The 230,686-nt window shown below is 30.6% G+C and carries 225 protein-coding genes and 2 tRNA genes (2 of these 227 only partly in view); 111 read left to right on the forward strand and 116 right to left on the reverse strand.

What is annotated here, in order from left to right; all coding sequences use genetic code 11:
* The 18 genes from L2Z92_RS02015 to L2Z92_RS02100 all read left to right on the forward strand — a co-directional run.
* On the forward strand, nt 1-1,497 hold the 3' portion of the coding sequence (locus tag L2Z92_RS02015; protein ID WP_236457185.1) for a tetratricopeptide repeat-containing sensor histidine kinase. 249 nt of this gene lie to the left of the window's left edge; only the last 1,497 of its 1,746 coding nucleotides appear in the window; the start codon falls outside the window, past its left edge; its stop codon occupies nt 1,495-1,497.
* Nucleotides 1,484-2,230 carry a LytR/AlgR family response regulator transcription factor gene (locus tag L2Z92_RS02020; protein ID WP_236457186.1) on the forward strand — a complete coding sequence of 249 codons (747 nt, stop codon included), beginning with the start codon at nt 1,484-1,486 and terminating at the stop codon, nt 2,228-2,230. Before L2Z92_RS02015 ends, L2Z92_RS02020 begins: the two co-directional genes overlap by 14 nt.
* 136 nt (nt 2,231-2,366) lie before the next feature.
* Nucleotides 2,367-3,689, forward strand: coding sequence for a beta-1,3-glucanase family protein (locus tag L2Z92_RS02025; protein ID WP_236457187.1), 1,323 nt, complete (start codon nt 2,367-2,369; stop codon nt 3,687-3,689).
* A gap of 336 nt (nt 3,690-4,025) precedes the next feature.
* Nucleotides 4,026-4,481, forward strand: a complete 456-nt coding sequence (locus L2Z92_RS02030) for a hypothetical protein (protein ID WP_236457188.1) — start codon at nt 4,026-4,028, stop codon at nt 4,479-4,481.
* Between the two features lie 168 nt (nt 4,482-4,649).
* Nucleotides 4,650-5,183 carry a hypothetical protein gene (locus L2Z92_RS02035; RefSeq protein WP_236457189.1) on the forward strand — a complete coding sequence of 178 codons (534 nt, stop codon included), beginning with the start codon at nt 4,650-4,652 and terminating at the stop codon, nt 5,181-5,183.
* A gap of 36 nt (nt 5,184-5,219) precedes the next feature.
* Nucleotides 5,220-6,956, forward strand: a complete 1,737-nt coding sequence (locus tag L2Z92_RS02040; RefSeq protein WP_265210633.1) for a tetratricopeptide repeat-containing sensor histidine kinase — start codon at nt 5,220-5,222, stop codon at nt 6,954-6,956.
* Nucleotides 6,949-7,695 carry a LytR/AlgR family response regulator transcription factor gene (locus tag L2Z92_RS02045; protein ID WP_236457191.1) on the forward strand — a complete coding sequence of 249 codons (747 nt, stop codon included), beginning with the start codon at nt 6,949-6,951 and terminating at the stop codon, nt 7,693-7,695. Before L2Z92_RS02040 ends, L2Z92_RS02045 begins: the two co-directional genes overlap by 8 nt.
* A gap of 296 nt (nt 7,696-7,991) precedes the next feature.
* Entirely contained in the window at nt 7,992-8,567 is a 576-nt protein-coding gene (locus L2Z92_RS02050; protein WP_236457192.1) for a hypothetical protein, read from the forward strand.
* Between the two features lie 504 nt (nt 8,568-9,071).
* Nucleotides 9,072-9,539 (forward strand): hypothetical protein, encoded by a 468-nt coding sequence (locus L2Z92_RS02055; protein ID WP_236457193.1) that lies wholly within the window; start codon nt 9,072-9,074, stop codon nt 9,537-9,539.
* Between the two features lie 97 nt (nt 9,540-9,636).
* Entirely contained in the window at nt 9,637-10,056 is a 420-nt protein-coding gene (locus L2Z92_RS02060) for a hypothetical protein (protein ID WP_236457194.1), read from the forward strand.
* Between the two features lie 306 nt (nt 10,057-10,362).
* Nucleotides 10,363-10,626 (forward strand): hypothetical protein, encoded by a 264-nt coding sequence (locus L2Z92_RS02065; protein WP_236457195.1) that lies wholly within the window; start codon nt 10,363-10,365, stop codon nt 10,624-10,626.
* A gap of 173 nt (nt 10,627-10,799) precedes the next feature.
* Entirely contained in the window at nt 10,800-11,123 is a 324-nt protein-coding gene (locus L2Z92_RS02070) for a hypothetical protein (RefSeq protein ID WP_236457196.1), read from the forward strand.
* A 272-nt stretch (nt 11,124-11,395) separates the two neighbouring features.
* Nucleotides 11,396-11,866 (forward strand): cupin domain-containing protein, encoded by a 471-nt coding sequence (locus tag L2Z92_RS02075; protein ID WP_236457197.1) that lies wholly within the window; start codon nt 11,396-11,398, stop codon nt 11,864-11,866.
* A gap of 88 nt (nt 11,867-11,954) precedes the next feature.
* Nucleotides 11,955-12,284, forward strand: coding sequence for a hypothetical protein (locus tag L2Z92_RS02080; protein ID WP_236457198.1), 330 nt, complete (start codon nt 11,955-11,957; stop codon nt 12,282-12,284).
* A 22-nt stretch (nt 12,285-12,306) separates the two neighbouring features.
* Complete coding sequence (locus L2Z92_RS02085) at nt 12,307-13,317, forward strand: heme-binding protein (protein WP_236457199.1); 1,011 nt, start codon at nt 12,307-12,309, stop codon at nt 13,315-13,317.
* Between the two features lie 13 nt (nt 13,318-13,330).
* Nucleotides 13,331-15,058 (forward strand): FAD-dependent oxidoreductase, encoded by a 1,728-nt coding sequence (locus tag L2Z92_RS02090; protein WP_236457200.1) that lies wholly within the window; start codon nt 13,331-13,333, stop codon nt 15,056-15,058.
* Between the two features lie 10 nt (nt 15,059-15,068).
* On the forward strand, nt 15,069-15,566 hold the full coding sequence (locus tag L2Z92_RS02095; protein WP_236457201.1) for a hypothetical protein: 498 nt from the start codon (nt 15,069-15,071) through the stop codon (nt 15,564-15,566).
* 5 nt (nt 15,567-15,571) lie between these two features.
* Entirely contained in the window at nt 15,572-16,624 is a 1,053-nt protein-coding gene (locus L2Z92_RS02100; RefSeq protein ID WP_236457202.1) for a linear amide C-N hydrolase, read from the forward strand.
* Between the two features lie 38 nt (nt 16,625-16,662).
* On the opposite strand, the gene msrB is transcribed toward L2Z92_RS02100, so the two are convergent.
* From msrB to msrA, 3 genes are read right to left on the reverse strand one after another with little or no spacing between them, the layout of a single operon-like run.
* Nucleotides 16,663-17,109 carry a peptide-methionine (R)-S-oxide reductase MsrB gene (gene msrB / locus L2Z92_RS02105; RefSeq protein WP_236457203.1) on the reverse strand — a complete coding sequence of 149 codons (447 nt, stop codon included), beginning with the start codon at nt 17,107-17,109 and terminating at the stop codon, nt 16,663-16,665.
* Nucleotides 17,110-17,147: 38 nt separating this feature from the next.
* The gene (locus L2Z92_RS02110; protein WP_236457204.1) at nt 17,148-18,713 is read right to left on the reverse strand and encodes a protein adenylyltransferase SelO; all 1,566 of its coding nucleotides are present in this window, start codon (nt 18,711-18,713) and stop codon (nt 17,148-17,150) included.
* A 39-nt stretch (nt 18,714-18,752) separates the two neighbouring features.
* Nucleotides 18,753-19,283 (reverse strand): peptide-methionine (S)-S-oxide reductase MsrA, encoded by a 531-nt coding sequence (gene msrA, locus L2Z92_RS02115; protein ID WP_236457205.1) that lies wholly within the window; start codon nt 19,281-19,283, stop codon nt 18,753-18,755.
* A gap of 283 nt (nt 19,284-19,566) precedes the next feature.
* Between msrA and L2Z92_RS02120 the strand changes: the two genes are divergently transcribed.
* Both L2Z92_RS02120 and L2Z92_RS02125 read left to right on the forward strand, forming a co-directional pair.
* Complete coding sequence (locus tag L2Z92_RS02120) at nt 19,567-20,115, forward strand: inclusion body family protein (RefSeq protein ID WP_236457206.1); 549 nt, start codon at nt 19,567-19,569, stop codon at nt 20,113-20,115.
* Nucleotides 20,116-20,201: 86 nt separating this feature from the next.
* Nucleotides 20,202-20,756, forward strand: a complete 555-nt coding sequence (locus L2Z92_RS02125) for an inclusion body family protein (RefSeq protein ID WP_262913001.1) — start codon at nt 20,202-20,204, stop codon at nt 20,754-20,756.
* Nucleotides 20,757-20,759: 3 nt separating this feature from the next.
* Here L2Z92_RS02125 and L2Z92_RS02130 read toward each other — a convergent pair whose 3' ends face one another.
* From L2Z92_RS02130 to L2Z92_RS02170, 9 genes are all read right to left on the reverse strand, one after another.
* A complete protein-coding gene (locus L2Z92_RS02130; protein ID WP_236457208.1) occupies nt 20,760-21,218 on the reverse strand; it encodes an SRPBCC family protein in 459 nt (152 codons plus the stop codon).
* 82 nt (nt 21,219-21,300) lie between these two features.
* The gene (locus tag L2Z92_RS02135; RefSeq protein ID WP_236457209.1) at nt 21,301-21,687 is read right to left on the reverse strand and encodes a hypothetical protein; all 387 of its coding nucleotides are present in this window, start codon (nt 21,685-21,687) and stop codon (nt 21,301-21,303) included.
* Nucleotides 21,688-21,697: 10 nt separating this feature from the next.
* Entirely contained in the window at nt 21,698-22,042 is a 345-nt protein-coding gene (locus L2Z92_RS02140) for a hypothetical protein (RefSeq protein WP_236457210.1), read from the reverse strand.
* Nucleotides 22,039-22,947 (reverse strand): TIGR01777 family oxidoreductase, encoded by a 909-nt coding sequence (locus tag L2Z92_RS02145; protein WP_236457211.1) that lies wholly within the window; start codon nt 22,945-22,947, stop codon nt 22,039-22,041. The genes L2Z92_RS02140 and L2Z92_RS02145 overlap by 4 nt, the downstream gene beginning before the upstream one ends.
* Nucleotides 22,948-22,950: 3 nt before the next feature.
* A complete protein-coding gene (locus L2Z92_RS02150) occupies nt 22,951-23,772 on the reverse strand; it encodes a DCC1-like thiol-disulfide oxidoreductase family protein (RefSeq protein ID WP_236457212.1) in 822 nt (273 codons plus the stop codon).
* Nucleotides 23,738-24,112 (reverse strand): hypothetical protein, encoded by a 375-nt coding sequence (locus L2Z92_RS02155; protein ID WP_236457213.1) that lies wholly within the window; start codon nt 24,110-24,112, stop codon nt 23,738-23,740. The genes L2Z92_RS02150 and L2Z92_RS02155 overlap by 35 nt, the downstream gene beginning before the upstream one ends.
* Nucleotides 24,109-25,110, reverse strand: a complete 1,002-nt coding sequence (locus tag L2Z92_RS02160; RefSeq protein WP_319800390.1) for a YqjF family protein — start codon at nt 25,108-25,110, stop codon at nt 24,109-24,111. The genes L2Z92_RS02155 and L2Z92_RS02160 overlap by 4 nt, the downstream gene beginning before the upstream one ends.
* A 3-nt stretch (nt 25,111-25,113) precedes the next feature.
* Nucleotides 25,114-25,446 carry a hypothetical protein gene (locus L2Z92_RS02165; RefSeq protein ID WP_236457214.1) on the reverse strand — a complete coding sequence of 111 codons (333 nt, stop codon included), beginning with the start codon at nt 25,444-25,446 and terminating at the stop codon, nt 25,114-25,116.
* Between the two features lie 55 nt (nt 25,447-25,501).
* A complete protein-coding gene (locus L2Z92_RS02170) occupies nt 25,502-26,008 on the reverse strand; it encodes a GbsR/MarR family transcriptional regulator (protein WP_236457215.1) in 507 nt (168 codons plus the stop codon).
* Nucleotides 26,009-26,403: 395 nt separating this feature from the next.
* On the opposite strand from L2Z92_RS02170, the gene L2Z92_RS02175 reads away from it, so the two are divergent.
* Entirely contained in the window at nt 26,404-26,646 is a 243-nt protein-coding gene (locus tag L2Z92_RS02175; RefSeq protein WP_236457216.1) for a hypothetical protein, read from the forward strand.
* Nucleotides 26,647-27,039: 393 nt separating this feature from the next.
* Nucleotides 27,040-27,519 (forward strand): hypothetical protein, encoded by a 480-nt coding sequence (locus L2Z92_RS02180; RefSeq protein ID WP_236457217.1) that lies wholly within the window; start codon nt 27,040-27,042, stop codon nt 27,517-27,519.
* A 75-nt stretch (nt 27,520-27,594) separates the two neighbouring features.
* Here the strand turns inward: L2Z92_RS02180 and L2Z92_RS02185 are convergent, their stop codons facing one another.
* The 5 genes from L2Z92_RS02185 to porU form a co-directional block, all read right to left on the reverse strand.
* Nucleotides 27,595-29,211 (reverse strand): pyruvate dehydrogenase complex dihydrolipoamide acetyltransferase, encoded by a 1,617-nt coding sequence (locus L2Z92_RS02185; protein ID WP_236457218.1) that lies wholly within the window; start codon nt 29,209-29,211, stop codon nt 27,595-27,597.
* Nucleotides 29,212-29,215: 4 nt separating this feature from the next.
* Nucleotides 29,216-30,214, reverse strand: a complete 999-nt coding sequence (gene pdhA / locus L2Z92_RS02190) for a pyruvate dehydrogenase (acetyl-transferring) E1 component subunit alpha (protein WP_236457219.1) — start codon at nt 30,212-30,214, stop codon at nt 29,216-29,218.
* A 156-nt stretch (nt 30,215-30,370) separates the two neighbouring features.
* Nucleotides 30,371-30,853, reverse strand: coding sequence for a cytidine deaminase (locus L2Z92_RS02195; RefSeq protein ID WP_236457220.1), 483 nt, complete (start codon nt 30,851-30,853; stop codon nt 30,371-30,373).
* Between the two features lie 64 nt (nt 30,854-30,917).
* Nucleotides 30,918-32,114, reverse strand: a complete 1,197-nt coding sequence (gene porV / locus L2Z92_RS02200) for a type IX secretion system outer membrane channel protein PorV (RefSeq protein WP_236457221.1) — start codon at nt 32,112-32,114, stop codon at nt 30,918-30,920.
* A 39-nt stretch (nt 32,115-32,153) separates the two neighbouring features.
* A complete protein-coding gene (gene porU / locus L2Z92_RS02205) occupies nt 32,154-36,041 on the reverse strand; it encodes a type IX secretion system sortase PorU (protein WP_236457222.1) in 3,888 nt (1,295 codons plus the stop codon).
* Between the two features lie 211 nt (nt 36,042-36,252).
* Between porU and gldJ the strand changes: the two genes are divergently transcribed.
* Nucleotides 36,253-37,950 carry a gliding motility lipoprotein GldJ gene (gldJ, locus tag L2Z92_RS02210; RefSeq protein WP_236457223.1) on the forward strand — a complete coding sequence of 566 codons (1,698 nt, stop codon included), beginning with the start codon at nt 36,253-36,255 and terminating at the stop codon, nt 37,948-37,950.
* 65 nt (nt 37,951-38,015) lie between these two features.
* Nucleotides 38,016-39,302, forward strand: a complete 1,287-nt coding sequence (locus L2Z92_RS02215) for a UDP-N-acetylmuramoyl-tripeptide--D-alanyl-D-alanine ligase (protein WP_236457224.1) — start codon at nt 38,016-38,018, stop codon at nt 39,300-39,302.
* Here the strand turns inward: L2Z92_RS02215 and L2Z92_RS02220 are convergent.
* From L2Z92_RS02220 to L2Z92_RS02275, 12 genes are all read right to left on the reverse strand, one after another.
* Nucleotides 39,299-39,628 (reverse strand): thioredoxin family protein, encoded by a 330-nt coding sequence (locus tag L2Z92_RS02220; protein ID WP_236457225.1) that lies wholly within the window; start codon nt 39,626-39,628, stop codon nt 39,299-39,301. The genes L2Z92_RS02215 and L2Z92_RS02220 overlap by 4 nt on opposite strands.
* Nucleotides 39,629-39,730: 102 nt before the next feature.
* A complete protein-coding gene (locus tag L2Z92_RS02225) occupies nt 39,731-40,000 on the reverse strand; it encodes a hypothetical protein (RefSeq protein ID WP_236457226.1) in 270 nt (89 codons plus the stop codon).
* A gap of 1 nt (nt 40,001) precedes the next feature.
* Nucleotides 40,002-40,550: a sigma-70 family RNA polymerase sigma factor gene (locus L2Z92_RS02230; protein ID WP_236457227.1), complete on the reverse strand. Its 549-nt coding sequence runs from the start codon at nt 40,548-40,550 to the stop codon at nt 40,002-40,004.
* Nucleotides 40,547-41,872 carry a polyprenol phosphomannose-dependent alpha 1,6 mannosyltransferase MptB gene (mptB, locus tag L2Z92_RS02235; RefSeq protein WP_236457228.1) on the reverse strand — a complete coding sequence of 442 codons (1,326 nt, stop codon included), beginning with the start codon at nt 41,870-41,872 and terminating at the stop codon, nt 40,547-40,549. Before mptB ends, L2Z92_RS02230 begins: the two co-directional genes overlap by 4 nt.
* A 2-nt stretch (nt 41,873-41,874) precedes the next feature.
* Nucleotides 41,875-43,365 (reverse strand): cellulose synthase family protein, encoded by a 1,491-nt coding sequence (locus L2Z92_RS02240; protein ID WP_236457229.1) that lies wholly within the window; start codon nt 43,363-43,365, stop codon nt 41,875-41,877.
* A complete protein-coding gene (locus L2Z92_RS02245; protein WP_236457230.1) occupies nt 43,365-44,057 on the reverse strand; it encodes a glycosyltransferase family 2 protein in 693 nt (230 codons plus the stop codon). The genes L2Z92_RS02240 and L2Z92_RS02245 overlap by 1 nt, the downstream gene beginning before the upstream one ends.
* A complete protein-coding gene (locus L2Z92_RS02250; protein ID WP_236457231.1) occupies nt 44,057-44,458 on the reverse strand; it encodes a toxin-antitoxin system YwqK family antitoxin in 402 nt (133 codons plus the stop codon). Before L2Z92_RS02250 ends, L2Z92_RS02245 begins: the two co-directional genes overlap by 1 nt.
* A gap of 71 nt (nt 44,459-44,529) precedes the next feature.
* A complete protein-coding gene (locus L2Z92_RS02255) occupies nt 44,530-46,389 on the reverse strand; it encodes a 4Fe-4S binding protein (protein WP_236457232.1) in 1,860 nt (619 codons plus the stop codon).
* A 1-nt stretch (nt 46,390) separates the two neighbouring features.
* On the reverse strand, nt 46,391-47,686 hold the full coding sequence (locus tag L2Z92_RS02260; protein ID WP_236457233.1) for an NAD(P)/FAD-dependent oxidoreductase: 1,296 nt from the start codon (nt 47,684-47,686) through the stop codon (nt 46,391-46,393).
* Nucleotides 47,687-47,752: 66 nt separating this feature from the next.
* Nucleotides 47,753-48,655, reverse strand: a complete 903-nt coding sequence (locus L2Z92_RS02265) for a transporter family protein (protein WP_236457234.1) — start codon at nt 48,653-48,655, stop codon at nt 47,753-47,755.
* A 20-nt stretch (nt 48,656-48,675) separates the two neighbouring features.
* Complete coding sequence (locus L2Z92_RS02270) at nt 48,676-49,374, reverse strand: DUF547 domain-containing protein (protein WP_236457235.1); 699 nt, start codon at nt 49,372-49,374, stop codon at nt 48,676-48,678.
* A 188-nt stretch (nt 49,375-49,562) separates the two neighbouring features.
* Entirely contained in the window at nt 49,563-50,426 is an 864-nt protein-coding gene (locus L2Z92_RS02275) for an anti-sigma factor (RefSeq protein ID WP_236457236.1), read from the reverse strand.
* A 154-nt stretch (nt 50,427-50,580) separates the two neighbouring features.
* Between L2Z92_RS02275 and L2Z92_RS02280 the strand changes: the two genes are divergently transcribed.
* Nucleotides 50,581-51,843 carry an outer membrane protein assembly factor gene (locus tag L2Z92_RS02280; protein ID WP_236457237.1) on the forward strand — a complete coding sequence of 421 codons (1,263 nt, stop codon included), beginning with the start codon at nt 50,581-50,583 and terminating at the stop codon, nt 51,841-51,843.
* A gap of 35 nt (nt 51,844-51,878) precedes the next feature.
* On the forward strand, nt 51,879-52,871 hold the full coding sequence (locus tag L2Z92_RS02285) for a glycoside hydrolase family 113 (protein ID WP_236457238.1): 993 nt from the start codon (nt 51,879-51,881) through the stop codon (nt 52,869-52,871).
* Between the two features lie 54 nt (nt 52,872-52,925).
* Here the strand turns inward: L2Z92_RS02285 and L2Z92_RS02290 are convergent, their stop codons facing one another.
* On the reverse strand, nt 52,926-53,639 hold the full coding sequence (locus L2Z92_RS02290; protein WP_236457239.1) for a T9SS type A sorting domain-containing protein: 714 nt from the start codon (nt 53,637-53,639) through the stop codon (nt 52,926-52,928).
* A gap of 279 nt (nt 53,640-53,918) precedes the next feature.
* Here L2Z92_RS02290 and L2Z92_RS02295 point away from each other — a divergent pair, with 279 nt between their 5' ends.
* A complete protein-coding gene (locus L2Z92_RS02295; protein WP_236457240.1) occupies nt 53,919-56,777 on the forward strand; it encodes a zinc-dependent metalloprotease in 2,859 nt (952 codons plus the stop codon).
* Nucleotides 56,778-56,891: 114 nt separating this feature from the next.
* Here L2Z92_RS02295 and L2Z92_RS02300 read toward each other — a convergent pair whose 3' ends face one another.
* Nucleotides 56,892-57,125 (reverse strand): hypothetical protein, encoded by a 234-nt coding sequence (locus L2Z92_RS02300; RefSeq protein ID WP_236457241.1) that lies wholly within the window; start codon nt 57,123-57,125, stop codon nt 56,892-56,894.
* A gap of 701 nt (nt 57,126-57,826) precedes the next feature.
* Complete coding sequence (locus L2Z92_RS02305) at nt 57,827-58,279, reverse strand: helix-turn-helix domain-containing protein (protein WP_236457242.1); 453 nt, start codon at nt 58,277-58,279, stop codon at nt 57,827-57,829.
* Between L2Z92_RS02305 and L2Z92_RS02310 the strand changes: the two genes are divergently transcribed.
* The gene (locus L2Z92_RS02310; RefSeq protein ID WP_236457243.1) at nt 58,272-58,781 is read left to right on the forward strand and encodes a hypothetical protein; all 510 of its coding nucleotides are present in this window, start codon (nt 58,272-58,274) and stop codon (nt 58,779-58,781) included. The genes L2Z92_RS02305 and L2Z92_RS02310 overlap by 8 nt on opposite strands.
* 21 nt (nt 58,782-58,802) lie before the next feature.
* Here the strand turns inward: L2Z92_RS02310 and L2Z92_RS02315 are convergent, their stop codons facing one another.
* Genes L2Z92_RS02315 through L2Z92_RS02325 form a run of 3 tightly spaced genes read right to left on the reverse strand, consistent with a single transcriptional unit; the run spans nt 58,803 to nt 59,562 of the window.
* The gene (locus L2Z92_RS02315; RefSeq protein ID WP_236457244.1) at nt 58,803-58,991 is read right to left on the reverse strand and encodes a hypothetical protein; all 189 of its coding nucleotides are present in this window, start codon (nt 58,989-58,991) and stop codon (nt 58,803-58,805) included.
* A complete protein-coding gene (locus tag L2Z92_RS02320; protein WP_236457245.1) occupies nt 58,981-59,397 on the reverse strand; it encodes a hypothetical protein in 417 nt (138 codons plus the stop codon). Before L2Z92_RS02320 ends, L2Z92_RS02315 begins: the two co-directional genes overlap by 11 nt.
* 12 nt (nt 59,398-59,409) lie before the next feature.
* Nucleotides 59,410-59,562: a hypothetical protein gene (locus L2Z92_RS02325; RefSeq protein WP_236457246.1), complete on the reverse strand. Its 153-nt coding sequence runs from the start codon at nt 59,560-59,562 to the stop codon at nt 59,410-59,412.
* 639 nt (nt 59,563-60,201) lie between these two features.
* Between L2Z92_RS02325 and L2Z92_RS02330 the strand changes: the two genes are divergently transcribed.
* The 4 genes from L2Z92_RS02330 (at nt 60,202) to L2Z92_RS02345 (ending at nt 64,641) form a co-directional block, all read left to right on the forward strand.
* On the forward strand, nt 60,202-61,008 hold the full coding sequence (locus L2Z92_RS02330) for a carboxypeptidase-like regulatory domain-containing protein (protein WP_236457247.1): 807 nt from the start codon (nt 60,202-60,204) through the stop codon (nt 61,006-61,008).
* Between the two features lie 209 nt (nt 61,009-61,217).
* On the forward strand, nt 61,218-61,844 hold the full coding sequence (locus L2Z92_RS02335) for a hypothetical protein (RefSeq protein ID WP_236457248.1): 627 nt from the start codon (nt 61,218-61,220) through the stop codon (nt 61,842-61,844).
* 81 nt (nt 61,845-61,925) lie between these two features.
* Nucleotides 61,926-62,450: a peroxiredoxin family protein gene (locus L2Z92_RS02340; protein ID WP_236457249.1), complete on the forward strand. Its 525-nt coding sequence runs from the start codon at nt 61,926-61,928 to the stop codon at nt 62,448-62,450.
* A gap of 40 nt (nt 62,451-62,490) precedes the next feature.
* On the forward strand, nt 62,491-64,641 hold the full coding sequence (locus tag L2Z92_RS02345; protein WP_236457250.1) for a peptidase domain-containing ABC transporter: 2,151 nt from the start codon (nt 62,491-62,493) through the stop codon (nt 64,639-64,641).
* A 39-nt stretch (nt 64,642-64,680) separates the two neighbouring features.
* Here the strand turns inward: L2Z92_RS02345 and trxA are convergent, their stop codons facing one another.
* The 26 genes from trxA to L2Z92_RS02475 all read right to left on the reverse strand — a co-directional run bounded on the left by trxA (nt 64,681) and on the right by L2Z92_RS02475 (nt 88,021).
* Nucleotides 64,681-65,001, reverse strand: coding sequence for a thioredoxin (gene trxA, locus L2Z92_RS02350; protein WP_236457251.1), 321 nt, complete (start codon nt 64,999-65,001; stop codon nt 64,681-64,683).
* An 89-nt stretch (nt 65,002-65,090) separates the two neighbouring features.
* Nucleotides 65,091-65,624, reverse strand: coding sequence for a carboxymuconolactone decarboxylase family protein (locus tag L2Z92_RS02355; RefSeq protein WP_236457252.1), 534 nt, complete (start codon nt 65,622-65,624; stop codon nt 65,091-65,093).
* 38 nt (nt 65,625-65,662) lie between these two features.
* Nucleotides 65,663-65,821, reverse strand: coding sequence for a hypothetical protein (locus tag L2Z92_RS02360; RefSeq protein WP_236457253.1), 159 nt, complete (start codon nt 65,819-65,821; stop codon nt 65,663-65,665).
* 312 nt (nt 65,822-66,133) lie between these two features.
* Nucleotides 66,134-66,955: a helix-turn-helix domain-containing protein gene (locus L2Z92_RS02365; RefSeq protein WP_236457254.1), complete on the reverse strand. Its 822-nt coding sequence runs from the start codon at nt 66,953-66,955 to the stop codon at nt 66,134-66,136.
* Between the two features lie 21 nt (nt 66,956-66,976).
* Nucleotides 66,977-68,029 (reverse strand): flavin monoamine oxidase family protein, encoded by a 1,053-nt coding sequence (locus L2Z92_RS02370; protein ID WP_236457255.1) that lies wholly within the window; start codon nt 68,027-68,029, stop codon nt 66,977-66,979.
* A 72-nt stretch (nt 68,030-68,101) separates the two neighbouring features.
* On the reverse strand, nt 68,102-68,854 hold the full coding sequence (locus L2Z92_RS02375; protein ID WP_236457256.1) for an SDR family NAD(P)-dependent oxidoreductase: 753 nt from the start codon (nt 68,852-68,854) through the stop codon (nt 68,102-68,104).
* An 85-nt stretch (nt 68,855-68,939) separates the two neighbouring features.
* On the reverse strand, nt 68,940-69,803 hold the full coding sequence (locus tag L2Z92_RS02380) for an AraC family transcriptional regulator (RefSeq protein WP_236457257.1): 864 nt from the start codon (nt 69,801-69,803) through the stop codon (nt 68,940-68,942).
* A 14-nt stretch (nt 69,804-69,817) separates the two neighbouring features.
* Nucleotides 69,818-70,393, reverse strand: coding sequence for a DUF2911 domain-containing protein (locus L2Z92_RS02385; protein WP_236457258.1), 576 nt, complete (start codon nt 70,391-70,393; stop codon nt 69,818-69,820).
* Between the two features lie 8 nt (nt 70,394-70,401).
* Entirely contained in the window at nt 70,402-71,199 is a 798-nt protein-coding gene (locus L2Z92_RS02390) for a DUF6503 family protein (RefSeq protein ID WP_236457259.1), read from the reverse strand.
* A gap of 5 nt (nt 71,200-71,204) precedes the next feature.
* Complete coding sequence (locus tag L2Z92_RS02395) at nt 71,205-72,053, reverse strand: helix-turn-helix domain-containing protein (RefSeq protein WP_236457260.1); 849 nt, start codon at nt 72,051-72,053, stop codon at nt 71,205-71,207.
* Nucleotides 72,054-72,059: 6 nt separating this feature from the next.
* Nucleotides 72,060-72,752, reverse strand: a complete 693-nt coding sequence (locus L2Z92_RS02400) for a TIGR04283 family arsenosugar biosynthesis glycosyltransferase (protein ID WP_236457261.1) — start codon at nt 72,750-72,752, stop codon at nt 72,060-72,062.
* 1 nt (nt 72,753) lies between these two features.
* Entirely contained in the window at nt 72,754-73,449 is a 696-nt protein-coding gene (locus tag L2Z92_RS02405; RefSeq protein ID WP_236457262.1) for a DUF547 domain-containing protein, read from the reverse strand.
* 177 nt (nt 73,450-73,626) lie between these two features.
* Nucleotides 73,627-74,499, reverse strand: a complete 873-nt coding sequence (locus tag L2Z92_RS02410) for a sterol desaturase family protein (protein ID WP_236457263.1) — start codon at nt 74,497-74,499, stop codon at nt 73,627-73,629.
* An 11-nt stretch (nt 74,500-74,510) separates the two neighbouring features.
* On the reverse strand, nt 74,511-75,344 hold the full coding sequence (locus tag L2Z92_RS02415; protein ID WP_236457264.1) for a hypothetical protein: 834 nt from the start codon (nt 75,342-75,344) through the stop codon (nt 74,511-74,513).
* Between the two features lie 49 nt (nt 75,345-75,393).
* A complete protein-coding gene (gene arsM, locus L2Z92_RS02420; RefSeq protein WP_236457265.1) occupies nt 75,394-76,365 on the reverse strand; it encodes an arsenosugar biosynthesis arsenite methyltransferase ArsM in 972 nt (323 codons plus the stop codon).
* Nucleotides 76,366-76,372: 7 nt separating this feature from the next.
* Nucleotides 76,373-77,035: an MIP/aquaporin family protein gene (locus L2Z92_RS02425; RefSeq protein WP_236457266.1), complete on the reverse strand. Its 663-nt coding sequence runs from the start codon at nt 77,033-77,035 to the stop codon at nt 76,373-76,375.
* Nucleotides 77,036-77,848: a purine-nucleoside phosphorylase gene (locus L2Z92_RS02430; protein WP_236457267.1), complete on the reverse strand. Its 813-nt coding sequence runs from the start codon at nt 77,846-77,848 to the stop codon at nt 77,036-77,038.
* Nucleotides 77,845-78,474, reverse strand: a complete 630-nt coding sequence (locus L2Z92_RS02435; protein ID WP_236457268.1) for a TIGR04282 family arsenosugar biosynthesis glycosyltransferase — start codon at nt 78,472-78,474, stop codon at nt 77,845-77,847. The genes L2Z92_RS02430 and L2Z92_RS02435 overlap by 4 nt, the downstream gene beginning before the upstream one ends.
* 8 nt (nt 78,475-78,482) lie before the next feature.
* Entirely contained in the window at nt 78,483-79,310 is an 828-nt protein-coding gene (locus L2Z92_RS02440; RefSeq protein WP_236457269.1) for a metallophosphoesterase family protein, read from the reverse strand.
* Nucleotides 79,295-80,629, reverse strand: coding sequence for an SLC5/6 family protein (locus L2Z92_RS02445; protein ID WP_236457270.1), 1,335 nt, complete (start codon nt 80,627-80,629; stop codon nt 79,295-79,297). The genes L2Z92_RS02440 and L2Z92_RS02445 overlap by 16 nt, the downstream gene beginning before the upstream one ends.
* Before the next feature lie 7 nt (nt 80,630-80,636).
* Nucleotides 80,637-82,082 (reverse strand): SusD/RagB family nutrient-binding outer membrane lipoprotein, encoded by a 1,446-nt coding sequence (locus L2Z92_RS02450; protein ID WP_236457271.1) that lies wholly within the window; start codon nt 82,080-82,082, stop codon nt 80,637-80,639.
* A gap of 12 nt (nt 82,083-82,094) precedes the next feature.
* The gene (locus L2Z92_RS02455; protein ID WP_236457272.1) at nt 82,095-85,286 is read right to left on the reverse strand and encodes a SusC/RagA family TonB-linked outer membrane protein; all 3,192 of its coding nucleotides are present in this window, start codon (nt 85,284-85,286) and stop codon (nt 82,095-82,097) included.
* A 57-nt stretch (nt 85,287-85,343) separates the two neighbouring features.
* The gene (locus L2Z92_RS02460; protein WP_236457273.1) at nt 85,344-86,033 is read right to left on the reverse strand and encodes a TIGR04282 family arsenosugar biosynthesis glycosyltransferase; all 690 of its coding nucleotides are present in this window, start codon (nt 86,031-86,033) and stop codon (nt 85,344-85,346) included.
* A 9-nt stretch (nt 86,034-86,042) separates the two neighbouring features.
* Nucleotides 86,043-87,095, reverse strand: coding sequence for an arsenosugar biosynthesis radical SAM (seleno)protein ArsS (gene arsS, locus L2Z92_RS02465; protein ID WP_236457274.1), 1,053 nt, complete (start codon nt 87,093-87,095; stop codon nt 86,043-86,045).
* 92 nt (nt 87,096-87,187) lie between these two features.
* The gene (locus L2Z92_RS02470; RefSeq protein WP_236457275.1) at nt 87,188-87,523 is read right to left on the reverse strand and encodes an arsenosugar biosynthesis-associated peroxidase-like protein; all 336 of its coding nucleotides are present in this window, start codon (nt 87,521-87,523) and stop codon (nt 87,188-87,190) included.
* Between the two features lie 3 nt (nt 87,524-87,526).
* On the reverse strand, nt 87,527-88,021 hold the full coding sequence (locus tag L2Z92_RS02475; protein ID WP_236457276.1) for a rhodanese-like domain-containing protein: 495 nt from the start codon (nt 88,019-88,021) through the stop codon (nt 87,527-87,529).
* Nucleotides 88,022-88,585: 564 nt separating this feature from the next.
* Here L2Z92_RS02475 and L2Z92_RS02480 point away from each other — a divergent pair.
* The 11 genes from L2Z92_RS02480 to L2Z92_RS02530 all read left to right on the forward strand — a co-directional run bounded on the left by L2Z92_RS02480 (nt 88,586) and on the right by L2Z92_RS02530 (nt 102,571).
* Nucleotides 88,586-89,101 carry a hypothetical protein gene (locus L2Z92_RS02480; RefSeq protein WP_236457277.1) on the forward strand — a complete coding sequence of 172 codons (516 nt, stop codon included), beginning with the start codon at nt 88,586-88,588 and terminating at the stop codon, nt 89,099-89,101.
* Between the two features lie 141 nt (nt 89,102-89,242).
* Nucleotides 89,243-89,716 (forward strand): hypothetical protein, encoded by a 474-nt coding sequence (locus L2Z92_RS02485; RefSeq protein WP_236457278.1) that lies wholly within the window; start codon nt 89,243-89,245, stop codon nt 89,714-89,716.
* Nucleotides 89,717-89,855: 139 nt separating this feature from the next.
* The gene (locus L2Z92_RS02490; RefSeq protein WP_236457279.1) at nt 89,856-90,296 is read left to right on the forward strand and encodes a hypothetical protein; all 441 of its coding nucleotides are present in this window, start codon (nt 89,856-89,858) and stop codon (nt 90,294-90,296) included.
* A 158-nt stretch (nt 90,297-90,454) separates the two neighbouring features.
* Complete coding sequence (locus L2Z92_RS02495) at nt 90,455-90,892, forward strand: hypothetical protein (protein WP_236457280.1); 438 nt, start codon at nt 90,455-90,457, stop codon at nt 90,890-90,892.
* A gap of 33 nt (nt 90,893-90,925) precedes the next feature.
* Nucleotides 90,926-91,162 (forward strand): hypothetical protein, encoded by a 237-nt coding sequence (locus L2Z92_RS02500; protein WP_236457281.1) that lies wholly within the window; start codon nt 90,926-90,928, stop codon nt 91,160-91,162.
* Between the two features lie 390 nt (nt 91,163-91,552).
* Nucleotides 91,553-91,954: a hypothetical protein gene (locus tag L2Z92_RS02505; protein ID WP_236457282.1), complete on the forward strand. Its 402-nt coding sequence runs from the start codon at nt 91,553-91,555 to the stop codon at nt 91,952-91,954.
* Nucleotides 91,955-92,717: 763 nt separating this feature from the next.
* Nucleotides 92,718-94,349 carry a T9SS type A sorting domain-containing protein gene (locus L2Z92_RS02510; RefSeq protein ID WP_236457283.1) on the forward strand — a complete coding sequence of 544 codons (1,632 nt, stop codon included), beginning with the start codon at nt 92,718-92,720 and terminating at the stop codon, nt 94,347-94,349.
* Between the two features lie 25 nt (nt 94,350-94,374).
* Nucleotides 94,375-97,791: a hypothetical protein gene (locus L2Z92_RS02515; RefSeq protein WP_236457284.1), complete on the forward strand. Its 3,417-nt coding sequence runs from the start codon at nt 94,375-94,377 to the stop codon at nt 97,789-97,791.
* 190 nt (nt 97,792-97,981) lie between these two features.
* Nucleotides 97,982-98,401: an endonuclease domain-containing protein gene (locus tag L2Z92_RS02520; protein ID WP_236457285.1), complete on the forward strand. Its 420-nt coding sequence runs from the start codon at nt 97,982-97,984 to the stop codon at nt 98,399-98,401.
* Nucleotides 98,402-98,742: 341 nt separating this feature from the next.
* Nucleotides 98,743-102,156, forward strand: coding sequence for a DUF6443 domain-containing protein (locus L2Z92_RS02525; RefSeq protein ID WP_236457286.1), 3,414 nt, complete (start codon nt 98,743-98,745; stop codon nt 102,154-102,156).
* Nucleotides 102,146-102,571: a hypothetical protein gene (locus L2Z92_RS02530; protein ID WP_236457287.1), complete on the forward strand. Its 426-nt coding sequence runs from the start codon at nt 102,146-102,148 to the stop codon at nt 102,569-102,571. The genes L2Z92_RS02525 and L2Z92_RS02530 overlap by 11 nt, the downstream gene beginning before the upstream one ends.
* Nucleotides 102,572-103,068: 497 nt before the next feature.
* Here L2Z92_RS02530 and L2Z92_RS02535 read toward each other — a convergent pair whose 3' ends face one another.
* Nucleotides 103,069-103,428 (reverse strand): helix-turn-helix domain-containing protein, encoded by a 360-nt coding sequence (locus L2Z92_RS02535; protein WP_236457288.1) that lies wholly within the window; start codon nt 103,426-103,428, stop codon nt 103,069-103,071.
* Between the two features lie 150 nt (nt 103,429-103,578).
* Here L2Z92_RS02535 and L2Z92_RS02540 point away from each other — a divergent pair, with 150 nt between their 5' ends.
* From L2Z92_RS02540 to L2Z92_RS02580, 9 genes are all read left to right on the forward strand, one after another.
* Nucleotides 103,579-103,761 carry a SymE family type I addiction module toxin gene (locus L2Z92_RS02540; RefSeq protein ID WP_236457289.1) on the forward strand — a complete coding sequence of 61 codons (183 nt, stop codon included), beginning with the start codon at nt 103,579-103,581 and terminating at the stop codon, nt 103,759-103,761.
* Nucleotides 103,758-106,178 (forward strand): CHC2 zinc finger domain-containing protein, encoded by a 2,421-nt coding sequence (locus L2Z92_RS02545; protein WP_236457290.1) that lies wholly within the window; start codon nt 103,758-103,760, stop codon nt 106,176-106,178. The genes L2Z92_RS02540 and L2Z92_RS02545 overlap by 4 nt, the downstream gene beginning before the upstream one ends.
* A 188-nt stretch (nt 106,179-106,366) precedes the next feature.
* A complete protein-coding gene (locus L2Z92_RS02550; protein WP_236457291.1) occupies nt 106,367-107,218 on the forward strand; it encodes a tyrosine-type recombinase/integrase in 852 nt (283 codons plus the stop codon).
* Between the two features lie 3 nt (nt 107,219-107,221).
* Nucleotides 107,222-108,082, forward strand: coding sequence for a tyrosine-type recombinase/integrase (locus L2Z92_RS02555; RefSeq protein ID WP_236457292.1), 861 nt, complete (start codon nt 107,222-107,224; stop codon nt 108,080-108,082).
* A 1,013-nt stretch (nt 108,083-109,095) separates the two neighbouring features.
* On the forward strand, nt 109,096-110,118 hold the full coding sequence (locus L2Z92_RS02560; protein WP_236457293.1) for an RHS repeat-associated core domain-containing protein: 1,023 nt from the start codon (nt 109,096-109,098) through the stop codon (nt 110,116-110,118).
* A 28-nt stretch (nt 110,119-110,146) separates the two neighbouring features.
* A complete protein-coding gene (locus tag L2Z92_RS02565) occupies nt 110,147-110,587 on the forward strand; it encodes a hypothetical protein (protein WP_236457294.1) in 441 nt (146 codons plus the stop codon).
* Between the two features lie 215 nt (nt 110,588-110,802).
* Entirely contained in the window at nt 110,803-111,132 is a 330-nt protein-coding gene (locus L2Z92_RS02570) for a hypothetical protein (protein WP_236457295.1), read from the forward strand.
* Nucleotides 111,126-112,088, forward strand: coding sequence for an RHS repeat-associated core domain-containing protein (locus L2Z92_RS02575; RefSeq protein ID WP_262913018.1), 963 nt, complete (start codon nt 111,126-111,128; stop codon nt 112,086-112,088). Before L2Z92_RS02570 ends, L2Z92_RS02575 begins: the two co-directional genes overlap by 7 nt.
* The gene (locus L2Z92_RS02580; protein WP_236457287.1) at nt 112,078-112,503 is read left to right on the forward strand and encodes a hypothetical protein; all 426 of its coding nucleotides are present in this window, start codon (nt 112,078-112,080) and stop codon (nt 112,501-112,503) included. The genes L2Z92_RS02575 and L2Z92_RS02580 overlap by 11 nt, the downstream gene beginning before the upstream one ends.
* 497 nt (nt 112,504-113,000) lie before the next feature.
* Here L2Z92_RS02580 and L2Z92_RS02585 read toward each other — a convergent pair whose 3' ends face one another.
* Nucleotides 113,001-113,360, reverse strand: coding sequence for a helix-turn-helix domain-containing protein (locus L2Z92_RS02585; protein ID WP_236457288.1), 360 nt, complete (start codon nt 113,358-113,360; stop codon nt 113,001-113,003).
* Between the two features lie 150 nt (nt 113,361-113,510).
* On the opposite strand from L2Z92_RS02585, the gene L2Z92_RS02590 reads away from it, so the two are divergent.
* The 11 genes from L2Z92_RS02590 to L2Z92_RS02640 all read left to right on the forward strand — a co-directional run bounded on the left by L2Z92_RS02590 (nt 113,511) and on the right by L2Z92_RS02640 (nt 124,946).
* Complete coding sequence (locus L2Z92_RS02590) at nt 113,511-113,693, forward strand: SymE family type I addiction module toxin (protein ID WP_236457289.1); 183 nt, start codon at nt 113,511-113,513, stop codon at nt 113,691-113,693.
* Entirely contained in the window at nt 113,690-116,110 is a 2,421-nt protein-coding gene (locus tag L2Z92_RS02595; RefSeq protein WP_236457290.1) for a CHC2 zinc finger domain-containing protein, read from the forward strand. Before L2Z92_RS02590 ends, L2Z92_RS02595 begins: the two co-directional genes overlap by 4 nt.
* A gap of 188 nt (nt 116,111-116,298) precedes the next feature.
* Nucleotides 116,299-117,150, forward strand: coding sequence for a tyrosine-type recombinase/integrase (locus L2Z92_RS02600; RefSeq protein ID WP_236457291.1), 852 nt, complete (start codon nt 116,299-116,301; stop codon nt 117,148-117,150).
* Between the two features lie 3 nt (nt 117,151-117,153).
* On the forward strand, nt 117,154-118,014 hold the full coding sequence (locus tag L2Z92_RS02605) for a tyrosine-type recombinase/integrase (protein WP_236457292.1): 861 nt from the start codon (nt 117,154-117,156) through the stop codon (nt 118,012-118,014).
* Nucleotides 118,015-119,027: 1,013 nt separating this feature from the next.
* On the forward strand, nt 119,028-120,002 hold the full coding sequence (locus L2Z92_RS02610; RefSeq protein ID WP_236457296.1) for an RHS repeat-associated core domain-containing protein: 975 nt from the start codon (nt 119,028-119,030) through the stop codon (nt 120,000-120,002).
* Nucleotides 120,003-120,007: 5 nt separating this feature from the next.
* Complete coding sequence (locus tag L2Z92_RS02615) at nt 120,008-120,433, forward strand: hypothetical protein (RefSeq protein ID WP_236457297.1); 426 nt, start codon at nt 120,008-120,010, stop codon at nt 120,431-120,433.
* Nucleotides 120,434-120,714: 281 nt separating this feature from the next.
* Nucleotides 120,715-121,881, forward strand: coding sequence for an RHS repeat domain-containing protein (locus tag L2Z92_RS21375; protein WP_321160837.1), 1,167 nt, complete (start codon nt 120,715-120,717; stop codon nt 121,879-121,881).
* 5 nt (nt 121,882-121,886) lie between these two features.
* A complete protein-coding gene (locus L2Z92_RS02625; protein WP_236457297.1) occupies nt 121,887-122,312 on the forward strand; it encodes a hypothetical protein in 426 nt (141 codons plus the stop codon).
* Between the two features lie 281 nt (nt 122,313-122,593).
* Nucleotides 122,594-123,862, forward strand: coding sequence for an RHS repeat domain-containing protein (locus L2Z92_RS21380; RefSeq protein WP_319800393.1), 1,269 nt, complete (start codon nt 122,594-122,596; stop codon nt 123,860-123,862).
* A 5-nt stretch (nt 123,863-123,867) separates the two neighbouring features.
* Nucleotides 123,868-124,314: a hypothetical protein gene (locus tag L2Z92_RS02635; protein WP_236457298.1), complete on the forward strand. Its 447-nt coding sequence runs from the start codon at nt 123,868-123,870 to the stop codon at nt 124,312-124,314.
* Between the two features lie 176 nt (nt 124,315-124,490).
* The gene (locus tag L2Z92_RS02640) at nt 124,491-124,946 is read left to right on the forward strand and encodes a hypothetical protein (RefSeq protein ID WP_236457299.1); all 456 of its coding nucleotides are present in this window, start codon (nt 124,491-124,493) and stop codon (nt 124,944-124,946) included.
* 360 nt (nt 124,947-125,306) lie between these two features.
* Here the strand turns inward: L2Z92_RS02640 and L2Z92_RS02645 are convergent, their stop codons facing one another.
* The 4 genes from L2Z92_RS02645 to L2Z92_RS02660 form a co-directional block, all read right to left on the reverse strand.
* Complete coding sequence (locus L2Z92_RS02645) at nt 125,307-126,365, reverse strand: bifunctional methionine sulfoxide reductase B/A protein (RefSeq protein ID WP_236457300.1); 1,059 nt, start codon at nt 126,363-126,365, stop codon at nt 125,307-125,309.
* A gap of 264 nt (nt 126,366-126,629) precedes the next feature.
* Entirely contained in the window at nt 126,630-127,199 is a 570-nt protein-coding gene (locus L2Z92_RS02650; protein WP_236457301.1) for a hypothetical protein, read from the reverse strand.
* A 96-nt stretch (nt 127,200-127,295) separates the two neighbouring features.
* Nucleotides 127,296-129,218 (reverse strand): lipoxygenase family protein, encoded by a 1,923-nt coding sequence (locus tag L2Z92_RS02655; RefSeq protein WP_236457302.1) that lies wholly within the window; start codon nt 129,216-129,218, stop codon nt 127,296-127,298.
* Nucleotides 129,219-129,470: 252 nt separating this feature from the next.
* Nucleotides 129,471-131,702, reverse strand: coding sequence for an APC family permease (locus L2Z92_RS02660; protein WP_236457303.1), 2,232 nt, complete (start codon nt 131,700-131,702; stop codon nt 129,471-129,473).
* A 407-nt stretch (nt 131,703-132,109) separates the two neighbouring features.
* On the opposite strand from L2Z92_RS02660, the gene L2Z92_RS02665 reads away from it, so the two are divergent.
* The 9 genes from L2Z92_RS02665 (at nt 132,110) to L2Z92_RS02705 (ending at nt 138,969) form a co-directional block, all read left to right on the forward strand.
* Nucleotides 132,110-133,021 carry a hypothetical protein gene (locus L2Z92_RS02665; protein WP_236457304.1) on the forward strand — a complete coding sequence of 304 codons (912 nt, stop codon included), beginning with the start codon at nt 132,110-132,112 and terminating at the stop codon, nt 133,019-133,021.
* Between the two features lie 2 nt (nt 133,022-133,023).
* On the forward strand, nt 133,024-134,298 hold the full coding sequence (locus L2Z92_RS02670; protein ID WP_236457305.1) for an RHS repeat domain-containing protein: 1,275 nt from the start codon (nt 133,024-133,026) through the stop codon (nt 134,296-134,298).
* A 55-nt stretch (nt 134,299-134,353) separates the two neighbouring features.
* A complete protein-coding gene (locus L2Z92_RS02675) occupies nt 134,354-134,734 on the forward strand; it encodes a hypothetical protein (RefSeq protein ID WP_236457306.1) in 381 nt (126 codons plus the stop codon).
* A gap of 1 nt (nt 134,735) precedes the next feature.
* On the forward strand, nt 134,736-135,419 hold the full coding sequence (locus L2Z92_RS02680; protein ID WP_236457307.1) for a hypothetical protein: 684 nt from the start codon (nt 134,736-134,738) through the stop codon (nt 135,417-135,419).
* A 102-nt stretch (nt 135,420-135,521) separates the two neighbouring features.
* Nucleotides 135,522-136,286, forward strand: a complete 765-nt coding sequence (locus L2Z92_RS02685) for a hypothetical protein (RefSeq protein WP_236457308.1) — start codon at nt 135,522-135,524, stop codon at nt 136,284-136,286.
* A 1-nt stretch (nt 136,287) separates the two neighbouring features.
* Nucleotides 136,288-136,923: a hypothetical protein gene (locus L2Z92_RS02690; protein WP_236457309.1), complete on the forward strand. Its 636-nt coding sequence runs from the start codon at nt 136,288-136,290 to the stop codon at nt 136,921-136,923.
* Nucleotides 136,924-137,162: 239 nt separating this feature from the next.
* Nucleotides 137,163-137,699: a hypothetical protein gene (locus L2Z92_RS02695; protein WP_236457310.1), complete on the forward strand. Its 537-nt coding sequence runs from the start codon at nt 137,163-137,165 to the stop codon at nt 137,697-137,699.
* Nucleotides 137,686-138,510, forward strand: coding sequence for a hypothetical protein (locus tag L2Z92_RS02700; protein ID WP_236457311.1), 825 nt, complete (start codon nt 137,686-137,688; stop codon nt 138,508-138,510). Before L2Z92_RS02695 ends, L2Z92_RS02700 begins: the two co-directional genes overlap by 14 nt.
* A 51-nt stretch (nt 138,511-138,561) precedes the next feature.
* Nucleotides 138,562-138,969 carry a hypothetical protein gene (locus L2Z92_RS02705; protein ID WP_236457312.1) on the forward strand — a complete coding sequence of 136 codons (408 nt, stop codon included), beginning with the start codon at nt 138,562-138,564 and terminating at the stop codon, nt 138,967-138,969.
* Between the two features lie 292 nt (nt 138,970-139,261).
* On the opposite strand, the gene L2Z92_RS02710 is transcribed toward L2Z92_RS02705, so the two are convergent.
* The 14 genes from L2Z92_RS02710 to L2Z92_RS02770 form a co-directional block, all read right to left on the reverse strand.
* Nucleotides 139,262-139,918, reverse strand: coding sequence for a hypothetical protein (locus L2Z92_RS02710; RefSeq protein WP_236457313.1), 657 nt, complete (start codon nt 139,916-139,918; stop codon nt 139,262-139,264).
* 57 nt (nt 139,919-139,975) lie between these two features.
* Entirely contained in the window at nt 139,976-140,368 is a 393-nt protein-coding gene (locus tag L2Z92_RS21385) for a hypothetical protein (RefSeq protein ID WP_319800394.1), read from the reverse strand.
* Nucleotides 140,369-140,378: 10 nt separating this feature from the next.
* Entirely contained in the window at nt 140,379-140,594 is a 216-nt protein-coding gene (locus tag L2Z92_RS21390; protein ID WP_319800395.1) for a hypothetical protein, read from the reverse strand.
* 22 nt (nt 140,595-140,616) lie between these two features.
* The gene (locus L2Z92_RS02720) at nt 140,617-141,474 is read right to left on the reverse strand and encodes a transcriptional regulator (RefSeq protein ID WP_236457314.1); all 858 of its coding nucleotides are present in this window, start codon (nt 141,472-141,474) and stop codon (nt 140,617-140,619) included.
* A 122-nt stretch (nt 141,475-141,596) separates the two neighbouring features.
* The gene (locus tag L2Z92_RS02725; RefSeq protein WP_236457315.1) at nt 141,597-141,899 is read right to left on the reverse strand and encodes a helix-turn-helix domain-containing protein; all 303 of its coding nucleotides are present in this window, start codon (nt 141,897-141,899) and stop codon (nt 141,597-141,599) included.
* A gap of 297 nt (nt 141,900-142,196) precedes the next feature.
* Nucleotides 142,197-143,030, reverse strand: a complete 834-nt coding sequence (locus L2Z92_RS02730; RefSeq protein ID WP_236457316.1) for an RteC domain-containing protein — start codon at nt 143,028-143,030, stop codon at nt 142,197-142,199.
* A 97-nt stretch (nt 143,031-143,127) separates the two neighbouring features.
* On the reverse strand, nt 143,128-144,372 hold the full coding sequence (locus L2Z92_RS02735) for a site-specific integrase (protein WP_236457317.1): 1,245 nt from the start codon (nt 144,370-144,372) through the stop codon (nt 143,128-143,130).
* A 251-nt stretch (nt 144,373-144,623) separates the two neighbouring features.
* Nucleotides 144,624-144,708, reverse strand: a tRNA-Ser gene (locus L2Z92_RS02740).
* 217 nt (nt 144,709-144,925) lie between these two features.
* The gene (locus L2Z92_RS02745; protein ID WP_236457318.1) at nt 144,926-147,442 is read right to left on the reverse strand and encodes a sodium-translocating pyrophosphatase; all 2,517 of its coding nucleotides are present in this window, start codon (nt 147,440-147,442) and stop codon (nt 144,926-144,928) included.
* Nucleotides 147,443-147,552: 110 nt separating this feature from the next.
* Nucleotides 147,553-148,083 carry an inorganic diphosphatase gene (locus L2Z92_RS02750; protein WP_236457319.1) on the reverse strand — a complete coding sequence of 177 codons (531 nt, stop codon included), beginning with the start codon at nt 148,081-148,083 and terminating at the stop codon, nt 147,553-147,555.
* 73 nt (nt 148,084-148,156) lie between these two features.
* Entirely contained in the window at nt 148,157-148,762 is a 606-nt protein-coding gene (locus L2Z92_RS02755; RefSeq protein WP_236457320.1) for a DNA-3-methyladenine glycosylase family protein, read from the reverse strand.
* 3 nt (nt 148,763-148,765) lie between these two features.
* Nucleotides 148,766-151,246: a DUF5686 and carboxypeptidase-like regulatory domain-containing protein gene (locus L2Z92_RS02760; RefSeq protein ID WP_236457321.1), complete on the reverse strand. Its 2,481-nt coding sequence runs from the start codon at nt 151,244-151,246 to the stop codon at nt 148,766-148,768.
* A gap of 73 nt (nt 151,247-151,319) precedes the next feature.
* Nucleotides 151,320-152,297: a pyruvate dehydrogenase complex E1 component subunit beta gene (locus tag L2Z92_RS02765; protein WP_236457322.1), complete on the reverse strand. Its 978-nt coding sequence runs from the start codon at nt 152,295-152,297 to the stop codon at nt 151,320-151,322.
* Nucleotides 152,298-152,463: 166 nt separating this feature from the next.
* A complete protein-coding gene (locus tag L2Z92_RS02770) occupies nt 152,464-153,468 on the reverse strand; it encodes a PKD domain-containing protein (protein ID WP_236457323.1) in 1,005 nt (334 codons plus the stop codon).
* Nucleotides 153,469-153,710: 242 nt separating this feature from the next.
* Here L2Z92_RS02770 and L2Z92_RS02775 point away from each other — a divergent pair, with 242 nt between their 5' ends.
* From L2Z92_RS02775 to L2Z92_RS02810, 8 genes are read left to right on the forward strand one after another with little or no spacing between them, the layout of a single operon-like run.
* Nucleotides 153,711-154,301, forward strand: coding sequence for a C40 family peptidase (locus L2Z92_RS02775; RefSeq protein ID WP_236457324.1), 591 nt, complete (start codon nt 153,711-153,713; stop codon nt 154,299-154,301).
* On the forward strand, nt 154,298-155,224 hold the full coding sequence (locus L2Z92_RS02780; RefSeq protein WP_236457325.1) for a hypothetical protein: 927 nt from the start codon (nt 154,298-154,300) through the stop codon (nt 155,222-155,224). Before L2Z92_RS02775 ends, L2Z92_RS02780 begins: the two co-directional genes overlap by 4 nt.
* The gene (locus tag L2Z92_RS02785) at nt 155,225-156,088 is read left to right on the forward strand and encodes a TssN family type VI secretion system protein (RefSeq protein ID WP_236457326.1); all 864 of its coding nucleotides are present in this window, start codon (nt 155,225-155,227) and stop codon (nt 156,086-156,088) included.
* 7 nt (nt 156,089-156,095) lie between these two features.
* A complete protein-coding gene (locus L2Z92_RS02790; RefSeq protein WP_236457327.1) occupies nt 156,096-157,286 on the forward strand; it encodes a hypothetical protein in 1,191 nt (396 codons plus the stop codon).
* Nucleotides 157,287-157,324: 38 nt separating this feature from the next.
* A complete protein-coding gene (tssO, locus tag L2Z92_RS02795; protein WP_236457328.1) occupies nt 157,325-157,840 on the forward strand; it encodes a type VI secretion system TssO in 516 nt (171 codons plus the stop codon).
* 4 nt (nt 157,841-157,844) lie between these two features.
* Nucleotides 157,845-160,307, forward strand: coding sequence for an AAA family ATPase (locus tag L2Z92_RS02800; protein ID WP_236457329.1), 2,463 nt, complete (start codon nt 157,845-157,847; stop codon nt 160,305-160,307).
* Nucleotides 160,288-160,719, forward strand: a complete 432-nt coding sequence (locus L2Z92_RS02805) for a GPW/gp25 family protein (RefSeq protein WP_236457330.1) — start codon at nt 160,288-160,290, stop codon at nt 160,717-160,719. Before L2Z92_RS02800 ends, L2Z92_RS02805 begins: the two co-directional genes overlap by 20 nt.
* A gap of 11 nt (nt 160,720-160,730) precedes the next feature.
* The gene (locus L2Z92_RS02810; protein WP_236457331.1) at nt 160,731-162,584 is read left to right on the forward strand and encodes a hypothetical protein; all 1,854 of its coding nucleotides are present in this window, start codon (nt 160,731-160,733) and stop codon (nt 162,582-162,584) included.
* 204 nt (nt 162,585-162,788) lie between these two features.
* On the opposite strand, the gene L2Z92_RS02815 is transcribed toward L2Z92_RS02810, so the two are convergent.
* From L2Z92_RS02815 to L2Z92_RS02940, 26 genes are all read right to left on the reverse strand, one after another.
* A complete protein-coding gene (locus L2Z92_RS02815) occupies nt 162,789-163,571 on the reverse strand; it encodes a hypothetical protein (RefSeq protein WP_236457332.1) in 783 nt (260 codons plus the stop codon).
* Between the two features lie 398 nt (nt 163,572-163,969).
* A complete protein-coding gene (locus tag L2Z92_RS02820; protein ID WP_265210638.1) occupies nt 163,970-164,746 on the reverse strand; it encodes a hypothetical protein in 777 nt (258 codons plus the stop codon).
* 3 nt (nt 164,747-164,749) lie between these two features.
* On the reverse strand, nt 164,750-165,358 hold the full coding sequence (locus L2Z92_RS02825) for a hypothetical protein (protein ID WP_236457334.1): 609 nt from the start codon (nt 165,356-165,358) through the stop codon (nt 164,750-164,752).
* 12 nt (nt 165,359-165,370) lie between these two features.
* Nucleotides 165,371-168,178 (reverse strand): OmpA family protein, encoded by a 2,808-nt coding sequence (locus L2Z92_RS02830; RefSeq protein ID WP_236457335.1) that lies wholly within the window; start codon nt 168,176-168,178, stop codon nt 165,371-165,373.
* A 2-nt stretch (nt 168,179-168,180) separates the two neighbouring features.
* A complete protein-coding gene (locus L2Z92_RS02835; protein ID WP_236457336.1) occupies nt 168,181-168,681 on the reverse strand; it encodes a DUF4280 domain-containing protein in 501 nt (166 codons plus the stop codon).
* 74 nt (nt 168,682-168,755) lie between these two features.
* Complete coding sequence (locus L2Z92_RS02840) at nt 168,756-169,811, reverse strand: hypothetical protein (RefSeq protein WP_236457337.1); 1,056 nt, start codon at nt 169,809-169,811, stop codon at nt 168,756-168,758.
* A gap of 18 nt (nt 169,812-169,829) precedes the next feature.
* Nucleotides 169,830-171,179 (reverse strand): T6SS phospholipase effector Tle1-like catalytic domain-containing protein, encoded by a 1,350-nt coding sequence (locus L2Z92_RS02845; protein ID WP_236457338.1) that lies wholly within the window; start codon nt 171,177-171,179, stop codon nt 169,830-169,832.
* A 32-nt stretch (nt 171,180-171,211) separates the two neighbouring features.
* On the reverse strand, nt 171,212-172,162 hold the full coding sequence (locus L2Z92_RS02850; protein WP_236457339.1) for a DUF2931 family protein: 951 nt from the start codon (nt 172,160-172,162) through the stop codon (nt 171,212-171,214).
* Nucleotides 172,163-172,229: 67 nt separating this feature from the next.
* Complete coding sequence (locus L2Z92_RS02855) at nt 172,230-172,403, reverse strand: hypothetical protein (RefSeq protein ID WP_236457340.1); 174 nt, start codon at nt 172,401-172,403, stop codon at nt 172,230-172,232.
* Between the two features lie 2 nt (nt 172,404-172,405).
* Nucleotides 172,406-174,244, reverse strand: a complete 1,839-nt coding sequence (locus L2Z92_RS02860; protein WP_236457341.1) for a type VI secretion system Vgr family protein — start codon at nt 174,242-174,244, stop codon at nt 172,406-172,408.
* 299 nt (nt 174,245-174,543) lie between these two features.
* On the reverse strand, nt 174,544-174,693 hold the full coding sequence (locus L2Z92_RS02865; protein WP_236457342.1) for a hypothetical protein: 150 nt from the start codon (nt 174,691-174,693) through the stop codon (nt 174,544-174,546).
* 535 nt (nt 174,694-175,228) lie between these two features.
* Nucleotides 175,229-175,369, reverse strand: a complete 141-nt coding sequence (locus L2Z92_RS02870; protein WP_236457343.1) for a hypothetical protein — start codon at nt 175,367-175,369, stop codon at nt 175,229-175,231.
* Nucleotides 175,370-175,453: 84 nt separating this feature from the next.
* Complete coding sequence (locus L2Z92_RS02875; protein ID WP_236457344.1) at nt 175,454-176,227, reverse strand: hypothetical protein; 774 nt, start codon at nt 176,225-176,227, stop codon at nt 175,454-175,456.
* Between the two features lie 2 nt (nt 176,228-176,229).
* A complete protein-coding gene (locus L2Z92_RS02880) occupies nt 176,230-179,904 on the reverse strand; it encodes a PAAR-like protein (protein ID WP_236457345.1) in 3,675 nt (1,224 codons plus the stop codon).
* A gap of 20 nt (nt 179,905-179,924) precedes the next feature.
* Nucleotides 179,925-180,731 carry a hypothetical protein gene (locus tag L2Z92_RS02885; protein ID WP_236457346.1) on the reverse strand — a complete coding sequence of 269 codons (807 nt, stop codon included), beginning with the start codon at nt 180,729-180,731 and terminating at the stop codon, nt 179,925-179,927.
* A 5-nt stretch (nt 180,732-180,736) separates the two neighbouring features.
* Nucleotides 180,737-181,132 (reverse strand): carboxypeptidase-like regulatory domain-containing protein, encoded by a 396-nt coding sequence (locus L2Z92_RS02890; protein ID WP_236457347.1) that lies wholly within the window; start codon nt 181,130-181,132, stop codon nt 180,737-180,739.
* 1 nt (nt 181,133) lies between these two features.
* Nucleotides 181,134-182,426 (reverse strand): hypothetical protein, encoded by a 1,293-nt coding sequence (locus tag L2Z92_RS02895; RefSeq protein ID WP_236457348.1) that lies wholly within the window; start codon nt 182,424-182,426, stop codon nt 181,134-181,136.
* A 2-nt stretch (nt 182,427-182,428) separates the two neighbouring features.
* Entirely contained in the window at nt 182,429-184,270 is a 1,842-nt protein-coding gene (locus L2Z92_RS02900) for a type VI secretion system Vgr family protein (RefSeq protein WP_236457349.1), read from the reverse strand.
* Between the two features lie 36 nt (nt 184,271-184,306).
* A complete protein-coding gene (locus L2Z92_RS02905; protein ID WP_236457350.1) occupies nt 184,307-185,017 on the reverse strand; it encodes a tetratricopeptide repeat protein in 711 nt (236 codons plus the stop codon).
* 213 nt (nt 185,018-185,230) lie between these two features.
* Nucleotides 185,231-185,797, reverse strand: a complete 567-nt coding sequence (locus L2Z92_RS02910) for a hypothetical protein (RefSeq protein WP_236457351.1) — start codon at nt 185,795-185,797, stop codon at nt 185,231-185,233.
* The gene (locus L2Z92_RS02915; RefSeq protein ID WP_236457352.1) at nt 185,798-186,751 is read right to left on the reverse strand and encodes a polymorphic toxin type 23 domain-containing protein; all 954 of its coding nucleotides are present in this window, start codon (nt 186,749-186,751) and stop codon (nt 185,798-185,800) included.
* 6 nt (nt 186,752-186,757) lie between these two features.
* Nucleotides 186,758-187,153 (reverse strand): type VI secretion system tube protein TssD, encoded by a 396-nt coding sequence (tssD, locus tag L2Z92_RS02920; RefSeq protein ID WP_236457353.1) that lies wholly within the window; start codon nt 187,151-187,153, stop codon nt 186,758-186,760.
* Between the two features lie 87 nt (nt 187,154-187,240).
* The gene (gene tssD / locus L2Z92_RS02925; RefSeq protein ID WP_236457354.1) at nt 187,241-187,627 is read right to left on the reverse strand and encodes a type VI secretion system tube protein TssD; all 387 of its coding nucleotides are present in this window, start codon (nt 187,625-187,627) and stop codon (nt 187,241-187,243) included.
* A 111-nt stretch (nt 187,628-187,738) separates the two neighbouring features.
* Nucleotides 187,739-189,109, reverse strand: coding sequence for a DUF5458 family protein (locus L2Z92_RS02930; protein WP_236457355.1), 1,371 nt, complete (start codon nt 189,107-189,109; stop codon nt 187,739-187,741).
* A 6-nt stretch (nt 189,110-189,115) separates the two neighbouring features.
* Nucleotides 189,116-189,580, reverse strand: coding sequence for a type VI secretion system contractile sheath small subunit (locus tag L2Z92_RS02935; protein WP_236457356.1), 465 nt, complete (start codon nt 189,578-189,580; stop codon nt 189,116-189,118).
* 25 nt (nt 189,581-189,605) lie between these two features.
* Nucleotides 189,606-190,592 (reverse strand): PKD domain-containing protein, encoded by a 987-nt coding sequence (locus L2Z92_RS02940; protein ID WP_236457357.1) that lies wholly within the window; start codon nt 190,590-190,592, stop codon nt 189,606-189,608.
* 209 nt (nt 190,593-190,801) lie between these two features.
* Here L2Z92_RS02940 and L2Z92_RS02945 point away from each other — a divergent pair, with 209 nt between their 5' ends.
* The 12 genes from L2Z92_RS02945 (at nt 190,802) to porT (ending at nt 203,792) form a co-directional block, all read left to right on the forward strand.
* Nucleotides 190,802-191,548: an electron transfer flavoprotein subunit beta/FixA family protein gene (locus tag L2Z92_RS02945; RefSeq protein ID WP_236457358.1), complete on the forward strand. Its 747-nt coding sequence runs from the start codon at nt 190,802-190,804 to the stop codon at nt 191,546-191,548.
* Between the two features lie 70 nt (nt 191,549-191,618).
* Entirely contained in the window at nt 191,619-192,587 is a 969-nt protein-coding gene (locus L2Z92_RS02950; RefSeq protein WP_236457359.1) for an electron transfer flavoprotein subunit alpha/FixB family protein, read from the forward strand.
* A gap of 260 nt (nt 192,588-192,847) precedes the next feature.
* Nucleotides 192,848-193,474 carry a bifunctional nuclease family protein gene (locus tag L2Z92_RS02955; protein WP_236457360.1) on the forward strand — a complete coding sequence of 209 codons (627 nt, stop codon included), beginning with the start codon at nt 192,848-192,850 and terminating at the stop codon, nt 193,472-193,474.
* A 15-nt stretch (nt 193,475-193,489) separates the two neighbouring features.
* Nucleotides 193,490-195,148 carry a NupC/NupG family nucleoside CNT transporter gene (locus tag L2Z92_RS02960; protein ID WP_236457361.1) on the forward strand — a complete coding sequence of 553 codons (1,659 nt, stop codon included), beginning with the start codon at nt 193,490-193,492 and terminating at the stop codon, nt 195,146-195,148.
* 38 nt (nt 195,149-195,186) lie between these two features.
* Entirely contained in the window at nt 195,187-196,011 is an 825-nt protein-coding gene (locus L2Z92_RS02965) for a thymidylate synthase (protein WP_236457362.1), read from the forward strand.
* A gap of 10 nt (nt 196,012-196,021) precedes the next feature.
* Nucleotides 196,022-196,462: an energy transducer TonB gene (locus L2Z92_RS02970; RefSeq protein WP_236457363.1), complete on the forward strand. Its 441-nt coding sequence runs from the start codon at nt 196,022-196,024 to the stop codon at nt 196,460-196,462.
* A 267-nt stretch (nt 196,463-196,729) separates the two neighbouring features.
* Nucleotides 196,730-199,180, forward strand: a complete 2,451-nt coding sequence (locus L2Z92_RS02975) for a zinc-dependent metalloprotease (protein WP_236457364.1) — start codon at nt 196,730-196,732, stop codon at nt 199,178-199,180.
* Nucleotides 199,181-199,674: 494 nt separating this feature from the next.
* Entirely contained in the window at nt 199,675-200,373 is a 699-nt protein-coding gene (locus tag L2Z92_RS02980; protein ID WP_236457365.1) for a DUF547 domain-containing protein, read from the forward strand.
* 78 nt (nt 200,374-200,451) lie between these two features.
* Nucleotides 200,452-201,813 carry an aldehyde dehydrogenase gene (locus L2Z92_RS02985; RefSeq protein WP_236457366.1) on the forward strand — a complete coding sequence of 454 codons (1,362 nt, stop codon included), beginning with the start codon at nt 200,452-200,454 and terminating at the stop codon, nt 201,811-201,813.
* A gap of 27 nt (nt 201,814-201,840) precedes the next feature.
* On the forward strand, nt 201,841-202,326 hold the full coding sequence (locus L2Z92_RS02990; RefSeq protein ID WP_236457367.1) for a dihydrofolate reductase: 486 nt from the start codon (nt 201,841-201,843) through the stop codon (nt 202,324-202,326).
* A 40-nt stretch (nt 202,327-202,366) separates the two neighbouring features.
* Entirely contained in the window at nt 202,367-203,098 is a 732-nt protein-coding gene (gene ubiE, locus L2Z92_RS02995; RefSeq protein WP_236457368.1) for a bifunctional demethylmenaquinone methyltransferase/2-methoxy-6-polyprenyl-1,4-benzoquinol methylase UbiE, read from the forward strand.
* A 1-nt stretch (nt 203,099) separates the two neighbouring features.
* The gene (gene porT / locus L2Z92_RS03000; RefSeq protein ID WP_236457369.1) at nt 203,100-203,792 is read left to right on the forward strand and encodes a type IX secretion/gliding motility protein PorT/SprT; all 693 of its coding nucleotides are present in this window, start codon (nt 203,100-203,102) and stop codon (nt 203,790-203,792) included.
* A gap of 1 nt (nt 203,793) precedes the next feature.
* Here the strand turns inward: porT and L2Z92_RS03005 are convergent, their stop codons facing one another.
* Entirely contained in the window at nt 203,794-204,516 is a 723-nt protein-coding gene (locus L2Z92_RS03005) for a TrmH family RNA methyltransferase (RefSeq protein WP_236457370.1), read from the reverse strand.
* Nucleotides 204,517-204,552: 36 nt separating this feature from the next.
* On the opposite strand from L2Z92_RS03005, the gene tamL reads away from it, so the two are divergent.
* The 19 genes from tamL (at nt 204,553) to L2Z92_RS03100 (ending at nt 223,181) form a co-directional block, all read left to right on the forward strand.
* Nucleotides 204,553-207,093 carry a translocation and assembly module lipoprotein TamL gene (gene tamL, locus L2Z92_RS03010; RefSeq protein WP_236457371.1) on the forward strand — a complete coding sequence of 847 codons (2,541 nt, stop codon included), beginning with the start codon at nt 204,553-204,555 and terminating at the stop codon, nt 207,091-207,093.
* A gap of 44 nt (nt 207,094-207,137) precedes the next feature.
* Entirely contained in the window at nt 207,138-208,205 is a 1,068-nt protein-coding gene (fbaA, locus tag L2Z92_RS03015; protein ID WP_236457372.1) for a class II fructose-bisphosphate aldolase, read from the forward strand.
* A gap of 72 nt (nt 208,206-208,277) precedes the next feature.
* Complete coding sequence (gene accD / locus L2Z92_RS03020; protein WP_236457373.1) at nt 208,278-209,132, forward strand: acetyl-CoA carboxylase, carboxyltransferase subunit beta; 855 nt, start codon at nt 208,278-208,280, stop codon at nt 209,130-209,132.
* 132 nt (nt 209,133-209,264) lie between these two features.
* Nucleotides 209,265-209,346 (forward strand) — tRNA-Leu (locus tag L2Z92_RS03025).
* Between the two features lie 541 nt (nt 209,347-209,887).
* The gene (locus L2Z92_RS03030; RefSeq protein ID WP_236457374.1) at nt 209,888-210,469 is read left to right on the forward strand and encodes a Crp/Fnr family transcriptional regulator; all 582 of its coding nucleotides are present in this window, start codon (nt 209,888-209,890) and stop codon (nt 210,467-210,469) included.
* Between the two features lie 44 nt (nt 210,470-210,513).
* Nucleotides 210,514-210,852, forward strand: a complete 339-nt coding sequence (locus tag L2Z92_RS03035) for a hypothetical protein (RefSeq protein ID WP_236457375.1) — start codon at nt 210,514-210,516, stop codon at nt 210,850-210,852.
* 5 nt (nt 210,853-210,857) lie between these two features.
* A complete protein-coding gene (locus L2Z92_RS03040; protein WP_236457376.1) occupies nt 210,858-211,436 on the forward strand; it encodes an NAD(P)H-dependent oxidoreductase in 579 nt (192 codons plus the stop codon).
* A gap of 368 nt (nt 211,437-211,804) precedes the next feature.
* Nucleotides 211,805-212,479, forward strand: a complete 675-nt coding sequence (locus L2Z92_RS03045) for a hypothetical protein (RefSeq protein ID WP_236457377.1) — start codon at nt 211,805-211,807, stop codon at nt 212,477-212,479.
* 210 nt (nt 212,480-212,689) lie between these two features.
* On the forward strand, nt 212,690-213,292 hold the full coding sequence (locus L2Z92_RS03050; protein ID WP_236457378.1) for a hypothetical protein: 603 nt from the start codon (nt 212,690-212,692) through the stop codon (nt 213,290-213,292).
* Between the two features lie 270 nt (nt 213,293-213,562).
* Nucleotides 213,563-214,675, forward strand: coding sequence for a pyridoxal phosphate-dependent aminotransferase (locus L2Z92_RS03055; protein ID WP_236457379.1), 1,113 nt, complete (start codon nt 213,563-213,565; stop codon nt 214,673-214,675).
* A 172-nt stretch (nt 214,676-214,847) separates the two neighbouring features.
* Nucleotides 214,848-215,423, forward strand: coding sequence for a hypothetical protein (locus tag L2Z92_RS03060; RefSeq protein WP_236457380.1), 576 nt, complete (start codon nt 214,848-214,850; stop codon nt 215,421-215,423).
* A 732-nt stretch (nt 215,424-216,155) separates the two neighbouring features.
* Entirely contained in the window at nt 216,156-217,601 is a 1,446-nt protein-coding gene (locus tag L2Z92_RS03065) for a hypothetical protein (protein ID WP_236457381.1), read from the forward strand.
* A gap of 2 nt (nt 217,602-217,603) precedes the next feature.
* On the forward strand, nt 217,604-217,900 hold the full coding sequence (locus L2Z92_RS03070) for a hypothetical protein (RefSeq protein ID WP_236457382.1): 297 nt from the start codon (nt 217,604-217,606) through the stop codon (nt 217,898-217,900).
* Nucleotides 217,900-219,366 (forward strand): hypothetical protein, encoded by a 1,467-nt coding sequence (locus L2Z92_RS03075; protein ID WP_236457383.1) that lies wholly within the window; start codon nt 217,900-217,902, stop codon nt 219,364-219,366. Before L2Z92_RS03070 ends, L2Z92_RS03075 begins: the two co-directional genes overlap by 1 nt.
* Before the next feature lie 559 nt (nt 219,367-219,925).
* Nucleotides 219,926-220,699: an HNH endonuclease gene (locus tag L2Z92_RS03080; protein WP_236457384.1), complete on the forward strand. Its 774-nt coding sequence runs from the start codon at nt 219,926-219,928 to the stop codon at nt 220,697-220,699.
* Between the two features lie 24 nt (nt 220,700-220,723).
* A complete protein-coding gene (locus tag L2Z92_RS03085; RefSeq protein WP_236457385.1) occupies nt 220,724-220,957 on the forward strand; it encodes a hypothetical protein in 234 nt (77 codons plus the stop codon).
* Nucleotides 220,958-220,980: 23 nt separating this feature from the next.
* Complete coding sequence (locus L2Z92_RS03090; protein WP_236457386.1) at nt 220,981-221,571, forward strand: PD-(D/E)XK nuclease domain-containing protein; 591 nt, start codon at nt 220,981-220,983, stop codon at nt 221,569-221,571.
* Nucleotides 221,572-221,740: 169 nt separating this feature from the next.
* Nucleotides 221,741-222,745, forward strand: a complete 1,005-nt coding sequence (locus L2Z92_RS03095) for a phospholipase D-like domain-containing protein (RefSeq protein ID WP_236457387.1) — start codon at nt 221,741-221,743, stop codon at nt 222,743-222,745.
* A gap of 142 nt (nt 222,746-222,887) precedes the next feature.
* The gene (locus tag L2Z92_RS03100) at nt 222,888-223,181 is read left to right on the forward strand and encodes a hypothetical protein (protein ID WP_236457388.1); all 294 of its coding nucleotides are present in this window, start codon (nt 222,888-222,890) and stop codon (nt 223,179-223,181) included.
* Nucleotides 223,182-223,291: 110 nt separating this feature from the next.
* On the opposite strand, the gene L2Z92_RS03105 is transcribed toward L2Z92_RS03100, so the two are convergent.
* The 8 genes from L2Z92_RS03105 to L2Z92_RS03140 all read right to left on the reverse strand — a co-directional run.
* Nucleotides 223,292-223,543 carry a hypothetical protein gene (locus L2Z92_RS03105; protein ID WP_236457389.1) on the reverse strand — a complete coding sequence of 84 codons (252 nt, stop codon included), beginning with the start codon at nt 223,541-223,543 and terminating at the stop codon, nt 223,292-223,294.
* A gap of 665 nt (nt 223,544-224,208) precedes the next feature.
* Nucleotides 224,209-226,869: a carboxypeptidase-like regulatory domain-containing protein gene (locus L2Z92_RS03110; protein WP_236457390.1), complete on the reverse strand. Its 2,661-nt coding sequence runs from the start codon at nt 226,867-226,869 to the stop codon at nt 224,209-224,211.
* 20 nt (nt 226,870-226,889) lie between these two features.
* Nucleotides 226,890-227,597: a GLPGLI family protein gene (locus L2Z92_RS03115; RefSeq protein WP_236457391.1), complete on the reverse strand. Its 708-nt coding sequence runs from the start codon at nt 227,595-227,597 to the stop codon at nt 226,890-226,892.
* A gap of 170 nt (nt 227,598-227,767) precedes the next feature.
* A complete protein-coding gene (locus L2Z92_RS03120) occupies nt 227,768-228,514 on the reverse strand; it encodes a GLPGLI family protein (RefSeq protein WP_236457392.1) in 747 nt (248 codons plus the stop codon).
* A 53-nt stretch (nt 228,515-228,567) separates the two neighbouring features.
* Nucleotides 228,568-228,858, reverse strand: a complete 291-nt coding sequence (locus L2Z92_RS03125) for a hypothetical protein (protein ID WP_236457393.1) — start codon at nt 228,856-228,858, stop codon at nt 228,568-228,570.
* Nucleotides 228,859-229,023: 165 nt separating this feature from the next.
* Entirely contained in the window at nt 229,024-229,755 is a 732-nt protein-coding gene (locus L2Z92_RS03130) for a GLPGLI family protein (RefSeq protein ID WP_236457394.1), read from the reverse strand.
* A 45-nt stretch (nt 229,756-229,800) separates the two neighbouring features.
* A complete protein-coding gene (locus tag L2Z92_RS03135; RefSeq protein ID WP_236457395.1) occupies nt 229,801-230,484 on the reverse strand; it encodes a GLPGLI family protein in 684 nt (227 codons plus the stop codon).
* Nucleotides 230,485-230,532: 48 nt separating this feature from the next.
* A protein-coding gene (locus tag L2Z92_RS03140; RefSeq protein WP_236457396.1) for a hypothetical protein crosses the window boundary here: on the reverse strand, nt 230,533-230,686 show its 3' portion. It continues 89 nt past the right edge of the window; 154 of the gene's 243 nt are visible here — the last part of the coding sequence; its start codon lies off the right edge, out of view; its stop codon occupies nt 230,533-230,535.

Raw genomic sequence — 230,686 nt, forward strand, 5'->3', positions numbered from 1 at the left:
TTTCTAAGAGGATTTAGTTTTAAGCAGAAGAAGCTCTTTAAAGAAAGCAAAAAAGAATTTTATTTAATATCACCTGAATTTCACCTTTATCATATTGTTAGATTACTTTTAGGTGAAATTGCTTTAGAGAAAAAAGAGTTTAAAGAAGCTATTAATTATTTTAAAGAAATTGAATTTTTGAATGATAGTAAGCTTCTGTTTATAAAAAAACACACAGTTACACATAATTTAGGTTTATGTTATTTACACTTAGAAGAATTTGATAAAGCAGAATTCTATTTACTTGAAAGTGTAAGACTCCAAGAACAACAAAAAGATTCTTTAATGCTTGTTGGTTCTTACGGAGATATTGCTACTTTATACTACGATCAATATAGAGACAATCTTGCTATTCCTTTTTTTGAAAAAGCATATCAGCTGTCTAAAAAAACAAAAGATTTTCAGTTAAAACAGAATACAGCTCTCAACATGGCTGTTGTGGAAGAAAATCGTAAAGATTTTCCGAAAGCATTAGCCTATAGGAAGGAATTTGAGCAATGGAAAGACTCTTTGAACGATCAGAATAAAGTTTGGGAAGTTGCACAATTAGAAAAACAATTCGCAGTTAAAGAGAAACAAAAAGAAGTAAGTCTGCTACAAGCGGAAAACAAAATAAAAATAGCCGAAAGAAATGGATTGTTCTATTCTGCTTTAGTTTTACTTTTACTACTTGGAACAGGTTTCTATTTCTACAGAGAAAAAATAAAAACCAATAAAATTATAGTAGCACAAAAAGAAACCTTAGACGAATTGAATGCTACAAAAGACAAGCTTTTCTCTATCGTTAGTCACGATTTACGTTCTTCTGTAAATGCAATGAAGACTAGTAATACTAAACTACGAGAAAATTTAACTACTAAAAATTTAGATGAAATTGATGCACTTCTGCATCAAAACAATACCATTGCTAACAGTACCTATAATTTATTAGACAACTTATTGCACTGGGCATTATTACAAACGAAACAATCCTATTTTGAAATCATTTCTATGCGTTTGTTCTTTATTGTAGAACAAGTAGCTTTTAACTACCAACCTTTACTATTAGAAAAGAATATTCAGTTTGAGAACACTGTTTCTAAAAAAGATCTCATTTATGCTGATCAAGAATCGCTTAAAATTATTCTTCGAAATTTTTTAGACAATGCCATTAAATTTTCCAATGAAAATGGCACAATAAAAATTTATTCTCAAAACATGGATGATAACTATTGTAATTTAATTATTGAAGATAACGGAAAAGGAATGACCGAAACCACTAGAACAAATCTTCTAAAAGAGACTACCCTATTAGCTAAAAAAGAAAATGAGAATACTATTGGAACAGGTTTAGGAATGCAATTATGCAAATCGATGATTCAAAAAAATAAGGGTAAATTAGATATAGAAAGCGGATTAGGAAAAGGAACAAAAATCATCGTATCTTTGTCTAAAACCGTCCCAAATGAACAACATTAATGTACTAATTATTGAAGACACTCCTACGGAAAGTGATGCGCTAATAAAAGTTCTAAAAGCAAATGATTATAATGTAGTCGGTTTAGCAACGAATCATAAAGATGCTTTACACTTATTTTACAACAATAAAATAGACATTGCAATCATTGATATTTTTTTAAATGGTTCTCCTGACGGTATTGCTTTTGCCGAAACAATAAACGTTGTACCAAATGCATCAAAACCTTTTGTTTTCCTTACAAGTTCTACTGATAGACAAATATTTGAACGTGCTAAATTGACAAAGCCGTTCAGTTATTTAATGAAACCTTTTAATGAACTTGAACTTCTATACGCATTAGAATTAGCTGTAGAAAAATTCTATGCACAAAATGATGTTTTCCTTAGTGATGAAGAAGACACCGTAATCAGCGAAGAATACCTATTCATTAAAAAAGGAAAATCATTAAAAAAAGTACTTATTACTGAAATAGTTTATATTGAAGTAGAAGAGAAATACTGCAATATCGTTACTGAGAAAGAAAAGTTTGTTATTCTAATTTCTTTAACTAAGATTTTAGAGCTACTTGATCAAACAATTTTTTCAAGAACACACAGAAACTACATCGTAAATACTCAAAAAATAACAGAAATTATTCCTTCCGATAATCTAATATTATTAAATGGAGGCCACAAAGTTACATTGAGCGAGAAATACAAAGACATCATAAAAAAAGTACGTACTTTAAAATAAGTCATTTTTCTTATATAACCATATATAACTCTCGTTCTTATATTTTAATGTCTTGTGCCTATTTTTTGAAACTAACCTATTTTTGAAGCTACCTTTATTGAAGTAAATAATTAACTAATTTAAAAACTTTAAAAGTATGGCAACATTAAAAATAATTTTCAAAAACAACAGTAACTTACCTGATAAACTTGTGTCCATTGGATTTGTTTCAGGAAGTGCAACTGCTCCTTTCAGTATTAATTATCCAAGTCCGAATTTGTTAGAACCTTTAGAACTGGAAATAAAACCTTTAAATCAAGAAGTTGGAAAAGGAAATTGGTATTCGTTTGATACATTAAAAAATGGAGTTTCCATCCAAAATTTTAGTGGCCGAATTTATATTTCCTATGGCCAAACATGGTCAGTTTTGAATGCTGGCTACGAACCTGCACAAAACATTACCGATGTAAATTTTTTTCTTCGCTATGACAAAATGGAACTCACCTTTAATGGAAATGCAGCAGATGTAGCCGACTTAACAAGTATCGATTATTGGAGCATTCCTATGCAGTTAGAAACTTCTCTAAACGGAGCAACTGTTCAAACCGATAATGGAATTAAAACAGGGATAACTTCTTATGACATATATTCACAATTAAACGCACTAACAGCAACACCACAGTCTGGTTTAAGTGATGCACTTCCTGCACTTGTACCTGGCAAATTCACAAGACAACCCAATCAACCTGGTACAGGGTTTGCTCGCATCATCGGTCCTTCTTCTTATCCTCCAGTTGGAGGTGTTCCCGTGATTCCTTATTCTCTCTTTGACAAATACCTAAACGATTTAATCAAAAATTTTGGCCCAAATACTTCAATTGGAAAAACAATAACTGGATTAGGAAAAGGAACTATTGCAACCATTTCAGGTCAGTTTAATGGTGTTGGCCCAAATGTACCTGCTTCAGGACCACAAAGTGCGCAAGCTTATGATTTAACTGCTTCAATAGATGTTTCTGGAGATATTACTTTAACAGGAACTGTAGGAAACGTTTCAACTACTATGGTTTACAAAAAAAGTGATCTTATCAACCCGAGCGGAATTTATGGTGCTAATGCTGCTTTTTCTCTTAACGGTGGAGCATCACAAAATCCTGCAAACGATGTGTATGGTTGGATTACTGGTGATTTATTAGCAGGTTTTAACATTGGAGCTATTGGATCAGAAACTACAATTAACGGAACAAAAGTTGGAGCGATGACGAGTAGTGAATGGTTTACAATACCTAATACCTCTTTATTTAGTAATTTACAAAGCAGTCCTTCAAATTACAATCAATATGCGGCAACATTACAAAAACTTTCAGATGCCTATAATTTTGCGTATTCAGATCGTTTTTCTCCTGTATTAGTTTCATTAAACCCAGCAACTATTGATACATTACAAATTTCGTTGCTCAATGTATTGGAAGCTATGTAATTACAACAAACAACCACACCTATCTCTATGAGCTCAAATAATTATTGAGCTCATTTTGTTTACTGAAATACGCTAACTAGTTTTTTTTTCAATTGTCCATAACCAAAACACACCATTGAGCGGTCTTGTTCTATAATTATCCTTACTCGTGGATAAAACTCCTATACTCATTACATTCCTTCGATTTAACACATTATAAATTAATAACTTTATTACAGAAGTTAAAAACTAGCTAGGTTTATTCTTTAAAAAAGTGGAGCTCAGTAATCACTATAAAAACGAGGCAAAATCTGAAAAGCCTTATGAATAGGAACAAATAAATAAATTTAAGAAATTATGGAAACAACTAAAGTATTTCAATTATCAGCATTAAGTCAAAACGATGCTGGTGCAGCAGACGGCAACACAATTCTTTGTGAAATTACAAAAATCACTAATGGAAGTTTAAGAACTGGTTCATTTCCTGTTAATAAAGAAGTCCCTTTGCCAACACCTCCTGGTCAAAATAGTTCAGGACCAACTCCAACTTGGTTCTTACAACCAGACGGTGCTATTTCAGAGACTTCGTTTGAGTTACAAATCTCATGTCCGACAGATAAAAATTATCCAACTACTTCCATTACCGTAAAAGCTTCAGATGTAGAAAAATGGGCGGCTATTTCATACAACGACAGAGATAATCAAATTTATCAAAATGGAGAATATGGCATTTTTGGTTTTGCACAAGAAGGTCCAAATGGTTTAATCTATACTATCACGGCAGGCGTTTTGAATCCTCAATTACAAGGATAGTCGCTTATTGTCATTAAAAAAAAGGTAATCAAAAACCAATCAAAAAGTTGCAAGTTTTCTTGTAACTTTTTTGTTTTCTGCCGTAAAATAATTTGAATGGAAACAAAAAACATGAAAATAAACAGTAAATTTACTTAGAACAAATAATTCAAATTAAAAACAGCAAACATGATCCCAACAATCCCAACAAAAAAAGACATTATTAATCCTCCAGGAACCCAATTAAACACTGAAATAATTGTAACTCCAACTGGCTATTTGGATTTAGGCGCTACATTTGAACAACCTTTACCAACTCTACCTCAAGCCATTAGAAACGAAAACAATTCAAGCATTACTGTTTCTGTTATTGTCTTAGTTAATACGACACTAGAACTACTAACATTTAAAATAAACCAACTTTTTACAATAAGTAATAATGGAGAAAGACAACTTCAATTTTTTATTTACTGTGATGAAGAACAACTTATTTCAATTGGTGAAAATTTATCAACTAATAACACTTACAAATCTTTTAAAGTAAATTTTACGACTAATAACACTACAGGGTTCCCTATTGGTCCTGAAAAAGTAGTTTATCCTGAAAGGTATATATCTAGCAAAATTGAAATTAAAGATATTAATTTGGTAGAGACTTTCCTTTGGGATATTGACCCTAAAACTTCAAGAGGAACTGTGACTTCAGTTGGATCTGCTGTATAAGATCTAAATATTTTTAACACCTAAATTATTCATTAAATGAAGTACATAAAAAGATTTTATTTTATGATCTTTTTATTTTTCTCGTTGCTAGTTTTTTCACAAGAAATTTCTAACAATAAATTTATTCGTACACTAATTTTAAAAGAAATTCAGTTAAAGAAAGAAATTGATTTTAAAAAAGCATGTTCTTTTTTTATTCAAAACAACTTAGATTCAACTTTAGTTTATACAGCAAAACAGTTAAGTAATAAAAACAACACACTTGAAATCAAAGACTTTTGTCATTATTTTAGAGCACGTTGTTTTATAGAAAAAAAGATTTATGATGTAGCTAAACTAGAGTTAAATAAAATATCTAACCAAGTAGAATTTCATTATCATATAGTTATACTTTTAGGAGAAATAGCATTAGAACAACAAGATTATAAGATAGCCATTGACTATTTTGAAACAGTAGAAAGAGAATTTATTGAGAAACATGACTTCAACAGGTACTATTTTTATCAAAATTTAGGTCTTTGCTATTTTCATACAGAAAAATTCAATAAGGCAGAAGAGTATTTATTTAGAGCTTCTAATTTTTTATCAGAAGAAGCAGATACAATAAAAACAATAAGGTTAAATATTAATATTGCCAACCTCTATTATGAGCAATACAAAGACAATCAAGCCATTCCTTATTTTGAAAAAGCGTATGCCTTGTCAAAAAAAATAAAGAATTTTGAGATAAAACAAAATGCAGCTTTAAACATGGCTGTTGTGGAAGAAAATAGAAAAGATTTGGTAAAAGCTATGATGTATCGAAAAGAGTATGACATTTGGAAAGATTCTTTAAATAATCAAAACAAAATTTGGGCAGTAGCCGAAATTGAAAAAAAATATGCAGTAAATCAGAAACAAAAAGAAATACAACTATTAGCCTCTGAAAACAAAACAAAAGTTTCTCAACGAAATGGTTTTATTGTTGCTTCTGTTCTATTCCTATTGCTTTTTGGAACAGCTTTTTATTTTTACAATCAAAAGAGCAAAACAAATAAAATTATTGAGGCTCAAAAAGATAACTTAGATGATTTAAACGCTACGAAAGACAAACTATTCTCCATTGTTAGTCACGATCTGCGTTCCTCTGTAAACGCGTTGCAAGTTACTAATGATGAATTATTAAAAGACATTGCCAATCGTAATTTTGAAACATTAGATAAAACGGCTCATAAAAATGCAGCCATTGCTAATAGTACTTTTAATTTATTGGAAAATCTTCTACATTGGGCAACCTTACAAACACAACAACTCTATTTCCATATAGAATCTGTCGATTTATTTTCTGTAATGCAACAAATAGAATACAATTACAAACCTTTATTTGAAAATAAAAATCTTGTTTTTGCTAATAAAATTCCTAAAGCTACTTTCGTATTAGCCGATTTAGATTCTTTAAAGATAATTATTCGAAACTTGCTAGATAATGCCATAAAATTTTCAAACGAAAACGATACTATTTCAGTCTATACTTTTGATAAAGAAGCTGTTTTTCATTATCTTGTCATTGAAGATACAGGAATAGGAATGGATGAAGAAACAAGAATAAATTTGCTCAAAGAAGGGAATTTACTCAACAAAAAGAAAAACCAAAAAGGTATTGGAACAGGACTTGGCCTACAGCTTTGCAAATCGATGATTCAAAAAAACAAAGGTCATTTAGCTATTGAAAGTTATGAAAACAAAGGCACTAAGATAATTATTGCACTTCCTAAACTCACATCTAATGGATAAAGTAAACATACTCATCATTGAAGATAACCTAGATGAAGCAAAAGCACTTCAAGAGCTTTTACAAAGAAACAATTATAATGTGGTCGGAATTGCAAGCACCCATCAAGAAGCACTCACTTTATTTTACGAATTGCCAATTGACCTTGTTATAATTGATGTTTTTTTAGACGGTAATCCCGATGGAATTAGCTTTGCAGAAACCATTTCAATTATTCCCAATGCTTTAAAACCTTTTGTTTTCTTAACAAGTTCCAAAGACCGACAAATTTTTGAAAGAGCCAAACTAACCAAACCCTTTAGTTTCTTACTGAAACCTTTCAACGAATTAGAGGTATTATATGCCATAGAAATGGCTGTCGAAAAATTCTATGATCAACCCAACGTTTTTGTAAGCGAACACCAAGACACTGTAATAAGCGAATGTTATCTTTTTATAAAAAAGAAAAATGCACTCAACAAAGTAAAAACCGATAACATAATTTATATTGAAGTTGACGATCGTTATTGCTCTATTATTACTGAAAAAGAAAAATTTGTCATTCAAATTTCTCTCGGAAAAATTAGCGAACTATTATGTAGTAAAACTTTTGTGCAAACACACCGAAAATATATTGTGAATACCAACGCAATCGAAAAAATTATTCTTGAAGATAATTTATTGATTCTAAAAGACAATCACCAAGTCACATTTAGTGGGAAATACAAAGAAATTATAAAAAGTTTTACTATTTTAAAATAAGCCATAACCCAACATTTTCAAACACTTAAATCTTCTCAAACGGGAAGATTTTTTTGTTTTATAACGGTTAGCAAATTTCATTCACACATCTATTCTCATTCTTCTACATCAGAAAATATATCATTCACATCATCTTTTTCATTTGGCTCTTATTCAAAACCTAATTTTATCTCAGAAAACAAAACCTAGCGCTAGAAAAATTGTTTTTTTAAGATTAAAAGTAGAGTTCAGCAACTACTATAAAAACGAGGCGTAATCTGAAAAGCCTTATGAGTAAGAACAAATAAACAAAAATTATGGCAACAAATAGTGTAGAAACAACCTGGACAATTAACACATTAATAAACACAAATTATTTAGATAGCTTATCTGGAACAGGAACTTGGGAAAATCCAATTGGAGGAAATCAATATTTTAGTGACAATATAATTTTTGTCGCTACAAATGATAAGAACAATAATGTTTATTATGCAAATGACACGAACTTCAAATTAACAGTTAGTAAAAATGACAAAATAAATTGGGTTGTAAATTCTATGAACCCAATTAACAATAAGAACTTAGGAGTGGTTATGTATGGTTTTGACAAAGGCGCAAATTGGACTGGTAGCTTAACAAGTCCATCATCCGAAAGTATAGAATCCGTTTCGGTTAATTTAACTAACGGATTCATGAGCCAAAGTAAACCTACTGGTACCTTCATAGAAGCTAAGGCAAGTGAAATTGCTGTACCTCATACTTCTGTTAAAATTGAACCTGTAAAAGTTACAATTAATTATCACATTATGATTCTTCTTTTAGATCTATCTTCTCCAAGTAAACCATCAATTAAAAAGTATATCAAAATTGACCCAAAATTTATTATTTCATAAAACTGTCAATTTTTATATTCGAAAAATGATTTAAAATTTTATTGTGAAAGGCTGTCAAAAAAGACAGCCTTTTTATCTTTAAATGAAAACAAATACACATTCAACAAAAACACATTGTAAATACAAATATTATAGAATAATTTACTTCCAAAAGTAAATTATTATTGAAGGTTATTCATAAAGTTCCATTTCGGAAAAATAAACAATTACAACATATTTTTAAAATACTTAAATCTTCTCAAACGGGAAGGTTTTTTCATTTAGGACTCATTTTGTTTCTTGTTTTTAAGAGCACAACAACAGCTCTTTCAATACTGCTTAAATTCAATTTCATTGAAATACAACCAATTTTATTTACAACAAATAACTTTTCATTCACAACAGAAAACCTTCCGTTTACATCATCTTTTACATTTGGCTCTTATTCAAAACCTAATTTTATCTCAGAAAACAAAATCTAGCGCTAGAAAATTGTTCTTAAACATTCATTAAAAAATAAACATTATGAAAAAAGTAATTGTAAAATTGGAATTCGAAGGTAAAGATTTTGGATATATGAGAATCGATAAAAAAGGAACATTTTATGGAGGAGGAAGTGAATCTGAAGCAGTAGAATTTGAGTTAGAAAAATACAGCAAATTGAAAGAGGCTAATTATTTTAAAGTTTCGGGAACTAAAGGGTATCTTGATTTCAAAGCAACATCCTCAATCTTGTTTTCTGACACACCTTGGCTTTCAGTAGATAGTTCATCTATATGTGCATGGAAGATTATCGACAATGAATTACATGCTATTTTAGGAGGAAAAGACACAACAAAAGCTGTAAGCAGAAGCGCTCATGATTCATCTACTAGTGCTCTATATGCAAATTCCCCTATAGACAACAACCATTGTACAGTAACACTTGTTGATGCTACAAAAAAATCTTCTAACAATGAAAAAGAAGAACTAAAACACGCATTAACCGTTTAATTTTTTTAGTAGAAGTAGAGTTCAGCAACTACTATAAAAACGAGGTGAAATCTGAAAAGCCTTATGAGTAGGAACAAATAAATAAATTTTAGAAATAATGACTAAAAAAGAAATATCCATAAAAACTTTTAACAATACAGCCTTCTGCTGGGAAGCTTTCCCAAATGCAGAAAATCAAGAAATAAAATTAAACATTTATGATAGCCTAAACCAAGATCAAAGATGGACAATTAAAAGTTCAAAAATAACTATCAATACTAGAAATCAAGGGGCTAAAGTAGCAGAATGTTATCCGAAATCTAATCGCTTAGAAACCTCTAATAACCATCCTGATAGCATTGACCAAATCTTTGAATTCAAAAACATTCCAGAAGAAGGACCTAATGTATACTTTATAAGTTGTAACACTAAAAACAAAGGAACCCTTTTTGTGTATGGAAACTCCGAAAACCACAAAGGAATTGGACTACGAGAATTTAACCCAACGGATACAGAGTTATACTGGATTATAGAATAATTACAAGGAATTTAAAGTAACAATATTTTTTATTTCCGAGAGTTTTTCAAATATTTAGAATAAGAGGCTGTTCTTGCTTTTTAGGACAGCCTTTCTTATAAAATAAAATGTACTTAATACAAGTTTTCCCATTCACAACATAAAAACGTTCATTCACAACATTTTTTTCATCTTCCTTTCTGGCAATTTATATTTTTATGAAAGAAGCCAAGTATTAGGTATAATTTAAAACCAAAAATGAGTAGATTTTTTGCTATAAACCTATTTCGCCTGTAAAGAAAAAAACACCTCAAATATTTTAATGTTATGCCAGAAAAAAATCAAGATAAAGACAAAACGTTATCACCCAATAGTGGTAATACTAAATATACAATTAATATTTCTATCGAAGATCCAGAGAAACATATTGAAATCCTAAAGATAAACAATACTATTCCTGGTCAAAAAAACATTGCATGGCTAGCTCAAAATCCAAACAACAATAATATTGTATATAGTGAAAACTATCCAGTATATATGCCTAATAAAAATCCAATTAGTCCAAATGTTACAATTAAAAAAGAAGATTAATCAATAACAATCACTCTATTAAGACAACAAAAAAATTTGATTTTCAATAAGTTATTCCACAGTACTATTGAAAATTTTCCTATAGACGCAAACAAATACACAATTCAAATTTACATTCTGTTCACAACAATTGACCCCAAAAAAAACAGCAACATTAAATAAAAATAGAAATTATGACAGCATCAAAACTACAAGAAATAATAGCTACAGTACGACCTAATCCAAATAATTGGAGTTTTTATGAAAATCAAATTCGAGATGGAGCCAAAAAGATATTTAATGAAACGGTATCAATAAAAGAACCGGATTTATACCCATTTGCATATGCCACTCAAATAATTGACAGAGGATTGGGTTTTAGTTTCATGTGCAACAAATTCACAAATGGAAGGTTTCGTTTGTACGAATGTTTATTAGTCTTTGTATATCAAACTTTTGAAGGAGAAAATATATTGGTAAAAATTCAAAAAGTGGAATACAATTATGACAGTGAGTAATTTTTTTAAAAATGAGCAGGTATTTCACTCACAACATAAAAACGCTCATTCACAACATTTTTTTTATTTGCTGTTGTGTTGTAAGCTAATTTTATAACAGAAAATAAAAACTAGCGCTAGATTTTTTTCAAAACTTGAAAAAAGTAGATTTTGTTACTTGCTAAACCAAACAAACTTGCAATAAAAAAGCAAGTAAGAATTTTTGAAAATAAATATTTTATACTCACAAATTCAACAAACTAATTAAATAATAACCTAAAATTAAATCAATTATGGCAAGTCAAAATCAACTTACGTTCGTGAACAAAGCTCCTGAAGGAGTAAATGAAGCTTATCAGAGCAATAATATGCCTGTAACTCCTCACTTTGAAAAAAATCAATTTCTTACTCCACACTGGCATCCAAATGCAAATGAAATTACTACATGTACAAAGGGTTCTGGACAAGTAGTTCTTATCTCTCCCAATCCATCGTCACCTCATCAACAAGGAACGGCTATAAAAAATGTTTACGATATGACCGTGAACCAAAGTGTTTTCATCCCAAAAGGTTATTTTCATTATTTCATAAATACTGGAACAGAAAATTTTGATCTTGAATTAACTTTCAGTAACCCAAATTTCGATATTCTTACTTTAGATAACGTTGTAAACCTACTTCCAGAATACATTAGAAAACCTTCTTTAAACGGGAATCCAACTATTGAAATTCTTACAGTTGAAAATAAAACTGAAACAGTTTAGTATCTAAAAAAAAGAGCCTTCCATAATTTTTTCGCAATCACAAATGGCAAGGCTCTCTTCTTTCAGTTAAATAATAAAAGTAAAAATCATGTCAAAAAAAGCAAATGAAGAAACGGATCCCGATGAGACTTCTACATATCAAGTAGTACTCTCTTCTCATGGTCGCCATATGTTTTTCGGAACTCAAAATAGAAGCTACCTTGTGGTAGCTACTAATTTAGACGACAAAGAAGTTGCTGTTCTTGAAATAGCCAAAAGTGGAGTAAGAGAAGTAGGTGGCACAATGCGTATTTTTCCAAATGAAACCAATTCAATGCTTATTAAAAATAGTGGCAGTAGCATTTTTGTTTTAAATAGATCAGAATCAGCAATTCAATTTTTTCCAAAAATTGGAGTATCAATATTTCTTGCAGAATAATAACATTTTAAAATATGTAAACATGAATGAACAAAAAGTAACTCCGCCAATATTTCCAAATTCTTTAATTATTGAACCAACCCAATCCAACCCTGAACCAAATATCAAAGGATTAGGCCCTTTGCAATATTTAATTGGAACTTGGACAAATCAAAATTTAGGGTCGTCTGAAAGAGGTGGAAAATTAATGCCTTACTCTTATAACTTATTGGCTCTTCCATCAATTGAAGCAAAGGAAAAATACATCCTAAAAAACTTCACCTATTATGAGGAAATTACCTTCTCTCCAATAAATGGAAATGTGCAGAATAGAGGAGGTAATTATAGTCAATATTCAAATGTAATTTTCTATGAACAACGCGTCTATTTTGCAGAAGGACCATATAAAGACAAACTAGTACATGCAGAAAATGGTTCGTGGCTTTTCTTAAAAATAGATGAGCAACCCTTAAATGCATATGGTGCTACTCCTGTAATTCCACCTCCAAACCCGCTCCCAGTGCAAAACAAATTAGCTACTATTGCGAAACAAATTTCTGTACCACATGGTAATTCAATTTTAGCTATTGGAAATATTAAAAACTATAATAATCTTCAAGAAAACTCATATATAAACGAAGGACCATTAGAAATTGAAGATTACCAAGGTAGTCTTCCTCAAGACGCAGATTCAATAACTCCTTACAGAATAAAAACAAGTACTCAAGGAGGAAACCCTCATCCGCTATTTAACACAAACCCAAACAGACCATTGCAGCAATCTACTGTTGATTATCCCTGTACAAAATATATTGAATGGAGTGTTGACACCGAAAACAAAGCAGCACTAGGTTCTGTAACAAACATTCCTTTTGAACAAAAAAAAGCTGATGTTTCAAACTACAAAGCACAATACTGGTTGCAATCTTTTAATTCTGAAAATGCATATACACAATTAGCCTATTCACAAACCATTATATTAGATATTCCAATAAATGGTAAAATAGTCAAATTTCCACATATCACGTGTAATGTACTAACCAAGAAAGAGTAAAGATCAATATCTATTGAACTTAAACTACTTAGATAGTAAAGCAAATCATTTAATAAAACTAACAAATACATCAAATATGGCTTCAAATACTTTAAGAAACCCTCGTGAACTTCACAATCTTAAAAATTTTATAGATCAAATAACAACAACGCTCCCTTCTTCCATAAAAATTTCAACTTCTATAGGAGACTCAGAAACTTTTTATAATCATTATGAAAACAGTCTGATATTTAACACCCGAATTCAGACTAATCCATTCGTTATTGTCTATTGCGAAAATGAATTAGATGTTATAACAACCTACAATGCCGCAACCAAAAATGAACTTCCGATTCGAGTTAGAGCTGGTGGTCATGATCATGAAGGAGAATGCAGCGGAACAAATACTATTGTAATAGACGTTTCAAAAATTAACCATATCAAGGTAGACCCAAAAACTAAAATTGCATCTATTGGTCCTGGGAATAAATTTATAAGATTAACTACTGAGTTAGCCAAAGAAGATGTAATGATACCTCATGGCACTTGTGCAACGGTTGGTATTGCTGGTTTCACCATGGGTGGCGGTTGGGGTCCTTGGACAAGAGAAAACGGAATGTGTTGTGAGTCACTTGTAGGTGTAGATATCCTCTTAGGTAATGGAGAAATTGTAAAACTCGATGTTGACAAAAATGGAAAAGTCCCAGAATTACTTTGGGCGCTAAGAGGAGGTGGCGGTATGAGTTACGGCATTGTTACTGAACTTCGCATTCAAACATTCCCTTTGCCTCCTGCTTTATATCGTTTTGAATTAGAATGGAACTGTTATGAAGATATTAGTATGTTATGTTTAAAAGAAACAATACCTACTATAAAAGTACTAAAAAATTGGGAAAGACTTATTCAAAGTGACGACACTCCTTCCTTAGTAGGAACTAATTTTAAAATAAACGGATTACCTTGGGAAAAGAATAAACCAATCGATGTAAATACCATTGCTCACAATTGCATTCTCTACGGGTATTGGAAAGGTGATAAAGCAAGCCTTGACGCATTTATCAAAAAAGAATTTACAGGTGATTTAGCCCCTTGTTGGAAAAACATAGAAGCCCCAACTGGAGCAGATTATCCAAAAGACACTTATGGTTTAAATTTAATGAATTCATGGGATAGAGAATCATTGCCTAGAATTCAAACTAAAATGGGATTCAAAAATGTAAATGGCATTCCTTTTAAACCAGATGAAGACAAACCTGCACCTCATAAAATAACGTCTCGCTTAGTCAATAAAGAAGGACTTGGCTATGAAGGTAAAAATGGGTACGAACAATTATTAAAAAGTCTAACATCAGACCTCATTTTAAAAGGTAACAGAACACTTGGGCTATTTACATATGTTACACTAGGTGCAATTGCGGGTGATTTTTATAAAAAACATCCGAATGGTAATGGTAGTGCTTTTCCCTACAAAGACAAACTATATACAATACAGTACCAATGCTGGTGGAACGCAGAAGGAAAAGAAATTGAAAAAGAGCAAGATAGTTTTGTATATGACAGAACGAATAGAGCTTTAGACTGGATAGAAAAAAGTAGAGAAATAGAAATCCAGAATACCTCTGGAGCCTTTATTAGTTTCAAGGATAACTCTATCCCTACAGAAACCTATTTTTCTTATAACTATGATAAGTTGAAAGAAATTAAAATCAATTATTCAAAAGATGAGTACAATCATTTTAGAACTCGTAAAACAATCATTTAAAAAATAAATCATGAAAAAAGACATCAAAATCAATTACATAAATAAATCTATTAACAACGATTTACCAAACATTTTTCAATTTACTAAAAATGATATACCATGTTTTGATCATTTAAAGGAAGGTGTTGCTTGGAGACCAGCAATAAATGGTAATGATCCCTTTGGAATGATAGAAACAAAGACGATTGAAGTATTAAAAACGGATAATCAAGAGGCAACTTTAACTTCAACATACAATCCAAATGTACAAGAAGAAGAATTAGTATTTAAATATAAACTTAAGGGACAAAATGCTCAAGAATGGGAATTAACATATGGTGAAGTAGCTATTATTTTTGCACGAAGAGAAGTTTCTGTCAACAAAAAATCAAAATATAAAAATCTAGGAATCTTCTCAATTGGAAAATATACAGATTGGTTATATAGCCATAACTTATGGGAGCAACCTGAAGAATTAGAAAATAGAATTTATAGCTTATTAGAATTTAATTTAACTGGAAAAAAATAATTGATATGTGTACAAGAATATTTAATAATTTCAATAAAGAAAATTTAACCACAGCTCGCAATATGGATTGGGCTACCGAATTACCGACAAGTCTATTTGTTTTTAGAAATGAAAAAAATACTCCAATGGTAAAAACAGGGACAAGTCCACAAAACGAAAATTCGCTAATATGGACAGCAAAATACAATAGTGTAGTAACCATGGTGGGCGATGAACGAAAATACGGAGCGTCCGATGGATTAAACTCTGCTGGACTTATGGCTAATTTGCTATATGATAGTAATGCTAGTTATGAGCGTAAAGATGGAAGCTCTTGTAAAAATCTAGATGTATTTTGTTGGCTACAATTTGTATTAGATACTTGTTGTTCTGTACAAGAAGTTGTTGAAAAATTCAGCAAAGAGGCAACACCTCAAATACAAATCATAGGTGGTATTGTACCTGGAAGTACAAAGCCTGCTTCTTTACATTTATCTATTTCTGACAAATTTGGTGACTCAGCAATTATTGAGGTAAATAAAGGAAAATACGTCATTTATAACAATCCAGAATTTAGGGTAATGACCAATGAGCCTTCTTATGCAAAACAGATTGAGCTTAATCAATATTGGAGATGGCAATGGAGCAATAAAAACAATTTCCCAAGTAACACTTTACCAGGTGGAACATTCCCATCTGACCGTTTTGCAAGAGCTTCTTATTATCTAAATCATTTATACACTTCAGTCAGCACAGATGATTCGTTAGCACAATCAAAATCGGTTGTAATGAATGCTTCTGTTCCAGTAAACTTTAAATCTGGTGATTCAAATCATCCAAACATAGCACAAACGCTTTGGACAACTATTTCTAGTCATAATGATTTAAAATACTTTTTTTGTAATTCTAGAACACTTGGAAACATATGGGTAGATTTAAATATAATAGATTTATTCCCTGCTCCTGTTTCACGACTTATTTTGGTTGAAGAAATAGATTCTAATTTCATAAATAAATCGCTTTACGGCTTCAAAAATAATGATTTCGAAGCTACTAAAGATCCATTTAAAGCTAATTAAAAAAGTAAGGCTGACAAAATAATTGTCAGCCTTACTTTTTATATTTCTATCTTCTTTAATGAAACCGCATTCATACAATAACGCAAACCACTTGGCTCTGGTCCATCTGGAAAAACATGTCCTAAATGTCCTTCACAAGTGTTACACACTGCTTCTACCCTAATCATTCCAAAAGATACATCTTTAATATATCCTATAGAATTTTCTTTTATGGGTTGTGTAAAAGAAGGCCAACCTGTTCCGCTTTCAAATTTTTCATTAGCATCAAAAAGTAATGTATCACAACAAACACAGCCATAAATCCCTGGTTCAAATAAAGAACAAAGCTCCGAACTATTTGGCCTTTCTGTTCCTTTTAATCTTGTGATTCTATATTGTTCTTCGGATAACTGAGCCTTCCAATCGGCTTCTGTTTTTACCACTTTTCTATCTGCTTCTGGGTTTCCTCTAGTTGCAAAACCTATAATAGTATTCCAATTTAGCATAAGTTATATTTTTTATTATTTAAAATTTAAACGACTATTTAAGAACTACATGATAATGCAGAACATCCTACTTTGTGCCTTGCCCAATCTGGTCGTTTTGCATACCATTTTTGATATTCTGGTTGTTCATCATAAGGCTTCAAAAGCATTTCATACATTTCATTTAGTAATTTATAATCTCCTTTATCAGCTTCGTCAATAGCCAATTGAGCCATATAATTTCTCAAAACATATTTTGGATTAACACGATTCATTGCATTTTTTCTATCTTCATCTGTCACTCCTTGGTGTTTTATAATTGAAAGATATTGTGTAAACCAATACAACCATGTATCCTTTGTAATATCTTTCACTTCTTCAACATTATAGAATGCATCTTTCAATTTTTCTAAAGCAGTTTCAATTGTATCATCTTGTTTAACTTGACTCAGATCTCTAAAAAAAATAGTCATGTCTGTTTCTGTTAATTGAAGATTCTCTGTTAACAAATAAATACTTTCTTTCGTTTTTTCATTTTCAGAGAAGAAACCTAATTTGTCATGCATCATTTTTAAATATTCAACTTCATATTGAATAGGAAAGTCGTTCAAAATTTTCTCTAAAGGTTCTGCTTCTTCAATTAAAGGAAATAAAGCATTCGCCAATTGCAACAAATTCCATTGTGCAATTTTAGATTGATTACCAAAACGATACCTCTTGTGCTCATTATCTGTAGTGTTTGGTGTCCAATTCGGGTTATAATCTTCCAGCCAACCATATGGCCCATAATCGATTGTCAATCCATGAATAGACATATTATCGGTATTCATTACACCATGAACAAAACCAACTCTTTGCCAATGCACAATCATTTTAAGCGTTTTATTGGCTACCGTTTCAAAGAAAGCTAAATATTTTTCTTTTCCTTCTAATGAAATTTCAGGATAATAATATTTAATAGTATAATCTACCAGTGATTTCAAATTTTTATCATCTTCTCTTGCTGCGAAAATTTCAAAATTACCAAAACGGATAAAAGAAGGTGCAACTCGTGTTACAATTGCTCCTTTTTCGTAGGCCGCATTCCCATTATATAGTACATCACGTAAAACTTCATCTCCGCTTAAAGCTAGTGCTAAAGAACGAGTAGTTGGCACTCCCAAATGGAACATGGCTTCACTACAAAGGTGTTCACGAATAGAAGAACGTAAAACTGCAAAACCATCTCCCTTTCGAGAATAAGGTGTTTTACCCGCTCCTTTTAATTGAAGCATTAAACTAACATTATTATTTTCTATTTCAAATAAATTAATAGCTCTTCCGTCTCCTAATTGCCCTGCCCAATGTCCAAATTGATGCCCAGCATAACACATTGCATACGGCTTCGTTTCTTTAAAAACCGATTTCCCGGAAAATACATTTAAAAATTCATCAGAATTTAAATCCTTTTCTGTTAGCCCTACACTTTGCGCAACGTCTTTTGACACATGTATGATGCTTGGATTTGATGGTTTTTTGGGTTCTACATAAGAAAAACAAGCACCAACAACTTGCCTAGGTTCATCGTTTTCAATTACATCTGCTGACAGTTCTTTTGTAAACTTATTTTTAATATTCAATATCATTTTTTCCACTTTTTAAAACATTCACATTAAAAACAAATACTACTTCAATTTATCTGCGTAGTAATTTCTTAGCTTCGCTATTTTTGGATCAATTACCGCTCTACAGTATCCAGCTTCTTGATTATCATTATAATAATTTTGATGATTCTCTTCTGCTACATAAAATACATCAAAAGATTTAAGTTGTGTAACAATCGGATTAGCATATACTTCCTGAACTTTTTGAAACACCTTCTCCGCGATTGCTTTTTGTTCCTCACTATGATATAAGACAATAGAACGGTATTGCGTTCCATGATCTGCTCCCTGAGCATTTAAAGTTGTAGGATCATGACTTGTCATAAAAATGGTTAGTAAGTCTTCATAAGAAATAACATCCGAATCGAATGTAACCTGTACCACTTCTGCATGACCAGTTCTTCCTGAACAAACTTCTCTATATGCCGGATTTTTAATATGCCCATCAGTATATCCCGATACAATTTGTTCTATCCCTTTTAACCTTTGTATAACTGCTTCTATACACCAAAAACATCCACCTCCAAAAGTTGCTAATTGAGAATTTTTCATTCTTACTGTTTTTTTAAAATTATTATAGCGTTACAAAGATACAATACATATAAATTATACAATTGTTAATACTTCCTCATTGTTTGTTAATTATTCCTTCCCAAACACAAAAACAGTTAATCTTATGAAAAACAGGTATTTATACCTATAAAAAGAAAATCATTTCATCTTAATTTTATACTGTAATATTACAAACAAATAAAGTGAAGTTCAGCAATCACATTAAAAAACGAGGCGGAACCTGAAAGGCCTTATGAGTAGGGAAACAAACAAATAAAAAGTCATGAGTCAAAGTTTAACAGCCTCTTCGGCACAAATTGATGTACTTGTAGTCATAGACACAGAATATATCAAAAATAATTTTCCAAGGAACACAGATCCTAACAATGCTCAAGGAATAAATCATAATAGTCAATATATGATTTGTTACAGCCCTAGAGGAATTGTTTCTGGTCAAGGAACTGCAGATTTAAGTTTTAAAGCTAATGTTGGAGATAATGTTTCATTTAGAAGCACATCAATTCAGCAAAATTCTGATGATGCCGTAATTCTTTACGGAATTAAATACTGGAAAGGAGATAAAGTATTTAATACATTTACTACAAATATTGTTACAAGAAATAGAGCCGTTCAACCTGATCCAGATCAATTAAATGGTATTCCTCCAATTTTAACGTCTCAAAACTTTACAAGTTACGATTCTAAAATTGCTAGAGGTGGAACTGAAAACTTCTATGTGTACATTGCAGTTTATACACTTGCATCTGATGGTCAAACACAAGAATTATATGGTTATTATTATTGGGATCCTCAAGTTGTAGTTCCTTCTTAATTTTTATCAACTTTATTTTATAAAGATCTAATTGAAAGCACGAACTTGGTTTTCCTTGTTCGTGTTTTTTTAAAATCAAAAATATAATGACACCTTCTATTTCAATTATTCAAAAAACAACTTTTAAAATTTTGATTGTGATTGATACAATTGAAATCAAACAGAAGTATCCAAACCCTAATAATAATCTCGATGAACCAATTAAAATAGGCCAGGGAAATTGGTATACTATTTACCCTTATAGAGATAATATTGAACAAACAAATTCTCTACATTTTGTTTCACTTAAAGTTCAAAAAAAAGATAAAATTGTTATTTCAGGAATTTCTATTGATGGAGGTTCATCTGACGCGATTATTTTGAATGAAATTCAGAATTACAATTCAAGGAATGAGACTTTTAGTCCATTTGAATCTATTTGCGTATCTAAAAAAATGATTCTTAACAATCCAAATAGTGATGAAGAACTATCTATTATTAGTAGTGATCAAAATTTTATATGGTTTGAATCTGTAATTTCTAATTTTGGAAAAAGCAAGATTGATATCATTTTCTCTATATATAATTTAGATGACGATGGTAATCAGCAAAGTTTATATGGTTGCTTTTGTTTTCCTTTGCATTTCAAAATTTATGAGTAAACTTTACATAGAATTCATTTCTGATTTTTTTTTCAAAACTTTATTTCGAAACAAGAGAAAATGTAACAAATGCTTTTTCAAAAATAAATAATCAAATAATTTCCCAAAGATTCCAAATGGTGTTTCATACTGCAAAATATCTTGCATTATGGTAATACCATTTTTTACTTCGAATAAATGTTGATGTTTAAAGCTATTAAATTTCCCCTTCAATTGCTCGTCTATAAAATAAGTGTAAAAATCCATTTCTGAAATAATACTTTGATGTTGTAAATAAAAACCAAAGTGTTTTCCTTTCCAAGTCACAGTTTCTCCTTTTTCAATTAATCCAGAAGTTTTTCCAGCTATCGCTTTTTCATGAGTTTGACTCGCTGATTCTTGGTGCAAATCGATATCACGACTATTATTAAATACGACTTCAATAGGAGCATTAATTTCTGTTGTGAGATATATGGTTGTCATTTTAAATCTATTGATGTATTTACTAATCTTTGACAAAATTTTACTAATTAAAAAACTTTGTCAAAGATATTTGTTTCAATAACTATCCATTAATTACTAAAGGTTGTACTTTCTGATTTTCATTTGCTTTACGTTTTCCTCTAAAGAATAAATATAAATTTAAAAACAGCATGATTCCTAAGTAGATTGAAAAACCACCAATTTTATAACTTAAATTTTCAATTAATGATTGATACGAGTTGTCATTAATACTCATTTCTAATATTCGTAAAGCAAAACCAAGGTTTAAGAGGTAAAAACCTGTTTCGAATAGTTTATTTGTCGCTAAAGCAATTTCTTCTCGACCTTTAAAAATGTCGAGCATGTAAATTTTGCTATTATTAAAAAGTGTTTTTGAAACATAATAGGTTAAGAACAAAGCAACTGGTAAATAAATAGCGTAACCGATTAAAATTTTTGAAGTTTCCATAATTCTGATTTTAAATTAATTTTTTAATGTATTTAGTAAGTAAAAAAATATTGATGTAATGCATCACTGCAATTGTTATTATGATAATTGCAGATTTTGAAGCGATAATTTCAATTAAATGATTTGTAGTTATTATTCTTTGCCAAGAAACAATAGTCATGGCACAATAGCCAATATTGAGTAAATAATAACCAATTAGTAACATCTGATTAATTCTCTGACAAAGTTCTTCATGATCAGGAATTAGCTGTGAAACATAAATATTTCCATTATTAAAACATATTTTACCCACTTTTATGATGATGAAAAAAGTAATGATAAAATAAATGAGGTAGCCAATGATATTCAAGTTCATGATACTAAATCATTAAAGGTTTTCTCAATTGTATCGTACTTAAACCTAAATCCTTTTTGAAGTAATCGATCTGGAATTACGTTTCTGCTTTTCAAAACTAATTCAGGTTCTGTTCCAATCATTTTTGCTCCTAATCTCAAAAGAAACAAAGGTGTTGGTAAACCAATTGGCATTCCAATAGCTTTTCGCAATTGCTTCATGAATTGCTCATTCTTTATTGGTTTTAGTGAAACAACATTAATCACTCCAGTCAATTTTTCTTGTAGAATAAACTCAATAGCTCTTACCATGTCTAGTTCATGAATCCAACTCACGAATTGACTCCCTTTCCCTTGTTTTCCTCCTAGTCCAAACTGAGCCAATCGTTTTAAAGGAATAAATGCACCACCTTTTTTGCCTAAAACAATTGAGGTTCGCAAAGCCGTTTTTAAAGTATTCTTAGTTGGCACTTCAAAAAAAGTTTGCTCCCAAGTTTTGGCTACATTCATAGAGAAGTCGTCTCCTATTTCTCCATTTTCTTCCGTCATTTGTTTGTCTTCAGAATGTCTGTAAATAGTAGCTGTTGATGAGTTTAACCAATGCTTTGGTGGATTTGCACAACTTAAAACCGCAATATTTAAAACAGCAGTACTATCAACTCTTGATGCTAGAATTTCTTTTTTATTTTCATCTGTGTAACGACAATCTACTGATTTCCCAGCAAGGTTTATTAATACATCTGCATTTTCTAATTCGTTTTCCCAACCTGTTAGTGTTTTGGCATCCCAATGCACATATTTTACTTTGTCTTTTATTTGATCAGTACCTCTTGTTAAAACTACAATTTCAGTATATTCTTTTTTAAAATAATTGACTAGAACTTGACCTAAAAAACCAGTTCCCGCAGCTATGATTATTTTTTTCATTTGTTATAAATTTAGGATGAATAGTAATGCAATAATTCGATATAAAATCCATGTTAGTGTTAAAAACTTAGGCAACTGTAAAAGGCTTACTCTTCTATAATGTTCCAATATCATTAAGTTTACAGTTAGTCCAAACCAACTTAAAATAACATATTCATTTATTAATGTAAATTGGTTTAACAATAGAATTGGTAATAACATTAAACTTCCCATTACAGAAACAGTAACTAGATTCCCAATATAGTTGAATTGCTTTTGTTTGCTTAATTTTAGAATAAATAGAAATTGAAAGCCAATTTGTCCGACTGCTAAAAGTAATTCTCTAGTAAAATTCCCTTTTGGCAAAAGAGAAATCATTTCTGCGTATTGAAACAAAACAATGGCTGTGAAAAGAGTAGCAAAAACGATGTATAACAATCTATATTTCACGTTAAAACTAGGAACACATTGAATAGTAGTATCACTTGTAATTTTGCTTGGAGCAATTACTTTTCTATTATAAGAAATAAACTTGTATAGTTTTTTTAAGCAATAATTTATTGGTTTCCAGTTTCCAACTTTTTCCATCCAAGGAAATGAATTCCCTATTACTTTTAGTAAACTATCAATACCATATAAAGTAGTTTTGTTTTTTGTGTCCACCAAAGCAATTTCGTCTTTAGCTCTATCTAAATCAATGTAGTTTTGCTCTTCATTTGTTAAAGTAACAAAAGGTTTTCTTCCATTTTTATCTAACATATTCGCTTTAATAAATACAGCAGTATATAGGTTGCACATTGGACAATCTTCATCATAAAGAAGCATATGGTTTGTTAATGTTTTCATATTCTTTGATGAGTTTGGTTAAAATAATAAAGAAATAAGTAGCAACTATTAATGGAGTTACAAGTATTATTACGCATGAAGTTTCAAAATCAATTACTGCAAATCTATATTTAAATGTTAAAAACAAAATCAGTGTTTCAATAATTACAAGAATCCAATAAATTGTCAAATATTTTTTTGCTTTATTAGATTGAGTATATAAATGAGCCGTTAAAAAAAAAGCCGAAACTATCTGAACAAAACCTAAGACAATTAATCCAACTGGACCACCATAGAAAGTTAGCATCAAAGCTAAAGTTGCATAGAATACTCCCTTATTAATTTTTAATATTGTTTTCATGATATTGTTCTTTTATTTTCTACACTTATTTCAGAACCTCTTGCAAGAATAACAGAACTTGGTTTAATGTTCTTTAAATGTGCAAAATCACTTCCATAGACCTTTTCAAAATCTACATCAATTTTTGTATCAATAACTGGATATTGTTCCCATCTTGGATGTTTTACCTCATATTCAAATGTTGTTGAATTATTAAGCTTTGTATAACCAAAATAATGTTCGCAAATGAAATCGGCTTCTGTATTTTCTTCAATAGGCAATAATACATTTTTAGCTGTTATTTCCATCGAATTCCATTTATTATCAATATTCCATTGGTAAACATAATCAGTTGTTTCTTTAGATGATGTGATACTATGCTTCATAGGAAGTGTTTGATAATGTTCTTTGTAAATGGTATTGGCAACCAAAGTCAAAGCGTGTTTTGGAACAATCTCTTTAATAAAAACAACACCACGTTTCCATTCATTATTTTTTTCTAACATCTCAAAGCGTTTTACATAGAATCGAAGGTTTACTTCTTCAAAATTAATATGAAAAGGAATTTTTAGTCCTAATAATTTTGTGTCCAGGAATAAGAAACCAACAAGACTCACATAACATTTTCCTTCATACAAATCGATTTCAGTTCCTTTTGGAAGGTATTTCTCTAAAATTTTTGGATCAACTTCATAATTGATTAATGCTAAATTTTTCCAGTTTGCAGTTAAGAAGCTATTTGATTTTCTATTGTAAAAGTGAATAATGTATGTTAGAAAGAAAATTAAAAATATCGGAATTAAAAAAGTCCAGTTAAAATCTCCATTCCAGATACAAAAAAACAGTCCAGTTATAATGAAATAAACATAAATCAATTTATTTTTTGGATAAAGAAATAGAAAAAGAGTAGCCGCAACAACTTGAAGAAAACCAGTAATTGGCAATCCATAAGCACCGAATAATAAAAAAAGAAAGGCTGTCATGTTGATATATTTGATATACTTTAAAGGTGTTTTCATGATTTAATTTTTAGTATTGTAAACTATTACAGAAAGATAGATGGCTAAAACAATCGGAATTGGAAACAATATATAAGTAAGAATAGCGAAATAACCCAAACCTGCATTGATTATCCACATCGTGAAAAACAAACCAACACTTCCAGCATAAATTCGTAATTGTTTATTTTCAGGATTGTTAAACAACATGCTTAGACCAATAATGACTTGAATTAAACCTGTTAACATTAATGATGCGACTGCCATTGCAATCGCCTCCACATTAAAAATGCTTAAGCATAAAAACATAATTGGTAATCCTATCGCAAATGTGTTCCAATATTGTATCGTTTTCATAATTCTTTTTATTTTTAAACTTTCAGAAAAAAATGAAAGTTTTGATTAAAATTTTTTATTTTTTCATAAACTTAACTAACAATTGAGTAAGCCAATTATCTTTGTATTCGGTCATTTTATCCAAAATAGTATCGGCTTTTAAAACAAAATCATATAATTTAGTTGTTTGCTCAACGAAATGTTTTTCTTCATCTGTTTTGTTAGCATCTATAGACGAAACTTCCTTTAATACTTTTAAAGCGGGTTTTATTTCTCTCTTACTTCTTTCTCTTGAAATTTTTACTGCTAATTCATCTAAGTCTTTTTCAGCAGTAAAAAACTCTCTTCTTTCGCCAGGTTTATATTCTTTGTAAGCAATTCCCCAATCCATCAAAGCACGAATATTCATACTTGCATTTCCTCTAGAAATTTGCAATTCTTCCATAATGTCTTCCATAGAAACAGGTTCATTACTAACCATTAATAAAGCATGGATTTGTGCCATCGTTTTATTAATACCCCATTGAGAACCAAGAGCTCCCCAAGTTTGAACGAATTTATTTTTTGCTTCTTTGAATTGCATTTTTGATATATCTAATTTTACAGTACAAATATATACATAAGTTTCCGAAGTTTCAAAAAAAAATGAAAGTTTATTTTTTGGCACGTAAATTGAATATAGCTTTAGAAATAACAAATTAAAGAAAACACTTATGAGATCAATACAACTAAACAAAGTTAAACAAGTCCTACAAGAGAGGACAAAATTAGTATTTAGTGCTTTTATTTTAATCTTTACACTACAAAGTAATGCACAAAGAGTATCGGTAAATATAAATGTTAATTCACATCCTAATCATGGCCATGGGCATTACGAAGACAGCCATCATCATGAGAATGTAGTTGACTATTACTACTATCCTGAAATTGAAGTTTATTTTGACGTTCAATCTTCTATGTATATTTACTATGCTTCTAATGGTTGGATTAAATCTAGATATTTACCAAGACACTGCAGTAATTATAATATTCAAAGAGGTTATAGAGTTGTATTGGACTATCATGGAAACCGACCTTATAATGATTTTCATCATCATAAAAAAAGATATAAATGTAAACCTTATTACCAATCATGTTGTGAAAAAAGGCACAAACATAAATATCATAAAAAACATAGAAGAAACCATGACTATGATGAAGATGATGATTAAAAAGAAATAGAAGAATTTTTATTGTTAGACAACTAAAAGCGAATTATCATTTAATTGATAGTTCGCTTTTTACATTTATAAATTATATCTGTTATATCATAAAAAGAACGATTAAGATTTCATCAATAAATTTTCATTCCAAAAAATATTTATTTTATTATGAATTTATCATTGTTCAATACTAATTGATGCTATTTAATTTGAATAGAAAAAGGATGTCCAAATTCTTTCAAATTAAAATCACAAAAAAATGTGTTTCATCAATAATGATTTTACAATACGTGAATTAAGAATAGGTCAAGAAACTGTAAGTAGCTTGTAGATATAGATGTATTGGAAGTATTTTTGAACTGTTTTAAATCTGCAGATTAAACAACATTTATACAAACATAAAATCAAACAAATGAAAAAAACAACTCTTTTATTTACATTATTAGGTTTAACACTTATTACAAGTTGTAGTACTGATGAGATAAATTTATCAACTAATGAAAAACAGTCTCAGAAATCAGAAAAATGTGGTTTTGCCAACACTATAACACCAACAACAAAAATTTTAATTACAGATATATCAAGAGGGTTTTATGAAACAATTGAAATTCAAGGAAATCAAATAATGAAAAACAGTAGTGGAATTGTCCCTCCATCAAACTACACAATTACTTATTCAAATTTCAGCTTTTTAAATTATGAATTTTCTAGTTTAAATTTGTCTCAAATACCAACTTATCCAGCTCCTTCGAAAGATCACTTATTTGATGGAGCACAAATAGAGACATTAGAGATAATTCATAACGGAAGCTATTACTCTTCTCAGTCGTATGATAGAGGTAATCCACCAGTTGAAATAAAGGACTTTGTTAATTTTATTAAAAGTTTATAATTAAAACAGAAGTTTACAAAACCAAAAAATCCCGACATATCGGGATTTTTTTTATCTATATGTATTTTTAGAAAACTAAGCTAACATTGTAACTGGGTTTTCCATAAATGACTTAAAAGTTTGTAAGAACTGAGCTCCAGTTGCACCGTCAACAGTTCTATGGTCGCAAGCTAAAGTTACAATCATCGTGTTCCCAACAACAATCTGTCCGTTTTTCACAACTGGCTTTTCAACAATTGCACCAACAGATAAAATTGCCGAATTTGGTTGATTGATAATTGATGTAAACGTTTGAATTCCAAACATACCTAAATTAGAAATAGTAAAAGTACTTCCTTCCATTTCTGCTGGTTGAATTTTCTTTGCTTTAGATCTTCCTGCCATATCTCTAACACTAGCTCCAATTTGAGTTAAACTCATTTGGTCTGTAAATTTTAAAACTGGCACAACTAATCCGTCCTCAACTGCTACAGCAACTCCAATATTTACATGATGATTCAAAATCATTACTTCATCTTTCCATTGAGAATTTACTTGTGGATGCTTTTTTAAGGCCATCGCACTTGCTTTAACTACCATATCATTGAAAGATACCTTTGTATCAGGTAAATTATTAATAGTAGCTCTTGAAGCAATAGCATTATCCATATCTAACTCAATTGTTAAATAATAGTGAGGTGCAGTAAATTTAGATTCAGCCAAACGTTTCGCAATTACTTTACGCATTTGTGAATTCTTAATTTCTTCTTGATAAACTTCTCCAGCCGGAACAAATGGTTTAACAGCAGCAACACTAGAAGTAGCCTGTGCAACTGGTGTTTGAGTTTGAACTGCAGCAACAACAGGCGTAAAGTTTTCTACATCTGATTTTACAATTCTTCCATTTTCACCAGAACCTTTAACATTATCAAGATTTATACCTTTCTCTTGAGCAATTTTTTTTGCCAAAGGAGAAGCTAATATTCTTCCATTTGAATTAGAAGTTACTTGAGCAACATTATCCGTAGTTGTTTGAACTGCAACAGGAGCACTAGACTCTTTTTTAGTTTCCTCAGCTTTATTTGAACTTCCTGATTTATAACTTGCAACAATTCCAGAAACATCTGTACCTTCTGGCCCTAATATAGCTAAAATTGTATCTACTGGAGCTGTACCACCTTCTTCAACACCAATATATAATAATGTACCCGCATTAAAAGATTCAAATTCCATCGTAGCCTTATCAGTTTCAATTTCTGCAAGAATATCTCCTTCAGAAATTTTATCACCAACTTTTTTCAACCATGTTGCTACAGTTCCCTCTGTCATAGTATCACTTAAACGAGGCATTGTAACCACAATAACACCTTCAGGAAGTTCTGAATTTGTTTCCGATTTCTCTTCTTCTTTTTGTGTTTCAGCTGTTTCAGTTTTTACTTCTGCAACCGATTTTATAAGTCCTGAAATATCTTCTCCCTCTTCACCAATAATTGCAAGAAGTGAATCGACAACTGCAGTATCTCCTTCATTAACACCGATATGTAATAACGTTCCAGCATCAAAAGATTCGAATTCCATTGTTGCTTTATCTGTTTCTATTTCAGCTAAAATATCTCCTTCATTAATTTTATCGCCAACTTTTTTAAGCCATGAAGCGACAGTTCCTTCTGTCATTGTATCGCTCAAACGAGGCATTTTAATTACTATTGCCATTGTATTATAATTTATGAGGTATAAATGGGTAATTTTCTTGATCGTATACTACATCATACATTACACTTAAATCTGGATAAGGAGAATCTTCTGCAAATTTCTCACATTCCTTCACTAAATCTTTTACTCTTTTATCAATTGCTTGAATTTCTTCATCAGAAGCGTAACCATTTTCTTTAATAACATCCAAAACTTGAGTAATTGGATCTATTTTTTTATATTCTTCTACTTCATCTTTAGTTCTATAATGTTGAGCATCTGACATAGAGTGACCTCTATATCTATACGTCTTCATTTCTAAGAAAGTTGGTCCGTCTCCTCTACGTGCTCTTTCAATAGCTTCGTGCATAGCTTCTGCAACTTTTATAGGATTCATTCCATCTACAGGTCCACAAGGCATTTCATAGCCTAAACCTAATTTCCAAATATCAGTATGATTTGCTGTTCTTTCAACAGAAGTTCCCATGGCATAACCGTTGTTTTCTACAATAAAAACTACAGGTAACTTCCACAACATTGCCATATTGAAAGTTTCATGCAAAGAACCTTGTCGTGCTGCACCATCTCCAAAATAAGTCATTGTAACACCACCTGTTTCAAAATATTTATCTCCAAATGCTAAACCAGCTCCTAAAGGAATTTGACCACCAACAATTCCGTGACCTCCATAAAAACCATGCTCTTTAGAGAAAATATGCATTGACCCACCTAATCCTTGAGAAGTTCCAGTTGCTTTTCCTAAAAGCTCTGCCATAACTCTCCTTGGATCTACACCCATACCGATAGGTTGTACGTGATTCCTATATGCTGTGATCATTTTATCTTTAGACAAATCCATTGCGTGCAAAGCACCAGCAAGTACTGCTTCCTGACCATTATATAAATGCAGAAATCCTCTTACTTTTTGTTGAATGTAAAGTGCAGCAAGTTTATCTTCAAACTTTCTCCATAACTGCATGTCTTCATACCACTTAAGGTAAACTTCTTTTGTTATTGGCTTCATTTGGTTTATTTTGTTAAATTGAATTTTTTACAAAAGGTTTGTTCGCCTTGTAAAATTTACAAAAAGCAAAAATACTACATACGACCTTATTGAAAAAATTAATTCTCATCAATTTTATATTTTTTCACAGAATACACTAAAAAAAACACAAAATCATCATAAATACTTTTTATCAAACAATAATGGCAATAGATTTTTTAACGAATTTGACTTATACACCTCTCCAATACTTCCCATAAAAAATATTTCGATATCTAAATCTTGTTTAATTTCATACTCAGCTATAGACTGCCTGCAAGCTCCACATGGAGGAATTGGGTTTTCTAATTCTTTATCAGCAGGAGAGGCGGAAATGAACAGTTTAAGAATCTTAGCCTCTGGGTAATTTGACCCAGCATAAAAAATCGCTACTCTTTCTGCACATAAGCCAGAAGGATAAGCAGCATTCTCTTGATTCGACCCGAGAACAACTTGTCCATTGTCTAACAAAATAGCAACACCAACATTAAATTTCGAATAAGGAGCATAGGCATTTTTTCGAGCTTCAATAGCTTTCAACATTAAATCTTTATCATCGCCATTAAGCTCGTTTAATGAATCATAAACAGAAAAACTTGTTGTAATAGTAATTTGCTTCATAAATAAGGAAAAAAAATCCAAATTCAATTAAGAATTTGGATGTTAAAAATTTTATATTTTTTAATTATAGTTCATCGTATTTGTCACCAAAATTAAATGTAAGTGAAAAACGCAATGTATTTTCTAAAGGGTTTCTAACTTTCGAAGCAGAGAACAAATAAGAAACATCAATTTTGACAACATTATATTTAAAACCAGCTCCTAATGTAAAATATTTTCTAGCTCCTTTAACTTCACTTTCATGGAAGTATCCAGTTCTCAAAGAGAATGAGTCTTGGTACCAATATTCCGCACCTAAAGCATAAGTAAACTCTTGCATCTCTTCAGAAAAGCCATCTGGTGCATCTCCAAAAGATTTAAAGATTCCGCTAGCCCAGCCTGTTTTTCTATAATCTACAATGGCATTGCTATTTGCTGTATCTGCTTCAGCTTGTGTATAAGGAGTTCCGTCATCATTTAAATCCCCAACATTAATCTTTGCAGGTGGAGTTGGCACTAGCAACTTAGTAAACTCAGCTGTAACACCAATTGTATTATATTCATCCAAAATAAAATCAAAACCAGCTCCTATACGTAAATTAGATGGTAAAAAATTTGAATTCTCTTCTAATTTATCATTATCATAATTGATTTTCGGTCCTAAGTTTTGAAGATTCATACCAGCTCTCCATCTACCATTAAAATCATCAAAAGCTAATTCTTCTGATTGATAATAAGCTGCTACATCAACTGCAAATGTAGAAGCTGCAGATGCGTCATTATTATCTGTTGCAATTTTAAGATTTGAACGAATGTATCGACCACCAACTGCCATAGAAAAGCGCTCGCTTAATTTCAAAGCATACGATCCGTCGAACGCTAATTCATTAGGACTAACCGTATTTTGAAGCTCTCCAACTGCATTTGTTAATTGAATATCTCCTAAACCAAAATAGCGTAAAGATGTAGCAAAAGCACTTCTTTCATTAATTCTATTAAAATAAGTAATCTGACCTAAAGATATATCATTTGCAATGCTAGTTAAATAGGGAGTATAACTAAGCGAGAAACCTTGTTTCTCTAATGAAAACGCGTATTTTGCTGGGTTGTGTTGCTGGGAATATGCATCTGCTGCTGTTGCCACACCCATATCACCCATACCAGCAGATCTGGCATCGGCAGCAATTAGTAAAAATGGAACACCTGTTGTTATAACTCTATCTTGAGCTCCAATATATTGACTTGTTAAAGTTATCAATAGTAAAATTGCGATTTTTCTCATTCCTGAAATTAAATTAATTTAGACAAATATAATATTTTATTATAGTATTACAAGTTTCTCATACTTTTCTGCACTATCTCCATTTGTTGCAGAACGCACTGTTAACTTATAAATATAAACTCCTTTTCCTATTTTATCACCAAAATCATCTTTACCATCCCATTTGATTTCTCTACATAAAAAACCATCTGTTATTACTTGTTGATTAATAGTTTTAACCAACTTTCCTGTTATAGTAAGAATTTGAACTTGAACATCTAATGGTTCAAAAGGTCTATTATGTGAAAACCAAAATTCTGTATAACTTACAAAAGGATTCGGATAATTCAACACTCTTTCTATCACTAGATTTTCATTTCCACAAACAGCATTGAACTGAATCTCTTTTGTTATTAAATTGTTATATACATCCCACGCCTTAAAAAGAATAGTATGTATTCCCGGTGATAAATCTCTAAACTGATACCTTACTTTACCTTTTGTAAAATCGTCATTTTCAGTTTCATAATAATCATTCAATATATACGGATTCTCTTCATCTCCATCTAAAATCGCTACAATATCATGACCAATACCACTTGCTGTATTTATTCCATGTTCATCTTCCAAAAAAGCAAGCAATATAGGCGAACAATTTGTAACACCACCAGAAACGAAACCTTTATCATTCATATACAAATTCGCTACAGGTGGAGTTTCATCCATAGGAGCACTAACATTTATGCCTCCTACCAAAATAGCTCTATTATAACCCGTTTGATCCTCCAAAAAAGGAACGTTACGCTTTGCATAAAAACTTATTTTACCATTTCCAACTGGTATTCTTATATCTTGAGGCACAACAAAACTTAATTCAAAGTTACCATTATTAATTGAAGCATTACCTCTAAAAATGGTTTCACCTAATGTCTGAAAATTCATAATTATCAATCCAGAAGCATTTGTTGTTCCATCATTACCCAATGTAGAACGATTTATATCCTTATCAAAAATCTGAACCGCTAAATCACCATTATATCCAGAAATAATATTATCACTTTCATCCACCAACATTCCTTTAATTTTCATCTGACTTAACGCTTGAAATGTACCTGTAAAAGCAGCAATAGGTGTATCATTTACTTCTGTCAATATAATTTTAGGTTTTGGAATTGCTAATTTCAAAGCGGGATCACCAATATAAAAGACTACTCTTCTATTTCCTGATGTACCTGGTCTTAATTTCGCCATCCTTAATGCTTCAGCAATAGTAACATAATCACTACCTCCAAAAGCATATAAACTCTCATTTAAAAAATTATTCATTGCAAGCCCAGTACTCACGAATATCAACCTTGTTGTAGCAATCAAACTTATTGCTCCTCCTTGTGCATTCCAATATAAATATTCTCCACCTGAAAAACGGTTTGGATCATCAAAACGCGTAAAGTCGCAAGTTATTGTGATAAATAAAGGATATCTATATCTATTATATAAAGTTTGTGCATCTAATTTCTCAAACAATCTTTCTTTTGCCAACGATTCTTCATTACCATGACCTAAATAATTTACCACTAACGAACCCAACTGTAAAGCATCCAAGAACGCTTCTTTAGCTTCTGGATAACGCTCTCCACCAGCAGCCACTTCCTGTATATAAGCATCTGTATGTATCTTCTTAACATTAACAAATGGTTTTGCCGCTACTAAATCGTCTGCTAACTCATTTAATTCTACTTGCAATTCAGAATCACTTGCTGAATCAGCATCATCCGAATAAATTGTATAACTATTTCTCCATCTACCATAAGACTGTTCATCATGATATTCAATTACCTTGTTAACCATTTGCTGCGCCTGACTAGTCGAAGAAACTAACATTCTCCCAACAGCAATATCAAGACCGTCAACTCCATTCAACATAGGACCTTCATTATCATCCATTAAAACATAAAAATCATCAGACATAAAAGTGGAAGACAAAGACATATTCAAAGAATTACCAGAAATAGAAGGCAAGTCACTGTTTGGATTAAATCCATGAAAAACAGGAACAACATTATTATTGTTTGTTAGTCTATTTTTGTAATCATAAGAAGCATCTCCAAACATATTCAAATACTTCACTCTTTTAGTAGGATCGGAAGCATTCCAATAAACATACTTAACAAAATTACGTATTGCAGCTACATCTTGTTTTCCAGAACTAAATTCATTATAAATCAACTCCAAAGGCACTACCCTAACTACTAAATTCGAATAATTCCTATGAAAATTAGCCAAAACTTCTGCCTGACTCACTAAAAAATTTGGAGTTATAATTAAATAATCAATATCTTCAAAACTACCTGTGTTATTATTAAATATTGTTCCTTTTAAGTTTTGATTTTGAACTCTTGAATTAGACTCCTTTAGAGGTGAATAATAATCCCCCGTATCAACTGCAACATATTTTTTTTGTTCCCCTAGATTTACCTTAAAAGAAAATATTCCAGAGCCTGGATTATCATATTTAGCTACGTTATAAATATCGGTTACATCCCAAACTTGAGATATAGAAGTAGCATTTGAAATATCATACTGACCTACTCCTATATTTATTAGCGCATCATTATTAAAAAAAGAAAATTGCTTACCAAACCCTTGAAGGTTACATTTTGCATTCAAAATAATATAATCTAGATACCCATTAGAAGCAGGAATACCACCATTATTATAACTTAAACTTACGGTAACAGGAGAACTAACCACACTAACATTAGCCATCAAACCGTTTTCGAAACCTTCATTACCACTTCCAGCAGAAGAAAAACTAACATTCCCTAACATTTGAGTCCCTACTTTAACATTAAAAGATGTAGAACCAAAAGATTTAGATGCAAAATTAATTTTTAGCTTAACAGGCACGGAAGCATCTAAATTAGGAATTTCCATTTGAAAATCCTGATTATTTTCAATATTAAATTCTTCTCCAAACCATCGTCTACCTACTTTACCGACATTAACTAAATCCTTTTCATGAATAATTACATTATCAAACTTAGAAAAATTCAAGCTAGAGCTACCTGTAGGCACATTTGCATTTAAAATTCTTTTTCCTTGCCCTAAAGACGCAGTTACATAATAATATGACTTATCGGAAAACAAATTGTTTTTTGTCAAACTCTCAGTACTCCAAACATCAACACCTTCAGCATAAAACAATATATAATCAGCATCATTAAAAACACCATCATCTTCACCAATAAATTGTATCGCATTCTCCTCTAAATCATTCGGATAAAAATCACTATTCAACAAAGGAAGCATTCTTCCTCCGTTTCCATAAATCTTAATATTTCTAGGATCTACATTAACATCCAATCCCAAACTCTTTAAGAATGTTTTAGAAATACGATAAACACCAGATTTCTCTACATAAAACTTAAACCAATCTCCAGAAGCTAAAACAGAATTTTCGATACTTTGCACACCAAAAGAACTATTACCTCCTTTAGATGCACTTGGACTCCCAAAAGAGTAGCTATAACTAAGAGACACCACCTTTCTATAACCCGAATTATCTTTTATAATTGGCGAGAAACTAAAAAAACCAATATATTGATCTTTAGCTCGAACTGACTCTATTGTTGCTTTAATAGTGCTTGGAATCTTAGAAACATCCAAATCGAAAAGATCTTCAGAAGAAATAGACTCGTAAACAACATTAGAAACTTGTAAAGAACTTTTATCAATATAATTTGAAACAAAAGTCTCTTCATTATATGTAATAGTCTTATTCGTAGTGTTTAAAACATAAAAATCACCTTTAAAACTAGGGAATTGATAAACCGTCTCACCAGATTTAAAAGTAGACTTACCTTCCCATTCAAGAAAAATGTTTTTTTGATTTTGAGCCGCACAGTAGTAACTGAACAATAAAACTATATAGAAATTAATCTTTTTCATCCTTTATAAAACGTAATAAGTATTTTTATATTACAAATAGAAAGAAAATTTTTCTTAATTTTGGGAATTATTACAATAAAAATCATTTTTAAACGTTACCACTTAACAGTTTTAACATAAAATTAATTTATTTTTACATTTTTTTAAAAACATGTTGCATTTTAACACATTATTATTATCTTGCGTCACTAAATTTATTACCTACTAGAGTATGAAAATTAAGAAAATTATGACAATGAAGGCTTTATTGATATTATCAATAGCAATAGGTTTTGCCAGTTGTAGCAAAAGTTCTGGAACCAAAGGTGGTTCGAGAGCAACTGGATGGAAAATCAACGACAAAAACGGTGGTTTTCAACACAATTCTAAATTCTCAAAACAAGAAACTCCTCCTGGAATGGTTCCAGTTGAAGGCGGGACTTTTACAATGGGTAAAGTACAGGATGATGTAATGCATGACTGGAACAATACTCCAAGTCAACAGCACGTACAGTCATTCTTTATGGATGAAACTGAAGTAACTAACTTAATGTACACTGAGTATTTATTTTGGTTAAAAACAGTATTCCCTCCAACAGAAGAAAACTACAAAAACATTTACACAGGCGCTATTCCTGATACATTAGTTTGGAGAAATCGTTTAGGATACAATGAAACGATGACTAACAATTACCTAAGACACCCTGCTTATTCAGAATATCCAGTTGTTGGTGTTAACTGGATTCAAGCAGTTGAATTTAGTAAATGGAGAACTGATCGTGTTAATGAAAACATTCTAGAGAGAAATGGCTATTTGAAGAAAGATGCTAAAATTAGCTTAGGAACTGATGTAACAGCTGAATCTTCTTTTAGTACTGAAACGTATCTTGCTGCTCCAACTGAAACTTTTGGAGGAAACGAAGATATCGTGTACAAAAGAGAAATGAACGGTGGTAAAAAGCAAGTATCAGATACTGCTCAAAATGTATATGCACAAAGAAATTCAGGATTATTATTACCAGAATACAGACTTCCAACAGAAGCTGAATGGGAATATGCTGCAACTTCTTTAGTAGGTAACAGAGAGTTCAACATATACAAAGGACAGAAAAAATATCCATGGGGAGGTCAATACACTCGTGATGGAAAAAGACAAACAAGAGGTGACCAATTGGCTAACTTCAAACAAGGAAAAGGTGACTACGGTGGTATAGCTGGATGGAGTGATGATGGTGCTGATATTACAAATAAAGTAAAAAGTTACCCTCCAAATGATTTTGGATTATATGACATGGCAGGAAACGTTGCAGAATGGGTTGCCGATGTATACAGACCAATGGTTGATGATGAAGCAAATGATTTCAACTACTATAGAGGAAACGTTTACATGAAAAACAAAATTGGTGAAGACGGAACTGTAGAAATTGTTACAGCTGATAATATTGCTTATGACACTTTAAGTAATGGTAAAATTATGGCTAGAAACTTACCTGGACAATTAGCACAAGTCCCAGTTGACGAAAACGAAACTTATTTAAGACAAAACTTCTCTACTTCTGACAACAAGAATTACAGAGATGGTGATAAAGCTTCTACTCGTTATTTCAACTTCTCATCTTCTGATGATGAAGGAGAAGGAAAAGAAGATAAAATGAGAATGTACGAATCTCCGAAACACTCAATATCTGTTGACAGTTCTGGAATTGTTAAAAAATATGACAAATCAGACAAAAGAACTACTTTAGTTAATAATGACGTAAGAGTTTATAAAGGTGGTTCATGGAGAGACAGAGCTTATTGGCTAGATCCTGCGTCAAGAAGATATTTCCCTCAAGATATGGCTACAGATTACATTGGTTTTAGAAATGCAATGTCTAAAGTAGGTCCTAAGTCTAACAAAAAGACTCCAAGAGGAAATCCTAAATACTAAGAAATATTTATATATTTTCAAAAAAGCCCTTTCAGTTGAAAGGGCTTTTTTATTATCTTCGCTTTATGAACATGAATGACATTTACATAAAATTTCTTGAATGTACAGGTTTTACTACTGACACAAGAAAAATTACAAAAGGAGACCTTTTTTTTGCATTAAAAGGAGATAATTTTAACGCCAATACATTTACAGAACAAGCACTTGAAAAAGGAGCTAAATATGTAATTATTGACGAAAAGAAATATCACATTGATGATAGAACCATTTTAGTAGAAGATGTATTAAGCACACTACAACAACTTGCTAATTACCACAGAAAACAATTAGATATCATTATCATCTCTCTTACTGGAAGCAATGGAAAAACAACTACAAAAGAACTTATCAATGTTGTTCTATCAAAAAAATACAATACTAAAGCTACTTTTGGCAACTTAAACAACCACATAGGAGTTCCCTTAACATTACTTTCCTTTAACAAAGAGACTAAAATTGGAATAGTCGAAATGGGTGCTAATCATCAAAAAGAAATAGAATTCCTTTGCACAATTGCAGAACCCGATATTGGATACATAACCAATTTTGGAAAAGCACACTTAGAAGGATTTGGTGGAATTGAAGGCGTTATTAAAGGTAAAAGTGAACTATACAACTACTTAGAGCAAAACAAGAAGAACGTTATTGTAAACTTAGATGATGATTTACAAAATGAAAAAACAAAACATTTAAAGCGTTTTAGCTTTTCAACCAAGAAAGATTCAGATGTAAAAATTCAGTCTGCGATAGCTAATCCAATGGTTACAATTGAACTTAACAACTTAAAGATACATTCTAATTTAATTGGACTATACAATTCGAACAATATTAACGCTGCAATTACTATTGGAAAATATTTTGAGGTTGACGACTCATTAATAAAAGAAGCGATTGAAGCATACATCCCATCAAACAATCGATCGCAACTAATAACAAAAGAAAGTAATGAGATTATCTTAGATGCATACAATGCAAACCCAACTAGCATGCTTGCTGCCATTACTAATTTTCAGCAATTAGACAACAAGAAAAAGAAAATTGCTATATTAGGAGACATGTTCGAATTAGGTATAGAAAGCGAAGCAGAACACAAAAAAATCATTAACACTTTGTCAAAAATCAACATAACGTGTTTCTGTATTGGAGCAAATTTTTATAAAAGCAAAATAGATTCTAAAACCATTCTATTCTTTAAGCATTTTGATGATTTTTCTAAAGAAATATTAGCTACAAATATTAGATTAAAAGACAATCTAATATTAATTAAAGGTTCGCGAGGAATGGCTCTAGAAAGAACGTTGGAAATTATTTAAATTGAAACCACTTTTATCAGTGCTTCAATGTTTTGAAAAACGTAAGAATGTGTTTTCAATCCACTTTCTTTTAAGAAAACGTTACCATTTTTATAATAATGAACCATTGGAATAACATTAATATTATTACTCAATGTAAGATTTACATATTTTTCAATATCAATATTAGCTACTTGAATTTTTAAGGATTCTTCTGAAGAAATTTTATCAAGTAGCTTTTTCATTTTTTTACAAGGAATACACCAGCTCGCAGAAAAAAAAAGAACAACGATTTCATGCTCTTGCACTACTCTATATAATTCATCTTCGTTGTTAATTTCAATCATTTTGTGCGCTGTTATTTTAATAACACAAAGTTCGAAATTAACGATAGAATAATAGTTTCCTATTTTACACTTTTAGTTAACAATTTTCCTATTCTAAAAAGACTAAACTTCTTCATTCAATTTATTGATAATTTCCTTTTTTTTAGATTCTGATAATTTGTTGTTTCCATCAACTTTCAAAACATTTTTTAATTCTAAATTTATCAATTCATTTTGATGATTATAATTAACGCATGCTCTACAAATTACAGCATGATAATACAAAATCACTTTTTCTTTAAATGATCTATCTGAAACATCTTTACTAATTATAGCTGTTACTCTTTTACAAGAAAAGAGCAAATAGGGTAAATATTTTCTAAAATTTATCATATTAAATTTCAATACATTTTTTTAAAAGCAATTTTGCTCTATGAATGATTTGCCAATAATTAGACACTGAAACTTCAAGTTCCTGACAAATTTCTTTTGTTTCTTTTTCGGAAAAATATTTATACGATATCGCTAGGTTCCATTTTTCTGGAAGATTATTCAAACATTCTTTCAATTTCAATTCAACAAAACTACTGTTTTCACTTTTACTTGTTGACCAAATTGTATCGTCCAAATTATTAATCCAGAAATTCTCTTCATCGAACATTTTATCAGAAAAAATCTCTCCATTTTTTTCAATAGATAAATAGCTTACTTTACTAGACTTCCTAAAGTGATCTATAATTTTATTATTCAAAATAGTAATTAACCATGTTTTTGGCTTACTTCTGTTTTCAAATTTATCAAAAGATTTAAAACCAGAAATAAATGTCTCTTGCACTAAGTCTTCAGACAGTTCTTTAGAACTTGTCTTAACATAGGCCCAATTGTACAAATCGTCTCCGTAGAGAGCTACCCAGTCTTGAAAAATTAAAGCTTTATCACTCACGCTAAATTATTTTTTATAGTTTTAAACTTTAACTCATAAATAAAAACACCAAAAACAAAGAGATATTCTATAAACAACAGAATTACACTCTCTTTAAAGGATTCTTGACTATATGCAAAATAACTTAAAACTACAAAAAAAGACCAATAAAGCGGATATTTATATTGCGTAAAAACAGCTAATAGTAATAAATTAATAACATACCAAGGATGAATCGTTGTGGAAAGGAAAAAATAAATTGACAAAGCAATCAATCCATTAGAAATAACTCTAGTCATGCTTAAGTTATTTTTATATAGCGAATAAAACAAAATAACTAAAATCGATACTACAGGAATCACTTTACCTATAATACCAATTGTGTTATATCCTTTAACATAGAAACCGATCTCCCTAAAAACATAATACAGACTTGCATTAAATTCAAAATTCACAAACCATAAAGATATTGTTTCAGAATAGTTCGCTATTAAGTCTTTAGAAACAAAAGGCAAAAACAATAAAACATTAAATGAAATTATGACTAAATAGAATAGAACACTTTTTTTGAATCCTAGTTTCTGATAAAAAAAGGGCAGTAATAATAGTGGTAATAATTTAGTAGAAATAGATAATGTAATAAAAAGAGCACTGATTAGCCATTTATTTAAAAAGAAAAAATAGAAACCGAGAAGCAAGAAAAACAACATTACCCCTTCAAAATGTAAATTACCCGTCAGTTCTATAATAACTAATGGATTAAGAAAATATAAAAATATAGTTTTAGGATTTCTATTTAACAATAATAATAATTTCTTTCCAAAAAAGTAAATTCCTAGATCTGCAAACAATACTATCAATTTTAGAACAAATGCAGCGAAAAAGATAGATTTCGATGCAAAAAAAGCCGCAATCGCAAAGAAAAATTGATTAATTGGTGGATAATTAGAATAATGAGAAGCACTCAAATTCCCCATTGCATCATATAGTTCTTTAGATTGAGCAATAGGAACAGTATCAATTATATCATTTGGTAAAAATGCATAGGGACTTATCCCAGACAAAATGAGTCTTCCATCCCAAATGAATCGATAAAAATCCTGAGACCAAAACGGCAAACAAAAAAGAAGTACCAAACGGAATAAAGAACCAATTGCAAAAAGTTGATTCTCCTTAAACTCCTGAGACTTATAAATAAAACAAAAAGAAACAAAAGCTAGAGAATACAAAAAGAATAAGACATTAAAACTATCTCTTGGCACAAAATAACCTAGAACAACATAAGCAACAAAAGAGATCAGTATAAGTACTATTCCTTTATATTTTATATTTAAAAAACTCAAAATTAAGTTGACTTAAATGATTTGACAAAAACATAGCCATAGCCAATTAAAAGCATTAAATGAAATGGAAACAATCCGAAATCATTCAAAACAAAAGCACTATATATTCCAAAAGAGAAATAACAAACTAACAAACCTTCAATAATAGTATTTTTAGAAATTTTTCTAGATATATAAACATTATCCTTCCATTTGTCTTTTAGTGTTTCAATATTAAATTTAGGAGTTCTTACGAATTCACTTTTTTTACCAAGCAATCCTTCTAAAACAGCAATAGAATTTTGAAACGAAAAACCCATAGCAATAGAATAAAACGTAAAAAACATGGAAGTGTATTTTAAGAAATTTTTAATTCCACCACCGTGTAAACTTTTATAAGTATACCAATAACAAATAAAAAATATCAAAGAAGTAAGCACAAAAAAAGCCATTATATTAAATAAAATATTTAATTCAGGAAAACTATTCTTTATAAACAATGCAGGTACACTTAAAATCGCCATGGTAAATATACACAGAAACATAGAACTATTTAAGAGATGCAGAACACCATGAAATTTAGTTTTTGTTTCAATATTTTTAGCCGAGAGTACTCTTACATACATTTTTTTAAAATTCTCTGCTCCTCCTTTATTCCATCTAAATTGTTGTGAACGAGCGGCACTCAAAACCGCTGGTAATTCCGCAGGTGTTTCTACATTTTCAAGATAAACAAACTGCCATTTTTTCAATTGAGCTCTATAACTTAAGTCTAAGTCTTCCGTTAATGTATCGCTCTCCCAATTCCCAGCATCAATAATACAGGATTTTCTCCAAACACCAGCTGTTCCGTTAAAATTGATAAAATGATTTTTAGAATTTCGACCAACTTGTTCCAATGTAAAATGTGCATCTAATGCAAAAGCTTGTATTTTTGTTAAAATAGAAAAATCTCTATTTAAATGTCCCCATCTAGTTTGTACAACACCTACGTTTTCATTCTTAAAATAGGGAATTGTTTCCAGTAACCAATTGGGTTTAGGAACAAAATCGGCATCGAAAATAACTATAAATTCACCTTTAGCCTCTTTAAGTCCTTCTTTTAACGCTCCTGCTTTAAAACCTACTCTATTTTCCCTTCTTATATGTTGAATATTCAGACCTGATAAAGCATATTTATCTATTAAACGTGCCGTTTCAACAATAGAATCGTCTGTAGAATCATCCAAAACTTGAATTTCCAATTTATCTTTTGAATATTCCAAAGCTGCTACATTATCTAGAAGTCTTTCAATAACATATTTTTCATTAAAAACAGGCAATTGAATAGTCACTAAAGGGATTTCGGATTCAATATTAAAATTAAATTTTGGGCGTTTATTATTCGCATTATTCTTTTTACTCTTTAAATAATTAAGCAACAAATTGAACTGTGCTAGGCTATAAAAGAAAATCAAGATTATTGCTAAGCTGTAAAAAAATAATGCTAAGTATGCAAGTAAGGTATAAATCATTATTTTTTAAAGGTATATTTTAAAATCCATCCAATTATTTTAATCCCAGCCATTATTGTTCCTTTTAGCGTACCAGAAACTTTAGAAACACCAATTCTATTTTTATATCGAACAGGAATTTCTCTATATGACATTTTTTGTTTCAGCACTTTTAACTGCATTTCTACAGTCCAACCGTACGTTTTGTCTTCCATTTGCAAAGCTACTAATTTATCATATTTCATAGCTCTAAATGGTCCTAAATCGGAAAAGGTAGATTTGAAAAATATTTTCATTAAGAACGTTGCTAACCAATTTCCAAAAACTTGTTGTGGTGTCATTGAACCAGATTCTCTTAATTCTTTAACTCGAGCACCTATAACAAAATCGATGTTTTCATCAATAATAGGTGTTATAATTTTAGTTAATTCTTCTGGATAATCGGAATAGTCGCCATCTAAAAATACGACAATATCTATCGATTCATTTAGATTAGCAATATAATCTAATCCTTTTAAACAGGCATATCCATATCCTTTTCTTGTTTCCTTAAGTACAGTTGCACCTGCTTTTGAAGCTACTATTGACGTTTGATCTGTAGAATTATTATCAACTACAATTATTTCAGATACACAATCTGGAATTTCATTTATCACATTTGCAATTGCTTCTTCTTCATTAAAAGCCGGAATAATTACTTTTACATTTCTCATTAAAATAAGCTAGGATTATCTTCTCTAAATTCGGCCATTGAATGCCACTCTTTTATTTTTTTTCCAACAGAATATTTTTCAGCTTTTACAACGTCTCCATCTCTATAAATAATTGAAAAACCATTTTGAACATTGTTCTTATATTCTGTTTTACGAATTACTTCTTCTTTTTTATCGTAATAAATCCACCAATTCACTTTGTTTCCATTACTATAATGTCCTTCTTCCTTAGTATTACCATTTTCATAATAATAGAACCAGTACTTTGCCTTTTTTCCATTTATCACCCAACCTTCTTCTTTCATTTTACCGTTTGCAAAACGATTTTTAACATAGCTTTCTTGCGCAAAACTGAATTGCATAGTTACCACAAAAAAGAAAAGAAATAAAAACTTATTCATATTATTTTACTTTATTAGTTACTTTAAAACTTCATCTCTTTTCTATGTACGATAAAAACGTGAAAATGGTTTTATTTTTGATTGACTAAATCCATTAAGTTAACATCGTTACCTAATAAAATATCATTTGGATTGATTCTTCCATTCTCTGAAGCATTTTCTAATTTCAAAACACCTCTTGGACAAACAGCTGCACAAACACCACAACCAACACATGAAGCACGAACTATATTCTCTCCTTTTTGTGCATAGGCTCTAACATCAATACCTTGTTCGCAATAGGTAGAACAATTTCCACAAGAAATACATTGTCCACCGTTAGTCGTTATTCTAAATCTAGATTTAAAACGTTGAATTAAACCCATATAAGCAGCCAAAGGACATCCAAAACGACACCAAGTACGATTACCCAAAACAGGATAAAAACCAGTACCAATGACACCTGCAAAAATAGAACCGATTAAGAACCCATAGATTTCGTTAATTTTATAGGCATTAATACCCAAAAAAGTACTATCGCCAACATTTTCAGGACTATAAATAATATTATAAGTATTATAACCGACTACAATAGTCATTATAATGGCAAAAATCAGTACAGGATATATTGTCCAACGTTCAATTTTCCAAGCAATCAATCTTTTGTCCGATAATTGTCTGTAAGGATCACCTAAAGTTTCAGCTAAACCTCCACAACCACAAACCCAAGAACAATACCATCTTTTTCCATACAAATAAACCATTATTGGAATTACAATTATTGTTAAAGCTACGCCCCAAACAAACATAAACTTACCTAAATGTCCTGCTTCAAGATGTTGTTTTACGTTCCAATCGGTTACAAAATTATAATCTAGTGGCCATGCATTTTTTAAATCTACTCCAGGTAAATCGAATAATGGTAAAATTTCAACTAAAAGAAAAGCGAATATAATTTGAAAAAACAAAACACTTGCTGTTCTTACTATTTGATAATGATTGTGTCTATATTTTATAAACATACGAATCCCCATTACAATCATGGAAACACAATATAAAATTCCGTACAAAAACCATTGCGATGCTTTTGCTTTTGGATTGAATATTTCTTTTAAAGGATCAACTATGTTTGTCCAGTTTACAATATAATACGGAAAGAAATATAATAAAACATAGAATGATACTAAAAACCCAAAAACAAACAATGATACCCAACCTCTGTTTGTTGCAGAAGACAAATAGATTCCATGATTTTTAATTCCTGCAACAGGTTCTAAAAACAAACCAGTTAGTATGAATACTAAAGACCCTATAATCCCTAAACCAAAAGTTAAAAACAAAAATAATCCTTTATTGTCTTTTAGTGGTCCGGTAACAGATGCTTTTGCAATATCAAACTTTACATACTTGTTATCGTATATTATATATTCTTGGGCATTGGCTCTATTTATATCTCCAATTTTATTTTGAAAATCATTTCTAAAATCTTCCGGTTTTTCATAGGTTTTGGAAGGAGAAAACATCCAATTAGTTGCTCCATCTACTAATTGTAGTTTTTCTTGATTATTAGAAAAAACACTTTCTAATACTGCTCTTGTATAGTTTACTTTTCCATTTTGAACCGATTGCGACAAAATTGCCTCAATTTCTTCTTTAGACAAGCCTTTCTCTGCTTCAACTTCTGCAGTTATGGTTGCGTTATATTCTTCTAATAGACTAGTGATTTCTGAATTAAAAGAAAACGGATTATGACTATCCTTATTTAGTATTCCTTTTTCGTTTGCTACTTTGGTTAAAGTTGCAATAGTTCTTTCCGATTTTCCTGAAAATGCAGATTTAACGGCATTTTTAGATAAATTATAATTACCTATAAACAGTGTGCCAATAAACAAGAATACTGACAAAACAAATAGTATCAGTCCAATCAGTCTCAACGATTTTATTTTATTCATTTTATTTTGTTTTAGAGATTGATATATGTTTTTTAAAGGCAATAGTAATTTCTTTTTCGTGCGTTTTAAAGAATTCAGGATCGAAATTAGCTGCTTTCAAGTTTTTGATTACGTAGTCTACACTTTGTTTCTCGGTTAATATATTATCGAAAAACTCATGACGCATTCTAATTCCGAAAGTATTAATCCCTAGGAATTCGTTTGTGTCTTTATGATAGGAGATTCTTATGGCTTTTTTACCAGAAATATGTTCCCAATAAAATTGGTTTTCATATTCTCTTGGTTTTGCCCAAACCCAACCATATGTTTGATATTCTATATCTAAAAATTTCGCAGAATTGAACCAATGTCCTGGATTGTATTGCATCTTGTTTCCCGTTAATGTTTGCGCTAACACCTCTCCCATCATCCTTCCAGTATACCAAACGGCTTCAATATTTCTTCTGTTACCAATAGCTTCGTGTTGCTCAGCACAATCTCCTATCGCATAAACATCAGGAATATTTGTTTCTAAAAACCGATTGACCAATACTCCTCTTTTTGTTTCAATCCCTGAATCTTTTAGAAAATCGATATTAGGAGACACTCCAACGGTTAACCCTACTATATTACATTCAATAACTTCACCCGATTCTGTTACTACTGCTTTAGCATTTCCTTTTTCATCTGAAAGAATCTCCTTCAAATTCGTTTCCAATCTTAAATCAATATGATGTTCTAAAATATGTTTACCAATTAGCTTAGCTTCACCTTCAGGAAGTACTCCTCCCCAAAAATTTTCTTCACGAACCAAAAAAGTAACCGGAATATTTCTAGTGGCAAGCATTTCTGCTAATTCAATTCCTATTAATCCTCCACCAACAATAACTGCTTTGGAATTTTCATTAGAAAGTTTTTCTAATTCTTCTAAATCTTGTTTGTGATAAAGTCCTAAAACTCCTTTCAGATCTTGACCAGGCCAACCAAATTTATTCGATTTTGAGCCTGTAGCAATTACAAGTTTATCATAACTCAAGTTAGAATTATCATTCAACAAAAGTGTTTTGTTTTTTGTATTTACTTTTTCAACTTTCTTAAAGACTAAATCAATTCTGTTTTTTTTCCAAAAATGTGGTTCATAAGGTTGCGTATGTTCAAACTTCATATGCCCCATATAGACATACATCAAAGCAGTTCTAGAAAAAAAATATGCTGTCTCTGCTGATATAATTGTAATTTTCTTATCTGAATTTTTTCGAATATGTCTAGCTAAACTAACACCCGATATCCCGTTCCCAATTATTACTATATGTTCCATATTAAGATTTAAAGTGCAAATATATTAGTTCAAGTTATAAAAAAAAGTTTGATTTCTAACAGTAAATTAAAAAATAGCTCTTAATCCTAGGTTAAAAGACTGTCCTAATCCACTTTCGTAACCTCTAACAAACTTACTATATAACAATTCGGCATTCAATACATTTGTAAATTGATATTTAGCACCTGTTCCTAGTGCCGTATAATTTTGAGAGAATTTATTTCCTAAATCAATTAATTGTGCGTGTTGTACAAAGCCTAAAACTGTAAATTTATTTGTTGGAAAATAACTTAAAAATACACCTGGTGCAACTTCTAAACTATTGTTTGCAAATCCACCGTTTGGATTAGAAGACCCGTCATTGTTTACACTTTTTTCTCCAAAAAAGAAACGTGTTCCTAATTCTGTAAATAACTGAAATTTACTTCCTGTAAAAGTATAATCATAGAAAAAACGATTTTGCCAGATGTAACTTTTCTGAGCTAAATAGCCATTTTCATTACTTTCCTTATCGAAAACAGGAATGAAAAATGAACTTTGAACAGAGAAGTTTGGCAAAGAACCAAATGGCGCAATTTTCACTGAGGGTGCAATATGCCCTAAACCGCTTCTTGATTTTCCAACTTCATTATTAAAACTAAAAACACTTGTTGCACTTTGATCGCCAAATGAGTTTGAGCGGAATTCTAAAATTAATCCTGCATTAAATTTTTTACTATCACTAACTCCTGTATACACCTCTAAAGATGTAGTGAAGAAATTAGATCGTGGAATATTAAAATTTTCGCCATTACTATTGGTTCTTGTTTGTGTATATAAATTATTGAACCATTTAATATCCCATTTTCCTTTTTCTAATAATTTAGAAGGGGTATAATTTTGAATGTTTGATTCCTCTACTTCTTCTTGTGAAAAAGAAGCATAAGACATCAATATAAATCCTATTAAAAGCGTTTTGATATTTTTCATATTTATTATTTTATTTCTTATTATTTTTTGTTTAAACTCCAGTCGTAGCTATAGTATTTATAATTTGAAGTCTCATCTAGTTTATCTGAACGGTATTTATTTATAAATGTCAATACGTTTTTACCGAAATCAGCTTTATACCATTCGAAAATTTGAGACAAATAAATCTTTCCGTCTTTTACTTTTAAAAAACTCGCATTGTTTAATGCTTTTTTTGTTTGTTCTTCTAATTGCGATTCAATTTTTGATGGAAAATAAGCATTAGACATAATTGGAGGACAACCATTTGCTCCACAAACCAATACAAAATGAAAACGAGCATCGTTATATTTACTTCTAATTAGTTTATTTTCAATATCATTTAAAGTGTAACTTTTTCCTGCAAGATTGTATTTTATCTTATCAAAAAAACCAGAAATATCTAAAGGTGATTTTACAGGATATTTATCGACAATACCTTTAATTACTAAGATATTATATGCATTTGCTAAAAAAGCTTTATTTGTTTTTTCATCTGAACTGAACTTGAACAAACCAATTTGACTTACTAAATCATCTAAAGCAGCTCTATTTGCTTTAATTGAAGCATAATCGACAGTAGTAGATGAAACATTTTTGTTTAAAAAAGCATTTGCATCATTAAAAAAATCGTTTTGATTATCGGCTAACATAGTCAGATTTAAAAACAAAAGAACTAAAACTAAAATTCTGATTTTCATTATTTATTACAATTAAGTTTATCTATTAATCTACTTAGCAAAGATGCTATAATTTACTAAATGATGCATTTTCTATTTTTCCCAGAAACTTGTCAATTTTTCCAATTAAAAAACCTACAAAAAAAATAGAGGTTTGATTTTCATCTCACCTCTATCAGAATTAAATTAAAACAAACTAAAATTTAATATTATCGTGTTACTGTTCCTGAAGGAAGTGATGCTAAATTGCTATTCATATCGACAACATTCCCCGTTACAGCTGGATTTGCAACTGTATGCACTAATGGTTTCATTGCAAATGGCATAGATGAGTTATCTGGACTTGGTTCTACAGAGATTACAATAGTTGATCCTGATAAATTTCCAGGAAAAGTTAATCCAGTTGGAGCATTCATTAAGAAATCTTCACCAGGAAATGGTGGCGCCATCATTGTTCCAGAATATGGAGCGGCTTCATCTGAAGCATCAACTGCAGAAAATTTACCCGTACTCAAAACAACTCCGTTACTAACAACCCATCCTTCGTATTTCCATCCTGAATCTAAAGTTGGTAAGTTTAAACCTGCCATACCTGTTCCGCTAGTATTATCAATAAACCAAACACCTGCTTCTGGATTCATATTTCCATTTGTTGGGGTTGCTAATAAATATTTTCCAGTAGATGCCGAAAAATCACCCACAATTCCTGAAGAAACTGTTGCAGAATTCCCAGTAAAATCTCCTACTAAATATTTAGTATCTGAAGGTGCTGGACTCGGGTCTACAGTTGGTTCAATACTTAAAACAAATTTTGTAGCAGCAGCTAAATTTGTTGCATCAACATCGAAAGTAGTTTTAGATAATACTCCACTTCCATCTACTGTAAAAACTCCTGTTGAAACTGGAGCACCGTTTACAATAATCCATCCTTCATATTTATAATCTGGACCCAAATCTTCTAAACCTGTTAGGTTTAATTTTAAACTTGGTGAAGCAGTTACTGCATCGTCATCGTTGTTACATGAAGCCATTAGAAGACCTAATGCTAAGATTGAAAAAAAAATCTTTTTCATAGCGTTTTTCTTTAAAATTATTAATTGTTTTTCTTTTACTTAGCAAATATGCTCATTAATAATCGTTAACAGTTTTTCCTTTTTTCCTAGATAATTGTCAATTTTACCATTTTTAAGATTTTATTAATAATTTTATAGATATTTGAATAAAAAAATGAAAAAAATAGGTTTTATTATCATTATTCTTCAAAGTCTCCTATCCATTTCGCAAGAAAATAACATTCAAAAGATAGATTGGTCTGGATCTAAAAAAATGAATATTAAATTCATGACGAAGTTTATCCAATCGAAAGAAGGTGAAGCATTAGACAGTCTAAAACTAAATTATGACGTTCAGGCTTTAACGCGTTTAAATGGAATTTCTAATGTTACTTATACTGTTGAAAAAGATATTATTACTAACAATTATAATGTGCTCTTTAAAATCATTGAGAACTTTAGCATCATACCCAACTCATCGCTTTGGACTACAGACGAAACTCCTGCCGCTTATAGAGTTGGCTTATACGAATTTAACCTTCTTGGAAAAAACAACGTTATTGGTGGTTTTTATCAATATAATGGCATCAGTTCCTATGGTTTTAATTTTTCTTCTCCATTTCTTTTTAATGAAAATTTAGGAATTGAAACCAGCTATCAAAACCTAGGAAGTATTGAACCTGTTTTTTTCGAGAATACTTCAGCTAGATATGAATACATCAACAGGTCTTTTGAATTATTAGGAGTCTATCGAACTAGTTTCAAAAACACAATTAAGTTAGGTGGATCTGTATTTAATGAAAAATACGAATACAAATCGGGTGCAACAAGCGCAAATGTGCCACTTGGATTCAATATTGACAAAATCCTTATTAAACTAAACAACAACTACGACAATCTTAAATACGATTTCTACCTTATAGACGGTACAAAAAACACAACTAATCTTCAATTTGTAACACAATCCAATACGTTTCAGGATAAATTCTTAATTGGTTGGAACGATTTCTCTTATTTTAAAAGAATTGGTGGAACAGGAAATTGGGCAACACGAATTCGATTAGGTCTTTCTTCTAACAATACTTCTCCATTTTCTCCATTTTCGCTAGATAACAATGTAAATATTAGAGGTGTTGGTAACATTATTGATCGCGGAACAGGTACTTTTGTAATGAACACAGAATACAGAACTACTCTTTTTGAAAAAAATTGGTTTGTTCTTCAAGGGAATAGTTTTATTGATATTGGTTCTTGGAGAAAACCTGGAGGTGATTTTTCTGATTTTACTAAGCCTGAAAACGTAAGAGTCTACCCAGGAGTTGGATTGCGATTTATGCACAAAAGAATTTTTAATGCTATATTTAGACTCGATTATGGATTTGGTATTTCTAAAAACGGTACAAGAGGTTTGGTTTTTGGAATTGGTCAATATTTTTAAATCAATTGGTATCAACAAAGTAAAAAAAAACATTCATGAAATATTTATTCTATTTGGCTTTTTTTCTTTTTAGTTTTTGTTCTTCACAAGAATCTAAAATTAATGGAATTAGCTTTGTTGCTTCAAACAGCTTAACTTCTGAAAAAGAGATTGAACCTATTCTACACTCTAATGCAAACTGGGTTACTTTGATGCCTTTTGCATTCATGAAAACAATAAACGACACCGCATTATTTTACAATTCTAACAGGCAATGGATTGGAGAACGCAAAGAAGGAATTGAACACGCGGCAAATCAATTTAAAAAAAATAAAATAAGTGTAATGTTGAAACCACAAATTTGGATACCCAATGGTTTTACAGGACACATTAAAATGAATAGTGAACAAGAATGGATTTCTTTGGAAAAGAACTACGAAAAATTTATTTTATTATATGCTCAAATTGCAGAAGAACAACAAATAGAATTATTATGTATCGGTACAGAGCTGAATACATTTGTAATTAATAGACCCGAATATTGGCAACAATTAATAATAAAAATTAAAGCCTTATACAAAGGCAAACTAACTTATGCTGAAAATTGGGACACATTTGAAACGGTTTCTTTCTTTAAGAATATAGACTACATTGGTATTGATGCCTATTTTCCGCTCTCGAAGGAAAAAACACCTAGCATTTCTGAAATTGAACAACAATGGATGCAACATAAAAATAAAATAGAAAATTTAGCAAAAGAGTTAAACAAAAAAGTACTCTTTACCGAATTTGGCTATCAAAGTATCGATTATACAACTAAAGAACCTTGGGATTTTAACCAAAAAAAGACACTTAATTTAAAAGCTCAATCTAATGCGCTGCAAGCACTTTTTAATACTTTCTGGAAAGAAGATTGGTTTGCTGGTGGTTTTTTATGGAAATGGTTTGATGATTATGAAAATGTTGGTGGTTTGGAAGACACTGATTATACGGTACAAAACAAACCTGCATTTCAAATTATACAAAATGAATATAAAAAAATGCGATAAGGGTTTCTTATCGCATCTCTCTCAAAACTAAAATCAAATGACAACTGATATAAATTAAATTCTCTTAACTATATTTTTAATAGACGTATTCCCTTCAATGTCTAAAATTTCTAAATAATACACCCCTTGTTTCAAATTTGATATATCGGTTGTTTCTTCCATGTTTTCTTTTTTTACCAAAACAACTTGTCCTAAACTATTATATACTGTAATGGTTTCAATTTTTACATTATTACCAACCTCAACAGAAAAAACATCATTCATTGGGTTTGGATACACAGTAAAATTATCTGAATTAAACACGGTACTTGATAATGCGGAACAATTAGAAGTTGTAAAAGGCACATAATTACCAAAATCCCAAAAAAGGTCAAAGTCTTCACATAAGAAATAAATCGTATCAAAATCGGAGATTGTAACCGAATTAGGAATATTCTTTGTGAAAGACATAGCACCATTCCCAGAGATTATTCCCATTTCGATTTTTGGTAGTGATGCAAAATTAAATGTATTCTTCAACTGTGCATCTGTTAGCATTCCTCTATCAAGAATATACACCCTTACATCTGGTCCTGCTGCGGTTGAAAAATTACTTCCTGTGTTTAACGAAACCGTACTGTTTGTATTTAAGACCACATTAACCGTTCCTTGCACATTATACATTGTGTTCGATGTATTGTTCCCGAAATTTGTACCTGTTGCAGTACATTGTGCTTGCCCAAAATAGGAAGTAACTAAAAGAGTAAATAAATACGTATTTTTTTTCATAGCTTATTTTGTTTGTTATTTTCATTACAAAATTGATAATTAACAAACATATCGCAGTATACCATTTTACATGAATACTTGTCTTTTTTACTTTTTATGCATTTTTATCAATAAAAAAGGTTTAAAAATTAGTTTAATTTAAATTTTATCAAAAATAATTAACGATAAAACACAAACAGGTTAATTTAGTATCAGAAATCGATAAAATACCATCAGCTTAACACTCTCTTAACAAATAAATTTGTAGTGATTACATATTAACTATAAAATTAATCACAAATGAAAACAAAATTATTATGTTTATTTCTATTCCTATTCGTTATTGAACTAGGAAATGCCCAACATTTAAATTGTAGAGTAAAAGAAGAAAACGATGTTATTTATCGTAGGTTTCCTCAAGCATTGAAAGAAAAAAATGCTTTTGAGAAACAGAGCTCTAGAATTCAAAAAAACGGTAATTATGGTAAAGCTCCCAACGCAACCTATACTATTCCTGTAGTTTTTCACGTTTATGGAACTTCTCATAATGGACTAACTGTTACTTCTCAGAAAATCGTAACCGCACTACAAAAAGTTAATGATGATTTTAATGGTTTAAATCCTGATTTCAATTCTGTGGAATCTTTTTTTCAATCTAGAAGATCAACTTTAAATATTGAATTTAAATTAGCTAAGATTGATCCGAACGGAGCATGTACAACGGGTATTATTTTTCATGATGTTAAAAGCGGATTTGGTAATGGTGGAGGTTATGATTCTGAAATTCAAGCAGACGCATGGGACAATTATAAGTACATGAATGTCTATATCCAAAATGATTTATACGATGATGGAGAAACTACTAATTCTGGAGTAGCTTGGTACCCAAACACTTCAATGTCTGACTACAATCTTGCAAGAGTTGTCTATAATGGGGCTTATCTTTACGGAAATACAAGCGACGAGTTCGCCTCTGTATTGACTCATGAATTTGGACATTTTTTTGATTTAATTCACACTTTTGAAGGTGGTTGTACTGGTTCTGACCAAGTTAGCGACACTCCTCTAGAAAACGGAACACATGATTTAAGCTGTACTCCTGGAACCAATTGCAATGGTGACAAAGTGAATATTGAAAACTATATGGGCTATAATGGTGCCTCTGGTTGCTACAAAATGTTTACACAAGGACAAGTGAATAGAATGTTAGCCGCTTTACAACATCCAGCGCGCACAGCATTATGGCAAAATGCCAACTTAACAGCAACAGGTGTTAATTCTACTGGTGGCTACATTGCTTCAGCGACAGCTACTTTTAAAGAAGATATCGCCAACAATGGTACATTTACTTCAAACGCTGTTATAAACGCTACAGCAGCTACTTTTTCACAATCTAATGGTGTGTTTACGCAAGGAACACATTACACACATACTTTCCCAGCAGGATTAACACCTGTTGTTACTGTAAATTCTAATTCGCAAGTTACTGTTACATTAAATGGAACAGCAACAAGTCATTTGGAGGCAAATAATGTTACTTCAAAAATAACATTTCTTCCTGCTGCGTTTACTGGTTCTAGCACTATCTATTGTAATTCTATTTCTTACTCTGTTAAGTTTAGAGATCCTTATGGTATTTTCTTTGTTGATATGAATGATGCTACTGTAGCAGGAAGTACTACTTGGAAGTATTTTGAAATTAGCAGAGGAGATAGTAAAGCGTATGGTGCTTGGATATTTGCTACCAATCATTTAAAGCTAGAGACCTATGGCAAACGTATAATCACTAATACTGGTTCTAGAAACATTACTCGTCTTGGTTTTAACGTTCCTATTAATGCTTCAAATAACTTTACTGCTCCAGGTGCTTATCCGGATCAACTAGACATTAGAACTAGTTCTTTTACAAACTGGGATGGAGAAACTGGCTACATTGGTTTTGAATATAAAATTGATGGAGAAACCTGTTATGGTTGGTTTAAAGCAAATGTTGCCGCTGGTGGAAGTAGCTATACAATTACTGAATATGCGTATAACACAGAACCTGGTGCAATTATTTATACTGGAATGACACCTAAGACAGTAATTACAGTAAGCCCGAACACTTTAGCAGAAGATATAGCAAACAATGGTAGTTTTTCTACTTTTTCAGCAATCAAACTATCTACTAATAATGGAACTTTTACACAGTCTACGGGTACCTTCACACAAGGAACTCATTATACTATAAGTGGAGTACCAACTGGGTTGACTCCTGTTCTAACACTACAAAATAACAACGAAGTTAAATTAACTTTAACAGGTAATGCAACACAACATGATCAAGCAAACAATACTAATCTCGTTATTACTTTTAACAATGCAGCCATTACAGGTGGAATTAGCTCCTTAGAATCTAACGCTGTTACTATTGCTTTAAATTTTGAAAATCCATACGGAATTTACTATGTAGACAATGCCGATTTAACTGTTTCTGCATCGAATGTATGGGAATATTTCACTATTGAGCCCGATGCTGATGATGATGCTTATGGGTTATTTGTTGATGCTTCATCTCAAAACTCACTTCGATTAGAAACCTATGGAAAGGCTTTAATTTGTAATGGTACAACACGAAATGTAACGTATTTAGGTTTAGACGAACCTGTAAATGCAACTCGTAATTTTGTAGATGGTGGAGCTTATCCGGATTTACATGTAATTAGAAGTACTCAATATACTACTTGGGACAATCAAACGGGTTATATTGGTTTCCGTTATTATAGAAATGGAAATCCTTGTTATGGTTGGTTTAAAGTTATTGTTTCGCCTAATGGTTCGAGTTATACACTAACCAACTATGCTTACAATACTGAGCCAAATGGCACCATTTATACGCCAAGTACGTTATCTGGATCTGATTTTGATAATGATAATAACTTCAGTATTTATCCAAACCCTTTCAATACTTCTTTTACTATTGAATTAAATAATGAGTCTAGTACTACTACCGTTATTGTTTCTACTTTATTAGGTCAAGAGGTATTTAATAGAACATTTAACAACAGTGCAAACGAAATCAATATTGACTTAAATACATTATCTAAAGGAATCTATTTGGTAAAAATTATTGACGATAAAGGCACTATGAAAACTAAAAAAGTAATTAAAAAACAATAAAAACTTTACGCTAACCAACCTTAAATTTTTATCGAAATTACTTTTTAGAATCAGGCTGTCAATAATTGACAGCCTGATTTGTTATGATGAACAATATGCTTTTTTATTGTGCTCTTATTTCATTTTAAATTCCCACTGAAATTCATCCATTATAAATTGTTCTAGTTCGGAATATTTATTTTTTTCACTTTCATCAATTGGGAAATAGGTTTTAAAACTAAACTGATTGTATTTTCCTTCTTTTTTTTGTTCCACTACATAGAAAGAGTGTGGTTGATGTAGCGCAGGATAAAAATTTTCTTGTGATTCATATTGAAATAGATTTAGCGAATCTATTCTATATCCCAATATGGATACCTATTTTCTTTTCCAAATAGCCCTTTTAATTGCTATCATAATTATCATTTACTATCTCGCACTAAATAATTATAGCGATGATTAAAAATTTTTGAGAAATAACTATCCAAACGGAAATTTCGAAAAAACAACCAGTCTCAAAACCCTTTAAGAAAACAATATTGATCGGTATACAACCTATGCATTCGTACATCGAGTGCATTCCATTTTTAAAACCTGTGACTTTTTTTGTTGACAAAAAAAAATGTCACAGATTTTGTGACATTATCAAATTCAAATGAAAAACGTCACACTTTCTGTGACAAACTGAAAAGCAAATATATTTTTGTCACCACTATTTATAGTAGAACGATAGTATACTAGAGCAAAAAAAATGCCAAATTCATTATTACTCATTTATTCTTAATATATACTCCTATTATCTCATCTTATGGGTCTAATCAATTTGCTAAGAAGAAACAATAAACAAGATGAAGTCGATGTAATAAAATTTACATTAGCCTGAGTGATTTTCGATAGAAAACTATATACAAGAAAAAATTCATTAAAACGATTCTCGATACATGGTTTGTAAAATTACTATTCGCATTTTACAAACCCTACTCGAACTGACGGAGTGTAGCTATACAACAAAAAAATATAGGTTTTTTTTTTAACACTTATACTTACAAAAACAGAACACTTCATTACTATTACTTTTTCAGCACTTCGATAATTTCTTTCAATTCTTTTATACGTTCTTCGTATTGTTCTATTAGCTTTTCGGAAAGTTGATTTACCGTTTGTACTTTTTGAGCTGTTTCATTTTGTATGTTACTCTCTTTTAGATTGTTATTTGTTTTTACTAATTCTTCCAGTGTTACTTGAAAAATATCACAAATTCTTTCTACATGATTTGCCCATGAAGTACTTGCTCCGTTCTCTATTCGTGCATAAGCAGATTGAGAAATAGATAAATAATCTGACGCTTGCTCTTGTGACCATCCTTTTTCTTTGCGAAGCGCTTTCAATTTATTTCCAATTATCTTATTCATATCTAGTCTATTCTTAGCTATAAAGTTATTTTTTACTATTTTTGTTATAGTTAATTGCTCTTCAATACCAAAAATAGCAATTATATTTGCTAAAAATAACAAAATGGACATTAAAATCTCTAATATTAAAGAAAGAATTTTATACTTTGCTAAAAATCAAAACATTAGCTACGAGTCTTTTTGTGAATCTATCGGTATGACCTATGGTAGTTTTAAAGGAGTAGCCAAGCAAAGACCCTTAAACTCTGATGCTTTAGAAATTTTAATTACCAAATATCCTGAAATTAATTGCGAATGGTTGTTGATTGGAAAAGGTGCAATGTTACAAAAAGAAGAAAAGACAATTGAAAATGTTATTTCTCTTGAAACTTCCTTAAGAAAAGAATTGGATTTAAAGAACCAAGTTATTTCTCATTATAAAGAAAAGGTTACTTTTTTAGAAGATAAAATAAAGGCAATGGGTACAGACCTTGAAAGTGACGAACCAGCATTACTGCAAATGATTAAAGAAATTCATCATATTACAGTTAGTAATGCAATAAATGATATTATTAAGGTTAATGAAGGAGAAGAGCATAAAGAAAAGGGCAAAAAAAAGCAATTGAACCCATAAAAAACACTTACTGTATGTTTTTTAAAATTCTATTCTTGAAATTAGCTTGTCTAAAATACCTTTAGACACATCATCATCTAACTCTTGAAGTTTTTCTTTTATTTGCAAGAAGACCCTATTCGCTTCTTCCGAAGTAATAAGCCCTTCTTGTTTTTCTTTAAGGGTAGTTTTTGCTAATGATAATAAAATTGTTAGCTCTTTATTTATCATGGATTGCAATTTTTAAATCTAACAATGCCTCTAATAGCGATACTTTGTTTTTATAGTACTTTTCTTTTTTAATGAATTTATCTACAAAAAGAATGAGCAACACGAAACAAATTACCACTGCAAATGCATAATGATAGGAATATCCCATGTCTGATTTATTGTTACTTAATACCCAAAACAGATTTGCACTATATATAAAAATAGGAAAAATGAAGCTTATTCTTAAGGGTCTAAAATTTGCACCTATAGCTAAAATTATAGGGGATAAAGTTGTAGTTAGAGCATAAATAAAATTAGTAGTTGAATTGTATTCAAAATTATAATCAAACTCAAAACCCAACTTATCTGAATAAGTTATTAATGCAGATATAACTACTAGAAAAGTTCCAAAAAATCTATCTTTCATATATTCACCAAATTAATTTCTAGGAGGAACAATCGTACCATCCTTTGTCCTAGGAGTACCATTACTGTCTGTAGATTCTGTGACATCATCTCCACCGACAACTACAAGCAGTTGCTTTCTTGTTAAAACTTCAACTTTTAATTGTTCTTTTTTGAAAATTTTCATAATAAACTTTTTATTTGATTAATAGTGATAAAAGTAATCATTCTAAATAGTTTATAAAACCTAATGCAAATTTATATGAAAGCTTTCAATTTATAATTACAGAAAAAATATACTTATTGTTAAAGTTTGCTATTGCGAGCTTATTTTCTATTTTAAATTAGAGATTATGTTATTACATTGCACTAGTAAATCCCTTACAGAAAGAATAATAGTCCCAAGTAAATGATCTTTATGCAAAAAGAGAACGACATTACCCGAAAAACGCATAAGACCCTGGTTGTAAACTGCTTAATTTAGCCTTATCAAATTTTTATGTTTAACAAATTAATAATTAACATTATGAAAAAAATGGAAGTAAGCCAAATGGAAAATTTGGAAGGCGGTAGAAAGTTTTGGGGATGGAGTGATTGGGAACCAACAGGCCCTTGCGTTAATGGGTTTCAAACTCTAGTAAGGACACATTTTGTGCTTTTCATCACAAACACACACGATTATAATCATGTCGCTTGTTAATTAACTTAAGAGAGGTTAAAACCTCTCTTATTACATTTTTATATTATGACTAAACTTACTTATATTCTGTTTTTTATATTGTTTTCAAACTTAATAATTTGTCAAACAATCCACTTAAAAGATCATATGACAAAAAAAGAAATACCGTTTGTAAACATGTTATACTATAGTGGTGATAAAATTATTGGAGGTGACTATTGTGATGCAAATGGGAACTATAGCATAAATAATTTAAAAGAAATAGAAGAAATAGAATTTTCCTGTATTGGTTATGAAACATTAATTGTTGAAAAAGAAAACATAAAAGACACTATATACTTAAATAGTTCTGAAATTGTATTAAATGAAATTATAATAACAAATTCAAAAAAAGATAATGAAACTCACATAGGCTACAATGATTTCAAAAAGAAATTTTCTATTTCTGGAAGTAAAGGTATTGAATGTGCTGTTTTTATTGAGAACACTTTTAATATAGAAAAAAAAATATCTTCTTTTTTATTTAAACTTGAAAAGAAAAACAAAAATAGAATAGCCGTAAGGATACATTTATATAAAAAGAATGACGCAAATGAACCATCGAACGAACTAATTGATTCCGACATTATTTTCTATATCAATAAAGGATCTAAGGGGCAATTCGATGTAGAACTTTCAAGTTATAATCTAACTTTACCCTTAGAAGGTGTTTTTATAGGTTTAGAATGGCTTGGTACAATAAACGATGAAGGTCAGTTTTTAAATAGCAATGAATGGAATAACACACAAATAGAATTTAATGATGAATTAGAAACCCCTATAACTTATTTTAGAAATAGATTTAAAACAGGGATATGGAATGACACGAGAAGGTTAAAAAAAGATTTAGAGAAAATAATAAAGTTTACAAATTTTCCAAATGCTTCTTTTGGAATAATGGTAGCAGATAAATAATTAAATCTCAAAAAAACACACTTAAATGATTGTTCTAACTTCTCCGAATTATTAACAAAGTCACAAATCATTACTACACTTGGTTTGAAGAATAATTAGCCGATAGATTATGGTGTTGTTGAACGATTTAAAAGGGAAACACCTGACCTCTAGTATTCAAATTATAAATTTCTTTTAGAAATATTCGATTAACAATAATTTAAAAAAATATGAATCAAAATAAAACTATAAGAAATGTATTTCTTACATTCCTTGCCTATATATTATTTTCTATTCTATTTTCACATTTTCATTATTTAATTTTAAACATTGAAACTCTAGAGAAAAATGAATATTTAAAAGATTTTCCTAAACTATCAAGAACTAGTTTTAGCTTTTCTAACATTTACATTATAGCTATAAAAGAACTTATTAGTACTTTGCTTGTAAGCTTATTAATTTTTATCAGTTTAACGCTTTATAATAATAAGATACATTTTTTAACTCTTTTAGATTCCATAATTAAAGCAAAATATATATTTTTAATTTCCATTTTACTTGAAATAATTTATTTAAAATATGTCCTTATAGATTTTACACTATTAGACCTTAACCATTTTTCTCCTCTTTCTTTAATCAATTTATTTGATTATTCTTCTGTAGAATTATGGCTTATTTACCCTTTACAAACCATAAATCTTTTTGAGATCTGTTTTGTTTTTTTAATTACATATTTTATCAACAAAAAAACAAATATTAGCAAAAAAATGAGTTTCAAAATTGTTGCTACTAGCTATGGCAGTGCATTACTTTTATGGATCTACACAGTTATACTTTTCACTTTAAACAATAGCTAGTTCATACTATTTACATTCTTCAATACACGAACATGAGATTGCTTAGCTTTTGCTTTGCAACGTCTCGCAATATCTTATATAATGAAAAAATATTTAAAAATAATTCTCCCTTTACTTGTACTATCACTTACTGGTTTTATGGGCTACACAGTGGTTTCTAAAATAAAACATAAAAAAGAGATTGCAACAAAGATTAAAAAAATCCCTAATTTTTCATATAACACGCTTAATGATGGAGCTTTTACGCTTAATAATTTAATTACAAACAAGGCTGTGATTTTTATTTATTTTAATAGTGATTGTAATTTTTGCAATCATGAAGCCGAAATGATTCAACAAAATATTGATAAATTAAACAATATTCAAATTGTCTTTGTTTCGTTTGAAGATGATGAGAAAATTGTTGCTTTTGCAAATTCATATAATTTACTTGGTTATGATAACATTCATTTTTTACGTGATACAGCACATTCTTTCACTTCTACTTTTGATGTAAATTCTTTGCCTTCACTCGTTCTATATGATAAGAACCATATGCTAATTGAAAAGATCAAAGGACAAGTTAAGATTGAAGCGCTAATTGAAAAATTAAAAATTAAAAACTAGGAAGTACCGTTACTTAGTTTCTTCTAAAATAAGAAAAGAAATGAATTTAAAACAGATACAAAAAACACATGTTTTACAACTTGATCAATCGGATTGTGGAGTAGCTTGTTTACTTTCTATTATACAATTAAATGATGGTGATTGTACTCTTGAAAAATTGAGAGCACTTAGTGGTACAACTAAACAAGGCACTACTATTTTAGGGTTATATCAGGCCTCAAATCAATTAGGTTTTACTGCCGAAGGATGTACTGCCGATATTCAAGCCTTAATTAACCATAAAGAAGCTGTTATCCTACATGTTATTATTGATGAAAAGCTTCAGCATTATATTATTTGCTATGGCTATGATGCTGATAAAGGTTTTTTAATAGGTGATCCTGCCAAAGGGCTTTCTTATCTTTCTAAGGAGACGCTAGATGCTATTTGGATCTCTAAATCATGTTTGACTTTAGCCATGAATACTTCTTTTGTTAAAACAACTACAACAAAGCAATCCAAACAAAAATGGTTTTTGAGTCTATTGCAAGAAGATTATAAGCTACTTATGCTTTCTGTTTTATTGGGTGTTTTTATTGCTGGATTAGGAATGACAATGTCAATTTTTTCTCAAAAATTGATTGACGACATTTTACCTTCAGAAAACAAAACAAAATTATTTTCGGGCATTGCGCTTTTAATGGTTTTACTTTTAACCCGTGTTGGCGTTATTGTTTTAAGAGAGTTTTTTTTGATGCAACAATCTAAGGATTTTAATAATCGAATCAATTCTCAGTTTTATAGTACTCTACTACATTTACCTAAGTCTTTTTTTGACACTCGAAAAACAGGTGAATTAGTTGCTCGATTAAATGACACACAACGTATTCAAAAGGTTATTAAACAATTAGCAAGTAGTTTAGTTATTGATGTTTTAGTTGCTATCATTTCTACTGTTTTTTTATTCATTTATTCTTGGCAGGTTGGTATTATTTGCTCCGTTAGTTTACCTGTTTATTTTATTATTATTTATTGCAGTAATAAAAAAATAATTCAAGCTCAAAATGGTGTTATGCAAAATTATGCGATTAACGAGAGTAATTATATTTCGAGTATGCAAGGTATTGCAACCATTAAGAACAACAACAAACAACTTACTTTTAGCAAGGCAAACGATCTGATTTTCGGGGTGTTTCAGGACAAAATTTTTAATTTAGGAAAAATCAATATTACATTATCTTGGCAATCTGGAATAGCGAGTGTACTTTTTTTGATTATAATATTAATTTACACCTCTATTCAAGTTTTAAATAAAGATATCAAACTTGGTGAATTAATGGCTGTTTTAGGCATTTCGGGTGGATTATTACCTTCTATTGCTAATTTAGCTTTAATTAGTATTCCTATAAATGAAGCGAAAATTGCTTTTAACAGAATGCATGAATTTGCGTCTATTGAAAAAGAAAAAAACGAAGGTAGTATTATTTCATCTTTAGACTCTATCATTATTGACTCCCTTTCTTTTCGTTTTGCTGGTAGAAAAGAATTATTAAAAAACATTACACTTTCATTAACGAAAGGAACAATTTCCGCTATTGTAGGAGAAAGTGGTTCTGGAAAAAGCACTTTAGGACAGATATTACAACGTTTTTATAATTTGGAAAACGGAAGTATTCTTATTAATAATGAATTTCAATTAAATGACATTGAACTGGATAGTTACAGAAATTTAATTGGTGTTATTCCACAGGACATAACTATTTTTAATGGAAATGTTATTGATAACATTTTATTAGGAGAACATGTTGACATTGAAAATATTGGTGCTTTTCTAAAACAATACGGCTTTGATGTTTATTTTAATAGGCTACCGCAAGGTGTAGCAACAATATTAGGTGAAGAGGGTATAAATTTATCGGGAGGACAGAAACAAATTATAGCATTCGCAAGAGTGCTTTATAAAAAACCTGAGTTTTTAATTCTTGATGAAGTCACTTCTGCAATGGATAGAAATACAGAAAAATTTAGCATGCAAATTTTACAGAAAATCAAAAATGACTGTATCATTTTATTCATTTCTCATCGCCTGCATACTTTAAAACAATTTGCAGATACTATTTATGTTTTAAGGGATGGCATTATAAGCAATTCGGGAAATCATGAAGTACTAATGCAATCTGATAATTTTTATAGTGATTATTGGAAAGTATAGGCATAAAAAAATCCCGATAGCAATCGGGATTCTAATTATTTAATTACTTAACAAAGTATTCAATTGATTGGTTAAAGCTGTTTTACTTTGCAAACCGTTTTGTCTTCCTACAAGTTCTCCGTTTTTAAAATAGAACAAGGCAGGAATACTTCTTACATCGAATTGTGCAGCTAATTCTTGGTTGGTATCTACATTTACCTTTGAAATAATGGCTTTTCCATCAAAGTCATTTGCCAATTCTTCAAGTGTTGGGTGTAACATTTTACAAGGTCCACACCAATCTGCGAAAAAATCTACTAAAACAATTTCATTATCATTTATTGTATTTTCAAAGTTAGAATTATCTATTGTATGTATCATTTTATTAGTATTTTAAAACTAAGGTTAGCAATATAACTAATACCATTTATTATTTTAATTTACTGGTATAACCTTAGTTTCTGGGTTAATTATAGTTCTGGTGCAACTGGAAAGTCAATTGCAACGTTAGTAACATTATGAAACAAGTTGGTAACTGTGATAATACCTATTGCAACAATTAGATCGACTAGATTTTCTTTAGTATATCCTACGGCATAAAAAGCTTCTACTTCGCTCTCTGAAACCTGACCTCTTTTGTCTGCAATTGATCTTGCTGTTTGGGCTAGAACACTTGTTTTATTATCCCAACTTGCGTTTCCTTTTCTTAATTCTAAAATTTGTTCGTCTGTAAAGCCGTTCATTTTCCCAATTGCTGTGTGCGCTGATTGACAATAACGACATCCGTTTAATTGACTCACTGCTAAATCGACAACTTCTTTTTCTTTTTTTGTTAATGATGTTTCCGATCCTGAAAATTGCAAATAGCTACCTAATGCATTTTTAGAATGAGCCATTGCTGCATAAATATTAGGAACAAAACCTACTGCTTTTTGAAGGTTATCGAAAATTGCTTGGTTGTTTTCTGAAACTTGTTCTCTTGTTGGTACTGAAAAATTTGACATTTTTAAAATTGTTTTATTGTTATTATTATTGTTTTGAATTATATAAATAGGAATTCGTCATTACAGTAGTTATCTGAAATGAAATGTTTGTCGCAATATGTTTTTTCTTCTATTGCAATTGTTTTTTTTGATTGTATGGCGATAAAAGGAAAGTTGATTCCTTTTAATGTTTCTGATATAAAGTGTACTACTCTCATAATTTCTTTGCTTTAAATTGATAGTACAAAGTTGCAAAGAAAGAGCGCTATGGAGTTAGACAGGATTTCCCTTTGAGTAGGTAATTCTTCCTACAACAGCATTTATAACTTAAATTTATTGTTATAAATGGTATTATATCTTGTTTGATACAATTAATTCTTAATGATTTTTTTCAAAAGTTCGAATGCGAAGCGTATCGAGGAGATTTTGTTTTTCAGTAGATGAGTTCTCGATACACTGTTTATAAAATTACTGTTCGCATTTTATAAACAGCACTCGAACTACGTTTTTAATAATTAACCCAAAGGATATTATATAGTTTTCTTGAAGTCGGAAGGAGAAACACCTTCTATTTTTTTGAAGAAACGACTGAAAGTTTGCAGGTCTTCATAACCTACTTCATAGGTAATTTCTTTGATGGATTTATCAGAATAACGTAGTAATCGCCTTGCTTCTAATAGTATTCTATCTTGAATAATTTGTAAAGGTGATTTTTCTCCGTATTTTTTAAAAAGATTGGATAAGGTTTTTGGACTTTTGTTTAGCATTTCTGCATAATCTGCTACTTGGTGTTTTGTTTTGAAATGTGTTTCTACCAAATAATTATAGGCGCGAACGATATCGAGTTGTTGTTTATCAAAGTGTGTGAGTTCGGTTTGTTCTTTATAGATGCGCGTGCATAGAATTAGGAAACGCTTTAACATCATTTGAAGCATGTCGTTTTGCAAATCGTCTTTGGATTCCATCTCTATACTAAACATTTTCCAAACTATTTCAAGCTTTTCCATTTCGTCTGTTGGAATTATTATTTTAGGGAGTTGCGATGCTCCAAAAAACAACATTCCTCTACATCCTACTTCGCTATCATGATCTGAAATACAATAGAACGCACGATTGAAACGTATTAGTCTTACTTTTTCAACTTCAAGAATTTCAACTTTATGAAATTCAGTTAAAAATACAATTGTATCTTTTTTAAATAACATTTCGGTTTCATCTACTTTAATTTTTAGGGTTTCCAAACACCAAATAATACACAAACCATCGGCAATTTTCTCTTTAAGTAATTCACAATTGCTTTCGTTAATTTCTTCTAAACGAATGAATTCATTGATTTGACCTGTGTATAACATAATTATTAAGTTTGTTCGAATTTAAAAATTTAAAATAACACTTGCTACATGATTGGCAGCAATTATTGCACCTTCCATATAACCAGGAAATTCGGATGCAGTTTCTGTTCCAGACAAAAAAAGTCTATCATTATAATAGTTTTCTCTAAAAATTGGATGACCATTGTTTTGATGCGGAAACACAAATCCTTCTTGACTAGCATTCTTAGTATATTCTTCTTCTGACCAAATAGTTTCGTGATAATCACTATAATCTAATGCTTCTTTACCGAAAATCTTTTCCAACTGTAAAAGGATTTTTGTTTTTCTTTCTGCTTTAGAGTATCGAACCATTTCTCCGTTTGCAAAACCACACAAAGCAAAACCATTCAAATTATAATTAGAATGATCATACAATTCTGTAATTGGACCAACGTTACTAAAAACTGTACCTGATATTCCTTTTACTTTCCAAAATTGGATTTTATAAACCAAAGCAATTTTTATACTGTCTTGCATCCAAGTATGTGTATTTTTGGCAATGTTTATCAGTTCTTGCGGAAGATTGGGTATGAATTTCACCTTAGACACTAAAAGCGATTGTGGAATTGTAGAGATTACAAAATTGGCATTAATTATTTGTTTATTCGTTACAACTATAGCTTTATCATTTGTAAAATCTATTTCTCTGACAGTTTCACTAAGACTAATTTTTACTGTTTTTAATCGATTCTTAATTTGTTCAACCAATTGAGATGTACCACCAACAATTCTATAACTTGGACTGTTCTCTGGAATTTCAATTACTTGAGCTGGTGTAGCAGAAAAAGGTTCAAAAAAAGAAGAGCCTTTCATGGATTGTTCGAAAAATTCAATTTGAAATTCGCCTAATAATGCGCTAAGGTTTTTATGAATTTCATTAAACCAAGTTGCACCCATATCTACATTTGTTTCTCCAGATTGTAATGTATGAATTCTTCCTCCAATTCTATTTCTTGCTTCAATAATTTCAATATCGAAACCTTTATTTAAAAGTCGATAAGCAGTTAATAATCCGCTTAATCCTGCTCCTATAATGACAATTTTTTTATTCATAATACATAAAACTCAAATAACTGATAGTACAAAAACACTATCAGTTATTATTTTCTTTTTCAGTTAATTCAATTAATTTCTACCAGACATTACTCCACCATCTACATCCCAAATTGCACCTGTTGTCCAACTTGCAGAAGCAGAAAGCAAAAATGTAATTACATTGGCTACTTCTTCTGGTTTTCCAAATTTTCCTATTGGATGAAAAGCATTAAATCCTTCTAATGCTTTTTCTGCTTCTGCCTTTCCACCAAAAACACTATGATAGACAGGCGTATTTACTACTGCTGGTGATACTGCGTTTACACGGATATTAAAATCGGCTAATTCCATTGCTAAATGCTGTGTTAACGAATGTAATCCTGCTTTCTGCATTGAATAGGCCGAAGAAGGTGTTGCTTTTACCGCTTGTTTTGCCCACATTGAACCAACATTTACAATGCTTCCTCCTTTGCTCTCCTTCATTTTTTTGGCTACTGCTTGTGTAATAAAAAAGAAGCCTTTATTCAAATTCATATAGGAATCATATTCTTCAATAGTATGATCTAGGAAAGGTTTTGGTCCAAAAATACCAGAAGCATTCACTAAATAATCTATCTTTTCTATAGTTGCCAATTCTTTTATAAATTGACTCACTTCTTCAATATTGCTAATGTTTACTTTATGTGTTGCCACTTTACCAACCTTTTCAATCTCTTGTTTAGCCGTTTCTAATTTAGCATCGGTCATTCCTACAATATGAACAAAAATGCCTTGTGCTGCTAATTGTAATGCTGTTGCTTTTCCTATTCCGCTATTTCCTCCTATAATTAATGCTGTTTTCATCTGTACTTTTTTTTAAATTTATATAGTACAAATGTATTGTGCTATGGTTTTAAAAAATGGTAATTTAAAGAGCAAGAATGGTAATTTAAGGAAGGAGACTTTGAAACTCTTTAGGTGTGATTCCTGTTGCTTTTTTGAAATACTTTGTAAAATAGGTAGGTTGATCAAATCCTAAATCAAAAGCAATTTCTTGAATTGACGATTGCTTATTGGCTAATTTTCTTTTGGCTTCAAGAATTTTAATGGATTGAATAACCACAGCAGGTGTATCTCCTAGGTATTGTTTTACAAGCGTTGTTAATTTTTTAGAATTAGTATTTAGCAACTGACTATAGAAGTCTATTTTATGAAATGTATTTTTATGCTTGTAGACTTCTTTCTTGAAGGAATAGACTAGCATAAAATCTGGATTTTTATACAACTCTTTAATTTCGTTTTTACATTTTATTCTTTCAGCAGAAAGCAATAAGCTACAGAAAAGAAAAAACAATTGTTCTTTTTGTAGCTTATCACTTATTGCTATTTCTTCATTTATTAAATCGATTACATTCCTGAATCGGCTTACTTCATCTTGTTTCAACTGAATGTAGGGCTTTCCAATTTCATTAAAAATAGATAATGAAAAACGTTGTGCTAATTCTTGATTGAATTGATTCACAAAGAAATCATTAAAATGAATTAAAACACCATCGTTGATGGAATCGGTACAGAAATAATGAATCTGATTTGTATTTATAAACACCACTGTATTGGGTTCGTGCTCTATAATTTCATAATCAATATAATGCCTGCCTTTAGACTGAAACCAAATGAATTGATAAAACCCATGAGTATGCGCTTTTGAAGCATGATCTCTATGTTTCTGAAAATAGGACTGCAAGTCATTTATTTCAAAATGTAGTTTTGAAAAATCATCTTTATGCAGATAATACTTTTTGACTTCGTCCATTTTTCAAAGATATACTATTTCAATGTTAAAGGAATTTCTGCAATGGTTTTGTCCCAACCAATTTTAATATGAACAACATTTTTAGTTTTTTCATACATAACGATAGATAAAGCTTCAATTTCTTTATCGCTCATTGTCGTTGGAACGGTTACAGAAGCAATGTCTTTTGTTGCATCATACGAATAATTCCCCCAACCATCATTTTCTGAATTTAATTTAATTGTCCATTCTTTTTCTGTTGGAATTGCAATTAAAGTATAGCGACCTGCTTTTACTGCTGTTCCTCCAAACTCTACGTCGGTTAAAAATAAAATTTCTGTAGATTCGTTTGCACCAATTCTCCAAGCTTCATTTAATTTAACAACTTTTCCAAAAACTTCTCTTCCGTTTTTTAAAGGTCTAGAATATAATATTCTAATTTTTGTTGCTGCTTCTGCTTGTTTTGTTTTGTCTTTTATAAATGCTCTTTTGGGTGCATTTTCTGGATAGTAAGCAGCGTCTAAACCGCTTTTATCTACTTTAGCAAAATCTTGTGCGTTTACCTGAAAACCTAAAGCAACGATAGCGATAGTTAGAATGATTTTTTTCATTGTTTTTATTATTTAGTTTTATTTATTACGTGTTCTGTTTCTATTCTTGAAACCTCTTTTAATTTCTTCGCTTCAAACAATTTTGGCAAATCTTTTAAAGGTATGTTTATTGGTGCTTCATAATTTATATAATCTTGAAAAGTGACTCCGTCTACTACTCTCGTATTGTAAGCTTCTCTAAAACGAATACCACCATCATTTACTTTATAAATATAGGCTAAATAGTCAATTTTATTTGTTTTCTTATTAATCCAATAATGAAATTCATCATCGAAATCTTCTCCTCCTCCTTCTTGATTAAAAGTAACCTCAACAACATGATATTCTTGATTTCTTATTGTTGTTTCTTCAATGTATTTTTTATTTACTGAAACATCATTTAATTTATAAGGCAAGGTTGCAAAATAGATTACAGAGTTTAATGCTTCTGTATATTTTTTAACGTCTTTTTCATTTGTATTTTGCAATACCTCATTTATATAGCGTTCAAATTTTCCATTGGTTACAATGTCTTTTACAATTGTATCTTTGTTTTTAAATTCAACAGTATATTTATAGTTTTCGTTATTATTTTCAAAATGATATTGTTTACTTCTAAAAACAAAACTAAAGTTGGCTGTTTTATACAACTCTCCTCCATGAGCTTTTATTGTAGCATTTATAACTTTGTCTGCTTTTGACAAAACTACTTCCTCAATGACTTCTGAGGTTACCTCAACATTATTCTGTTCGTCATCTTTTTGTTTATTATTACAAGCTGACAACAACACTAAAAATACAATTGCTAGATTGTTTATTTTTCTCATACTGTTTATTTTTCTATTGGATTAACAACTCCATTATTATCGCGATAACCTTTCGGGGAAATTCCGATTTTATTTTTAAAGAATCTACTAAATGAAGGCATGTCTTCGAAGCCTAATTCAAATGTGATTTCTTTTATTGTAATTTCTGTATTTAGTAGCATCCTCTTTGCTTCTAACACTATTCTTTCTTGAATTATTTGCAAAGGTGTTTTTGAAATATGACTAGAAAAGAGATTGGTTAATGACTTGGCGGGTTTGTTCATTAATGCTGCATATTCTGCAACCGTGTGTTTACTTTTATAATGTACCTCAACTAGAAAACTAAAATTCCTTATAATGTCCATCTTGGTTTCTTCAACATGTCGTACTTTATTTTGCTCCTTAAAGATTCTTGTGCATAAAATTAAAAAACGCTTCAGCAACATTTGAAGCATTTCTCCTTGAAGTTCATCGGATGCTTTTAGTTCATTTTGAAAAACTTTCCAAAGCAATGCAATCGCAGCATCATTCTCTTCATTTAAAAAAATTGTTGGCACTTGCGATGTTCCAAAAAACAAAATCCCTTTACAACCAATCTCGCTATCGTGATTGTCTAAACAATAAAACTGTCTGTTAAATTGAATACTATTCAAAACCTCAATAGTACTACTTTCTATTGCATGAAGTTCTGTTAAAAACATTATTTCATTTTTCTTTAAAGAATATACAACATTATCTACTGTAACATTGGTATCATTAAAAGGATTCCAAAGAATATTCAAATAGGATTCGTTTTTCTGACCGAAGTTTTCCGCTACAGTATTGTCTATTTTTGTTAACCAAAAAAACTCTCCATTTCTTCCTTTAAACTCCATGTTCTTTTATCTTATGTTTTTTTTATAGTAATCTACTATTTGATTTTGATTGTAGATTTTAGTTCGGTATAGTAAATGAATTATAGCGAAATGAAATTGAAGTTTAATGAAACCGTTTTCTCTATATCTTCTTGCCGATGTTATTACATTTTCTTGAATCACTTTAAAATTAGAGTGCTCATATAATCTAAATATCAAGTCATTGTCTTCATAGATCGTTAAATTTTCATTGTACCCATTGGTATTAAAAAACAATTCTTTTGTTACAAACAAGGATTGATCGCCTCCTCTACAGGATTTAAAATTAAATTTTGTAAACCACTGAGAAACCTTCAAAACGACATGATTACTATCGAATTTCATTTTAAAACAACCTGACAAGTATCCGTCTAAAACTGAATTGATAATTAATTTATCGAAACCGTTTGGAGGAAAACTATCGCAATGCAGGAAATACAAAATGTCTCCAGTTGCAATTCTTGCTCCAGCATTCATTTGAATGCCTCTTCCTTTTACAGAATGCTCAATTATAACTTCGGGAAATTCTTTAACTATTTTTATAGTATTGTCTGAACTTCCTCCATCTACAACTATAATTTCTTTACTATATTTCTTATTACTATTCGCAATTAGGTATTTTATATTTTTTGCTATATTTTTTTCCTCATTTAAAACAGGAATAATAATGGAAATCTTCATTCTATTTGTTTAGGCTCCAATTGTAATCTAAATATCTAACTTTTGCATCTTCATTAATATTTATTGTAGAATATTTATTTATAAAATCAATTAATGAAGTATTCTTCGATTTAAAATCTCCAGAGAACCAGCTAAAAATTTCTGATATTTTTATTTCATTTGCTTCAATTACATTTTTAGATCCATCATTAATAAAATCTTTTGTAACCGATTCTAATTGTGAATTTAACGTTTGAGGTAAAAAGGGCTTATTTAATAGATCGGGACAAGAAAAAGAGGCGCAATTAATTGCGAAATGAATTCTAGGTTCGTTCATTTTTCTTAAAATATTATGCTCAATATAGGACAATGATATGTTTTTTGATCCTAAAACAATGAACTTATCGTCCCATGCATTTCTAATATTTTTGATACTTTTAGTTGGATAATTATCAATTACTTTTTTTAAAGTATGAACATTATACGAATTAATATAATAAGCTAAAATTTCATTTCTTGACCAATTTTTTCTTGGTTGTGTTTTTTCGAATTCCGCAACAACTAGATTTAATTCGGCAACATTAGTTTTCAATTTATCATAGTTTACATTTCCTTTACTAGAAACATGATTGCTTAATAAATCGGTATAATTTCTATAGTCAAAGTTTTGTGCAAAACCCTGAACAGTTATCAATAATAGTAAAATAATTCTTTTCATATGTGTGATTTTTTTTTGTTATAGGTCACATATGTTATCGCTTTTATTCATTTGTGTTTATTTCACTAAATATAATTCAATTTGTGTTCAGTGAATTTTATTTGTTTGCAACAAACTTGTTGTTAATGGCGATTTCATAGTCGTGTGCTTTTTAATTAATGGCTATTTCTTTTCACTCTAAAATTTTAACGGATAAGCTTCTTGTTTAAGAAAGCTATCAGGAAATTCTTCATCATCATCAAAACCTAATTCAATATCCTTGCCATCTTTAGGTATATAATCACTTTTAAAGAGATAATCCCAAATGCTTAGTGAAATTCCGTAGTTTGCACCATATTTTCTAGGCATTTCTTTACTATGATGCCAAATATGCATTTTAGGATTGTTGAATATATATTTTAGAAAACCATAATCCCAACCTAAATTAGCATGGTTTAAATGTCCGATTGCAATAGTAATAAAGTGAACAATAAAGACATCTTGTATTGAAAAACCACCAATTATAGCCATAGGAACATATAACAATGTTTTGTAGACAACTGGTTCCATCCAATGGTAGCGAAGATGTGCTGCAAAACCCATTTCTTTAACAGAATGATGTACTTTGTGAAATTTCCAAAAGAACTCGTAGCGGTGTAATAATCGATGCGTGTTCCATTGTACAAAATCGGAAACAATAAAAAATATAAACAAGGCTAATGGTTTTGGCAATTCGGATAAATCGACCAATTGTAATGACTTAAGTTCTAAATTAAAGAGTCCTAAAAAATCATTAAACAATTGAGCTGTTACATTATTCATTGCCATCAGAATAATCAGGTTTAACAAAAAGAAATTAAAAAACATATAGAATGTATCTAACCAAAAATCTTTTCTAAAAACTGCTTGGTTTTTTCTCCAAGGAAAAATATTCTCTAATGCAAAAACAATTAAAGAAATAATTATCAATCCATAAAAATAATTTTCTACGTGAAGGTTAACTAATTCATTTTTCAAATAATTAAAATGATCTGAATACGAATTGACAATTATTTCTTGATATTTATTCATTGCTAAAAAAATTATAGTTTAGTATAGACTCCAATATTAATTGTTGGAGCCAAAGGAGCATTATCAATTCCGAAAGCACCAAAAGTTGAGAAGTTAGCACCAAACTTACCTTCTATAAACTCATAGTTTGCTTTAATCCCAATGGAGTTATAAGTTTGTCTGTCTAAATGAGAAGCCCATTGATATGGATCAAGTCCTAATTTATAATTATCAAAAGCCTTTTCTTTTGAAATAGGGTTTCTAGTATCTAAAACAAACATTAAGTGTCCTTTTGGTATCACATTATATCCAACTTCTATTGTTGCCTTAAAATAGTCTGAATAATCATTATCCATATATCCATATCCAATATTTCCGAAATAATACCATTTATTGTGACTTGATCCTATTGTTACATATGGTAAAATTGTTGAAGCATTAATTCCTGTAGTACTTACAACTAACTCTTTATCTTTCTTAATCGAATTAGCAGAATATAGAATACCTGAACTAATTTTCCAATTCTTATCGGACAATTTATATTTTAAACCTAAAGAAATATTTCCAATTCCTGAAATACTTTCTGAAAAACCTGCATTTTTATAGGAAGCCGTTTTGTAGGGTAAAACCAATTGTGCTTCTAATTTATCTGTAATTCCATATTCTGCATAGGCTTGAATTGTTATGTCTGAATAATCTCCTTGATCTTCTAACTTGTTCCCATCAAACTGAACTGTGTCATATGATAAACTTGTTACACCTAATTGAACATAAGCTTTCCCTTTTTCTCTTGTCCAAGGACTTTGTGCGTTTGCAAACTGAAACCCTAACAAACCAACTACAGATAGCATTATAACTTTTTTCATATTTTAGCTTTTTTTTAAATTGGACGTACGTTTTTTATTTCCTTACACATTAACAACAACCTCCTCCATTATAATGGAAAGTACTTTCACTAATATAAATGTCTTTTCTATTTAAAGAGGCCAATGCACCTGCCGTTTTATCGCAGACTGCTAAAGGCTGATTCTTCAATAACACATGTCCTTTTTTATCATCAAAATAATTTTCTTTTCCAAAATATATGGCTGCTTTCCCTGTAAAAACACAAGGTCCATCTTCTGGCATTGGGTCTTTTATTGCACAAACTTCTATACTTTCAATAAAGATTAACTCATCTGTTGGATAATTCTCTGTATCTAATATACGATAAGGACGCCTACCTCGGATTTCAATTGTGCCAAAACCTACATCTGTTAAAGCTTTTATATAATCTTTTATAGGGATACTCCCACTTAAACATAGTGCTCGTAGATGATCATCGTTTCTTAAAGTTTCATTCATTTCTTGTTCACAAGTAGGATCACTCATTACTAATCTACCATGAGGTTTCAATACACGGTACATTTCTTGCAATGCTTTTTTTAAATCTTCTGCTTTAAAAATATTGAAAAGACAATTTTGAGCAGCTACATCGATACTTTCATCTTCAATAGGTAAATTAAGAGCATCCCCTTTTTTTAATTCTACAAATTCACTTTTAAACCAATCGTTTTCATCTTCTGCAATTTTAAAGTTTTTTCGTGAAGCTTCTAACATTTCATCGACAACATCGACACCAATTACTCCACCTTTTTGACGAGAAAAATAGGCAAACTGCAATAATTCCATTCCTCCACCAACACCAACATATAAAACTTTAGGATTATTAATTAGGTCTTGAGCTGAAATTGTACTTCCGCAGCCATAATTCATTTCTTGCATTATTTTTGGAATTTCAAGACCTGGGAATTTCCAAATGGGTGTTGTTGTACAGCAAAGACCAACGTCTGGAGTTAAAGCTGCATTTTTATATAAATCGTTTGTTGCATCTAAATAATTTTTCATAATTTCTTTAATTTAAAGTATTATTTACTTGTTTTTGATTGATGTAATTCCAAATTAGTACTGCAAAAACAGCTCCTAATGTTGGTGCTATTAAATAAATCCATAGTTGTTGTACATGAAGCGAAACTACTGCTGGTCCTAAAGATCTTGCTGGATTCATTGAAGCTCCACAAATTGGACCTGCAAACATTGCTTCTAAACCAACAACTGAACCTATAGCTAAACCTGCGAACATTCCTTGTTCTTTTGATCCATGAGCTACATTTAGAATGACCAACATTAATAAAAATGTTAGAATAAATTCCAATATAAATGATTGTAAATCACTCCCAGATGGAATAGTTGCACCTAAATATTCATTGGAAGGAAAAAGTGCTAACAAGGTTATGCTTGCTATTAATCCACCTGTAAACTGACTTACTAAATAAGGCATTACTTGTTTCTTATCAAATTTTTTAGCTATAGTAAAAGCTATAGTTACTGCTGGATTAAAATGAGCTCCAGAAATAGTTCCTAAAGCATATATCATTGCCATAACTATTAATCCAAATGTGATGGCAATACCAACGTGAGTAATTGTTCCACCAGTTTCCTGATTGATTACAATGGCTCCTGTACCGCAAAATACAATAGCAAAAGTACCTATTACCTCAGCAATATATTTTCTCATTTAAGACTTGATTAATTCTTTGAAAAGAATAATCATTTTTGGCTCTGCTTCACCAGCAACTGCAATAATTTCAGGAATATTTACTGGTTTTAAATCGTCTGGATTGCATTCATCAGTTAACACAGAAACCGCTATTACAGGTAAATTTAAATGATTGGCCACAATTACTTCAGGAACGGTACTCATCCCTACTGCATCGGCTCCAATAATTTTTAAGTATCGATATTCGGCTCTTGTTTCTAATTGCGGTCCTACAACCGCAGCATAAACACCTTTGTGAAGGGTTATCTGATTTTTTTGAGCTATAGCCAACATTTTTTCGTTCAAATTAACATCATAAGGAGTACACATATCCGTAAAACGTTCTCCAAAATCAGATACATTTTTAAAAGCTAATGGCGAACCACCTTGAAGGTTAATATGATCGTCTAGCAGCATTAGATCTCCTTTTTTATAGTTCAAATTAATCGCTCCTGCTGCATTTGAAACTAATAAGCTTGTAATTCCTAATCCTTTTAATACTCTTACAGGAAATGTGATTTCTTGAAGCGAATAACCTTCATACAAATGAAAGCGTCCTTGCATTATGATTACTTTTTTTCCTTCTAACGTTCCAAATAATAGTTTTCCTGAATGAAACTCTACTGTTGAAACAGGGAAATTAGGAATGTCTGAATAGTTAATTTCTACCTCAATGTCTAAATGATTTACTAATTGCCCTAATCCTGTTCCTAAAACAATTCCTATTTGTGGAGCCGTTATCCCTTTTTCTTTTAGAAAATTAACGGTTGTGTTTATTATTTCTATTGTCATTCTATTGGTTTGTATTTTTTAAATTCTTCTATATTTTCGATATCTTCAAAAATATCGATATCATTTAATTCTTGTATTAATTTTATGTTTTTATTTGGCAAATCTTGTAATGTATCTTTCAAAACAGTAGCAGTTCCCCATTCTTTATTCGCAAATACAGCCTTTTCCATTTGTGTCATGCCTAATAAATAATATCCTCCATCTTCAGCAGGACCAATTACAAAATCATGATTAGAAAGGTAGTTATAGGCTTCGTTTACAATGGTTGCATTCAAATCGTACAAATCGCTTCCTATAATGATTATCTTTTGATACCCTTGTTGAAATAGTTCTTCAAAAGCATTTTGCATGCGATTGCCTAAATCATAGCCAGATTGTAGCTTTTTATTAAAATATTCGGGTTGCCAAATATCGTTTTCAATGATGTTTTCGGAATAGAACACAAAACGATCTGCCATTACATCTTTCCCTACGTTCGCTGTATGTTGCAATAAAAAAGTATAAACTTCTAATGCCGCTTCGTCTCCAATCGTTTTTGCCAAACGTGTTTTGCATTTTCCTAGTTCTGGATTTCTAGTAAAAATGATGAGTGCTTTTTTTGAATTTACTGGTTTATTTTGATTCATATTCCTTTTTAAAATGCTATTTTTTTACCTTGTTGCTTTGCTTCTGTTTCTGGTAATATTTCTGTATTATCCCAAATACCTGTTACAATTGTTTTAGCATATTCTTTTGGCAAACTATGTTTTAGCATTAATTCGCCAGCCAATATATGATTATAGGTTAACTTTTTATGTTCGAAAGTTAACATTTCTTCCTTTTCTTCTAAAATCATATACCAAACAGCTGTATTCCCATTATTAGCTGGCATCCCAATGACCCCTGGATTTAGCCATAGTAATTCTTCATTACTATCCGTAAAAGGTAAGCCACAATGCCCAGCAATAATTACATCGCTATTGGTAGCTTTAAAATTAGGGAGTTTATTTTGCCATGGAGTGGATTTAAAAATAAACTCGGAAGTATTAAAATAGGAACCATGCACAACAGTGAATTTTTTATTGACAAATTCAAACTGGATAAACTCGGGTAATGTCTTTATAAAATCTAGCGAATTATTTGACAATTGACTTTTAGCATAAGGATACCACAACTGCGAAAATCCGTCACAACGTGACCCTTTTGAAAAATCGCAACCGCAATCTTCTGCATTTTCATTTAACTGAATCTCTACATTTCCTGCAATGCTATGAATCTTCCATTTCTTGATTGCCTGAAGTGTTTCTTCGGGTTGGGCACAATAACCGATACTATCGCCCGTACAAATGCAATTTTCGGGTGCTATGTTTTCTGTTTTTGCCATTTCCTGAATGGCTTCTAAAGCTTGCAAGTTGCTATATACTCCTCCAAAAAGCAATATCTTTCCTTGTAATCTTCCTATGTTTTTTATTTTCTTATCCATTTTGGTATAAAATAAACAATGATACATGTACTAATTCCCCAAACATTTACCCAAAGTAAATCGGCATATTTTCCCGTTGTAAAAACAAATGCTTTTGGAAAACTATTAAAAACCAATAACAATCCGAAAAACAATCCTGTAATAACACTAAGATAAAAACTTATTTTGGGAACTTCCCTATTCCAAAATAAAAAAACAGGTGTTAATCCTATTACCATTGTTCCCGAAATTGTAGTAGCTGATAAAATTTCGGCATTTAAAAAAACTGGAATAGTTCCTATTATTGTAATAACTATCATCGCAATTCGTCCGAAAGTAATGGATGTTCCTAAATTCAAATCGATAGTTACTAATTTTGAAAAAGATGAAAAAGTAGAATCTAATGTAGAGGCCGCAGAAGTAATCATAATAAAATTAATTACTAATAACACTATGATTCCAAACGCTTTTCCTACTTCAAAAGCAGCATCTCCTTGCATTCCGTAGGTTTTAGCATAAACACCAATCGTACTAAAAAGCACAATACAAATTCCTCCTAACAAACTTGCCCATAAAAAACTTTTTCTTGTTGTTTTTGGACTACTAATAAATGCTCTGTCGGTAAGAACCGGATCATGAAATGGATAACTAAACGATTGAATAATGGCTGCAAAAAACAAATTTAACCCTAAATCGAAACTCCATGTACTCGATGCTACTACTTGCTGCACCGTAAACGTTTCAATAGAAAAGACATTCCACAAAATAATAATTAATAAAATAGAAAATAACACCATTTGAATAGTATCCGTAAAAATAGAGCTACTTAATCCTCCTTTTAGAGAATAAGCTAGGGTTAAAACTGTAAATACTACAATTGAAACATAATAAGAATTACTTCCTTGTTCCCCGAAATAGGTTCCAATAACCATTGTATTGCTCCAAACTTCATTGAAAAGCCGAATAACGATAAGAATAGAAAAAAGTGCCATTGCATTTTTGCCAAACTTAGTTGTTAAAAACTCGTGAATACTTTTAAAATTACCTTTGGTACGCAATTGATACAATACAAGTCCTGCTACTGCAAAAGACAAATAATAGCCTGCGTAGGCAACACCACCAACAATACCAAATTCTAATCCGAGATTGGCAGCATTGGTAATACTCTTTGCAAAGATCCAAGAAATAATTAAACTTCCTGTTAACACTAAAGTACTAGGCTTTTTGTTCTTCGTAACTGCTTTAAAAAACTGATCGGTTGTTTTTGCAAAAGGAGATAGAAAGAAAAAAAGCAAACTTGATATAATGATTAACAACCATTGCCAATAAATTACTTCCATTGTTTTTTTATTCGTCCCACCATACTGGGAAGTTTATACTATTACCATCTGTTGCCGTTGCTGCTTCATTGTAATTCTCGCTATTTAATGCTTCTTCTTCTGAAGGATAAGGCATTCTAACAGGAATTAAATCGTTATTTAAGCTAGCAGCAATCGTTCTCAATTGAGGAAAACCTGTTCTTCTATATTCTACCCAACCTTCATAGCCGTTAATGATATTGGCTATCCATTTTTGTGTGCTAATTTGTTGCAAAGGTGTTGTTCCTGTAGCATTGTAAGCCGCATTCCCTGTTAGATAATTAGTTGGCATTGTTGCATTCCAATATTGAAAAGCAAGAGTAACTCCATTTTCGTATAAGGTTTGCCCGTTAGCCATAATCAATCCTTTTTCGGCTGCTTCTGCCAATGCCAATTGCACTTCCCAAGCGGTAATAAAATTAGCATTTAATGTTGCTGTGTTCTCTCTAAAAATAGTTCCAGCCAAAGAATAATTTGCTAACACAATAGATGTTGAAGAAGCATCGATACCATTAAGTAGTCCATTAAATTCTCCTGAAGTTGCGTTTGCATAAGGTCTAAAAAAGGTATTTATTCTCGTATCATTATAATTTGTTAAAATGTCTTCCATAGTTTCAGACATTACAAAATTATTAAAGTCTCCAACTCTCAATTGAGCCAATCTAAAACTATTGGGTGCGGTATTGGTGAAATTAAAAATAGCGTTTTGATCGTTCGTCATAATATAATTGCCTTCATCGTAAAGTGCTTGCAACTGAGATGTCACATTTACTTTTGCTGAAATACGCAATAAATATTTAATCTGTAATGATTTTGCAAACCGAACCCATGATTGCAAATTTCCATTATATATAATATCACCTTGTAATGAAATGGCATCGGTATAATTTTCAATAGCAGCAATACCTTTCTCTAAATTATCTAGAATTCCGTTTGTGTTTAAATAGATACTTTCCTGACTGTCATAAACTGGAGTCACTTCTCCTTCAGTTCCATTAAATGCTTCAAAATAAGGTACATTACCAAATAAATCGGTGAGACCCGCAGCCATATAGGCCTTTAAAATTAAGGCTGGTCCTTCATATACCTTTAAAGTAGATGACTGACGTGCTTGTTTCAGCATAATTTCATTATCGCGCAAGTTCTTATAAAAAATGGGCCAAGGATTTCCTCCTAATTGAGGCGATTTGAGTGCATGACGATCGAACAGATTAAAATCTAACGCAGTTCTATGTTGTGCTAATAAATCTCCTGCTACAAAACCTTCATAACTCATGTTTTCTCCAAAATTATAAATCACTTGACGCAATAATAAGCTTGGATGTACTGTATTTGGAGCATTGGGATTGGTATTTATTTCTTCAAAATCTTTTGTGCAACTGGCAACCAAAAAAACTGTTATTGCAATTAAACAACTGTATGTATATTTTCTCATTGTTTTCTTTCTTTAAAAATTAAAACCCAATTTAAAACCGATACTTCTTGTTGTAGCATAGCTCATATCTTCTACACCACTCACAAATCCGTTACCTTGAACGGCTAATTGTTCAGGGTCGAAATGAGGATTTTCTGTAATTGCAAATAGATTATTCCCTATAACTGACAAATCGACTTTACCTCCATTTTTCAATCCTAAAAATCCTTCTTTAATTGGCAAAGAATAGCCTATTGAAAACTGACGTAATTTTAAAAAAGAAGCATCATATATATTATTTTCTTCATGATTTCTATCATAAAACTGACGATAATAGGTTTCTGCTGGAATAGCAATAGTATTAGGCTGCCCAGATTGTGTTACACCTTGAGCTACAATTCCGCTGTCTGGTCGGTAAGTCGTTTCTGCTAATTGTCCTCCAACATTTCCTAATGCTCTCGTTCTAGATACTACTTCTCCTCCTTGTCTCCAATCGAACAAAAAACCTAAGTTCCAGTTTTTATACGTAAAGCTATTTGACCAACCCAAAGTAAAATCGGGCATATAATTTCCTAGTTTCTTTAAATTATTATCGGCAATATATTTTCCGTTAGCGTCTATTAAAAATTGATCGTTCTCGTTTTTCAAATAGCCTGTTCCATAAATATCGCCTACTTTTCCACCTTCTTCTACCTGAAACCAAACGGTTTGGTTTGCACTATCATAAATTCGGCTATAAGCCAATGTTAGTCGTCCTCCTTCTTGTGGTAAATCTTTAATAACAGAACGATTACTCGCAAAGTTAAATGTTGTGTTCCATTTGAAATTATCCGTTTTAATAGGAATAGCACCTAAAATAATTTCGACTCCTTGTGTATTCACTTTTCCTCCATTTACCACTTGTTGGTTATAGCCCGAAGAAATGGCAATAGGCAAAGAAATAATTTGATCTTCTGTATTTGCATTGTAATAGGTAAAATCTACATTGAAACGGTCATTGAAAAAACGAACGTCTGCTCCAACTTCATAGGAAGTAGTTTGTTCTGGTTTTAAATTTGCATTTGGAATGAAGTTTTGATTACTGAAAGTGGGTTGCCCGTTAAAAGGTGTTTGCGACACAAAAGCCCCTGATGTTTGATACGGACTTGTATCGTTACCTACTTGCGCAATACTCGCTCTCAGTTTTGCAAATGAAACCACTTTAGGTAAAGTCACAACATTTGACACAACAAAACTTGAAGATACCGACGGGTAAAAAAAAGATGTACCATCTATCGAAAAAGGAGTAGCTAAAGCACTTGACCAATCGTTTCTTGCGGTTATGTCTACAAACAAAAAATCTTTATAGCCCACTTTCGCAATTCCGTATAACGAATTGATTCTCTTTTTAGATTCGAATTGAAATATTTCAATAGGCGAAGCGGCATTATTCAAATTATATATTCCAGGTTGTGCTAAATTTACGGTTTGTGATTGTTTGGTTGATGCGTTTTGGTCTAAGCGATTCCCTCCGAAAGAGACATCTAAACTTACTGCATTGAATTTATTTTTATAATTGAGTAAAAAATCGGTATTGACTTCTCTGTATTTGACATCATGTTCTGCATAACCTCCGTTTCTAAAACGATTGCTACTAAATGCTCTTCGCATCTTTCTCGTTTCGCTACTATAATCCATTCCTGTTCGCACAGACAAACTTAGGTTTTTAGTAATTTCTTGTTGCACTTGTAGGTTACCAAAAATACGATCACGTTCAAACGAGTTTCTATTTTCGTATAAAATGAAATAAGGGTTGTCGAAAAAAGTATAATTGAAAGAATATTGCTGCATGCCTTCTAAACCCGGTTGCCAATAATTCTTTAGACTGTTTATATCTAAAGAACGAGGCCCCCAAGCCACAAGGGAATAATTCACATTTTCACTTCCGTAACCATTTGAAGGTCTATTATCGCTACTTGAATTCACATAATTTATAGCTGTAGAAATGGTTGTTTTTTCAGATGGTTCAAAGTTTAGTTTAGCGGCAATAGTTTGACGATCTAGGTTTACACCTGGAATAATAGCTTCACTACGCAAGTCGGTAAACGATAATCTATAATTTCCTTTTTCGAAACCATTGGTTACAGCAATATTATTAATTGTAGTGGTGCCTGTTCTGTAAAAATCTTTTAGATTATTAGCATGCGATACGAAAGGAGTTGGTGTGATACCGATTCCATTGTACAAAGAAGTGTCTCCACCGCGAACAAAACTTCCATTGGGCAATTGCACAGGACTATCAAATTGAGGCACAGACAATCCTGCATCTAAACGAGGCCCCCAAGAATAGGTTATATTATCATTGGTTCCCCCACCAAGACCATCTACATAGGCAAACTGTCCTGAATTCCCTTGTCCGTATTGATTTTGGAAATCGGGTAATTGAAAAGCCGAATCTACTGTTAAAGAGGTATTGAAGCTAACTCCAAATCCTTTTTTCTTGTTACCATCTTTAGTCTTTATTACAATAACTCCGTTTGATGCTCTTGTTCCATATAATGCGGCTGCACTTGGCCCTTTCAAAACGGTGACCGATTCTATATCGTCTGGGTTTACTTCCATTGCACCATTACCATAGTCAATTTCTTGAAATCCTGCTGCAGCTTCATTCGTGAAATTAAAAATGGTTTCATTATTAATTGGCACTCCGTCTACTACAAACAATGGATTGTTATTTGAAAAAGAAGCCTCACCTCTAATGGTTATTTTTGAAGAAGACCCAACACCCGTAGCCCCTTGTGTTATTGTAACTCCTGCAACTTTTGCAGCAAGATTGTCTAAGAAGTTAACGGTTTTAACCTCTGTTAATGCATCCGATGCTAGCGATTGAACAGCATAACCCAATTCTTTAGATTCTCTTTTTAACCCTAATGCTGTAACAACTACTTCTTGCAGATTTGCTGTATCTTCTTGTAGAGCAACATTAATTATAATTTGCTTCCCAACCGTTATGGTTTGCGTTTGAAAGCCTAAATAAGAAAATTGTAACCGTTCTGATGTAGCACTTACAGTAATTGTATATTTCCCATTTTCATCTGACGTAGTTCCGTTTGAAGTTGACGTAGCAATGCTTACATACGGTAGGGGGTTATTATCTATAGCACTAGTTATTGTACCTGTTATTTTTATTTGCGAAAAGCCAAAACACGACACCGTGAGTAGCAAAAGAACATAAATTTGCCTCATATTATTTTTTTATTATATACGCTAATTGCTCTGAATTGATTTCAGAAAGAATAAATTTTAATTGTATATAATAAATGGAGAGCCTTTATTGTAATAATATGATTTTAGTATTTCTTTATAAAAAAGGACTAAAGGGCTAAAAAGAAACGTAAGAACCTCCGCTATTTTTAGTAATAATAAACGTATTCTACTATCTAGCTTTTTTGTGCTTTGTAAAAGCCTTTTTATATCGTGCAAAGCATCAATATCGACTAAGGTTTCTAAACGAACTACTTCTATTTTGTAGGTTAGGAACAGTTTCGATAATGCGGTGCTTAGTTGTTGGGTTTGCCAAGGTAGTTTTAAAAACAATTCGGCATTAAAGTAGTCTTTTTTAATTCCTAAAAGATAGAAACCTCCATCTATTGCCTTTCCTAAAACTACTTTGTTAGCATGAAGGTTTTTCTCTGCTTGACGCAGGTGCTTTGTGGTTAAATGTGGTGTATCGTTTCCGATTACAATTACCGATTGATATCCTAAGTCATAAATGGATTGTACTGCATTGGTAAATCGTTCTCCAAAAGAATCGCCAACTTGTTCTTGTTCTGTAATTCGATAATAGGGCAGATTAGTCTTTGAAACAAGTTGTAAAGTATGTTCATTAAACGAATCAAAAATCTCTTTCGATTGTGGAAACGACTTTATGTTCGCTTCACATTCGGAAGAACGGGCAAAAATTAGTATTGCTGTTTTTAATTCGGTTTTCATTTTTCTGTTTTACGCTACTGTTCCCTGACAACTACTCCCTGCACCTGCTGTACAGCCATAACAATGCTGAGAAATAATAATGTTTCTGTCTTTTAATTCTTTTTCATTAAATTCTGAAATATGCTTCGATTTGGAAGCTACTTTTAATCCTAGCATTTGATTGAAATCGCAATCATACAGCCATCCATCCCAACTTACAGAAACGGTATTGGTACACATTACATTTGTAACTGCTGAAGAATTATAGGCTTCAACTAATGCATACATATAATCTTCATAATTATCGGATGCGATTAAATAATCTAGAAATCTAGAAATTGGTAAGTTTGTAATAGCAAATAGATTATGAAACTGAATATCGAAATCTTCTTTTAGTGCTTTCTTAAAATCTCTTTCCATTGCCATTTGGTCTCCTGGTAAAAACGCACCCGACGGATTGTATACTAAATCTAATTTCAATCCGCTTTCTGGCATTCCGTAACCCACTGCATTCAATTCTTGCAATGCTTTTATTGACTTATCGAAAACACCATCTCCTCTTTGCACGTCGGTTTTTCCTTTAGTCCAGTGCGGCATAGAACTAACAACGTGAATATTATGCTTTTTAAAGAAATCTGGTAAATCATAATATTTCTTATTGGCTCTAATAATTGTTAAGTTAGACCGAACGATAAAGTCTTTTACGCCAATTTTTGATGCTTCTTCCACAAACCAACGAAAATGAGGGTTCATCTCTGGTGCTCCCCCAGTTAAATCTAAAGTATTTACTTCTGTTGTTTTTAATACTTCTAAAATTTGAAGCATTGTTTCTTGGGTCATGATTTCTTTTCTATCGGGACCTGCATCTACATGGCAATGTGCACAAACTTGGTTGCACATATAGCCAACGTTTATTTGAAGTATTTCAATTTTCTTTGGTTGCAAAGGAAATTGGTTGGTTTTTTTAATTGTATCGGCAAATGTTGGCAACGAACCATCACTAAAAATTCCAGTAGAAAGAATTTCTAATTGTTTGTCTGTTTTAGATAACGGACTTTCTTTAGATTGGAGCGATTTTAACATAGTTATTTTTTATTTTTCAAAATTCTTGAATTAGTACAAAGTTAAGATAGCTATTTCACATTAAAAGTTAGCTATTTTACACAAACAGAAAACTACATTGATAGTTTATTGTATTTGTTCATCATTTGTACTCCATGTACTAATGCTGCTCCTCCTTTTATTGCTGCAGTAACATGAACCGCTTCCATCATTTCTTCTTTGGTTATTCCTCTTTTTAATCCATCACCCGTATAGGCATCAATACAATATGGACATTGCACTGCATGAGAAACGGCTAAAGCTATTAATGATTTTTCACGAGCTGAAAGGCTACCCTCTTCAAATACTTTTCCATAATATTCAAAAAAACTATTTCCTAGTTCTTCGTTCCATTCTACTATTTTACCGAATTTTTTTAAGTCTTTTGGATCGTAATATGATTTTTCCATAAATTATTTTATATATATTTTAGTTCCTTTTGTTAAATATTTACCCCATTCTTTTGAAAAGGCATGAACACTTTCTGTCGTTTCATTATTATTATCTACCACGAGGTTATCTTGATTTTTCCATTCAAAAATACCTCCATAAAGATTTTCTACATTTGTGTATCCTAAGTTTATTAGCTTTTCACCTATTTGCTCGCTACGAACTCCTAAAGAGCAGTAGACTACTATTTTAGATTGCTTGTTTGGAAATTGCTTTTCGAATGATTTTGAATTGAATTTTGTATGTCCAACATAGATTGCTTTTTCTAAATGACTAACATCGTATTCCTTTTGTTCTCTGGCATCTAAAAGCACTATTCCTTTTCTGTTTTTAAGTTCATTAACTGTAATGTAAGGAACGGTATTCTTATTGTATTTTTGCAATACTTCTGGAATTGTTTTTTGAGAAAACCCAAAACCAAAAACAAGAACAAAAAGAAATGTTATTATTTTTTTCATATATGTGAAAATTTATTTGTTAGCGTCCATATATGGTATCGCTTTTTATTTATTGGCGTTTGCATTAAGGCAATTTCATAGAATAAGCATCATCTTTATTAAGTATTTAGACGAAGTTACAATAACTTCCTGACATTTTTTCTACAGATAAACTTATATACGTATTTTTTGTTGTCTTAGTTTTACAAATTTATTGTTTGGCTTATACTCAACTTATATTCGGCTTTGATACGGCTTTAATACGGCTTTGATACGGCTTTGATACGGCTTTGATACGGCTTAGTAACTTTTTAAAAGTCAGACAAATGCATTAATTGTTTTTGAGCGTTTTGTTTTCTTTGTAATTGTTAATTTTTTTTCTAGATTAGCTTAATATAACATGATTTTTTTTTTACATTTCAATGTAACGATTTCTCAAATTAGTAAGGTTGCACTTCTTTTTATATTAAAACAAATGATGAAGCAGAAGTAATTGATTGGTGTAAAACAGTAGCTATTATTTAAAAATGAAAACACATTATGAAAATCTCAAAAATAATTCTCCTCATTATAATAATAGTATTTATGAAATCATGTAAAAATGATGAAATAGATTATGAAAACATAATACAAAAAATAGAAAAAGTTGGTGTAGATAATTTTTATAACATTCAATTTGAATCTAGGAATAAGCAAGAAGGTAAAAATGTAATTTATAGATTTATTGTTTATGATGACAGTACAAAATATATTTTACCAAATTACGACTATTTTGATAGGGATAAAATTATGGATTCTTCTTTTTGTGATGTAAAAAAAGTCTCAATGATATATAATAAAACTAAAAAAACAGATTATGATTTTGTAAAAGAAATTTCTAATAATAAATTAGTTAATTATAATAAATTAGACTTTTATAAAATTTATAATGATAAAAAAAACATGGGAGATTTAATAGTTTTTTATGAATCAGAATGTGAGTTCTATATTTACAGTAAGGAAGTAGAGCATATTAAAAGTCCTTTTTGGAAAGAGAAACTAAAAACATCTAAAAAGATAAACTCACACTGGTATTATATCTCTTGTAATGATAATTTATAAAAAAGCAGCATCGAGTATTTAATTCAAACAATTACAGCTCGCATATCTTATTTTAAACCCACCAAACTAGAGCGTTTTACAAAAAACATTATTATTTTTCTAATTTTCAATACTACATTTTAACTCAACTTCGTAAATCATATGAAATACTATATGGCACTTCTCCCATTATTATTTTTAATAAACAATGGCTATGGACAAATTCAATGTGAACAGTATGACCAAATTATATTAGAAATAAAAGAATCGAAAGAATTAAAAGATTACGTTAAAAAAAATAATATAAAAAGAATAAATTTTGACATTCCCCATTTCTTGTCTCCTTTTTGTGAGAGTGCTTTTCATTTTTATTCAATTAAACTGAGTAAAACTGAGACTGAGTATTGCAAAACTGATAATTGGCTTTTTACTGATCTTACAATTGAAGAAGCATATTTGAAACAGAAGAGTGATAAAAAAAATACTCTTATTTTGTATTTTTCAAACGTAGTTGAGAATCAAATTATAATAGAAGTACGCAGCAAAAAATTTAGCCCCGAAAGTCTTCTTTTTCTATATAAAATAACAGAAAATACAATTGTAAAAACTGAAACCTTATTTAAAATTATAAACTAAGAATGAAATTTAAAATGCCTAAAATGTGCAATACTAGGTCATCGACTACTACAAATAACAAGTAAAACATCTGCTTTATGACTAGATACCTTATTTTTAAAAGACCAAAGACTTTACAGAAAACAATAATTTCTTATTTATGAAAAAAACACTCTTTCTTCTATTTATTTCAGTATTGTATTCTTGTAAATCTAGTAGCAATATGACTACGAAATCTGAGATTGGATTAATTGAAAATGTAATTTCAACAATCGTCAAAAAAGAGCAACTAAATAGAACTAATTCCAGCAAGGGTGTGTTTTTCCATATCAACTTAAAAAGAATAAACTCTAATTATTATATCTCTAAAATATCATTAAACAGCTTTACAGGGAATCATTCTTTTAAAAAAGAAAAAATTCTTGGCTTCGACACTTTCATATATAACAAAAGCAATACGGAATTAAACGAAGTGTTTTTTATTCCTGATTCTAAAACTTGGTCATTACTTCTATTTGTGAAAAATAATGAAATAATCTCTTTGAAGAAAATTGAAAATTATGAATTAATTGATAATACAATTATTGAAGTAGACTTCTAACAATTCGTAAATTGTTAACCACTACAAAACAGTTAGACATCCATTAACAGGAAAAATAATTCCAAAACATGAGCTTTAATGAATAATATATATTATTACTTGCTTTTTATTATAATTTTGAGTTGTAATACTAAAGAAACATTTTTTAAACAACAACAATGAATTTAAGAACAATTATTTATACAACACTTTTTGTAACATTTATTTCTTGTAGCAAATACACATTTACATACATACCTGTAGATGAATATGATAATATTGAGAAATTAAATAAAATAAATGCCGACAATATGAAGTATGATGAGTCATTTTTAACATTTACAAAGTCATTTAATGATTATAGAATTAAATTATATCAAAATGATACAATAAAGTTTGATTCTGTTATAACTACTGGTAATCGGCGCATATATGGTATTGCAAAAACATTTATAGTAAACAGAAAATCTCAATTGAAAATTTATTTTCAGGATATTAATAAACCTTTATATATAAATGAAGAGCAAATGAAAAACTATAAATTTATATATATTTCTAAAAAAAACAAAAAAATTGAAATTGAATTTAACAATGGTACAAAGAAGTTTGAACAATAAAACAAAACACTCAAAAAAAGAGGAGAGAATATTATGAAAAACAAAGAGGAAGAGAACACAAAAAAAACATATACATTTTTAAAAATTGTAATACTATCCCTTGTTGTAGGTTTGATAATTAACTCTATAATTATACTATTTTTACAACAGGTTGAAATTAAAAATTTTAAAGATATCTTTAATAATAATTTAATTATTCCATATGCTATATTTATTATTTTCAAAGCCTATGAAATTTTTATTGCTTCACCTAATAAAGAAGAAAAGTAGCTCATGATCTCTGTTCGTATACAAATCATTTCTCGTGGTAATCAAATAAAAAGATTTTAGCAAAAAACAAGATTAAGTCATATTTTTAATCCCTAATACTGTTAGCAACTGTATTAAAGAAAACAACTATTATACTTTCGGATTAAAACACAAAGGTTACAATAATTTGTATAACTTAAGCAATACCAATGCTCTTGCACAACATTATGAGTTTTAAAAACATGTTCAGTAGATGATCCAAAAAACAAGACCTAGATTTACAGCACCGTCAACAGGGAAAATTATTAGTTTCTAAATTTTATATAGATGAAATCATTTTTAATAATATTATATAGCCTTATTTTTTCTTGTTCATCTGCCCAAGATTGTAGCAAAAGTTCTTTAATAGATATGCAAATCAAACAATCCTTAGAAACTGATATATATTACTTTTTGGATTTTAAGAAAGAAGAAATTCCATTGCCTAAATTATTCTACTCTAAAGAAAAAATAGCTCTGAATTTAAAAAGATTTGGAGTTGAGAGTCAAGAAGAAGTTAATAATGAAAATATAATACTGAATCATATAGGTACTTTAAAAGAAGAAAGTAATTATATTGTATTTAATACAGGTTTAGTAGATAATTATATTATGCTTGACATTTTCTTTAAAAGAGAAGAGTATTTAAATCTCCCAAATAAAAGTGAATATGAAACTTGGAGAAGATATAATGCAGGCATTTCATACCTATTCCATTTTGATGGTAAAGGGTGTTTAATAGAATTAAAAAAGTATCCAATTAGTTACGATTAAACCGATGGATCGGATATCTCAACGCAATGGTAGCGTGGAAATGTTTTTCCATATCAACTTCAAAAGAATAAACTCTAATTATTATATCTCTAAAATATCATTAAACAGCTTTGCGGGGAATCATTCTTTAAAAAAAGAAAAAATTCTTGGCTTCGACACCTTCATATATAACAAAAGCAATGAGGAATTAAACCAAACACATTAAAAGCAAAACTAAACCTTGGCATTTTTTTTGCTGTGGGTATACTATTCTACTTCAAAATTGCTGTGACAAACGTATTTATTTATTTCACTTCGTCACAAAAAGTGTGGCATTCTCTATTTTTAAATCAACAATATCACAAAAACTGTGACAAATTGTTTCTGAAAGCAAAAAAAATCACAAGTATTTTTAAAAAAACAACACGACATTCCTGAATTCCGTGTACAACTTGCTTTTTTATAGTAGGAAATTGCATTGTTCTAATTATTTTTACAAACGAAATAAAATCTTACAATTTTGTAACTTTTTACTTTTCAATAACGTATAACTATAAAATATATTAAAACAGCTTTAACCAAAATGATACTCAAAAATTCAATACTGTTCCCAAGCTTTTGTCTTTTTTCATACTCAATATAAAGGAGTTCGTAGAAATACGTACGTATTTCTACGAAAAAAAACAGCCAAAAAACATGAAAATTACGTATAAATACGCATTGACACGCAAACAATAATCATCTAGCTTTGTAGCCTATTACTCGCTAATTAACTTTTACATCTATGTATAGCAAATTGAAAATCAGTACGGTCGCATTATTATGCTTCGCGCCCTACTTGTCTGCCCAAGACATCCTTTGGGAAAAATCCTATGGCGGAAAACATGCCGAATATCTTTATGATGCCATTGCAACACCCGACTATGGGTTTATTCTTGCGGGAAGTTCTATTTCTGATAAAAACGGAAATAAAGAAGAAAAAAACAAAGGCGATTTGGATTACTGGCTTTGGAAAATGGATGAACACGGCAATATGGATTGGCAAAAAAGTTTTGGTGGTAACAAAGTAGACCTATTACAAAGCATTGCCATTACACACGATGGAGGCTTTATTCTTGGAGGCACATCGTCTTCTGATAAAGGAATCGACAAAAAAGACTTTAACAAAGGACTAGAAGATTTTTGGGTAATTAAACTCAACGCAAAAGGACAAGAACTTTGGCAAAAAACCATTGGAGGGAGCGGAATGGAACGTCTTTTAAGCATTGCTCCTACCAAAGACGGTGGCTATATTTTAGGAGGCACTTCAAGTTCAGACAAATCCGATAAAAATGCAGAAGGAACCGAAGACTTGTATGGTAAAACCGAAGATTCGAGAGGAAACATGGATTATTGGGTTGTAAAACTAGATAAAGACGGAAAAATTATTTGGCAAAAAACCATTGGAGGACTTTATGCCGATGAACTAAAAAGCATTCAACAAACCACAGATGGAGGTTATATTTTAGGAGGTTATTCTAATTCGCCAATTTCTGGAGACAAAACCGAAGCCAATTTCGGCATGGGCGATTATTGGATTGTAAAACTCGATGAAGAAGGCACTATTACTTGGCAGCGCACTTTTGGTGGCGATAAAGATGATAACTTATTTACACTATCGCAAACCAAAGACGGTGGTTATATTCTGGGTGGAAATTCTAATTCTAGCGCTACCCATTCTAAAACAAAATCGAACAAAGAAGGCACCGACTTTTGGGTGATTAAACTCGATGAAAAAGGAACAATAGATTGGCAAGAAACCTATCATTATGGCAAAACCGACATTTTAACTTCTATTGTAGAAAACGCTGATGGTACTTTTTTAATTGGTGGTTATGCACAGAGTGAAGCACAAGCCAAAAGTCAAAAGTCAAAAATTAAAAGTTTACCATCCGACAAAGAAGGCATCAACGATTATATTGCTTTAAAAATTAATGCCGATGGAGAAGAAATATGGACACAAACTGTAGGTAGCAAAGGCGATGAAGTAATGAAAAAACTATTAGAAACCAGAGATGGTGGCTATCTTTTAGCAGGAACTTCTAACGGAAAAGTATCACGAGACAAAAACAGCACCAAAGGAGGTGACGATTTTTGGGTTGTGAAACTAAGAGACAAAGAAAAAGAAGAAAAAACAAAAATAACAGTAGAAGCTGTTCCTAACCCAGCAAAGAGTTTCACCAATGTAATTGTCAACTTCGACTACGATAAAGGAACTGCAACCCTATACGATCTAAATGGTAGAAGTTTACAAACTACCGAAATTAATGGCGAACATACCGTTCCTATGGAAGTGGACACACTACCACAAGGCATTTATCTGGTAGAAATTAGAACCAACACCCAGCACGGAAGCGTGAAAGTGATTAAAAAATAAAAATTGAAAAATTAAAAGACATACAATGAAAATAACAAAACTGCTAGGTATTGCATTGATTGGAATATTAGGGTTTGGACAACAAAATTCTGTTCAATTACCCTCTTTTGATCTACCCACACCAGAAGCTTATGCTTTTCAAAAACAGATTGATATTCCTGTTTCTCATTATACTGGAATACCCACTATTAACATCCCTATATACAACATCAATTCAGGAAACATTTCTGTCCCTGTTGGACTAAGCTATAACGCACAAGGAATACGTGTCGACGAAATTGCTACCCGATTTGGACTCGGTTGGAATTTACAAGCGGGCGGTGCTATTGTTAGAGAAGTAAAAGACAAAGTCGATGAATTCAATTACCTGAATCCAAACAGTCAATTTGGCTATTTTAATTTTGACAATATCGTAAATGATCGAGCAAAATTAATTGCTTTTCACGACTTGTATTTCAGTAACCCTCAAACTACATGCGACTTAGAACCCGATTTGTTTAGTTTTAATTGTGGAGGTTTATCAGGTAAATTCTTTTTTGACCAAACAACAAAACTACCTGTTTTTCAAAGTTTTGAAGATTTAAAAATAGAAGTTATTTGGAATGGGACATTAATGGACGGCTTCATCATAACCGATACTCAAGGCACGGCTTATTATTTCGGAAAAAACAAACTAAAGACCATTACTGGGATTGAAAAAAGCGAACAAATTGCAACTGAGTATTATAACTTTAAAACAGGAGAATTATATACTGGAAACGCTACTGGAGGAGAAACCCGCATTAAATGGGATTTATTAGAAATCATAGATACTAATGGTAATATCGTGACTTTTACCTATGATTTTGAGCAATTGAAATATAAAAAACGCATGTTTGATGGACCATTAAGCCAGGGACCTCCTAGTGTCGACTCAGGAGACGTGCAATCTATCCCACTTGTGTCTATGTATGGTCAAGTGAATGGTTTGCAACGCTTTTTAAGAAAAATAGAGTTTAAAAATGGAAAAGTAGAGTTCGTCTCTGCAACTGCTGCAAGATTAGACATGGGACCACCAAGTACCTTAAGTAGTATTTCACCACGAGCTATGGAGTTTGTCAATGTGTATGACAAAAAAGACAATTTGATCACCTCTCACAAACTTAATTTTGAATACATAGAGAGTAACGATATTTCAAACACACTCGCTTTTTATCAAAACGAACCTAAAAAACGCCTATTTTTAAAATCGGTACAGCAAACTAAAGAAGGAGTAAGTCTTAATCCCTATGAGTTTGTATATTCTGATATTATTTTACCCAATCGTTTTTCAAATGCTATCGATTGGTGGGGTTTTTATAATGGAATGAGCAATGGGATATCTTATTTCCCATCAAACACCGCAATTCCAAATCGTTTAGAATATGCGCTAAATGGAGGAAGGGAAGTAAATCCAATACTAATGCAAGCTGGTTTGTTAAAAAAAGTAATTTACCCTACCAAAGGCTATTCTGAATATACTTATGAAGCTAACGAATGTAAGACGCCTCTTTTTATGACAGACACGTATAATTTATTCAGTAACCCAACGATCCCTAAGTCGGTGAATTTTTTCGAGTCAGATGATTTCAAAACAAGTCCTCCAGGCACACCTTGGTATCTACAAACCTATGAAACTCCATTGTTTTTCGTAAAACGCAGATACCCTAACGCATTCGTTGGAAACTCAACCTATATTTATGGTAGCAATCAATCTGGTTTTGGTTTAGAGATGGGAGATCCAGGAAGTAATCCAGATACTGGCTTACCTTTTAATTTACAATTAGTCCCTTCCAATGCTAGTAATTTGAATCCACCAATTCCTTTTAACTTTCCTGCTTTTGATTTGATTCGATCTACAGAAGCAGGCGCTTACACGTTAAAAGCGCAACGTATTAAAGAAAAACAAGGTGCATTTAATGAATTTACTATGGCAATGCACTGGAGAGAAGAAGTAATCCCTTCTAGTGAAAAAATGATTATTGGTGGAAATAGAGTAAAAGAAATTATAACAGTAGATAATAATGGAAACCAAACAAAAAAAAGATATGAATACAATAAAAAAGAGCCTTATGATTCATTTGGCATTACAACTTCAAGTGGTTTACTTTTTGGTTTTGAAGATTTGCGTGTAAGTCATGGTACACTCCCAAATACAGATGTTCCTATTATAGGACTATCTGTTAATTATTTACATCCAACACCAAAAAATCATGCAGGCTATTCTGAAGTAACAGAGTTTATTGAATCGCCTAATGAAACACACAAAATAGAATATAAATTTACTAAGTATGTAAATGAAGGTCAATTCTATAATTACCCTTTAATTCCGCAGACCGATAATGAATGGCTAAGAGGGAAACCCCTAGAAGTTAAATATTACAAACAAAATAGTCCTACTGATTTTTCTCTTATAAAAGAAATTATAACAAATTATAACATCCCAAATTATGTGGGTAGTGGTTGGATAGATCCTACTGTTGATGGCTATCCATCATCAGCAAATAATGTTACAATCTTAAACCAACAGAGCACACCTAAAGAATATTATTATTCTTTTGTAAAACCTTTTATGCTATCTACTACAGTACCTGATATTGATTTTGGACATAATGGTAAAATCTACAAATTCAAACACTACTACATTGGAGGCGGTGTTATGAATGTAAAATCGGTAACCGAAAAAGAACACCTTCCAACAGGAATTTTTGAAACAAAAACAGAATACAAATACAATAGTCCTATTCATAATCTTTTAAAAGAACAATGGGTTACCAATTCTAACAACGAAACCTTAAAAAGTACGTTTTTCTATCCGATGGATCCAGAAACAGCAACAGAACCAGTTGTACAAGGTTTAAAAAACCAGCACAAAATAGGCACACCATTAGTTACGCAGTCCTTTAAAGGTACTGAAAAACTAGCCGAACAAAAGACCATTTACAAAGACTGGGGCAATGGCATTTTAGCTCCTAAAGAAGTAAAAACAGCCAAAGGAAGTGCTATTACAGAAACAAGAGTGAAATATAATGTACTAGATAATACAAATGGTAATCCTCTAGAAGTGCAACAAGAAGGCGGACACCCTATTTGCTACATTTGGGGCTATAACAAAACCCTACCTATTGCAAAAATAGAAAACGCAACCTATGCACAAGTGCAAAGTTATGTAGCCAATTTGCAAACACTTTCTAATGGTACCAATGAAGGCAATTTAATTACTGCATTAGATGCTTTACGAGTTGCTTTACCCAATGCAATGGTTACTACCTACACACACAAACCGCTCATTGGTCTAAGCACTGTAACCGATCCTAAAGGAGATAAAATCACCTATCATTATGATAATTTTAATCGTTTACAATTTGTAAAAGATAAAAACGAAAATATTTTAAGTGAGAACGAATATCATTATAAAAATTAATCCAACCCTTCCCCTCCTTTGGAGGGGTGTCCGAAGGACGGAGTGGTTAAAAACATGATAGAAAAATAAAACACACAACGTTCAATTCCCCTCCCATGGAGGGGTGCCTGAAAGGCGGGGTGGTTAAAAATAGAATACAATAAAAAACAGAAAAGCATCCGAAAGACGAGGTGTTTAAAAAATACAAGCCATGCAAACAAAAATAACAGCCAAAATAAACGACAAATCCATTAAAGAAAATGTTCTAAAACTTCCTTATAATCCTGAATTAAAAAACAGAGCAAAGTCCCTTAGAAAAGGATATAATTTTGCCGAAGTTGTGTTTTGGAAACAAGTTAGAAACAAAAGTTTTTGGGGAATTGATTTTGATAGACAAAAAATTATAGGAAACTATATCGTTGACTTTTATATAAAAAAGCTAGGACTTGTTATTGAAATAGATGGTGAAAGCCACAATAATAAAGAAAACTATGATTTAAAAAGAGAAAACTATATGCTATCTCAAGGTGTACTTATTTTTAAAACCACAAATTTTAGAATACTACACGATTTAGACAACGTTATGAAAGAATTAGAACATTTTATTATTGAAAAATACGGGTGTAATTAAGTAAACCACCCCGCCCGATGGGCACCCCTCCAAAGGAGGGGAATAAAAACATAGTAGAACAACAAAACGCAAAAATAAAAACACACAGCGTTCAATTCCCCTCTCTCAGAGGGGTGCCTGAAAGGCGGGGTGTTTAAAAACACAATAGAACAGCAAAACGCAAAAATAAAAACACACAGCATTCAATTCCCCTCTCTTAGAGGGGTGCCTGAAAGGCGGGGTGTTTAAAAAAACAATAGAACAGCAAAACGCAAAAATAAAAACACACAGCATTCAATTCCCCTCTCTTAGAGGGGTGCCTGAAAGGCGGGGTGTTTAATAAATGAGATAAATTATTATTTATGAAAAAAATAGTATACATACTAACCCTTATCCCAATTCTTGCTTTAAGCCAAAGTCAAGATCAAAACTGGGTGAAAAGCAAAACTTACAAGCAAGCCACTACATCGGCTATAACCAGTCCCGATGTAAGCGTTGCTAACGTACAAGTGAGTTACTTTGACGGACTTGGAAGACCCATTCAACAAATTGCACACCAACAATCCAACACAGGGAAAGACATAGTTACCCACATAGCCTATGATAACTTTGGAAGACAAATTGAAGAATATTTACCCTTTCCAAATAAAACCCCTAGTTTAAACTATACCGATGGGGCAACAACCCTTACCGAATTAAGTACTTTTTATAGTTCCTACAACGGTGGAACAACCAATCCTTTTAGTAAAAAAGAACTAGAACCTTCTCCTTTAGGACGTGTCTTCAAGCAAGCAGCTCCTGGAGACGCTTGGGCAATGGGAAGCGGTAAAGAAATTAAATTCGATTACCAAACCAATACAACAAACGACCAAGTTAGGCTTTTTTACGCTACAGCTACCTGGAATGCAACATTAGGATTATTTAACACATCTATTCATGATAACGGTTATTATCAAGTTGATGAGTTATATAAGACCATTACTAAAGATGAAAATTGGACATCAGGTAAAAATAACACTACCGAAGAGTACAAAAACAAAGAAGGTCAAGTGGTACTAAAACGCGCTTATAATAACGGAGATCCCCATGAAACCTACTACATCTACGACCAATTTGGTAATTTAACATATGTTGCTCCACCACTATCAGAACCAAGTCAATCCATCACTTGGTCCGATATAGATGGCTTATATTACCAATACAAATACGATTATCGTAACCGTTTAGTAGAAAAAAAATTACCCGGAAAACAATGGGAGTTTATTATCTATGACAAACTAGACCGACCTGTAGCTACAGGACCCGCTTTCACACCCTATGGAGGAGCAACTATTGGCTGGATGGTTACCGAATATGACACCTTTGGAAGAGTAACACAAACCGGTTGGAAACAAATGCCCGTTTCACAAAACTACAGAAAAAGCAATCAAAATAGCATTACTGCGGGAGTAAATACTTTTGCTTTAAATGCCAATGACATATTAACCAAAAACTACTATGACAATTATGATTTCTTAACAGTACCACTTCCAACACAAATTGAAGGACAAAACACGGTTGCAACAGCGAGTAAGTTAAAAGGACTACCAACAGGTTCTTGGGTAAAAGTGTTAGATGTAAACAATCCAAACGCTTCCGAAGTATCATATACTGTTTACGACGATCGTTACAGACCCATACGCAGTCATACCGACAACTATTTAGGTGGTTTTACCGAAGTAGATAGCAAACTCGATTGGGCTGGAAAAACAGAATATACCATTACTAAGCATAAATATGACACCAACGGTTCAACAACAACAATTACCGATCGTTTCTCCTACTCTGCTCAAGACCGTTTAACGCTACACAAACAGCAAATTAACAGTCTGCCAGAGCAATTAATTAGCAAAAACACCTACGACGAACTAGGACAGTTGATTAGCAAAAACGTAGGCGGTGAAGATGTTAACGCAACTGCTAATGGACTACAAAAAGTAGATTACACTTACAACATTAGAGGATGGCTGAAAGCCATTAATGATGTAGACAATATAGGTACCGATTTATTTGCTTTTAAAATTAGCTATGAAAACCCAACTGATGCTTCGAAAGCCTTGTTCAACGGAAACATAGCCGAGACCTACTGGAAAACCAGTAGCGATAATAAACTAAGAAAATACGAATACACCTATGATGGTTTAAATCGATTGTTAGACGCGAACTATTCTAAAGTAGGAGAAGTAACAGCACTAAACGATTATAAAGAAGCTTTAACTTACGATAAAAATGGAAACATTAAAACATTAAACCGATTTGGAACTGTAAATGACCCTGGATATAGTCCAAATATCGATAACTTAGTATACACTTACGATACCAATATTAAAAACCAATTGGTAAAAGTAGACGACAGTTCCAATTCGCCACAAGGCTTTAAAGACGGAACCAATACCGACAATGACTTTTTCTATGATGCCAATGGAAACATGACCAAAGACAACAACAAAGGCATTACTAACATACAATATAATCATCTTAATTTACCAACAAAAATAGTTGTAGGAACCAATAGAATTGAATATATTTACAATGCAACAGGACAAAAAGTAAGCAAAATAGTGATCGAAAACACAACAACAACCAATACCAATTATCTCGCAGGTGGATTTCAATACAAAAACAATGTATTGCAATTTTTTCCACAAGCAGAAGGCTATGTTAAAAACACAGCAGGTGCTTACAGTTACGTTTTCAATTACACCGATCATTTAGGTAATGTTAGAGTGAGCTATTCGGACATTGACGGTAACGATAGTATTCAAGCCGATGAAATCTTAGAAGAAAGTCATTACTACCCATTTGGACTGAAACATGAAGGGTATAATTCTAATAATCAACAACCTAATTATAACTATAAATACAACGGACAGGAGTGGCAAAGTGAATTAGGGCTTAATGTTACCGCTATGGATTATCGTCAATATGATCCTGCTATTGGTAGGTTTAATTCAATAGACAAACTTAGTGAATTCACACATTCAATAACTCCCTATCGTTTTGCTCTAAACAACCCTCTTTATTTTAATGACCCTTCTGGCTTAAGCGAGTTTATAGAAAACAACAAAATTTCAGATTACTACCGTGACAATAGAGGTAATGTTATTTTTGATCCAAATGTAAACAAAAACACTATCCTACCTAATGATTATGAATACATTGGACCTACATATACAGACCCTAATAATGGTGTAGTCTGGGATAATAATGGAGACCCTACTTATCCACTTAATGAAGTTGTTGTGACAGGGAAATCAAAAGCAAGTTCAGGTGCAGATTATCATCAAATATCATTGATGTTCAGAAGTCTTTCTGGAAAATCTAAAATCATTCAAAAACCACTAGAGGCTGCTTATTTAAGCGGAACAAGATATGCTTCTCAATTATATTCAGGCCATACTTCAAATGTTGTTTTTGAAAAGGTAATTTTAAGCAAAAAAATTTATGTTCCTTTAGGAAATTATAATACAGCAACTATAGGTAAATTATCCAAAACTCTCAAAATAACAGGAAGAACCTTAGGAGCTGTTGGAGTCGGTTTAGCTGTTTATGACATTGCAAATAATGGATTAAATATATCAAATGGATTAGATACAACAATGGCAGTTTTAGCTCTTTCTCCAACTGGAGTTGGACAAGCTATTGCAGGAGTTTATTTTATATCTAATTTTGTTTTGGCTGTAACATTTGACACAAGCATAGGAGAAATCATTGAAAAACAAATAGATGGAAAATAGAAAAATATACTTCATAGATGTGGTTTACTACAACTGTTATTCTTTTTATAGGAGATATGAAAAAGACTTAAATGAATTTTCAGGTCAAGCTTTAACAGTAGCATGTTTATCTTTAAATGGCATTGCGGCTTTGATTTCAATACAATATTTTTTCAATTTATTGCTTTTTGAAAATAAATGGTATACTTTATTTATCTCATTACCTATTTTACTTTTTATAGTTATTAGATATAACAAACACATAAACATAGTCGAGATTGAAGATGCTTTGCGTAGTAAAGAACAATACAAAATTAAAAGATTAAACTTTATTGCAGGTATTTATATTATAATTTCATTGTTCGGTTCAATTATTTTAGCAATTATTTTAGGAGAATTAAACAACCCACCACCTTTTTGGGAAACATGGAATTAACCCAGCTCGGCTAAGTGTTCTCATGAAACCGTGATGCTCTACGATGGTCACACCAGCTGCGCAAAGTGTCCTCACTTTGAGCTATAAATAAAAAAGCAAAAAGCACTCTTGTAAAAAAGGGTGCTTTTGTTGTTTTATAGAAAAAGATTATTAAAAACAGTAGTAAAAAAACATATTACATCTTTACATTTTTAAGACTACGGTTTGCCGTAAGGAAATACAAAACATATTCAAGTAATTTGTTTTTAAGAATAAGAAAGCGTTGTTAAAGCAGAAGCTAGTTAGTAAAGCAATCTTAAACTTAGAAATAATATTTAATAATTAATCAAAAACCAGCTCTTCGAGGTGTTCTTATGAAACCGTGATGCTCTACGATGGTCTCCCCAGCTCTTCGAGGAGTTCTAATGAAAACGAATAGCTCTACGATGGTCTCCTGACCTCGTAGCAAATAATAAAAAAGCAAAAACCACTCTGTAAAAAGGAGTGGTTTTGCTGTTTTATATATTCATTGCATTACTCAAAGCTTCTTTAAGTCTTTTATTTGCAATAGCAGTATCTATCATAGTGCAAATAGAACTTTTTTGTATTTCATCTAATTCATCTAATAATTTTGCTCTTTGTAAAGTAGGCTCATCAATAGAATGAATTTCTTTATTATTCTTTTTAGCTTCAAAAAATTGCACAACTTCAATTTCTAAAACATCTGCAATTCTTTGTAGAATATTCATTGTTGGATCACTCTTTCCTGTTTCTATGCGATTATATTGCACTCTATTCATTGAAAGCTTATCTGCAACATCTTGTTGAGAAAACCCTTTTTCTTTTCTAATCTTCTTTATTTGTTCTGCAATATCCATAATCTTTCTTTTTGACACTACAAAGTTACAAAATAGCAACAATTAAGCAATATGTAAAAAAATAAGAAATAAATATGTAACAATATAATTACTTTTTATATTTTTGCTGTGTAAAAAAAATGTAACATATTTTTTAATAAAATTTCACACATGAAAACAAAACAACTCAAAGTCTATAGCAAATACAGCCCGAGAGCCTATAGAAAAAGCAAACACGTAGCCGAAATACGTTTAAACGGAATATGGTTAGAAGAACTAGGATTTATAGCAAATACCACCATGATAGTACGCTATGAAAACGAAAAAATTATCCTAACACCACAAAAAGCATGAGCATAGAAGAAATAAAATCAAGGCTAACAATTGCGGAAGTACTACAACACTACAATCTAAATCCAAACAAAAACAACATGCTCCGTTGTCCGTTTCATGAGGATAAAACAGCGAGTTTACAAGTAAGTTTTACCCAAAATAAATACAAATGCCACGCTTGCGATAAAAAAGGCGATGTTATCCAATTTGTTCAAGACTATGAAAAGTTAACCAAACACGAAGCCATTTTAAAATGTGCCAGTTTAGCCAATGAGTCAATGAGCCAATTACAACCAATACCAACAACAACAGCAAAACATATAACTCACAACCTAGAACATATAACGTTCTTAGAAAAAATGTATTTAAGTTTTAGAAAAGCCATATTTAATAGTCCACCAGCTAAAGAATATTGCAGCAGCAGAAATTTAGACTTTGAAAAATTAGACATAGGTTTTAACTCTGGGCAGTTCCATCATGGAGCAAGAAAAGATGAAAAGCTAATTAATACTTGTTTAGAATACGGATTGTTAAGCAAAGGCGGTACAAACTCAAGAACAGGCGGACAAGCCTACAAACCTTTTGGAAATCGCTCAATTGTCTTTCCATTAAAAAACAAAGAAAATCAAATCGTTAGCTTTTATTTTAGATCGATTGTCACAACTTCCCCTCCTTTGGAGGGGTGCCTAAAAGGCGGGGTGGTTAGTAAACATTTTTATCTGAAGAACCGACAAGGTTTATATCCTAATTATCCCAACCCAGACACAAAGAAATTACTACTTACTGAAGCTATTATTGATACAGCTAGTTTATTACAAATCGATGCAATCGCAGCAAACTACTCACTATTAACCTGCTACGGAACTAACGGACTAAACGAAGAAATCCTAAACGCTTTAAAACCCTTAAAACAGTTAGAAGAAATCATTTTCTTTTTTGATGGCGATAAAGCAGGAAACGAAGCCGTTACCAAATACGCTGAAATACTGCGAGAGTTACACCCAAAAGCCAAAATAAGCCAAGTAGAAACACCACAAGAAGAAGACATCAATAGTTTATTACAAGGTCATGAAAGTGAAATACTAACACACTTAATCGAACAAAGAAAGGATGTCATTGCGACTACGAGAGAAACGAAGCAGGAAGCAATCTCTTCTTTTTCAATTGAAGACACGAGCCATTTTAATGGCGAACTGGCGAAGCAAACTATAAAAGTTGAACCAAAACAGGAAGTACAAAAAGCTACTCCAGAATCCAAAAAACAGATAACCAATAACGGACAACCGATAACCTTTCTACAACAAGAAAACCTACTACAAGAATTGAACAAACTGATAGAACAAAGCGGAATAGTTGGAGAAGAAAACAGCAGACTATTACTATTTATTATTGCCAGTTCCTACAAAACAAAACAACCCTTACACGCAATCGTACAAGGTTCAAGCGGAAGCGGAAAAACACATTTAATCAGTAAAATAGCCGATATTATACCACAAGAAGACGTACTTCGATTTACAAGAATAACAGAAAGTTCTTTATACAATTGGGGCGAATATGAACTGGTAAACAAACTCTTAATTATAGAAGATTTAGACGGACTAAAAGAAGAAGCCATGTTTGCCATGCGAGAGTTAATCAGTAATCAAAGGTTATCCAGTTCGGTAAGTATCAAAGACAAAAAAGGCAATATCAAATCGACAAAAAAAGAAGTAAAAGGCGTGTTTAGTAGTTTATCAGCCACCACAAAGGGAGAAATTTACGAAGACAATATGAGTAGAAGTTTTTTATTAGCAATCGATGAAAGCACAGCACAAAGCAGAAGAATTATTGACTATCAAAACAAAAAATATGCTGGAGAAATTGAACCAAAAGACCAGGAGAAAGCACGCAATAAACTACAACAAATAGTTAGAGCATTACAAAATTATGACGTCATAAACCCTTATGCAACTAAGCTAGAACTACCACAAGAAGTACACAAAATAAGACGATTAAACGAAATGTTCCAAAGCATTGTGAGGCAAATCACCCTTTTAAATCAGAGAGATAGAGCACTTAAAAACGATAAATTAATCACACAAATCGAAGATTTACAACAAGCTACAGAAGTCCTTTTTGAAAGCATCATTTTAAAAGTAGATGAACTCGACGGCTCTTTAAGACAGTTCTTTGAAAAACTAAAAAAACACCTCAAAACACAAGAGAAAGACTTTACACAAAGAGAAATTAGACAAGCGTTTAATATGAGTAAAAGTCAATGTAGTCGTTTTATCATTCAATTAGTAGAACTAGAATATTTAATTACAATGAACAAAGGAAACTTAAGAAAAATATGTTACAAAGTAGACTATTGGGATGATTATCAAAAACTTAGAATTAAAATAAAAGAAAAATTATTATTACAAATTGAGAAGCTACGACCAAACACAACAGAATAGTGAGACAATTTGGGACAATCTTGGGACAATTAAAATTAACACAACTTACTAATTACTAGTCACTAACAACTAATTACTAGTTTATTGTCTCAATTCCCAAAAAGTCACAACCTAAAACCTAACGAAGTGGTTCGTGAATACCATAGGTAAACAATAAAAACTAATGAACAAACAATCATAGGTATACTATGGAAGACATTATTTTCAACTTTAGAAAAGAATTACAAAACTTAGGCTATAGCAAAAATGCAGTAAATGAATATCCGAAATTTGTAAAAAAACTACTCCATTACAGCAAAGAAAATCCACAAAAAATAAAACCAAAACACATAGCAAACTATCATCGCTATTTACAAGAAAAACCAAAAACAAGAGGCATTGGAAAACTCAGTGAAGCCTACATAAAAAGTCAACTACTCGCTATAAAACTCTTTTTTGAATACTTAGAAAGAACACAACAAATCAATAAAAATCCGTTCCTATTAAAAGTAAAAACACCACAAAATAAAACAAGAGCAACGCTCACTGTAGAAGAGATAAAAATCCTTTACGCTTCTTGTCAAAACCAACTAGAAACCACCATTATACACTTGTGTTATGGTTGTGGACTCAGAAGAACCGAAGTACAAAATTTGAATATAAAAGACATTCATTTTTCTAAAAAATTACTCTTTATAAGAAAAGGAAAAGGCAAGAAAAGAAGAGTTATTCCATTAACAAAAAGCATCACCAAAGACTTAAAAAAATACTATGTAGAAAGTTTTCAATACAGAAAAAAAGACCAAGATAGTTTTTTAATTACTCCAGATGGAAACCGATTATTAGGCAATAGTATTTACAATCAATTTAAGAAAATAAGCAAAAGAAATCTGCTTTTAAAACAACAAAAAATCTGTTTACACTCGCTTCGACATTCCATTGCAACCCATTTATTAGAAAACGATATGAGCGTAGAAATGGTGCGGGATTTTTTAGGACATGACCAACTAAAGACAACTCAAATTTATACTAAAATAAACCACCTAAAACTAAAACAATGACACATGAATTTACACGATTATTTACACCAAAACTTACAACCATCGACAGTCAAAAACTACAATTATGAAATACAAAAATTTAGAAGCATCAATAAAAATACAGAAAAATACAACTATCAAAAAATAATGGAATATGTAGCTCATTTACGAAAAAACTACAATCCGAAAAGTACAAACAGAGCTGTAGCAGCACTCAAAAAATACTATCAGTTTTTAATTGAAACAGGCAAACGAAAAGACAATCCAACCCTAAGCATAAAACTAAGAGACAGCAAAGAAGACCCAATACAATTACAAGATTTATTCACAGAAAAAGAGCTCGAACTACTACTCCAACCTAGAAAAGAACGTTATCCTATTTTAGAAAAAAGAAACAAAATTATACTGAGTTTACTAGTCAATCAAGCTTTAAAACCTGGAGAAATACAACAACTCAAAACAAACGATATTGATCTAGAAAAAGCACAAATACACATTGCAAAAACAGGATTAACCAATAGTAGAATTTTACCACTCAAAGCCGAGCAAATCTTTTTACTACATCAATACCTCACTAAAGACAGAAATGAGCTAAAAACACTTAGAAACGATAAAAACGCTTTACTATTAGGTAAATTAGGCACACCCATAACAACAGATGACATTCATTATTTAGTGACAACGTATCAAAATCAGTTCAATAAAAAGTTAACAAGCATCACCATTAGACAAAGTGTAATCACCAATTTATTAGCCAAAAACAACAACTTAAGAATAGTACAAGAATTTGCAGGACACAAACATTTAGACACTACAGAAAAATACAAACAATCCGGAATAAAAGCCCTGCAAAATGCAATACAAATTCATCATCCAATGAAATAAATAAAAAACTACTACTCCGTATCAAAGCCGTATTAAAGCCGTATCAAAGTCATATCAAAGCCATAGATAAAGTATAACCCTCATTTAACTTTTAGTCTTTAATCACAAAAAGCAATAAAACAAAAGGCAATCAAGCGGTCTCCCTTCGGTCGTTCACTTTGCTTCGCTCGGCTGTTCCAGTCGTTCGTGCCTCTCTCCATTCCACAGACCACTTGCCACCATCAAAAAAGCCTCTTGACTTCAAGAAGCTTTTTTGTTGTTGGCTGCGCTCCTCGTCTTCGCACGTTCACTACCCTACGCTCGTCGGGGCTACTACATCAAAAAAGACCACAAAACTCCGACAAGCTACGTTTTGCCGTCTTTCTCGCTGTCGCCCCTTGTGTTTTGGGCGGTTGCTCTCTGCTACAGCCATCCACTCGGCAAGGTGTGGCAGAGCCACTAGTTTGATTATTGTTTTCCTCGTGTCCGTTACACGCTCACAGCCCTTCACAAAACTGCACTCCGTTACGTTTTGTTCACGGTCTGTGGTGGCTTTTGCATTGCCGCAACACCGACCCGACGCTCCTCAAAAAAACTCCACTTCGTTACGTCTTTTTTGCGGTGCTTGGGGGTGTTAGCACAAAAACCGATTAAGTAAAGCTCTCTTTTTTTATACGATTGCTACCACCTTTTTCTTTCAATTGAAAATAAAATTGGCAATCGTATAAAAAAAGAGAGCGAACCGTTTTAACATAGCAGCCAACTAACGGGAAACGCAGTAAAATCAGTATTTACCTGAAATTGTAACCTGGAGAAATAAAAGTAATAAATTAAAAAAGTGAGACCGTAAAGCCTCACTTTTAATCTCCTTGCAAGAGTAAGTAATATTAATTTATAAAATTCTTAAATGAGAAGAATCAAAACAAATCTAAACATATTTATTGAAATCACAAACACGAATACAAAGCGAATAACTCAAAAATAAAGCAACATCTTTTTTTTTCAATTGAAAATAAAAAGATTATTTTTAAGCAATGGGATGTCTAAAATTACATACTTACACGCATTTACATATTGCTCACACGAGCAATACGGAACACTCGCGCGAGAAAAAAAGCGATGCAGGACGATACCAGTATAAATACAACGGTAAAGAACTACAAACAGAGTTAGGATTGAATATGTATGACATGGATATGAGAGACTATGACCCTGCTATTGGGCGTTGGGTAAATCAAGATCCTATTGTGCATTTTGGCATGTCCCCATATAGTGCATTTGATAATAACCCTGTGTTTTGGGCTGACCCTTCTGGGGCAGATTCCGAAATGCCAAGTTGGATGCAGGATGCATGGAATAATTCAGGAAGCGGAACAACTCATTGGGTTAACAATGGTAATGGCGAATTTAAAAAAGCTAAACAGAACAAGAAATTAGGTGGTCCAGGATTTGATTTTGATTCAATTGATACAGCCGCAATTGATTTTGCAATGCAGTATAATGGAATTTCTATTATCAATAAAACAGAATTAGGAGCTGCTATTTACAAAAAGAAGAATGGAAAGTATTCTTACACAAGTCCTAAAGGACAAGTTGTATATAGTAAAAGTGCTAAAAAAAATAAAGGGACAGTATATCCTATTCTATTTGGATTAGATGATGTTCCTGATTTTGCTGAATTAGCAGGATTAATACATACACATGGTGATGAAGATGATCCTGGAGATAACAAATTACAATCTGATTCTGGAGACACAGCTCCAGCTCAATTTGGCGGAGGAATTGATTTTAGAGGAAAAAGAGGAGTTCGAATTCCAGTTTATTTAGTTACACCAAATGGACAACTATTTGTTCATGATGTTTATCAAAAAGGAGGCTCTCCTATTAGATCAACAAAAAAAAATATAGGAGGAGTAAATATTCCCAGCCAACCAGGAAGTACAGGAAGAGTAAACCTAGTTAGCCCAAATGTAAGACCACTTGTCGACCCTACGATCATTGATAGTTCAACAGGACTCCCTCTACAATTACGCTATACTTATGACAACAATAAATAATAAAACCAACCTTATTAAAATACAATCTATGAGATCATCAATTATTATATTTTATTTTCTAATTACAATTAATACTTTTTCACAAGAAAAGGAATTGAATTCAACTAGATATTCTATGATAAGTTTAATAGCTAATCCTGAAAAATATGATGGTAAATGGGTTTCAACAACAGGATTTCTTAAATATATTGAAGGAGAAGAAATTAGATTGTTTTTGTCAAAAGATGATTTATATTATAACAACATGAAAAATTGTTTTGTTTTATACTTAGATAAAAGTAAAATAAATGAAAAAAATATTTCATATTTTAACGGACATTATGTAGGTCTTATTGGTTATTTCGGCAATATTAAACACTATTTTTATGGAGGAGCAATTGAAAACATATCTGACATAATAAGCATAGACGATATTAAAGCAGAAGAAAAGGTTATTGAAATAGAGCAAAGAGGAAAATCTAAAGATTGAAATAAAAACTTTAGCCCCCACGCTGGCGCAAGCATCTTGCTTGTGCCCACAACGTAAAAAAGCAAAACCACTCTGTAAAAAGGAGTGGTTTTGTTGTTTTATAAAGTGGCTACGCTTTTATTTTTAAAAACAAATCAATACTGTATCAAAAATTATTATAAAATCAACGTTTTTTCTATATTTACAATGCAATAGGAACAAAACTAGAAAAAAGAGTGACATCAACACCAGAAGCTACATGGGACAATCCTTTTCCTACACCTGTAACCAATAAGACTACTTATTTGGCTGGCTTCCAGTACAAAGACAACCGATTAGAGTTTTTTCCACACGCAGAAGGCTATGTAAAATACCAATATAGCGAAAACAGCTATAGTTATGTATTCAACTATACAGACCACTTAGGAAACATTAGGGTGAGCTATTCGGACATTGACAAAAATGGAATTTTAGGTAATGAACACATACAGGAATTGCCCGATAGAAACGACAGAAAGGCAACCATCCTCCATGTGCAAGACTTATACGTTTCAGTGCGATTCTAGAAGAAAGTCATTACTACCCATTTGGACTGAAACATGAAGGGTATAATTCTAATAATGCACAACCTAATTATAACTATAAATACAACGGACAGGAGTGGCAAAGTGAATTAGGGCTTAATGTTACCGCTATGGATTATCGTCAATATGATCCTGCTATTGGTAGGTTTAATTCAATAGACAAACTTAGTGAATTCACACATTCAATAACTCCCTATCGTTTTGCTCTAAACAACCCTCTTTATTTTAATGACCCTTCTGGCTTAAGCGAGTTTATAGAAAACAACAAAATTTCAGATTACTACCGTGACAATAGAGGTAATGTTATTTTTGATCCAAATGTAAACAAAAACACTATCCTACCTAATGATTATGAATACATTGGACCTACATATACAGACCCTAATAATGGTGTAGTCTGGGATAATAATGGAGACCCTACTTATCCACTTAATGAAGTTGTTGTGACAGGGAAATCAAAAGCAAGTTCAGGTGCAGATTATCATCAAATATCATTGATGTTCAGAAGTCTTTCTGGAAAATCTAAAATCATTCAAAAACCACTAGAGGCTGCTTATTTAAGCGGAACAAGATATGCTTCTCAATTATATTCAGGCCATACTTCAAATGTTGTTTTTGAAAAGGTAATTTTAAGCAAAAAAATTTATGTTCCTTTAGGAAATTATAATACAGCAACTATAGGTAAATTATCCAAAACTCTCAAAATAACAGGAAGAACCTTAGGAGCTGTTGGAGTCGGTTTAGCTGTTTATGACATTGCAAATAATGGATTAAATATATCAAATGGATTAGATACAACAATGGCAGTTTTAGCTCTTTCTCCAACTGGAGTTGGACAAGCTATTGCAGGAGTTTATTTTATATCTAATTTTGTTTTGGCTGTAACATTTGACACAAGCATAGGAGAAATCATTGAAAAACAAATAGATGGAAAATAGAAAAATATACTTCATAGATGTGGTTTACTACAACTGTTATTCTTTTTATAGGAGATATGAAAAAGACTTAAATGAATTTTCAGGTCAAGCTTTAACAGTAGCATGTTTATCTTTAAATGGCATTGCGGCTTTGATTTCAATACAATATTTTTTCAATTTATTGCTTTTTGAAAATAAATGGTATACTTTATTTATCTCATTACCTATTTTACTTTTTATAGTTATTAGATATAACAAACACATAAACATAGTCGAGATTGAAGATGCTTTGCGTAGTAAAGAACAATACAAAATTAAAAGATTAAACTTTATTGCAGGTATTTATATTATAATTTCATTGTTCGGTTCAATTATTTTAGCAATTATTTTAGGAGAATTAAACAACCCACCACCTTTTTGGGAAACATGGAATTAACCCAGCTCGGCTAAGTGTTCTCATGAAACCGTGATGCTCTACGATGGTCACACCAGCTGCGCAAAGTGTCCTCACTTTGAGCTATAAATAAAAAAGCAAAAAGCACTCTTGTAAAAAAGGGTGCTTTTGTTGTTTTATAGAAAAAGATTATTAAAAACAGTAGTAAAAAAACATATTACATCTTTACATTTTTAAGACTACGGTTTGCCGTAAGGAAATACAAAACATATTCAAGTAATTTGTTTTTAAGAATAAGAAAGCGTTGTTAAAGCAGAAGCTAGTTAGTAAAGCAATCTTAAACTTAGAAATAATATTTAATAATTAATCAAAAACCAGCTCTTCGAGGTGTTCTTATGAAACCGTGATGCTCTACGATGGTCTCCCCAGCTCTTCGAGGAGTTCTAATGAAAACGAATAGCTCTACGATGGTCTCCTGACCTCGTAGCAAATAATAAAAAAGCAAAAACCACTCTGTAAAAAGGAGTGGTTTTGCTGTTTTATATATTCATTGCATTACTCAAAGCTTCTTTAAGTCTTTTATTTGCAATAGCAGTATCTATCATAGTGCAAATAGAACTTTTTTGTATTTCATCTAATTCATCTAATAATTTTGCTCTTTGTAAAGTAGGCTCATCAATAGAATGAATTTCTTTATTATTCTTTTTAGCTTCAAAAAATTGCACAACTTCAATTTCTAAAACATCTGCAATTCTTTGTAGAATATTCATTGTTGGATCACTCTTTCCTGTTTCTATGCGATTATATTGCACTCTATTCATTGAAAGCTTATCTGCAACATCTTGTTGAGAAAACCCTTTTTCTTTTCTAATCTTCTTTATTTGTTCTGCAATATCCATAATCTTTCTTTTTGACACTACAAAGTTACAAAATAGCAACAATTAAGCAATATGTAAAAAAATAAGAAATAAATATGTAACAATATAATTACTTTTTATATTTTTGCTGTGTAAAAAAAATGTAACATATTTTTTAATAAAATTTCACACATGAAAACAAAACAACTCAAAGTCTATAGCAAATACAGCCCGAGAGCCTATAGAAAAAGCAAACACGTAGCCGAAATACGTTTAAACGGAATATGGTTAGAAGAACTAGGATTTATAGCAAATACCACCATGATAGTACGCTATGAAAACGAAAAAATTATCCTAACACCACAAAAAGCATGAGCATAGAAGAAATAAAATCAAGGCTAACAATTGCGGAAGTACTACAACACTACAATCTAAATCCAAACAAAAACAACATGCTCCGTTGTCCGTTTCATGAGGATAAAACAGCGAGTTTACAAGTAAGTTTTACCCAAAATAAATACAAATGCCACGCTTGCGATAAAAAAGGCGATGTTATCCAATTTGTTCAAGACTATGAAAAGTTAACCAAACACGAAGCCATTTTAAAATGTGCCAGTTTAGCCAATGAGTCAATGAGCCAATTACAACCAATACCAACAACAACAGCAAAACATATAACTCACAACCTAGAACATATAACGTTCTTAGAAAAAATGTATTTAAGTTTTAGAAAAGCCATATTTAATAGTCCACCAGCTAAAGAATATTGCAGCAGCAGAAATTTAGACTTTGAAAAATTAGACATAGGTTTTAACTCTGGGCAGTTCCATCATGGAGCAAGAAAAGATGAAAAGCTAATTAATACTTGTTTAGAATACGGATTGTTAAGCAAAGGCGGTACAAACTCAAGAACAGGCGGACAAGCCTACAAACCTTTTGGAAATCGCTCAATTGTCTTTCCATTAAAAAACAAAGAAAATCAAATCGTTAGCTTTTATTTTAGATCGATTGTCACAACTTCCCCTCCTTTGGAGGGGTGCCTAAAAGGCGGGGTGGTTAGTAAACATTTTTATCTGAAGAACCGACAAGGTTTATATCCTAATTATCCCAACCCAGACACAAAGAAATTACTACTTACTGAAGCTATTATTGATACAGCTAGTTTATTACAAATCGATGCAATCGCAGCAAACTACTCACTATTAACCTGCTACGGAACTAACGGACTAAACGAAGAAATCCTAAACGCTTTAAAACCCTTAAAACAGTTAGAAGAAATCATTTTCTTTTTTGATGGCGATAAAGCAGGAAACGAAGCCGTTACCAAATACGCTGAAATACTGCGAGAGTTACACCCAAAAGCCAAAATAAGCCAAGTAGAAACACCACAAGAAGAAGACATCAATAGTTTATTACAAGGTCATGAAAGTGAAATACTAACACACTTAATCGAACAAAGAAAGGATGTCATTGCGACTACGAGAGAAACGAAGCAGGAAGCAATCTCTTCTTTTTCAATTGAAGACACGAGCCATTTTAATGGCGAACTGGCGAAGCAAACTATAAAAGTTGAACCAAAACAGGAAGTACAAAAAGCTACTCCAGAATCCAAAAAACAGATAACCAATAACGGACAACCGATAACCTTTCTACAACAAGAAAACCTACTACAAGAATTGAACAAACTGATAGAACAAAGCGGAATAGTTGGAGAAGAAAACAGCAGACTATTACTATTTATTATTGCCAGTTCCTACAAAACAAAACAACCCTTACACGCAATCGTACAAGGTTCAAGCGGAAGCGGAAAAACACATTTAATCAGTAAAATAGCCGATATTATACCACAAGAAGACGTACTTCGATTTACAAGAATAACAGAAAGTTCTTTATACAATTGGGGCGAATATGAACTGGTAAACAAACTCTTAATTATAGAAGATTTAGACGGACTAAAAGAAGAAGCCATGTTTGCCATGCGAGAGTTAATCAGTAATCAAAGGTTATCCAGTTCGGTAAGTATCAAAGACAAAAAAGGCAATATCAAATCGACAAAAAAAGAAGTAAAAGGCGTGTTTAGTAGTTTATCAGCCACCACAAAGGGAGAAATTTACGAAGACAATATGAGTAGAAGTTTTTTATTAGCAATCGATGAAAGCACAGCACAAAGCAGAAGAATTATTGACTATCAAAACAAAAAATATGCTGGAGAAATTGAACCAAAAGACCAGGAGAAAGCACGCAATAAACTACAACAAATAGTTAGAGCATTACAAAATTATGACGTCATAAACCCTTATGCAACTAAGCTAGAACTACCACAAGAAGTACACAAAATAAGACGATTAAACGAAATGTTCCAAAGCATTGTGAGGCAAATCACCCTTTTAAATCAGAGAGATAGAGCACTTAAAAACGATAAATTAATCACACAAATCGAAGATTTACAACAAGCTACAGAAGTCCTTTTTGAAAGCATCATTTTAAAAGTAGATGAACTCGACGGCTCTTTAAGACAGTTCTTTGAAAAACTAAAAAAACACCTCAAAACACAAGAGAAAGACTTTACACAAAGAGAAATTAGACAAGCGTTTAATATGAGTAAAAGTCAATGTAGTCGTTTTATCATTCAATTAGTAGAACTAGAATATTTAATTACAATGAACAAAGGAAACTTAAGAAAAATATGTTACAAAGTAGACTATTGGGATGATTATCAAAAACTTAGAATTAAAATAAAAGAAAAATTATTATTACAAATTGAGAAGCTACGACCAAACACAACAGAATAGTGAGACAATTTGGGACAATCTTGGGACAATTAAAATTAACACAACTTACTAATTACTAGTCACTAACAACTAATTACTAGTTTATTGTCTCAATTCCCAAAAAGTCACAACCTAAAACCTAACGAAGTGGTTCGTGAATACCATAGGTAAACAATAAAAACTAATGAACAAACAATCATAGGTATACTATGGAAGACATTATTTTCAACTTTAGAAAAGAATTACAAAACTTAGGCTATAGCAAAAATGCAGTAAATGAATATCCGAAATTTGTAAAAAAACTACTCCATTACAGCAAAGAAAATCCACAAAAAATAAAACCAAAACACATAGCAAACTATCATCGCTATTTACAAGAAAAACCAAAAACAAGAGGCATTGGAAAACTCAGTGAAGCCTACATAAAAAGTCAACTACTCGCTATAAAACTCTTTTTTGAATACTTAGAAAGAACACAACAAATCAATAAAAATCCGTTCCTATTAAAAGTAAAAACACCACAAAATAAAACAAGAGCAACGCTCACTGTAGAAGAGATAAAAATCCTTTACGCTTCTTGTCAAAACCAACTAGAAACCACCATTATACACTTGTGTTATGGTTGTGGACTCAGAAGAACCGAAGTACAAAATTTGAATATAAAAGACATTCATTTTTCTAAAAAATTACTCTTTATAAGAAAAGGAAAAGGCAAGAAAAGAAGAGTTATTCCATTAACAAAAAGCATCACCAAAGACTTAAAAAAATACTATGTAGAAAGTTTTCAATACAGAAAAAAAGACCAAGATAGTTTTTTAATTACTCCAGATGGAAACCGATTATTAGGCAATAGTATTTACAATCAATTTAAGAAAATAAGCAAAAGAAATCTGCTTTTAAAACAACAAAAAATCTGTTTACACTCGCTTCGACATTCCATTGCAACCCATTTATTAGAAAACGATATGAGCGTAGAAATGGTGCGGGATTTTTTAGGACATGACCAACTAAAGACAACTCAAATTTATACTAAAATAAACCACCTAAAACTAAAACAATGACACATGAATTTACACGATTATTTACACCAAAACTTACAACCATCGACAGTCAAAAACTACAATTATGAAATACAAAAATTTAGAAGCATCAATAAAAATACAGAAAAATACAACTATCAAAAAATAATGGAATATGTAGCTCATTTACGAAAAAACTACAATCCGAAAAGTACAAACAGAGCTGTAGCAGCACTCAAAAAATACTATCAGTTTTTAATTGAAACAGGCAAACGAAAAGACAATCCAACCCTAAGCATAAAACTAAGAGACAGCAAAGAAGACCCAATACAATTACAAGATTTATTCACAGAAAAAGAGCTCGAACTACTACTCCAACCTAGAAAAGAACGTTATCCTATTTTAGAAAAAAGAAACAAAATTATACTGAGTTTACTAGTCAATCAAGCTTTAAAACCTGGAGAAATACAACAACTCAAAACAAACGATATTGATCTAGAAAAAGCACAAATACACATTGCAAAAACAGGATTAACCAATAGTAGAATTTTACCACTCAAAGCCGAGCAAATCTTTTTACTACATCAATACCTCACTAAAGACAGAAATGAGCTAAAAACACTTAGAAACGATAAAAACGCTTTACTATTAGGTAAATTAGGCACACCCATAACAACAGATGACATTCATTATTTAGTGACAACGTATCAAAATCAGTTCAATAAAAAGTTAACAAGCATCACCATTAGACAAAGTGTAATCACCAATTTATTAGCCAAAAACAACAACTTAAGAATAGTACAAGAATTTGCAGGACACAAACATTTAGACACTACAGAAAAATACAAACAATCCGGAATAAAAGCCCTGCAAAATGCAATACAAATTCATCATCCAATGAAATAAATAAAAAACTACTACTCCGTATCAAAGCCGTATTAAAGCCGTATCAAAGTCATATCAAAGCCATAGATAAAGTATAACCCTCATTTAACTTTTAGTCTTTAATCACAAAAAGCAATAAAACAAAAGGCAATCAAGCGGTCTCCCTTCGGTCGTTCACTTTGCTTCGCTCGGCTGTTCCAGTCGTTCGTGCCTCTCTCCATTCCACAGACCACTTGCCACCATCAAAAAAGCCTCTTGACTTCAAGAAGCTTTTTTGTTGTTGGCTGCGCTCCTCGTCTTCGCACGTTCACTACCCTACGCTCGTCGGGGCTACTACATCAAAAAAGACCACAAAACTCCGACAAGCTACGTTTTGCCGTCTTTCTCGCTGTCGCCCCTTGTGTTTTGGGCGGTTGCTCTCTGCTACAGCCATCCACTCGGCAAGGTGTGGCAGAGCCACTAGTTTGATTATTGTTTTCCTCGTGTCCGTTACACGCTCACAGCCCTTCACAAAACTGCACTCCGTTACGTTTTGTTCACGGTCTGTGGTGGCTTTTGCATTGCCGCAACACCGACCCGACGCTCCTCAAAAAAACTCCACTTCGTTACGTCTTTTTTGCGGTGCTTGGGGGTGTTAGCACAAAAACCGATTAAGTAAAGCTCTCTTTTTTTATACGATTGCTACCACCTTTTTCTTTCAATTGAAAATAAAATTGGCAATCGTATAAAAAAAGAGAGCGAACCGTTTTAACATAGCAGCCAACTAACGGGAAACGCAGTAAAATCAGTATTTACCTGAAATTGTAACCTGGAGAAATAAAAGTAATAAATTAAAAAAGTGAGACCGTAAAGCCTCACTTTTAATCTCCTTGCAAGAGTAAGTAATATTAATTTATAAAATTCTTAAATGAGAAGAATCAAAACAAATCTAAACATATTTATTGAAATCACAAACACGAATACAAAGCGAATAACTCAAAAATAAAGCAACATCTTTTTTTTTCAATTGAAAATAAAAAGATTATTTTTAAGCAATGGGATGTCTAAAATTACATACTTACACGCATTTACATATTGCTCACACGAGCAATACGGAACACTCGCGCGAGAAAAAAAGCGATGCAGGACGATACCAGTATAAATACAACGGTAAAGAACTGCAAACGGAGCTTGGGCTTAACATGTACGACTACGGTGCTAGGAATTACGACCCCGCTTTAGGTAGATGGATGAATATAGATCCGTTGGCGGAGAAAACCCAAGAGGTATATAGTTATGTGTGGAACAACCCAATTATGAATATTGACCCTGATGGTAGAAGTGGTGAAAGTACACACACAGATAAAGACGGAAACGTATTAGCTGTATTCAATGATGGCGACAATAGTGTCTACAAACATGATACCGCTGAATCAAAAGACGATGTTGAAAAATTGAGAAATGAAAAATCAAACAATTCTGGAGGTGGAACCAAAATGGGAGAAACTGAACATTGGGATGAATTTGTAAGCCCTGAAACTGGTAAAACTATGACAAATTACAGGATTCAATTTGGTAAATCATTTGACCCTATTATAGGCAAATTAAATTTTGAATCAAAAAAAATGGATTTGAAAGAAATAGCATTAAATTCTAGAGGAGGAGGAATATTTGATTTAAAAAAAGACTTTAAAAATGTTGGAGCATTATTAGAAGGAAAATATGCTACTTCTAGGTCTGCTGGTAATTTTTTAGCTGGATTAAATGCAGAAGGAGGAAGGATGTTCGGAGTAGGCGTGAATTTCGAGACTTTTCAAAAGCTTGCTGGCGCATTACATATAGAAGAAAGCAATGGGAACAAGCTATCAAGTAGTCAAATGAAAGAAATAGTTGTAAAAGGGACTTATAATAGCTCAAATATTTCTAATTTTGCAGCTCCAACATGGGGTGAAGTTAATTATCAATATAGAATGAGTAGAGCTGGTTGGTTTAAAGCAGAAAATTCAGGTGTTATGACTCTTAATTATTAATTAACATGAAAAAGACAATATTATTTTCATTAGCTATATTGATAATTTCTTGTAAAATTAACCGCAACGAAATATCAGAACCTTTAAACAAGGAAAAAGTTGTCAAATTATCTTTTGACAATAGAGAATTCTTTTTTCTAAAAACAGATATTCATGGAATTGCAGGAAATCACCAACAAATAACCCTATCAATTAAAGATGATAAAGTCTACAATAAAGGAACAGATTTTATATTCTATTCGCCTGAGGTTTATTACAAAAAAACTAAAGATTCGCTGATAATATATGCCCCAGAATGTTGTTTTTTAGAACCAGTTGACAAAAAGTATAAAACAATTATCATGATAACTGGCCTAAAAAAAGCAAGTGATATTGATAATTATGAGAAAAATTACAAACAATATGGCCTTGAAAGACTCAGTGTTTATTAATCCCCACGCTGGCGCAAGCATCTTGCTTGTGCCCACAACGTAAATAAAAACAAAAACCACTCTGTAAAAAAGGAGTGGTTTCCCCACGCTGGCGCAAGCATCTTGCTTGTGCCCACAACGTAAAAAAGCAAAACCACTCTGTAAAAAGGAGTGGTTTTGTTGTTTTATAAAGTGGCTACGCTTTTATTTTTAAAAACAAATCAATACTGTATCAAAAATTATTATAAAATCAACGTTTTTTCTATATTTACAATGCAACAGGACAAAAAGTAAGCAAAATAGTGATCGAAAACACAACAACAACCAATACCAATTATCTCGCAGGTGGATTTCAATACAAAAACAATGTATTGCAATTTTTTCCACAAGCAGAAGGCTATGTTAAAAACACATCAGGTGCTTACAGTTACGTTTTCAATTACACCGATCATTTAGGTAATGTTAGAGTGAGCTATTCGGACATTGACGGTAACGATAGTATTCAAGCCGATGAAATCTTAGAAGAAAGTCATTACTACCCATTTGGACTGAAACATGAAGGGTATAATTCTAATAATCAACAACCAAATTATAACTATAAATACAACGGAAAAGAACTGCAAACTGAACTAGGATTGAATATGTATGACTTCGGTGCACGAAATTACGACCCCGCTTTAGGTAGATGGATGAATATAGATCCGTTGGCGGAGAAAACCCAAGAGGTATATAGTTATGTGTGGAACAACCCAATTATGAATATTGACCCTGATGGTAGAAGTGGTGAAAGTACACACACAGATAAAGACGGAAACGTATTAGCTGTATTCAATGATGGCGACAATAGTGTCTACAAACATGATACCGCTGAATCAAAAGACGATGTTGAAAAATTGAGAAATGAAAAATCAAACAATTCTGGAGGTGGAACCAAAATGGGAGAAACTGAACATTGGGATGAATTTGTAAGCCCTGAAACTGGTAAAACTATGACAAATTACAGGATTCAATTTGGTAAATCATTTGACCCTATTATAGGCAAATTAAATTTTGAATCAAAAAAAATGGATTTGAAAGAAATAGCATTAAATTCTAGAGGAGGAGGAATATTTGATTTAAAAAAAGACTTTAAAAATGTTGGAGCATTATTAGAAGGAAAATATGCTACTTCTAGGTCTGCTGGTAATTTTTTAGCTGGATTAAATGCAGAAGGAGGAAGGATGTTCGGAGTAGGCGTGAATTTCGAGACTTTTCAAAAGCTTGCTGGCGCATTACATATAGAAGAAAGCAATGGGAACAAGCTATCAAGTAGTCAAATGAAAGAAATAGTTGTAAAAGGGACTTATAATAGCTCAAATATTTCTAATTTTGCAGCTCCAACATGGGGTGAAGTTAATTATCAATATAGAATGAGTAGAGCTGGTTGGTTTAAAGCAGAAAATTCAGGTGTTATGACTCTTAATTATTAATTAACATGAAAAAGACAATATTATTTTCATTAGCTATATTGATAATTTCTTGTAAAATTAACCGCAACGAAATATCAGAACCTTTAAACAAGGAAAAAGTTGTCAAATTATCTTTTGACAATAGAGAATTCTTTTTTCTAAAAACAGATATTCATGGAATTGCAGGAAATCACCAACAAATAACCCTATCAATTAAAGATGATAAAGTCTACAATAAAGGAACAGATTTTATATTCTATTCGCCTGAGGTTTATTACAAAAAAACTAAAGATTCGCTGATAATATATGCCCCAGAATGTTGTTTTTTAGAACCAGTTGACAAAAAGTATAAAACAATTATCATGATAACTGGCCTAAAAAAAGCAAGTGATATTGATAATTATGAGAAAAATTACAAACAATATGGCCTTGAAAGACTCAGTGTTTATTAATCCCCACGCTGGCGCAAGCATCTTGCTTGTGCCCACAACGTAAATAAAAACAAAAACCACTCTGTAAAAAAGGAGTGGTTTCCCCACGCTGGCGCAAGCATCTTGCTTGTGCCCACAACGTAAAAAAGCAAAACCACTCTGTAAAAAGGAGTGGTTTTGTTGTTTTATAAAGTGGCTACGCTTTTATTTTTAAAAACAAATCAATACTGTATCAAAAATTATTATAAAATCAACGTTTTTTCTATATTTACAATGCAATAGGAACAAAACTAGAAAAAAGAGTGACATCAACACCAGAAGCTACATGGGACAATCCTTTTCCTACACCTGTAACCAATAAGACTACTTATTTGGCTGGCTTCCAGTATAAAGACAACTGCTTAGAATTTTTTCCACACGCAGAAGGTTATGTAAAATACCAATATAGCGAAAACAGCTATAGTTATGTCTTTAACTATACAGACCACTTAGGAAATGTTAGAGTAAGCTATTCGGACATTGACAAAAATGGTCTTTTAGGTAGTGAACACATACAGGAATGTCCTAAACAAATAGGGCCCACACCTCCTCCATGTCAAGACTTATACGTTTCTGCTATTCTAGAAGAAAGTCATTACTACCCATTTGGACTGAAACATGAAGGGTATAATTCTAATAATCAACAATCTAATTATAACTATAAATACAACGGTAAAGAACTGCAAACAGAACTTGGACTTAACATGTATGACTACGGGGCTAGGAATTATGACCCAGCAATTGGTAGATGGATGAATATTGATCCATTAGCAGAGAAATATATAGATTACAGTCCTTATAACTATGTATTAAATAATCCTGTAAAATTTGTTGACCCTGATGGAATGCAAGTAGACAACATTTATGGTTTAAACACAGAATCTGGAGACATAACACTTCTAGAAACAAATGATGATAAGACAGATACTTTAATTGATACTTCTAACCAAGAAGTCATATCAGACGATGTTGACAAAGGTTTATTATATGATGGACAAAATATTATGGAAGACGGACTCCAAACAAGAAATTACAAAGGAGGAATAAAATTAATCTACGATATTTCTTTACATACACATGACGAGATTGGCGGAATGATTTACAAAAACAGTAAAGGAGAAAAATACCTAAACGTATTACCTTACACACATAGCAAGATAGAAGTAGATGAAAACGGAGTAAGCATGATAGCTGGTTTCTCTCAAAAATTAGATTCTCCTTTTTTTACTTCTAAGGACAAAACTTTTTCGGGAACAATTTCAATTATGTTTCATACACATCCAGGACACCCCGACTATCCAAAATTAGGATACGCATTTCCGTCTCCTGGTGATTACTCAATAGCCTTAGATAACCACGACCTTATAGGTTCTAAAAATGGTCATTCAGATATTTATAAAAAAATTAAATATTTTGTTTTTGGCGCCAAAACAGAGACAAAAGGAGGAAAAACTTCAAATGTAGGATCATATAGATATGGACTAGGAAGAGAATTACATTCAAAAAATTTTAACGAACTAATGTCAAATTAATTTCCATGAAAAAAAACCTCTTTTTTTTAATTATTTGTGTTTTAAATTCATGTAGTCCTACTGAAAAAATTAAAACAGAAAACAAATCGTGCATTATTTTAGCAGAAAAAACTATTAATCATCTTTTCCAAAAAGAAAGTTTAAGTAAAATTAAATTTAGCTCCGAAGTTTTTTTTCATATTAATTTAAAAAAACTAAATTCAAACTATTATCTAACAAAAATTTCATTAAATGGACTAAAGCCTAAAACATATTCATATAAAATTAATTGTCAAAATTTTAAAACTTTTATTTACAACAGTAATAATTTAAACACTGATTACGATCCTGCTTTTTTTGTTCCAGATTCAAGAAGTTGGTTATTGTTACTACATGTAAAAAACAATGAAATAATATATGTAAAAAAAATAGAAAACTTTGAGTTAACTGATAATAATGATTTCGAATTATAAAACCCCAGCTCTTCGAGGTATTCCTATGAAACCGTGATGCTCTACGATGGTCTTCGATTTCAAAAGGGAGTCATGAGAGATCTACTACTGAAAGAATAGCAAATTATTTATGTGGGGCTTATTTTAATAACTTAACTTTAAAAAATCGTTATAGATTCAGTAAAACATATTAAAATATGAAAAAAGCACTAGTAATTTTGATATTATTATCGTTAATATCTTGTGATCCTTTCGATAATAGATTGATTATAAATAATAAATCAAACGAGGATATATATATAAAAGTTGCAAATATTGTTAATGACAGTATTGTATCCGAAACAATGCTTAGTTTTGGTAAAGTAAATACTAAATCTAATATTAAAACAAAAATTATTTCAACTTGGGAAAGTGAATTTGATAATATTTATCCTGATTCAACTTTAACAATTTTAATAATATATGAAAACCTTAAGACAAATCCTGATATTCTAAATCTTAATTTATACCTTAAAAAAGGGCAATATGAATATGTTAACTATACTATCAGTGATTTTAAATCTAAAGATTGGATTATTGAATATCCAAGTAGAGAATTTTTAAAAGGGAACAAAATTATTAATATAGACAGTACAGGTAATATTATTTACTGAAAAGGATATGTCCCCAGCTCTTCGAGGTGTTCTTATGAAACCGTGATGCTCTACGATGGTCTCCTGACCTCGTAACAAATTAAAAAAACAAAAAGCACTCTTGTAAAAAAGGGTGCTTTTGTTGTTTTAAGCGGAAGTATTGATGTAAGCTTTTAAATGCGTCTATAACAGGTATTACTACAGCTATATACACTATTGCACTTGGATTTATAGTAGGTTACTATAGATAGATGTACTGCTACACTTGTCTTTTGATGATACAGTATGCCTTTAAAGTAAAAAACTAAAGGGCAGACTCTCGACATTAAACGATAAATAAAAAAGCATCCTTTTTTACAGGATGCTTTTTTATATAATTTCCTATTTCAATAATTCTGGAAACTGCGTAATTGCTTTTTTATACCTAGGAATTGAGACACCACGAACATAGCCTTGGTTTGGGTTATGCTTCACATAATCTTGATGGTAATCTTCTGCAACATAAAATTTTTTATTTGCAACAACTTCAACCGCTATTTTTTTAGTATAGTTGCCCGACTGGTTTAATTTTTGAATATAATTTTCTGCTGCTTTTTTCTGTGTTTCATTATTATAAAAAACAATAGAACGATATTGTTTCCCTACATCATTTCCTTGTCCGTTTACTTGTGTAATGTCGCCAGAATTAAAATATACTTTTAATAATTCTTCATAGGATATTACGGAAGAATCATACGTTACTTCTATCGCTTCTGCATGTGCTGTACTTCCACTACCTACTTCTTCATAGGTTGGGTTCTTTTCTTTTCCTCCTGCATAACCAGAAATTACTTCTTTTACTCCTTTTACAGCTTCAAATATATGTTCTGTACACCAAAAACAACCTTGTGCAAAAACCACTTTTTCTAGTTTTTGTGCAGCTTGAAACTTTAAGGCAATTCCATCAATACAATACCTTAAACCTGTTGGTTGTGGTCCATCATTAAAAACATGACCTAAGTGTGCATTACATCGCGCACAACTCACTTCGTCTCTACTCATTCCTTCCGAATCGTCCTGACCTACCTTTACACTTTTGCTAAAATAGGGTGCATAGAAACTCGGCCATCCTGTTCCTGAATTGAATTTTGTTGTTTTTCCAAAAAGTGGATTATCACATGAAACACATAGAAAAACTCCTTTTTCTTTTACATCATTAAACTCATGTGTAAAGGGTCTTTCTGTTCCTTGCTCTCTCGTAATATGATATTGATCCTCTGTTAAGACCGATTTCCATTCTGCGTCTGTCTTGATTACTTTTTGTTTCCAATTGGTGTCTATTTCTGTTGTATGATCTGACAAATGACTAACAACTTCAATACTCTTTTCCGATTTTTGTGCACAGCTGATAATGCTAAATGCTACTGTTAAACCCACTACTGCAATTTTAAGTATTCTCATTTTTAAGTGTTTTTCAATTAATACTTTTTCATGTAACAACCTCTTCTACTCTCTTTAATTTACTTTAATTGTTATAATATCATTTATCACTAAAGATAGTAAATGCTTTTTGAAGTTCAAAACAGGTTTTATTTACAAGACAAAACTACAGCAATGATAATGCTCTTTATGTTGTATAGCTTACAATTATGTTTAATTAAGAAAATATTATAACAAAAAAAGTACAGCTTTCAACTGTACTTTCTTTATTTGTTAATCTCTCTTTTATTTTTTTACAACTGGTTTTATATATTTTTTCTTATTTTTCACTCTAAATGAATGAAGCATTTTATCCATTGCTTTTTCATGATCTAGTTTCTTGCTTAATAATGTCCAAGACATAATTTGATAATAATTATCTACACCATCAACATAGGCCATTTTATAAAAAACATCATATCCTTGAACCTTACCGTTAAAGTTAATGATCTTCGCATTGAAAGAATTAATAATAGTATCTTTTTGACTTCTATTTGTTGTAGGGATAGCTTTATTGAAATTTTCTGACATTAGTTTTACATAACCATCAAAATCATTAGAATAAATATTTCCAAATCCGTTCATTGCCATTGCATAACGAACATCTGTTTTCGTTTCGTCTATTACAATAATATATAATTCTTTAAATGCATTTTGGTATTGTAAAGAAGCATTTTCGTTTAAGTTATTTACTTCCGAAAGATGTGATGGAATATCTAAAGAATAGTTTTTTACTTTAATAGTTTCGTAAATATCTGTTTCCTGACAAGAAACAAAACAAGCAGCTATTGCTAATAGAAAAAATAGTTTTTTCATTATTGTTATTTAGAAATGCTAAAATAAAAAAATAAGAACAAATGAAGCTTAGATTTTATTACTAAATTCCATTTGTTCCTATATAATTTTAAACTATTAGGTTTCAATACTCATTGGCCATTGATGAATTTGTGCTGAATTTGCAGGGCGATTTGGAATTTTATTTCGTTCTGTATATGTTTCAATAAATGCAATTAATTTATTTCTAAAAACGACCAAATCGGTATTAATTGGATTATCCATACCTCCTTCAAAAAAGAGTTGACCTTCTACTCCAGATAAGGGTATAATTGGTTCATAGGGAGCCGAATCTACAAAAGTGAAATAGAATGTTATCATTTCACCGATTGTTCCTGTATTGGGTAAATATTCTAATAACTCTTGCGTATTGAATTCACTCGATGGATTTGGAATATGTGTACTTTGCAAACATGGAGGAAAATTACCTACGAATGTCATTCCTGGATTAGCTGTATTATCTAATCTAGAAATTCCATGAGCGGTTATTCTATACAAAATGCTCGTTAGAACTTTCGTTAAAGAGGCTCTAGAATTCATAACTGGAAGCCCTTTTATATTACCGCCATCTTGTTTGCCCGAAACTTCAATCCATTCTTGTAGTTCTTTATCATTAATCACACTATTATCTGTTGGATAAGCAGTGCGAACAAACTGAGTTACATATTCTTCCACAATATCCCAAATAGAGAACAGATAGCCAACAATTGGATAACAATCCCAAGATTCGGTAATGGTAAAATCTGCTTCATCTAATCCTAATTTTTCAATGGTTATTTTAGGGTCATCGTCGAAAAAATTTCTTCCTTTTGCAAATACATCTATTAGTTCTAAAAATTGATGTGCTGTTTTTATTGAAGTTGGTGGTGCTGCTTTTTTCCAAAGTAACAATAAGACATCGTTAAAACCTATAATATGCTTCGATTGTGGAGCTAGCATTTTACTAATAGGATTAGTGTCTGAAAATGAATTATACATCGTCATGACCATAGTTGCGGTTACCAAATGCCAATGATAGACATGTCCTAACCAAATACCGTAAACTGTAACAGCTGTTTTTACAGCTTGCAAAGCATATAGCCAAGCAGCACTACTCGATGAAGCATACCTGTAAAACTGTTCATTATTTCTATTATAGCCTGAAACATGAATTGCAAATGGTGTTATTTTTTTAGTTTTACTATCTCTTTTCAGCCAAGTAAATGTAGCTGGCGTAAACCTATCAAAACCTTCCGATTGTTGTGCTTCTAAAATAGTGTATATTCTTAGATCAATTATATATAGATTTTCTTCTTGATATAATTGATCCATATCTACTGTCCAAAATGATGAAAAGTAATCTTTATAGGCTGTATAATTTTTATCTGTTACCTTCTGAAGTATTAATAAGTTATAAGCCACTCCATATTTTGCAATAATTGGAAAAAAAGCTTCAGTTGCAACTTTTGCATCTGTTAATGTTGTTGACCATTCTGGTAATAATTCAGTAGACGCATCGCGATAGGTATTTCCAAAAGTAGTCCATGAAAGCGAAAATTGTTCTGGATGATCTAATGACAACGTGGTTAATTGTTCACTTCCGAATGCCTTGTATGGAGTGCCTTCTTTTTTTAACTTAGTTTCTACAAATGATGCGTTTTTATAGAACACGTCACTGCTTTTCTTCACTTCGCTTAATAAATCTTTTATCGATTCTTCTTTTGTATTCGATTCATTTTTACCAAAAGCAAAAGAATAAGCATTTGCAGTGAAATTCTTAATTGTAAATATCGTAGACAAACCCCATTTTGCTTGTGTTATTTCCCTACTTCTTCCCAATAGGTTTACTAATGTTTCTGCAACTTCTGTTAAGACAATAGGAAAAGCGGGTACATTTTTGAAGCCTAATTCTTGTAATGGTAAATGCAGAATGGTTCTTTCTTTTTTAATATATTTCCTGTAGAGTATCCAAAGGATTATTCCTACTAGAGAAACACAAAGTACGGTTAATAAAGTTTTCATATTTCATAGAATTTGTTTATACATCAAAACTATAAAATTTCACTGCTTTTATTATGCGTATAAATACCTGTTTTGATCCTTCTATAAAGCTAAACACCTAAATATGCTTGCTTTCATTTATTTTAAATTCCTATTTTTTCAGAAAGCGCCATCTATTCTCATTTGGATACTTTTTATGTATTACTATTTCAGGGCAAAAAATAATCTAAATAAAAAAGCAACTCAAAAAATGAGTTGCTTTAATTATAAAGACTATTTAATTAATTTACTATGTCGTGTGTTAACGAATAAAACATTTCCTAGTCCATTATAAGTATTAAAAATTTCTATTCCTTTCGTCTTTAGATTACTTTCATGAAACCCTAGAATCGTTAAATCTGCCGATTTCGAGGTTTCATTAATCAACTGAATTTTATCAACATTTTCATCTATTGGCAACATAATAATATTATTAGGTGAAATTGGTAAACGTCCAGTAGTAGTTAATTCAATCAAACTATCCTTTTCTTTTTCGATATTCGCTTTATCAACAACTGCAAAAATCTTAATCTCCGATTTTTTCCAATCTGGATGACCTAAGATAATATAAGACAACAAGATCATTAAATTTGCGTTTTCAAAATCTTCTTTCTTTATCCAAACATGAATTTCACTTCTATATCCAAAATTACGGTCTGAACTCGCTAAAATACATAAATCGTAATCAGCTGAGGCAATTAAATTATAATTATCCACAACATCAGTCAACCATTCTGTAGTTCCCTTTTTAAATTCAAAAAGCATCATATTATTATCATGACCTGAAATTCCTGGTTGTTGAATAGCCTGAACAATCGCATTTGTATTAGAAGGACTTATTATCGTTTCTAAAAAAACATTTGATTTTGTTGTATTTGCCATTTCAATCAATTTACTCAATTTTTCATCGGCAGTTTGTCTTGTTGCTTTAGAAAAATATCCTTTCTCAAAATGAATATACGTACCAAAACCATAACGATGAGAAATCCATTTCATCATATCAAAAGCAGCTAACCTTTCAAAACTATCTTTATTTAAACAAATAACTCCTGGCCTCCAATAATCATCAGAATTTTCTTTTTCTGTCTTTTGAAGAAAAACCTGAAGATTTCTACTAAATTGATGAATAACACCTTGAAAAATATTAGCCATACCTTTCTTATTACTGTTATTGAATGTAATATAAAAATAAATTCCAACCATCAATAAAATTGAAGCAACAGCATATACTGCATTAACTTTAAACATTAGATAGATACATAAAACAGCACCTAATAATGACAAATACCATTTTGATTTAAATGAAGGTCTATAGGATGGATCTGCAGCAAAATGTTGCATAAATGAAATTAAACATAAAGAACCATATGTAACCATAAAAAACATAGATATAACTTCGGCAACAGCATTAACATCGCCCATTAAAACGAAAACCAAAGCAATTACACTTGTTATAATAGTTGCATTTTTAGGTTCGTTATTTTTTGCAGTTCCTGCAGCTACAAATTCATTTACTTTCTTGTTTGGAATCACATTATCAGAACCAATAGCCTGAAGCGTTCTTGGAGCTACCATAAATGAACCTAATGCCGACGATATTGTAGCAGCTGCAAGTCCTAAAGGAATTATAGGTCCCCACAATGCAATTTTACTCATGATCAATTGATCATTAACCAAATCATCAGGTGAAGCAGAATAAACTAGCTTCAAGGCAATAAAAACATAAAGAACCATTCCTACAATTGTTGCTGCAAGTGTTCCCATTGGTATAGACTTCTTTGGATCTTTTAAATCTCCAGACAAGCCAACACCAGCAGTCATACCTGTAAATGCAGGAAATATAATTGCGAAAACAAAGAAAAATCCTTTTTCAGAGTCTACATTTTTAAAAATCAAGGAGCTATCGTACACATTAGAATAATCTGTTGATCCTAAAAAAAACATTACTAAGGAAACAAAAAGAATAGCTACAACAACATATAGAGCTTTCATTCCTAAATCTGCACCTTTAGTCACCATCAATCCAATTAACAATAATAATGCAGGTACACTGAAAATTCTATTGTCCGTAATTGTGTACCCAAGTTCACTACTTACCCATGGTTTAATAGCTTCAAATGATTCGGCAAAAGCTATTATATAAAACGCTACACTAATTGCTTGAGATAAATAAAGAGCCAATCCGATAGAAGAGCCTATATTTAAACCAAACGAACGTGAAATAATAAAATACTCGCCTCCACCTTCAACTTTTTGGTTAGTTGCAATTTCTGCCAAAGCCATTGCTGTTGGTATTGTCACTAAATGCCCTATTAAAATAATAAGTAAAGTCCCCATAAAACCAACTTCGCCTACTGCATATCCAAACCTTAAGAACATAACTGCTCCTAAAATAGTTGAAATAGCAGTTAGAAAAACCGGTAAAGTACCAAAATTAGCTTTAAAGGATTGTAGTTTATTTTCCATAATAATCAAATAATTGTTGTGCAATTTAGAAACATTAATCAATAAAAAGTCACAATATCAATCAAAATATACAAAAAAAGAACAAGAAAGGTTTAAATTAGAAATAAAGAAACAAACTGATAAAATCTATTTTTAGAAATTGATTTTCCTTAATTACAAAAACATTTTAAACTGTTTTTAACAACCAAAATACGATTGCTTCACTATTACTATCCGTTCAGTGCTAAAATAAAAGTTTTCAGATCGCAATTTACGAGGTGTGAAAAAAAATGTATTTTTCTAATTTAGATTATCTAATCTTTTTTACCTAATCCCCAACTCTTGCCCTTAATCCAAAATACACAAAATGAAAAGATATAAAAAGAAAAACCCCTTTAAATCATATGATTAAAGGGGTTTAGTTTATTTTGAGTCGTACTCTGCGGAGAAATAGTAACGGTACTACAGGTAATGATTACAGAACTACAGTTAAGAAATTTAATAATACGAGCTACTACTTAAATAGTTTAGAATTTGAAACCTCTATTTACAAGGATGCTTTAGATCCAAACTCTCCTGATGCAAATTTGTATTCAAGAATACGCAATGAATATAAAGTTTATGAACTTGATAGAAGCAATGGAAATAATCGTATTTTATCAAGTTCTGGTAATTTAGTCGCTTTGCCTTTGCCTTTTGATATTGGAGAGAGTGAAAGTAGAAAGCAGGCCATTGTATTGTTAAAGAAAACTAATACTATTGTTAAAGAGCTTAGTACAGATTTTATTGAAAACGAGATTCAGTTTAGTTATGATATATATGGGCGGGTAATTAAGTATGATGATCTTGGTGATTTACAAAATGGGCAAGACAATTATTATACTGAAATTGGATACCATGTATTATATAATAATATTTTGAATGTACCAAAAGCACTCAAAGCATTTGAGGGCTCGACTTTAAAAAGACATCGAACAACGGAAGTTTTAAATTCTAACACTGGAAATATTACTAAGATTAAAGCATGGATTAATGGTTCGGATTTTAGTAAAACTAATATTCCCTATGATTCTTATGGTAATCTTAAAAAAATTATTTACCCACCAAATGCTAGCGGGCAATCTATGTTTTATGAATATAGCTATGGTTCAACTTTAAATAAGTATATGGTGGGCATTAACGATGCTTTTGGTTATGAATCAAAAACAGTTTATAATTTTAATTTTGATGTTGTATTAAGCACAACTGATTTAGCTAGTAATGTGATGAAATATTCATATGATTCATTTGGTAGAATGAATACAATTGTTGCTCCAAAAGAAGCAAACAATACCAATTAAGTATGAGTTATAATAATACTCATGGAATTGTTACAAAAACACAATTACACACACAAGATAATGTAAACAACCCAACCAATACATATTCTAATAAGTACGATTATTATTCGGGTACACATAAAGTAAAAGAAATTGTAGATTTAGGCACTAATTTTACAGAAAATTTTGAATATGATTTTAATGGAAACCTAGTTAATAAAAGCAATTCAGATGGCGATACTAGAAGATTGTTTTGGGATGAAAGTAATAGATTACGTGTAATAGATGAAAACAATCAAATGCAACATTATATCTATGATGCAGCAGGAGAACACACATTAAAAGCTAGTTCACATGTAGAGCAAGTATATGAAAACGGACAACTCGTAAACAGTAGTACTATAACTTTTAGCAGCTATACTACCTACCCAAGTGCTTTTATAGTAATAGATGCCAACCAACAGTATAGCAAACATTATTATGCAGGATCACAACGCATTGTAAGTAAACTAGGAGAGCAAGATATAAGCATTTTTGCAGCAAAAAGGAAACCCTCTACAGCTTTAGAAAAAGAGGCTAAAGAGCCTAATGTATCATACGAAACTATTAAGCAAACACAAATTACCGATCTACAGGCTATTTTAGACAAAGCCAAACGAGGTAAAGTTTTGTTTAAAGAATATAAAACAGAAAACGAACCTGTAGTGGATAATGATGGTATCGAGAAGGAAAAGAGACCAAGTCAAGTAGGCATTTACTTTTTCCACCCAGACCATTTAGGTAGCAGTACTTTTTTAACAGATGGAAGTGGGAATCCTTATCAATTTTTCATAAATTTACCTTTTGGAGAGACCATGTATGAGCAACATAGTTATAGTGAAAACTTTATAAACCCATACAAGTTTAACGGAAAAGAGCAAGATATAGAAATAGGCTTGTATTATTATGGAGCTCGTTATTATGACCCTAAAACCAGTATTTGGTTGAGTGTTGACCCACTGGCGGAAAAATTCCCTAATTGGAATCCGTATAATTATACCATGCAGAACCCTATTAATTTAACGGATCCGACGGGAATGGCTCCTGAAGAAGGAACTGAAAACAAGCAACCATTTAATGAGAAGGATACAAAAAAAATTAATCAAGCAAAGGAGTATATAGGTGGTATTATTGACAAAAAAAACGATAAAATTGATAGATTAAATTCTAAAATTAATAAGTTAAAAAGTAAACAAGATGAAAAGTTCAAAGAAAGTAGAGAAAAAAGAATAGAAAGGAAAAACAATAAAAATAACTGAACAAAATTACCATATAATACAGCTAAAAAATACTATCAGTAAAATTAACATTCTAATGGATCCATCAAAACATAATTATAATTTTAAAATAGGATCTGATATTGGAAGAGATATGGGAGATAATATTCAAGAGGCAGGAAATATAATGTGGGGAACTACTAGTAATGATATAACTGTCAATACAAACGGTTCTGTAGGCACTCTAATACATGAACTGAGTCATTTATATGATGCAGTATTCAATAAATTTCATCACACACCTTTTTCTGCTAACACTAATATCAGTTTTTATAATGTATACAGTGAAGTAGTTGCTTATAAATTGACGTACGCATTAGGAGGAAGTCTACCCGCTCCAGTTACAGGAGGTATCCAAGGAATAAATGAAGATTGGTTTAATGATAAATTAAAAAAGAATTATTCTAAAAAGAACTAAAATGAAAAAAAGTATTTTGATGTTTTTAGTATTGCTTTCTTGTGCTTCATCAAATGCACAAAAAGTAAATATGATAGGTTGCTATGTTAATAATGATTCTGATTTTTGTTTTGATAACGATGGCAATTTTACTTATTATGATTATTCAATTTACAGATCAGATGTAAATATTGTTTTTTGTAATGAATGGAGTAAAGGAACGTGGAAAATAGTTGAGGGTTCTATTCAATTAAACTCCGAGTTTCATACGAATCCTATTAAAATTACTATAACCAAAACTATTGATAGGAATTTAAGTGAAAATGTTATAATTGATTTTAGAGGATTCAAAGAAAATTATAAAATATTTTTAGCGAAAAAAAATAGTGATGAATTAATTGAAGTCAATTTAAATAGCCCGTCTTTAACTATTTCTGGAGGTGATTATTACTTCAAGTTATATCCATTTAAAGAAAATCTAGAAAAAAGTATGATTATTAAGAATGAGAATTTTGATTCGGATAATTTCACTATTAAGAATGATGAAAATTATATTATTTCTATAGATTTTCCTCAGAATATATTTGCATTTAGAACCTTTAATAATTATATGTTAAAAGTAAAAAAAAATGCGATAATTTTTGACAAATGGAAATACAAAAAAAAACCAGATGGTTATAAATCTAAATTGTCAAAATTTTATTAAACTTATTTGTGTTACAAAAGGAAGTGTTGTTATCTAAACTTCTTTTGCAAATAATTTTATAAAAAGCACTACTTTACCAGATGGATTGCAGGTTGATGACCATTGAAAGACACACTATATATTGACCCACTGGCGGAAAAATCCCCTAATTGGAACCCGTATAATTATACCATGCAGAATCCTATTAATTTAACGGATCCTACGGGTATGGCTCCTGAAGGTGGTGAAACTGATCCTCGACAAGGTACATATTTGATTGTCTATGGAGCGGGGTCGGACAACCCAGTTTTCAAAACGCACAATGTGGCTGATGGATTTAAAATTAATGCAGAAGCTCAAAAAGAAAAATTGATTAAAAGTGGTGTTCCTGAAAGTTCTATTGTGTTAGTTCAGGCACTAACAGAAAATGATTTTTTAACAGCTACAAATACAGAATATGATAGTGGAAAAATTGTACAAATGGATGTTTATGCGCATATGTCTTATAATGCAATTAATTTTGGAGGAGACTCAAATAGCGAAAATTGGGATTCCACCGAAGGAGCTAAAGACTATAGACTATTAAATAATGGTGATACAAGTAAATATAATCCAGATAACGATAATGAAGTTTTAAAAATAAACGCTTCGAATTTTGAGAAAAATGCAAAAATCACGTTATGGGGATGTTTAGCAGGATATGATTATATTGGGATTGCTCAAGATTTTGCAAATCATCTTAATAGTAATCTTGTATATGAATTTAATAACTTCTCAAGATTTAAAACAACTCCAAAAGGAAAAAATATATATGATGGTACTATGATTAGAGAAAAAGATAAAAAAAATCAAAAAGTAAATTTAACTAAATTTAAACCTAATAACTAGAATGAATAAACTTAGTTTTCTTCTTATTTTTAGCACTTGCTTATTATTTTCACAAACGAATAGTAATAATAATTTAGATGTTATATCTAATCTAAATACTGCTAACAATGATAGTTTATATATAGACTTAAGTGAATTAAATAGCATTGTTAAATCATTTAATGATGGTGAGATAGCGGTTTTTTTAAAAAAATCATCAAAATCAACTAAATATAAGTCAGTTGTAGATAAATATTTAAATAATTTGAAATATTACAAAAGATATAGTTTTGCGACCTACTTCTCAGATCTTTTAATTGAAAAGAGTAATTCGGATTTGCTTGAGTTTTTAGAGGATTATAAAAGAATTATAAAAACGATAAAGCCAATTATTGACATAAAAGAATCTAAAATTATTAGTTGTTCAGTTTTTTTAAAGCCAAAATACTTAGATTTTAATTATTATTATTGCGAAATTAGAAGTAATAAGTATTTAAGTTCTGCAAACACTTTGCTTTCATATGAAAAATTAGAATTCAATCATAAAGATATTAAAATAATGGTTATGAAGAATTTAACACAAATCAATTACCCAATTATTTTAAATAATGATTATTACGGTAATTTAATAATTTGGTATGAACGAGAAAAACAATAATCAAAACCCAGTAGAATTTATAGAATGAGAGTATTAAACACAATAATTATTTTTTTTATTTCTACTTTGTTGTATTCGCAAAGTGAATTAAAAGAATTGCTTAATTATATAGAAACGAATCAAAAACAATTATCTGATTTTGAAAGTTATGAGAAAATTAGTGATACTATTGTTTATTGTAACCAGTTTAATTTTTTAGATTTTACATATAAAAAATTAAACTGGTTACAATATTTAAATTGCATTATCTAAATGATGAGATAAAACTTATAAAATTTAAAAGAGGAAATTATAATTATAAAATTTCTATATTTGATTATAAGGATTATAAGTTATGGATTTTTTTATCAGGCGATTTTTGCTTGATAAAAGATGAGAAAGTTTTATTTTTTCATCCTGATTTACAGTTAGGTGATAATGAAACTGTGAAAGTAAATGGTGTTAATGAAGTTTATCTTATGGATTCTAATTTTAATCCATTACGCTCACTCGAATTAAGTAGTGGTTTAGTTTTATCAAGTTCTGTTTTTAAGTATTCAAAAGATAAAACTTATGAAAAAATTATAATCGCTGATGGTAATACTAAGAAAAAGAACTGCTTTAATGTTTATGAAAAGAATATTAATTCTTTATTTTTAAAATTAAATTATGACTTCCCTGGCATTTGTTCCTATTTTAAAGAATTTACTATTGAGCTTGAAGATCATAATAAATCGTTTTTATGGTTTTTAATTAGGAAACAGAAAATAGACCATAATATAAATGACAAATATTAAAAATAGTTTATATATATTCTTTTTGCTTTCTTTCAATTTAATTTACTCAAAGAATTATCAAGAAAATCCAAGTGTAAAAACTATAGTCGAATATATTGTTGATAATCAAAAAAAAATATTTGGCAAAAAAGATGAAATCTATACGGACAGTATTTGTGTTAAAGATTTTAATTTCACAAACTTTAAATATTCTAACAAAACAAGTTTTGAGAATAGGAATGGATTTAAATTATATTTTGTGGATAAGATTCTAAAGAAAGTATCTTTTACTCACAATAAGAAAATAATTAATTTGAACATCTTAGATTATGAAAATTTTAAATTAATTGTTTCTAATTTTATAAGATATGATGTTATAGTAAATGATATCGTAAATGAAAAATCATTTTATTTTAATTTTGAATACAATACGATAAAGTATTACGCAGATGACATAGATCTTAGAATTGAAATCGCTGATTTAAAAAGAATATTACTTTTAGATGGTAAGCTTAACCCATTATCTACCTTATATATTGAAAACTTTGAACTTAGCAATTCCTCGAAATTTTTTTATTATCAGGATAAAATTTATGAAGAAATTGTTATCGTAAAAAAAAATGCTAGATGTAGTGAATTATATAACATTAAATATATAAATTTTTCAGATTTATATTTAATGCTAAAAAACCCTTTTGGGAGTTATTGTGAAGTTTTCAACAGATATCAGATTGAAATAACTAAAGGTAATCCTGATATTTTTTTTTGGTTTTTATATTATCGGCAAAAGGAAATAGATATACCTGACACTTCATTACATAAAAATAATTGATGATAATTAGAAATTATCATCGAAAAACGTAAAAAATAATTTAATTTAGAATTGAAAAAAATACTATTAATTTTAATCATTAGTTTACAAAATTTGTCTTGTAAAACAGAAGAAAACTGTGTTGATAGTTTTTTTTTCAAAAGAACTTATGATGCTCCTACTCCGGATAAAATATCATTTAAATCAAAACTGACGAAAGAGTACAGAGATAAAATTTCGGATGATATTTTTTGCCATATAAACTTTTATATCAATGATAAAAAAATATTTGTAACTCATGATGTATTTATATATAATGAAAAGGATTCATGTCGTTTTGTTATTAAAACAACAAATTTCATGAAAGAAAACTTTAAAGAAGAAGATTTTTATAAGTTAATCGATTCGTCTAAATCTTTAAAAGTAGAACTTGTTTATGATGATACTGGAGAAACATTTACTTTTACAAAGTGTAGGTAAAATGAACATTCTTTTTATCTACGTGAACATAGTAAGCTTAAAAGAGGTTGTCTTGTAATCAATAGCCTCTTTTAATTTATTTACTAATGCTATACTTTACGTATTTTTACTCTTAACTAAACTTCCACTTTCAAGACTTATTAAATTAAATATGTTTCGGATTCTAGAACGCAAGCAATTGCCACAGTACTTTTCAATTTATAATTCAACGAAAATATTTGCAGTAATGTGTGCAATTGAATTGTTACTCGTATTTTAGATAAAAAAAATAAAATATTGCTCATCATAGAAATTATATACTTATTTTTTTATAAACTATACAAGAATATAAATAGGCTATGTTTTCATCTAGTTCTATGAGCTTTACTAAATTCTTTGGATTTTTTGGTATTGGTTTGATTTCAATATTTTTCAGATGTTTTTTAAATGCCACTTCACCAATTGCAAAAACTATCATTGTTTCTATTTCCTTGTGAATCCCTTTTCTTTCCTTGCAAGGATGAAAAACAGTGATGTTTATTTTTTTTGAAGTAGTATTGAAATCTTCTAATTGTATATAAAGGTCGCTTATTTTTACTTTAATTTCTGAAAAAATATAATAGTCGTCTTGCTTATTTTTGTATGGTTCTTTGTCTGTTATTGGTTTTATAAATACTATAGGTTTTAATTGATTAAGCAAAGGCACCGTTTCTTCTAATGCTATTAATTTTGTAAATAGCTTTTTATATCCAAAGGCTGTTAGGTATAATTTCAATCCCGCTTTTTCATTCACAATTATGTAGCCAATTCTTTTGGAAACGTAGTTGAGGTTTCTTTCTAGGTGTTGTATAACTTCTTCTATCTTTATACCTAAGACCATTGCATTATAGATGTTTGCTTCGTTATCTTTTATCCAATTCCAGAAATTTTGGATGGTTTTTAGTTGTTTTGCGTTTAGTATTTTGTTCATGATTTTAATAGTTATGATTTAAAATCTTACGACTTTGTTTTGTTTTTTTATCCTAATTTACTTCCTTTTATCTAAACTTTCACTTTGAAAACTAATTAGATTGAACATGTTTCTCATTCTAGAACGCAAGCGATTGCCATAGTGCTTTTCAATCTCTGAAGCGGAAAGATTTGTAGTAATGTGTGTAATTGAATTGTTTTCTATGAAGTTTTCGTAACGACTTATTAGAATTTCTGCCATTACATTGCAATCGTTGCCGAAGTGTTTTATTTGTTGTTCGGTTCCTAAATCGTCGAAACAGAAGCCTGATAATCTAGCTTGATTCATCGTTTTCATTGTGTATGGCTGTAACGCTTCATAGCCATTTTTTGCAAACTCATAGGATATTTCTCTACAGGTTTTAATTTTGTATTCGTATTTTTGATACATGAAGGGTTTTAATAAATGCATAATTGACGTTTTACCGCACCCAATAGGTCCTGAAAGCAAAATACTTATTGATATCTAATCCTAGCTGTAAAGCATTCGATTTGTCTCTAATAGCGTAGATTAATAGTTTAAAGATAATTGGCTTGTCTTCTTCTTGTATTTTGAAGGTTTGACCATAGGTTTGTTTTCCATGGTATTCTAAAAAATTATAACATTGCTGTAAATCATAAATTTTACAGTTTTTCATAACTGCGAATGTGTTTTCAATTTTAAAGTGGCTCTCCATAATTTTTATGTATTGAAGTTTGTAAATGTTGCGGTTGAGGTTTGTTTGTTCCTGAGAAGCTTTGTGTTGCTTGTTTACTAAAGTTTTGACTATTTAAAATCCAATTGCGTATGGCTGCTTTCCAATCTTTCATTTTTGTTTTACCACCGACTAGCCAGCCATTACTTTCAAAATGATTGTAAAATTTTTCTGCTTCAATGGTTGGAGTATTTTTTTCTTTGAAATAAGCAATCACCTCATTTTTATCTGGAGGAATTGATTGCTCTATTTTGTTCTTTTTTTCGTATCGCTTTTTTTGAATTTCTTTTTGTTCTGTATCTTCTTTATTTTTGATTTCTTTTCTTTTATTTTTTTGAATTTGCTCGTTTGCAATGTTTATACTGTTTGTATTGTTTATATAAGGTACATGTTTAGCACTTGTTTGATACTTGTTTACTGCTTGTTCATTAACCTGTTTATCAACTTGTTCGTTAACTAGATTGAATTCTAACTGGGTTTTTGCTTTATTTTTGATTTTTTTAATATCTTTTTTTGCAATTGGTTTTGTATAAAAATCAAGATTTAAAACATTCAATGTTGAACCTTTAAATGGGTTGAAAGATGGGTTATATTCAATGTATTCTCTTTCCTGTAATTCTTTAATGCATTTATGATATGTTGCTGTTGATGCAATTTTACTTATTCTCATTAATTCATCTCTTGAAATAGAAATTGGATTTTGGAAACGGTTTTGATTCCATAATTGAAAAATAGCCATGTATAGACTTATGTGTGTTGGGTTGAGGTCGTAATCGGTACTTACTTTTTCAAAAAATCCTGTTAGGTGTTTGATGTAGTTCATTTTGTGAGTGATTTGTTATTCTTATTTGAGCTTCTCGATACTATTTTTAAAAGTAAAAATTGGCATTTTTACTTTTAAAAATCACTCGAAGTGACAGTTCAATAGTGTTATTTTCTTTACTTTTATTGATTTAGCATCTTTTCTATGTCATTGTATTTGTAGTAGATAATACCTCCAATACGTTTATAATTTAGTGTGCCGTTTACTCGAAGATTTTGTAAAGTACCTGGGGAAATTTTCAGCAGTTTTCTTACCTCCACAGACTTTAGCCACTGTGCAGGTTTTTCTGCTTGGTTTGTGTTGTTTCTGATTTCGCTTAGGAGTGCATTACCAAAATTTAATAGGTCCTTTTTGGTTACCACTTGATGGTTTAATAATTCGATGTTGTCGATTTCTGGGAAAAGTTTTTTAGGATGTAAATTCATTTTTCAGTAATTAATGATTAGTATTTAGTAAATAATCAAAAGGAGCAGTAAATAGTATTGGTTTGATTTTTATACTCTTTTGATTTGTTTTATTATGATACAAATCAACTTCATTTGGTGCATTTTTATTCCCAAGTAGTACCCAAGTTGGGAACGATTTTTATGCAAGTTGTAAGGAAGTGAGGAAAAATAAAGCTTTACATAGCGATTGATTGTAAAGCAATTATAAATAAGCTGAAAAATGAGGCTAAAATTGGCTATAAATGAAAAATTCCCAACTTGGGTAAGGGCTGGGAATTACTTTTCTTCTTCATTTATTTTATGGTTCAGTGTGTCTGATAGCTGTTTGAGAAATTTGGTTCTGTCAATTTTCCTTGATTTAATATCGAGATAACTTCTATAAATTGAATCTTCAATTTCTATATTAAACATTTTACTGAAGTATGCAGCTATTTCTTTGATATCTGAATTACCATTATTAAATGCTTTTGAGTGATGTAATGAATACACCAATTCTACTAAGTCTACTTTTGAACCAGACCAGTTTAAAACGGTATTATTAGGAAGAATTGTGGAGTAGTTTTTTTCTAATTCTTCAATTCTGTTTTCTAAATATTCAGTAAGCATATCGTTTGCAATCATTTTCGCCATAATGTAGTCATGAGATGTAGATAATTTAGAATCTAAATTAATACAATTGCAATCTTGTTTAAATATTACTTTCTTTTTTGATCTTACAAAATAAAGCGCATCATTATAAGTTGCTCTAGATCTATAGTATGTGTAAAATGTTTTATTCTCTTTTGAATATCTATAGATATTATTTATAGCTTTTTCATAAGCTCTAATTTTGTTTTTTTTAGAGTTAGGTAAGTCTATCTCTATATTTAGTATTGTTTTATAATAGATGAGTTTAGCAACAATAGTTGGTTTTATAACTTTAAAAAAATAAATTTCATCACTTATTTCATCAAACTTATGTTTTCTAATTCTTAAAAATAAATCTTCTAATTTTTTCTCTATAAATTCTATAACAGCATAACACTTTTTGATTATGTTTGTGTAAGTTATTTTAATTTTTTGATACTCAAATTCAAATTCATTAATAAATATATTACAAAAGGTATTCATAATAATTGGGATTGGGAATATAATGCTATCCCAAATTAAACTAAAACCTCTTAATTTTATTGTTAAACTCACTATAAAAAAAAGCTAAAAAATTCATTTACAAGCTTGAAACTTTATTTTCATTGTTTTTGATAGCAAATTTTGATTTTAACACCATCATATCCTCACTTATTTTTTTATCTAGAATCTTTGCATAATGCTGCGTTGTTTTCAAATTTGTATGTCCAAGCATCTTACTTACTGTTTCCAAAGGAACTCCATTTGAAAGTGTTACCGAAGTAGCAAATGTATGTCTGGCAATATGGAAAGTTAGTTCTTTACTTATACCACAAACATCTGCAATTTCTTTAAGATAGGCATTCATTTTTTGATTAGAAAGGATTGGCAACACTCTTTTTTCATTAACAGAAGCTGGATGATTTTTGTATTTTTCGATAATCTGTTGAGCGGTTGGTAATAATGGAATTTTTGAGATAGTTTCTGTTTTTTGTCGGTTTTTAAAAATCCATTTATCTCCATCTATACCAATACTAATATTATCATTAGTTAATTGTTTTACATCAATATAAGCCAATCCTGTAAAACAGCTAAATATAAAAATGTCTCTTACTAGTTTTAATCTTTCTGACACAAATTCTTTATTGCATATTATTTCTATTTCCTCTTCTGTCAAAAACTCTCTAACGACTTCTTTTACTTTTGCTTTGTAGTTAGCAAAAGGATCTTTGTTTAACCATCCATTAGCTAAGCATATGTTGATGATTTTATGAAAGTTTTTAATGTATTTAACCGCAGTATTATTTGCGCATTTACGTTCACTTCTTAAATAAAACTCATACTCTGTCACAAATGAATGATCTATCTTTTCAATATTAACATCTGTAATATTATACTTCCATAAAAGAAAATCTTTAGTATGCTTTAATGACGTCTCATATCGTTCTAAAGTTCCAGAAGCATACTCAATACCAACTAACTCTTTTATCTTACGATTATGCTCTTTAAAAATAGGAATCAACATTCGTTCTTTTTCTTTAATACCTAAATACTCATTTTTGAAATTTTCAAATGTCAAAGACATGTCTCTTTTCAACATTGATTTTTCAATTTCAAAAACATTTATTCTTAATAATTCAAGATGATTATTTAACAAACGGCTTTCTTCATTAGTGCCTTTCATTTTACTACTTTCTGAATTCCATCTACTAGCATCTATAAATTTACCAATACTTTTATCTAATCTTTTACCATCTATTGTAATTCTAAGAAAAATAGGTGTTAAGCCTTTCGCATTGGTTTTTACTCTCTTGAGATAGAAAATAACATTAATTGTTGCATTCATTGTTGGTGACCTTTAAATTGATAAATAAGTTCTTAAAAAATCAATCAAAAGTCAAGTTGTTCATTTACTAAACTGCCTGAAAATATTAGAGTATTCAAACAAGAGGGGCACTTTTTATATTTATTATATAGTACCCCTAATTGTACCCCTTTATTATGAAAAAATATATACGAAATGAAAAGGTATAAAAAGAAAAAACCCTTTAAATCATATGATTTAAAGGGTTTTAGTTGATTTTGAGCCGAGCTCTGCGGAGAAAGAGGGATTCGAACCCCCGGACCTGTTACAGTCAACAGTTTTCAAGACTGCCGCATTCGACCACTCTGCCATTTCTCCAGTAATAATCGCTTTACTTCCGTATTGCGAGTGCAAATATAGACGCTTTTTTTTAGTTTCAAAAAGAAATTCGAATAAATTTTAAAATATTTTTACATTAAAAAAACAAATATTTAATAATGAGAACATTAGAGTTTGAAATATATTAAAAAAAATAACGACCCATTGTAGAAATCCACAACAAGATCGTTATTTTATGTTATTTTTTAATAAATCATTATTCTTTTAATGCTGCAATTTTTGCATCTACTTCTAATTCGCTACCTTCAAATACTTTTTCTTCAACAACTTCTTTACCATCGATATTTGATTTAACAACAACTAGAGCTTTAACCAAACCATCATCACCTTTCTGCTTATCAATTTTTATATCAATAATTTTCTTTTCTATAGTATGGTTACAATTTGGTCCATGCACATGTGCTACTTCTCCTCCTTGTAGTATTGCACAATTTGGATTTACACATCCTTTCTTTTCACACTCAGAAATACTTTTCGAATGACATTCAACCAATTCTCCATGCTTATGACAACAAGAACCCGATGTTGTTGCCGCAGAATGACCACCTAATATTGGAGCCACAACTAAACCTATTAAACATGTAAGTTTAATTAATATATTCATTGAAGGCCCAGAAGTATCTTTAAAAGGATCTCCGACAGTATCTCCAGTAACGGCAGCTTTATGTGCATCTGAACCTTTAAAAGTCATCTCTCCATTAATTTCAACACCAGCTTCAAAAGATTTTTTCGCATTATCCCAAGCTCCACCAGCATTATTCTGGAAAATTGCCCAAAGCACACCACTAACAGTAACACCCGCCATATAACCACCTAGCATTTCTGCAATTGCTAATTTCTCCATTCCAAATAACAATGGAACAAAAGCAATTAGCAAAGGAAAACCAATTGTTAACATACCTGGCAACATCATTTCTCTTAAGGCTGCTTTAGTTGAAATATCAACACATTTAGCATAATCTGGCTTCCCAGTACCTTCCATGATCCCTGGAATTTCTTTGAATTGACGACGCACTTCATATACCATATCCATTGCTGCTTTACCAACAGAATTCATTGCTAACGCAGAAAAGACTACAGGTACCATTCCTCCGACAAATAACATCGCTAAAACGGGCGCTTTAAAGATATTAATCCCATCAATTCCTGTAAAAGTAACATAGGCAGCAAACAACGCTAAAGAAGTTAATGCAGCCGAAGCAATTGCAAAACCTTTACCTGTTGCAGCTGTTGTATTTCCAACTGAATCTAAAATATCTGTACGTTCTCTAACAATTGGATCTTGTTCACTCATTTCAGCTATTCCACCTGCATTATCTGCAATTGGTCCGAATGCATCAATCGCTAATTGCATAGCCGTTGTTGCCATCATTGCTGAAGCAGCTAAAGCCACACCATAAAAACCAGCTAAAGCATATGAAGCCCATATTGCTGCGGCAAATATTAATACAGTTGGAAATGTAGAAATCATTCCAGTTGCTAAACCTGCAATTACGTTTGTACCCGCTCCTGTTGATGATTTTTGTACAATTGCCAATACTGGTTTTGTACCTAATCCTGTATAGTATTCTGTAATTGAAGAAATAACTCCTCCAACAACTAACCCAACAATAGTAGCATAAAACACTCTCATTGAAGATATGTCTTTAATCCCCTCTCCAAAGAAACTCATTTTCATTGTTTCTGGTAACATATATTGCACTAAGAAATAACATGAAACAAGTGTTAAAACAATAGAAACCCAGTTTCCAATATTTAAAGCACCTTGAACTAGTTTTTCTTTTGCTTCATTATCTTTAATCTTCACTAGCAATGTACCGATAATAGAGAATATAATTCCAAAACCAGCAATAGCCATAGGCAACAAAATAGGACCAATTCCGCCAAAAACGTCATCAATCTTTCCATCCATATCTTTTATCACGTAGTTACCAAGAACCATAGCTGCTAAAACTGTTGCCACATAAGAACCAAATAAATCAGCGCCCATACCTGCAACATCTCCAACATTATCCCCTACATTATCAGCAATTGTAGCTGGATTACGAGGGTCATCTTCTGGAATACCTGCTTCAACTTTACCAACTAAATCTGCACCAACATCAGCCGCTTTAGTATAAATACCTCCACCTACACGTGCAAACAAAGCAATTGATTCAGCTCCAAGAGAAAAACCTGCTAATGTTTCCAAAACAATGGTCATTTTATCAGTTCCTCCATTTGCCCAATCACCACCCATAAAATAATGGAAAAAGAAAATAAAGAAACCTGTTAAACCCAAAACTGCTAAACCAGCAACCCCAAGTCCCATAACTGTACCACCACCAAAAGAAACTTTTAATGCTTGTGGCAAACTCGTACGAGCTGCTTGTGTAGTTCTTACGTTTGTCTTAGTCGCAATTTTCATCCCCATATTTCCCGCTAATGCAGAAAAAATAGCACCAAAAACAAATGCAACTACAATTAATATGTGTGTAGTAGGCACTAAAAATGAAATCCCTGCAAGCACGATACTTGCTCCTATTACGAAAAATGTTAACAATCTGTATTCTGCTTTTAAGAACGCTAATGCTCCTTCATAAATGTAATCTGAAATTTCTTTCATCTTTCCGTCACCTGCATCTTGTTTTAAAACCCAAGCTCTTTTATACCACATAAAAAGAAGCCCAACCAGCGCCATTGCAATTGGCAAATAAATCATTATTGAATTCATAAATTTTCAGTTGTTTTTTTGTTAAAAATTAGTAATCATCATTAACAAAAATAAACAAAAAAGGCAATATTCCTAATGAATATTGCCTTTTTTACGAATTATACTGAAAATTACTTAATACTAAATAATCCTTCTGGTCTATTTTCTATTTGATCAAAACGTTGTTTACATTTAATATAAATTTCTTTCGCTTCATTTATATCTCCCCAACCTTCAACATCAACTTGTTTATTTTCTAAATCTTTATATACTTGGAAAAAATGCTCAATCTCTTTTAATAAATGAGAGTTCATATCTCCTAAATCATTTAATTTATTCCAAATAGGATCTGAAACTGGTACACAAATCACTTTTTCATCTGGACCTTTATCGTCTGCCATATGAAAAACACCAATAGGTTTTACTTCCATTACACAACCAGGAAAAGTTGGTTCTGTAACCAAAACTAAAACATCTAATGGGTCACCATCAAGAGCAAGTGTTTCAGGTATAAATCCGTAATCTGCTGGATACATCATAGATGAAAACAACATTCTATCGTAACGGATTTTTTTTAAATCAAAATCATATTCATATTTGTTTCTACTTCCTTTTGGAATCTCAATAAGTACATCAAATGTAGTAACTTTATCTGCTGTCATTTTTTATTATATTTTTATAAAGGAGTGCAAAGATAATGAAACATTCGCTATTTCTTGTAGAAGAAACATTTTTTTAATATACCAAAGGTTTCCTGTTTCTTTTTTCTAAATAATAATGCCATAAAAAAAACGAAGCCATTGTTCTATATGGCTTCCATTTATTTGAAACCTCAAGGATTTGCTCATCTGAACTACAGCTATATAACTCTTTAATTGTATTTTTTATCGCAATATCACCTAAAGGAATAACGTTTTCTTTATGTAAAGAAAACATCAAATAGACATCGATAGTCCAATTACCAATTCCTTTAATTTTTATTAATTCCTTTCTAACTTCATCTGAAGATTTCAACGATAAAGTTTGTAAATCGATTTCTTTTTCAAGAATTGCGTTTGAAAGCGCTTTTAAATAGATTACTTTTTGTCTACTAACCGAATTCGCATTCAAGTCTTCACTAGAAGCTTTACTAATTGTTGTTGGAGTTATTTCTCCAAGAAACAATTTCAATCTTAAATAACATGCTTTTGCTGACGCCAAAGAAACTTGCTGTTCCAGAATCAATTTACACAAAGTTTCAAATCCTTCAGGTCTAGTTGAAATGTATGGTTTTTTATATTTATTATACAATTGATCAATTACAGGATCAATTGCTATTAAATATTCAATTGCTTTATCCATTTCTTAGAAATAAAAACCAAATGAAGCCTTAACTCCAAACTTCCTAGCATTAGGCATGTCTAAATAATTCCCTCTCCAAGCAAAATCAATTCTAAGCACCTTAAATATATTACCAACACCTGCGTGATATTCCCAATATAGATCATCTGGAGCTATATAGTTCAACCCAGAAGCGTTAATCATTATATTATTATCTGAAACCCTACCATAAACCCCTTTAACCCCTATAATCTCTCTAAGATTCAATTTTCTTAACAAAGGAATCCTAGAAAACAGTCTTCCATTAAAATGATGTTCAAAATGTAGCGATGCATATTCATCTGCAACAAAATCATAATAATCCAAAAGATTGTATGTGTTTTCAATTATAAAATAGGATTGATTTCCTGGAACAATACCCATTAAACCTAAAGGAACTGTACCAAATATTTTTCCTGTTTCAAAAGTAGTGAACAATCTACCAAACCCACCAACCAAAACTGGTTGCCTATAGTAGAATTGTAGTTTTTGATAATCAAAATCACTATCTAAAACTCCTTTCAGTCCTTGACTATAACTTAGAAACAATCTAGCATAATTGTTGTCAACTTCCATTCTTTCTACACCGTAACCAACTGTCTTTCTATTTGGCGTATATTCTAATTGGAAATTAATTTCAGATTGCTTCACTTCACTTTTCACCTTAGTTTGAGTTAAATCTTCATAATAATCCAAACTAAAATCGTTTGAAGCTGATTTCAATGTTCTATACGACAAATTGGTTTGAAAGGTGAAATTTTTAACAAATTCTATCTCAGCTCCAATATTCGTTAAACTAATATTCGTTAATTGATTATTTACACCACCAGCAAACAATGCAGAAGAAGCAAAACTTCTACCCAACACATCATTTGAAGTAGTTAAACTAACCCCAATTTGCTCAACATCCCTTCTATTTCCAAGAGACAGAATTAATCTATTTTTAGGATTCACCATCCATCTACCTGAAATTCCGTATTTTACCTTATCATCTTTAAAACCATAAGCTGTATATCCTTGAATCCTCCATTTATCATTTGGACCATAATAAGTTCTACCTCCCACTCTAATTCTTTGCCCTTCTACATCATTAAATCCAAAAGTTGAAAAAATTGGACCGTAATCAAAATTACCGATCTGAATATAACCACTTCCAAGTATACTGGCCAAATTATATATTCTCTTAAACTTAGGAACCGTTTGCAAAGTGTCCAACATCTTATAGATCCCGAGTTCATTATTATTCAGACGTTCAAATCTGTTTTCATTCCAAAAATCATCAGGTCTATTAAAAACAGAATTATCATAGAAATTCACTTCTTCTCTATAAAACTTATCTTCTTTAGGTATATTGAATTTATGATTTCTAAAGATACTTGTCCTTTTCCCATAAACCCCTTTAGACTCTTCTTTCTTAGAAAAACTAAAATCCGACATCATATAATCTCTTTTCAACAAGAAAACAGAATCATTCAAAACATCAAATTCTTGTTCAATATAGATTTCTTTAACCCAGTTAATATTTGCACTTTTACTTGCTTCAAGATTTATTTTCTTTATTGCAAAAGTTGAATCATTAACCCAAAAATCACCTTTAAAGGTTAACTCATTCTTTCGTCTCGGATAATAAACAATATTATAACACCACTTATTATCAATATACATACTATCACTTAAAACATAATTATAGACATTGATACCTGTTCTAGACAATGGACTCACAAAATTCTTATCGAAAAATTTTAGATAATTATCATAAATATCATATTCAGCATATAAATCCTTAATAAATGTATTCACTCCATCTCCATCTCCAAAACCAGAATTCTTAGTTGCTTTTAGAATTTCCTTTTCTCTTTTCGCAACATTATCACCATACACCTCACTTAGTCCTTCATTAATAAAAATAGGTAAAAATGATTTTCCTGTAATCTTAGAAGTATCCATATTATTAAAAACAAATTCCATGCCTTTGAATATTTTATTATTCATAAAGGTACTATCGATTGTATTCATGTCGAATTCAACCTTTTCATATTTATCATATTGATATTGATCAAACATCCTAAGACCGTTCTTTCTCTTTCTTTCCCAAATTTTTCGTAATATCACTAAAGCTGGATTGTCTTTCTTCGAAGTCTTACCTGAATAAATAACAACCTCCTTCAACTGAGTTCCTTCCTTTAGAACAATTTTAAGATTCTTATTTAACCCTGGTTTCAATAGAAATTCGTTTTTTTCAAACCCCATAAACGAAACTATTACATGAGTATAGCTTTCTGTAGATTCAAAATAGAAATCTCCATTCTCATCTGTAATCACTCCTTCTTTAGAGTTTTTAAAAATGACATTCGCAAATGGTATTGGCTCATTATACTCGTCTACCACTTTTCCACCAACTTTTGTCTGCGATATCCCTAAAAAAGAGAAAAAGAAGAACAAAATGACAATTTTTTTAATTTCCATATCTTGATAATTCAATAAAGCAAAAAAACTTCATCAATTGGGTGATGAAGTTTCAAATATAGTAAGTTTCTATTTATTTATAAGCAACTTTCTTAACAGCCTTAACAACATCACTTGCATTTGGCAACCATTCTTTCAATAAAGCTGGAGAATAAGGAGCCGGTGTATCTGCTGTAGTGATTCTTTGAATTGGTGCATCTAAATAATCAAATGCTTTTTCTTGAACCATATATGTAATCTCAGATGCAACACTTGCAAAAGGCCATGCCTCTTCCAATATTACTAATCTATTCGTTTTCTTAACAGATGCTAAAATTGTATCATAATCTAAAGGTCTAACTGTTCTTAAATCGATAATTTCGCAAGATATACCTTCTTTAGCCAATTCATCAGCAGCAATAAAAGCTTCTTTAATAATTTTACCGAAAGAAACAATAGTTACATCTGTCCCTTCTCTTTTTACATCTGCAACACCTAAAGGCAAAGTATATTCTCCTTCTGGAACTTCTCCTTTATCCCCATACATTTGTTCAGATTCCATAAAAATAACTGGATCGTTATCACGTATAGCCGATTTCAGAAGTCCTTTAGCATCATAAACATTTGATGGCACAACTACTTTTAAACCAGGACAATTTGCATACCAACTTTCAAAAGCTTGAGAATGTGTAGCCGCTAGCTGACCCGCTGAAGCTGTTGGCCCACGAAAAACAATAGGAATATTAAATTGACCACCAGACATTTGACGCATTTTTGCTGCGTTATTAATAATCTGATCTATTCCCACTAAAGAGAAGTTAAAAGTCATAAATTCAACAATTGGACGATTTCCATTCATTGCAGAACCAACAGCAATACCTGCAAAACCTAACTCAGCAATTGGAGCATCAATAACTCTTTTTGCACCAAATTCATCTAACATACCTTTAGATGCCTTATAAGCCCCATTGTATTCTGCAACTTCTTCACCTATTAAATATATAGACTCATCACGACGCATCTCTTCGCTCATCGCTTCACAAATTGCTTCTCTAAATTGGATTGTTTTCATTCTATCTTTTTTAAATTCAAATTGTAATTTCAATATTCATTAAATTACTGCTTGATATCTTATTTTATTTTTAAGAAAGCAAAAATAGCAAATTTTTGAATTAATACATTATTAATATTTAAAATTCACTTTTCAACTATCAAATATTACTCAACACTATTTTTGATTAAAAATAATGTTTATGCTTTTTATCAACATTAATCACCCTAATACAATCTTCTGTATCTTTCTGAATCCTAACATCTTTAACCCTATCACCTTTTTTCTTAACAGCATTAAAAAATTCTCTTAAAGTACTCGTTTTAGCATCTTTATAGATAACAATTGGCAAATTATACTTACAAAAATGTTTTAGAAAATTATCATAACTCGTTTTACCTTTAGCAACAGATTCAAGAAGACTTTCTAATTTCCCATCATCTGTACCTCCAATTTCCGGACCTTTACTCACTTTTACTGGAGCATTTACATCTTCAGGGGGTGCATCTGGTATGTTTTGAAATGGATTATGAGGGATATCACTTTTATATTTTTCGATTTTTATTTTCTCTTCCTTTTTAGGAACAACAAAGATTTCTTTAACAGTTACATGCTTATAGTCATTATTTACAATTAAGGAAATACTTTTCACCCCAGGAGAAGTAAACATATAAGAGCATTTTTCATCAAACGAATCCACCTTGCCACTTTCCCCAAATCTCCATTCCCAAGATTTTGCACCTTCAGTCCTATCTTCAAAATCAATTTTCTCACCTTCCAAAACATGACTTGCCACACTAAAAACAGGCATTTTAGAATTGTCAATTGCATTTTTCTTCGGCACAATAGTTACTAACTTCTCTATAGAACATTCATTATTAACAATTAACCGAATTAAGTATTCACCTTCTTTCATAAATATATGTCCTACTTTAGATCTAAAAGAAATTTGCGAATTATCACCAAAGTACCATCTCCAAGAATGAGCGTTTTGAGAAACATCAGAAAAGATAATCAATTCACCAACTTCTAATGATGTTGCTTCAACTTTAAACTCTCTTACACGACATTCTTCATCATTATTTAAATTAATAATAATAACAAAACTTGAAAGTAAAAAAACTGATAAAAAAACAAGAACAACTTTAATATCAAAGTAACCCTTTAGTTTCCCAAAAACAAACATACCCATTTACTTGTTTAGATGAATTGTAATTTAAACTCGTCTATGTTAGAGAGTTTTAATTTTCAAAAATAAGAATTTTCTTTTTCATAATTACACTTCGTATCTTATTTATCTTTCTTTCTTACAAAAGTTTAAAAAAGCAACTAACATTTTTTTTTTAAGGAATATTTTATAAAGAAATACTTGCTTTTTTTAATAAAAACTCATACTATTGTAGTTAGTTTTAAACTAAAAATGAGACAATAAAAATGAGACTAATTGCTTTTCTTTTCATTTCGTCTTTATTAATTAGTTGTGGCTCTAAAAAGAACACAAGCATTTATAATGACGAAAGTATTAATCCCGAATCTCCCGAAAACACCAGCAATTATGTTGTTTATGAGCCTGTACGAGAAGAAGACAAAGTCTATTTTGCAAACAAGCTAGGCGTAAACAAGAGTGAAATTTTAAATGGTAAACTCTACTCATTCATTAAAGAATGGGAAGGAACTAGGTATGTTTATGGAGGAGAAACAAAGGCAGGCATTGATTGTTCTGCCCTAATGCAACATTTATTTAAAAGAGTCTACAACTGTGTTCTACCAAGAACAGCGGAAGAGATGGGACTAAATGAAAAATTTGACTTATTTAAATCTACCAAACACCTACAGGAAGGTGATTTAGTATTTTTTAGAATTAATAACGACAGAATGATTACACATGTAGGAATTTACCTAAAAAATAATAAATTTTTCAATGCTAATTTATCTGGTGGCGCTTCAATTTCTGATTTAAAAAACAGTTACTGGAAAAAGTTCTATGTAGTATCTGGTAGATTAAAAACTCCAGCAAGCAAATGACAGAAGAACAATATTTCATAGACAATCAGAAGAAACTAACTACTTTTGACTTGAGAGTTGAGTTACTTTTAGAATCCTTACTAAAAAACAATGTAGATGATTTAAATATCGTATTAAACACTAAAGGTCTTTTCTATAGAAAATTTAGCAAAGACAAAATGCATTTATCGAATGATTCTATAGACAAAGAAATTTTAAACATTGAGATTAGTCGTGATGGATTTTATGATGTTCTGCCCGAAAGCATTTCTCATAACTTCAGAAACTCGAATCATTCAAACGATGTTGTTGCTGAATTTAAAGCAAGACGAAAAGAAGAAAAAGAGGCTAGGCATTTTTTTAATCCGATTGAAAACGAGCTTTTTAGATTTAGACATTCAATAGAGAAAAATGAGTCTGAATTCTTTTCAAATTTAAGCGCAAACGGAATTGTAGACATTATAAAAACAATTTTAGTTTTTAAAGAAAACATTCCTGATGAACTTGTGGTTAAAATGTTCTATGCTGTTTTACAACAGAAAGACAATGCTAATCAAAACATAAGTAGTATTGTTACTACTTTAGAACAAATACTTGAAGAAAAAATAACATATAAAACCGAAAATATAAAACTAGAAAGCCTTGTTGACAATGTTGAGAAATCTAACGATTTCATTATGGGAATCAACACTACATTAGAAAGCAATGAGGAAATTTATCTAAAAAAATACATTTTTACAATTGGTCCACTGAAAAATTCAGAGAATTTAAATCTTTACTTTAAAAATGAAGTTATGGATTCTTTTTTAAATAACTTTTTTAATTTATTTTTACCCTTTCATGTTCAGTTTGATTTTGAGCTAATTTTAAATAAAGAAGATGAGCTTTTTTCAATGGACGACAAACAATATAAATCAAGACTAGGAATATCAACTTTACTATAAATGAGAAAGTACTTAAATCAAGTTAACGGAGGTGAAGAACTAATATATTTATTATTAATTCTTTCATTCGGCTTAATAATTAGCATATTAATTGGAACTAAAATTCCAAAATTCAAACAATCAAAGAAAAAATATTTTATCTATGTTTTAATACAATCTTTGTTGTTTGCTATATTTTCAATTATTCTTTACAATTTAAAAGAGACAACACTTAATCAACGTTTCATATCTCTACAGGTCTACATGGGTATTGCTGGAATATTTCATTTGAAGTTTTTCCACGATTACTTTAAGAAATTCGAATTTGAGAAGTTTCTTGGAGAAGTTGTGATTGCAATAAATACTGTTGTTTTTATAGCGGCATTTGCTGTTGTAACTACTAAATATTTTGGTGAGAATAGTTTTGTTTTCTATGTATTAACCACTCTATTATTTTTTATATTACCAACATTATGTTTCAAACTATTTGAATATTCAATTTCAATACCTGTTAAGCTACATAAAAGATGGTTTTACCCAATGAATGACAGATATCCTTCACCAAAAATTTCTGAGATGAAAAATATAATCATCTTAAACTTGGTTTTTCAGAAAAAAGCGAACGATGACCAAATAATCAATTTTAAAGTTAAAGCACCTAGAGCAATCGATTTTGGTAGACTTTTTTATTACTTCATTAATGATTACAACGAAAAGAACCCTAATAGTCAGATTAATTTTGTTGATGAAAAGAACCAACCTTATGGATGGTATTTTTATACTAAACCAAAATGGTTCAGCTCATCTGAATATATAGACCCCGAATTAGCAATCGATACAAACAACATAATAGACGGAGCAACAATTATTTGTCAACGCATATAAACAAACTATGGCAGAAAATATCAAACATTTTCCAGTGAATTGGATTGATGGAATGAAAATCAACAAAAATCATTTCATTGAATTACAAGACAACATTGAAGATTTAATTAGAGATGCTAGAAATCTAGAAGTAAATGAGTTAAATTATGGACTCCTACCAACACTTTTAAGCAGACCTTTTAACTATACAATTTCTATTGATACTCATAACGAATTGAGTGTTACTATCAAAATGCTAAAGGCTATAACACCTGCTGGAGGAAGAATAGAAATTACAGATTTAACAGGTGAGTTTTCTGAAAAAATAGAATTGAAAGATTTGAATAATAAAGAGACTAACTTCTTTTTATTACTAAATGTAGATCCATACTCAAGAGTTCCTTCTGGAGAACAAAACATGGAAGAAGTGCCACCAAGGTTTCCACATGCGCTTTCAAAATACACTTTAACTTGTGTTGCTGAAACAGAAGTAAATCAGAATAATATAGGCGCTCTACAGTTCCCAATTGCAAAATTCAAGTCTAACGGAGATAGTTACGAAGTAATGACAAGCTATATACCTCCAAGTTTAACATTAAATAGCCATCCAAGCTTGGTGAATTTATTTGAAACTTATGACTTATTTTTCAAGCAATTAGAGTTTTATTCCATTCAAATAAATCGTAAAATAAAGTTCAGAACCAATAATGAAGACGAAAACATGATTGCCAATATGGTATTTGATGTTTGCGATAAAGCATTACGTTTTGTTGAACTTCAGATTACTAGAAACAAATGGACTAATTACAACTTAAAACCTATTGAATTACTTGATAATATTGTATCCTTTAGCCGTTCATTAAAGAATAGTTTTGATTATTTTTCAGGAGATGGAAAAGAAATGTTATTCAATTATTTTTCTGAATGGACAGACATTTCTAGTGGTGATTATGAAAGACTTTTTACAGACACTATCAATGTTAAATATAATGCATACGATATTGAACCTGTAGTTTTACAAATTAGAGATTTTGCATTAAAAATGGATCAGTTATTCTCCGTCCTTAACCAATTAGATTATATTGGTAAAAAACGTGATGCGGGAATATTTGTAAACGAAAACATATTGAAAAACGACAGAAAATCAAGTAGTATTTTTGGGAATGATAACGAAGATAGAGATACACCTCCTTCGTCTCCAACATTTTTAGCAGACTAACAAACAATTTATAGACTTTTTAAACAAACAGATATATCATGGATATTTTAAATAAGAAAGAACGATTCAATGCGTTCATGTTATTTTTAGTAATGTTTTTTATTACAACAGGTGTTTTAATAACAGCGATATTTTTCAATTTCAAGTTACCTCTAAAAGAGAATGAAGTTCTTAAAAAAGAGAATGATAAAATGAATGCTCAATTTACATTCAACAAAGAATTTTCAGAAAAAATTGAAGAAATTGGAAAACTTATCGATTCTTTAGACAAAGCTCCAGAAAGTTTTCAATTCATTTCGCAATCTATAAACTATGAATTAGTAGAATTAAAAGAAAAAATTCCTAATGATAGTGTTGTGAACCCTGCTTTATATGAAAATTTCATTATTACTACCAGCGAATATGTTAACACAAAGAAGAAATTATTTTTAATAAATGATTCTAAAAAAGAAGTAGATGATTTAAAAGATGATTTAAAAGAATTGCAAGCTGAAAATAAAGACTTAGCGAACAAGCTTCAAATGTGTGAAATTGTTAGTAAAATGAATAAATAAAAAAATGTCTGAAACAACATCTCAAATAATTCATATTGCAAAACAATATGCAAAAGAAAATTTTAATTCTAAATATTATGCTGCGCACATACTGAAAGCGCTTTTAAATCAACAATTTGATTTTTTAAAAGAATTAGACGCTAAAGGTATCGATGTCTTCTATTTAGATGAATGGGCTGATATTAGAATTAGTGAATATCAAAAAGCAAATAAACATTCGGATTCTCCAGAAGCCGATTCTAGTGCAATAATAGTATTAGAAGAAGCTGAAAACATTGAAAAAAATTCTGGAATTGATTCTGAGTTTGCATGTCTCCTAAGTGCATTATTAACACCAGGAGTTGGTTTCTCTCATGATCAATTAAAATCATTACCTGTTAGTCCAACAAGTATCATAGAATTATATCAATCTGGCGGAAAAATAGTAAATCCATCAATTGATTTATCAAACCCTGCTACAACCACTTCAAAAGGTTCGAATGCAGTTTCTAAATATTGTTTTGATCGATTAAAAACAATTAAAAAAAATGATACACATGCAATAATTGGTAGAGACGAAGAGTTAAAAACAATTACAGAAATATTAAACAGGAAACTAAAACCACACGTAATCATTACAGGTGAACCGGGCGTTGGAAAAACCGCATTAGTAGATGGATTCTGTAAAAAAATAGCATCAAAAACAATTTTAAATGCTTTTGACAATGCTACAATATTCGAAATAAATATTGGAGCACTTTTTGCGGGTGCTTCCTACAAAGGAGAAGTAGAAGACCGTCTTCAAAAAATTTTTAATGAGTTAAAAGATTTTGAAAAACCTATACTTTTCATTGATGATATTCATGAACTTTTTGACTCAAATCAAGGTTCTGGAATTGCAAGTATTATAAAATCTGAATTATCTAAAGGCATTATTACTTTTATTGGCGCGACAACGCAAGAAAAGTTTAGAAAAACATTAGCAAAAGATGATGCTTTATCAAGAAGATTTGAAACATTAGAAATTAACGAACCAAATGAAGAGCTTGCATTTAGAATGATAACAAGTATTATTCATTCGTATCAAGATCATCATAGTTTCACTATAGACGATGAGAATCAAAAAGAGGCTATTCGACTTGCAAAACGCTATTTAAAAGAAAAATCACTACCCGATTCTGCATTAGACTTAATCGATAGAACAATGTCTTCGTTGAAAGTTGCGAAAGAAACAATCAAAAAGGAAATTCCTGATTTAAAAATTCAACTCGAAGTCTTAAAAAAAGAAGAAGACAGGGAAGATAGAGACGAGAAAATTCAATGGTTATTTACAGATATTCTTCAAAAAACTGGAAAATTATTAAATGAAACAGATCAGAGTAATATCCAATTTAAAACCATAGAAGAGAAAGAAGAAAAAATAAATTTCATTGCTAATCTATTACAAGAACTTGAGAAGCTTGAAGAGCAAGAAAACACAGTTTTAGGAACTCATTTATCTATAGTTGTATCTGATATTACAGGAATTCCAGCTGGAAAAGTAAAATCTGATGAAAGAGAACGATTATTAGATATTGAAAAGACCTTAAAAAAGAGAGTTATTGGTCAGGATCATGCTGTTAAAGTGGTAGCAGATGCTATTATGGAATCGCGTTCAGGACTAACTAAACCAGGACAACCAATTGGATCCTTCTTTTTCTTAGGACCAACAGGAACAGGAAAAACAGAATTAGCTAAATCACTTGCAGATTTTCTATTTGGTGATGAAAATGCTATTATCCGACTAGACATGTCTGAGTTTAAGGAAGAACACTCTGCTGCTTTATTATATGGAGCACCTCCAGGTTATGTAGGTTATGAAGAAGGTGGTTTATTGGTTAACAAAATTAGACAAAAACCCTATTCTATTGTTCTATTTGATGAAATTGAGAAAGCACACAAATCTGTTTTTGATGTTTTTCTTCAAATATTAGATGAAGGTAAATTACATGACCGTTTAGGTAAAGAAGGAGATTTTTCAAACTCAGTAGTTTTATTTACTTCAAATATTGGTTCTGATTATATTGTAAAATCATTTGAAAAAGACATTATTCCAAAATCAAATGATTTAATTCAGTTAATGACTGGATATTTTCGACCTGAATTTTTAGGACGTTTAACCGAAATAATACCTTTTGCACCAATTAACGTTAAGAGTGTTGCAAAAATTTTCGATATACATCTTAAAAAAGAACTTCTTCAATTATTAGAAAAGCTAGAAATTACGCTAGAAATTACTGAGGAAGACAAAGAGAAAATTTCATTACTTGGTTTTAGTCCAGAATATGGAGCGAGACCAATTAAAGGTACAATTAGAAACAAACTGAAAAGACCACTTTCAAGAATGATAATTGCCAACGAAGTAGTTAAAGGAAGTAAAGTTACAGTTAGCCTAAGCAATGAAGAAGAAATAAATTTCACTATCACTAATGAAGGATCTTTACTATAAAATACCTTTCGACTACAAAAAGTTAAGCAACGGAGAAGACACTACTAAGGTGACTATTGAAGAATCTTTAGCGCAATTTATTTCTGTGATTATTTCTACTATTTTTGGAGAATATAAGTATGACGAAGAGTTTGGAACAATAATTTGGGACACCGATTTCAACTTATTAGCCAATCCAAACAAGTTAAAGGATATGATTAAAGAATCTATTCATGAAAAAGTAAATCAATACGAAAAAAGGTTAACTGTTACTGAAGTTACACTTGGTGTTAATGAAAACACATTGAGTTATGAAACAAACATTCGAGTAAAAAAGAGATTAGATATTACTGTTTATGGTGTTATTAAAAACACCAATGAGCCTTATTATTTTAAAAGCTCTTACTATTTAGCTCCATTTTCATTTAAATAAAAGACACGTAAATGAACCCATTATCAAAGAATCAGATTAAAGATAGAATGTTGAAGCGTGCTGCCAAAAAATGGGGGTACAATGATGTTGAGCTTGAAAATGTATTTGATCCAATTGTCAACCTACTTTTTGATGTTTGTGCAAAAGAACTTGAAAAAATATCGAATGAAATTTTTTCAAGCAGAAGAAGAATGACAGAAAGGCTTGTAGATATCTTAACTCCTACTGCTTCTGCAAAAGCAACTCCAGCTAGAGGTATTTTAAGAGCTTATCCAGTTGAAAACGAAACTTCATTACATGATTATCATCAATTTTTTTATCAAAAAAAGCAAGTAAATCCATATAATCCAGTTGAAAGTATTATTAAAAACTTTCATTTTGGATCAACCATTCCCGTTAAATTAAACAGAAACAAACTTTCATATGTAATTCTTCCTAATGGAGCACATCAGGTTGTAAAAGATCAGTTTAAAGAAATTATTTCAAATAAAGACTACTTAAAGAAGACACCACATGGTACAATTTGGATTGCTTTAAAACATGAAGGAGAAGGAATTATTGAAGATTTAATGTTTTATTTTTATTTAAAAAACATTGAAGATCGCTCGAAATTCTTTCATTTCTTACCTCGTGCAAAATGGTATCTTAATGAACAATTGCTAAGTATAGCAGAGGGTTATAATTGCGATGATCCGAATCAAAATACTGTTTACGACTTAAAACAGCACGATATTTATCATATTCAAAAGATTGAAGAGCATACAAATGATTTCTATAGAAAGAATTTCATAACTATAAAAGATAAGATAACTATTGATAAGGACAGTTATAATTTCCCGAAGGAATTTGAAAGTCTTTTTTCTGTAAAAGATCTTGAAAAAATTAAAATTGATAAAGACTTAATTTGGTTGCGTTTAGAATTTCCGAATGTTATAGGTCCAGATATTTTATCGAACATATTTTGTTCTAACAATTGTTTCCCAGTAATCAATAAGAAACTAAACGAAACTCAAGGTAACATTAAAGAGTTGCTAGATATTTATCCCTTAAAACTAAATGATGATTATTTTCTAGAGCTTTTTTCTGTAATGAACGACAGAAACAAAGAGTTTGACGTTATTTCTAACAATGCTGAACCAGAAGACGAAAATTATGCCTACCTACGTTTTGGTGGTGTAGCTCGTTTTGATGAACGTAATGCTGCTGAAGAGATTAATTATTTAATTGATCTGATTAGGGATGAAGCTGCTGCTTTTTCAAGATTAGGACAAGATTTTACAGATAATAATTTAAAAGAAATCAATCAGATAATTGCGCGTTTTAAATCTAAAATGTCGCAAATTGGAATGCAAAACCTCAACAATCCCTATTTAGTTTTGAACACTAAAAAAACAAAAGAGAAAGGAACTCTTTTTATTAAATATTGGACAACAAACGGAGAGGGTGCTAATAAAATTAGTACGTTTAGTAAATTAAATGTCTTTAAAGGTGCAGATTTCGAAAAAGATTCTATAACACTTCTTTCTGCAACACAAGGAGGAAGAGATGAACTTACTAATTCGGAAAAAATCTATGCCTACAGAGAGAATTTAATTTCTAGCCAACGTGTTGTAACTCGACAAGATATCATCATTTTATGTAAAAATCACTTTGGTGATGCTATTGAAGCTATCGAGATTAAAAATGGAATACAAACAGGTTTAGATAGTAATATTGGCTATACTCCTACTATTGACATTTGCCTTACACGTTCGGATAATGATATATATAATGAGGAAGAATGGAGTTTTCTTAGTGAAGATTTAAAGCTTATGATAGAAAAAAGAGCTTTAAATATTGTTCCGTTTAGAATTCTTTACGTCTAAATCTAATAAACATAAAAAAGGCTTTAAATGAATGTATTTAAAGCCTTTTTTATGTTATTATAGTTCTATTCAATGAATATTCTAGATAAGCCATAAAACAATTAAAACCGATAAAAAAGAAAATCGAAAAATCAAATTGTTCATTTTCAAGGGGTAAAAATTGAGAGGCAAACATTATTAAAACAAATAATTTAAAAACTCAAACTATCCTTTTAGAGTGACATTTATTTTTTCGATATAACGAATTTCTTCATTTATTAGAAATTGAAAAGAAGCTGATTTTCTTTTTATTTTTTTCTCCACATTATCAAAATGAGATTCAGCATGTAGCTTAACTGTTTGATCTTCCCATCTAATTTCTCTCTTAATATTTGGTTTTAGTATTTCAATTATATTATGAGTTAATCTTTGATAGGAATCGAAAGAAATGACTATATCTTTTGAATCTGGATTTAAAATTGTTGTTCTTCCAATACAAGGAATTTGACCAATAGCTTTAATATTCCAACTAAAAATTGTTCCAATATCTGGCAGATTAATGTTATCTATTGGCGGATTAAAGAAGAACAAGTTCCAATATGGTTCTTTAAATTTATTTTTAGTAAAGGTCTCTTTGTCTTTTATTATATTATAATAATATTCTTTTACATCTTTTGCTTTATCGAAATAATCAAAACTACCGATTAATTCATCTGCTTTTTGTTCCCATTCTTGCAACCATTTTTCGTGTTCAAAAATCTCAACAAAATGTCCTTTATAGTCTGTCTTAATTTTTATAGGATAATTCAAGGTTTCTAATTCTTCAACAATCCTTAAGAAAGCATTTTCTTGAACCGGAATAGTATTTATTTTTTCTTTATTTATTATATAAATACGTTCGTCTTCTGTTTTTTTAAATAATGAAAAATCAATATTAAATCTTGTTTTTATTTCTTTATGAAAACCATTCATTAGAATGGTTGTTTCTTCTATAATTTCAAAAACCATACATTTATTTTAAATTCTTTTGTTTGCTTGTTTGTTTTAACAGTAAATTGTTTATATCTCAAATATAAGAAAAGATTCACTTTATTTATCGCTTTTTACATTAAAAAAAGATATAAATAAATGACTTTGTGAACTTTAAATAATTTAAAAATAAGAACAACTTAGATGAACTCAATATTAAAAAGCAGTCAAATTTCAATCTTCACACTATCAACAAATAATATATTATAGGGTTCTTTTTTATGCATAAATTACATATGTCTTCTATTGCATTGCCTTATTGTATAAGTATATAATAAATTGCTGTTTTATCAATTAAGGTTCTTAGTCTTGAAACAGAAAATGTATAAATTGACGTCTTCTCAAAATAAAATTTTTATTTAATAGAATAATATGTTTTAGATTACTTCAAAATCTGTTTTCCCTTTCGGTATATAGAATGTTATATCAAGCATTAGCTCTTCTTGAGTTTCTTCATTAAATAAATATAGTGCTGACTCTCCATTAATTTTTTTAAATACCGCTACTTTTCCATTTCCATAAATATGCAGAACCCTGTCACTAGATAATGGCATAATTTCAAAACCGTTTTTAAAATCTTCAATTAACTCAGATGTTCTAGAAACCGACTCAACATTAGACAAATACATCGATTTAGACATGTTTTCTTCTCTTCTTTTTATTGTTTCTAAAAAAAAGTTGTAATTTTTATTTTTTATACTGTCCGAAATATTTCTATAGGCTTTAATAAGTTTTTGTTCAAGATCTTTTACATCTTTCAATTCTGCGCCATCTTGCCATGCTTCTAGTGCGTAAGGTACGTTTGCAATAAATGTAGAATTATATTTTACAAAAGGTATTTCATTTGAGCCATTAATAGCTTCTGACTTATATTCGCCAAACATTTCTTTAAAAACAAAATCATTAGATACATCAAATACTTTTATATCAAACTTCACTTCTGCTTTTTCATCTAATTTAGTTTCTCCCAACAATGGTAATATAGTAACTGCTATCGTTTGAGTACCACTTTCTAAAATAGCATAATTTATAGGAATCGTAGAAGCTACTTGACCATCCATATTCATTATAATAATTGGGTAATCATTTACTCTAATTTCAAACATACATGCTGATGCACTGAAATCTAATGTATAGTACATTTTTTGTTTCATAATTTATTGCTTATAGGTTTTTATTAGTCTATCAATCACATGCTCATTTTGATTTGGATTTGTTACCTTTATATTATCCGAAACGATATACGCTAAAGAAGCAATATTTCTTTTTCCATCAGTATATTCATATGATTGAGTAAGAACTATTGAGTGGTTATCCTTTAAACGCCATAAATAAGCAGAATAACCTAACAACTGATTTTCATCATTCTCTTTTGGTATTGGCATAAGAATTTCAGGTGTACCATTTATTTTTATTATTTCTTTCAAAAAAGAATCACTTGTTTCTGTATCCTCAACAGTAACAACTACCCCTACAATTTTTTTATCTGAACTATTTTCTAATAATACTCCTACTTTACTTAATACAATGTCATTTTCATCAGACTTTATAAACTTTACATTTCCATATTTATATAAATCCACATCATTTGTATAAAGTAATGGCAAGGTTGTGTTAATTTCTCTAGTTTCTAAAATAGTTTTTTTATTTTGAAACAAATCTTGTTTATTTTCATTAAGTGTTAATTCATCAAGAGAAACTCTATTCTGCGTATTACATGAATTCATTATAACACAAAACAATAATGTTGAAAATATTTTATTCATTTTATTTTTAATCTAATTTTTAATTAATGGAATATCAGCGCTTAAACCGAATAATTCTTCTAAACTTTTTATAACATCGAATTTAGGTATTACTTCGTTATATTTTCCTTGAGATATTACACCTTCATCTGTACTTTCAGGTTTCGTTCCTAGTACTGTTTTCTTTGAAGAAAGACCAACTTTTCCTTTTATAACATACTCGGCATTCAGCCCATCAAAACCTAACTGTGGCCTATAAATAAGGCCTTTTGAATCATAATTAACCTTATGCCCAAATGTAATTGAAGCACTACCTTTACCACTTACTTCAAAATAAACATCTGCTTTAACCACAACCAAACTAATTTCTGCCTTCACCCAAATACCCGCTTTAAGCTCTAATTTTAATGTATTTGTTGTTTCTAATTTTCCTTTTTTTGACTCTCCAGTATCATTTGCTGTATTAAACGAAAAACCAATTGCTGTTTTTATAACACTTGATATGACTAAATCAATAAAAACATCTGAGGATACTTTTGCACCAAAATCATCATTACCAAAATCGACACCAGTATTCATTTTTCCTTTAATAATACCATAAAGTCTAACGGCTCCAGGTGCAGCAGTACCACCACTAACGGCTCCAGCAACTAATCCAACAGCTGTACATAATAAATCAATTGTAAGCTCTAATCCAATTAACGGGTCTGCATTAAAAGAAATATCCACATTAGTCCCTACTACCTCTTGTGTACTGTTTTTTTGTTTAGTTTTTTCAAGAAACCAAGTTCCTTTTATATTCAAGTTTGGAGGTTTTATCGCAATTGTCATTGGCAAACCTTTAAAACCTATATTTCTAATCTGACCTTTTGTTTTACTTGTAATACCCTCTGAAAGAGCTCCTATAGAAGAAAAAATTCCGTATAACTTTTTAAACTTTGCTTCATATTCAGCTTTAAATTCTTTACTTCTATTAAAACTTCCACTATCACCTTTATCCCACTCTCCCTTTAAACTGAAGCCAAAAGAAGCATCTTTTTGTTGCCATCTCTTTTCTGCTCCAATCTTTCCTGCTTTCTTCTGTAACTCTTTTACTTTACTTTCCGGCTGATTTTGCCATTTGACACTTAAATCATTAGTTAAATTTAAAAAGAAAGCTAATTCCCATTTAATATCTGGATAGGCTCTTACTAAAACTGTAGAATGATCTTTTTCAGAAAAATAGCGACAAGAATGAATAAAAACATTATACTCTTCAGCAGAATCAATTCCATTTCCTATAGCTCCTTCTACTAGATTCCATTTTGGCCAAATATATTGTAATGGAGCTATATTCCAAGTAGATAAAGCAGAATGTATTGGAAATGTAATATGCTCACCAGACTTAACCAATGGCGCTTTATACTCTGTAGATGTTATTTTTGTCTCTTTTTTATGCTTGTCCGTTTCTCTAAAACAAGCATTAGTCTGAAAACCAGTAATATCGATTAACAAATCTTTGTCTTTACTAGGAGCTATAGTTTCAAATACAATAGTTTTTGCAGTATGTCCAAAATATTTAAAGCTTACATCTACTCTTCTAGCTTCTACATATACTTTTTCATCCTTATATTTTAAATTATCTGCACCACTTTTATTATCAGTAGCCCGAATTTCACCTTTACCAGTAGAAAAAATTCTTCTAGAATCCAACTTTCCATCAGCAAAAAACTTTTTCACTGCATCACTTCTTTTTTGAGAAAGTGATTTATTATATTCCATTTTTCCAATTACACAGGCGTATCCGTTAATTGTTATTGTCGAATGCTGATTTACTAAAAGAAAATTTAAAGTGTTTTGTAATTTTTCAAGACCTTCTTTAGTGAGTACATCACTATCAAAATTAAAAAAGATTGTTTTTGTTATCGGCTTTTCTTCATTCTTAACATCTTTGGCCCCTTTCCCATTATCAAAAATTAATACTTTTTTTTGTTCTACTTTTCCATCTTTATTGGTTGTTTCCGTTATAGACATTGTTTCAAACTTACACAACTCATACCTTTTTTCACTAACACTTGGCTCTCCTGTTTTTAAAGGAGTATTGTTAACAGGTGGTTCTGGAGTATTTGCTACTAATTTATTTTTAATCCTTAAAAAACGAGCATGTTCATCATCTTTATTATCATCTAAAACATATTGCCCAGTAGCTTGATCTTTAACTTTTATATAGAACTTTTCTTCATCTTGAATATTATTTATCTTTCCTTGCCATGTTGCAGTATTCTTAATTTCTAAGTTGACTTCGCCATCTGCTACTTTTACATTTGTATAAACATGAATTTGTTTATCTGCACGTAAATTTTGAATATTATATATTTCAACAATAAGTCTATCTCCATTTAAACCTTCCGTTTCTAAATTGAGATGAATATTATTCCCATAAGAAAATGGAATTTTTCTTTTATCTGAACCATCAACAGAACTACACCATTTACTAGCAGTAATCTTCTTATCGCATAGTCCATTTATATATACCCCTGTAGGATTCGAATCCGTTTTCCCTGACAAACTTGCTTCTAAATAATAGCTATAGGAACCACATAATTTTTTGGGCAATTTAATCGCATACTTAAACGTCGATGGATATAATCGCTTCCAAATAATTGTATTTCTATCATGCTCTTGCCAAATCCATGAGACATCTTTCTTTTTATCTTCGGCTGTTGTTCCTGTGTGCCATTCAGTAATTTTAAACCAAACAAATTCTCCTGGCGGAATAACCATTTTAGTTGAAAGGTTTGAACGACTTTGAAAAACTTTCCCCTCACCTGTCCATCTTATTTTTTTTATACCTCTAGCCATGATTATTTAGAATTTGATTCGATATTTTCGTGTTTTAGTGGCTCCTTACCTACTTTCTTAATATCTACCATCGGATTCAACTGACTATGAACATCTTCGTTTGCGTTATTAGCATTCTGAGAAGAGCCTTCTGCCTTTTGCCCGTGTTTGGTTATAGAAATACAATCTGGACCACCAATAGGACAAGTGGCTTTACTATCTTCTAGAAGTATTTTTCCTTGATTAGACATTGTAACTTTTTCATAGAAACCACTCCACTTTGTTATAAAGGCTTGGCAAGGTAAATAATCACTACTTGTTGGCTGTAGTTTACATTTACCAAAGGTGTTCTTTTCTAAAGTTTGACCAATTTCTTTATCGGTTGCAATGAGTTTTTTCGATGCGTCTTTGTCATTTGCATAGTCCTTTGTTTGTGATAAAACTTTAAGTTTATCTTTTTTAGGTTCTACGCTAAACTTACATTGGCATTCGGCTCCCTGTACCACAATATGTTTTTCGCTCATTTGATTTGTTTGTTTGTAACCCTTAAATATACAAAATTGCATTATTTTATTTATTGCTATTTTGCTTCCCAATTTTATAATATAGACACAACTACTTGTATCTTTTTTTCTACATTTAACGCTATTGAACTTTCCAAATATAATGATTCGATTAAATTAGATTTCCCATTTAAAAAATATAAAGACCTAAATTTTCCATTTGCTTTATCGTACTCTGGATATAACGTTCCATAATATGGAATATCCATTTCATTTTGCAAGTCGGATTTTGATCTTTCATCTTCTAAAATTCCATTTTGCTCGATTCGTATTAAATTATATTCATCTAAATATTCATTTATTTTTTGTTCTATTTTATATTCTACAGCTTTACAATTTGTTAGTATTGGAAATGAAACTGTTGTATCTAACTTAAATTTATGTGTATAATAAATATAAATAGAATTGAAATAACTATTTAAAAACCAATCTTTCATTAATGCTCTAAACAATAGATTTTCCTCTTCCAAAACCACTTCATTCGATGCAAGATATTGTTTTACCCATCTCCCTTCGTATTCGTCTAGAATTTTTTCTTTAACCGTTTCCCAACGTGTTTTAATTACTGCATAATTATTTATTCCAGTCCATCTACCTTGCTGACTTACTATTATTTCTAACGGATAAAGTACAGTATTCGTTTTTTCCGCCAATTCATCGGCTATACTAGATGCCTCTTCATCATTAATATATGTCTTTGAAATTCTATCTATTTCAAAAATAAAATCATTATCACTGTTTTTCCCTTTAAAGACTAAACTTATTTCGTACTTTAATGTATTACTATCCTCACCTGTTGTGATTGTATACATTACACCATAATTAATCTTATTTTGAGATGGTTTTAATTCTAATTTATAAGGCTCCGAAAATGATACTTTAGGAATTAATGATAATTCTTCTTGATTATATTCTGGATAGATAAATAATTCCTTTAAATGACAAGGAAGTTCATTGCCAATATAATCAGTATCATTACAAAAAACATTATGAAAGCTTTTTACTTCATGTGTCGATTTCTCTAATTGTAATGAAATACCTTCTAATGTATCTCCTCTTTTTATCTTATACTTTTTATATTTTGGTTTCAATACAGTTTTTAATTAATTTTAATAATAGACTCTATTTCTATCACTATTTGGGTCCATTCCTATACCTTCTCTTTTAGCAGACCAATGCAAGTATTCATTTCTAAGCTTTAACAAATCTGCTCTTTCAACTGGAGACAACGAATTGTCTAACAAATATTCCTTTTCATCTCCAAAAACATATCCTCTCAATTTTTCTTTTACACGTACTAATAAAGGGTTATCAGACATCTTATATGCATTCTCAAGCTTAGCTTTATTCATTTTTACTTGCTTATTCACACACGATTCGCCCATAAAATGCAAAGGAATATAACTATATGTTTTCTTTAGGTCCCTTGTTCCTTGCAGTGCCCAATATAAGTTTCCTCCAGTAATTTCTAATTGATCTGACTTGTACCACCCTTCATTAACTAGACGCTCTCTCAAAGGATCTAGTGAAGTGTTTTTACCCCAAGAAGTTTCAATCTCTTTAATAACTTCAACTCCATCATAATAACTTCCTCCAATGTCTGAATGTACTCCAGGAAAAGATTTCTGTATTCCAATATTTGTATTAGTCAATGAAAAATTTTCTCTATGTTCGTTTGCTGCAACATAATGAACTACATTACTTGCTGCCCCGATATCATTTAATCCTAATTCTTCTACATCATTAAAATTTGGAGAAACTGAAAAGTATTTAGAATATGAAGAAACCGTATCATAAATACCTAAAAATCGAACCCTAACAATATCTACTTCTATTCCCTTTTCTTCTAGTTGCAAACCTAAATGACCTCTTCTCGGAAAATCATCACGCTGTGTAACTTTCCCATCACTATCGGATTTTTGTGTAATTGTACTTTTACCTCTTCTAATAGTTTTTACCCTTGCTTTGTATTTTGCTTTACTTATCTCATGAACAAAGTTTCTTGCTGCGGCAGCTCCTCTACTAAAACCATATACATCAAATGTTAAAACATTAATTTTTGATGCTTTACCATTGTCTTTTTCTTGTTTAACAATATCTGAAATTCTTTCACAACCTTTTCTCACCTTACCTCTAATACCTGTGTCTCCTGTTCCAAAAGCAAAACCCATAGTAGAATCTTCTTCTCTATCTTCAGTTCCAATTCCTTCTACATAGATTTTATGTGGTTCTTCGTAAAATTCCCAAAGTCGAGCTACATTTGACTTATCATTATAGTAACTAGAGCTCTGCTTTTTATCAACACCGTTCTTCTTAAAATGCTCTGAATTATTTAATTTTTCTTGAGTATTGTTTTTATTATTAAGCGTACCATCGAAGAAAATACCAATATTTAAACTAATAGTTCCCTTAGGTGGTTCAGGTGGTGAATAGTCGCTAAAACTTACATTTATTGACATATGCTTATTTTTTAAATTTATTGTTTAATAGATTACTCTATTATCGTTTTAAAATTTTTAATCTCTATCTCTTTATCGTTACTTTTCAACAATAGATTTACTTTGGAATTGTTAACTATTTTAATTATTAAATCAATTTTTTCAGATTCATTAAAGCTTCCAAAAGCCTTAACTATTTCATTTTCATTGAAATTTTCTAACCAACAATCGGCAACTTTTTTATTATGTTCATCAATCCAACTAAATGAAATTGATTTTATGATTGCTCTTTTTTGATAATCGATTGCAATTCCACTTGTATTTGGACCATCTATTTCTACTTCACCATTATAAGTATGAAGAACAAACTCATTAAGTTTATTGCCATTTGGCAACTCTATTAAAGGTTTCCATAAATATCTATTTCTAAAAATTTCATAAACATCTAAGGCTGGATAAGTCTCTTGTTTAATTCTATCGATAGTATTATACTGTTCATTCAAATCTGACAAAACGATATCGTTATATTCCTTTTCAAACATATAAGCATTCTCTATTTTTGAAATATCTAAATGTACATCTTCAGTTGCTACAAAATGTGCCACTTCTATTTGTTTAGCCCCTCCTTGTAGCCAAAGAACAGCTAATCCATTTGGAGATAACCCAACAACAATAGTAGTGTATGTTATTTTCATATTCGTTGAAGAGTCTACAAAACCTTCTTCAAACAACTTATAAATTTGCTCCTTAGGAAGCTTCCATTTTCCTATAAAGTTTTTTTGATTCACATAGGAATGCCAAGCAATGTTTAAACTATCAGGAATGCTTTTAACGTCTGGTCCCATAATAACGGAAGCAGCATAATTTCCCCATCCTGTATTAACATCTCCAAAACCTGTAAAAGATTGTTGATAATCTTTTGCTATAATATTACCCTCATAAACTTGCACTGGATATTCTTTAGGTGCTGATAATGTTGCTGACCAATCAAATTTTTGTTCCATTTTAATATTTTGGCATGAAATAGTGAGTATGTTTGAGACTAAGATGATAAATAATAATTGTATAAACTTATCCTTTATTACCATCGGATACTATTTTTTTATTTGAAATTAGATTTAAGTTTCCGTTTTTAGCTTCTGTATTAAACTTACTTGTGACTTTGTCCAACTTTCCTCCAACCACCAAATTATAATCGGTCACAACAGTAATATGCATATTTTTTGCTTTTTTGTGAATAGCCATAATTAGAATAATTTAGATTTTTCTGCACTATTAAACTCTACTGTTTTTCCGCTTTGAAGTGTCATATTTTCTTTTTCACTGAAAATAGAAACCTCTGAAGCTATTTCATTAGAAATATCAGCTTGACGCATAAAATCTTTATCTACTATTTCAGTGCGTTTATCTGATGATTCCTTAATATCTCCTGTTGCACTTTGTATAATATCTGTACCCGCAACTGTTGTAATGTTTTCATTGGCAGAATTATCAATATTTGCTCCTGCACTTACTGATATATTTTTTCCTGCTGAAATACTCACGTTTTCACCTGCTGCAATGGAGAAATTTTTAGTCGCATTAACACTAATATTTCCTTTTCCATCCATCATCCATGTGTTTCCACTTGGATCTTCAACAAAAACACTTCCTTCTGCATCGTTCATGATTATTTTTGTTCCGCTTCTAGATTGTATCACCTTTTTATCGTTACCTGAAGTCGCATAGGCACTCGATGCACTACCGTTATACATTGCTCCAAGAACAAAAGGTTTCTCTGCATTTCCGGCTTCAAAACCAACTAATACTTCTTCTCCTATTTCTGGAATAAAATACATTCCTTTTCCTCCTCCTGCATGTGGATTTATCATACGAATCCATGGTGAGTTTCCGTCTTGCCAAGCAAACTTTACTTGCACACGGCCTAATCCTGATGGATCATTATTATCTGTAACAACTGCGGGTTGCGTATCTGCTGTTGGATGATTGTGTACGTTTCCATAAGGTGGTGCTAAAACGGTATCTGGAACGGCTTGAAAAGTGTTGTGATAGGAGCCCGATTCTTCACAAACATGAGTAATATCAGTAATGATATAGCTTCCAAAATTTTGCTCTTGCAGACCATCTAATAGATTACCTGTCATTGAAAAAGCAGGTTCTTGAATAGAAACGACGTCTCCAATTCGTAATCCTGTTTCGTCACTATCTCCTTTTGCAGTTACTAAATCGGCTGCTCGAGATTGCAATTGTGTGGTTACTCTATCTATTAAATGTGTTCGTGCACTTCCTTCTTCGATAGGGTGTGTATAAAGCATCGTTGAATCGTCTGGAAAAAGCTTTTTAGAACTCTCATACATTACTTTAGAATAGCCTTCTGGCTGGTAATTTACTTCTGTAGCATTCGCTTTTTGTGTTTCTGCATTACTAGAATCATATCCTAAATATTCAAAACCTAGTGGTTTCGCACGCATTTCGATATTGAAACTGTGCAACGATCGACCATATTCTAATACGAAATTTTTAGATTTTGGTTGACCGAATGTTAATTCTTCTCCATTATAATAGAACCATTGTCCTTTTTTTTGTGCCATTCTACAGGCAAAGCCAAAATCGCTTTCTCTGTATTGCACTACATAAGGCAAACTTGTATCGTTTTTTATATCAACTGTCGGTTGCAGTTCTCTTTGAGGATAGCTGCCTGTAATTTTTTTTATGATATCTGACAAAGAATCGTCTGAAAAAGATTGTGTTTTTGGTGTTCCTTCCATTGCAATGGTTGGACTATAACCATTTATTATGATTCCTCCTGCTGCTCCCGAAGTACGAATCATTTGTGCTTCTGTTATTATCCCATTAAACAAAAGTGGTGATGATGTTCTTAAACTTGAAGGTTGTATCTCAATTTTTATGGTTTGACCAATATAGCTTTGTGATTTATCTATTGCTTGACTCACAAATTCTTTTGGTAAAGGTTGTAATAATGAAAAAGTATGATGTGTATGTACTTTTTGATGTATCACTAACTTAGAAAATCGCGTAAGAGATTCGCCTCCAATTTGGATGCGTATAGTAGTGCTTATTGCCATGATGTATTTATTTGTTTGTTTTGTAAAACCTAAGAGGTAAATTTAATAAAAAAAAATCTTTTATTTAATGATTTTTAATTTCTTTTCTATTTCATAACTAATTGTTTAAAAGAATAAGTTTCAATTTTGCAGTTAGCTCCCTTTAATATCAATTTATTATTTTTATTATAACTGATAAATTGACATTAAAATAATAGCCTCCAAAATTTTGTTTTATCTGTAATAAAAAAGGATTTTCTTAGAAGAATATTTATTATAGGTTTATTTTCTCAAAATTCCGTGCATCCGAAATTTTAAATTTAATTATTTCTTTCAGGCTTAAACTTCCGTTTTCTAAAAATGAGTAATTTACTTCTAAGTTGATCCCATTCTCTTTCAATATATTCATTAGAAATCACTTCTTTTTCTTGAATTCCTGTAGTGTTTACACAAAACCAAAGTATGTTCATAATTAAATAGGTAATATTTCTTTAATCCATTTTCGTCGCCAATAATAGTATTTGAAAAAGTTACTTTATTTTTAACTTTAAATTCTAACTTTGGATAAGTTTTCTCTTGATTCTTTAAGGTTAACTGAGGTGCAAAAACTTTAAAACAAGGCTTTCCGAAGCATCCTCAACTAAAAACAGTATCAATATTAAAATTTTAAAAAATATATTAAACATAATAATTGTCTTTTTAAAAATAAAAATGAATAGGTTGATATATCAGTATGTCCATTCTAAAAGTAAAATGAGAATAATTATATATAATTATGCTCTTTTTGAAAATAAAATGAATAGGTTGATATATCAGTATGTCCATTTTAAAAGTAAAATGGGAATAATTATATATAAATATGCTCTTTTTAAAAATGAAATGAACAGGAATAAACTGCAAGGTTAAGCTGCTTCGTTCATTTTGCTTACTGAATCACAAAATATTTTGTCGTTCTCGTATTTTACTCATATGTAAACAATACGTAATCTTTTTATTTTTTGTATTTTATTCTATTTTTGCTTTTAGAACTCCATCCTTATCTAATGTATGCTTTAAGGCCAATATATGTACTAATTCTTTTTCTTTATTATATTGCCAAACACCTATTTTTAAATTTGTTGTGTCTTTTATTCCTGTTGTATTCACATAGAACCAACTTATATCATCATAATCTACTAGATAATGTTTTTTTAAGCCATTTTCTTCGCTTATAATTGGTTTTAAAACTAATTAATCCGCATTATAAATAATAGATTTTTTTACGTCATTATTCATTTTTTTGATTATTAATTCTGTCAAACCACCATCATAATACATTAAAACTTCAATTGCATTTTCATCTATAACATAGTCAATTGTGTTTAATCCATTTTGTTTAATCTCTAATGTTTTATTCTCTTTTGGCAATTGTTCTAAAAACCACTTTACATCCTCAAGTTCTTTATTAAGTATAACATTTTTATAAACTACTTCAATAGTGGTATTTTTAATTAAACATTCTTGACCACTACCCATTTCAACTTCTAAATCTATACAATCAATTGAAGGTTTCGTTATTTTTTTTTTCTCTATATTACAATTTTTAAAAAAATCATCCTCAACATGATATTTAAAATTTAAATTTTCAGGATTTTCAGGATCAGCTGTTATATTTAATAATTCGTTCCTATTTGGCAAAAATAAAAGCCAAGCTATTGTACTTTCTACAATTTGCTTTTGATTTACATTATCTGATAAATTATTTTCAAAATATACCTGCATTGTAATTTCGTCTTCTTCTATCGACTCAACTCTCACAAAGAAATTTTTAACGCCTCTAAAATCCAAATCACTAGATTGAACTACTTTAAATAAAGTTTCTTCACAACTATTCAAACTACTTTTTTCTACTGATTCTATAACATTTAGATTTGAAACGTCTTCGACTTGTTTTTTATTTTGCTTACAATTAATAAGAAATAAGGTAACTAAAAAACCTACAAATAAGGATGTTCTTTTTTTCATTTTTAAAAACTATTTACTATTCTTGGAACTGCTGTTTTAATATCTTTTTTATAATTATTTTGTATTGTAGCATCTAACGAATGCCACCTTCCAATATTATTATCATGTCTTTGAATAAAATTAACAACATACATCATTCCTGCTTCTACACTAGGAAACTTTATATATTTCTTCTTTTTATCATTAATCTGAGCATTTCCACCTTGACCACTCTTACCTTTACCTTCAAAAGCTTCCCATAATCCAACAGGCTTATACTCTGGATGACTTAAGTACAAAGTACCATCCCAACCATAATTAGGAGCAGAATTATTACCAGAAACTTCCATTCCAGGTGCTCCACAATTTTTATATTGTTCAGATTTAAAATGTTTACACTCCCATCTATACATACTCTCAATTGTTTGAGCCATTTCTTTTCCATAAAGATCATATATTTTCATTAATACTAACCTTGCATCATGTTCTGTAAAACCATCATCATCATTTTTTACTATTTGAGAAACAACTCCAAACGAATTCCTATAACCTTCTTGCAAAATAGATAATGAATCTATCAAATCACTTCTTCTACTATATGGCTTAGTACTATTAGAAAGTGACTCTTTTATATCTAATCCTTTAGCTCCAGTAAAATGCTCAAAATGCAACATATACACTATATCTTCACCAATTTTCATTAAAGGAGTATATTCTTTTTTAACTGGCAAGTATTTCAATAACTTTCCTGTTTTACCAATCTCATGTTCTTGTTCAATCTCTTGACCAACAACAACCTTTATACTCTTTGGGTCTAACTCTCCATATCTAATTATAAAAGAACGACCATCTTTAGTCTTATGAGAAATAACAACTTCATGTGTTTTACAGTAAAAATCTGAAACATCGAGAACAACTCCTGCACATATTGCTACAACAGATTCTAATTCATTAGTATATAAATCTCTCGCTGCATGTTTTCTTTTTCCCCCATCTCTATTTGCATTAAAAGTAGTCATATTTGCTCCTTGATTTGCCGTCCAATTCCTTGTTTTACCCCATTTTTTTCCTTTATCGTTTTCAGGCTTTACTAAGAGTGGAAAAATAACTTGTTTTTCTTTTTCAATTTTAACAACTGGACTTGTTCCCACCACCATAGCCGCTTTATTTTCGACCATTTTTACAGCAGTAGGAGTAAACTGCAAGGTTAAGGCAGCTTCGTTCATTTTACTTACTGAATCACACAGTATTTTGTCGTTCTCGTCTTTTACTCGTATGTAAACTATGCGTGATGTTTTTATTTTTTGTATTTTATTCCATTCTATTTTTGCTTTTAGAACTCCGTCTTTATCTAATGTATGCTTTAAAGCCAATATATGTACTAATTCCTTTTCTTTATTGTATTGCCAAACACCTATTTTTAACTTTGTTGTGTCTTTTATTCCTGTTGTGTTTACATAGAACCAACTTATATCATCATAATCTACTAGATAATGTTTTTTTAAGCCATTTTCTTCGCCTATAATTGGGTTTTCGAAGTTAATAGCGTCTTCAACGGTCAATTTTTCACTTGGAAATCTCGTATCGCTATTCTTTAAGGTTAAGTGTGGTGCAGAAACTTTAAAGTATAATTTCCCGTTTGAACCCGTTTTATCCTTTACTGTTTTATCCAGTTTGAATTCTAGGGGTTTTCCGTTATAACTCTTTGTATTTACAGAACCTACATGATCATTACCATCAAAATAATCTTGATCGTATACTTTTATATTTATTTCTTCTCCTGACAGATGTTTTGCATCTATATATATATAAACCGTTTGTTCCCAGCTTGCATTCTCAATTTTAATTCCGTTACTATCGGTAAAATGAGCGTCTAGTATTTCTGCTTCCGCAATCTCTATACTTTGTGAAACTCCTTTTTGATGGTTAATTTTGCATGTTACATTTTCTTTACGCGCATATCCAGGCGTTATGTCTATCACTGGATTGTTATAGCTTGTATTTTCGAGTATTTTACCAAAAACATTCCATACTACTTTTTCACCTGCTATTGGCGGCATTATAAATTTATCAGCTTTAAGTTGGGTCGTTTTTCCAACTTTAGGTACGCCACCTATATAGCCAAATCGAAGAACATCGTTTTTCTTTACTTCAAAATGCCAATCGTCTTTTTCATTGTCTTTATTTGAACCGCTTGTTACACTTGCATTAGCTGTATTTACATAAGCTTCAACTACATATTTCCCTTCTTTTAAAAAGTAAACTCCTGGAATTTCTACACACGAACCTGTTCCAACAAGCTGTCCGTTCAAATTCCATTTTACTGTTGCAGCTTCTTCATTGGTTAAACTTCCTGTAGTTTTAAATTGGGTATTAACCACTTTAAAATTCATAGGTGTTTCTGGACGAATAACTTCATCTGCATGAGAAATACTGTTCACATAAATACTTTCTGTAGTTGCACTGAAAGTTTGGGTTTCTACTTGTCCTTCTAAATTAGTATATTTCGCAAGAATGGTATACTTCGCTTTAGAATTTGTTGGTGTAAACGTGAATGTATTTCCAGATTGTGTTCCAGACGCAACAACATTACCCGAAGCATCGGTTGCATATATTTGTAGGTTTCCTAACTCTTCTTTATTTGGATCTAATAGAAACTTCGCTTCAAAAGTAGCTGGCGTTCCTTGTCGTAGTGTGTTTTCTTTCCCTTTAACTCTTGTAAAATTACTTGCTTCTTTTGGGAGTAGAACATTCCCGTCTAACTTGTTGACAATAACTTCAACATCGATAGAACAATCGGTATAATTTTTATCATTTTTCCCATCATTATACGTTGGTGTTTTAGGCTTTCCGTAGCCCTCTACACGATATGTTCCTAATGTTGAAAAAGTGTTTTGAAAAGAAGTCCCTTTTTGTTCTAAAGTGATAAATTTCGCTGCAACTTTACCCATTTTCATTTCATAGATTACCCACGAAGTAAGTTTTTCGTTTCCTTTATTTAAATTTGCCTTGAAGGTTAGCTCTTCATTTAAACGTATCCTTATTTTTTCAACACCTGAACCTTCTGACTTTATTTCGCCAAACCTTGCTCTTCCTGTAATTTCTTTTAAAACAATACTTGAAACGCTTGGGTATTTCATTTCCAAAACTGGCATTGGCACTGCAGGATTAACCAAGGCTTGTTCGGCTGCATTTGTATTTTCGGCATGCTCTTTTACAACACTATACTCTTGTCCGTGTTTTTTAATTTCTATTTTCCCTCCAATTGTACATTGTAATGTGGAAAGTTCTGTTAATATTTTTTTTCCATCAACGGTTTTCTTGTCATAAGCTTTTTCCCATTTAGGTAAAAACGCAGGCATACAAGCCAAATAATCACTACTTGTAGGTTGCAATATACATTTTCCAAAAGTAGATGATGCAGGTTTCATTTTAATATCTTCTTCGGTTGCAGCAAATTTTTTAGCATCGTCATTAATGATCAATTTACTATTTTTTGACACAACAATTTCAGCCTCTTTATTAACATCTTGAGCTTTGTTACAAACACATGTACCACCATTAACAACAAAGTACTTATCTTCGTGCTCACTTTTTTCTGCCTCTTTCTGCTCTTCCTTTTCGGCTTCTTTATTTTCTTGCTCAGCTTCTAAAGTTACAATTTTTGCTTCTCTTTCTTCATCTGTTAGTGGTTCCATGTTCTGTTGTTTGTTTTGTACTAAATCTTAGATTTTATGATTATTTTTTCTTCATATTCAAAGTGGTTCCCAAGCACAATCTTACATTTAGCATCTGTTTGTAAAACATTTAATTTATTACTTTCGTAGCATATTTTTACTGCAAACTCATTTTCTACTATTTCATCTTCATTGATACTGTTGTTTATTTTATTTGCTACAAAATAGTTACGCAACGAATTTATAAATTCCTTTTGATTCAATTCTTCAGAAAGAAAATTAATTTCATCCATTCTATTTCCATTCATTTTCAAATTCCAACAGGTAAGACCTAATGCTGGAGTTGTCCAATTAAATGGATAGTTAGTTTCTTTTAAGTATCGCTTTAAAGTCAAATTAAGAATATTTATAACATTCAAAGAGTTTACAAATGCTATCATTTTTATTTCGTCTTCAACTTTCTTTAGAAATTCTTTTCTGATATAATCTAATCCTTCTCCGTTATATTTGTTGATTAAGAAAATGTCTTTTTTAGCTATTCTTTTTTTTATTTCTTTATAATTATAGAGCTGAAATTCGTTATCAACAATTTTAAATTGCAACGGAAATAAACATTGAAAATAATCATTAGAAATACTTGAAAATTTATTGATTATTTCATTCCCATTGACTAAATAGTTTAATCGATTCATTTCTACATCATACTCTTCTTCTGGTTTTTTCTTAAATAGTAAATCATATGTTACTTTTGCTTTATGATTCGCATCAGCAAATTTAATTTTTATTTCGTTTGTTATTTCAAAGTAATTTGATCCTATTGCTATTGTTTTATTGAATGAATCAGACATGAAAATTAGTTATTTATGACTCTTTTTAGTATGACATTCATTTTCATCACTTCTTCTTTATTTGCATTCGAATAATCTGCTATTCTAATTGTATCTGATAAATAACCTTCTTTTTTGAAAATGATTTTACTTGGTAATTTTTCACTTAACAAATTTGTGATTCGGTAATCTCCTTTTACTTTTACTTCTTTAACACTGAAAAATCCATTTTCATCTGTTTTTAAAGACTTAGGGACAAATCCAAAATCGTCTCCATCATTATAGAATTTAACATCAACATTACTAACTGTTTCATTTTCTATGTTCAACACCGTTCCATTAATTTCGTTTTGTATGACATGTTTTTTAGCAGATGAACATGAAAACAAATAGAAAAAACAAATAATTAGAAAATTCTTCATCTTACTTAATTTTTAGTTTAGAACACCATAATAAGCCTAATACATCTTTCTCATCTGCAATAACTCGATCATAAAAATCAATTGGTTTGACTTCTGTATATTCAACATATTTCATTATATCTATTTCGCCTCCATTTTTAGGATATGTATATTCTCCATTAGGGCTTTGCATTACTGATGACGAACCTTTATGAGTAATTGATTTCCCAAAACTAAGATATTCTTTGAGGATTTCGTGTCCTAATTCATGAGCTGCAGTTTCAATAAAATCTTTTGTAGCATTACTTGGATAAATGTATAACCAATCTTTTGTAGTGCTACTATAACCATCTTGATGATAATAACCTTCTATATAAAATAACTTTCTTGATAATGCCCAGTTTCTAGATCTATTAGCTCCAAGTATTTCTTGAATAAGATTAAGTTTTGTATTTGTCCAATACGTTATTTCTGGTGCAGGCATTCCGTTTTCATCTTGACATATCGATTTCACATGTACTTCATAAACGTTCCCATTAATCAAAACACCACCATTTTTATTTTTTGCATTATTACTTTTTGTTCTACTCCAATAAGTATCAATCCCTTCTAGCGCCATTTTTTTTAGATCTTCATACGATTTATTTTGCTTTATAAAAGGTTGAATATTATAATGCGTAATAGCACTTTTTGACACTTTATCCGCATCGTTAATTCCTTTTGCCCTACCATCTTTAAGGTCTACTCTTAAAATAACATCAATTTTTTTAGCAGTATCATCTATCTTAATATCTACCCATTTTACTTCATCATATTTGGATTTAAAAGTATCCTTTGCCTCATTATCTGCTCCAGTAAGCTCTACGATGAGCTCTCCGTTTGTAAAAAATGTACTGTCATATATTTTTGAATCTGAAAACCCATCCCAATCCACAATTATTTTATCGCCTAAACGAATTGTTTCTTCTATTTTTTTAGTAAAAATGGCTGTCCCATCATGCTTTACATTTAGAATTAAGTTTTCGACTTTTCCTTTTCTTAAACGAATTTCAAATTGAATTGTTTTATTTTCTATTTCTCCCTTTACATTTTCAATCCCTAAGGGTAAAAAAGTATTATTTAATATTTTTATGGTAACTTCTGATGCTACTTCATTAGTATAGATTTCTGGTTCTCCATAGCTTACACCTTTCTCTACACCAGTTTCTGTTATTGTTGTTCCAGCACTGTATACAATATTTTCTTTCGTATAGATATTGTAATCTCCACCTGTTGTTTCTATTATTTTCCCTCCTACAATTCTTGTTCTAGTCATTCTTAATGTGCTTTTGCTTTTTCTCCACTATTATTCTGAATCTCTTTTTGAGAATGCTTATTAATAGCTCCACTAGTCGCTGCCTCATAACCTTTTTCACTACTAACAACCCTTTGTTTTTCAGTGTGTGATTTCAAATCACCCATAATAGTTTCCATCATTTCTCCTCCTACATTCAAAGTATTATTCCCACTTATACTTGTACTGTTTGAGTTACCAACAGAAATATTTTGATTTGCACCAACTCCTACAGTTTTATTATTCCCTGCTGAAATAGTAATATCATTTGAAGCTGAGATATTAATATCTGTTGCTTGAATATTAATAGTCTTCGGTGCAGTAATGTTTATATTACTGCCAACAGTATCAAAATGAATTTCATTTCCGCTTTTATCAGTAATAATAATACTTTCATCTTCTGTAAATTTTACAATATGTCCACTACGCGTATGAATTGCTTTAATATTGTTTCCAGAAGTAGTATACCCTGAAGATTCACTACCGTTATACATTGCACCAAGAACAAAAGGTTTCTCTGCATTTCCTGCTTCAAAACCAACTAATACTTCTTCTCCAATTTCTGGAATAAAATACATTCCTTTTCCTCCTCCTGCATGTGGATTTATCATACGAATCCATGGTGAGTTTCCGTCTTGCCAAGCAAACTTTACTTGCACACGGCCTAATCCTGATGGATCATTATTATCTGTAACAACTGCGGGTTGCGTATCTGCTGTTGGATGATTGTGTACGTTTCCATAAGGTGGTGCTAAAACGGTATCTGGAACGGCTTGAAAAGTGTTGTGATAGGAGCCTGATTCTTCACAAACATGAGTAATATCGGTAATAATATAGCTTCCGAAATTTTGCTCTTGCAGACCATCTAATAGATTACCTGTCATTGAAAAAGCAGGTTCTTGAATAGAAACGACGTCTCCAATTCGCAATCCTGTTTCGTCACTATCTCCTTTTGCAGTTACTAAATCGGCTGCTCGAGATTGCAATTGTGTGGTTACTCTATCTATTAAATGTGTTCGTGCACTTCCTTCTTCAATAGGGTGTGTATAAAGCATCGTTGAATCGTCTGGAAAAAGCTTTTTAGAACTCTCATACATTACTTTAGAATAGCCTTCTGGCTGGTAATTTACTTCTGTAGCATTCGCTTTTTGTTTTTCTGCATTACTAGAATCATATCCTAAATATTCAAAACCTAGTGGTTTCGCTCGCATTTCGATATTAAAACTGTGTAACGATCGGCCATACTCTAATACGAAATTTTTAGATTTTGGTTGACCAAATATTAATTCTTCTCCATTATAATAGAACCATTGTCCTCTTTTTTGTGCCATTCTACATACAAATCCAAAATCACTTTCTCTGTATTGAACTACATAAGGCAAGGTTACGTCATTCTTAATTTCTATTGTTGGTTTAAGTTCTTTTTGTGGATAATTACCTGCCACTTTTTTTATAATCTCGGAGAAAGAATCGTCTGAAAAAGATTGCGTTTTTGGTGTCCCTTCCATTGCAATAGTTGAACTATAACCATTGATTATGATTCCTCCAGCTGCCCCCGAAGTACGAATCATTTGTGCTTCTGTTATTATCCCATTAAACAAAAGCGGTGATGCTGTTTTTAAACTTGATGGCTTTATTTCAATACTTATAGATTGACCAATATAGCTTTGCGATTTATCTATTGCTTGACTCACAAATTCTTTTGGCAAAGGTTGTAATAATGAAAAAGTATGATGTGTATGTACCTTTTGATGTATCACTAACTTAGAAAATCGGGTAAGAGTTTCACCTCCAACTTTTATACTTATTGTTGTACTTATTGCCATGATTTTGTTTATTTGTTTTAGAATCTTACAAATTATTTAATTCGAAATCTCTTTAATTTTTTCAGCTGCTGACTGATAATCCGATTGATAAATTAACGCTTGCTTATAATCTGATAATGCTTTTTCTTTTTCTCCTAATTTATGAAACAAATCTCCTCTATTTGTTAATATTTGAGCACTCTTTGGTTCAATTTTCAAAGCTTTATTATAGCAAAACATAGCTTCTTCATTTCTATTAAAACCGGATAATATTCCAGCTTTAGAATTATAAGCAATAGCCCAATTTGGAGCTATTCTTAACAATTCATTAAATGTTAGAAATACTTCTTCAAATCTGTCAGCTTCATATAAAACACCAATTTTATTCATATAAAACCATTTATTATTAGCATCTAATGCTATAGCTTCATTAAATGATTGTAATGACAGTTCGGGATTATTTAATTTATAATACATTTTACCTTTAAAATTCTTAACATCACTGTTATTAGGTAAAATACTATCTAAAATTTTTGTAAACTCAATTGCCGATTGATAATCCTTATTTTTTAAAGAGGATGCAATTTTTGAATTTACAATTTTAGCTTTTTCTGGGAATAGTTGAATACGCTTTTTAAGCGCAGTATTTTCTTGGGATAGTTCTTCTAAATAAAAATCATCAAATGAATTATTCTCTATAATCGACTGAGAAATAACATTTTGACAAAGACAAAAAATCATTAAACATTGCAAATATATTTTTTTCATATCTATAAATTTATTGGTATCTATTCAGTAATTATTATTGCTTTAATATATTGTAGTTCACAATACTTTATGAGATATATCCTTCTTTTAGATAATTCTCCAAGTAATTGTTACACAACTTCTGATTAAAAGTTATTCAACTTAAAATCAATAATTTAAACAAACATACTAAATACTTAACAACAAAATTTATAAAATATTGCCTAAAGAAACTTAAAGTTCAATAGGATAATAAACATATTTTACTGTATTTGAATTTTTACTACTTTTTTGGTCTTTTAAAAAAATAGTATCAGAAACAACAACTCCATTTCTATAAGTGAATCTTTTTCGATACCAATTATAGGATTCTAAAAACACACTATCATTTTCAATTTTATAAATATCATAGTTTTGTTCTTTATCCATTTTTTTCACTTCTTTTATTAAATCTGCTAGACTATAAAATCCACCAGATTGTTTCCACTTTCCATTGTTTTCAAATTGACAATAAAAGTATCGTTTAAAAGCTATAACAGTATCTTTTGAGGGAATATTCCCTTTTAAAGCTGGATGTGTTCTTTCTAAATAATTATTTTTATAACTTTCTACCTTATAATCGAACAATTCATTAGAAACACAAATATAAACTCCTTTTGTTTTTAATGATGACTGTTCTGGTAGTGTAAAATTTTTATTATAATATCTATATTTCTCATTTGCTACACCTTCCTTTGAGTTATAAAGTGCTTTTTCACAACTCATTAGAATAAAAAAGAGAAATATGATTAACTTGTTCAATTAAAATTGGTTTTTTAATGGTGTCATTTGAAATTCCCAATAATTAGGAGTATTTGATGGAATCACGTGAAAGTTTATAATATTATGTATACTATTTTGAGACCACATATGACTTTTTCCTAAACCATTCACTCCAAACTCTCCTTCAGGAGTTTTTAATCGAAATGAGGTTCTACCTTGGTTTAAATCGAAATCGTGCATTTGACTATTCCAAGTTATACCATTCCTATGTTCATCGAGATAATCTTGATTTAATTCTGATGCAATATTGGGTTTATGTAGAAAATACTTCTCATAAAAGTTACTATCTTTTGATGCTGGAATATTTTTATCAAAAACATCCAATTTCATTTCATCAGAAGCAACAACTTCTCCATCTATAATCTGTTTTGAACGAGGTTCAACATCTGTATCTGCAGTAAAAACATCACTAGCAATTACTAATTGATAATCGCTATTATTGTTTCCTATAGTTATATTTCCTCCACCAGTCCACCAACGATCAAAGCCATCACTAATACCTATCTTTTTAAATCCTTGAAAATCATTGTAGGTTTGGAAGCTAAAATCGAATGCTCTAACTTGAAGAAAACCTACTTGTTGATTTCTATTGTGATTATTTAAGATAAAATTTGTTCCTAATGTTGCTGAATATTTATAACTATCCTCCATTCCAGAACCACTATTTAAGTGCAACGGACGTATTGTCATTGGTTCACCTTCTCCTCCTCCAACAGTCAATTTAGCAGTAACTACAGTGTCTATATTAAAACTAGAACTGTTTGTTAACGAACCTAAACCACCATTATAGAAATTAACACCAAGGTTTACACCAGGTGTTACAAAGTCCAATTTTCTGCTCACTCCAACTCCAGCAGTACCTGACATATAGTTCTTAGGTCCGCCAAAGTGAATGCTTAATCCTATAAAGAAATTAGCTTCTAACTCGTCCATGTTCCATTAAAATTTTAATGGCCAATTACGACTAAATTTAGAACCGTTCATAATTATCTCTTTTGCTGAAACAATTATTTCTACACTCATTGAAGAATTACTTTGAGCTAAAAACATTTCATTATAGCCAATACAGTATCCATCATTAAATTGCAGTTCTCTCATTTTCGAAACTGCATCTCTTCTAAAAAAAGTTACTTTTCCGTTTTTTGTTTGATTGTTACTTATCATCCAATCAAATAACATAGTACTTTTTGTAGATTCTAGAACCATTCTAAATCTACCACCTGTAGGGTCTGCTGAGGGCTTCCCGCTTTTATCAATATCTTGTCCAATTGAGAATTGGAACTCTAAGACATTCATAACTTCTCCATCAATCTCAAATTTTGCTAAAAAAGACATATCTATAAAGTTTGATTAATTAAAAAATGACAATAAAGGGTTAGCAATACTAACCCTTTAAAATTCATTATTATAAAGAAAGGAATATTATACCCATTCGTTAATATGCTCACCACCACCCATAGAAATTTCTTTTGCAGAAATTGTAAAAGTCTCTACTAATGGATTGTTTCCTGTAGCATCAAAAGTTTCTTTATACTTAATTAAATAACCTTCTTTGAAGTTTAATTCTTTTAGTTTTGCGTCAGTATCACGTTTCACATACTGAATAGTCCCGTCTTTTCTTTCGAAGTTATTCGTCATCCATTCGAAGAAGAATGAATCTCCCGTAGCTTCAACTACTAAATTAATTGTTCCACCACGAGTAACTGAAGAAGGTCTTCCGCTAGCGTCAACTTCTTGAAACAAGTCGTAACTTGCACTTAAAATGTTTAATTCTTTCCCGCCAACTTTTAGTTTTGATTTAAATGACATAATGTAATATTTAAAGATTAAAATTTATTGTTTATTGTTTGTTTGGACTTCAAAAGTAATAAAAATTTTATTTAAAATTATCTTTCGAAATATTATTTTTTTATTAATTATTTATGATTCAGCATAATCTGTATCCCAATCGTTCCCTTCATCACCTTTTTGACCATCCATTTTTATTAAGAAATTTTTAGCTGGAAAGTAAGGTTTTAACCTAATATCAAGAAATATTCTGTCTTTTTGATTAGGGTCTTGCTCGAATCTTTTAATATCGAAATCTTCGATTAATTTATCTGGTCCGGCAACGTTATCTAAAAATTTTACAATTTGATTTAAAATTTCTTTTCTAGTTTTCGCATTGAAGTTTTCAAATGCTCTTCTATTTAAGAAATCCATTAACACTTTAGTGATATAATCAAATACACGAACAACAGAATAGGTTTGAAGACCTAAATTATCACCATTAAATAAAGTTTTTCCAGAAAAAGCCATTACTTTACCATACTCATTAACCATAGGTATTAAACCTAAGTTTTCTAAGTTAGCAATTTCGCTTTTCTTTAAATCAAATTTAACTCCATCAACCTCGTTAATACCTCCAAATTTCTTACCCGCAGTAATTTGAGACATTAAAGTATTATACACTTTTCCTGCTAATGCCATAGATGGAGCAACATATAAATCGTCCTCTTCATCTATTTCATCATGTTTACCTCTACCAACAAGCCAGTTACAAGCCATCATTACATTTGAACGATAAGTATCTCCTCCTGTTAAATTTGCAGATTCAAACATTTCCATTACATCATCCGGTTCATCTAAATGTTGAAAGTCCGTAATTAACATTACTTTATTATCATATGCAATTTTTGCCCATTTCTCAACCACTTTGTTTGAACCTAAATAACCAGGAATAACAAGTAAAGAATAATTTTGTCTTAAATCTAAACGATCAAATCCATTAACTAATTCTTCTTGAATACTATCGATAAAACGCGTATTATCTAGATCACTTAATTGATCTAGCTCAGCATTTACAATAGAAATATTTTTTAACTTACTCTCTTCTGTGTTTTTATAAAAAAGAGCAATACTTCTATAGTTTTCTTCTAATTCTTTAGTTTCTTCTATTGCAATTTTAAGATTCTTCTTGAATGTCTTTTCAGACTCTTCCGATTTATTTGTACAGTCATTAACTAAATCTACCAAATTATCAGAAGACTTTAACGAATCTGACCACAATCTTAATATTTTCTTTAGGTTTTGACGTTCCGCTTTTTTACTTGATTCAGAAAGGAATATATTTTTTCTAGCTTTCCTTTCTGGGTTCAAATTCTGAACTCCTTCAATTGAACCTTCTAATAAATCGAATCCTCCAAATTGTATAAATGATTCTAAACTTTGCTCTAACGAACGTGATTGTTCTACTTCTTTATGCTCTTCATTAATCCCTGATAAAGCACTACTGTTTTCATTGTTTACCATAATTGTCTATTTGTCTGATTCTTCTATTTCTGAAATTAAAGTTTCTAAAGTTTCTATAATTGCTTTCTTAGAATCTGGATCTTGCAATGCTAGTTTAAGCACTTTATTTGTTTTCAGTTGTTTAATCATTTTTTTGTATTGTTCGTTTTTTGTCCTTAAGTCAGTCAAAATTGAACTTTGTTGCGATATTCCATTAATAGAAAAATCTCCAACATTCTTAAACTGTAATTCTTCTCTTATTGTTTGTCCTTTTTCATCTTCAAAAGCAACTTTTACTTTTGGATCAAAATGTTCAAAAACTTCATCCATATTCTTCAAACCAGTAACCACTTGTGGCTTCACTGGTGTGTTTGGAGTTAATTTATGAGCAATTAATGTTCTATTTTGTGGAATTTCCAAAATTCCTTCTTGTCCTTCTACCTTGACTTCGTTCCCACCGATTCCATAGCTATTTGAAAATGTGTTTGCCATACTATTTGTTTTTTATGATATAGATTTAAAAAAATGTTTTAAACTTGAAGCTTATATGTATTGATTCAATACATTTATCTTTTTCTTTGTTTATTGTTACTTTTCTTATTTTTATTCCTTTGTTCCTTATTGATTTATACAATTGATCTAAAGTCATAAATCTTTTGTCTGAATTTACCTTTATTAAAGGTGGAAAATCATAACAAAAATGATTTTTGAAATTACTCAATGTAATTTTATCCTCAGAAATTGAATACATCAATTCTGTAAATTCACTTTCGCTAACGGTTTTTATAACCGAAGGAACTAATTTTATCGTTTCAGCTTCTGGTAAAGCCCTAACCAAAGTATCTGGTCGTACTTCCACAGTCTTCTTTCTCTTCTTTTCAACTTTAGTTGGCGTTTTCGAAACCACAACAATATCGCTAAATTTAATATTTTTTTTATCACCATTAACAACTAATGAAACTGTTTTCACTCCAATAGTTCTAAAAGTATATTTTGGATTTTTAGACTTACTATCTACTTTTCCACTTTCTCCAAATCTCCATTCCCAAGTTTCTCCATTATTTGTTTTATCCTGAAACTGAACTAACTCACCTTGAGTAACTCTAGTTGGTGAATCAAAATCTACCTCTAGTTTTTCCTTAATTATAACAACTTTAGGAAAAACTTGTACAGTTTTCTCAATTTCACAAGTTTCATTAATCAAAAGTTTCACTTTATATTTACCTGGCTTCGTAAAAACATGCCCAATTTTAGACTTATATGATATATCAGTACCATCTCCAAAATACCAACGCCAAGAAAAGGAACTGCTAGAATTTTCGGAAAAAGTAACCAATTCACCTACAGTAAATTCAGCTGCTTCTACCTTAAAATCAGTCACTTCACAAGTCACTTCATTTGCTTTTTGGAATGCTAGTAATAAACATGAGAAGACAAAGATTGATATAAAAAAGATAATTATTTTAAAATCAAAATGGGTTTTAATCTGGCTTTTAGTATTCATTAATTTATAGTTATCTTAAATTCTTAAATAAAGAACACTCCAAATATATAAAAAAAAAATCTAGTTCATATTCATTCTATTTTACATTTTATCAATGTTAACAAAAAAAAATAAAAAAATAAAATTTTATTATGCATGCATAGTATTTTGTGATTTTTTTTTAGTAAATTCGTAACCTTGAAATATATATAATTTTAATTTAAAAATAAATGAAAATATTAGTTTGCATCAGCCATGTACCTGATACTACATCAAAAATTAACTTCACAAATAACGATACTGAATTTGATACTAATGGTGTACAATTTGTAATTAACCCAAATGATGAGTTTGGTTTAACAAAAGCAGTTTTATTAAAAGAACAACAAGGAGCATCGGTAACCGTTGTTAATGTTGGTGGTCAAGACTCAGAAGCTACCCTTAGAAAGGCATTAGCAATTGGAGCAGACGAAGCTATTCGAATTAACGCTAACCCTACTGACGGAATGTTTGTTGCAAAACAACTTGCTGAAGTAGTAAAACAAGGTGGCTTTGATTTAGTAATTGCAGGAAAAGAATCATTAGACTATAATGGAGGTATGGTTCCTGGAATGCTTGCTGGAATTCTTGGACACAACTTTATAAACTCTTGTATAGGTTTAGAGATTGACGGTACTAACGTAAAAGCCTCAAGGGAGATTGACGGTGGTAAAGAAACGCTTTCAACTACATTACCTTTAATCATTGGTGGTCAAAAAGGGTTAGTAGAAGAAAAAGAATTAAGAATACCGAACATGAGAGGAATCATGATGGCACGTTCAAAAGCATTAACAGTTAATGAACCAACTGGAGATAGCAATGCAACAAAAGCTGTGAAATTCGAAAAACCAGCTCCAAAATCGGCAGTTAAATTAGTAAATGCAGATAATTTAGATGAATTAGTAAATTTATTACATAACGAAGCTAAAGTAATCTAATTATAACGTTTTTCATGTTTTGGTTATCCAGCCAAACTTTTAAACCATTATTCATTTTAAACTAAAAAATATGTCAATCTTAATATACGCTGAATCAGCAGAAGGAAAATTTAAAAAAGTAGCTCTTGAACTTGCTTCATACGCAAAAAATGTAGCTGACAAAATAGGAACAACTGTAACCGCAATAACAGTTAATAACTCAGATAATTCTGAATTAGCAAAATACGGAGTAACTAAGGTTTTAAAAGTATCAAACGATAAATTAACTACTTTTAACGCAAAAGCATATGCAGATGTTATCAAGCAAGCTGCTGAAAAAGAAAGTAGCAAATTAGTTGTTTTATCTGCTTCAACAGATAGTTTATACCTTGCTCCATTAGTAGCAATTAGTTTAAATGCTGGCTACGCATCAAATGTTGTCGCTTTACCAGAAAGTACTTCACCTTTTCAGGTAAAAAGAACCGCTTTTTCAAACAAAGCATTCAATATTACAGAAATTACTACAGATGTAAAAGTTATCGGAATAGCTAAAAATTCATTTGGATTAGCAGAATCTGCTGTAACAATAACAGAAGAAGACTTTGCCGCTACTTTAAATGATGCCGATTTCGGAGTTAAAGTTGAAAACATTGAAAAAATAACTGGAAAAGTAACAATCGCAGATGCAGAAATTGTTGTTTCTGCAGGTCGTGGAATGAAAGGACCAGAAAACTGGGGAATGATTGAAGAATTAGCTTCAGTACTTGGTGCTGCAACTGCTTGTTCTAAACCAGTTTCAGATATTGGATGGAGACCTCACAGCGAGCACGTTGGACAAACAGGAAAACCTGTTGCTGCAAATTTATATATTGCTATTGGAATTTCTGGAGCAATTCAACACATTGCTGGAATCAACTCTTCTAAAGTAAAAGTTGTAATCAACACAGACGCTGACGCACCATTCTTTAAAGTTGCAGATTATGGAATTGTTGGTGATGCTTTCGAAGTTGTACCACAATTAATCGAAAAATTAAAAGCATTCAAAGCTAATAACGCATAATTTTAGCTGTTTAAAAATATATTATATTAAAATTAGAGTTATCTTTGTTTAGATGGCTCTTTTTTTTATTTTTGGAGCGCAGTGGCTTGCGCTTTTCTGCAAACCATTTTCCTGCTGTACACTTCAATCTGTTTTATAAGTATTAAGCATACTCATAAAGCAGGATTTACGTTTCCATCAGGGCTAAATTAGTAACATCTGTAACATAATAAAATCTTTAAGTACATATCTATGGGTAGATACTTAATATAAATTGGAAAATGAGTTTAGTAAAATTAACAATAAAAGGCATTTCGTACAGCCAAACACAAAATGGTGCCTACGCCCTCATATTAAATGAAGTAGACGGAGAGAGAAAATTACCAATTGTTATAGGTGCGTTCGAAGCACAATCAATTGCAATAGCCTTAGAAAAAGAAATAAAACCACCTCGCCCACTCACACACGATTTATTCAAAAATTTCGCAGACCGATTCGATATTATTGTAAAACAAGTAATCATTCACAAACTAGTTGATGGTGTTTTCTTTTCCAGTATTATTTGCGAAAGAGACAAAATTGAAGAAATTGTAGACGCAAGAACATCAGATGCAATTGCCTTAGCACTTCGTTTTAGTGCTCCAATATTTACTTATAAAAATATTTTAGACAAGGCTGGGATATACCTAAAGATAAATCCATCAGAAACCGAAGAAAACAAAGACACAGACGATATACTTTCTGTACCTGAGACCTTTGGTTCCGAAGAAGAAACACCTCAAAAAACAGATGATTTTTCAGGTAATACACTCCAAGAATTACACACAAAACTAGATGAAGCTGTTCAAAATGAAGATTATGAAAAAGCAGCAAAAATAAGAGACGAAATCTCTAAAAAAGAATCCTAATCCAAACGTATCAAAATGCTAAAAAATATTTTTTTATTAGTTACACTTGCCTTTTCGCTAACAAATATTAGTGCTCAAGAAATTGAAAAAAAATGGCAATCAAAAAATGCATCGAGTGATTTTCTTGAATTGAAAGAGGGCACATATAATCTAAAACTTACTTCAGATAGCATCTCTCAAAATGGAGATTATTTAATACAAGATAAGTTTCTTTTTCTTTTCGAAAACGACTCCGATTCGCCAACAAAACGTTTTGTTATAGATACAAAAACAGACTCTACACTAACTTTAAAAAAAGGCGATAAAGCCTATTCATTTTTCTCATCTAACAAAGCAAAAGAAACTGTTCCAAACGCTACTTTAATTGCAAGTACTGGTCTAACAGGTATGGGAATTGCAAGAGGAATACTTGGAATGATAGCATTATTAGGAATTGCATTTCTTTTTAGCGCCAATAGAAAAGCTGTAAATTGGAAAACGGTCGCAATAGGTTTGGGAGCACAATTAATTCTTGCAATTGGAGTATTAAAAATCTCATTTGTTAAAACTGCTTTTGAATTTGTAGGTAATCTATTCGTACTTGTACTTGATTTCACAAGAGCTGGTAGTGAATTTTTACTTGGAGGAATGATGAACGTGGAAAGCTTCGGTTTCATTTTCCTATTTCAAGTTTTACCAACAATTATATTCTTTTCCGCATTAACTTCATTATTATTCTACTTAGGAGTAATTCAAATTGTAGTTAAAGGGCTAGCTAAAGTTTTAACAAAACTACTTAACATTTCAGGAGCAGAAAGCTTATCTGTTGCAGGAAATATTTTCCTAGGACAAACAGAAGCACCTTTAATGATAAAAGCCTACCTAGAGAAAATGAATAAATCAGAAATGCTATTAGTAATGGTTGGAGGAATGGCAACCGTTGCTGGAGGTGTTCTTGCTGCTTATATTGGGTTCTTAGGAGGAAACGACCCTGTGCTTAGATTAGAATTTGCGAAACACTTATTAGCTGCATCAGTAATGGCTGCACCAGGAGCAATTGTTATCTCAAAAATATTATACCCTCAAACCGAAAGCATAGACACAAATGTAGAAGTGTCAAAAGAAAAAATTGGTTCTAACATTTTAGACGCAATATCTACAGGGACAACTGAAGGTTTAAAACTTGCTGCCAATGTTGCTGCGATGTTATTAGTATTTATTGCTTTTATCGCAATGATAAACTACACACTTGGATGGATTGGAGATTGGTCTGGTTTAAATAGCGTAATTACTACAAACACACCATACTCAAAATTCTCATTAGAAACTATATTAGGATTAATTTTCTCTCCATTAATGTGGTTAATTGGAGTTGCAACAGACGACATGATGCTTATGGGACAGTTATTGGGAATCAAATTAGCTGCCTCTGAATTTGTTGGATATATTCAATTAGCAGAATTAAAAGATATGTCTAGCAATATTCACTTTACCTATGAAAAGTCTGTTATAATGGCAACATATATGCTATGTGGTTTTGCAAACTTTGCTTCTATCGGAATTCAAATTGGTGGAATTGGTTCATTAGCACCTAACCAAAGAAAGACATTGTCAGAATTTGGTCTGAAAGCAGTAATTGGCGGAAGCATTGCTTCTTTATTATCTGCAACTATTGCTGGAATGATTATAGGGTAACCATTTCTAAATTCTAACTTCTAAATTCTAATTTTAAAATGCAACAATATCACGATTTAGTAAAACATGTATTAGCAAACGGAAACCAAAAAGGTGATCGTACAGGAACAGGAACCATAAGTGTATTTGGTTATCAAATGCGATTTGATTTAAGCGAAGGTTTTCCAATGGTTACTACAAAAAAGCTACACTTAAAATCAATCATACATGAATTATTGTGGTTTTTAAAAGGAGATACAAATATTAATTACCTAAAAGAAAACGGAGTTAAAATCTGGGATGAATGGGCAGATGAAAATGGAGACTTAGGACCCGTTTACGGACATCAATGGAGAAGCTGGAACAGTGAAGAAATCGATCAAATTTCTGAAGTAATCCAAACACTAAAAACAAATCCAAATAGCAGAAGAATGCTCATTTCTGCTTGGAATCCAAGTGTTTTACCCGACACATCCGTTTCTTTTTCAGAAAATGTTGCAAATAACAAGGTTGCCCTTCCTCCTTGTCATGCCTTTTTTCAATTTTATGTAGCAGACGGAAAATTAAGTTGTCAATTATACCAACGTAGTGCAGATATCTTCTTAGGCGTACCATTCAACATTGCATCCTACGCTTTACTAACAATGATGATTGCACAGGTTTGTGATTTAAAACTAGGTGATTTCGTGCATACTTTTGGTGATGCTCACATTTACAACAACCATATTGAACAATTAGAATTACAATTATCTCGCGAATGTCGTCCGTTACCCACAATGAAATTGAATTCTGAAATTAAAAATATTTTCGATTTCAAATTTGAAGATTTCACATTAGAAGGATACGATCCTCATCCACATATTAAAGGAGCTGTTGCTGTTTAAAACTCGTTTTATGAAAAAGATTTTACTTTTATTTTTATTTGTTTCATTTTTTGGTTTTTCCCAGATTGAAATTGAAACTACTGATATTAATTCTGAAAATAAGGAAGTGAGTATTTCCGTTATAGAAGAGATTCCATTATTTAAAGAATGTGAAAAATCTGAAAAAGAAAAACACATTGAATGTTTCAATGAAATGATTCAAAATCACATTAAAAGTAATTTTAATTACCCTATTTTAGCTGCAAAATATGGAATACAAGGAACAGTTCTTATTCAATTCATTATTGGCAAAGAAGGAAAAATAACTAGTATTACATCTAAAGGACATCAATTGCTAACTGATGAGGCAGAGAGAATTATTGGTTTAATACCTCAATTAAAACCAGGAAAACAAAGAGGAAAACCAGTAAATGTAAGATACGGTTTACCAATAACATTCAAACTTCAGTAATCAATTAGCCATTTAGCGGTAAATTTAATGAAAAAAAATCTGTTTTTTTCTACTTATCACATCTTCAATCTTTTCTGAAGAAGAAGGTTTCTCAAAAATTTTTTCAAACTTCGATAGTATTCAAAAGAAAGTAATTAACTTTTAAACTTTAATAAACTATAAAAAGCTATTATTTTCTTAAAAAAAAGACCTCCTTTTTTTTTCATTATTCTTTATTGTGTTATTTTTAACAAAAATGTATTCAACTACCAAAACAACACATTAAAAATGAAAAAAATCACACTTCTAATTGTAATACTATTGTCATTCAACAATAGTTATTCTCAATTTTGGAAAAAGAAAAAAACAAATAAAATAGAAACTACTACTCCTACAGAAAAAAAGAAGGACGATAAAATAAAAGAATACATAAGTGTAATTACAAAAGAAGCAAAAACTTCAAACGGATTGTTCAAAGTTCATAAAGTCATTGACAAATACTATTTTGAAATCCCGAACAATCTACTAAACAAAGACATGCTTTTAGTAAGCAAATTTGCTAAAGTACCAGAAGGTTTAGGTGGCGGCTATGTTAATGCAGGAACAGAAATGAACACCCAAATGATAATTTGGGATCGATTTGAAGATAAACTTTTAATAAAAGTAAAATCAGCAAATAGCATTGCCAATGACAGTCTTCCAATAAACATATCGGTTAAAGCCAACAACAACGAGGCTACGCTTTACGCATTCGATATTGCTGCTTTTTCAAAAGATTCAACTAACATTGTTATTGATGTAACGAAATTTTTCTCAACAGACATTAAAGCGATAAGTGGTTTATCTCCAGGAATTCGTGAGGCTTACAAAGTAAAAAACTTAGATGAAAGCAGAAGCTTCATTAATTACATCAAAGCATTTCCTTTAAATATTGAAATACTCCAAGATTTCACTTACAATGCAGCAAAGCCATCTGTATTAGAAAATACAGAAACCATAAGTATTCACATGAGTCAATCCATGATACTTCTTCCAGAAATCCCTATGAAGCCAAGACTATTTGACTCACGCGTTGGTTGGTTTACTTTAAACAAATACGACTATAATAGTGAAGAGTTAAAATCAGACAGAAAAACATACATTAGGCGTTGGAGATTAGAACCGAAAGATCCTGAAGCATACGCAAGAGGTGAATTAGTTGAACCTATAAAACCAATAGTTTATTATATCGACCCAGCAACACCAGAAAAGCTTAGGTCATACATAAAAAAAGGAGTTGAAGAATGGCAAAAACCATTTGAAGCTGCTGGATTCAAGAATGCAATCATAGCCAAAGATCCACCTACAAAAGAAGAAGATCCTGATTTTAGTCCAGAAGATATTCGTTATTCAGTAATTCGCTATGTAGCGAGCGCAACTAGAAATGCAATTGGGCCAAGTATATCCGATCCAAGAACTGGAGAAATAATTGAAAGTGACATTATTTGGTACCACAATCACCTACGTTCTTATAGAAATAGGTATCTTTTAGAAACAGGAGCTGCAAATCCTTCAGCAAGAACACTTCACACCAATGAAAAAGAGTTAGGAGAAATGATGCAAATGGTAATCGCACACGAAGTGGGTCATGCTTTAGGTTTTCCACACAACATGAGTGCTAGTTGCGCTTACAATGTAGAAGACTATCGAAAACCTGCTTTTACTAAACTTAACGGGATTTCAGCCAGCATAATGGATTATGCTAGATACAATTATATTGCTCAACCAGGAGATAAAGATGTTCGTTTCATTAGACAAATGGGGCCTTACGATACATATGCGGTGAATTGGGGATATCGATTAATATCGAATTCAAAAACACCAGAAGACGAAATACCAACACTCGACAAATGGATACTAGAAAAAGAAGGTAATCCAATTTATGAATTTGGAAAACAGTCAAGTAACTTCGATCCCTATTCACAAACTGAAGACATTGGTAATGACGCTGTAAAAGCAAGTACTTATGCCCTAAAAAATTTAAAAATTGTTGCTAAAAACTTACCAGAATGGACAAGCGAAGAAACCAACAACTACGAAGACCTTGAAGAATTATATGGAGAACTACTTTCAGTTTGGAGTAGGTATATAGGACACGTTGTAACGTATATAGGAGGTGTTAATGAACTAGAAAAAAAACCAAATCAATCTGGAGCTGTTTATAATATCATTTCTAAAGAGAAACAAGAAGATGCTGTAAAATGGTTAATTGAAAATGCTTTTTCAAATCAAAATTGGTTAGTTGATACAGCTATTTTAAATAAAATTACTCCCGACGGTTACAATCAAAAATTATTAAACTACCAAAGGAGACATTTGAATAATTTAATAAGCATTGAGAGATTGGGAAGATTATTAGATGCCGAATTTGTAGACACAAAAAACTACAAAGCTTTAGAGTTATTATCCGATGTTAGAAAGGGAATTTGGAAAAACAATAATTCAAATAATGATCTTGACATTACAGAAAGAAACATTCAAAAACTACATTTAGATCGATTAATTTCGCTGTATGAAGATGACAAATCAAATCATAGTTATAATGTTGCTTTATCTGATGTAAAATCTTTATTATATGGAGAATTACTAGCACTAAAAGCTGACTTGAACAAGACAAAAAACTTGACAAGAAATCTCGAAACTAAATATCATTTCCTTGAATGTATAAACAGAATTGAAAAAAGTATAGAAAACAAATAATATATTTAATTTATTCACCAAATACCTGATACAAGAATACCTTATGAGTTTGTATCAGGTATTTCTATGTTACAAGCTATTAAAAATAAAAATCACTATCAAAAAAACTTAATTCAACACAACAAAACAAAAATTTAACACAAGATCAAAACCTAGAACAAACCCTTAAAACACTAAAGAATCATCCGTATTTTCAATGAAAACTAAAGAAAATACTATTTTTTAATATATTTATTTTAATAAAACACAATAATTCTATTTATATTTTTTGTACATTTAAGTTACAAACACTCGATTTAGCACAACTAAATAAAATTTGGCTCGTTTTTTGTAAAGACATTTACAGAGAATGCAAAATAATATTTATTTAAATGGTTTTCAGGCTTTTATTAAAAAAAAAGTTATTATTTTTGATGAAAATTTAGTCTTAACTAAATAGTTTTATTATTTTTGCGCTCGTTTTTCAGGAATTTATAAAAAATTAAAAGAGAATTATGAAGAGAATTATTTTACTGTTATTATTAACTGTAAGCCTATCAGGGTTTAGCCAAGTCATCACTTTTTCAGAGTATGACGATTTCCTAAAAAAGCACGTATCTAGTAAAGGTATTGTAGATTTTGACAAGGTGTTAAAAAACATCAAAGACATTAACACCATTACTTACAATTTTTCTAAAATTTCACCAAACAAAAGTTGGTCTCCTGCAGAAGTAAAAACTTATTGGATTAATGTTTATAATGCTAATATTATTAAATTATTAGCAGAAAATTATCCTATAAAAAGTATTAATTATATTAGAGACCCATTTAAAATGGATTTCATCGACTTTGATGGAGGAAAAATTTCACTTGATTATATTCAACATGAAATTTTAAGACCAATGAACGATCCTAGAGTTCATTTTGCAATATTTTCAACAGCTATTTCATCCCCTTTATTAAGAAACACAGCATATACTTCAAACAGTATTGATTATGATCTAGATGTTGCAACTAGTCTATTCATAAATGATGCTTCAAAAAATATTCTTGGAACCGCTTCTTCTCAATTATCTAAAGTATTTGAGTGGTATTTCACAGATTTTATTGGACACGTTACTATTGTAGACTTCATTAATAAATACTCAACTACACATATTAGTGCAGAAACCAAACTTACTTTTTCAGAATACGACTGGAATTTATATAAATAATATTAAAATATTACATACCTTATGCCTGTTTGATTTTCTTAATCAAACAGGCATTTTTATTTACATTATTTCATTAAAATGAAAACACAAGTCAGTAATCAGCAGGTTTTTTTTAGCAACAACAAAACAAAAGATATCAATTTCAGAATTGAACAACTTAAAAAGCTTAAAAGTATTATTCAAGAAAATGAATCACTTTTAAACAAGGCTATCTATCTTGATTTCAAGAAATCTTCTTTCGACAATTACACAAATGAGCTTAGCTTAATCTACAAAGACATTGATGAAGCTGTAAAAAAAATAAAAAAATGGTCTAGTAAAAAGTCTGTCCGAACCAATATCGTCAACTTACCTGCCAAAAGCTATATCATTCCCGAACCCTTAGGAACAACACTTATAATTGGAGCTTGGAACTATCCTTACCAATTATCATTCTCTCCTGCCGTAGCAGCTTTAGCCGCAGGAAACACAGTAATACTAAAACCAAGTGAATTAGCCAAAAACACAAGTCAAGCAATAGCCAAAATTGTCAATGAGAATTTTAGTCCCAATTATTTTTTAGTAATAGAAGGTGGAATACCAGAAACCACAGCCTTACTAGATGAAAAATTCGACAAAATATTCTTTACAGGAAGTGTTCCTGTTGGAAAGATAGTCTATCAAGCGGCTGCAAAAAACCTTACTCCTGTTACTTTAGAATTAGGAGGAAAAAGCCCCGCAATTATGACTAAGAATAGCAATTTAAAAATAGGTGTAAAAAGACTAATTTGGGCAAAATTCTTAAATTCTGGACAAACCTGCATTGCACCAGATTATGTATTCGTCCATGAATCCATAAAAGAAAGCTTTTTATCCGAATGTAAAGTGGCAATAGAAAAATCAAATTATAGCTTTGAAAACAATAATTACGTTCAAATAATCAATAAAAGAAACACAAATAGACTTATCGATTTAATAGAAGAAGAAAAAATCTTTTACGGTGGCAATTATAATATCAACGAAAGATACATACAACCTACTTTACTTCATAACATCAATACAAACGACAAAGTAATGAATAATGAAATATTTGGACCAATTCTTCCAGTCTTAACTTATAACAACATTCAAGAAACTATCGATTATATTAAATCCAAACCAAAACCTCTCTCTTGCTATGTTTTTACAAATGATAAAAAAACAAAAGAAAGAATACTAAATGAAATATCTTTTGGGAATGGTGCTATAAATGATGCTATAATGCAAATAACAAATGACAAGCTTCCTTTTGGAGGTGTTGGAGAAAGCGGAATTGGATCATACCACGGAGAAGAAGGTTTCAAAACATTCTCACATTACAAAAGTATTTTAGAAAAATCAACATGGTTTGAGCTAAATCTTAAATATTTTCCTCAAACTTTAAGAAAATTAAAAATAATCAAGTTTCTTTTAAAATTTTAAACAATTAATTTAGCAAAAATTTAAACCATGATTACAATTATAGCTGCTGCTGCTGAAAATGATGCATTAGGAAAAGACAACGATTTAGTATGGCATTTACCTAACGATTTTAAAAGATTCAAATCTTTAACAACAAACCATTACATTATAATGGGTAGAAAAACTTTTGAAAGCTTCCCTAAACCATTACCAAACAGAACACATATTATAATTACTAGACAAGAAGACTACATTGTACCTGAAGGATGCTTTACTACAAATAGTTTAAATAAAGCAATATCAATTTGCCCAAAAGACAAAGAAACCTTCATAATTGGTGGAGGACAAATCTACAAGCAATCAATGGAACTTGCTGATAAAATTGAATTAACACGTGTACACACCGAAGTTGAGGCAGATACTTTTTTTCCAAAAATAGACGATCAAAACTGGGAATTAACAGAAAGTATTTTTCATCCTAAAGATGAAAATCATCAATTTGATTTCACTTATCTAACTTACATTAGAAAATGAAAATATAATTCGTATTTTTGCACATCATAAAAACACAATAATGTCTAAAAACATAACTCCATATAAAGATTCAGAATTAGGTAAAAAAGAACAAGTTGCACAAATGTTCGATTCTATTTCCGGTAATTATGACGGATTAAATCGTGTAATTTCTTTTGGAATCGATATCAAATGGCGAAAAAAAGTTTTAAAAATAGTCGCAGATAAGAAACCTAAATCAGTTCTTGATATTGCCACTGGAACAGGTGACTTAGCCATATTAATGACAAGTACTTCTGCTGAAGAAATAATAGGCTTAGATATTTCTGCAGGAATGCTAGAAGTAGGAAAGAAAAAAATCAAAGACAAGAATTTAGATCAAAAAATACAAATGGTACTAGGAGATAGCGAAAGCATTCCTTATCCAGATAATTATTTTGACGCAATAACAGTAGCTTTTGGAGTTCGTAATTTTGAAAACCTAGAAAAAGGATTAACTGAAATCTTAAGAGTTTTAAAACCCAATGGAGTATTTGTTATCCTAGAAACTTCTGTTCCAACGAAATTTCCATACAAACAAGGATATGCTATTCACTCAAAATTTGTTCTGCCAATTATAGGAAAACTCTTCTCAAAAGACAAATCTGCCTATAAATACCTATCCGATTCTGCAAATATTTTCCCTTTTGGAGAGGCTTTAAACAATATTTTAAGAAAAATTGGGTTTATAGATGTAAAGCATTTACCTCAAACATTTGGAGTAGCAACAATTTATCAAGCCTCTAAAAAATAATATGAAGAAAAGTATATTTTTATTTTTAATAACCGCAATAGGTTATGCCCAAGGTGGTATGTTTGGAAAAGACCCTATTATTAACCAAGAAAATTTCGATAAACAAAAAGTTCATTGGGGATATTATTTAGGATTCAATAGCCTTGATTTCAAGTTTGATTACTTAAGCCCAACGGAAGATGTGAAATCTGAAACAACAACAGGGTTTAATGTTGGTCTTGTTGGAAACCTTAGACTTATGGAATATGTTGATCTTCGTTTTGAACCAGGATTAGTAATTACACAAAGAAACTTAACTTTCCCAGGTTTTGAAAACCAAAGAGATGCATTAAGAGAAGTAAAATCTACATACATACATTTCCCTTTACTACTTAAACTTTCATCAAAGCGCACAGGAAACATTAGACCATACTTGCTTACAGGAGTTTCTACTACATTAAACTTAGGAAGTAATTCAGATGCACCAGATGACAATTATAACGATCGTTTTAGAGTAAAAAAATGGACTAACAATTATGAATTAGGTTTCGGAATTGACTTATATCTTGAATACTTCAAATTCTCACCTTCAATTCGTGGAGTTTTTAGCATGAACGATGAACTAATTAGAGATAATACAGCCGATAGTCCATGGACAGGAAACATTCAATCTATGAAAACTAGAGGAATTTTTATAAATTTCACTTTTCATTAAATTATCGTCTAAACTCACTCAAAATAATTGCCGTTGCTGTCGCTACGTTTAAACTTTCAGTTTGTTTAAGCTTACCAAATCTAGGAATGGCAATTCTTTTTGATATTAACTCTTCAACTTGTTTACTAATACCATTAGCTTCATTACCCATTACAATTACACCTTCATTTGGCATTTTTTGTTGGTAGATATTCTCTCCATCCATAAAAGTTCCAAAAACTGGTAAATCAATTTTGTTTAACGATTCAATTAAATTAGCATAAATAACATTAACTCTGCTTATTGAACCCATTGTAGCTTGCACCACCTTAGGATTATACACATCTACAGTTGCTTCAGAACAAATTAAAGTCTCAATCCCAAACCAATCGCAAAGACGAATTATTGTCCCTAAATTACCTGGATCACGAACATCATCTAGCATTAATATCAAACCAGAATTAACCAATTCCTTTTCTAACGGAATCTTAAAAAGAGCTAAACAATCATTAGGCGTGGTTAAAGCGGTGATTTTTTTAAGCTCATTTTCAGTAATGGTATGAAATTTTAATTTATCAACCGATGGAAATGAAACATCAGTAGAAAACAAAACTTCTAATTCATAATTTGCATCTAACAATTCTTGAATTACTTTTTTACCTTCTGCTAAAAATAATTGATGTTGCTTTCTATATTTTTTTTGTTGTAAACTTGTAATAAGTTTAATTTGGTTTTTACTAACCATAAAAATTGTATTTTTGACTAACTATTTTATATTACTTTGAAAAAAATCTTTCCAAAAATAACACTTATATTTCTAACTGGTATCATTTTCCACTCCTGTTCGGTCGTAAAAAAAGTTCCAGAAGGAGAACAACTACTCACAAAAAACATCATTCAAACCAATGATAGCATCATCAAGAACGAAAGAATTGATGCATTATTAAGTCAGAAACCTAACGGCAAACTAATTGGCTACCCTTTCCGATTGAGTTTATATAATTTAGCCAAAGAAAAACCTGATAGCTTATATTATGTTTGGTTAAACAAAAAACCGAATAGAAGAGAAAATTTAGCTAAAATAATATCAAACAAACAAGTTGACCGATTAAGTCAATCTTTTCTTGTTTCAGGTTTAAGCAGATTTCTAAAAAAAACAGGTGAAGCACCCGTTATAATTAATCCTATTAAAATTAGATCTTCAAAAAATAAAATTAGAGGCTATTATCATAATTTAGGCTATTTTGACGCTGAAGTTGATAGCAAAGTTGATTCTGTTGGATTAAAGAAAGCAAAGATAATTTTCACAGTAAAAACAGGTGAATATTCTACAATTGACAGTATTTCAAGAAGAATCGAAACACCTGAAATTGACAGCCTTTTTCTAAAAATACAGAGTGCAACATATCTAAAATCTGGAAAACAATACAATACTGATCATTTTGATCTTGAGAAAACAAGATTGACTGAATACTTCAGAAACAACGGAGTATATCACTTCCAAATAAATCACGTTCGATACGATGTAATAACTAACCAAAGAGATAAAACTATTGACGTAGTCTATGAAATTGAAGATAGAAAAATAAAAAAAGGAGATACATTAGTAAAAACACCCTTTAAAATTTACAAGATTAGTCAGGTAAACGTTTTCACTAATAACACTTCTAGAAAAACAAACAAAATAACAGATAGTGTTTCATATAAAAATTATAATTTTTATAGTAATGGTAAACTAAATTACAAACCAAAAGCCATTGCAAATGCAATTTTCATTGAAAAAGGCAATCTTTTTAGTGACAAAGAACGCTCATTAACATCTATTTCACTTAGTAACTTAAAGGTTTTCAATTTTCCAAATATAGAGTATATTGAAGATCCTTTCAATGAAAACAATCTAATTGCAAACATATACCTAACACCTTTAAAAAAGAAAAACCTAACTGCCTCGATTGATTTCACACATTCTAACATTCAAGATTTCGGAATAACAGGAAGCCTTTCTTTGACATTCAGAAATCTTTTTAGGAGAGCTGAAACACTGGAAATAGCGACAAGAGGGAATATAGGATCTTCTAAAGATTTAGCCAACCCAAGAGAAATATTTTTCAATATTGCAGAATATGGAGCCGATGTTAAAATTTCATTCCCACGAATTTTTTTTCCAATAAACACAAAATCAATAATAAGGAAAGAAATGTTACCTACGACTCAAATGAGTTTTGGATTAACAAATCAGAGAAATATTGGTCTAGACAAAGAAAACTTCACAGGGATAATCAATTATAATTGGCAACCAAAAAACAACACTAGCTTACGTTTTGACCTCGTAAACATTCAATTTATCAGAAATTTAAATAGTGGTAATTATTTCAATGTTTACACTTCTTCTTACAACAGACTGAACGATTTAGCTCAAACCTACAGTATAGACCCTAATGATTTTAATGGAGATAAACTTTCCAATGACGGAGCTGTTAATTTCATAAATGACGTAGTAAGCGGAAGCACTGCTTTAACACAAGGCGAAAGCGATTACGAATCTATAAGAAGCATTGGAGAAAGACGAAAACGATTAATCGAAGACAATTTAATTGTATCTAGCGCACTAACCTTTACAAAAAACACAAAAAAAGGACTTCAAGACGATACTTTCTACAGTTTCAAAGCTAAGTTCGAAAGTGCTGGAAACCTTACTTCTTTAATTGCAAAACAAACTCCCGAAGATAGAAGCAATAATGGAAATGAAACACTTTTTGGAATAGAATATGCTCAATATTTAAAAGGAGAATTTGACTTAGTAAAACACTGGGGATTAGGCAGAAAAAGAGTAATTACTTTTAGAACCTTTGCAGGACTAGCAGTTCCCTACGGAAACGCAAAATCTATTCCGTTTTCCAGAAGTTACTTTGCTGGTGGATCAAATGACAATAGAGGTTGGCAAGCCTACAGTTTAGGACCTGGAAGCAGCGGAGGAATAAACGACTTTAATGAAGCTAATTTAAAATTAGCAGGAAGTATTGAATATCGCTTCAATATTGTTGGAAAAATAAATGGAGCGCTATTTGCCGATGCTGGAAACATTTGGAACGTTTTTGATAATATTGAAGATAAATCATATACTTTCAACGGCATCAAATCTTTAGAAGAAATTGCACTTGGAACAGGAATAGGTTTTCGATATGATTTTGATTTTTTTGTTTTCAGGATAGATTTTGGGTATAAAACTTACAATCCTGCTAAAGAAGTAAATGAAAGATGGTTTAGAGACATCAACTTTGGAAAAACTGTTTTAAATTTTGGGATTAATTACCCATTCTAATTTTTTAAATTATTATTTTTGTAGAATTAATAAAACAAACAACTATGAACCACACTATAAAACCTGGTGTTGCAACTGGAGATCAGGTACAAGAAATATTTAGATTTGCAAAAGAAAAAGGATTCGCTTTACCTGCTGTTAATGTTACAGGATCAAGTACTATAAATGGTGTATTAGAAACTGCAGCAAAATTAAATGCCCCTGTTATTATTCAATTTTCAAATGGAGGAGCACAATTCAATGCTGGTAAAGGTTTATCAAATGCAAATGAAAAAGCTGCCATTGTTGGTGGAGTTGCTGGAGCTAAACATATACACGAATTAGCTGAAGCTTACGGAGCAACAGTAATACTCCACACAGATCACTGTGCGAAAAACTTATTACCTTGGATAGATGGTTTATTAGATGCTTCTGAAAAACATTTTAAAGAAACTGGAAAACCATTATTCAGTTCTCATATGATTGATTTATCAGAAGAACCAATTGAAGAAAATATTGAGATTTCTAAAAAGTACCTTGAGCGCATGAGCAAAATGGGAATGACATTAGAAATTGAACTTGGAATTACTGGTGGTGAAGAAGATGGAGTAGACAACACAGATGTAGACAGTTCTAAATTATACACACAACCAGAAGAAGTAGCATATGCATATGAAGAATTAATGAAAATTAGTCCTCGTTTTACTATTGCTGCAGCATTTGGAAATGTACACGGAGTTTACAAACCTGGGAATGTAAAATTAACCCCGAAAATATTAAAAAACTCACAAGATTACGTTCAAAACAAATATAAAACAGGAGATAATCCAGTTGATTTTGTATTTCACGGAGGAAGCGGATCAACTTTAGAAGAAATCAGAGAAGCTATTACTTATGGTGTTATTAAAATGAACATTGATACCGATTTACAGTTTGCTTTTACCGAAGGAACAAGGGATTATATCACTTCTAAAGTAGACTATTTAAAAACTCAAATCGGAAACCCTGAAGGTTCTGAAATACCGAACAAAAAATACTACGATCCTAGAAAATGGATTAGAGAATCTGAATTAACTTTCAATAAGCGTTTAGAAAAAGCTTTTGAAGACTTAAATAACGTTAATACTTTATAATAATAGAAAAACAGAAATAGTCCTTATAAAATAAGGGTCATTTCTGTTTTTTTTACTGCTAATAATAAATATATGGCTTGGTTTAAAAGAAAAGAAAAAGGGATTCAAACCCTTACAGAAGATAAAAAAGATGTACCAAAAGGATTATGGTACAAATCTCCTACTGGAAAAATTATTGATACTGAGGAATTAGCAAAAAACCTATGGGTAAGTCCAGAAGACGATTTTCATGTACGAATTGGAAGTGCTGAATACTTTGAAATATTATTTGACGATAACGTTTTTAAAGAATTCAATGAAAAAATGACTTCAAAAGATCCTTTAAAGTTTGAAGATACTAAGAAATATAGCGTAAGATTAAAAGACGCTATGGAAAAAACTCAATTAAAAGATGCCGTTAGAACTGCTGTTGGTAAATCTAAAGGAAAAGACCTAGTTGTTGCTTGTATGGATTTTGCTTTTATTGGAGGCTCAATGGGTGCAGTTGTTGGAGAAAAAATAGCAAGAGCTATTGATTACTCTATTCAAAACAACATTCCATTTGTTATGATCTCTAAATCTGGAGGAGCAAGAATGATGGAGGCTGCTTTATCGTTAATGCAACTAGCAAAAACATCTGCAAAATTAGCACAATTAGCTGAAGCTAAAATACCATATATATCTTTATGTACTGATCCAACAACTGGAGGAACAACTGCATCTTATGCGATGCTTGGTGATATTAATATTGGCGAACCTGGAGCCCTAATTGGCTTTGCTGGACCTCGTGTTGTTAAAGATACTACAGGAAAAGACCTACCAGATGGCTTCCAGACTTCTGAATTTTTATTAGAACACGGATTTTTAGATTTCATCTCTCACAGAAAAGAATTAAAGAACAAAATCAACTTATACTTAGATTTACTTCTAAATCAAGAAGTTAGATAATCATAAAAGCCAACAATTTTTGTTGGCTTTTTATTTACAAAATATTATTTTGATTTTTTTAAAAAAAATACGCAAAAGTATTTTGATACTATTAAAAAATAATACTATATTTGCACTCACAATATGACACACGCGGGTGTGGTGAAATTGGTAGACACGCCAGACTTAGGATCTGGTGCCGCAAGGTGTGAAGGTTCGAGTCCTTTCACCCGCACGTAAACTCTCAAAACCCCTTTTTTTTAAAAGGGGTTTTTTGGTTTTTAGAAAAAAACTTAGTCAAATCCTAGTCATTAACCTTTATAGTTCAGGAATTGGAAACCTACTTAACTTTATCTCTTATGTAATAAATCAATTTCATATAATACATAATCAATTGTAGTATATGTTTTGCTTTTTTTCATAGAATAAAAGCCATTGTAACAAAATTACAACGGCTTTTTTGTGGAGAGAAAACTATTTTAATAACGAAAATTTAAAACTTTTCCACTTCATTACTAAAAACCGTAAAAAAGCCATTTACTTTCTCCTTAATTTTACAAACACAATAAAAGCAAACAACACTTTTTTACAGAAATAAACCTTCTCTACGCATAAATACGTACAAAAAACAGATAAAAAATACGTATTTATACGTATTGCAAGTTTGAAAAATATAGTCTATATTTGAAAAGGTATGACACTTGTCATACATATACACAAGTTGGCAAATATTATGACGAACCTGTCCAAAACCAAAAAACTTCAGTCAATAAAAAATGAATGTTGATAAAGTATTAAATGAAATTGGAGTAATTTATTCACCGCTATCTAATGAATGTCATCAGGAATTCATTGCCAATTCAAAAATTAATACGTTCAAAAAAGGTGAGATTGTAGTACGTGAAGGACAATTTTCAGAAAAAGCATACATAATTGTACAAGGTTGTGCAAGAGCCTATTATTTAAAAGACGGAAAGGACATTTCTGACTGGTTTTCTTTTGAAAATGAAATTATGACTGCAATAGTTAGTTTTTTCAGCAAAGAGCCAAGTCCTCATTATGTGGAATTTGTAGAAGATTCTATTGTTATCGAATTCTCAAAAGAAACTGTTGATAGTCTTTCTAACAAATACCACGATTTTGAACGCTTTATTAGTAAAGTAGTAACCCAAACTATGTTAGGCCTGTGCGAAAGATTATATACTATTCAATTCAACAAAGCAGACGACAGGTACAAACACTTATTAAGTATTTATCCTGAAATAACAAACAGAATTCCACTAACACATATCGCTTCTTATTTAGGAATTACACTTGAAACTTTGAGTAGAATAAGAAATCCTAAAAACCGAATTTGATTTATATCAAATGATACGTTTCCCATTAGTTTGACCTTTGTCAAATGGAAGAAAAAAACAAACAACTCAAATCAGTATGGGGAAAATGGTGGGAACCTATTAGAAAATGGTTTTACCCAAATTGGTTACTTTATGAACTTTCAATTCGTTTTTACGACTATTCAATAGATGTTCATAATTATTTTACTGATCAGCAAGATTATTTCGCTTCATTTATAGGAGAGTTTGGCACTCAAGCTTTAGCTATTTTTTGTAGCGTAGCCACTTTCGTTATTTGCACATTTTTTTTAACAGTATTTACTTGTTTCGTTCTTTATAAGTTCTTCAAAATCGAAAATTTAACAAACACTCGATTTGAAGAAAAAACGAAAAAATATTTCTAACGTAGATGAAAAAAATACTAATTATAAACGGACATCCAGACAAGGAAAGTCTCAGTTTTGGACTTTCAGAATCCTATAAAAAGGGTGCTGAAAAATCAAATGCTGAAATAAAAGAAATTAATATCAGAGAATTGAACTTCAACCCAAACCTACAATTTGGATATAGAAAGCGAACAGAATTAGAACCTGACCTATTAGATGCTCAAGCCAAATTAAAATGGGCTGACCATTTAGTTTGGGTATATCCTGTTTGGTGGAGTTCTGTACCTGCAATAATGAAAGGATTTTTAGACCGAGTTTTACTCCCTGGATTTGCTTTTAACAAAAGAGAGAATTCATTATTTAGTGATAAGTGTTTTACTGGAAAAACAGCAAGAATAATTTGCACATTAGACCAACCTGCGTGGTATTACAAATGGATTTATGGAAACCCTAGCCACAATGCTGTAAAAAAAGGAACATTAAAATACATTGGAATAAAAAAGGTGCGAATTACTACTATTGGACCTATAAGACTTTCTAAAGAAGATTTTAGAGCAAAATGGTTGAAAAAAGTTGAAATGTTAGGTCAAATGAACAAGTAATAACGTACAACAATTAATATGCTAGATGGAAAGATAACGATTTGTGTAAACATCCGTTATCTTTAAGCATAACTTCACAAAAAAGCCGTTGCAACAAAAAATTGCAACGGTTTTTTTTTATGGAGACAAAACTATCTAAATAACCAAAATTTAAAACTTTTTTGCCTCATTACTAAAAACTGTAAAATTACTATTTACCTTCTCTATATTTTTACAAACACAATAAAAGTAAACAATACTTTTTGACAGAAACAAACCTTATCTACGTATTTATAAGTTTTGCAAGTTTGAAAAATATAGTTTAGATTTGAAAAAGCATGACACTTATCATACATATAAACAAGTAGTGTATCATTAAAAAAACCGAAATGAATATCTCTGAAAGAGCTCTAAAATATTTAAAAACTTTAAAAAGAGATTCTAATTTTGTTTCACGCGAAGAAGAAACAAAGGAATATCTTTCTAAACAGAATATTGAGCGAGCGGATGAATTTTTGAAATTTCAAATCCAGTATTCGGGATACGAATTGACCATAAATAATGATTCTGGAAATTCATTCTCTGCTTCTTTGTTTTCCAAAAATCAAATTCAAGGAAACTTAAAACTCGAAATTGAAAAAGCAGGTGATAGATTTATAGAAATTTGTGGTGACCATAAAACAGCTCAATTTACTTTTTATCTGACTGATAAAGGGGAATTTTGCACACTAGATGATGATGACTTACCAAATATCCTTCATACCTCTTTTGATAAACTAATTGAAGAGTATGCTTTAAGAAATGAAATTTCAGATTGGGCTTCAAATCCATATTATCACGAAATAAAAAACATTGATAGATTAGAAAGCATAATGAATGCTGATTTTGAAATTATTGAGGAATGTTCGGATGAATATTCGACTTGGTGGAAAAAAGACAATTTAATTGCTGTAAAAGGTATTTGGTTAGATAGACCAGAATTTTATTTTCATATTTATGGAAAAAACAAAGGTGAATGTTATGATTTTATTGAGGGATTGAAAGACGATAATATCCTAAAATAACGAACACACAACACTATATATAGCAAATTGGACTATTAGTGTTTAATCGAAAATTTGTGCCTATTTTCAAAGTCGCCAAATCTTTTGATTTGGTATTAAAAGAGAAAAATTAAAACAAAATACAAAAGATTTAGCTTGTGGTTAATCCGAAAGTAATCGCTTATTTTCTGCCCAACTTGCCATATATTTGACGTTAGAGCAAATTAAAATATGACTGCAAAAAAATTAGCTGAAAAATATATAACGGATTTGAATATCCCAGAAATGAAACTCAGGGAGATTGAAGATACGCCTAACTATTATTGTTTCAGTTATTTCCATCCAACTGAGACTTATGTAGGTCAAGGATGGATATTCATTAAAAAATCAGACGAAAGGTTTTTTATTTATGGTTCTGGAAATAATAATCCTAAAACTGACTTCTTAGAAAAAATAGAACTTGAAAAAATAGCTCGAAAAACATTTCCTGAATTTGATATTCGAAAATCTTACGATATTGAAATAAATCGGATTCTGCGAAAAATGAGTTTCATTGAAAAATTATTGGAATTAGATTTGGTTTATACTACACCAGAAATTGTTGGAAGCGATATTTTCAGAATTCCTAAACCATATACTCAAAAACTGTTTGAAAAGCGTTTAAGTCAATTACCTTGCGAATTCACTAATGTTCCTGCTGAAAAAATCAGTGACATCTTATCTCTTAATAGAGAGAAAAAAGTAGTTGAATTTACTATATCTGAACATATTGAAGCCATAAAAGTAAACAGAGCTGAAAGAGCAACAAATGCTGATTTACAAACTTCTTGGTAAAAACAACTTGCCCTAACTCTATAATAGCAAATTGGACTATTAGTGTTTAATCGAAAATTTGTGCCTATTTTCAAAGTCGCCAAATCTTTTGATTTGGTATTAAAAGAGAAAAATTAAAACAAAATACAAAAGATTTAGCTTGTGGTTAATCCGAAAGTAATCGCTTATTTTCTGCCTAACTTGCCATATATTTGACGTTGGTGACAATTTTAAAAATCGGTAATTGTAACAAACTATTTTTTTAAAAGTCTAATTAAAGAAAAAGAAAATATGGAACCGAACAGAAGACTTTGGCTGAAAAAAATTGGAATTGGAGTAGCTGGTATTGGACTTACAAGCTTCAATTCATTTGCTTCTCCTCTTGCATCAGAAAATTTAATTAATAGTTTTGAGAATGATGCTAACTTGATTTTTTTACGCTCAAATGAAAACCCATATGGTCCATCTCCATTAGCAAGGAAAGCATTTGCGGAAAATGTGAATATTAGCAACAGATACAACTGGGACATAGAAGCACAAATAATTTCTGCTATTGCGTTGAAAAATAGTGTTAAAGACGAAAACATATTATTGGGTGCTGGTTCAACTGAAATTTTAGATTTAGTCGCAAAATTTGTATCATTAGACAAAGGAAATTATGTAATCGCTGATCCAAGCTATGATTATTGGACAGTTACATTAGACAATTTTGGTTTAACCAAAAATAAAGTACCACTTACAGCCGACAAGAAAATTAATCTAAAAGCTATGGTCGAAGCTGTAAACCAAAATACAAAACTTGTATATATCTGTAATCCAAATAACCCAACAGGAACAATTTGTAAAAGAGAAGCATTAGTAGAATTTGTAACAAATATTTCACAGAATACAATTGTATTAATTGATGAGACATATTTGGACTTTACCAAACAGCAATCCCTTAGCAATATCGTCACTGACCACAAAAATATTATTATCGCTAAAACATTTTCCAAAATGTATGGTTTGGCTGGAGCACGTATTGGGTATGCAATTGCAGACAAAACATTAATTGATAATTTGTCAAATTTGCAATCCAATACAAATAATAGCGTTAGTGTATTATCAAAACTTGCTGCTATTGCTTCGTTGAAAGACGAGAAATTTGTTTCAAATTGCTACTTGCTAAATGAGAATGTAAGACAATATACTATCAGCGAACTCAAAAAATTAAATTGTGAGTGCATTACTTCTAATACAAATTTCATCTATTTTTCACTTGTAAAATATAACAAGGATTATTTCAAGCAATTAGAAGATAATAATATTGAAGGGGGAAGAATATATGAAGAGCAAGGAAAATGGACAAGGATTACAGTTGGTAAAATGGACGAAATGAAAAAATTTATCAAAGCAATACAATAAAAACAGCCACCAACCGCTGTTTTGATATAGCTGGAATTTAGTGGAATTGCCGTTCCGCATTAAGTTTTCGTTAAGCTGAAAATTGAGCGGTTACGATTTTCCAGCCATCTCAAGTGGCGAAACGTTTTGCCTCAGTTTGGCAGAACAAAAACAGAAAAGAGAATGTTAAATTATGAAGAAAAATATATTAATAATATTGGTTTTAATTTCAACAATTTCATGTGGGATAAAAACATATAAACTTAAAAATGGATATTCAAAAGTTGCAATTGATCAAAAAGTTTATCAAAACAAAAAATATTTTGAAAAAAGCATTTTAAAGAAGGTCGATACTTTGGCGGTTTATGAAGAGTATAACACAACATATTATTCAGGAGACAAACCTGTTAATGCTTTAGCAAGGGAAAATTATGAAAACGTAAATACAATATATGGTGTTTACAAATTTTATGGTAACGGGAATTTTAATTTGTTTATGCTTAACAGAGAGAAACCCTTATTAGAAAGTAAAATGTTCGACCCTGAATATACAGGATGGCGTGGAATTTTGTATTCTGAAAATAATGTAATTAAAGGAGATTTAATAACTCAAATTACAGGAATGGGAGAAATTGGAATAATAAAACAAACATTTGAATTTTATGGCGATACATTAATTGTAAATAAAAAAGGTAATAAATTTGGAAATGAAATTTATATTAAAAGAAAAATACCAATTGAATTGCTAAAAAATAATGCTAAATGGTAAACAAAACCGAACGCACAATCGTGTAGACAGCTCTATTAGTAAATAACAGAGTGCGCCTCTCTATTTAGCGAAGCGGTCTCATGAAATACCAATAAATAAAATAAACGCTTCATTTCATACTCCACCGAGCGTACTTACGTACTCGGTGATTTGTAAAAAGATGAGCTAAATTCAATGTAAACATCAGTTATCTTTAAGCATAACTTCACAAAAAAACCGTTGCAACAAAAATTGCAGCGGTTTTTTTATTCCTTGGTATTCCTAAGTCTGACGTTGGTTTACTTCATATTTCAATCTTAAATCTACAACCGCAATTCACTTTCTTATCCAATCACCGGACAATAATGTGAATTGATAAGCATTAAAAATATTCTTTGCTTGTAATCTTTTTGCATGCTTTCTACCACCCCCCCAAACATCTTCTATTTTTGTCCATTTTAATGCTTTAATTCTTTTTTCTTCATTATCTAATAAACCAAGTGTTGAACCGAAAGTTTAGTGCTTCTAAATCCGCCACTAACCATACACAAAGCATTGTGCGTCATTAAAAAAAACCGATAATCCATTGAACTCAACAGTTAATCAATTGATGATTTTTTAATACTGAGTATCAACCTACATTTGAATTAAAGGGTGAAAAAACCTTTTAAAAAGGGTTAAACACCTTATAGAGGCAGAACAAATAAAACTGACATTTACAAAAATATTAAGTTTTCTAAAAAAAAAGAAAAAATGACTGAACAACAATTTTTAACACAACTAGAAGCATTACTATTAGATACTCAAACATACGCTGATAGTATTCCAATTGCATATAAAAATTATGCTTTACCAATAATTACAACAGACAATGAACAAGTCTACAAATTTATAGTAGATCAAAATTGGCAAGATCTTAAAAGCTTTTCAGAAGCGAAACTTTTAAACTTAGAATCTAAAATGCTAGATATGGCAACTCATCAATATCAAATAAATTCTTTAACAGAAAGATTATTCAACTTAAAAGATGCCTTCAAAAAGCATTATAGAGAACCTCAAACAAAAGATGATTGGGTAGCTAAAAAAAATGCACTTATTACCAGTTTAAACAACAACAATACACCACAAGATAAAATTGATGAATTTATAAAAAAAGTTGGAGGAACAGGCGGTCTAAATGCATATAAATATCAATTAAAGCAATATGACATTCTTGCTAAATATTTAAATTATGCTTTTGAGAGACATTTAGCTCATTCTATGTATCATTATTCTGCTATTGTTTTTTCTGATTATAACATAAATATTCAAGTGAATCAAAATATTACTTTCAACACATCTACCAAAATTAGAAGTTTAAGTAATAGCATAAAAAGGAGAAACTCAACTCTTCTTAATAATATTAAAGATAACAATCAAATAAGACTTAAAAGTAACAGCAATAATTTAAACCATTGGACAGGTAACACTATAAATCAATTTGGATTACCTATTTTAATTCATTGTTTCCAAGAAAGAATTTTACAAAATTCATCATTCTTATCAGATGGAAAAAAAGCATTAAAAGCGAGTAGTTTAATTCAAAATTTACTTTTTAATAAAGCTTCATCTAAATGGATTAATTGGACTAGTGGTTTTCATAAAGAATTAAATCTATCAGAAAATTTATTTGATAAAAAAGAAAATTTAATTAATGAAGATATAACACTTACAGAAAATTTAATTTCTATAAAAAAAATACTCAAAAACCCAAATCAGTATAACAATCAAGAAATAGTAATTAGAGGAGTTGTAACAAACCTAGAAGTAAAACATATAGGGCCAACAAAAGTTATTTCAACAGCAGATATTTCAGATTCAAAAGGGCGAATTTTAAAAGTGTGTTTACCCCATATAAAACTAGACTCAGGAGGATTAGTAAACAATTCGTTTGTTTACATTTCAGGAAGATTTTTAGTAAACAATCCAGAAGCAAATAATGCGCAAGCACTTTCAATAGATAGGTTATCAATAGGTGAACTATCTAAAACTAATTGGATAGCATGGGCAAGATATGAACTAAGAAATATATTTGAGCCAATACCCCATAACTTAAACCTAAAATTCACCCTTGAATCAGGAAATAATGGCGCTTTGAATCCAATTAAATACAATGTTACATTTTCAAAAAACAATTTATTAAACTTTAAAAACATATAATTATGGCTTGTGAAATAGAAAACGACGCTTTAGAGAACGCAAAACACAATCTTACTGAAGCCAATGATGCATGGTGGGAAGCAACTGGAGACATGACAGTTAGCACTTTAGGTGTTATAGGAGCAACCCTAGCAGAAGGGATGTCATTAGGATTAGCAACTATGGTTTTTGGTTCTGCGGTAATCAATGAAATTAGATCTGCAGCAAAAATGGATGATGCAAATGAAGACTACGATTTAGCAGAAGACCTCTATAATGACGCATTAACAGCATATTGTAATTGTTTAGATCTAAACTAATGAAAAAGGAAATCCCATATTACAAAAGAGATAAGTATATATTCATTTCTAACTTAAATGATGTTACTGCAAACGAACAAGAACCTTTGTCTTTAAAAAGAGAAGGATATTTATTGTCAGAATACTATTCTTCAAAAAGTAACGAAGAATTAGCTAATTATGTAAAAATAAAAAACAACTTACTCATTAGCGACAATGGAAATTTTTCAAAAATGAAGGCAATTTCTAAGTTATTTGAAAAAAAAGGATTCGCAATATTAAATAAAGCAATAAATGAGGAAAGTGAAATAGGCAATGTTAGTGAATTTGTATTAAATGAAAGATTAGAATTAATCAAGCTTATAGAAATCGAATGTAAAAAATCTATGGCAACTACAAATTTTAATACCATTTTAGAGAATCAAGTTTACATTAAACCTGATTATATTATATGTTTTGAGGACTTTAATATACCTGTATTAATGATGTGTGGATTAATGCATCCAGTTTTCAAACCAAAAGCTTTAGATGTTAAAAATTATCAACTGCAAACTTCTGAAATATTCAATAAGCAAATCAAAGGAGACTTTGGTCAAATTGATAGCTTATCTCAAATAAATAAATTCAAAGTATTACATTCCTATGATTTCAATAGTGCAGTTCAATCTGTTGAAGTCGCTAATAAATCAAAAGCTAATGGTTATGCTATAAGTTTTGGTGGCCCAATGAAAAGTAAAAGATGGATAACATCTCTTAATATGGGAGAAAAAGAGATTACTTTTAAAGAAAAACTTCCAGAACCCTATTTAATTTCTACAGCAATTTCTTTAGGTGTAAATAAAAAATTAGATAATAAAACACCTGTTCATATCTTGGGAGTTGGCACACCAATACTAATTGCTTTATTTGGTTATTTATTTAATAATTCAAAAGCCATAAGTATTGATTCTACTGCACCATTCAAAGACGCATATGCAGGAACTCTATATGGTTCTAAATCTGCATTTTTAAAAATGGATATGTATAAAGTAGCTGCAAATTGTTTAATTGAGAACAAAGCTTACAAATCGTCAACACCATTCTTTAAAAGATTTGAGAAACAATTCCCTTCTAATTGGTCAAACCTAAGAACTGAATTGAAAATAAATAAGAATTCAAGCATAAAGTCAGTAGCTAATTTACTGATTGAAAACCCAAGTTTAGTTGAAAAATACATTCCTTTTTTCTCTAAAATGAGGTCTGGAAATGATGAAATGATAAACATTCTTAGAACTTCACGAGCTGGTCATAATTATTGGGTTTTAAGAAAAATTTGTATTTCAGTTAGAAATAGAATGAACGACCCAATTAAATTAGAAAAATGGACTGAATATCAAGTTAACAGATACATTAAAGTAACTAGCGAAAAATGGGGCTTAGCAGTTTTAGAATCATTTAGAATTGCGAAATTACATAATACTGTTAAAAATAACGAACGAATCGAGTAGACTGTCCTGCTAGAAACTAGCAAGGAAAGCCTCTCAATTTAGCGAAGCGGTCTCATGAAATACCAATAAATAAAATAAACGCTTCATTTCATACAACACCGAGAGCACTTACGTACTCGGTGGTTTGCAAAAAGATGAGTTAAGTTGAATGTAAACATCCGTTATCTTCAAACATGACTCCACAAAAAAGCCGTTGCAACAAAAATTGCAACAGCTTTTTAATACAGACAAAACTATCTTAATAACGAAAATTTAGAACTTTTTTCGCTCCATTACTAAAAACCGTAAAAAAACCATTTACTTTCTTATTAATTTTACAAATACAATGAAAGTAAACAATACTTTTTGACAGAAATAAACCTTCTCTACGTATAAATACGTACAAAAAACAGCTAAAAATACGTATTTATACGTATTGCAAGTTTGAAAAATATAGTTTAGATTTGAAAAAAGTATGACGCTTGTCATACATATTTACCTCATTTTGGGTGTATATGTATGATTTAGTCATACATATACACAAGTTCTACACCATTTGAAGAAACACCTAGACAAATTAATGAAATGTATTTTTTGCGATAATAAAAATGATGCCAAATCTATTGAGCATATTGTTCCGGAGTCTTTCGGAAATAACTTCTACACTCTTCCAAAAGGAGCAGTTTGTGATGACTGTAATAGTAGATTTTCAACTTTTGAAGGAAAGGCTTTAACGAATTCTGTTTTTGCAATGGAAAGAGCTCGTCTTGGAGTTGTAACTAAAAAAGGTAAGAATTCAAAAGGAAAAGTAAACGAACTTATTATTGAAGGAGATAAAAACTTTAGAAAAACATATTTGACAATTAAGGGAATTGACCAAAACAATTCTAGAAATTACGATTCTGAAAAAAGAACAATTCAAGTAGTAGTTCCTGCATTTGACAAAAGTGAAGTAGCAACTTCAAAGTTGCTTTTAAGTATTGGTTTAGAATCGATTTACAAATCACAAAATAAAATTTTTAGCAAATACGATTTTACGGACATGAAAAACTATTTGACTACAAAAGAAAATCAAGATTGGCCTTTTACAACGAGTGAATATGAAATCGGAAAATTTAAAAGTGTTCCGACTTTCTATGACAAGTATAGATTAAAAAAGGCGCATTGTAAACTTACGATTTTGGAATTTGACGATGACACTCTTATTTTTCAATTTGATTTTGGAGGAATATCAATGATGATTAACTTACTAAATAGAAAATTAGATTGGTTTAAGGAATTAATTAAAAAAGATAAACAAGCACAAATTTACCCTGAACATTACAGAACAAAACTCGGAATAAAAGAGGTTTAGGACATCAAAATAAAATTAAGAAGTATGCAAAAAGAAACAGAGTTTATATCAAAAGAAATATCTACACTATTACATAAATTGGAAGTCGCTTTTTGGGAAGTTCATGTTTATCCTGGTAATTTTGATGGTAATGATTATTATGAAGATGAAAACGGTCAAATACAATATTACCCGATTATGAAAGAGATGATAAAGAAACTTGGTTATTTTATGGAACTAGAACTCTTTATTTTAAAATATGTGTATTTCTTGAATTAAAGAATGTTCCTCTTTATTATAAAATGTTCACCGACAAATTTCAACCTATTATTAATGATAAAAAAAAGGTGACTGAAAGTCGCGGACCTTTATACGAAGATGCTGAGCCATCAATGATAATTCACGATGATTTTAGAGAGTTCTTAATGTCTTTTCAAGAATTTAACACAGATTACTCTAAAAAGCTTGAAGTTAACAAACTGAAACAAATTTTAGAAAACACCAATTCCATATTGTCAAAAACTAATACAACTGTAACTAATGAAACTTCCATTTACACACCAGTCAAATGGCTTGTTGAAATAGTTTATCCTTCAATGAGAAGTTTAGGGAAAGCTAGATTTATTAAAAAATTCAGTACATATCACCCAGATATATTAATCCCAGAAATTAGTTCAGCAGTTGAATATAAATACATAAGAAAAGGAGTTGGAATTGAAACCTATCTTGACCAAATAAAGACTGATGCTGACAATTATGAAGGAGATTCAGAATATAAGTTCTTCTATGCAATCGTTTATTTTGAAGATAAATCTGAAATTAATCCTGCTGGATTTAAACAAGCAGTATTTGAAAAAAAATTCCCCGAAAACTGGGTTTTAATTCCATTATAATAGAGGAAAAACGATATAGAACACCATGCATAATTAATTGCTTTGGCAAGTGCTTATTTGGAAAATTCCTTCGGAATTTTCTCGCGTTCATTTTTGTTTACTAAATTAGTTACTGAAACACGCAACTAACCACACACAAACACGTTGGCAGTAATTATACCTCAGAATCATGAAAAATATGGTAAAAGCACATTTTGAAAATATAAGACAAAATATTATTGATGAATTGGACAAAGCAACTGAAAAAATTGTAGTTGCTGTATATTGGTTTACAAATCAAACTTTATTTCAAAAATTGATAAGCAAAGTAGAAGAAGGCTTAAAAGTTGAATTAATAATACATAATGACTATATAAACAACAGAGATTCAGGATTAAATTTTCAGAATTTTATTGATATTGGAGGTGAATTTTATTTTTCAAATACTTTCAATCCAATGCACAACAAGTTTTGCATAATTGACAACAAAGTTTTAATTAACGGCTCATATAATTGGACATATTATGCTGAAGATAGAAATCGGGAAAACATTTTGATTATTAAAAATGAGCAAGAAACATTAAATTCTTTTTCTTCCGAATTTGACAGACTTAAATCTTTAACAGAAAAAGAAGAACAAATTAGGCCTTTGACAAAATTTGAGGTTGATGAATTTAATTTATTACGAGCGAGAGATTATTTAGCTAATGATATTGTTTTTCAAGCAAAAGCAACTGGTAACAAAGATCTAATTGAAAGTGCTTTTCAAATAGCACCTGATAATATAGAAGTTCAAAAAAATGCTTTTGATTTGAAACTTACAAAACGACATAAACTAAAATTTTCAATTGGGTCAAGTTTGCAAAACGATAAATTCCTAATAATTGTTCCAAAAGACACATATATTCCTGTTACAAAAACAGAAATTGTACAAACAGTATTTGACAATCAAACAAGTTCTGGTTCAACAATTCATTACGGCGAAAATCTAAAAGCGAGTAAAAATGTCAAGTTTGCTGAAATGAAAATTAATGGATTACCCAAAAAACCTGCTGGAGAAGCAAAGATGAAATATCATTTCACAATCGATATTTACGGTAATCTGAAAATGGATAAGTTCTCATTAGATAATGGAATTAGACAGAGTATAACCAAAAAAATTACGGGATTACTTGAAGAGGAAACAGAACAATAACTACCACCAACAGCCGTTTTGAATTAGTGTGTGATTTAGTGGAATTACCGTTTCGCATCAAGTTTTCGTTAAGCCGAAAAATTAGCGGTTACGAACTTCAAGCGATCTCAGGTGGCGAAACATTATAGCGAATTTAAATACTGTGAAACAATACAACAACTGTGTGTATTTAATTCATGACAATCTTACAAGAAAACCAAATTCACAAATTAAGCAGAAAATGACAGGAGAGGAATTTTACGATTTATTGAATAAAACTTACATCAATAAAGATGAAGGTAAATTGTTATATAACAATTACCATTTTAAAAAATGGCTTTACAAGAAAAATAACACCTATTCATTCCAGTTTAAAGGAAAAACACAACTAAAGGCTATACCAAAAGAATGGCTTGTTGATGCAAAAAACGCAAAAAAAAGGAAAAATAATCAATAGAAATTGGTTTAACAACTTTTACAACAAAAAATACAATAATGATTGTAGAGCTAGTGTTGCAATTTGGTTAATCAATAATAATTAGAGATAACAGATTTAACCCAAAACCCTTATTTTGCATGAAATTTAACTTTATGCCTACTTCGTGTTAAAAATGTCCATTTTTCTTTTCCACCACCTAAAGCTTTATTAAAAAACTTTATTTTAAGTGGTTCGTCTTGCAAATAGTCTGAAAGCTTATTTACAGAAGTTAATTTGGTGTTTTTGAGTGAGTTTTCCTTTGGGTTTTCAAGAACTCTAATAATGAAATTTTTATTGATTAGAGCGTATAAAGGTTTATCTGATTTTATGGCTTTTCTCATAACTAGTCGTTGTTATTAAAGGCATGGCAATATAACGATAAACAGAAATAACTTAATCTACTGACACAAAGTAGATAAGTCTATCATCTTTTATCTATTATCTTTCGTCGGGTTAATAAATCCAATATTTTTTTTTAATAAATGTTGCATCCAAGTTATAAGTAAAACAACTTTGTTGCAACGCTTTTAGTTTCTCTTCGGTTGTGTTTAATTTTAGGAACTTCTTTCTAATTTCTGTAATTCATAAAATGACACATACAATAAACGATAACGAAATTGTTTTAGTAGATTTTTTAGTAAATTGATTAGACCTATAAGACGAGATAATAGGAGTATATATTAAGAATAAATGAGTAATAATAAATTTGGCATTTTTTTTGCTCTACTATACTATCGTTCTACTACAAATAGTGGTGACAAAAATATATTTGTTTTTCAGTTTGTCACAGAAAGTGTGACATTTTTCGTTTGGATTTGATAATGTCACAAAATCTGTGACATTTTTTTTTGTCAATAAAAAATGTCACAGGTTTTAAAAATGGAATGCGACCCAGATAGGAATACTTAGGCTGTATAGCGATCAATATCTTTTTTCTATAGGGATTTGATCTTGGTTATTTTTTTTGATAAGGATTGATGTCGTTTGGTTTTAGGATCTATTTAAATTACAACTTATAACTTATTGAAAGCATAATTACTCTAGGAAGAATATAGGTCGTGTTGTTTGATATTAAAAAATCGGAAAAAGAATTGTTGATTTTTGTACCGTTGTTTAAATAATTTTGAGCCGAAAGTTCAAAGCGAAAAGGATGGTCTTTTTTATGATAACTTAATGAAGCATTACCTATTCTATAGTTTGTTTTTTGATTGTTACTGTTTTCATTGAAGGTAATTTCGTAATCGGTTTTGAAATTAAAATGCTGCAAGAAATCAATATCGAAATCAAAAGAAAACACATCATTTGTAAAGGAAGACTTTGTTAACCCACTAAACTGACTAAAACTTTTGTCGTAACCAATACTTACGCTTGGCCACTTTTTAGTTGCAGTACGAATTTTTAAACCAACAGATTGATTGTTTCTATTGTTAGAAGTCGTTTGTCCGTTTAGGGATTGGATATAATTGAACCAACTTAAATTACTGTTAAGCTGTATTCTAATTCGGTTGATTTTTTTGCTTAGATTTCCATAAAATCGCCAGTTAGTTTCAGGATTGTCGGTTATAGTAGGTGTTGTAAATTGATTGATTCCTGCCAATTCAATGACATTTCGAATGGTTTTAATTTTTTTATTGTAATTTAAATTGGCAAACAACATTAAACCTCGATACATACTTGTTTTCGAATAGCGTAAACTTGCTGTGTGAAAACGTTCGTTTTTTAGTAAAGCATTTCCTTTAAAAACCGAATTGTAGCTTTGTAAAGTATAGCGTTCTAATAGTTTTGTAGCGTCTGGAAAATCGTTTGAAAGTTTGTAGTTAAATTTTAACGCTTCCGATTGATTGAATTCATATTCACTATTCCATTGTGGTTCAAAATAGGTTTTATTTGTGGTATAATTTTCTAAAATTTGTCTCGTTTTTAAATGATAGAAATGCGTGTAAAGTGCCGGTTTATTAACCCATTTTCCAATTTTAAATTTATATTCAAAACCTACATAAAAATCATTTAATAAATAGTTCAAATCATTACCAAAACCACCTGTAGCAAAATCGTTTATTGTACCATCGGTTAAGTATTGCTTTTCGGTAATTTCTAAACTGGTTGTTCCAAAGTTGTTTCCAATATTGGTATAGATATGATTGTAATTATTCAAAATCCAATAATGTTTGAACAAAGCATCAATACTGTTATTTTTTACTTTTTTAATTTGCTCAATCGTATAAAAACTATCATTCTGCAAAGGAATTAGTCCCGTTAAAAACTCGGTATCGGTTAACCAACTATTTTGCGGCTTTTTGTTTTCATAACTTTGATTGATTACAAAAGTAGTCGTGTGATTTTTGTTTTTATATTGTTTGTGCCATTCTAAAAACTGTTTCACCTGACTATTGTCGGCATTGTTTATGTTTTCGAAGGTGTTTTGTTGTCCGTCTCTTATAGAAAGAATTTGCGAAGTAATGTCGTTAGTGCTAAATTGATATTGTGAGTTGTAAAACCATCTCGATTGATCGCTTGGGCTGTAATTAAGCTTAATGTTTCCTATGCCTAGAATACTTTTGTTATTTCCTTTGTTTGTTTTGTCTTCGAAGGTGAAGCTACTGTTTTGTAAATATTCGTTTTGACTTTCAGAAAGTGTTGCTGTAAATAGTTTTGAGAAGATACCAAAACCTTCAACATCTAATTTACTATTGATTTCTTGACGAAAATTGAATGCTCCAAATTGCGATTTGTTTTCAATAACATCGGTGTTTCCTGTCGCAAAACTGTAAAGGTTCGTAAGTTGTTTTCTACCCGAAATGAAACTACTTGCACCACCTTGAAAACGCATCATATCCTCAAAAGTAAAGGTACGTTTCCCTATGTTGTTGATGTCTCCAATGAAACTTACGTTGGTTTTTGGACTATAGTAGAACAAAGCAGTATGTAGTAAATGAAAACCATTGTCGTTGGCTACTTCTGCACCCGCTTCAAGATCGCCAAATACAAATTTCTTTTTATCTTCTTTCAGCTTCACATTCATAGCAAGTTCATCGCTATCCGATACTTGTTTTAGAAAACCTACTTTATTAAAATTGTCAATTACTTCAATTTTGTCTAACGCATCGGCAGGAATATTTTCTACAGCCAATTTGGAACCACCACCAAAAAATGATTTTCCTTCCACCATCATTTGGGTTACTTTTTTCCCTTGCACAGTTACCGAGCCGTCTTTGCCAACTTCTACACCAGGCAATTTTTCAAGAACTTCTTTCATTTTTCGTTCGTTACCATTAGCAAACGATTGCACATTATAAATGAGGGTGTCTTTTTTTACAATGATGGGTTTGTATTCATAATCGATAACAATTTCTTTGAGTTGTTGTCCAGTTTCTTTGAGTTTAAAATGATGCTCTTTTAGTTCGCTGTTGGCTTCAAGGTTTAAAATAGCCTCTTTATATCCTAAATAGGAAACACGAACTTCATAGGGCACTCCTTTTTCTAATTCTAATTTGTAGCGTCCAAAATGATCGGCAATAGAAAATTTTAACCCTTGTTTTTCTACTAAGGGCTTGGCTATAACATTGGCATTGGCTAACGGATTTCCTAACGAATCTTTCACGGTCCCTGTTAGGGTTTGAGCGTGAGAAAAATAGCTTGCAAGTAGTAGGAATAGGTATTTGTGCATTAATTAAAAAGTAATTTTGTTTAAAAATTTGATTGTTCTTTTAGTTTTTCTAAATGTTCATCCTCAGAAATGATTTTTCCCTTTGGCATTTCAATCATCGAATATTTATTGTCAAATTCAATTTTATCAACAGAATAAATTAATTTATTATCCTGAAGTTCTAAAATTAAACCTGGCAAACCATTATAATCAAGTGGTCCGAATGGGTATGAAATTTCTGAGCAAAACCAAGCAGTAATTTTTTTAACTCTTTCTCCTTTATTATTAAAAAAAGATTTATTTGTAGTTGCTTTAATACATAAATAGCCGTCAATTTTTTTACTCTCAGTTGTAATTTGCCAATTTAACTTATCATTTAATTTTATAATTATTCTAGATTCAGAATTATCAACTTTATAGCATTCTTTACTTTTTAAATTAAAAAAATATGAATATTTAGAATATAGGTTATAGTTGATTTTTTCTATTGTCGAATTTTTATCATTCTCTACATTCAAATTTTCTTCACTTCTAAATAGTGAAAAATCTGTATTGAAAAATAAACTAAACTTTTTCCTTTTTAAATTTTCATTAAATTTTTCAAGAAATTTTATTTCATTAACATTAGTAGAATCTTTAAACTCTATCTTAGGAGGTATAACCTTATATGTAATCTTCCCTGATGTGTTTTGTCCTAAAGACAAATAGCCAAAAAAGAAAGTTAAAGTAAAATTTAATACGTTTTTCATCTCATTGTTATTTATTTAATTACAGTCATACTTTGTGTTCGTCAAAACATTTATTAAGGTAGGGCTGTTTTTAATGTTTAAAATGATTTTTCTATATCTTAAATAAGTTTCTTTTTCTAATTTGTAGCGTCCAAAATGATCGGCAATAGAAAGTTTTAATGTTTTTAAAATTAATTCTTTAGCATATTTTCTCTTTCCATTTTTAATTTTTTATATTCCAATTGGAACTCTTTATTTGTTAAAAATCTGTTAGCTTTTGGAGGTTTAATTTTATTAATCGTTTTTTTATCTAATTTAAAATTTATTTTTTTAGCTTGATAAACAAAAATATCATCTTCAAGTATTAAAATTAAACCAGGAAGACCATAAAAACCTAAAGGTCCTGCATTTATATTTATTGAAGGACAATACCAAGCAATAGTGTTTTTTTCTTTTTTAATAACTTCAATTTCATTTTTTTCGTTTTCAATTTTCTTTTCAATAATTTGTCTATTAATCGCTTTATAGCAAAGCATATTGTCGATGAGTTTTGTTTCTTTATCATCTATTTCCCAATTGTAAGAGAGTAAAGAATCTTTAATGGTAAACTCTTCACCAAAAACAGTTTTATTTTGAATTTGTATTTTTCCCTCCAAGTCCTTGTAAATAGTTCCTATCAGTTTAGAATTAATATATAATAGGTTTAATTTATCACTTTTTTTTTGAAGATTGTTTTCGCAAAAAAAGATACTTTGATTACCGTTTACAAGGAGAGTATAAAATATTTCCGATGCGTTTTCGTCAACAATATTTTCTAATTCTTTGTTAATATAATCTGATGCCTTGTTTTTGAAAGAGGCGACATATTCAATTTGTCCTAGTTGTGAAAAGCTTACTAAATTTAAAAATAGTAACGTAATGATAAGTGTTTTTTTCATGAGTTAAAAATTAAATACTGTTCCAGTCAAAATACTAGAACAGTATTAAAAGGTTAAATTAATCCAATATCATCAAGTGTATTGCATAAACTTACTGCGGCATCAATGGTTTGATCAATTAATTCCTCGTTTTCTGAAACAGCGTTTAATTTTACTCTTAACCATTTACCGAACGCCCAACATTTAAGAGAACCTGCTTCTTCTGTTGAAGTTGTAATCTCAATAGCGTTTTCAATCTTTACGATTTCAATAGATTTTACTTCAACTTTCTTCTCAGTCTCATTTGCCATTCCAGAAAACGAAAATGCTACTAAAGTAATAATGCTAAATGCAAATTTTTTCATAATATTGTATTTTTAAATTAATTACAGTCATACTTTGTGTTCGTCAAAACATTTATTAAGGTATGGCTGTTTTTTTATAGGTTGAATTTTTCAAGTAAACAAAAGCAAAGTCAACCGATTCTTTACCTTTTTTTTTAAAATTAAAATAACTAAACTAAAAGATAATTAATCTTGATTTAAGATACCTCTTTTTAATTCTTCGTCTCTTTTCTTAATTTCGTCATCATTTATTTCTTCTCCGTCAACAGGGATTTTAATTTTGACAGGAATATCTGTAAACTCAATTTTCTCAACAACAAATCCACGTTTGTCTTCATGAAGTTCTAGTATTAATCCAGGCAATCCACTATATCGAGTTGGCCCAATAGGTATCGGTATTGCTGGGCAATACCAAGCTACAACAGGCCAAGGAAACTCACGCCCTTTCCATTTTTGAATGTAGGTATAAGTAGCTTTGTAGCATAAATAACCATTGATGTCTTTACTTTCTGATGTAAGTGTCCAATTGATAAAACTAGCTTTTTTCTTTTTTAAAAGAATAGCAAATGAATAATATAATTGTTCCACCAAACTGTCTTGTTTTCTATTGGTATAGAATTTGTCATATCCATAAAACGCACCAGTAACATAGTTTTTAGTACTTATACTTTCATAATCTGATATTAAGCTTTCAGAAAGATAAAACAAAGATTCGTCAGTATTGAACTCAAGTTTAAAACGAAGCATTTTTGCCATCATTTCCTCATCTAAAGCTTCTTGATATTGCATCCTGCTTCTCTCTTTGAGTTCTTCTGTTGCTTGTGTTGTTGCATAAAAAGATTTATAAGTAACATACCCGTTTTTTTGACTAAAAGAAATTAAGCTCAATAATAAGATAAAAAGATTTAGAAATTTCATGTTATTGTTAAGTTTTGTAGATTGATAAAATTTTCCATTTCCTCACTATTGTCGTTTTGGAAGTTCTGATTTTATTGCATTATAATAATCGTCTTCTTTAACTTCTTTTAATGTTTCTAAATCTGTCATTTTTGTGTTGTCTTTTTTTAATGATAATGATTTTAAGACAAAGTGATTTGCGGGCATTTCAATGAGTTCAACTATTAAGCCAGGTAAGTTGTTGTATTCATTTGGACCGTAAGAAAAAGGTATTTCTGGACAAAACCATGCGGTGACTTCATGGTTAAATGTTCCTTTTGAGTTAACTACTTTTTTAAATTTAGTAGCTTTATAACAAGTAAAGTTTTGAATTGTTTTGCTTTCGTTAGATATAACCCATTGAGAAGAATCAATTCGTTTTTCATAAAAAACGTTCCCATTTATAACAAATAATTGGTTGTCTTTCTTTTTAAACAGATGTTCTCCTTTACTAATGATTTTTGAGGCTAACTTTTCAGGACTGTTATCATCTAAAATCATTTTTCGTGATAAAGAAAAAGTAGAAATGCTGTCATTAAATTTTAATTCGAATTCTAAATTTTTAGATGCTTCAGAAATTGTATTAAAAAAATTAGATTCTCTTTTAGGGTTGTTGACTTTGAATAACACATTATAAGTTGCAACATTATCTTGTGCATTAATAGCAATTAGACTAAAAATAGCAATTAGTAAAGTTAATTTTGTTTTCATGTTTTTTTATGTTGAACTGCAGAGACTAAGTCTCTGCAGTTATTATTGTTATTCTACTCCTTGTCCACCATCACGAATTAAGTTCCTGTTCATAAGCCAACATTCTGCATAAGCCCCATTTCCTGCATCAGCAATTTGTTGTTGATCTAAACCTGCTTCTGCTGCCCAATCCATAGCATCAAACATAGCGTCATCACAATAG

It is taken from the genome of Flavobacterium jumunjinense (assembly GCF_021650975.2).
Lineage (GTDB): Bacteria > Bacteroidota > Bacteroidia > Flavobacteriales > Flavobacteriaceae > Flavobacterium > Flavobacterium jumunjinense.

Coding starts and splice junctions, on each gene's coding strand:
- L2Z92_RS02020 (WP_236457186.1), top strand. CDS start 1,484: ATGAACAACATTAATGTACTAATTATTGAAGACACTCCTACGGAAAGT.
- L2Z92_RS02025 (WP_236457187.1), top strand. CDS start 2,367: ATGGCAACATTAAAAATAATTTTCAAAAACAACAGTAACTTACCTGAT.
- L2Z92_RS02030 (WP_236457188.1), top strand. CDS start 4,026: ATGGAAACAACTAAAGTATTTCAATTATCAGCATTAAGTCAAAACGAT.
- L2Z92_RS02035 (WP_236457189.1), top strand. CDS start 4,650: ATGATCCCAACAATCCCAACAAAAAAAGACATTATTAATCCTCCAGGA.
- L2Z92_RS02040 (WP_265210633.1), top strand. CDS start 5,220: ATGAAGTACATAAAAAGATTTTATTTTATGATCTTTTTATTTTTCTCG.
- L2Z92_RS02045 (WP_236457191.1), top strand. CDS start 6,949: ATGGATAAAGTAAACATACTCATCATTGAAGATAACCTAGATGAAGCA.
- L2Z92_RS02050 (WP_236457192.1), top strand. CDS start 7,992: ATGGCAACAAATAGTGTAGAAACAACCTGGACAATTAACACATTAATA.
- L2Z92_RS02055 (WP_236457193.1), top strand. CDS start 9,072: ATGAAAAAAGTAATTGTAAAATTGGAATTCGAAGGTAAAGATTTTGGA.
- L2Z92_RS02060 (WP_236457194.1), top strand. CDS start 9,637: ATGACTAAAAAAGAAATATCCATAAAAACTTTTAACAATACAGCCTTC.
- L2Z92_RS02065 (WP_236457195.1), top strand. CDS start 10,363: ATGCCAGAAAAAAATCAAGATAAAGACAAAACGTTATCACCCAATAGT.
- L2Z92_RS02070 (WP_236457196.1), top strand. CDS start 10,800: ATGACAGCATCAAAACTACAAGAAATAATAGCTACAGTACGACCTAAT.
- L2Z92_RS02075 (WP_236457197.1), top strand. CDS start 11,396: ATGGCAAGTCAAAATCAACTTACGTTCGTGAACAAAGCTCCTGAAGGA.
- L2Z92_RS02080 (WP_236457198.1), top strand. CDS start 11,955: ATGTCAAAAAAAGCAAATGAAGAAACGGATCCCGATGAGACTTCTACA.
- L2Z92_RS02085 (WP_236457199.1), top strand. CDS start 12,307: ATGAATGAACAAAAAGTAACTCCGCCAATATTTCCAAATTCTTTAATT.
- L2Z92_RS02095 (WP_236457201.1), top strand. CDS start 15,069: ATGAAAAAAGACATCAAAATCAATTACATAAATAAATCTATTAACAAC.
- L2Z92_RS02100 (WP_236457202.1), top strand. CDS start 15,572: ATGTGTACAAGAATATTTAATAATTTCAATAAAGAAAATTTAACCACA.
- msrB (WP_236457203.1), bottom strand. CDS start 17,109: ATGCTAAATTGGAATACTATTATAGGTTTTGCAACTAGAGGAAACCCA.
- L2Z92_RS02110 (WP_236457204.1), bottom strand. CDS start 18,713: ATGATATTGAATATTAAAAATAAGTTTACAAAAGAACTGTCAGCAGAT.
- msrA (WP_236457205.1), bottom strand. CDS start 19,283: ATGAAAAATTCTCAATTAGCAACTTTTGGAGGTGGATGTTTTTGGTGT.
- L2Z92_RS02120 (WP_236457206.1), top strand. CDS start 19,567: ATGAGTCAAAGTTTAACAGCCTCTTCGGCACAAATTGATGTACTTGTA.
- L2Z92_RS02125 (WP_262913001.1), top strand. CDS start 20,202: ATGACACCTTCTATTTCAATTATTCAAAAAACAACTTTTAAAATTTTG.
- L2Z92_RS02130 (WP_236457208.1), bottom strand. CDS start 21,218: ATGACAACCATATATCTCACAACAGAAATTAATGCTCCTATTGAAGTC.
- L2Z92_RS02135 (WP_236457209.1), bottom strand. CDS start 21,687: ATGGAAACTTCAAAAATTTTAATCGGTTACGCTATTTATTTACCAGTT.
- L2Z92_RS02140 (WP_236457210.1), bottom strand. CDS start 22,042: ATGAACTTGAATATCATTGGCTACCTCATTTATTTTATCATTACTTTT.
- L2Z92_RS02145 (WP_236457211.1), bottom strand. CDS start 22,947: ATGAAAAAAATAATCATAGCTGCGGGAACTGGTTTTTTAGGTCAAGTT.
- L2Z92_RS02150 (WP_236457212.1), bottom strand. CDS start 23,772: ATGAAAACATTAACAAACCATATGCTTCTTTATGATGAAGATTGTCCA.
- L2Z92_RS02155 (WP_236457213.1), bottom strand. CDS start 24,112: ATGAAAACAATATTAAAAATTAATAAGGGAGTATTCTATGCAACTTTA.
- L2Z92_RS02160 (WP_319800390.1), bottom strand. CDS start 25,110: ATGAAAACACCTTTAAAGTATATCAAATATATCAACATGACAGCCTTT.
- L2Z92_RS02165 (WP_236457214.1), bottom strand. CDS start 25,446: ATGAAAACGATACAATATTGGAACACATTTGCGATAGGATTACCAATT.
- L2Z92_RS02170 (WP_236457215.1), bottom strand. CDS start 26,008: ATGCAATTCAAAGAAGCAAAAAATAAATTCGTTCAAACTTGGGGAGCT.
- L2Z92_RS02175 (WP_236457216.1), top strand. CDS start 26,404: ATGGTTGGATTAAATCTAGATATTTACCAAGACACTGCAGTAATTATA.
- L2Z92_RS02180 (WP_236457217.1), top strand. CDS start 27,040: ATGAAAAAAACAACTCTTTTATTTACATTATTAGGTTTAACACTTATT.
- L2Z92_RS02185 (WP_236457218.1), bottom strand. CDS start 29,211: ATGGCAATAGTAATTAAAATGCCTCGTTTGAGCGATACAATGACAGAA.
- pdhA (WP_236457219.1), bottom strand. CDS start 30,214: ATGAAGCCAATAACAAAAGAAGTTTACCTTAAGTGGTATGAAGACATG.
- L2Z92_RS02195 (WP_236457220.1), bottom strand. CDS start 30,853: ATGAAGCAAATTACTATTACAACAAGTTTTTCTGTTTATGATTCATTA.
- porV (WP_236457221.1), bottom strand. CDS start 32,114: ATGAGAAAAATCGCAATTTTACTATTGATAACTTTAACAAGTCAATAT.
- porU (WP_236457222.1), bottom strand. CDS start 36,041: ATGAAAAAGATTAATTTCTATATAGTTTTATTGTTCAGTTACTACTGT.
- gldJ (WP_236457223.1), top strand. CDS start 36,253: ATGAAAATTAAGAAAATTATGACAATGAAGGCTTTATTGATATTATCA.
- L2Z92_RS02215 (WP_236457224.1), top strand. CDS start 38,016: ATGAACATGAATGACATTTACATAAAATTTCTTGAATGTACAGGTTTT.
- L2Z92_RS02220 (WP_236457225.1), bottom strand. CDS start 39,628: ATGATTGAAATTAACAACGAAGATGAATTATATAGAGTAGTGCAAGAG.
- L2Z92_RS02225 (WP_236457226.1), bottom strand. CDS start 40,000: ATGATAAATTTTAGAAAATATTTACCCTATTTGCTCTTTTCTTGTAAA.
- L2Z92_RS02240 (WP_236457229.1), bottom strand. CDS start 43,365: ATGATTTATACCTTACTTGCATACTTAGCATTATTTTTTTACAGCTTA.
- L2Z92_RS02245 (WP_236457230.1), bottom strand. CDS start 44,057: ATGAGAAATGTAAAAGTAATTATTCCGGCTTTTAATGAAGAAGAAGCA.
- L2Z92_RS02250 (WP_236457231.1), bottom strand. CDS start 44,458: ATGAATAAGTTTTTATTTCTTTTCTTTTTTGTGGTAACTATGCAATTC.
- L2Z92_RS02255 (WP_236457232.1), bottom strand. CDS start 46,389: ATGAATAAAATAAAATCGTTGAGACTGATTGGACTGATACTATTTGTT.
- L2Z92_RS02260 (WP_236457233.1), bottom strand. CDS start 47,686: ATGGAACATATAGTAATAATTGGGAACGGGATATCGGGTGTTAGTTTA.
- L2Z92_RS02265 (WP_236457234.1), bottom strand. CDS start 48,655: ATGAAAAATATCAAAACGCTTTTAATAGGATTTATATTGATGTCTTAT.
- L2Z92_RS02270 (WP_236457235.1), bottom strand. CDS start 49,374: ATGAAAATCAGAATTTTAGTTTTAGTTCTTTTGTTTTTAAATCTGACT.
- L2Z92_RS02275 (WP_236457236.1), bottom strand. CDS start 50,426: ATGAAAAAGATTTTTTTTTCAATCTTAGCATTAGGTCTTCTAATGGCT.
- L2Z92_RS02280 (WP_236457237.1), top strand. CDS start 50,581: ATGAAAAAAATAGGTTTTATTATCATTATTCTTCAAAGTCTCCTATCC.
- L2Z92_RS02285 (WP_236457238.1), top strand. CDS start 51,879: ATGAAATATTTATTCTATTTGGCTTTTTTTCTTTTTAGTTTTTGTTCT.
- L2Z92_RS02290 (WP_236457239.1), bottom strand. CDS start 53,639: ATGAAAAAAAATACGTATTTATTTACTCTTTTAGTTACTTCCTATTTT.
- L2Z92_RS02295 (WP_236457240.1), top strand. CDS start 53,919: ATGAAAACAAAATTATTATGTTTATTTCTATTCCTATTCGTTATTGAA.
- L2Z92_RS02310 (WP_236457243.1), top strand. CDS start 58,272: ATGGACATTAAAATCTCTAATATTAAAGAAAGAATTTTATACTTTGCT.
- L2Z92_RS02305 (WP_236457242.1), bottom strand. CDS start 58,279: ATGTCCATTTTGTTATTTTTAGCAAATATAATTGCTATTTTTGGTATT.
- L2Z92_RS02315 (WP_236457244.1), bottom strand. CDS start 58,991: ATGATAAATAAAGAGCTAACAATTTTATTATCATTAGCAAAAACTACC.
- L2Z92_RS02320 (WP_236457245.1), bottom strand. CDS start 59,397: ATGAAAGATAGATTTTTTGGAACTTTTCTAGTAGTTATATCTGCATTA.
- L2Z92_RS02325 (WP_236457246.1), bottom strand. CDS start 59,562: ATGAAAATTTTCAAAAAAGAACAATTAAAAGTTGAAGTTTTAACAAGA.
- L2Z92_RS02330 (WP_236457247.1), top strand. CDS start 60,202: ATGACAAAAAAAGAAATACCGTTTGTAAACATGTTATACTATAGTGGT.
- L2Z92_RS02335 (WP_236457248.1), top strand. CDS start 61,218: ATGAATCAAAATAAAACTATAAGAAATGTATTTCTTACATTCCTTGCC.
- L2Z92_RS02340 (WP_236457249.1), top strand. CDS start 61,926: ATGAAAAAATATTTAAAAATAATTCTCCCTTTACTTGTACTATCACTT.
- L2Z92_RS02345 (WP_236457250.1), top strand. CDS start 62,491: ATGAATTTAAAACAGATACAAAAAACACATGTTTTACAACTTGATCAA.
- trxA (WP_236457251.1), bottom strand. CDS start 65,001: ATGATACATACAATAGATAATTCTAACTTTGAAAATACAATAAATGAT.
- L2Z92_RS02355 (WP_236457252.1), bottom strand. CDS start 65,624: ATGTCAAATTTTTCAGTACCAACAAGAGAACAAGTTTCAGAAAACAAC.
- L2Z92_RS02360 (WP_236457253.1), bottom strand. CDS start 65,821: ATGAGAGTAGTACACTTTATATCAGAAACATTAAAAGGAATCAACTTT.
- L2Z92_RS02365 (WP_236457254.1), bottom strand. CDS start 66,955: ATGTTATACACAGGTCAAATCAATGAATTCATTCGTTTAGAAGAAATT.
- L2Z92_RS02370 (WP_236457255.1), bottom strand. CDS start 68,029: ATGAATAAAAAAATTGTCATTATAGGAGCAGGATTAAGCGGATTATTA.
- L2Z92_RS02375 (WP_236457256.1), bottom strand. CDS start 68,854: ATGAAAACAGCATTAATTATAGGAGGAAATAGCGGAATAGGAAAAGCA.
- L2Z92_RS02380 (WP_236457257.1), bottom strand. CDS start 69,803: ATGGACGAAGTCAAAAAGTATTATCTGCATAAAGATGATTTTTCAAAA.
- L2Z92_RS02385 (WP_236457258.1), bottom strand. CDS start 70,393: ATGAAAAAAATCATTCTAACTATCGCTATCGTTGCTTTAGGTTTTCAG.
- L2Z92_RS02390 (WP_236457259.1), bottom strand. CDS start 71,199: ATGAGAAAAATAAACAATCTAGCAATTGTATTTTTAGTGTTGTTGTCA.
- L2Z92_RS02395 (WP_236457260.1), bottom strand. CDS start 72,053: ATGGAGTTTAAAGGAAGAAATGGAGAGTTTTTTTGGTTAACAAAAATA.
- L2Z92_RS02400 (WP_236457261.1), bottom strand. CDS start 72,752: ATGAAGATTTCCATTATTATTCCTGTTTTAAATGAGGAAAAAAATATA.
- L2Z92_RS02405 (WP_236457262.1), bottom strand. CDS start 73,449: ATGAAAAGAATTATTTTACTATTATTGATAACTGTTCAGGGTTTTGCA.
- L2Z92_RS02410 (WP_236457263.1), bottom strand. CDS start 74,499: ATGAATAAATATCAAGAAATAATTGTCAATTCGTATTCAGATCATTTT.
- L2Z92_RS02415 (WP_236457264.1), bottom strand. CDS start 75,344: ATGAAAAAAGTTATAATGCTATCTGTAGTTGGTTTGTTAGGGTTTCAG.
- arsM (WP_236457265.1), bottom strand. CDS start 76,365: ATGAAAAATTATTTAGATGCAACAAACGATTTATATAAAAATGCAGCT.
- L2Z92_RS02425 (WP_236457266.1), bottom strand. CDS start 77,035: ATGAGAAAATATATTGCTGAGGTAATAGGTACTTTTGCTATTGTATTT.
- L2Z92_RS02430 (WP_236457267.1), bottom strand. CDS start 77,848: ATGACAATAGAAATAATAAACACAACCGTTAATTTTCTAAAAGAAAAA.
- L2Z92_RS02435 (WP_236457268.1), bottom strand. CDS start 78,474: ATGAATCAAAATAAACCAGTAAATTCAAAAAAAGCACTCATCATTTTT.
- L2Z92_RS02440 (WP_236457269.1), bottom strand. CDS start 79,310: ATGGATAAGAAAATAAAAAACATAGGAAGATTACAAGGAAAGATATTG.
- L2Z92_RS02445 (WP_236457270.1), bottom strand. CDS start 80,629: ATGGAAGTAATTTATTGGCAATGGTTGTTAATCATTATATCAAGTTTG.
- L2Z92_RS02450 (WP_236457271.1), bottom strand. CDS start 82,082: ATGAGAAAATATACATACAGTTGTTTAATTGCAATAACAGTTTTTTTG.
- L2Z92_RS02455 (WP_236457272.1), bottom strand. CDS start 85,286: ATGAGGCAAATTTATGTTCTTTTGCTACTCACGGTGTCGTGTTTTGGC.
- L2Z92_RS02460 (WP_236457273.1), bottom strand. CDS start 86,033: ATGAAAACCGAATTAAAAACAGCAATACTAATTTTTGCCCGTTCTTCC.
- arsS (WP_236457274.1), bottom strand. CDS start 87,095: ATGTTAAAATCGCTCCAATCTAAAGAAAGTCCGTTATCTAAAACAGAC.
- L2Z92_RS02470 (WP_236457275.1), bottom strand. CDS start 87,523: ATGGAAAAATCATATTACGATCCAAAAGACTTAAAAAAATTCGGTAAA.
- L2Z92_RS02475 (WP_236457276.1), bottom strand. CDS start 88,021: ATGAAAAAAATAATAACATTTCTTTTTGTTCTTGTTTTTGGTTTTGGG.
- L2Z92_RS02480 (WP_236457277.1), top strand. CDS start 88,586: ATGAAATCATGTAAAAATGATGAAATAGATTATGAAAACATAATACAA.
- L2Z92_RS02485 (WP_236457278.1), top strand. CDS start 89,243: ATGAAATACTATATGGCACTTCTCCCATTATTATTTTTAATAAACAAT.
- L2Z92_RS02490 (WP_236457279.1), top strand. CDS start 89,856: ATGAAAAAAACACTCTTTCTTCTATTTATTTCAGTATTGTATTCTTGT.
- L2Z92_RS02495 (WP_236457280.1), top strand. CDS start 90,455: ATGAATTTAAGAACAATTATTTATACAACACTTTTTGTAACATTTATT.
- L2Z92_RS02500 (WP_236457281.1), top strand. CDS start 90,926: ATGAAAAACAAAGAGGAAGAGAACACAAAAAAAACATATACATTTTTA.
- L2Z92_RS02505 (WP_236457282.1), top strand. CDS start 91,553: ATGCAAATCAAACAATCCTTAGAAACTGATATATATTACTTTTTGGAT.
- L2Z92_RS02510 (WP_236457283.1), top strand. CDS start 92,718: ATGTATAGCAAATTGAAAATCAGTACGGTCGCATTATTATGCTTCGCG.
- L2Z92_RS02515 (WP_236457284.1), top strand. CDS start 94,375: ATGAAAATAACAAAACTGCTAGGTATTGCATTGATTGGAATATTAGGG.
- L2Z92_RS02520 (WP_236457285.1), top strand. CDS start 97,982: ATGCAAACAAAAATAACAGCCAAAATAAACGACAAATCCATTAAAGAA.
- L2Z92_RS02525 (WP_236457286.1), top strand. CDS start 98,743: ATGAAAAAAATAGTATACATACTAACCCTTATCCCAATTCTTGCTTTA.
- L2Z92_RS02530 (WP_236457287.1), top strand. CDS start 102,146: ATGGAAAATAGAAAAATATACTTCATAGATGTGGTTTACTACAACTGT.
- L2Z92_RS02535 (WP_236457288.1), bottom strand. CDS start 103,428: ATGGATATTGCAGAACAAATAAAGAAGATTAGAAAAGAAAAAGGGTTT.
- L2Z92_RS02540 (WP_236457289.1), top strand. CDS start 103,579: ATGAAAACAAAACAACTCAAAGTCTATAGCAAATACAGCCCGAGAGCC.
- L2Z92_RS02545 (WP_236457290.1), top strand. CDS start 103,758: ATGAGCATAGAAGAAATAAAATCAAGGCTAACAATTGCGGAAGTACTA.
- L2Z92_RS02550 (WP_236457291.1), top strand. CDS start 106,367: ATGGAAGACATTATTTTCAACTTTAGAAAAGAATTACAAAACTTAGGC.
- L2Z92_RS02555 (WP_236457292.1), top strand. CDS start 107,222: ATGAATTTACACGATTATTTACACCAAAACTTACAACCATCGACAGTC.
- L2Z92_RS02560 (WP_236457293.1), top strand. CDS start 109,096: ATGGGATGTCTAAAATTACATACTTACACGCATTTACATATTGCTCAC.
- L2Z92_RS02565 (WP_236457294.1), top strand. CDS start 110,147: ATGAGATCATCAATTATTATATTTTATTTTCTAATTACAATTAATACT.
- L2Z92_RS02580 (WP_236457287.1), top strand. CDS start 112,078: ATGGAAAATAGAAAAATATACTTCATAGATGTGGTTTACTACAACTGT.
- L2Z92_RS02585 (WP_236457288.1), bottom strand. CDS start 113,360: ATGGATATTGCAGAACAAATAAAGAAGATTAGAAAAGAAAAAGGGTTT.
- L2Z92_RS02590 (WP_236457289.1), top strand. CDS start 113,511: ATGAAAACAAAACAACTCAAAGTCTATAGCAAATACAGCCCGAGAGCC.
- L2Z92_RS02595 (WP_236457290.1), top strand. CDS start 113,690: ATGAGCATAGAAGAAATAAAATCAAGGCTAACAATTGCGGAAGTACTA.
- L2Z92_RS02600 (WP_236457291.1), top strand. CDS start 116,299: ATGGAAGACATTATTTTCAACTTTAGAAAAGAATTACAAAACTTAGGC.
- L2Z92_RS02605 (WP_236457292.1), top strand. CDS start 117,154: ATGAATTTACACGATTATTTACACCAAAACTTACAACCATCGACAGTC.
- L2Z92_RS02610 (WP_236457296.1), top strand. CDS start 119,028: ATGGGATGTCTAAAATTACATACTTACACGCATTTACATATTGCTCAC.
- L2Z92_RS02615 (WP_236457297.1), top strand. CDS start 120,008: ATGAAAAAGACAATATTATTTTCATTAGCTATATTGATAATTTCTTGT.
- L2Z92_RS02625 (WP_236457297.1), top strand. CDS start 121,887: ATGAAAAAGACAATATTATTTTCATTAGCTATATTGATAATTTCTTGT.
- L2Z92_RS02635 (WP_236457298.1), top strand. CDS start 123,868: ATGAAAAAAAACCTCTTTTTTTTAATTATTTGTGTTTTAAATTCATGT.
- L2Z92_RS02640 (WP_236457299.1), top strand. CDS start 124,491: ATGAAAAAAGCACTAGTAATTTTGATATTATTATCGTTAATATCTTGT.
- L2Z92_RS02645 (WP_236457300.1), bottom strand. CDS start 126,365: ATGAGAATACTTAAAATTGCAGTAGTGGGTTTAACAGTAGCATTTAGC.
- L2Z92_RS02650 (WP_236457301.1), bottom strand. CDS start 127,199: ATGAAAAAACTATTTTTTCTATTAGCAATAGCTGCTTGTTTTGTTTCT.
- L2Z92_RS02655 (WP_236457302.1), bottom strand. CDS start 129,218: ATGAAAACTTTATTAACCGTACTTTGTGTTTCTCTAGTAGGAATAATC.
- L2Z92_RS02660 (WP_236457303.1), bottom strand. CDS start 131,702: ATGGAAAATAAACTACAATCCTTTAAAGCTAATTTTGGTACTTTACCG.
- L2Z92_RS02670 (WP_236457305.1), top strand. CDS start 133,024: ATGAGTTATAATAATACTCATGGAATTGTTACAAAAACACAATTACAC.
- L2Z92_RS02675 (WP_236457306.1), top strand. CDS start 134,354: ATGGATCCATCAAAACATAATTATAATTTTAAAATAGGATCTGATATT.
- L2Z92_RS02680 (WP_236457307.1), top strand. CDS start 134,736: ATGAAAAAAAGTATTTTGATGTTTTTAGTATTGCTTTCTTGTGCTTCA.
- L2Z92_RS02690 (WP_236457309.1), top strand. CDS start 136,288: ATGAATAAACTTAGTTTTCTTCTTATTTTTAGCACTTGCTTATTATTT.
- L2Z92_RS02700 (WP_236457311.1), top strand. CDS start 137,686: ATGACAAATATTAAAAATAGTTTATATATATTCTTTTTGCTTTCTTTC.
- L2Z92_RS02710 (WP_236457313.1), bottom strand. CDS start 139,918: ATGAACAAAATACTAAACGCAAAACAACTAAAAACCATCCAAAATTTC.
- L2Z92_RS21385 (WP_319800394.1), bottom strand. CDS start 140,368: ATGCATTTATTAAAACCCTTCATGTATCAAAAATACGAATACAAAATT.
- L2Z92_RS21390 (WP_319800395.1), bottom strand. CDS start 140,594: ATGAAAAACTGTAAAATTTATGATTTACAGCAATGTTATAATTTTTTA.
- L2Z92_RS02720 (WP_236457314.1), bottom strand. CDS start 141,474: ATGAACTACATCAAACACCTAACAGGATTTTTTGAAAAAGTAAGTACC.
- L2Z92_RS02725 (WP_236457315.1), bottom strand. CDS start 141,899: ATGAATTTACATCCTAAAAAACTTTTCCCAGAAATCGACAACATCGAA.
- L2Z92_RS02730 (WP_236457316.1), bottom strand. CDS start 143,030: ATGAATACCTTTTGTAATATATTTATTAATGAATTTGAATTTGAGTAT.
- L2Z92_RS02735 (WP_236457317.1), bottom strand. CDS start 144,372: ATGAATGCAACAATTAATGTTATTTTCTATCTCAAGAGAGTAAAAACC.
- L2Z92_RS02745 (WP_236457318.1), bottom strand. CDS start 147,442: ATGAATTCAATAATGATTTATTTGCCAATTGCAATGGCGCTGGTTGGG.
- L2Z92_RS02750 (WP_236457319.1), bottom strand. CDS start 148,083: ATGACAGCAGATAAAGTTACTACATTTGATGTACTTATTGAGATTCCA.
- L2Z92_RS02755 (WP_236457320.1), bottom strand. CDS start 148,762: ATGGATAAAGCAATTGAATATTTAATAGCAATTGATCCTGTAATTGAT.
- L2Z92_RS02760 (WP_236457321.1), bottom strand. CDS start 151,246: ATGGAAATTAAAAAAATTGTCATTTTGTTCTTCTTTTTCTCTTTTTTA.
- L2Z92_RS02765 (WP_236457322.1), bottom strand. CDS start 152,297: ATGAAAACAATCCAATTTAGAGAAGCAATTTGTGAAGCGATGAGCGAA.
- L2Z92_RS02770 (WP_236457323.1), bottom strand. CDS start 153,468: ATGGGTATGTTTGTTTTTGGGAAACTAAAGGGTTACTTTGATATTAAA.
- L2Z92_RS02775 (WP_236457324.1), top strand. CDS start 153,711: ATGAGACTAATTGCTTTTCTTTTCATTTCGTCTTTATTAATTAGTTGT.
- L2Z92_RS02780 (WP_236457325.1), top strand. CDS start 154,298: ATGACAGAAGAACAATATTTCATAGACAATCAGAAGAAACTAACTACT.
- L2Z92_RS02785 (WP_236457326.1), top strand. CDS start 155,225: ATGAGAAAGTACTTAAATCAAGTTAACGGAGGTGAAGAACTAATATAT.
- L2Z92_RS02790 (WP_236457327.1), top strand. CDS start 156,096: ATGGCAGAAAATATCAAACATTTTCCAGTGAATTGGATTGATGGAATG.
- tssO (WP_236457328.1), top strand. CDS start 157,325: ATGGATATTTTAAATAAGAAAGAACGATTCAATGCGTTCATGTTATTT.
- L2Z92_RS02800 (WP_236457329.1), top strand. CDS start 157,845: ATGTCTGAAACAACATCTCAAATAATTCATATTGCAAAACAATATGCA.
- L2Z92_RS02805 (WP_236457330.1), top strand. CDS start 160,288: ATGAAGGATCTTTACTATAAAATACCTTTCGACTACAAAAAGTTAAGC.
- L2Z92_RS02810 (WP_236457331.1), top strand. CDS start 160,731: ATGAACCCATTATCAAAGAATCAGATTAAAGATAGAATGTTGAAGCGT.
- L2Z92_RS02815 (WP_236457332.1), bottom strand. CDS start 163,571: ATGGTTTTTGAAATTATAGAAGAAACAACCATTCTAATGAATGGTTTT.
- L2Z92_RS02820 (WP_265210638.1), bottom strand. CDS start 164,746: ATGAAACAAAAAATGTACTATACATTAGATTTCAGTGCATCAGCATGT.
- L2Z92_RS02825 (WP_236457334.1), bottom strand. CDS start 165,358: ATGAATAAAATATTTTCAACATTATTGTTTTGTGTTATAATGAATTCA.
- L2Z92_RS02830 (WP_236457335.1), bottom strand. CDS start 168,178: ATGGCTAGAGGTATAAAAAAAATAAGATGGACAGGTGAGGGGAAAGTT.
- L2Z92_RS02835 (WP_236457336.1), bottom strand. CDS start 168,681: ATGAGCGAAAAACATATTGTGGTACAGGGAGCCGAATGCCAATGTAAG.
- L2Z92_RS02845 (WP_236457338.1), bottom strand. CDS start 171,179: ATGTCAATAAATGTAAGTTTTAGCGACTATTCACCACCTGAACCACCT.
- L2Z92_RS02850 (WP_236457339.1), bottom strand. CDS start 172,162: ATGGAACAAAAATTTGATTGGTCAGCAACATTATCAGCACCTAAAGAA.
- L2Z92_RS02855 (WP_236457340.1), bottom strand. CDS start 172,403: ATGGCTATTCACAAAAAAGCAAAAAATATGCATATTACTGTTGTGACC.
- L2Z92_RS02860 (WP_236457341.1), bottom strand. CDS start 174,244: ATGGCAATAAGCACTACTATACGCATCCAAATTGGAGGCGAATCTCTT.
- L2Z92_RS02865 (WP_236457342.1), bottom strand. CDS start 174,693: ATGAACATACTTTGGTTTTGTGTAAACACTACAGGAATTCAAGAAAAA.
- L2Z92_RS02875 (WP_236457344.1), bottom strand. CDS start 176,227: ATGAAAAAAAGAACATCCTTATTTGTAGGTTTTTTAGTTACCTTATTT.
- L2Z92_RS02880 (WP_236457345.1), bottom strand. CDS start 179,904: ATGGAACCACTAACAGATGAAGAAAGAGAAGCAAAAATTGTAACTTTA.
- L2Z92_RS02885 (WP_236457346.1), bottom strand. CDS start 180,731: ATGTCTGATTCATTCAATAAAACAATAGCAATAGGATCAAATTACTTT.
- L2Z92_RS02890 (WP_236457347.1), bottom strand. CDS start 181,132: ATGAAGAATTTTCTAATTATTTGTTTTTTCTATTTGTTTTCATGTTCA.
- L2Z92_RS02895 (WP_236457348.1), bottom strand. CDS start 182,426: ATGACTAGAACAAGAATTGTAGGAGGGAAAATAATAGAAACAACAGGT.
- L2Z92_RS02900 (WP_236457349.1), bottom strand. CDS start 184,270: ATGGCAATAAGTACAACAATAAGTATAAAAGTTGGAGGTGAAACTCTT.
- L2Z92_RS02905 (WP_236457350.1), bottom strand. CDS start 185,017: ATGAAAAAAATATATTTGCAATGTTTAATGATTTTTTGTCTTTGTCAA.
- L2Z92_RS02915 (WP_236457352.1), bottom strand. CDS start 186,751: ATGGACGAGTTAGAAGCTAATTTCTTTATAGGATTAAGCATTCACTTT.
- tssD (WP_236457353.1), bottom strand. CDS start 187,153: ATGTCTTTTTTAGCAAAATTTGAGATTGATGGAGAAGTTATGAATGTC.
- tssD (WP_236457354.1), bottom strand. CDS start 187,627: ATGTCATTTAAATCAAAACTAAAAGTTGGCGGGAAAGAATTAAACATT.
- L2Z92_RS02930 (WP_236457355.1), bottom strand. CDS start 189,109: ATGGTAAACAATGAAAACAGTAGTGCTTTATCAGGGATTAATGAAGAG.
- L2Z92_RS02935 (WP_236457356.1), bottom strand. CDS start 189,580: ATGGCAAACACATTTTCAAATAGCTATGGAATCGGTGGGAACGAAGTC.
- L2Z92_RS02940 (WP_236457357.1), bottom strand. CDS start 190,592: ATGAATACTAAAAGCCAGATTAAAACCCATTTTGATTTTAAAATAATT.
- L2Z92_RS02945 (WP_236457358.1), top strand. CDS start 190,802: ATGAAAATATTAGTTTGCATCAGCCATGTACCTGATACTACATCAAAA.
- L2Z92_RS02950 (WP_236457359.1), top strand. CDS start 191,619: ATGTCAATCTTAATATACGCTGAATCAGCAGAAGGAAAATTTAAAAAA.
- L2Z92_RS02955 (WP_236457360.1), top strand. CDS start 192,848: ATGAGTTTAGTAAAATTAACAATAAAAGGCATTTCGTACAGCCAAACA.
- L2Z92_RS02960 (WP_236457361.1), top strand. CDS start 193,490: ATGCTAAAAAATATTTTTTTATTAGTTACACTTGCCTTTTCGCTAACA.
- L2Z92_RS02965 (WP_236457362.1), top strand. CDS start 195,187: ATGCAACAATATCACGATTTAGTAAAACATGTATTAGCAAACGGAAAC.
- L2Z92_RS02970 (WP_236457363.1), top strand. CDS start 196,022: ATGAAAAAGATTTTACTTTTATTTTTATTTGTTTCATTTTTTGGTTTT.
- L2Z92_RS02975 (WP_236457364.1), top strand. CDS start 196,730: ATGAAAAAAATCACACTTCTAATTGTAATACTATTGTCATTCAACAAT.
- L2Z92_RS02980 (WP_236457365.1), top strand. CDS start 199,675: ATGAAGAGAATTATTTTACTGTTATTATTAACTGTAAGCCTATCAGGG.
- L2Z92_RS02985 (WP_236457366.1), top strand. CDS start 200,452: ATGAAAACACAAGTCAGTAATCAGCAGGTTTTTTTTAGCAACAACAAA.
- L2Z92_RS02990 (WP_236457367.1), top strand. CDS start 201,841: ATGATTACAATTATAGCTGCTGCTGCTGAAAATGATGCATTAGGAAAA.
- ubiE (WP_236457368.1), top strand. CDS start 202,367: ATGTCTAAAAACATAACTCCATATAAAGATTCAGAATTAGGTAAAAAA.
- porT (WP_236457369.1), top strand. CDS start 203,100: ATGAAGAAAAGTATATTTTTATTTTTAATAACCGCAATAGGTTATGCC.
- L2Z92_RS03005 (WP_236457370.1), bottom strand. CDS start 204,516: ATGGTTAGTAAAAACCAAATTAAACTTATTACAAGTTTACAACAAAAA.
- fbaA (WP_236457372.1), top strand. CDS start 207,138: ATGAACCACACTATAAAACCTGGTGTTGCAACTGGAGATCAGGTACAA.
- accD (WP_236457373.1), top strand. CDS start 208,278: ATGGCTTGGTTTAAAAGAAAAGAAAAAGGGATTCAAACCCTTACAGAA.
- L2Z92_RS03030 (WP_236457374.1), top strand. CDS start 209,888: ATGAATGTTGATAAAGTATTAAATGAAATTGGAGTAATTTATTCACCG.
- L2Z92_RS03035 (WP_236457375.1), top strand. CDS start 210,514: ATGGAAGAAAAAAACAAACAACTCAAATCAGTATGGGGAAAATGGTGG.
- L2Z92_RS03040 (WP_236457376.1), top strand. CDS start 210,858: ATGAAAAAAATACTAATTATAAACGGACATCCAGACAAGGAAAGTCTC.
- L2Z92_RS03045 (WP_236457377.1), top strand. CDS start 211,805: ATGAATATCTCTGAAAGAGCTCTAAAATATTTAAAAACTTTAAAAAGA.
- L2Z92_RS03050 (WP_236457378.1), top strand. CDS start 212,690: ATGACTGCAAAAAAATTAGCTGAAAAATATATAACGGATTTGAATATC.
- L2Z92_RS03055 (WP_236457379.1), top strand. CDS start 213,563: ATGGAACCGAACAGAAGACTTTGGCTGAAAAAAATTGGAATTGGAGTA.
- L2Z92_RS03060 (WP_236457380.1), top strand. CDS start 214,848: ATGAAGAAAAATATATTAATAATATTGGTTTTAATTTCAACAATTTCA.
- L2Z92_RS03065 (WP_236457381.1), top strand. CDS start 216,156: ATGACTGAACAACAATTTTTAACACAACTAGAAGCATTACTATTAGAT.
- L2Z92_RS03070 (WP_236457382.1), top strand. CDS start 217,604: ATGGCTTGTGAAATAGAAAACGACGCTTTAGAGAACGCAAAACACAAT.
- L2Z92_RS03075 (WP_236457383.1), top strand. CDS start 217,900: ATGAAAAAGGAAATCCCATATTACAAAAGAGATAAGTATATATTCATT.
- L2Z92_RS03080 (WP_236457384.1), top strand. CDS start 219,926: ATGAAATGTATTTTTTGCGATAATAAAAATGATGCCAAATCTATTGAG.
- L2Z92_RS03085 (WP_236457385.1), top strand. CDS start 220,724: ATGCAAAAAGAAACAGAGTTTATATCAAAAGAAATATCTACACTATTA.
- L2Z92_RS03090 (WP_236457386.1), top strand. CDS start 220,981: ATGTTCACCGACAAATTTCAACCTATTATTAATGATAAAAAAAAGGTG.
- L2Z92_RS03095 (WP_236457387.1), top strand. CDS start 221,741: ATGAAAAATATGGTAAAAGCACATTTTGAAAATATAAGACAAAATATT.
- L2Z92_RS03105 (WP_236457389.1), bottom strand. CDS start 223,543: ATGAGAAAAGCCATAAAATCAGATAAACCTTTATACGCTCTAATCAAT.
- L2Z92_RS03110 (WP_236457390.1), bottom strand. CDS start 226,869: ATGCACAAATACCTATTCCTACTACTTGCAAGCTATTTTTCTCACGCT.
- L2Z92_RS03115 (WP_236457391.1), bottom strand. CDS start 227,597: ATGAAAAACGTATTAAATTTTACTTTAACTTTCTTTTTTGGCTATTTG.
- L2Z92_RS03120 (WP_236457392.1), bottom strand. CDS start 228,514: ATGAAAAAAACACTTATCATTACGTTACTATTTTTAAATTTAGTAAGC.
- L2Z92_RS03125 (WP_236457393.1), bottom strand. CDS start 228,858: ATGAAAAAATTTGCATTTAGCATTATTACTTTAGTAGCATTTTCGTTT.
- L2Z92_RS03130 (WP_236457394.1), bottom strand. CDS start 229,755: ATGAAATTTCTAAATCTTTTTATCTTATTATTGAGCTTAATTTCTTTT.
- L2Z92_RS03135 (WP_236457395.1), bottom strand. CDS start 230,484: ATGAAAACAAAATTAACTTTACTAATTGCTATTTTTAGTCTAATTGCT.